We start from the raw sequence: 180,280 nt of genomic DNA, 5'->3' as shown, positions 1-180,280 counted from the left end.
AAAAAAGGGCCGGGTAATTAACCCGGCCTAAAAGAGTGTGTGAGCAATGTCGTGCTTTGCAAACTCAGGAACACCATAACTTCAAGCAAATCTCAGTCGACTAGCGGTTAACTGACTCTCAGTTAAGGATGAGTTTTGGAACGCAGAACAAATGATAATGGTTCTCATTTTCGATTGCAACTGTTTTTTGTCTATATTCAAGACAAATTTATCTCAGGCCTCAGATACGATTGTCCCCGGTGCTACAAGCCAAGATACGGCTGATGGCGGCCATGCTCCTACCGCTGCTCTGCTGCCAATGATTGAATACAGCTTGTACCTGGGCCAGGCCGCTTTTTGAGCTGAAGCCTGCGTCCACCAGTTTGTGACTCTTGAGATAGTTTTGAACATCAGCGGTCAACAGGAAGCTGTCTTTACCTATGCCACGCAGAAAATAGGGGCCGGTATTGCCACCCAAGCGTGCACCACGGCGTTTGAGTTCCTGCCACAGTGAGGTGATCTCCTCCACCGGCCAGAGGGCGATATATCGGGCCAGGCTGCCGTGTTCTCTGGCAATATCCTGCACCATGAGCGCGTTATCATAAATGGCCTGGGTCTTTTTCTGGTGGCGAATGAGGCGACTGTCCTCACCTCTGGCCTGCAACTGCTCAGGGGAGAGCATCAACACTTTCATGGGTTCAAAGCCAAAGAAGGCCTCTTCATAGGCCGGCCATTTGTGTTCCACTACCTTCCAGACAAAGCCGCTCTGAAATACCTGTTTGCTGAGTGCTGAAAGCAACTCGGCATCTGTATATTCCAGCAATTCTTCCGTGGAACAGACTCTGGGTAACAGGCTCTCCAGTCGCTCGGCGCCGCCTTTGCGCTCGCAGGCTCTGGCATAGATGGTGGCAAAATCTTCCGGCTTGCTCATGTGCTTTCCCTTTTGATTCAATTACTGCTGCACCAGTGTAATACCAATCGGGATAAAGATGGGAGTGATCAATGATGATTAACCATCACAGCCCCTCCCAGGCAAAGGGAGGGACTGTGGCACGCGATATCGGGTATCAGGATTGAGTGAGGCTCTGTTCAAACAGGGCCTTAAGTGAATGCCCTGGGCGCCCCAGCAGACGTTCCAGATCTGCGCTTTGCTGCTGATATTCACCATCGGCTATCGCCTTGGAGTTGTTGGCAAACGCCTTGGCCATAAAACCGGGGAGGCCGATCCCGAGGAAAATCTGCTCCAGCTCTGCGACTGAAATGTTTTGCAGCCGAATGTTTTTGCCACTCACCTGCGACAGGTATTGTGCCACCTGGGCCTGGTTCAACAGTTCCGGGCCTGTCAGGGTATAGGTTTGCCCAAGATGGCTGCTTACAGGCGATTCCGATGAGAGAATGCCGGCGATGGCCTCTGCCAGATCGGCCTTCCACACAGGGGCAAACAAACCATTTTCACTGGCATTGAGCATGGTTTCTGTTGCCAGAGTGTGCTCCAACCCGGCCAACTGCAATTCGGCATAGGGACCGTTACGTACCAAGGTGTAAGGCACACCTGAGTGAACTATTGCAGCTTCTGTTGCCGCATGGGTGCGGGCAAAGTCGAATGCCGAGTCCAGGGTCGCCAATTGGAAACTGGTATAAACCAATTGTTCGACAGCGGCGGCCTTGGCGGCGCTGAGCACATTCATGTGCTGCTGCAGTCTCTGATCATTGGGTGCATCACCCGAGATCAACAACAGGCGTTTGACACCCTGCATGGCTTTCGAGAGTGAAGCCGGGTCACTGTAATCGGCAAAGGCCTTCTCTACATCAGCAAACTCGTTCAATTGTTCAGGGTGGCGACTTGCCAATCTCAACTGTTTGGCAGGAACCTTTGCCAATAAGGCTTGGCTGACCAGACGGCCCAATTGGCCGGATGCACCTAAGATAAGGATCATGTTTTTTACTCCAGTAGGTTTATGGCATCAGTGTATCCCCGTGGCAAAAATTGATAATGAGTGCTTTACTTATCACTTTGGTTATTGAAATTAAACAAAGGTGAGAGATGGATGCGGCACAACTCTATCGTATGTTGGTATTCGCCACTGTAGTGGAACAGGGATCGTTAACGGCGGCCGCAGAAGTGCTGGGGATCAGCCGCTCCATGGTGAGTCAACATTTGAAGAAACTGGAACAGCGTCTTGGCAGCCGTTTATTGCACAGAACCACGCGCAAGATAGGCTTGAGTGAAGATGGTCAGCAGTTCTATCACTATTGTGCCGAGTTGTTGCAGCTGGCCAAGCAAGCCGAGGCCGTGACTCGCCCCAGTGATGAACAGCTACATGGCAGCTTGCGGATCACGGCACCTGTGGGGGTCGGTGAACTGTCACTGCTGCCCTTGATGGGCGAGTTTCACCAGCGCTTCCCCCATATCCGGCTGACACTGTTGCTTGAGGACAATAAGCTCAATCTGCTGGAGCATAAGATAGATATCGCCATTCAGGCCGGCTGGCCGGAAGATTCTGAATTCAAGGCGATAAAATTGGGCGACTTCGAAGAGTATCTGGTGGCTTCGCCCGAGTATCTCAGTCGCCACGGCAAGCCGCTGCATCCGGATAACCTGCATCATCACCAATGGCTGATGCATGCATCGAGTCATTTGCCTCGCAGCTGTACTTTGCACAATAGTCAGGGCGAACAGTTTCGTATTCGGGTTACCCCCTTTATCAGCTGCAACAGTACCAATGCCATCGCGGCTCTGGCTGCTCAGGGGCTTGGCATAGCCACCTTGCCGGATCATCTGTTGCAAAGGCAATTGGACTCGGGAGCGCTGGAACGTCTGTTACCGGATTATCATCTGCGTGAGGGCGGTATCTATGCCATTCACCCTTACCGTGAGGGGATGCCACCCAGAGTCCGGGTCATGTTGGACTTTCTCAAGCAGAAGTTGGGTCAAACAGAGGGTGGATAATTCCTTGCAGCACTCATGGTAACTGTTCACGCCTTCCCTAAGCGGTAGCCAGCAACTAAAGTTAAAGTTGGTAACCATGGGGATCCCTGTCTATGGAGCTTTACTACCATCCATTGTCGCGTTATTCGCAAAAGGTGCTGCTGGCACTTTATGAAAAGCAGGCAAACTTCTTTCCCCGGGTAACGGATCTGCAGGATCCATTGGAGCGCCAACACTATCTGCATTTCTATCCATCCGGTAAGCTGCCACTCTTGGTGTGTCAGGACGGCAGCCTGTTGCCTGAATCCAGCATTATCATAGAGTATCTGGACAATAAAATGGACGGCGGCACCCGGCTGTTGCCCAAGGAGCCCGAGCTCAATCTGCAAGTGCGTCTCTATGACAGAATTGCCGATAACGACCTCAACAACAGTCTCTATCAGCTGGAGCAGCAATATAGCTTACCGGAAGAGCAGCAACTTCCACTGGTGCAGCGTCAAATTGAAAACCGTCTCAGACTTTGCCTGCGGGCGTTGGACTTACGCCTGGTTGAGCATCATTGGCTTTGCGGAGATGGGTTCACTTTGGCCGATTGTGCCTTAATCCCTTGTCTTGGTTATCTGCAGCGCAGTTTCAACTTACTGGATTACCAGCATTTGGGGCGCTACTGGCTGCAGGCGCAATTGCGGGGTTCCTGGATGTTGGTGCAGGATGAAGTGACTCTGGCTCAGGAGGAGGCCAGCAGCGGGCTCAGGCCAATCCCCTGAACAAGAATTCAGCTGTTACGGGCCTTTTTGAGATCCAGGAACGACTTCCACTTGATGATCTCTGCCGGTAACTCGGGCGTGGTTTCATCGAACCCGGCTTCCGTCAACAGGTTTTCCGTGGGTACCGGCTTGCGTTTGCAGACGAACAAACCTCTGACATGCACTATGGCATGCAGGCCTCTGTCCGACAGGAAACGTTGCTCTATGTAGAAATACTTTTCATCCCAGCCAACCACGCGAGAAGCAATTTCAAACTGCTGTAATGGCCTGATATCCCTTACATAGGTGAACTCGGCAGCATTGACTATCGGCATCCATTTCAGTTTTAGAAAGCGCTTCAGCAAGCCCATTTCGGCCATCATATAAGTGCGGGCCAGATCCATAAATGCCGGGTAGCGGGAGTTGGTCAGGTGTAGGTTGATGTCACAGTCACTCGGTAAAGCCCGATAACGGATGCGGCTGGTGCCGAGAAAACCGATATCGTTTGCCCGGCGCACTCGCCAGAGCAGCAGCCAAAACAGGCGAAAGTAGAGGTTCATCAAAGGGTCCAAGAGTTGAGAGGAATTAAAGGCTATCAAAGGTCATACCAGACGGCAAGCGAGAACTGGCTCACAAAAAAGGCGCCCGCAGGCGCCTAATCAATTGCTTCTGCCTCAGGCTTGGATCCCTGAGTGACGCAGCAGTGCGTCTATGCTGGGCTCGCGGCCACGGAAGCGGGTAAATAGCACCATAGGCTCTTCACTGCCGCCCATCTCAAGTATGTTGTGCAGGAAGTCGCGTCCTGTGCTCTCGTTGAAAATACCTTCCTCCTCGAAGCGTGAGAAGGCATCGGCAGACAACACTTCGGCCCACTTGTAGCTGTAGTAGCCGGCGGCATAACCTCCGGCAAAGATATGGGCGAAACCGTTCTGGAAGCGGTTGAATTCAGGCGGTGTGACCACTGCCACCTGGCGTCGAACCTCATCCAACATCTGTTGAATATGGGCGCCCTTGGCCGGATCAAACTCCTGATGCAGGCGGAAGTCGAACAGAGAAAACTCCAGTTGCCGCAGCATCATCATGCCGGACTGGAAGTTCTTGGCGGCCAGCATCTTGTCCAGCATCGCCTTGGGCAGCGGCTCCCCGGTCTGATAATGGCCGGAGATCTCCGCCAGCGCCTCTTCGGCCCAACACCAGTTCTCCATAAACTGGCTTGGCAGCTCCACGGCATCCCAAGGTACGCCGTTGATACCGGAAACCCCGCCGACATCGATGCGGGTCAGCATATGGTGAATACCATGACCAAATTCGTGGAACAGGGTAGTGACTTCGTCATGGGTAAACAGCGCCGGCTTGTCACCCACAGGGCGATTGAAGTTACAGGTGAGGTAGGCTACCGGCTTTTGCAGGCCTGTGGCCGTCATCCGCCGGGTTCGGCAATCATTCATCCAGGCGCCGCCCCGCTTGCCTTCTCGGGCATAGAGGTCCAGATAGAAGCTGCCTCTGTGTTCGCCCTCGGCATCCAGGATGTGGAAAAAGCGCACATCTTTATGCCACTTGTCGAAATCCTGCTGCTCTTTGACCTCCATACCGAACAAGCGCTTGATGGTGTAGAACAGGCCGCTGAGCACCTTGTCTTCGGGGAAGAAGGGACGTAGCTCTTCCTGAGATATCTCATACTTGTGCTGCTTGAGCTTTTCGCCGTAGTAACTCAGATCCCAGGCCGCCAACTCGGTTACACCATAATGCTCCTTGGCAAACTCCTTGAGTTCGGCCAACTCGGCCTTGGCCTGAGATTTGGAGCGCAGTGCCAGCTCATTGAGGAAGGCGATAACCTGCTCGGGCGATTGCGCCATCTTGGTGGCCAGGGACTTATCGGCATAGGTATCAAAGCCCAGTAACTGTGCCAACTCATGGCGCAGGCTCAGGATCTCGTCCATCAGCGGGCCATTGTCGAACTCGCCGGCATTGGGGCCTTGATCCGAAGCGCGGGTAACAAAGGCGCGGTAGCACTCTTCACGCAGACTGCGGTTGTCGCTGTAGGTCATGACCGGCAGATAGGATGGAAAATCCAGGGTGAATAGCCAACCTTGCTGTTCTTTGGCCTCGGCCATCGCCTTGGCGGCGGCAATGGCAGACTCTGGCAGACCGGCCAATTCGGCTTCATCGGTAACCAGCTTGCTCCAGGCATGTGTGGCATCCAGCAGTTGGTTGGAATAGGTGCTGCTGAGTTCGGACAGGCGCTTTACAATCTCTCCATAGCGAGCTTTTTGTTCATCATTGAGGCCTATTCCCGACAGTTCGAAGTCTCTCAGGCTATGTTCTATCACAGTCTGTTGTGCCTGGCTGAGCAGGGCAAATTCCGCCGATGCCTTGAGCTCTTTATAGGCCTGATACAGGCCCTGATGTTGGCCGACAAAGGTGCTGTACTCAGACAACAATGGCAGGCAGGCATCGTGCGCGGCGCGCCACTCTTCATTGCTGAGTACAGAATTCATATGGGAAATCGGCGACCAGATCTGGCTCAACTCATCGTCCACCTGCTCCAGAGGGGCCACCAGGTTCTCCCAAGTGTAGGGGCCTCCGGCGGCCAGCACGGCTTCTATCTTATCGCGGCATTTGGCTATGGCCTGTTCGACCGCCGGTTGAATGTGCTCGGCCTTGATACTGGAAAAGGGCGGCAGCTCCTGTGCTGTCAGCAGCGGATTGGTCATTGTCTGTCCTCTCTTTGGGCGTGGGCCATAGGGCCTGCATTGGATGCCTGGTCTTGCCGCCATGGCGGCGAATATTCAGGGGCGTGGCTAATAGATAAGGGTTCCGCTTTGATTTATCAAGGTGATAAAAGCGATTGGTGCCATAGCAGTGGCACAGATGTGAAACATAGCAGTGAAACATAGCCGCCAAACTCGACAGTGAAATACCTGTAAGTTACGAGTCACTGCTGCCGAGGAAGAGAGCCTACCGTCAATGCACAAAAAAATCATAAATGATAACTGGATCTAAAACACGATTCGTTATCATTTACATAATGAGGTGGTGGAATAAAATAAACTTTACTTTGTAAGTTTGGTACGTTTTATGCGCTATCCGCTCTTGTTGCTGACACTCCTGTGCTGCAATCCATTATTGGCCGATGAGGCCGCCGAAACCCAACTCATGCTGGGGTGGGACAGCCGCTATGTTTCGGAGGGGCGTGACAACTTGTCTGCGGGCGGGATTGCCTGGAGTGGTATTCACCATAGCCGTGATGGCCTGGGGGCCTTCGTGTTGTTTGGTCGAGCCGACAGTGTTAACTACGCCGAGCTCAATGCCGGGGTGGAATACTGTTTCAACCCACTCGAATCAGTGGAAGCCGGTGTCGGCATGCAGCGACTGGAGTTTTACGGTGATGAGCGTGCCCATGACAATGAGGTGTACGCCTATCTCGCCTATCAGGGGCTGAGCTGGCTGACACCATCGATTAACTATACCTATGCTACTGAAGCCTCTGGTTATTTTGTTGAGTTGAGCCTGCACAGCCATTGGCAAGTGAACGAGCAACTGACTCTGACCCCCTATGTGACCCAGGGATTCGACTTTGGCTATGCCAGCCAGACCCATGATGGCCCCAATCATCTGCAGCTTGGTGTAGAGGCATGCTACTCATTAACCCCTTCTTTGGTGGCTTCCTTGCATTTGAGTCACAGCATAGCGGAGGATGATATCAAGCAGCAGGCGCAAGAGGAGGATTGGCATGGCGACCTGGATCAGTCTTATGCCGGCTTGCATCTGGAGTGGCAGTTTTAAACTGGCTAACATTCACCGCAGCTTCTAGACTCTGATGTGAAGACAAACAGCGTCGAAGGATCGATGCGGGAGTACAGGGAATGTTAACCTACAGAATCGGCGGGCTTTGCTGCCTGCTCCTTTGGTTGGGAGTCGCCCCATTGGCTGAATCCCAGGCCGAATCAAGCTCAGACCTGAATCTAGTGTCGAGTTCAGAGCCCTCAATAGATAAGCAACTCAGCAACCCGGACAAAGAGCCTGGTTCGCTCCCTCTGGGGTTGGTGCTCGACAGCGAGGGCAATCCTATCGCCATTCCACAGCAGTTTGAAGCCGCACTTGAATATGAGTCTGCTCCCTTGCCCAAGGCCTCGCGCGACAGTAAACCAACGAAATCCCGAAAAAAGAAGGCATCCAAGCCTCGCCGCCAAGTCGCCGATGATCCCAGTTGTCGCTGGTTGGATAAGCGAATGACAGAGCTGGAGCGGCGCCTCAGGCAGAAAGATTCCCACACTGCCAGATTTTTGCAGGCTGAACTCGGCGAGCATCAACAGCAGTTTCGTTGCCTCAAGTGCTCGGGTTCAGGGCCTGAGACCCAGGATTATTCGCGCTGCACCTTGTATCACTGAAATTTTTACCGGCAGACTCTGGTCTGGTCACTTGATCTGAATCCCCCTACAATGGCTCACAAGAATCCCGCCAGACGGGAGGTCGCCCTGTTGGGCGAAAGAATCTGTATCAATCGACGGAGATAAACATGGCACAACATTTTGACTATATCTGCCTGGGTGCGGGCAGCGGTGGTATTGCGTCAGCCAACAGGGCCGCCATGCGTGGCGCCAAGGTGTTGCTGATTGAAGCCAAACACCTGGGTGGTACCTGCGTCAACGTCGGCTGTGTGCCCAAGAAGGTCATGTGGTATGGCGCCCAAGTGGCCGAAGCAATGCATCTCTATGCCAAAGATTATGGTTTTGATGTCAGCGTCAACCAGTTTGACTGGAACACTCTGGTGGCCAGTCGTGAAGCCTATATCGAACGTATCCATGGCTCCTATGAACGCGGTCTGGCCAACAACAAGGTCACTGTGGTTAACGGTTATGGCCGCTTTGTTGATAACCACACCATTGAGGTCGACGGCGAACACTACAGTGCCGAGCATATTCTGATCGCTACCGGTGGCGCGCCCAGCATTCCCGACATTCCCGGGGCAGAATATGGCATAGACTCGGACGGTTTCTTTGCCCTGCGTGAACAGCCCAAGCGGGTAGCCGTAGTGGGTGCCGGTTATATCGCGGTGGAAATTGCCGGTGTATTGCATGCCTTGGGCAGTGAAACCCATCTGTTTGTACGCAAACATGCGCCGCTGCGTAACTTCGACCCCATGCTCTATGAAACACTGATGGAGTCCATGGCCAGTGAAGGGCCTTCGCTGCATACCCAGAGTATTCCCAAGGAAGTGCGTAAAAATGCTGATGGCAGCCTGACTCTGGTGCTGGAAAACGCTGAAGAGTACACAGTGGACTGCCTGATCTGGGCCATAGGTCGGGCACCGGCCACAGGCAATATCGGCCTTGAAAATACCGATGTGCAGTTGGATCCCAAGGGATATGTGATAACTGATGCCCAGCAAAACACCAGTGCCAAAGGGGTTTACTGTGTCGGTGACATCATGGCGGGCGGAGTAGAGCTGACACCGGTTGCCGTCAAGGCGGGTCGCTTGCTGTCAGAGCGTCTCTTTGGCGCCCTGCCGGATGCCAAGATGGACTATGACTGCATCCCGACTGTGGTCTTCAGCCACCCGCCAATTGGCACCATGGGGCTGACAGAGCCCGAGGCCAAAGAGCGTTTCGGAGAGGATCAGGTGAAGGTCTACACTTCCTCCTTTACCTCCATGTACACTGCAGTTACTGCGCACCGTCAGGCTTGTAAGATGAAGCTGGTTTGTGCCGGCGCCGATGAAAAAGTCGTCGGGATCCATGGTATCGGCTTTGGCATGGATGAAATCCTTCAGGGCTTTGGTGTTGCCATCAAGATGGGCGCCACCAAGGCTGACTTTGATGCCGTAGTCGCTATCCATCCAACGGGCGCAGAAGAGTTTGTTACTATGCGTTAAGCTGTGACTCGTTGAGTCAAGCTTGTAAAAAAGCGCCCAAGGGCGCTTTTTTGTTGTCTGCGGCGGCTGCAATGTCATTGCCGAGGCGCCATTTTACTCAAGGCTAAAGGCTTTCCGCTTGTGTCGGTGCTTTCGAGCCCCGAGGTTCCAGACAAGCCAGTAATTGCTGTTGGGCTTCATCGCGCTGCGATTTATCTATCATGCCATAAAGAATTCTCAGTTCATGACTGACCCCTTGCTCGTCTCTAACCTTGAGCGCCAACTTGCTGCTGTCCTGATAACCCAGAGTGATTTTATCTAAGGGTAACAAGTAAAACTGTTTGCCACTGGAGTCGGGTGAGAAGGAGATCCCTTCATTGACTATGGCAAACAGGTAGCCGGATTTTTTGAGCTGGTATTTGATCATGGCGAATAAAGCGGCGAAAGCCATAAAGCCCCCTACCGCCGACCCGAAGCCCATCATGAGCACGCCTATAGCCATCATGATTGCTGTGCCCCCGGTAATATCGGCATATTTAAACACTGTATGATGCTGCTTCACTTCCTCAGGGTCGCTCTTTTGCAGGTTGCGGAAGCGATAACGCTTCATATCGTTTCCCAGGCCATCGAGGAAAAATATACTCCAGGGAATAAAGGGAAGGCTGGCAATGATTGCCATGGTCAGCGTCAGTTTTTGATAACGACGGAAAGTAAACAAACAGAGGCACAGTACGATAAAGGCACTCAGGAAGAGTAGCTGCAGCTTTTCAGCGCCGCTTTGGCTCATCCCCATTTCTCGAATAAGCACTTCATCTATTATCACGGGAGTTAGGCAGAGAAAGAGTAGCGTGACAGCTAACCCGATCCAGGTTGTGGTTGAAATCCATTTCATGGTTATTTCCTTTGTTAAGCCATCTTGGCTTGAGGTTTCTGCAATAGGTTGAACAGCTTCTCCACAATAAGCCAGAAATCCGCCTTTGCCTATCGCCTTTTGGGTGGGAATTACCTCAGACGCTTTTGAGGTTAAGGGATGCGCAGGGGGCAATCTGCCTCATATCTTGTGACAGTTTTCTGCTTGGCCGCCAAGCGGTGAAATGGGATAGACTCGAAGATTAAACGCCTGAAACCCCATAAATAAGATCAAGGAAATTTGCATGTTCAAGCCCAATGCAATCGCGCTGTTTACCGCCGCGGCCCTGCTCGGCGGCCTGGCCGCTTGCCAGTCTCAAGATACAGCTTCAACCAAGGTGCCGTCTGTGGCTTCCCGTCAGGGAGAGGCCAATATAGGCATTAGTCTGGCGGCCATGGATACCAGTATTAAACCAGGAGATGACTTCTACAATTACGCCAATGGTCAATGGATGCGGGATACCAAGATACCTGCCGACCGAGCCTCCACTGGGTCTTTTCTGGTGGCTTTTGAATCGACCGAGCAGCACAAGGCCGAATTGATTGCTGAGCTGGTGGCCAAGCCCCATGCTGCCGGTAGTGATGAAGCGCGAATTGCCGATTTTTATCTGGCCTATACCAATACTGATGCCATCGAAAAAGCCGGCCTGCAGCCATTGGCGAATTACCAAAAGCAGATAGCAGCCCTGAAAACCAAACAGGCGCTATCGGCGGCCTTGGGAGCCAGTTTACGGGCCGATGTTGACCCGCTCAATGCCACCGACTATCACACTGAGAATCTGCTGGGGGTATTTGTCACCCAAGGGCTGGCGACTCCGGGAGAGGTATTGCCCTATCTGTTGCAGGGCGGGCTGGGATTGCCGGAGCGGGAATATTATCTGTCGAGCGATCCCAAGATGCAGCAACTGCGGCAGGCTTATCGTCACTATGTCGAGACCTTGTTGCAAACCGCCGGCATAGACAATGCCGGTGAACGGGCCGAGCGAATATTCGCGCTGGAGCTGAAAATAGCTGCCGCCCACGTCAGCCGTGAAGACAGTGAAGACTTTGCCAAATCATCCGCAGTTTGGAGCCGGGCTGACTTTGACACCAAGGCCCCGGGTATCGACTGGCAGGCATTCTTTGAGGCCGCGCAACTTGGCCAGCAGCCACGCTTTGCCGCTTATCATGGCCCCGCCATCCGCGCACTCTCGGCTTTGGTAGCTTCCGAGCCGCTGGCGAGTTGGCAAGATTGGTTGCTGTTCCACCAGATCAATAGCCACACAGATGTCTTGCCTTCGGCGCTGGATCAGGCGCACTTTGCCTTCTATGGCACGACCTTGTCAGGCACGCCTATGCAACGCAGCCGCGATAAGCGCGCCTTGGAGGCGTTGGATAATTATCTGGGAGATGCTGTTGGCCGCGCCTATGTGAGCCGTTATTTCCCGGCGTCGGCCAAGGCCAAGGTCAGCGAGTTGGTGGATAACATAGTCGATGCCTTCCATGGCCGGGTTGAGGCGATTGATTGGCTGGCACCGGCCACCAAACAGGAAGCTCTGGCCAAGGTTGATACTCTGGTGGTGAGTGTGGGCTATCCGGATAATTGGCGTGATTACAGCCATTATCAGGTGGGGCAGAGTGCTTATGCCAATGCCGTGGCCGGTGAACAGGCCGAATACGCTCATCAATTGGCCAAAATAGGTAAGCCCCAAGATAAAGGGGAATGGTGGATGAACGCCCAGATAGTCAATGCGGTAAACCTGCCGGTGCAAAATGCGCTCAACTTCCCGGCCGGGATACTGCAACCGCCGTTTTTTGATGCCACTGCCGACGATGCCTATAACTATGGTGCCATAGGGGCGGTCATCGGCCATGAGATCAGCCACAGCTTTGATAATAATGGTGCGGCTTTCGATTCCAGCGGCGCTATGCGCAATTGGTGGACTCAGGCGGACTTTGAGCATTTCGCCGCCCAAGGGGATGCCCTGGCCAAGCAGTTTGACAAATATGCGCCTTTCCCCGACTTGCATGTCAACGGCAAACTGACTCTGGGGGAGAATATTGCTGATGTAGCCGGATTGGCTGCCGCTTACGATGCTTACCGGGCGTCACTCAAGGGCAAAGAGGCGCCCGTTATTGCCGGTTTTAGCGGTGATCAACGTTTCTTTATCGGTTATGCCCAAACTTGGGCAACCAAGATGCGAGATCAGGCCATGCGCCAACGTATTGCCACCGATGGTCATGCTCCCGGCAACTACCGGGCCCTGACTGTGCGCAATCTGGATGCCTGGTACCGCGCCTTCGATGTCAAACCCACAGATGCGCTCTATTTGGCGCCAGAGGACAGAGTCAGGATCTGGTAAGCCTACTGATAAGAAGACCGCCATTGGGCGGTCTTCTTACATCCTGGAGGATCGCTTAAGCTAATCCAAACTCAGAAAAAGAACTCCAGACCAAGAAAGACACCGTCTACCTGATTTCTGTCCAACATATAACGGCGGTAATCGGCTCTGATCGCCCACTGTTCGGAGAGTTGATATTGGCCACCCAGACCCCAGTAGAAGTCGACGCCGGAGTCGTCATAACGCAACTCTTGCTGTTGCCACTGGCTGTTGAAGTCGCTCTCCCAGACAAATATCCCGCCGTTGAGGCTGAAAGACCAGTCGTGATATCGCCAAAAGCGGTATTCGGCTCCGGCAGTTACCCCGGAGGCCAGTTGCGGCCCAAGGTTGGCAAGTGATTGCTGCAAGGCCTGTGGGTCGAGTGTGCTGCCGGCCAGCATGAGTGAGGTTTCGCCCAAATCAAGATAGCCAAACTGCAGCACCCAGGCATCACTAGCCTGGTAGTTCAGCGCCACAGACCAGGCGAAATCATCTTTGTCCAACTCTGTCAGTTTGATCTCTGCCGGTAAGGCCTGGTTGATATCCGACTCCGAGAGGCGGGCATGGCTGTAACCCAAGTTGAGGTTCACAGACCAGCGCGCCTGGGCATTGAAACTGACCCCAATTGCCAGTAGCAGCAACAGCGGCAGGCTTGCCAAACGCAGGCTTAAGCGCCTGAATCCTGCCATTAACAGCATTAGTGCCAAGGCCCAGGGGGCGACCGCCCCGCCGGAAGAGCCGTTTTCCACCACAACCTCTTGATAGGCCGTGACCGTCACCACTACCTGAGCGGTTGCCGAGGCGCCGTTGCCATCACTGACACTGAAGCTGATGATATCTGTGCCCGCAAAGCCGGTCTTAGGTTGATAGCTCAGCGTCTGTGATGTTGTGATGCTGACGCTACCGGATTGAGCTACAGCGCTTTCCAGCGTCAGGCTGTCGCCATCCGGGTCGCTGGCAGTGCTCAATACATCCAGTTCTATCGTCGTCCTGTCATCCGTGCTGGCGCTGCTGTCATTCACCACGGGTGCCCTGTTGTAAAAGACAACCAGTTCGGCATGGCTCATTGCCGTACCGCCCATGCCGTCGCTGACGGTATAACTCAGCTGTGCGTTGCCGATAAAGTCTTCCGGCGGCGTGTACATCAGGCTGAGCTTGTCTTCACTGACACTGATCTCACCGATAGAGACACTGGCCTGCACCAGATAGAGGCTGTCGTTATCGGCATCATTATCGTTGGCCAGTACGTCCAGCAGATGTTGCTGATTCCATGGCAAACTAAAGCTGTCAGCCTGGGCTATAGGGGCTTGGTTGGCTAACAGCTTCACGGCAACGCCGCCCGGGTCGACTATGGTGCCATTAGCTTGGCCGTCACCGTCGTTGGGGCCACCATCCTGAATAAGCAGTTGCACACACCAATGACCTTCAGTAAGGCCACTCTGCCAGCTGGCATCACCCATTGGTGGACAATATCCGGGTTCTCCCGCGCTGCTAAATATCTGGTTGTTGGCATCTGTTACAAACTCCTGCCAGCCGGAAGCGACGTATTTACGGTATTGAGCTTGTGCCGGTATCGCCTGAACTTGCGGGATCACTATGCTGACACTGCCGCCATACTCACTGCCCTCGAGTTCGAAGTCGAATAAACCTCCGACAATTTTCCCTTCACTGTCATCTGGCAACATTGAGCCATCTTCCAGCTCAATACCGTTATCCAGCCGCTGTAGACTTAGCAACCCCTTACGGGAGCAGATGCCGGGTTGCGCCTCGGCCAGGTAGCTATTGGGGCGGCTGAGCTGTTCGGGGATCACATTGCAGGGGTGATCGCCCTGCAGATAGGCCGGAATACCATTGCCGTCCGGATCGCCATAGCCTTCGGCACTATCCGGTAAACGGTTGTTGTTGGCGTCTGTTTCCCCAAGAGCCGGTAGCTGTGCCAGCAGCAATAGCTTGAGACTCTTGCTGCTTCCCAGTTGGGGGGAACCATCGTCCATGGCGTTCAATGTCAGAGTCACAATCCCTGGGGCCAGCACTGCGGGGTCAAAGGTGAACTCGTTTGCTGAGGTCGAGAGGTTTGTCATAGCTGGCTCGCTGGACCAACTGAGGCTGATATTGTCTGCCGGGTTGGGGTCAGCGACTTCTGCCGTTACCGTTACCAAGCCATCCGAGCTGCTGACACTGGAGCGCATTTCACCCTGTTGACTGGCGCTCAAGCTGAGGTTGGGCGCCAGATTATTGTTACTGATGCGTATTTCAGTAGCGGCGTTGTGCCCGGGGTTTTGGCCGTCGTCCAGGGTGATTGTCAGCGATTTTTGTTGCCCGGCGGTCAAGTCGGCAAAAACATTGAACTCTAGGCTGGTGGACATTCCCTGACTCAAGAGCAGGCTTCCGCTTGCGAGATCATGGTCTTGACCTGCAATCGCATCGCCGCTGACACTGTAGCGGATTTCCATCGGATACTCGGGGGCCGAGCCGTTGAGTAAAACCGGCACCTGCACCCGAGTGAAGTTGGCGACAGTTTTTGAGGCTCCCAGGTTAATCCTGGGGTACACGGTAACCAACTGCGACGCTGTGGCACTTACCCCCTTACCATCTGTGGTTTTCCAGTAAGCCAAATGTTGGCCGGGAGCAAAAAACGGGAAGCCGTTCAACAAGGATACCGGAATGGGGTTGTCATCGCTGTCGATGGCGCCGACCCGACCCAAGTTTACCCGGGTAAACAGACCTGTGGCGTTGGCTGTGACATCGGCCGGGATATTGATGACAGGGGCTTCTGGATTACTGCCTTCTATGCTGAAGCTCACCTTGGCACTGTCATAAAACTCTCCGTCCGTGATGCTGTAGCTGAGTCGCACCTGACCATTGAAGTTTTCCGGCACTGTCAGTTGCAGCTTATCTCCCAGTACAGTAGCAGTGCCCAGACTGGTGCTGATATCCACAATCGTCAGTGGATCGTCATCTGGGTCACTGTCGTTGGCCAGTACATCGAGTAAATAACTATTTTCTTGGCTGAAGGCCTGGGTTATCCGGTCGTGGTTGGCCTGTGGCGCTTGATTGACAGCCTTGACTTCCACACTAAAGGGCGCCAAATCTGTACTGAGCGCACCATCCGTGACTCGGATAATGATGTTGTCACTAACGCCTACATGCTCCCGCAGTGGAGTACCACTGAGCTCGCCGCTTGCCGTGTTGAAACTGGCCCAGGCCGGTTTGTTGCTGATGCTGAACGTCAGAGGATCCTGATCCGGATCTGTGGCCGTGGGGATGAAGCTGTAATAACTATCCTGATCTACGCTGCCGGCTGGAGTGCCTGAAATACTGGGGGCCTTGTTATCCGGCTCCGGGGTTACCGTATTGGAGGGGCTTGAGGCCGGGCCTGTGCCTGCGATGTTGCTGGCGCTGACGGTAAAACTGTAGCCGGTGCCGTTGCTCAGACCGCTAACTGTCAGTGGCGAACCAGTGCCGCTAGCGGTGAAACCACCCGGGCTTGAGGTGACTGTGTAACTGCTGATAGCCGCGCCGCCGGTACTTGCCGGGGCGCTGAAGCTGACCGTGGCGCTGGCGTCGGCAGCGACAGCGCTGACAGACATCGGCGCGCCGGGCACCACAGCATTAACTGTAAAGCTCTGGGTCACGGTTGGCGCCGCATTGTAGCTGCTATCCCCGGCTTGGTCGGCGTTAATGCTGCAACTGCCGGCGCTGATAAAGTTGAGAGTGCCGGTAGTTGTGATGGTACAGACGCCAGTGCTGTTGGAGCTGAACACTGGCGTTAGCCCTGAGCTGGCGGTGGCCGTAAGGGTTGGCGTGGTGCCAAAGCTCTGCGCCCCTGGGTTGCTGAAGCTGATGCTCTGGCTTGCCTTGGGGGTCACAGTATTGGAGGGGCTTGAGGCCGGGCCCGTACCCGCTGTGTTGTTGGCGCTGACGATAAAGCTATAGTCGGTGCCGTTGCTCAGGCCGCTAACTGTCAGTGGCGAACCGGCGCCGCTGGCGGTGAGGCCGCCCGGGCTTGAGGTGACTGTGTAACTGCTGATCGCCGCGCCGCCGGTACTTGCCGGGGCGCTGAAACTGACCGTGGCGCTGGCGTCAGAGGCAACGGCGTTGACGGACGTGGGCGCTCCGGGCACCACGGCATTGACCGTAAAGCTCTGGGTCACTGTGGGCGCCGCATTGTAGCTGCTGTCTCCGGGCTGATCAGCATCGATACTGCAATTACCCGTGGTGACAAAGGTTAAGGTGCCGGAGGCCGTGATGGTACAGACACCAGTGGTACTGGAGCTGAACACAGGCGTTAGCCCTGAGCTGGCGGTGGCGGTAAGGGTTGGCGTGGTGCCATAGTCCTGCGCCCCCGGGTTGTTGAAGCTGATGGTCTGGTTTGCCTTGGGGGTCACAGTATTGGAGGGGCTCGAGGCCGGGCCCGTACCCGCTGTGTTGTTGGCACTGACAGTAAAGCTATAGTCGGTGCCATTGTTCAGGCCGCTAACTGTCAGTGGCGAGCCGGCGCCGCTGGCGGTGAGGCCGCCCGGGCTTGAGGTGACTGTGTAACTGCTGATCGCCGCGCCGCCGGTACTTGCCGGGGCACTGAAACTGACTGTGGCGCTGGCATCAGAGGCAACGGCGTTGACCGACGTGGGCGCCCCGGGCACCACGGCATTGACCGTAAAGCCCTGGGTCACTGTGGGCGCCGCATTGTAGCTGCTGTCTCCGGGCTGATCAGCATCGATACTGCAATTACCCGTGGTGACAAAGGTTAAGGTGCCGGAGGCCGTGATGGTACAGACCCCAGTGGTACTGGAGCTGAACACAGGCGTCAGTCCTGAGCTGGCGGTGGCTGTGAGTGTGGGCGCGCTGCCAAAGTCCTGCACCCCCGGGTTGCTGAAGCTGATGCTCTGGTTTGCCTTGGGGATCACAGTATTGGAGGGGCTTGAAGTCGGGCCCGTGCCTGCTGTGTTGCTGGCGCTGACAGTAAAGCTATAGTCGGTGCCGTTGCTCAGGCCGCTAACTGTCAGTGGCGAACCGGTGCCGCTGGCGGTGAGACCACCCGGGCTTGAGGTGACGGTATAGCTGCTTATCGCCGCGCCGCCGGTACTTGCCGGGGCGCTGAAACTGACTGTGGCGCTGGCGTCAGAGGCAACAGCGCTGACAGACATCGGCGCGCCGGGCACCACGGCATTGACCATAAAGCTCTGGGTCACTGTGGGCGCTGCATTGTAGCCGCTGTCCCCGGCTTGGTCGGCGTTAATGCTGCAACTGCCCGCGCTGATAAAGTTGAGAGTGCCGGTAGTTGTGATGGTACAGACGCCAGTGCTGTTGGAGCTGAATACTGGCGCCAGCCCTGAACTGGCGGTGGCCGTAAGGGTTGGCGTGGTACCAAAACTCTGCGCCCCCGGGTTGTTGAAGCTGATGCTCTGGTTTGCCTTGGGGGTCACAGTATTGGAGGGGCTCGAGGCCTGGCCCGTGCCTGCCGTGTTGCTGGCGCTGACAGTAAAGCTGTAGTCGGTGCCGTTGCTCAGACCGCTAACTGTCAGTGGAGAGCCGGCGCCGCTGGCGGTGAGGCCGCCCGGGCTTGAGGTGACTGTGTAGCTGCTGATAGCTGCGCCGCCGGTACTTGCCGGGGCACTGAAACTGACTGTGGCGCTGGCGTCGGCAGCGACAGCGCTGACAGACGTCGGCGCTCCGGGCACCACGGCATTGACCGTAAAGCTCTGGGTCACGGTTGGCGCCGCATTGTAGCTGCCGTCTCCGGCTTGGTCGGCATCGATACTGCAATTACCCGTGGTGACAAAGGTTAAGGTGCCGGAGGCCGTGATGGTACATACCCCAGTGGTCGTGGAGCTGAACACAGGCGTCAGTCCTGAGCTGGCGGTGGCCGCAAGGGTTGGCGTGGTGCCAAAGCTCTGCGCCCCCGGGTTGTTGAAGCTGATGGTCTGGTTTGCCTTGGGGGTTACCGTATTGGAGGGGCTTGAGGCCGGGCCTGTGCCTGCGATGTTGCTGGCGCTGACGATAAAGCTGTAGTTGGTGCCGTTGCTCAGACCGCTAACCGTCAGCGGTGAGGCGGTGCCGCTGGCGGTGAAACCACCCGGGCTTGAGGTGACTGTGTAACTGCTGATCGCCGCGCCGCCGGTACTTGCCGGGGCACTGAAACTGACTGTGGCGCTGGCATCAGAGGTAACGGCGTTGACGGACGTGGGTGCTCCGGGCACCACGGCATTGACCGTAAAGCTCTGGGTCACGGTTGGCGCCGCATTGTAGCTGCTGTCTCCTGGCTGATCGGCATCGATACTGCAATTACCCGTGGTGACAAAGGTTAAGGTGCCGGAGGCCGTGATGGTACAGACCCCAGTGGTACTGGAGCTGAACACAGGCGTCAGCCCTGAGCTGGCGGTGGCCGCAAGGGTTGGTGTGGTACCAAAGTCCTGCGCCCCCGGGTTGTTGAAGCTGATGGTCTGGTTTGCCTTTGGGACTACCGAGTTGGATGGTGCGGATGGCGAGCTTGTACCCACGGCATTGATGGCCTGCACAGTAAAGGTATAACTCGTGCCGTTGGTCAGGCCTGCAACCCCTATCGGCGAGTTGGCTCCACTGGCGGTGATCCCGCCTGGAGATGAAGTCACTTGGTATGAGGTAATCGCAGAACCACCATCACTTGCCGGCGCCGAGAAGTTGACCACGGCTTGGCCATCCAAGGCAGATGCCGTGCCTATGATGGGGGCGCCGGGAACAGTAGGGACGGCAACAGTATGAACATCGCCAGAGGTGTAGGCTGCCGGCCCACTGTTGGCCTGAGCATCGCTGATGTTGGTTGCTGCTTTCAGATCCAGGCGCAGCGAACCGTTACCGCTGATATTGTTGATAGTTACAGTAACGCTGGTGCCTGAGCTGGCGGATACCGACGCAATATTGCCTGCGGCAGAACCCGCGTTGGTCAGGTTAAAGTCGTCGGTCGAGATATTATTGGCCAATTCATTGAAACTAACTGTGTAACTGATGCTGGTTGCTGTATCTGCGGGTGAGCCATCGATAGTCATGCCGGTCACTTCCGGAGCAAGGTCATCCACCACTGTGATGCTAAAGGCTTTTTCAAATGTGGCATTGCCTGAATCTGTCGTCTGCACCCGGATGCTATAACTACCGCCAACCAAGGTGGAGGCATTGTTGGCTCTGAGGGAATCACCACTGAGATTGAAGCTGCCATTGTTGGTGTCACCACTACCGGCAATCAAGGCATAACTGAAACTGTCACCAACATCGGCATCCGTGGTTGTCAGGGTGCCCACCACAGCATTGCTGCCGCCGCTTTGGCTGACGGAGTTGTTGGAAAGCGAGATATCTGTTGGGCTTTGATTACCGCTGAAGGCTCCAGTGACACCCAATGTAACACCACTGCTGCTTCCCTGGAGTATGGAACCATTGGTTTGGCTGTCATTGACAACTGTGCCGCTGGTTTCATTGAGTTTCCAGTAGCCAATCAAGCCGGTTTCATTGCCAGCCAGCTCGAGCTGGCGGTTATTTTGAATTTCGGTTTGAGTCCGCGCCGTGCTCCAAAGGCGGATGTCATCTATTTTGCCGGTAAAGTTGTTTACCGAACTATGATTTTGAAGACCGGCGACCAGGTTGTTGACGTTTGCCGCTTGATAATCCGGCACTGTGTTGTTGCCACCCATGTCGGCAACACCAATACCTGTGGCTTGGCCATCCAGATAAAAATCCCACAGGCCGTTGTCGAATACAAAAGCAAAGTGATACCAGACATTGGTTGAAATAGTGATTGGATTACTTTGGGTCAAAGAGCTGAAGTCGCCGCTCAGATCAACCGTCATTGTATTGTTATATATGATAAAACCACCGGCATCGAGTGAGCCGGTAATATCCATCAGATTGATGATGCCTGAGGTGCTGGAAAAATTGGCCCACATTTCCAGGGTAAAGGTGCTGTCATTGGCGAGTGCAGAGGCGGCATTGGTGAGGGTAACCGCATCACCGTCGGAGAATTCGTAAGCTGTGTTGGACAATAGCGTATTAAATCCTCTCACGTCACCGGAAAACAATGTCCTGGCAGCCATGGTCGAGGAGGTGGAGTATTCGAGTTGCCAATCACCGCCAAGACGCTGGTTGCCTGTGGCGTTGGTTGAGGCCAATACGGGCCGGGCTAAAATCGAGGCCAGATTATCGACAAAGGCTTGGCCCTTTGGATCCTGAGCCAAGTTGCAGGCGTAAAGATAGAGAGGGGCACCCGGCAGTAGCAGTTGATCCAACTGAGTGGCCAGTTCCCGCGGCGCCAACTTGTGGCCTGCCAACAGTATTTCGCCGCTTTGACCGTGAGTGATCAAGTGTAAACCCGAGTACTTCTTGTCTTGGGCTATCAAGGTGTTGAGTTCGGTCAGTTCGGTAATGGGTCTAGAGGTGAGGGCCGTGGTAGATGCCTGTTCCAGCAAGGTTTGATACTGAGAGATTGTGGCATCGACCAAGATGAGCTCAGCCTTTGTCCCTGGTTCTGTGACACTCTTTGCTTGTACAAATGGCAACAGCAACAATGTCACCAGGCTTAATATCCGTATTAAAGAGTTCATGGTTTTGGCAGCCCTGAATAGTCCGGTGTTAGCTTGAGCAATTCAACGGCAGCAGGAAAGCACACTTCCAACTGCCGTTGATTGTGATGCTTTATGTTCTGGGAGGGTAAATGCCTTGTAAGGCAATGATGAAGTTCACCACGGTTAACGGCTGGCGCAAGTCGACAGTGTCACTGTTGCCCGTTGTGTTTGTGTTGCCATCCAAGCTGACTGGTGACGGTTGCATACTGGTGTTCGCCGTGGTGCTGTATGCTTCCAGCGCATTGAGACCGCTGGCAATCTTTGCCGGTACCGTATTGGGACCAGGCTCATCAGTGGTGCCGCTGCCGGTGGATGCCAGAGGGCTGACACTGGCATTGATTGAATCAATGGCGTGGTTATGGGCGGGCAACTGGGCTGTTGTCAGATTGGTCCCCTCAGTTCCAAGCATCTGCCCTTGGTTGTATAAACTGGTGCCTGGACTCTGGCCAAAGCTGACGGGTACCCGGCCGCGAAGATCCGGCAGCTTAAAAGTGCTTACTCCATCACCGCCATACATAGTGCCCAATAAAGAGAATAAAGCCGTATTACTGGCAATGCTTATTGTCTGTCCGGCGCACAGCGCCCAACCTGGCGGAGCATAGTTGAAGCCCACCATACGAATTTCGCCGATAAAGTTGTCTGCCATGATATTCACTCCTTGAAAATGAAGGCTTGGCTTGAGCAAGCCCTCTTGATGATGTCCATTTACCTAGAGGTGTCGCTGCGAGGCAGTGACAGGTCTCCATAAACACTGGTACACAAGTCTGGGAATAACAAGTTGTTTACTGGATTTTAACTTTGGTTGGGTGGTTGGCAGAGAATTGCGGAGGGAGGTAAGTTGTATCTTTGCAAGCCTACAATCGGTACTTAGTGGCAGTGCCAGCGCATCAATTCGTGAGTCTCAGTAACATCCTGGGTAACAAAACCTTTGTTCAAGTACAGTTTTTTCGCTTGCGGATTGTCCCTGGCGACCATCAGGGACACCGCCAGTTGGTTTAGCTGGGCCAGAGATTGAATGGCGTTCAGCAATTCGCTGCCCAGGCCTTGTCCCCGATACTCTGGTAACAAAGCCATATCCAGAATATGCAGTGCTTCAGTACCTGTGTTTAGGGTGAGTATTCCTGCCGCTTGCTCTTGCAACCGGAGTATTTGGGTAATGGCATTGGGATAGTGATTCTTGAACCAGGCTTGTTGCAGCTGAAACTGTTGTAACAATAGCACCTGAGCCATCTCCTCGGGTAAGCCCAGATGCAGAAAATAACTGCGGCAGGAGTTGAAGACTTTTTGGATAAAAGCTGTGTCGGCTGCCGTGGCCATTGAGGCCGACAATGGGGACTGAGGTGTGAATTCAAGCATCATAGTTTGCTCATCCTTGAGTCATGAGGTTGCTAACCAGAGGATAGCCTGGAGCAGGTGTCCGATTTTTGCAAATAGCGGCGGCTTATTGCACATTAGGGGTTCTTCAATGGCATCTGAGTTGGAAAGAGCATGCAGCTGTGGCAGATATTGGCGACATTCCTGTTGTTGGGCGCCCTGAGTGGCTGTTCCGGTCGTCCCGATCCTGTTTCCGCTCCGGCTACAGTGGCTAAGCCCCAAGACGGCACAGAGTCCGAAGCCAAGCGCTCTGAGCAAGCGCCCCTGTCACAGCAGCGGCTGCTGACGATGCAGCGAGAATGGCATGGGGTTCCCTATCGTTTGGGAGGCATGAGCAAGCGAGGTGTCGACTGTTCGGGCTTTGTCAGCCTGACTTACCGGCGTTTGAGCGACATCATGCTGCCGCGCACAGTGGATGAACAGCGCAAGCTGGGGTTTGCGGTCAAGAAAAGTCAGCTCAAGGTGGGCGATCTCCTGTTCTTCAAGACTGGCTGGAGTAGCCGCCATGTGGGGATTTACATAGGCAACAATGAGTTTATGCACGCCTCTACCAGTCAGGGGGTGATGATCTCATCGCTGGATAACAGCTACTGGAAGCAAAAGTATTGGCAGGCCAGGCGCCTGCTCTAGTGTCGGGAGAAGGGAAATGGATAGCCTGTTACTCGCCAAAATAGCGACCGCCATCATAGCCGTGGTGGGCCTGTCGCTGGTGGCCGAGCGGGTCAGCCCCAGAGTGGCGGGTATTTTGTCCGGCTATCCGCTTGGTACGGCTATCGCGCTGTTTTTTATCGGCATTGAATTGGGTGAGCCCTTTGCCGCCGCCAGTGCTACCGCCGCCTTGTCCGGTTTTATCGCTTCGTTGCTGCTGATTTGTGGTTATGCCCTGGGTATTCGTCTCGGCGGCGAGCGGCCACTGCCGTTAGTGGCACTGCTGGGGTCAGGGCTGGGATTGCTGGCCTTTGGCCTCAGTGGCTATCTTCTGAGTCTGTTGAATCTTAATCTCCTCGGCGGAAGCCTGGCGCTGCTGCTGGCGATAGTGCTTGTGGGCTTGGTGCTTGCCAAAATACCGGACGCTACCGTAGCCAAGCCCGTTCGCCTCAGCCCGCTGGTATTGCTGCTTAGGGCTGCGGCGGCGGCCATGATAGTGTTGTTGGTCACGGCGGCGGCCAAACTGCTGACGCCGGCTCAGGCCGGTATTCTGGCTGCCTTCCCCATTACGCTTTATCCGTTTTTGTTAATCATTCATCTGGCCTATGGTGCGCCGCAGGCGCAAACCATTATCAAGCATTATCCCAGAGGCCTGGGGTCGCTCATGTGTTATGTGATTGCGGTGAGCTGGCTCTATCCGCTGCTCGGCATTGCCTGGGGAACTGTGCTGGCGTTTGTGGTGGCGACCCTGTATCTGTTGGCGTTGAGCGCCTGGCACCGCTTGAAAACCAAGCCTCTTGAGACTCCCGCCCCCGAGACGACAAAATGCTCCCGCTGATGGGGGCAGGAAAGCCTAATTGTGGTATGTTAGGCGCCACTGCAACACAAGCATTTTTGCCAAGGGGAACAGCATGGCCAAAGCCAAAATCGGGATAGTAACCGTCAGTGACCGTGCCAGCGCCGGAGTCTATGAAGACATTTCCGGTAAGGCGATCATAGAGACTCTCAATGCTTATCTCACCAGTGAGTGGGAAAGTGTTTATGAAGTGATCCCGGACGAGAGGGAGGTGATTGAAGCCACCCTCAAGCGGATGGCCGATGAAGACGGCTGTTGTCTGGTGGTGACCACAGGGGGCACAGGGCCGGCCAAGCGCGATGTTACGCCCGAGGCGACCGAAGCCGTGTGCGACCGTATGATGCCTGGCTTTGGCGAGCTGATGCGCGCCGAGTCGCTCAAGTTTGTTCCGACGGCGATTCTGTCACGGCAAACCGCCGGGCTGAGAGACGACACCCTGATAGTCAACTTGCCGGGTAAGCCCAAGTCGATTCGTGAGTGCCTGGATGCGGTATTCCCAGCCATTCCTTACTGCATCGATTTGATGGAAGGCCCCTTCCTCGAATGCGATGAGGCAGTGATCAAGCCGTTTCGTCCCAAGGCGAAATAAGCCAACCCGGTTTTTACCCGGCCGATACCCTTGGGTTTCGGGGGGCGGGTTTCGGGGTTTCGGCAATCGAAAGGCAAGCCAACATTGAATCTCGGCTTGCCTTTTCTTTTGCGGCCTTGGGGTTTGGATCAGAGGCCAAACACCACCTTTTCGCTTTTGAGGGAGCGCTCCAGCCCCAGCACCAGGGCGGCGGCTATGGCCAACGTCAGCAAGCTGGATACCAACAGCTGCAGTAGCGGCAACTCCTTCCCCTTGATAAAGGCCATCAGCGCCTGTTGCTGCCCCGAGACCGGTAACCATTGCAAGGTGTCCGGCGCTATGTCGTAACTGGCGGTCATCGCCAGGGCCAAGGGCACGAACAGCACTATGGTCAAATAGGATTGGGCTTCCTTAAAGGTCTTGGCCAGGAAGGACACAAACAGTTGCATGCTGGCGGCCAGCAGGGCGACCGGCAAGCCTATCAACAGCATCAGGGCAATAAACTCGGCGCTGATACTGATGCTGAAGCCGAGCTCCTGCCAGGGCACCATGGGGTAGGCAAACTTGGAGATCAGCAAAATCAGGATCAAGCCCAACATGGCAAACACAGTTACCGCCAGCAGCTTGGAGATCACCAATTGCCTCGGGGTGACAGGGTGACTCAGCAGCAGCGCCAATGAGTTGCGTTCACGTTCGCCGGCACTGGTATCTATCGCCAGATTCATCCCGGAAATAAATACCGAGTAGATCATGGTGAAGATGGCGATTCCGAGGATCATTCCGCCCTTGGAGTCTGGCGTGGCCTGATCCTGCAATTGCACCTTAATCGGCTGCATTATCCTGGGATCTATACCGCGGGCCAGTAGGCGCAGGCTGCCCATTTCGGAGGAATAACCCTGCAGCGCCCGCTCCAGACGGCGAATCGATTTCTGCAGCTTTTCATCCGAGTTGTCGGCTATCAGGATCACCTCGGCCCTTTCGCCTTTGGCCATCTGCGCCCGATATTGCTCGCTTATCTGCAGTATCAGAGCGCCTGCCTGCTCGCCGCTGTCCTGATTGATCCCCTTCTGGCCGAGATAGCGCACCAGATCCGGCGCCTGTTCGGCGTTGTCTATGCGAATTTGCAGGTCATCCGGGCTGGAGAGCTGACCAATCAGCACCACAAACAGACCGCACATGATCAGCGGCGTGCCTATGGCATAGTAGAGACCGGCCATTACAGAACGCTTGTCGCGGGCGGCATCCAGCAGTTCCTTGCGAACCAGTGTCAAGAGTCGACTCATCATGCGGCTATCCCCTCATCCGTGCCTATCAGTTGTATAAAGGCATCTTCCAGTGACTCCTTACCGGTTTGACGGCATAGATCGGCCGGGCTGCCAACGGCCACCACGCGTCCCTGGGTCATGACTATCACCTTGTCACAGAGAGCGGCGACCTCTTGCATCACATGGCTGGAGAACAACACACAGTGGCCCTGGCGTTTGAGATCTAACAGCAGCTCCCGCAGTACCCGGGTGCTCATCACATCCAGCCCGCGGGTGGGTTCGTCGAGAATAATATTGGTCGGTTGATGCACTATGGCCTGAGCCAGTGCCGTCTTCATCCGCTGCCCCTGGGAAAAGCCCTTGCAGTGGCGGTCGGCAATATCGTCCATCTTGAGTTTGCCGAGCACATCGGCAGTCGCCTGCTTGGCGGCCTTACTCGGCATGCCGCTGAGTTCGGCGAAGAAACGAATATATTCCCTCGGGCTCAGGCGTTCATAGAGGCCGAAGGGATCCGGAAACAGCCCAAGTTGCTGCTTGGCCGCCAGCGGATTGCGGCCGACATCTATACCGTCGACTTCGGCTATGCCTTCGTCCGGTTTCAGCAGGCCAAACACAGTGCGCAGGCAGGTAGTCTTGCCGGCGCCATTGGGGCCGAGCAGGCCGGTAATCATGCCATCTTCGGCGCTGAAACTCAGGCCATCCAGGGCTTGAACCTTGCCGATGCGCTTACTCAGATTGGTCACCTTGATCATTTTGTTCCTCCTGGAATGGCTTCCACTGTGCTGGCGTTGAGATAGAAACTGCGACGCACATCTTTGTTGAGACACTCGCCATCCAACTTGTCCGGCGCCGTGCCCTTGACCAGCTCGGCGATCAGCTCATTGGCGCAGGACTGGGCGGCAACACCATGGGTGGCATAGGGGGAGATCAAGTGTCTGGCGTTGCTCAACTGGGCCATGGCCAGCTCACCCCAGGAAGGCGGCGTGGCGGGGTCCTTGGCTCCGGAAAGCAACAGGGTGGGGATATCGCTGGCTATCGGCTCGGCAAAGGTGGCCGCCGCGGCCGGGACATTCCAGATAGGGCAGCTTCTGTCCAGGCTGCTGAGCATCTCTTTGCCTATGACGCTGGCCTCTGCCTGTTGGCGCTCGGCGGCGGTCAATCTGGGCCAGTCTTCACCGCAAACCACGGCGGCGTGCATGCCCATGGCAATTCCTGTGCTATCGACACTGAGAGCCATTAATCCCAGCAGGGGTTGGTATTCCTCCATGGCCGCCCGGTGGATGGCGTAGGGTAGCAGAGCTCTGACCGATGGGCTGTAGAGCGCCATTCTCAGGCTGCCGAGCAGCTTGCTACGGGTCAGGGTCAGCATGGCGATATCGCCGGTTACCGGATGAGGCACCTTCTTCATCACCGCATGCTGCCCCAGGCGCTCGGCCAGTTGGTTCAGTTCTTGACGCAGCTGTGGGTAGGTTTGAGCGCACAAAGCGTCCTGCTCACAATCGCTCAGCAGCAGATCCTGGGCCCGGCCAATGGCGGCGCCTATGGCCAGCACACTCTGCTGCATAGGCACGATGCCATCCAGGGTCACTGTCTTCAGTGCCTCGGGATAGTGGCGCATATAGAGCTGAGCCATGCGGCTGCCGTAGGAGATGCCATAAAGGTGCAGCTTCTGATAACCCAGATGTTGGCGAACCGCTTCGAAGTCGTGCAATGCCTGCTCGCTGCCGTATTGGCTGATGTCGGCATCCAACTTACTCAGGCAGTTACGGGTTTCCTGTTCGACATCGAGTGCTTCGTCGTTATAGGCCAGGGTTTGTTCCAGATCCAACGCCGCACACTCAAGGGCGTTGGACTGGCCGGTACCGCGCTGATCTATCAGCAATATGTCCCGGTTTTGACGGACTTTGCTTAAGATCAGGTCGAAGGTGGCGGCATTTTCGATGGCCGACTGTCCCGGCCCGCCGGCGATGGCCAGTACGGCTTCATTAGGGGCGGTATTCTTGATTGCCGGCAAGACGGCATAGTGGATTGCCAACTGGCGGCCTTCGGGCTTTTGCGGATCCTCCGCGACTCGAATCGTGCCGCAACGCAGACGTTCAGACAGACCATCGACATAACAGCCCGTGCTTTCGGAAGCTGTCTGTGCCTGACTCAGCGGCGTCCAACAAAGCCCCAGAGCCAACAGCAGCATGCTGGTTACGGCAAGCCTGTGGTGCCGGCCAAAGTTCCTTTGCTTCATGCTTGTGTTCCTTTTTGGCATTCCTGCCGGAGTGTGTTAGTTTTATTGGTGTATCAATGTATTAATACAGTGTTTCAAGGCTAATGTTAGAACTATTGCATGTCAACCCCGGCAGCGGCGAACCCATCTACCGTCAATTGAGCGAGCAGATTATCCATCTGATCGTCGGCGGCCAGCTGCCCGAGGAAACCGTATTGCCCTCGGTGCGGCAGATGGCTGAGCATCTGGCTGTAAACCCCATGACAGTTTCCAGGGCGGTGAAACAGTTGGTGGAGCAGGGATGGCTGGAGCGGCGACGCGGCCAGGCAACCCGGGTAGCCCAGCGCCGGGCCCATCAGAATTTGTCGGCCGAGGCCATTATAATGCCGCAGCTTGAAGACTTGTTGGCAACGGCGCAGCAATTGGGGTTGTCGCAACAGGGGCTGCAACAGTTGATAGTCAAACATTGGCCCCGAACCAAGGAATAACAGGGAACAAGTATGAAGCAGCCGGCCGGTTATTGCATTTCGCCAAGATTGGACTGTGAGTCTTAGGGAAGGTGCGAATAAGTCCTCGTGGTCTTCTCTTTTGTAGAGAGTGGCTTGCACAGCAATTGGCGTTCAAGGCACCTTCCTTAGCTGCGGTGGCGCGGGTCAGGCTGCTCTTTACCAAGGGCGTTGTTTCATCTTGGCCGCAATAGATTATGGCGTACAGAAGTACTGGAACCCTGATATAACAACTGGTCTGATCTCTATGAGTGGAGCGTGATACTGTACGGAATTAGAGCAAAAGCTCTTATGTTTGCCTGAGCCTTGGGGTAGAATCTCAAAAGCGGAACAGCTGTAAGCTAAAAAGGTAAACCGAGTTATGTCTCTAGAGCAGTACAGAATCACCCATCTCTTGCGTCAGCAGCTTAAAGCGCGCGCAGAGCATATCGCCCTGGAAGGCTTCGAAATGGCTGCGCCTTGGGATAAGGTCAGCTGGAATGAATTTAACCGTATCAGTGCTGCCATTGCCGGAACTCTGATTGCCAACGGCTTTGAGGTTCAGGATCGCGCCGTGATCTTGTCCCACAACTGCCCGCAATGGACCTGTGTCGATGTCGGTGTGATCCGCGCCCGCGGTGTTGTAGTGCCGGTTTACCCTACCTCCACCCTGGAGCAAGCTGCTTATATCATCAATGATGCCGGTGCCAAGCTATTGTTTGTGGACAACAAAGCTCAGTATGAACTGGCTTGTGAGTTGGAGTCCTTGTGCCCGACACTGAATTGCGTGGTGGTGTTTGACAAGCAAGTCACCCTCAAGCAGCCCCATCATCAACACCTGGACACCCTGCTTGAGCAGACAGTGCCCGAAGAAGCGCGCACTGAGCTGGCCGCCATGGAGCAGAGCGCCACGCTGGATGATCTGCTGACTCTTATCTATACCTCAGGTACGACCGGCGATCCCAAGGGGGTGATGCTGGATCAGCGTAACTTCGCCTCGGCCATGCGCCAGCATCAACAGAAGATCCCTTTCAGCAGTGACCAGGTGTCACTGGTTTTCCTGCCCCTGAGCCATGTTTACGAGCGGGGTTGGAGCTTCTATGTGCTCAGTCGTGGTGGCCGTAACGTTTACCTTGCGGACACTCAAAGAGTCAAAGAAGCCATCGCCACCGTGCGTCCTCACACCCTGTGTGTGGTACCCAGATTCCTGGAGAAGGTATACAGCGCGGTGCAGGACAAAGTTGCCCGAGCCGGAAATGGTCGCCGCAAGTTATTTGCCTGGGCATTGTCAGTGGGCGAGCGCCAATTTGAGGTGATGCAGGGCCGGGCCAAACCCAGTGCCTGGTTGTCGTTGCAATGGCGCCTGGCCGACAAGTTGGTTTACGGCAAACTCAGAGCCGCTCTCGGTGGTCGCCTGCAGCTGATGCCCTGTGGCGGCGCGGCTTTGGATGCCAAAGTGAGTGCGTTCTTTGCGGCCATTAATCTGCCGGTACTCTGTGGTTACGGTATGACAGAAACCACGGCAACCGTTACCTGTAATACATTGGACAACAGGGTTACAGGTTCCAACGGCCGCTGTATGCCTGAGGTGGAAGTTCGTCTCGGGGCCGAGAATGAGATTTTGGTTCGCGGTGATACCGTGATGCGCGGTTACTTTAATCGTCCCGAGGACACAGCCGAGGCCTTCGAAGATGGCTGGCTCAGGACTGGTGATGCCGGCTACCTGGATGAACAGGGTAATCTGTTTATCACCGACAGGATCAAAGAGCTGATGAAGACCTCCAACGGCAAGTACATTGCGCCGCAGCGGGTTGAAGGCAAGGTGGGTTGCTGTCCCTTTATCGAACAGGTGGCGGTGGTTGCCGATGCCCGTAACTATGTGACTGCGCTAATCGTTCCGGCCTTTGAAGCCCTGGAAGCCTGGGCCAAACAAAAGGGACTCAGTTATGAATCCCCGCTGGAACTGATACGTCACAGCCATGTGGTGGAGCATTTTGAAGAAAGGCTCAAACACCTGCAACAGGAGCTGGCGGGTTTTGAACAGATCAAGAAGTTTACCCTGCTGCCGGAAGCCTTCTCTATGGAGGCGGGTTTGATTACCCCGACTCTTAAGCTCAGACGCAAGATGATCTATCACAAATATTCCCGCGAAATTAACGCCATGTATGGTGGTTAATTCTGAAAAAGGCTGCCTGGGCAGCCTTTTTTAATAGCATGATTCCTTTAGATTTAATACCGGCTGTTGTAGTATTGGCCCCCAATCTTGGCCGGGTTGCCAAGGTCATTTCTCAAGGAAGCAGTATATGGAACGACTATTCCAACCAGGCTTGCTCACAGGCTTATTTCTCCTTATTTTTTCCCCGCTTTCTTCAGCCTCTGAATTGGCTCACGGCCCTTTGACACTGCCCGGCGGTGACGGCGAGCAGTTGTCTTTCTACCGTGATGCCGAGCAGGTATTGGCCCAGGTTCAGGATGATAAGGGCAGTAAAACGCTGGATAGCTTCCCGTCAGCAACTCAGGTCGTCGCCGTCTTTTATCAGGATCTCGATGGTGATGAGCAGCGCGAAGTCCTGGTGATGCTAAAGACCGGCTCAGAACTTTCCATCAGGGGATATGGTCGGGACTACAGCAATTGGCAGTGGCTGCAACGCCTGCAGCCCAGGCTGGACCGGCTGGCTCCTTCCCTCAAACACTTCACCGTGGCCGAAGTGCGTAAACAGTTGAAGCGCTGGCCGCCGCAACAATATTTGATGACTTACGATATTGACGTCACTGATGACGCCAACATCAGGGCCTTGCTGCAAGGTACCCTGGAGAGTGACGGGCAACTCTTGGGTTACCGGGATGAAGAGGGGCGGGCAGTGAAGCGCGCCGAACAGGCGTACTCCTATCGGCTCAAGTATCCCGTCAGAATCAAAGAGGGACAGACAGCATTCTTCCTGACCGCCAGCTTCGAGCGGCTCAGCTTTGGTATTGGTGAAGCTGAAGGATTTATGGTGACCGAAGTGGCTTACCAGCGCGATGATATTGAGGGGGAGGCTGGTCGCAGTGGCCCGCTGCTGGGGTTTGCTCCTACCGGTGGCACCTGGGGCGGTGTGACACTGAGTGCCTATTACCAGGGCGGTAAGTTGCATGGTAGTTGGGCCAGCTATAGCCCACGTAATGGCCGTATCAACGCCGCCGGTGACTATCGAAATGGCTTGCAGCAGGGCGAGTGGATAGAGGCTGACTTCGATGGTCGTTTTTGGCGGGGGCAGTACGTCGACGGCAAGCAACAGGGCCTGTGGAAGCTGGAATCCGACTATGACGAAACCCTGTCGCTGGGGTTTGCGAACTACAAAGATGGCTTATTGCATGGTGAATACGAGGAGCTTCTGGCCGATTTTGGCAGTGACGCCGAACCCACACCCACAAAAATCTGGCTCAAGGGTGCGTACCTTGACAACAAACGCCATGGCCCCTGGATTGAAGATGGCAACAGGGTGACTTATGACCATGGCTTGAAAGATGGCCTCTGGGTTGAGATGGATGGCGAATCTGAGCTGCGGACCCATTACCATCAAGGTAAGAAACAGGGACTGCGGCAGCGACTGGATAGCAGCGGTAAACTACTGCTGGAAGAAAATTATCTTGCCGATCAGCTTGATGGCCAGAGCCGTTACTTCTATGCCAGTGGCCAGTTGAAAAAGCTGTCGCAGTTCAAGCAGGGTAAGCAAGATGGCCAGCAGCTGTATTTCCATGAAAATGGTCAACTGAGCAGTTTGTATGATTATCAGGCGTACCAAGATAAAGAGGGTCGTTGGTATGAGATCCTTCAGGAACAGGTTCTGCGATACAGCGAGCAGGGGCAACTGCTGGAGGTGCAGCAGTATCGTGATGCTCGCGCCGAGGGGCGTTGGTATCGCTTCGATAAACAGGGGCAACTGGAGCGCCTGCAAAACTTCAGTCAAGGGCTGGGGCAGGGAATGCAGGCCAGCTTCAGTCCTCATGGGATCTCCTCTTTTCGGACCGTAGAAAAAGGGATATCCATAGGCGATGGCTATCGTTTTCACCGCAACGGCCAGTTGCAGGAGATCAACTTCTATTGCGATTATGACGGCGCGGCAACCAGCAATAACCTGTGCAGTTGGCAACACAGCTTCTATGAAGATGGTCAGGATGCTTGCTTCAGACGCCTCAGCTACGGTTATGAACAGGAATATATCTGCTATGACCGTGAGGGACGGCTGCTCAAGAGCCAGGAGCTGACGGCGGCCAACAAGATGGTTGAACGCCGTTACATCAATGGCAAGCTCCATAAGGAGGAGCCTAGGATCTCTGTATACAACCGGATGATCAATGGCGAACAGGTTTACAACTTCAATGGTGCCCGTTTCGATGGCGTGGTCATAGGCATCTATCACGATGGCCGCTATGAAACCCTGTATCGGGACGGCAAGAAAATTTGCGGCAAACAGTTTGACCCTCAAGGTAAGCTGAGGGCCGGCAAAGACAAGTGCGAGTTTTAATCAACAATAATAACAATAGGATACCCTATGGAAGCGTTAAGCCTGGATATTCAACCCAGATTCAATGAAACCGATGGCCTGGGCCATATCAATAACACTGTGCTGCCCGTGTGGTTTGAAGCCGCCAGAGAGCCTGTGTTCGAAATCTTCAACCCAGGTCTGGATCTGGCTAACTGGAACCTGATTGTGGCCGGATTCACCATCGCCTTTAAGGCGCCCACCTATTACGGTAAGACAGTCAGAGTATTGACCTCGGTCAGCCGCATAGGCAACAGCTCGTTCGAAGTATTGCAGCAGAGTTGGCAGGGAGAGCTGCTAACCGCCGAAGCCAAGACCACCCTGGTGCACTACGACTACAGCTGTGAGCAGAGTCGACCTATTCCTGATGAGATCCGCCAGCGTCTGCAGCCTTTGCTGCGGGAGTGAACCAGCACTTTTCGAGCTCAGCCACTATTGCCATTAGGCCAGCGTCTTCTACGTTGGCCTATTCTGGCTACGGTATTGGTGAGGTGTCTGGTCAAAGAGTCCTTTGAAGGCACAGATAAAGGCAGAATCGGACTGATAGCCCGCCTGAAATGCCACCTGTTGCACTGTTTCACCTTGTTCCAACTGCGTCAGCGAACTCAGCAAACGTAGGTGCTGGCGCCAGAGTGGATAGCTGCAACCCAGTTCCCGGGCAAACAGCCGGGAAAGAGTGCGCTCGGATGCGCCCACCCGCTCGGCCCATTGGGCCAGAGTCATTTCCAATGCCGGTCTGGCAACTTGTTCATCAAAAATCCGCAGCAGACGTTTGTCTTTTGGCAGCAGTAACCCCAAACGATAGGGCGCCGCCTGGATCACCTCATCCTTGAGAACCGCCAATAACCTCAACCTTGCGTCTGAGGCTTGCGGGCTGGGTGCTTGTGTCAGATGCAGCAGCAATTCCCTTAGAAAGGGAGATACTGCCAAGGGTTTGGCCTGAGTGGGAAAGCCCTGGCTATATGAGGGATCCAGGTAGAGACCAATGAACTGGGTATCCACCAGGACTCTGGACTCATGTTCCTGGGTTGCCGGAATAAACAGGGCGCCGTTATGGGGCAGTATAAAGCGGGTATCCCTGACCTGAGTCTGTAACAGGCCGCTTGCCGGAAACACCAACTGATGCCAGTTGTGGCTGTGCCAGCTATCGACATGCCCTCTGGGCATCCACAGCACTTTGCTGAGCACCCGGGCGTCGGGATAAGCCGCTATCAGCCCATTGGCATCGAACCGTGCTTCTGAAGCTAGGGTATCTGTTGGGGAAATAGCTTGGCGGTTTGGCAATGTTATCTGTCTTTGTGTCGATATCTATCGGTCTGCTGTCAAGGCTAACATGACGGCCAACTGAACAACAAACGCGGGAGCGACAGGTGAAGGTATATTTTATTCAACATGAATCTTTCGAAGGGCCGGGGGTTTTGGCGAACTGGTGTCGCGCGCGCGGCTATGAAGCCAGCTATACCCGCCTCTGGCTTGGTGAATCCTTGCCGCAGAGCCTCCAAGGCGTAGGTTTATTGGTTGTGCTCGGAGGCCCACAGTCACCGGCAACCGGCATTGCCGAGTGCCACTATTTTGATGCCCGGGCGGAACAGGCCTTGATAGCCAGAGCTATTGCCGGGCAGGTGGCTGTGTTGGGTATCTGTTTGGGAGCGCAGCTGATTGGCGAGGCGCTCGGTGCTCCTTTCGAACCCAGCCCAGAGGTTGAGATAGGCTTCTTTCCCGTGACCTTGACCGCGGCCGGCAGGGCGCATCCAGGCCTGGAAAGCTTCGGCGACAGTGTCACACTGGGGCATTGGCACCATGATATGCCTGGGCTGACGGCCGATAGCAAGGTGTTGGCATTCAGTGAGGTATGTCCGAGGCAGATAGTGGAATATGGTGCCAGAGTGTACGGCTTTCAGTGCCATCTGGAATTTGACGCCGAGGCGATAGAGGCGCTTATCAGTCACAGTGCCGCCGAGTTTGGTCAGCCCCGTCCTTGGGTGCAGTCACCTGATTTACTGCGCCAGGCCGAGACTCAGGAGATGAATGTCTTGTTGTGGCAATTTCTGGACTGGCTGGTGCGCTGAAGCGGGCAGCATAGACAGCCTAAAAGGCGTGCCCATGCTGCCTGGCGCCTATGTGGCCCATAGCCTATGTAGCCCGCCAAACCCCTTGCCTTACCCAATCGGCGGCGGTTAGGCAAGCTCTGCCATGGCATCTCTGACCCGGCGGGAGGCATCGTTGGCCAGCGCCGAGAGCAACTCGGCCGCGTCGGGGTAGTCGCCTTCCAGGCAATCGATCAGCTCGATTTTCTCATTGACAGTCAACTGAGTAATAAGGGGCGTCAGAGTGCCGTTTCTCAGTTGAGCGACTAGCCAGTCACAGGGAGCTTCATATTCCCCTTTGCCGAGGCAAAAAAGCAGCAGATTCATCGGCTCAAGCCGCAGCGGCTCCAAGGTTTGCAGCAGCCAGCTCAGCGCCGCTTCCTGCAGCTCATCGCTGTCCTGGTATCTCCTGTCTATGTATCGTGCCGCTGGCCAGTCGCCGCGGCGCACCTTGTCGGCCATAAAGGCCCGCAATAGCTGCTCATCGAACAGTTCAAATCCCAATTGGTAGCCAAGCAGGAGTTGCAGCAGTCGCTGCCGGGTTGGGGTGGGAAGCAGCCACAGGCACTGCTTGAGATCATAACGCTCGAAGGATGAGTAGATACTCAGCTCATCAAGGACGAACAGGCGTTGCAGGCAGGCTTGCATGGCTGCCAGCGGCAGTTCACCACTCAGGTATGCTTGCAGTCGAGCATTGACCAAGGTGACCCTGGCATCGACCGAGTACAGGGTCTTGAATGCAGCCAAGATCTCCTCGGCGCTGACACTCTCGTCAAACAACAGTACCTCGCCCGGAATACCTTGGGGCAAGCCCTCCGGCGGTATCGCTTGGGTCAGCAATAATGCCTGCAACTCTTCACCCTGACGCCGAAGCAGGCTGACGTTGAGCCAGTCATATCTGTCATCTTGGGCCTGCTCGCAAACCACAAGTTGCGGCGCGGCAACCACAGGCTGCTTTATGCCCCGCTCCAGCAACTGACAGCGACCATCAAAGTCTTGAGCCAGTACCCGCTGCCAACTCTTGAGGTTGTCGCGAATAAAATACTCGAGGCAGAGTGACCACTCCCGCTGCAGCTCGGGGTGTTGGATAAAGCCTTGCCCGGGAAACTGCAGCTCCAGCAGTTCGAAGGCACTGAGCTTCTCTCTATCCGGCAGTCGTCTCAGTGCCTGCAGCAGTGAATCTGCCTGGCTCGATGAGGCCTGGGCCAACTGGCTCAGCTGCGCTACCGCGCGCAGGGTGTTGGCGCCATCGCCGCTGCTCAGCGACAGTTGGAAGTTAAACACCGTCAGCAGGGCTTCACTGACGCCGAGTGATTGCATGCTACCGACAAAGCCCTGACGCTCGGTATCAGAGTCAAACTCAGGGTCGAAATTATCGTCACTGTAAGGCATGGCGGCATAATGCAAGAGTTTGAGTGGCGCCAGTTCCAGCAGCCATTGCCACAGGCGCCGGGCCAGTATGAGAGCCGGCGCTTGCGGCTCATTTGGCTGAGCCGAGGAGTGAGTTAAAGCGTGCTGCGAGGCCAGCAGGAAATAGCACAGCATGGCACCGCGGCGAAAACCATCTTGTTTGTCGAGCAGCAGGTATTTGGGCTGGAAGTCACTGATGGGCTCCAGGGTCAATTGGCGGCCAACATCATCACGCCCTCTTCGATAGAGCTGGTCTTGTGCCAGTTGCAGCGCCTCAAGCTCACAAAGAGAGGGGGCGGGCCGACAGATAAACGCCTTGAGCGGCTTGGCATCGTCTGCGGCCTGTTTGAGCACTTGCCCGGCAAGCAGTTCCCATGGGCTATTAGCGTTTAATCTCTCGCTCAGCGCTCGGCTGGTGGCATCATGGCACTCGGCCAGACAGTCCTGTTGCCAAAGGAAGGCCAGCAACACATAGTGGCCGAGTTCCATCTGGCTCAGCGGCCAGTTATCCGGGTTGGCAAGCTGCCGGTGTTGCCGGAACAAGGCCAGTGTCTTGTTCAACAAGGGACGGTTGTAGACCTGGCGCTTGTCGTTCCATTGCTGCAACAGTTTAGCCAGTTTCGCCTCGAGCAGCGCCTGCTCACTCGTGTCACTGAGGTTGCTGTAGCGCTGCAGATATTGGCCGTCATCGAGCAGCCCTTCATCGTCGACCAGGTTTTCGCGGATCTCTTCCAGTTCGGGGTTGCCAAGCCAAGCGAACCAGATATCCAGCAGGCGTAAATATTGCTGTTGCCTTTGCTGCAGACTCCTGGATGGCAAGATATCGGCAAAGGCTTCGACATCTTCTTGATCACCATAGAGCAGTTCATAACGGCTATCACTGAGAATACTGCTCAGCTCTTCGGCAATATGCCGATTGGATTCTGCCGTAACGCAGTAGTCGACTATGTAGTGATAGAGCCCCAGGGCTTTGGCCTTACAAGCGGGAATTAATGCTATTGGTTGCTGAACCGCCAGCGCCTGGGATTGGCTGCCATCATGCAGATATTGCCACAATGCTGCGCCTTGGGGTTGCGCCAGTACCAATGGCTTTAACAGACGCAGCAGCCTGCCCGGCCGCTCATCGTCCTCATCCTGATAGCTGTCGTCTTGCTCATCTGCGTCGGTTTCGACGCTCCCGGATATGCCGCATCTGTAACAGGCCAGGGCGTCACTGGCCTGGCTCTCTATGGCGGCGCGCAGGTCGCTTATCTCCTCTTCGAGACTGGCGCGGATAAACTGGCTTTCAAGCAGGGTATCCAGCCCCTCGCTCTGTTCAACTTCAAACCAGGCAAACTCAATCGGGTACATGCTGACAAAGAAATGCAGCACGGCATCGACTCTGCCGAGTGGGCGGTCTTCGGCGGCGAGCAGTTTGGGGCTATTAAGTAAACGCTCGCTCAACAGCTGTTTGAATAGAGGATATTGCTGTGGATGTTGCTTGAGGAAGTCGGCCAGTGGCTGATGACTCTGAATGCCGGTTTCGCCGCTGTAGAAGAAGCCCTGGCGCAAGTGGTCGCTGTCGCACCAGACAAAGGCCCGCAGCATATCCGGGCTCCAGCCATTGAGTTCGAGCAGCCGTGCCATATATTGCTCATAGCCATTGCTGTAGACATTGTCCCAGGCGGGGATCAGAAAGCGTGCCAATAGCCAGGCTAGTTCGGGCATGCGCCGGGCCAGCAGAAACAGGGCCTCGACCCCGAAAATGCGGCTGTCGTCCAGCCACATGCGCTGCAGATCGTTATGCCTGCGGGCGAAGGCTATCATGGCCTCGGCGGTGGCCAGCAGTTCGGGGGCCAGGCGAGGGTGTTGCATGGCAATGGCGAACAGCAAGGGTTCAGAGAGGTAGAGGTCACATTCGTCACTGATGAGTGGCGGCAGCATGAACCCTTCGCCATCCGGCCCCAGGCTCAGGGCTTCCTGCAGCAGAGCGCGCAGTCCTGAGTCTTGCAGGTCATCGATTTGCAGGCGGCGGTTGCCGCTGTCGGTCACGGCGACAAATTCGATATCGAACATGCCCTGGCGCAGAATAGTACCTTGCTGCAGTTGTTGCCGGTATCGCGCCAGTGCCAGGCTGATGGAGAGGGGATCCCGGGGATCCAGCGGGATAAGGGTGTGCTTTTTAAATGACTGCATCTTCCTGACTCAGTAACTGCGAAGGCCAAAGGCCTTTAAACGAGGCGGGATGATAACAAAAGTTGTTGTGGATGCGGCTACACAAGCGTGAAAACCTGCGCTGAGTCACCGCTGTTTGCCGAATATTAACGGGTGGCGGCCAAGGCCTGACGTTCTGTTTGCTTTTGCTGTTTATAGTCCAGTGCTTCTTGGGGAACCGGACTGACTTTGCCGGTTTCCAGCCACTTCTTCAGGCGGCCGGCATCGGCCAAATGGGTCAGCTTGCCGAAGGCATCCAGTACCACAAAGGCGACTTCCCGCTTGGCCATTTGGGTCAGCATAACCAGACAGTGGCCGGCGTCATCGGTATAACCCGTCTTGGTGAGGTGGATCTGCCAGTTTTTCTTGTTCACCAGGCGATTGGTGTTGTAAAACGCCAGGTTATATCTTGGCTTACGAAACATGACGCTACGGTTGGGGGCCGAACTCAGTTCGCCTATCAGAGGGTATTTCCTGGCCTCACGCAGCAGTTTGACCAGGTCTCTGGCGCTGGAGACATTCTGCTCCGACAGCCCTGTGGGTTCGACAAAGCGGCTGTCAGTCATCCCCAGTTCTGCCGCCTTGGCATTCATCGCCTTGATAAAGGCCTGGTAGCCGCCGGGATAGTGATGTGCCAGGGTCGCGGCGGCGCGATTTTCCGAAGACATCAATGCCAGCGCCAGTGCTTCTTTGCGTTTCAATTCACTGCCGATACGGATACGGGACACCACGTTTTGCATGATATCGGCCTGGCTGACATCCACGGCAATCCGTTCGTTGAGCGGCAACTTGGCATCCAGTGTCACCAGCGCCGTCATCAACTTGGTTATCGAGGCTATGGGCTGTACCTGCTGTGGGTTGTCCTCATAGAGGACCTCGCCGGTTTCCAGATCCACTAGCATGGCGCTGGCCGAGGCCAGCTGTTGCAGCTCGGCCCTGGCCGGTAATTTTTGCGCCGCCCAAACCGGCAGACAGCAGCACAGCAATATTATTAAGCTGGTAAGTCTTCGCATTACCTTAATCTTCCCGCAATCATTTCTCGTAGGACTTTAGTATAAGTTTAAGGTGAATTACAACGATTTACTCCTTGCCGATAATGCCCGTTTATCCCAACTGACCGGCGACCATAATGTCTTTGTTTTCAGAAATCTCATTGTAAGACAACACATTAAGACCTCTTGAAAAGGCCAGAGCATAACGGCCCAGCAGCGGGCGCAACTGAGGCGGCACCAGTAGGATAGGATGATGTCCGGCGGCCTTGGCCTCGGCCAACAGCTGGGGCATTTTTTGCTGTAGCTGCGCCAGCAACTGCGGATCCACAGGGAAACCATCCAGTGACACGCTGCCTTGCTGTTGGGCGGTGCTCAGGGCACTCATCAGTTGTCGCTCAAGCTCTGGGGTCAGGGTCATCACCTTGAGCTGAGGCGCATCTCCACAGATGGCCTGTACTATCGCCTGCCTTAGCGCGCAGCGAACATCGGCTGCCAACAGCACGGGATCTTTGCTGTTTTCACTGCAATCCAGCAGTGTGGTGCCTATGGTCAAAATATCCCGCAAAGAAACCTGTTCCCTTAGCAGTAGCCGGTAGACCTTGAGCTGTTGAATCGGCGACAGCGCCTGGCTCAGTGACTCGGCCAGCTTGGGGGCCTGGCGCGCCAGTCGTTCATTGAGTGAAATCACATCATCGTGCTGCAATAGCTCGGCCATTCGCTCCCGCAGCAACTTAGCGACATGGGTGGCGATCACAGTGGCGTTGTCCACGACGGAATAGCCCAGGTTCAGCGCATTGGCTTTCTTTTCCTGCTCTATCCAGACCGCCTCCATGTTATAGGCAGGATCCCGGGTGATGATGCCGTCCAGCTCACCAAAAACATTGCTGCTGCGAATCGCCAGCAGTCGCTCTGGGTCCAGTTCTGCCGTGGCCACCAAGGTACCCATTATGCTGATTTGGTAGTGAGTGGGGCTCAGCGCCAGGTTATCCCTGACCCTGACTTCCGGCAGCAGATAGCCCGCCTGTTCCGACAGAGTGCGGCGAATTCCGGTCAGGCGTTTCATCAGTTCGGCGCCGCGCTCTTTTTCCACCAGAGACACCAGTCGATAACCCAGCTTGACCTCTATCGCATCGACATAGGGCAGGCTGTCCCAGCTGGGCGCTTGAGGTTCGCTCAGGGCCTCGCCGGCCTGTTTGGCCTGTGGCGGTGGCATGATTGTCGGCTTGGTGCGGTACTGTTTGTAGGCGACAAAACCCAGCAACAACGCGGCACTGAGGAATACCCAAGTGGGCATGCCGGGTACCAGACCCATGATCAACATCACCAGCGCCGCAGTCGCCAGGGTTTTGGGATTGGCCAGCAGTTGTTCGTTGAACTGGGCCGGCATCTCTTCGGCATCTGAAACCCGGGTGACTACAATCGCCGCAGCAGTTGCCAGCAGCAGCGATGGGATCTGCGCCACCAGACCGTCACCTATGGTCAAGAGTGCATAGGTCTTGAACGCCTCTGTGCCGCTGAGATCATGCATAAAGATGCCGATACAGATACCGCCTATGATGTTGATTGCCAGGATCAACAAGCCGGCAATGGCATCGCCGCGAACAAACTTGGAAGCACCGTCCATAGAGCCATAAAAGTCAGCTTCCGCGGCGACTTCTTTACGCCGCTCCCGCGCCTGATCCTGGGTCAGCAAACCGGCATTGAGATCGGCATCTATCGCCATCTGCTTGCCGGGAAGCGCATCCAGGGTAAAGCGGGCCGACACTTCGGAGATCCGCTCGCCCCCCTTGGTGATCACCACAAAGTTGATAATCATCAGGATCAGGAACACCACGGCGCCAACCACATAGTTGCCTCCGATCACCACTTCACCGAACGCCTGGATCACCTTACCGGCGGCATCGCCGCCTTCATGGCCGCGGATCAGCACCACCCGGGTCGATGCCACGTTCAGCGTGAGTCGCAGCAAGGTTGCCAGCAACAAGAGTGTCGGGAAAATGGAAAAGTCCAGCGGCCGCCGAATTGACACGCTCACCAGCAACACCATGATGGCCAGCACTATGTTGAAGGTGAACATCACATCCAGCAGCCAAGGCGGCAGCGGCAGAATGATCATCGCCATCAGGGTCAGCAGCAGCAATGGCACCATGGCATGGGACTTATTGGCGGTAAGTAATCGCAGCCAGTTCATTGGGTTATCCTTTAGTCATGTCGCAAGTGGGGTGGAATATGAAATTCCGGCAGCGGTGCCGGCATGGGTTTGCGTCCGGCCCGGGCCGCCTGGATCTGCAAGACGTAATTGAGTACATGGGCCACAGCCTTGAACAGCGCCGCGGGGATCTGTTGCTCCACTGCCGTCGAGTGGAAGATGGCGCGGGTCAACGGCGGGATCCTGAGGATTTCGACGCCATGCTGCTTGGCAATCTGTTGCATATAGAGGGCGACTTCATCGCGGCCCTTACAAAGCACGAAGGGGGCCTCGGCCCTGGCCGGGTCATACTTGAGTGCCACGGCATAGTGGCTGGGGTTGACCATCAATACATCGGCCTGAGGTACGGCGACCGAGGCGCGGGAACGGGCAAACTGTTGTTGCAGTTGGCGTATTCTGGCCTTGATTTCCGGCTTACCCTCCATCTGTTTATGTTCATCCTTGACCTCCTGCTTACTCATCCTCAGCTCTTTGTAGTGCTGCCAGAGTTGGTAGGGCACATCGACCAGGGCGATCACCAACATTCCCAGTCCCAGATAGAGGATGTAGTCACTGAGCAGTTGCAGCCCTGTGCTGGCACCCTGCAGCAGATCCTGCTGACTCAGGTAGAGCAAGTGATCAAAATCATGCTTTAAAAACAGCAGCATGATCCCGATAAGCAAGCTGACTTTCAGGCAAGATTTCCCCAGTTCCACCAGGGAGCGGGTGCCACACATGCGCTTGAGGCCGCTCAAGGGAGCGATACGGCTCCACTTGAAGCCCGCATTGCCTAGGTTGAACACATGGCCGCCGGGCAAGCCGCCCACAATAGCGGCCAGCAGCAGTATCATCAGAAACAGTGGTCCCAGCAGCTCGAGTATCCCCAGCAGCGCAGCGGCCAGGTGACTCTGCATCATTCCCGGGGTATCCAGGTTTTCGCGGCTGACCAGCATATGCAGCTCAGTCTGTTGCATCAGCTGCTGCGCCAGCCAATCGCCGCTGTTGCTCAGCAGCAGGGAACCGGCAATCATCAGCACACAGGCGCCGAGATCCTTCGAGCGCGGGGTTTGGCCTTTCTCTCTGGCCTTGCGCAGCTTGTGACTACTGGCCTTTTCGGTTTTATCCTGGGAGGAGGATTGACTCATTGGCTCCCTCCCAAAAACTGATGCATGGCAAACAGGGCGTCGAGGCAAAAGTCACTGTACCTGTCCGGCAGGGTCGAGAACGACAGCAGGACACAGACAAGCCCCATGATCATGGTCATGGGAAAACCCAGGGCAAAGATATTCAAAGAGGGCGCCGAGCGGCTGAGCACCCCAAATGTCAGGTTGACCACCAACATCGCCATCACCGCCGGCAGCGCCAGCATCAAGGCGGCGGCAAACATCCAGCCAAACTGGCCGATCAGCTGCATCAAGGGCAGGTCGAACAAGCCGTTGCCTATGGGCCAGAGGCGGAAGCTGTCCACTATGATGCCGATGGCAACCAAGTGCCCGTCCAACGCCAGAAACAGCAGGGTGCCGTACATTACCAGCATCTGCCCCAGCAGAGGTTGGCTACTGCTGCTGCCGGGGTCGTTGGCCAGCGCCATGGACAGCCCCATCTGCATCGACAAAATGGTACTCAGCAGGCTGAGGATATGCAGCATGATGCTGAGAAACAGTCCCAGCATCATGCCCAGCAGCAGTTGCTCCAGCGCCAGCAACACTGCCCTGAATGAGAGTGCGTCGAGGACGGGAACCGCCGGTAGTATCGGAATGATCAGCGCCGCCAGCAGCAGTGCCAACAATACTCTAATCAATACGGGGACATGGATATGGCCGAGGAAAGGCATCACCAGAAAAGCCCCCAGAAGACGACTGAAAGGCCACCAGAAAGAGCCGAGCAGTTGCTGCAGATAGTCTGTCGTCAGGCTCAGCATTTTAGCCAATCACATGGGGGATCGAGAGGAACAGCTGGTTGAACAGATCGAGCAGCTTCTGCACCAGCCACTGGCCGGCGAACAGCACCATTAGCAGAGTCAGTACCAACTTGGGCAGAAAGCTCAGGGTCTGCTCATTGACCTGAGTGGCGGCCTGAAAGATGGCGATCAACAGACCCAGCAACAGGCCCGGGCTGATCAACACCAATACCATCAATACCGCAAGGTAGATGGCATCGGAGAAGAAGCTTGTCAGTTCACTCAGCTCCATGGCGCTATCCGAAGCTGGCCGTCAGGGTGCTGACAGTCATAGACCAGCCATCGGCCAATACGAAGATTAACAACTTGAATGGCAAGGAGATAATCAGCGGCGACAGCATCATCATCCCCATGGACATCAACACGCTGGCCACCACGAGATCTATCACCAAAAAGGGCAGATACAGCAGGAAACCAATCTGAAAGGCGGTTTTCAGCTCCGACAGCACATAGGCCGGCAGGATCACAAAGAAGGGGATCTGCTCCTGGGTCAGGGTCAAGGGTTCCTGGGCGATTTTCAGCATCTGCTCCAGGTCGGTTTCCCGGGTTTGCGCCAGCATAAAATGCCTCAGCGGCTGTTCGGCAATCGCAATCGCCTGAGGCAGCTCTATCTGCCCCTGATCATAGGGAAGGTAGGCCTTTTGATAGATCTCCTTGCCCACGGGTTGCATGATAAACATGCTGAGTACCAGGGCGATACCTATCAATACTTTGTTGGGCGGGCTCTGTTGCAAACCCAAGGCCTGACGCAAAATTACCAGTACTATGATGATACGGGTGAAACTGGTCATCATCAGCAGCATGGCGGGTAACAGACTCATCACTGTCATCATCGCCAGAATTTCCAGCTTGATGTTGACCTTTTGTGCCTGTTGACCGTCGTCCAGGGTGAAGAGTGTCATGCCATCGGCGGCAGACACAGGAAGGGCCAGCAGTGACAGCAGCAATAAAATGAGCAGGAATAGGCCGCTATTCTTTGACCAAGGTTGCGCCACTGGCAACGACCTCCAGCAGCCGCACACCGTAACGACCATTGACTTCAACCACTTCGCCGCGTCCGAGCAGGGCGCCATTGACCCGGATATCCAAAGGCTCACCCACCATGCGATCCAGGGCAATAACATCCCCCTGTCCCATATGGGTCAGTTCGCCGAGTGTCATCTCAGTACTGGCCAGTTCCAGAGTGACCTGCACAGGCAACTGCTTGAAGAAGCTCATATCCCGGGAGGGCTTTACCTGTACCGAGGTCAACGGCTCTTCGAGCAGTTCATTGTCGAGTAAAAAATCATCACTCAGCGATGTTTGTCCATCCACTTTGATCATCCTCATTTTGTTGGAAAGCATCTTGATTCAGGCGAGCGACCAACTTGCCTTGGTGGCTGTGTACCGAGCCGTAGAACAAGGTCAGCCCTCCCAGTGAAATCGGGCAGCGTTGATGCAGATTCAGTGGAATGATTTCCCCGGGCTGCAGTTCGGCCAGAGCCTGTACCGGCATGGGTTGCCAACCCAGCTCCAGCTTGAGCTTGACCGGGATCTGGGTCAGCTGTTGTTCCAGCGCCTGTTCGAGATTGTCCGCTTGTTGATATTGGGGGGCGGCCTGACCGATACGTCCCAGCAGTTCGTCTGTCATGGCAAACAACATAGGACTGGTGTAATGGCTGTCCGGAAAGCTCATCGACCAAAGGGCCGCGACCCTGTATTCAGTCTCGGCACCGGACAGTTCTATCTGCAGTTCGTCCGGCTTGATGGGATCAAAGGGCATGCTTTCCAGCACCGCCTGCATCAGTTTGAGCCCCAAGCGAAATTCCGACTGAGTCGGCGCTCCCAGCGGCGAGTACAGCTTGCCGGATTGACCGCCATAGTAGCTGCTGGCCAGCTGTTCGAGGGTACAGCGATCAATTCGCAATAAACCCAATAGCTTGCGTTGATATTTAAAGGCAAACCAATGATGTTTATTACAACTTTTCAGCAGAGTTTCACCGGGCGTTAATTCGGTACGAATCAATGCCGGAAGTCCCTGTCTTGTCAATGGTTTGAGTATTTGATTTAGCGCTTGTAATAATCCTTGATTACAGTTATCCAACTGTCCGAATAAACGACTACGGGCTAATTTTTCTCGAATTAGAGCAATCGGCCTACAATCATGAGTCTGATCTGATTTTATTAGCTCTGCCCGTGCAGTTATCTTCATTCCATTATTACCGTGCAGTTATTTTCATTAAACCATTACCGCGCAGTCGCCGTTCGCAACAATACAGCTACAAAATAAGTTAATTTTTTGATAAAAATAACCAATGACATATTAGACGTAGGGGGCAGAATATTATCAAAGTCTGGGCATCATACAAGCTGAAAAGTGTGTATTTATTCAGTGTCAAAAAATGGTTCCAAGACAAAAAATTGACACATTGATGTTAATCAAAAAAAGCGCTTTGTAATTTGACAGGATACATTTGTATGAGCTATTTTCGCCGTCAATTTTCTCGATAGAAAAGTGATTACTTAATATTCTAAGAGATTTTTAACTGTTTTAAGGTTAATCGAATTGGCTATATTAATAGCGATTAAAATAGCGCCTACCTCTGGGTTTTAGGTGCTTGGAGTATATTTAGTTCAATTCGAATTCATCGCTGAAATTAAGGGTAATAACAAAGGAATTTACATTGTAATTATTCCATCTATTTATCCTTCACTAACTGGAATTTACTGTGTTGAAGCCTTTGACCCTAGCCCTGTGTTTCTTGCTGTTCAGCGCTATCAGTTTCGCAGAACCCATCACGCAGACGGTGACCTACAGAGTGGCCGCGGACGATGATGCCTGGCAACTGAGTAGCAGCCCCTTTGGTTGCCGGCTCAGCGTTGCTGTTGCCGGAGCCGGCTTACTGCAGCTGGAACTACTGCCAGGGCAACATTCCAACTTGTCCCTGATCTCCTCCTGGCTCAATCAAGCCCACAGCGTAAACGCCAGCGTTGGCTATCCTGCATGGGGCGAGGGATTTCCGGGCAAGGTGCAGAGCCGGCAGATGCAATGGCAAACAGGAAAGGCCAGCCTGAGAGGCGGGGAACTGGGCGTCTTTATCAAGGGGCTGGAGCAGGGATGGCGCTGGACATTTGAACTTGGACAAAGTGATGGATTCCTGCTTGAGGTCGATACCCTCAGTGCCCGAAGCCAGTTACAACCCTTGCGCCAGTGCCGCCAACAACTGCTCCCACAAGATTATGACTATGTTCATGATTTATCTATTTTCTACCCCTCAGGAATCGCTGGAATGGATTCGTCCATGCAGGCCGATATTCAAGCCGTGGCCCGTTATGTGGTGGTGGATCGCAACATCAAAAAAATCCTGATCGATGGTCACGCAGACGACGGCAGCTCCAGGCTGGCGGATCTGGTATTGAGCAAAGACAGAGTGGAAAACGTGGTGGCGGCTCTGGTGGAGCTGGGGGTGAAACGGCAGATGATAGAAGCCAGACATCATGGCAATCGTCAGCCCTATTCCAAGGAACAGTCCGACGTGAATCGTAGAGTACGGATTCGACTGGTCAAAGCGGTATGAGGATAGAGTCTTGAAAAACTACAGCGTGGTTGGCTGCAAGGGGCTGGTCAGTACTCAGACAGCCCAGCTCATGGAACAGGAAGGGTTTAATATCATTGAAGGGATCAGCAGCTGGCTGGCGCTGGTCGATGTTTCTGCCTGCAGCCCCGAGCAGGTAGCCGGACGTCTGCATCGACAGCGGGCCCACAATCTGGTGGCGTTGCTGCAACCTGAGCAGACTGAGCTGGCGGTCAAGGCCATGCAGGCCGGGGCTCAGGACTACCTACTGCTGCCCCTGGATGAAAGCCAACTGATCAAGCTGCTGTTTCGCCTGCGGCAGATGGAGCAGGAAGACAGCGAATTGGTGGTGGCTTCTCCCCTGAGTCGGCAGCTGTTGATGCTGGCCCACAGAACCGCCAAGGCGGATACCACAGTTTTGCTCACCGGCGAGAGTGGTACCGGCAAAGAGCCGCTGGCACATTTCATTCATCGCCATTCCAGTCGCAGAGAGCAGCCCTTCGTGGCGGTGAACTGCGCCGCCATTCCTGAGCAGATACTCGAGTCGGTACTATTTGGCCATGTTAAAGGTGCCTTTACCGGGGCCAGCGCAGATCAACCGGGCAAATTCGAGTTGGCAGAAGGTGGCACTCTGTTGTTGGATGAAATAGCGGAACTGCCTTTATCTTTGCAGGCAAAACTCTTGCGGGTATTGCAGGAGAGAGAAGTCGAAAGAGTCGGCGGTCATAAAATCATTCCTTTGAACATACGCGTTATTGCAGCTACCAACAAAAATTTAAAAGAAGCTGTATCTCAAGGCCGATTCCGGGAAGATCTTTATTATCGTTTGGATGTGTTGACACTGGAATTAAAACCCCTTAGGGAAAGGGCGGAAGATATTATTCCGCTTGCGGAACATTTTATTCAGCTTTATGGCTATTTGACCAATGGTCAAGAATGTTATTTAAGCGATGCGGCTAAAAATGCGCTAATTAATTATAACTGGCCTGGTAATGTCAGAGAGCTGGAAAATGTCATTCAGCGGGCATTGGTTATGCGTCATGGCACTATTTTACAGGTTGTCGATTTAGGCATCAGGCTGCCGGAAAATATTGCAAGTGTAAATTCCATTCCGGAACCTTCCAATGGGCTTAAAGCCTCCAAAAAACATGCAGAGTTCCAATATGTCATTGAGATTTTGAAGCGTTTTGGCGGTCACCGCAGTCGCAGTGCCGATGCTTTGGGAATGACCACCCGGGCACTGCGCTACAAGCTGGTACAGATGCGGGATGCGGGCATAGATATCGACAGCCTTTTAGCCAAGGCCAAGGCCGCCTGAATGGCTGACAACAGAGAATGGCAGCAATGAGCAACAATAGTATTTCCGCCGGTTTTAACAATATCCAGCAAACACTGGCTATCCACAAGGAGATTGCCCAGGGCGCAATCATGCCTTCCATCGATGGCCATACTCCCCAAGTCGTCTCCTTTGGCAGCCTGATGAAGCAGAAGCTGCAGGAGATCAATCAAGATCAGCTGACATCATCAATGCTGACCCAAGCGGTCGACAGCGGCAGGAGCGATGATCTGGTGGGCGCCATGGTGGCGTCTCAAAAGGCCAGTCTGTCGTTTTCGGCCTTGATGCAGGTGCGTAATCGCCTTGTTCAAGCCTTTGATGATGTTATGAAAATGCCCATTTAAGGACAATAGATGTCAACGAGTTTAGCTCTACCGGCAAAACCGTCTGCCGCCGGACAGAAGCCCATGCTGGAAGCGATCAAGGGGAAGTTATCCCATGTCAACCAAATGCTGTTGCTGGCTATACTGGCCTCGGCAGTGGCCTGTGTACTGGTGTTGTTCCTCTGGAGTGGCAGCCAGGGATATCGGCCCTTGTACGGGCTCAAGGAAAAGGTCGACAGCAGCCAGATCATTGAAGTGCTTGAGGGTGAAGGCATTGACTATCGCCTGGAAGCCAATTCGGGACAGATCCTGGTGGCGGAAAACAAGTTGAGTTCGGCGCGGCTCCTGCTGGCGGCCAAAGGAGTACAAGCCCAACTGCCGGAAGGACTGGAAAACCTGGCCAAGGCGCCCATAGGTACCAGCCAGTTTATGGAGCATGCTCGCTATCTTCATGGTTTGGAAGGGGAACTGGCGCGCACCATAATGGCGCTCGAAGCCGTACGTTATGCCAGAGTGCATCTGGCGATTCCCAAGCGAACCCTGTTCATCCGTGCCGAGCCGGAAAAGCCGACCGCTTCTGTGTTGTTGGAACTCTATTCCGGGGCGCGTTTGGATGAGTCACAGGTCAGCGCTATTGCCAACCTGGTTTCCGGCAGCATTACCGGCATGACCCCGGAACAGGTGCAGATAGTCGACCAGGCCGGCAACTACCTGAATGCCGATATGGCCTCCGGCCAGGACATCAGCCAATCCCGCAGCAAGCAGCTCAAGTATACCCATGAGCTGGAAAACAACCTGATCGCCCGCGCCGAATCCATGTTGAATCCGATTCTGGGACGGGACAATTATCAGGTGCAGCTGGTCGCCAGGGTGAACTTTAACCAGATAGAGGAAACCCGCGAGTCTGTGGATCCCAATCCTGTGATGACTCAGGAAACGCTCAACAAAGACCAAACCAACGGCAACCTGGCCTTGGGGATCCCCGGGGCTCTGAGCAACAAGCCTGTGTCCGGCAAGAAGGGCAAGAAAGAGGACAATCAGGAAAGCAGTCTGCGGCAACAGGAAACCCGCTCATACGAAGTTGGGCGCTCGGTGCGGCACACCAAATTCCAACAGATGCAGCTGGAAGGGCTGTCGGTAGCCATCCTGTTGAACCAACAGGCGGCAGGCAAAGAAGGCTGGCAACCGCAGCAGTTGCAGCAGATAAGCGACATGGTTAAAGACGCCATAGGTTTTTCCGAGGCTCGTGGCGATCAGATCAATATCAACAGTTTTGACTTCGTGGTGCCGGAAAAGCCCGTGATAGAAGCTTTGCCCTGGTGGCAGAACGAGCATCTGCGTGAATACCTGAAATATGGCATAGGCACTCTATTGGCCTTACTGCTTATTCTGTTCGTGTTGCGCCCCTTGGTTCAGCACCTGACCCGCAGTGATTCAGGCTCAAGACACTCTGGCAACAAGGCCGGTGACAAAGCCGCTGAAATAGCGCTGGAAGCCGAGCCCCTGACACAAGCCATTGAGCCGCCTCAGCTGGCATTGCAGGCTGAGGACAGCAAGGCCTTGCCGCAGTCGAATCTGCCACCGCCCGGCTCGCCACTGACGGTGAAAATGCAGCACCTGGGACTGCTGGCAACGGAAGAACCCGCCAGAGTCGCCGAAGTGATCAGCCATTGGATGAAGGACAAAAATCGTGACTGAACAAACGACTCTGGACAATCTTGAGCAGGCGGCCATGTTGCTCTTGTGTATGGGTGAGGAAGGTGCCTCTCAGGTCATGGCGCACCTCGACCGCCAGGATGTGGAACAACTGAGTTACAAGATGGCACGCCTGTCTTCGGTGACCCAGCAGGAAGCGGAATCTGTACTGGATCGCTTCTTCAACCGCTACAAAGAGCAGGCCGGTATCGCCCGGGCATCGAGAGCCTATCTCCAGAAAACCCTGGATTTGGCACTGGGTGACAGAGTCGCCAAGGGGCTTATCGACAGCATCTATGGCGATGAGGTCAAGATGTTGGTGAAGCGGCTGGAGTGGGTCGATGCCAAGCTGTTGGCGCGGGAGCTGCAGCACGAACATGTGCAGCTGCAGGCCATCATGTTGGGACTCTTGCCACCGGAAATTGCCGCTCAGGTATTACAACATTTGCCGGGAGACAATCAGGACGAAGTGCTGGTACGCATAGCCCGCCTCGGCGAGCTGGATCGGGATGTGGTGGAAGAGCTGCGGCAACTGGTGGAGCGCTGCATGGTGATGGCGATGGAGAAAAGCCATACCCAGGTGTCCGGCGTGCGTCAGGTGGCCGATATTCTCAACCGCTTCGATGGTGACCGTGAACATCTGATGCAGATGATACGCTTGCAGGACAAGCATCTGGCCAATGATGTTACCGAAAACATGTTCGACTTTATCATCCTGGGCCGTCAGAAGCCGGAAACCCTGCAGGAAATCCTCGGGGCGGTCGAAGCCGAGTCGCTGGCACTGGCACTCAAGGGTATTGATGGCGAACTGAAACGCACTCTGCTCAACGCCCTGCCCAAGCGGATGTCTTCCGCCATTGAGACCCAGGCCGAGGCCTTGGGCGCTGTGCCGCTGAGCATGGCCAATGAGGCGCGACGCAACATTATGGAAACGGCCAAAGAGATGATGCAGAACGGCGAAATCGAGCTGCAACTGTTTGAAGAACAGGTGGTTGAGTAATGGGTGCAGATAGTCGCCTTTGGCGCATAGGTGCATCTCAGGTGCGCCGTTATCAATTTGCTCCCCTGGAAGGGGAGAGTCCTGAACAAGGCAACTGGCAAGACTTCCAGCAAGCGTTGGAGCGGGGCTATCAGGAAGGCTGGGAACAGGGCTTTGAAGCCGGCAAGACTCAGGGCGAAACCGAGGGGCGCCAAGCGGGCCAGGAATCCGGGCTGCGGGATGGGCTGGAGCAGGGGCGCAGCCAGGGGTTGGCACAGATAGATGAGCAGTTGAATCAGCTATTGACGCCCATGACAGCATTGCAGCAGTTGCTCGCCGAGAGCCACGCCGAGCAGATCCAGGCGCAACAGCAGTTGATTGTCGACCTGGTCAGAAGGGTGGCACAGCAGGTGATCCGCTGCGAGTTGTCGCTGCAGCCACTGCAGATCATTGCCCTGGTTGAAGAAACCCTGCAGGCACTGCCCAAGGATGCCAGCGATATCAAGATCCACCTGGAACCCTCAACCATCAAACAGCTACAACATCTGGCGGCCGACAAGGTGGCTGACTGGCACCTGGTAGCCGACGACAGCCTGAGCCAGGGCAGTTGCCGGGTGGTTTGTGATCAGTGCGATGCCGATGCTTCCATGGAAACCCGCCTCAACAACTGTATGGATCAGGTTGAAGCTCATTTGAACGACGACCTGATTCCAGAAGCCGAGGCCACAGTCGCCAGCAATGAAGACTAATGTCCTGGCCGGAAACTGGCCCCGGGTACCGGTAGCCCAGATATACGGACGCCTGATCCGCGTGAGTGGCCTGTTGCTGGAGGCGGTCGGCTGCAACCTGGGGATTGGCGATCGCGCCATGGTGGAGCGGCGCGATGGCGCCTATGTCGAGGCCGAGGTGGTGGGGTTCCATCAGGGGATCCTCTGCCTGATGCCTATCACAGACACCCAGGGGCTGAGCCCTGGCGCCCGGGTCATTCCCCAGACAGAGACCCATAAGATCCCTTTGGGTGCCGGCCTGCTCGGCCGGGTACTCGACGGCCTTGGCCAGCCGATGGATCAGCTCGGGCCGCTGAGTGGCGTGCAGTTTTGTCGCCCGGTCACTCAGGTGCCCAATCCTCTTGCCCGGCAACCCATTACCCGCATTCTTGATGTAGGGGTCAGAGCCGTCAACGGCTTGCTGCCGGTTGGCTGCGGTCAAAGGGTAGGCTTGTTTGCCGGTCCCGGGGTGGGCAAGAGTGTACTGCTGGGGATGATGACCCGCTTCACCGAGGCCGACCGCGTGGTGGTAGGGCTCATCGGCGAGCGCGGCCGTGAGGTGCGCGAGTTTATCGAGCAGGCCTTGGGTGAAGAGGGGCGCCGCCGCGCCGTGGTGGTTGCCGCTCCTGCAGACACTTCTCCCTTGATGCGCCTCAGAGCCATGCGCCTGTGTCACCAGATAGCCTGTGGCTTTCGCGACGAGGGCCATAGGGTGTTGCTGCTGGTGGATTCACTGACACGTTACGCCCAGGCACAGCGGGAGATAGCCCTGAGTTTGGGGGAACCGCCGGCCACCAAAGGATATCCGCCTTCGGCCTTCGCCCAACTTCCTTCATTGGTGGAGGTGGCGGGCAACGGCACTCATCCACAGGGAACCCTGACGGCGTTTTACACTGTGCTGACCGAAGGGGAAGATACGCAGGATCCCATCGCCGATGCGGCCAAGGCGATACTGGATGGTCACTTCTTCCTGAGCCGCCGCTTGGCTGAGGCCGGGCATTTCCCGGCACTGGATTTGGGAGCCTCTATCAGTCGTTTGGCGCTGCAGATTGCCCCCAAGGAACAACAGCAGGAGATGGCACTGGTTCGGCGTATGTTGGCGCGTTATCAGGAAGTACGTGAGCTCTTGCCGTTGGGCGGTTATCAACCGGGGCAGGATCCCGAGTTGGATGCCGCCGTGAGCCATTACCCGAGGATTGCCGACTACCTGACCCAAACCACAGACGAGGCAGTTGACCTTTCGGGCAGTCAACAGCAACTGCAATCGCTGACCCGCGCACTGCGAGGTGAGTCATGAAACTGTTGCAACGCCTGAGCCATCTTGAGCAGCGTAAGCTCAGCGAATTGGCGGAGCAAAAACAGGCGCTGCAGCAACGTCAGGCCCAGGTGCAGGGGCAACAACAGCAGGTGGCGTTACTGGAGTCCCATTACAGCCAGTTTCGTCAGGGTTCAATTGTGGGACTTTGCAACAGTCAGGCCTTGCTGCAAAGACTGCAACCATTGAAGCAGAGTCTCAATACTCAGCAGCAGTTGCTCGGCAATGAACAACAAAGGCTGCAGGGCTTATGGCAGCAGCAGTTGGGGCGTTATCAGCGGGTGAATTGGTTTGACGGGCAGCAACAACAGCGACAGCGACGACGGCTGGAGCAGCAGGAGCAGTTTCAGCTTGATGAGTTGGCGGGCAGCAGTATGGCGCGGCTTAAGGCTTCAGGGAAACTGAGGTGAGGCAAGGTTCTGTGGGTACTCATCGGCATTTCCCAGCCCCAGAATACCGCGGATGATCTCCTGTTGGCGCACCAGCAGTTGGCCGTTGAGCTCGTTGAGTCTCTGGCTCTCTCTGGCCTGTTGCAGCAGTTGCTGCCACAGTTGTTCCAGTTTATGAGCTGCCTGCTCGGGCAGTTTACTCTGCAGTTGGCGTATGCCCTGATGATCATTGCTGACACCTATTTGTGCCAGATGTGCGGCGCGCAGCAGCGAATTGTGCTGTAACTTGGCAACTAACTGATCCTGCTGCTGGTTATGCTGGATAAGCCCTTGATTGTCATGGCGCAGCATCAACTGGCGCTGCTGTTGCAGCAGCTTCTTTAACTCCCGGTAGTCCAGTATGTCCTGGCGGATCCCGGCGACCAGACCTTGCAGTGCTTCGCGTTTATTGCTCATGGATGGCTTACTTGTCCTGTTTCCCGTGCTGCTGCAGCATAGCTTTGGCCATGGCCTCGACATCCAGTTCAAAATTGCCCTGTTGCAGAGCCTGACGCAAGCTGGCCACCTTGAGTTGATCTACCTCGCTCTCCTGAGCCAGTTGAGTCTGGGCCTGATTCAGCCAGTGATACTCAGGGCTTACCTTATCCTGCTGGGCTGCGGATACCGTGGTTTCCTGGCGTTGACGCCGATTCGCTGCGGTGACGCCACTGTCGCTGACAACCGCATGCAGACGCTGAGTGATTTCCATTGAACCCCCGAAATAATGTGCTCTAGTGAGTAAAGGCGACCGGATCCGTAAAAAATAAAATTATTTTTGTGATGTGGCTACTTTTGCTGAGTAACTACTTTTGTGGTGTAACTATGCCCTGCGCTATCGGGTAGGCCTTGATGACCTTCTGCGAGCTTAAGTTTCGCACCCTAATCACTTCTCCCCGGGAGGCACTTTCCAGCGCGGTACCCGGCATTTGAGCTTCAAAACCCTCCTGGCTGACCTGGATGATCACCTGTTCGCCGGCACGCACCCAATCACTCTGGCTCAGCTGTCGCAGCAAGATGGCTTCACCTGCGCGGATCCTGCGCGCCACCTGTTTGCCTATGAGCTCGCGTTGGTTGCTGACAATGTCTCTGTCACTGGCCTGCAACTCCAGCCAGCGCCACTCTATGTTCCGCGCGTCGATGATGCTGCCTCTGTGCAGGGTTTGTGTCAACACAGGCAATTGGGCCTTGGCTTCGACCCTGGCCCGTAGAAAGAAACGCCAGTCGGCCGCCGGACAACGCACCTCCAAAGATACCCGTCCCCAGAGCGGCGCCGAAGGGTTGGCCAGGCTGATGTCCGGCTTTTGCGGGCAGTCGGCCAGGCGCTTGACCCCAGATGGCAGTGTCATTCGAATCTTGCTTTGAAGCGGTTTCATCTGTTGCGCCGCAGCAAACTGCTGCAATTGCTGCTGCAGATATTGTCTGGCCGCTTGCTCGACCTGGTTGGCCGAGGCGGCCGCCGGCAACGGAAGCAGCGGAAACAACAGCAAAAGCAGCAAGGCAAAAGGGGAAATCAGGGTTCCGCAATTATTGAGGGTTGGCTTGTTAGTCATTGTATTTTAAGGATAAAAACTATTGGCATGGTATTTGTTACAAGGAGCGAAAACCTATGGATACCTTACTAGGAGAAACCATGGCTATCAAGCTCGATGCGGCATTGTGTCTGCATCCTCAATTATTGGATTTCAGGGTTGAGCGCAGCAAGGTGCTGGCCGGAAACCTGGCCAACGCCGAAACACCCGGCTACCAGGCCAGAGATCTTGACTTTGGTGCTCTGATGGCGCAGCTGGATGCCGGCATCCCTTTTGGAGGGCAGTACACAGTGGGGTATCGGGTACCTTATCAGTCCAGTGCCGATAACAGCACGGTTGAACTGGGGCAGGAGCAGGCGCGTTTTTCACAAAATGCCATGGACTTTCAGACCAGCCTGACCTTTCTCAACATGAAAATCCAAGGCCTGAAGGCCGCTATCGAGGGTAAATAGTCGTGTCATTTGCAGAGATATATCAGGTTGCCGGCAGTGGCATGACGGTGCAGACCCTGAGACTGAACGCTATCGCCAGTAACCTGGCCAACGCAGGTGTGGCTGCCGAGTCCAGTGATAGCGCCTACCGGGCGATAAAACCGGTATTTTCCACCCTCTATCAGCAACAAAACAACAGCGTCAGTGCCAAGGTGCAGATCAAGGCCCTGGTGCAGTCCGATGCACCGTTGGAAACCCGTTATGAACCCGGCCACCCGCTGGCCAATGCCGATGGCTATGTGACCTATTCCAATGTCAACACAGTGGAAGAGATGGCCGACATGATGGCCGCCAGCCGCGCTTTTGAAACCAGTGTCGAAGTGATGAACCGCGCCCGCTCCATGCAGCAGGGACTCCTGGCTCTGGGAAAATAAGGGAATAGAGGATGCAACAGGTACAGAACGTCAATACCCGCGAAGATGGCCAGAAGACAGATGCCATCCGTGCCAACGGCAATGATCCCGCTTCGCTGAAGAACGAGTTCATGTCGTTGATGATAGCCCAGATCAAGAATCAGGACCCTACCAACCCCCTGGATGCCAGTGAGTATCTGGGCCAGTTGGCGCAGTTCTCCCAGGTGGAGAGCCTGGAGGCGATGCGCCAGAACCAGAAAAACCAGATGACCATGATGGAAAACCTCGGGCTGGTGCAATCGGCTTCCCTTATAGGTAAGCAGGCCATGGTGCCGGCAGACAGCTTTACCGCGGCCGAACATGTGATAGACGGCAAAGTCTATCTGGAGCACAGCGCCTCGGCGGTGACTGTGGAGATCAGCGATAAAAACGGGGAAGTCGTCAAAACCCTGGAGCTCGGCAGTCAGGCGGCAGGCGATGTCAGTTTTCAGATAGATCCCGAAGGACTGGGGCTTCCTCCGGGGGAATACCAATTGAAAGTTCAGGCCAGCGACGGTGAAAAAGCATTGAAGGCTCAGTCATTTCTCGCCGGCACAATCAGCAAGGTTCATTTCGTCAGTGCCAAGGGCATGATGATGGCTGAGCTGGCCAATGGTTTGGGCACAGTGTCTGTGCTGGATATTTCCGAAGTTTCATAACAGGAGACAAGATGTCTTTCAATATTGCGCTAAGTGGATTGCAGGCCACCAGTCAGGACCTCAACACCATAAGTAACAACATTGCCAACGCCTCTACCTGGGGCTTCCGTGGTGGTCGCAGCGAGTTTGCCGCCATCTACAACAGTGGCATGGGTGCCGGTGTCAATGTGATGAATACCAGCCAGAACTTCTCCCGTGAGGGCACGCTGACCTACACAGGCCGTGAGCTGGATATGGGGATCCAGGGCAGTGGCTTCTTTATGTTGCGTGGCACCGATGGCTCCAATCTTTATGCCCGCGCCGGGATCTTCGGCCAGGATGCTCTGGGCTTTATCACAGATCCTGTCGGCAACCGTCTGCAGGGCTATCCGGCCACGGCCGATGGCGTGCTGCAAACAGGCACCATGGGTGACTTGCAGATCAAGACAGGTTCTCTGCCGGCCAAGGCGTCGACTCTGGTCAATCAGGTGTCCAACCTGGATGCGCGTATGGAAGCCATAGATCCTGCAACGACGCCATTTTCGCCCACAGACCCGGCAAGTTATCACTCCTCGGGTACTGTCAGTGTGTTCGACTCACTCGGCAACCAGAGATCCCTGACCCAGTACTACGCCAAGACAGGCGACAATGAATGGAAAGTCTACTTCGTGCTGGACTCGGCCGTTCTCGAACCCAAAGACGGCCACAGCCTGCAGTTTGACAAGAAGGGCAGCCTGAGCGGCGGCGACAAGCTGAGCCTGACTCTGCCCGCCAAGGCCGGTGCCGAGGATGTCAGCCTGGCGGTGAACTATGAAGGGTTCACTCAATACGCCAATGACTATAACAACTCCAGCCTGAGCCAGGATGGTTATGCCGCCGGCGAATTCAACAAGATACGCCTGGATGACAGCGGGATGCTCTTCGGTACCTACACCAATGGTCAGGAGTTGCTGCAGGGCCAGGTGGTGCTGGCAGATTTCAACAATCCCAATGGTTTGACGCCGGTGAGCAACAACGCCTGGCAGGCCTCTGCTTCAGCTGGGCAGGCCACAGTCGGCGCACCTGGCAGCGGTACTCTGGGCAGCCTGAAGGGCGCCTATCTTGAGGGTTCCAACGTGGATACCACGGCCGAGATGGTGAGCCTGATGACGGCGCAGCGTAACTATCAGTCCAATGCCAAGGTACTGGACACCAACTCGACCATGCAGCAGGCGCTGCTGAACGCCATCTGACGGATGACTCATGGATAAGATGATTTATACCGCGGCCCAGGGTGCCAGCCGCATTCTGCAGTCCCAGGCGATTCGGGCCAACAACCTGGCCAATGCCGATACCCAGGGCTTTCGTGCCGATCTGGAGCGGGTTGCTGCGGTTCCTGTGCCTGAGACTCAAGGAAGCTTTGCTTCGCGGATCTTGCCGCAGACCCAGAATGTCGGTTTCAACAGCCGCCATGGAGAGATAGTCAGCACTGGGCGCCGGCTCGATATGGCGATTAAGGGCGATGGCTATTTCACAGTGCAAACACCTCAGGGCGAAGCCTATACCCGTAACGGCGCCATCAGCGAAGGTGCCAACGGTGAACTGACAGTGGCGGGGTTCCCCTTGATGGGCGCCAATGGGCCTTTGGTGCTGCCTCAGTATCGCGAGCTGATTGTCAGTGAAGACGGCCGCCTGTCGATAGTGGCCGAGCAGGGTGGGCTGATTGAAGAGGTTGCCCAGCTCAAGCTGGTGAACGCTGCCCAGAATCAGCTGCACAAGGGCGCCGATGGTTTGCTGTATGCCAACAACGGCGAGGCCCAGGTGTCCGAGCAAGTGCGGCTGGCTTCCGGCGCGCTGGAGAGCAGCAATGTCGATGCCGTTGGTGAGTTGCTGGCCTCCATGGAGCTGGGACGTCAGTTTGAAGTGCAAATTAAGTTAATGAAAAGCGCAGAGAAGTTGGCTGAGGCGGGTAATCGCCTGCTGCGTGACGCCTAATATTGAGGAGAGTCTAAATGCAATCGGCATTATGGGTGAGTAAGACAGGATTGACTGCTCAGGATGTGAAGATGACGACCATCGCCAACAACCTGGCCAACGTTAATACCACAGGTTTCAAGCGCGATAGAGTCGGTTTCAACGATCTCTTCTATCAGGTACAGCGCCAACCAGGCGGCCAAGTAGACGAGCTCAATGAGTTGCCATCCGGGCTGCAATTGGGCACGGGCGCCCGAGTAGCCAGTACCCAGAAGGTGTTCACCACAGGCGACATACTCACTACCAATCAGCAACTGGACATCGCTATTGAGGGCCAGGGGTTTTTCCAGATTGAAGAAGCCAATGGCGAAGTGGCATACAGCCGTGATGGCCAGTTTTATCGTAACAGCGACGGCATGATGGTGACCTCCCAGGGGCTGCCCTTGGTGCCCAACATCCAGATCCCCGAAACCGCCACCGGGATCACCATAGCCGAAAACGGTGTGGTGAGTGCCAAAGTGGCGGGTCAGGCAGAGGCGATGGAGCTGGGACAGATCACCCTGGCGCACTTTGCCAACCCGGCCGGGCTCGAGTCCCGAGGCAATAACCTGTACCACGAAACCGCGTCTTCCGGTGTGCCGATAGAAGGGGTTCCCGGCGAGGAGGCTTTGGGCAGTTTACGCCAGGGGGCGCTCGAAGGGGCCAACGTCAATGTGGTCGAAGAGATGGTAGAGATGATCTCGACCCAGAGAGCCTACGAGATGAACGCCAAGGTGGTCTCAGCCACTGACGATATGCTCAAGTTCCTGAACCAATCGGTATGAAGATCATGAGACTCTTGTTGGCGCTGCTGATGCTGTCGCTCAGCGGCTGTATCTCCCACTTCCCCGACGCAGAACAGCAGCCGGGCAACAAAGAATGGGCGCCGCCTGAGGTGGACTACTCCTTGCCGGAAGCCAAAGACGGCAGCCTGTATCGCCCCGGTTTTATGCTGACCCTGTTCAAGGATAAGCGGGCCTTTCGCGAGGGAGACATACTCACAGTCTCCCTGGATGAGAAGACCTACTCCAGCAAGAAGGCCAATACCCAGACCAATAAGTCTCAGGATCTGAACTTTGGCGTTCAGGGCGGGGTGGATGACAGTAGTTTCAGCGCCAATGGTGAGGGCAAGTTTGGTCGTGGCTTCAATGGCAGCGGCGCCACGACTCAGCAGAACCAGCTTTCCGGCGCCATTACTGTGACAGTGGCCAAGGTGATGCCCAACGGCGTGCTGCTGATCCGCGGTGAGAAATGGCTTCGCCTCAGTCAGGGGGATGAGTATCTGCGTCTTATCGGGCTTATCCGCTCCGACGACATAGACAACCAGAACACCATCTCATCGCAGCGGATTGCCGATGCCCGCATTATCTATGGTGGCCAGGGCGCCATTGCCGACAGTAATGCCATGGGCTGGGCGGCTCGCTACTTCAACAGCCCCTGGTTCCCTATGTAACAGGAATGAAGATGACAAGACTGCTTTTAGCTCTGCTGTTGCTGGGGCTTACCATGCCGGGCCAGGTGTTGGCCGAGAAGAGTCGCCATCTGCTGGATATGGTAGATGTGCAGGGTATTCGCGAAAACCAACTGGTGGGCTATGGCCTGGTGGTGGGGCTCGATGGGACAGGTGACAAGAACCAGGTGAAGTTTACCGGCCAGTCGGTGGTGAACATGCTGAAACAGTTTGGGGTGCAGATTGATGGCAGCATGGATCCCAAGCTGAAAAACGTTGCCGCCGTGGCCGTGGTTGCCAATGTGGCGGCGCTGGCAAGTCCGGGGCAGACTCTGGATGTGACCGTCTCCTCCATAGGGGATGCCAAGAGCCTCAGGGGCGGCACTCTGTTGATGACGCCTTTGCGGGCGGTCGACGGTGAAATCTATGCCGTCGCCCAAGGGAATCTGGTAGTGGGCGGCGTGTCGGCCCAGGGCCGCAACGGCACCTCCATGACCATCAATGTGCCTACCGTCGGCAGTATTCCTGGGGGCGCCTTGCTCGAGGCTGTCATTCCCAGCTCTTTTGCCAGTAATCCGCAGGTGATACTCAACCTCAAGCAGGCTGGCTTTCGCAGTGCCCGCAATATTGAGAAGGCGATCAACGCCGTGTTTGGCCCGGATGTCGCCAAGGCCGAGAGCCATGCACGGGTGAGCGTCAGGGCGCCGCAATCCGAGCGGGAGCGGGTAATGTTTATGTCTATGCTGGAAGACATCATGGTCGAGCCCGGCCGCATTCCTCCCAAGGTGGTGTTCAACGCCCGCACAGGGACTGTGGTGATGGGCGGTGATGTGGTGGTGCGCAAGGCCGCCGTCAGCCACGGCAACCTGACAGTGACCATTACAGAGAAGCAGCAGGTGAGCCAGCCCAATCCGGGGATTTTTGGCGATGCCGCCGGTCAAACCGTGGTGACCAATGACTCGGATGTGGATATTCAACAGGAAGACGGACGTATGTTTGTCTGGCCAGAGGGTAGCTCTTTGAATGATATCGTACGTGCCGTCAATAGCATGGGAGCCTCTCCCATGGATCTGATGGCTATCTTGCAGGCACTGGAAGAAGCCGGTGCCCTGGAAGCTGATCTGGTGGTGATCTGATGAAAGTAACCCAAACTCCGGGGCTGCTGGGGCGGCTCGATTCGGGCGAGCTGATTAAGGCGCATGGCGAAAAGGGCGCCCTGAAGCAGGTCAGCCAGCAGTTTGAAGCCATGTTTTTGCAGACAGTGCTGAAACAGATGCGTACCGCCAGCGATGCCATTGCCGATGAAGAGAATCTGCTGTCATCCAGCAACGATGGCCTGTATCGGGATTGGTATGATTCCGAGCTGGCACTGAGGTTGTCGCAGATGCAATCGACCGGGCTTGCGGATGTTATGAGTCGACAATTGGGGGCAAAACTTCAGTTTAGTGCCGAACCGGTCGCTTCTTCTGAGAAGACGACCATGGCAATGCAACCTGCACTCCTGGTTCCGCCAGTTCACAAGGAGACTGAATGAATCTGCTCAATAACGCCATGTCCGGGCTGAATGCCAGCATGGCGGCCTTACAAGTCATGTCCAACAACACCAGCAACGCCATGGTGCCTGGCTATTCCCGCCAGCAGGTGTTGCTCAGCTCAGTCGGTGGTGGTGCCTATGGCGCCGGTAATGGCGTCAGTGTTGATGGGGTGCGGCGGATTTCGGATCAGTATCAGGTGATGCAACTGTGGCGTACCGGCAGTGATGTGGGCTTCGCCGGTGTTAAACAGAGCTATGCCGGCCAGCTGGAACAGCTGATGGCCGCCGACAGCAACAACCTTTCTACCGGCTTGGATCATCTGTTTGCCGCCATGAATGCGGCCATGGAAAAGCCCAATGACCCGGCGCTCAGACAGGCGGTGCTCAATGAAGCCAACGGCGTGGCGCAGCGTTTCAACTCGATAGCCTCAGGGCTGGACAGTCAAGAGCAACAAATCGTCGGCCAGACCCAGGCCAGCATCAAAGAGATCAATACTCTGCTGGAGAAGATAGCTCGCTTGAATGAAGATATCGCCGCCGACGGGGCCGCCAAGGTGCCTTCGGCCTCGTTACTGGATAACCGGGATGCTGCAATAGCTGAATTATCTTCACTCATGGATGTCCGGGTAGTGATGGATGACAAGGGCCTGGCCAATATCTCGCTCTCTCAGGGGCAGCCGCTGCTGAGTGGTATTGTTCCGGCAACACTCAAGGGCGTGACAGACCCGGCAAATCCCAAGCAAATCAATCTAGAGCTAAGCTTTGGCCAGTCTCAGTTTAAGTTGCAGGAGACGGGCGGTCAGCTGGGGGCTCTACTTAACTACCGGGATACCAACCTGAAACAGAGTCGGGCTTTCCTGGATGAGCTGGCAACCCAGCTGGCACAACAGATGAATGATATTCAGGCTAAAGGCACAGATTTGGCCGGCAACAAAGCGACTCAAGCCATTTGGCACTTGGATGCTTCCAACCCGGCGGGCAGTCTGCGGCTCAATCAGGGCCTGAACTCCGGCGATCTGGCCTTCGGCCTGGATGGCACTCCGGGGGATAACAGCAATCTCAAGGCCTTTGTGGCCTTGGCCAATCAGGAGCTGGACTTTGCCTCCATGGGCAGTCGAGCCACCCTGGGCAATGCCTATGCCGGTAAGGTGGGTGAGCTGGGCAGTATTTCCCGGCAGGCGCAGCAAGAGAACAAGACAGCGCTGGCACTACAGAAAGAAGCACAGAGCCAATGGGCCAGCACCAGTGGCATCAATTTGGACGAGGAAGGGGTCAACCTGATCGTTTATCAACAGTCATACCAGGCCAATGCCAGGGTGATAGCCACGGCCGATAGGCTGTTCCAGTCCCTGCTGGACAGTATTTAAGGAGTCCTGAATGCGGGTAGCCATGTTTAATATGTACAGTGCCAACTTGCACTCAATGCAACAGACACTGAGTCAACTGGGGCAACTGGATCAACAGCTGTCCAGTGGCAAGGCCTTGCTGCGTCCTTCCGATGACCCCATAGGCAAGGTAAAAGTGCTCAACTGCGAGCGGGACCTGGCCAAGACTTCACAATACATAAGTAATATCGACAACCTGTCGACCAGTCTCGGGCGGGTGGAAACTTATCTCGATAGCCTGGTGCAGGCGCAGACCCGGATGCGGGAAATTGTTATTTCGGCCAACAGTGGTCAACTGTCGGCCGCCGACCAACAGGGTTATGCCGATGAACTCTCGGCCCTGATGGATACCTGTGTCGATATCCTCAACGCCAGAGATGCCGACGGCAACTATCTGTTTTCCGGCAACCTTAGCCGTACTCCGGCGGTAGCACTGGACAGCAGTGGCCGTTATCAGTTTCAAGGGGATGCCCAGCATCGTCAGGTGCAGATAGCTGCCGACTCCTGGGTCGATGCCAACGTCACGGCGCAGGAGTTCTGGTTCGGTAACGGTAGCCAGGATCTGCTCAATCAAGCCGCCGAGTATGTCGAAGTGCTGCGGGATCCGGCCAAGGCTCCCGGTGATGCCGATTTTGAAGCCGTGGCAGGCGCCATGATGCAGTCTCTGGATGATACTCTCTCCAGTATAGGCGCGGCGATTACAGACATAGGTGGCAAACAGAACCGCCTGAGTCTTGGTAAGAGCAGTCATCAGGAGATGGCACTGTTCACCAAGGAAGTGATAGGCGAAACCGAGGCGCTGGACTATCCGGCGGCAACCTCTGAGTTTCAGATGAAGCTGACGGCCTTGCGGGTGTCGCAGCAGAGTTTTGTCAAAATCAGCCAACTGACGCTGTTCAACCAGCTTTAATCAGGATTGGGGAGACGCCTAACTTGTTCCAAGACTGTCATAGGGTGCCATGATCCATTCGGTTACCGATGCCCTGCAACTGGCCGGGCAGATAAGACCCATCAGCCAGAGTGCCCCCCTGCTCGATATGACAGTGGTCAACAGCGCTCAGGAGAGTTGGCGCGAGCTGCTGCCTTATCGGCAAGTGGCGTTCGAGCGCTGGGAGCGGGCCACCCGGCTGCAACATAACATCAGTGCCATGCAGCTGGTGGATGCAGGTTTTGAAGAGGTGCTGCGGGTTCTTGAGAGGATGCGGCCCTTGCTGCTTATCAAGCCTTCTGCCGAGCAGTTTGAGCGACTGTTGTCGCTGCAAAAGCAGTTGCAGCAGTTGCAGCCCAGTTATCTGCAGTACCCCTTGTGGGATCCCATGTTCAACATCATCTATCCCAGACGCAGAGCCTTGCGGCGGCGCTTTCGACTTAAGGCGGTTTCCCTGCTGGAGCCCAAACACAGGGAAGAAAGCCTGCAACTGCTGCTGCCGGGTGCCGATGGGCCACAGAGCCTGTCGTTGCAACTGCCGGCCAATACCGACCCGAGCCGTTTGGCACAGTTAATCAACGAGCAGCTGGCGCCTTTGGGTATCTCACTCAATGTCGAAAACCAACAGGCTGTGTTTGAATGCGATGACCAACTGTGGCAACAGCTGCAGGGTAATCTCAGTCTCAGTGGCCAGGGTATGCGCCTGCCGGCCGGTGAGATGCACAATATCAGGCTGGAAGAACTGCTCGACTGGCGCGATCCCAGAGAATGGCGTTTCGACAGCCCGGAGATGTTGCGTCAGACCCGGGCCAAGCTGGAGCGTACTGCGCGGCGGATAGAACACTGGCGTCAGGATTGGCAGGCACAGAAACAGCAAGTTACCAGCAATTTATCGCAGCAACTAGGGGAAATTTCTCTGCCACCTGTGGATGCTTGCTTCGGCTCGCAACTGGAGGCGTTGCTGGCTCAGGCCAACATCGGCCGAGGTCACGCCGAGGATCTGCTCAAATAATTTGGTCTTTTTAAAGTTTTTTTCAATCAGGCTTTCAGTTTGGTTTTTTCGGGTCGCTTTGTTGTTAATGACACAAATACACTCTTCGGGAGAAACAAACCATGTTGTCTGTACATACTAACTATGCCTCTCTGGTTGCCCAGAACTCCGTAAACAAAAACAACAGCCTGCTGTCTACCGCCATGGAGCGCCTGTCTACTGGTATGCGCATCAATGGTGCCGATGATGACGCCGCTGGCCTGCAAATTGCCAACCGTCTGAACGCCAACGTTGTTGGTATGAGCACTGCCAGCCGTAACATCTCTGACGGCGTTTCTATGCTGCAAACAGCCGACGGTGCCCTGAGTGAACTGAGCTCTATCGCCAACCGTATGAAAGAGCTGGCAACCCAACACGCCAACGGTGTGAACTCTGCCGATGACAAAGCCGCTCTGAAATCTGAATTTGATGCACTGACAGCAGAAGCTACCCGTATCAAGACCAACACTGAATATGCCGGTGAAAAACTTTTCACCAAACTGGGTACAGGTGTTGCCATGCAGATTGGTGCCAGCAAGGCTGAAACCATGACAGTGACTCTGGGTGCTCAACCTGATGAAACAGCTCTGGATATTGCCGATCTGGATACCATCAACACTTACATCAATGAAATCGGTACCAACCGTTCTACTCTGGGTGCCAACATCAACCGTCTGGGCCACACTGCCTCTAACCTGGCCAACGTGACCGAAAACACCAAGGCTGCTGCCGGTCGCATCATGGACGCTGACTTCGCCAACGAATCAGCTGCCATGACCAAGAACCAACTGCTGGTTCAAGCTGGTACCAACGTACTGTCCCGTGCCAACCAGAACACTGGTCTGGTTATGGGTCTGCTGGGCTAAGCAAAAATTTTGTTCCAAGCGCCGTCAGTCAAGATGGCGCTTTTTTTTAAGCTCGACAAAGAAACGGCGGAAGAGCTGATTCCTGTTTGAGGCCTTCCGAGGAAGAGACTGTACCAAGCTACAGTAGTCACTCTTAAATAACTTTCAAATTTTACAAAGGGTTAGCTTTGCCGTTTGAATGGCATACCTCTTGCTATCCCCGAATATTCCAAGGACACGAGTCTGTGTCTATGAGGAGTTGAAAATGATTTCCGGAATGAGTGGTGCCCAATTCGCGCAGCAGCTGATCAGTGCCGAGAGGGCCGGTAAAGACAATCTCTATCAAAGCAGCAAGACGGGCTACCAGAAACAGTTGGATGCCTACACCTTGCTGGATAAGGGGCTCGATCGTCTTAACAGCAAACTGACAACCCTGGGGACCGATGCCTTCAAGGGCAATATCGCCGAGGTCACAGATGAAAACATCTATGTCAGCAGCTCGGCCAAGGCGCCGCAGGGGAATTTTCAGCTGTCGGTAGAGCAGTTGGCTCAGGCACACCAACTGGTCAAGCCCTTTGCATCGGAAGATGCCACTCTGCCGGCATCCGGGGTTATTCAGATCAGCATGGGTGGCAAGAGCATGAGTGTGGATCTGGCCATGGTTAACAGCGGTGGCAGCGTTTCTGTCAGTGAGCTGCGGGATATGATCAACCAGCATCCCAACAACCCTGGCGTGCAGGCTAGCCTGGTACGCACCGGCGGCCAGGTGCAGCTGATGCTGACCTCGAAGGAAACCGGCAAGGCCAACAGTATTAGTATCAGTCTGGATGGTGCTGACTGGGGCATGGTCGAGACTCAGGCTGCTCAGGATGCCAAGGCTACGCTCAATGGCATGAGTATCACCTCGGCCAGCAACATGCTGACTCAGGTTGTGGACGGGGTGGATATCGAACTGCGTAAGGTTCATGAAGCCGGTGACAGCAGCAATATCAGTATCAAGGCGGATCAAGAAGCCGGCAAAGAGGCAGTTAAAGCCTATGTGGATACAGTCAATGAACTGCTGCGGCAGATAAGTCAATTGACTCGAGGCCTGGGGGTTGATGCCCTGGATGACTCGAAAGACAAGGACGACAAGGATAGCAAGAGCAGCAAGATAGATGAGAGTCAGCTGGGGATCCTCAAGGGTGATACCAGCCTGAGAACCCTGCAACAAAGGCTGCGTGAGCTGAGTTTCCAGGCTGCTCCCAATGGTTTGACTCTGGCCGACGCCGGTATCGAACTGACCCGTAATGGTGAGCTAAAGCTGGATGAGAAAAAGCTGGAAAACGCCCTGAAGACCCAACCGCAGGCGATCAGTGATCTCTTCGGAGCCAAGGGCGGCATGGTCGATAAGGTTCAGGAGATCACTAAACCTTATACCCGTTTCGATGGCTATATGGATATGAAGAAGAACAACCTGAAACGCCAGTTGGACCGGGTCGAAGACAATATGGAACGCCATAACCGTATGATGGAACAGCGTTATCAGATCTATCTGAAGCAGTTCACCGCGATGGAAACCACCATCAATGAGTTGAACAGCGCCAGTGGATTGTTTTACTGAGGAATTATTCGATGTTTTATGAGCAGGATCCTTTCAGCGGCTACCGTCAGGCCAGCTTGGATGCCCGGGCTGCGGCGGCCAACCCCCATGAGATGGTGCGTATGTTGCTGGATGGCTTACTGGATGAACTGGCCAGAGCCTCGGGGCATATGGAACGCAAGGCGTTTGAGGCCAAGGGCCAGAGTATCAACAAGTGTTTGAATGTGATCCATGGGCTTGATGTGTTGTTGGACATTGAAAACGGCGGCGAAGTAGCAACCAACCTCAACCGTCTCTATGACTATTGCAGCCGTCAACTGGTTAGCGCCAGTGTCGAAAATAACCCAGAGGCACTGCAACCTGTGGTGCAGGTTATTCAACAGATTAGGGAAGGTTGGGCCCAACTTGAGTGAGTCTGTGATAGCCCGCTGGCAAGCCTTGGGACAACGCCTGCAACAGCAGGCAGCGGCCGAAGACTGGCAGGGAGTATGCCGGGTCAACCGGCAGATGATCCAGTTGCTCAGGCAGCAGGGAAAGCCCCGTTCTCAGGCTGAGTTACAGGCGCGCAAACAGTTGGAGCTTTGTCACTCGCAAGTGATGCAACAGCTGCAAACCAAGAGTGAATCGCTACAGCGGCAGATGCAGCAACTGCTGGCACAACAAGAGGGCATGTCCGCCTATCAACTGACCCAACTCAGCCAACCCGAGTTTCAAGAGGGAAACATGAGTAAAGGAGACCTGTATTGAGTATTGCGCTGATCCCGGCGCTGGCTGAAACGCCGGCGAAAAAAGTGCCCTTGTCCGCTCACCCGGACAGCAGTGGCAGAAAGGACTCTTATCGGCAGGAAGAACAGTCTCTTTCTCAGGCCGCGACTCAGCCGGCCAACTCCACAGCTTCCGGTATGAATGCCAAAGCGCAGGGTGCTCAAGAGAAGGGCTCTCAGGTAAAGACTACTCAAGGGCAAAGCAGCACAGTAGAGGATAGGGAATCAGGGACAGAGTCGGCAGGCGAGATGCAGGCCAATACTGTGGTGGCGCAGGAACTCTTGCCGCCTTTGATGCAGCCAACTGCAATCCAAGTGACCACTCCGCCAGGAGCACCCTTGGCGCAATTGCAGGGCCAAGGTCATGGTGAAAATACAGTGCCACCTTTGGCCGGCATCACGGCGCAGGGCATTGTGGGCACGCAGCAAACCAATCTGTCACTGGCAGGCATCAGCCAACCTGTGGCAGCGAACCCGCTCAATGGTGAGGGCAGAGGTGCGGGTGATATGCGGGGACAAAGCCTGCAATTGGCCGCCGCCTTCCCTCAAGCGGCTACTCAAGTTTCGAGTGCGGCAACTGAGGCCAAAGGCACGCCTTTTCTGCCCGTTGGCACCATGGCGCAGACCGCCATGCCGTCGCAACAGCTAACGGTCAATGCCGCGGCGCAGCTGGCGGCCTGGCATGCAGATCCTTCCAGCAAGCCTGTGGCTGAGCTTGGTCTGCAGCCGGAGGTTGCCGCATTGACAAGCGAGCGCCCGGGCGTGAGCCAGTGGGGCCCCTTGCCTCTGAGCGCTCAGGGAACTCAGGTGCAGCATGCCAGAGAGCTGTTGCTGCCACTCAGAGATCAACTGCGCTTTCAGATAGATCAACGCATTCAAACCGCCGAGCTGCAATTAACCCCTCCCGAGCTTGGACGGATAGAACTGAACATTCGCCTCGACGGTGACCGGCTGCATATTCAGATGCATGCGGCCAACAACCATGTGCGCGATGCTCTGCTCAGCGGCCTGGAACGCCTGCGCAGTGAACTGGCCATGGAACACAAAGGCAATATTTCCCTGGATGTAGCCACCGACAGCGAGCGACACCAACCTGAGCAGGATGCCAGAGAAGGGTATGCCGGCGCGATCGCTTCATCCCGGGTGGACGAAACCAAAGGTGACACAGAAGCCGAGCGCAGACGCGATAGGCAACTGAACCTACTGGCCTGATGATAGAGATGAAAGATTGATATGAAACGAAATTTACTCATAGTTGCGTTACTTATTCTGGCCACTGGAGGCGGTTTTTTCATCGGCCATCAGCCGCCCGCATGGTTGGGGAAATGGTTATCGGCGGAAGAAGAAGTGCAACCACAGGCCAGTTTTTACCCGCTGGATAAGATGATTATTTCGGTACCGGGTGATGAATATCCCCACTACCTGTTGCTTGAGCTGGCGCTCAAGTCCCGCAGTGACAATGCGGCCCAGGAGATCAAGGCTGCCGATCCACTTATTCGCAACACCATGATGCGAATGTTCAGCAGCAAGTCTTTCAACGTGCTGAATCAACCGCAGAATCTGGAAACGCTGCAACTGGAGGCCAGAGAATCCCTGATCAAGGTGCTGACCAAAGATCAATTTACTCTGGATATTGAAGAGGTCCTGTTCACCCGTATGGTCATCCAGTAAAGGAGGCGCCTTGGACAGTGAGATGACAGCCTATGATTTGGGTTATCAGGCGTATGGCAATGAGCGGCAATCCGAGCAGGCGTTGTTACATCAATATCTGCCCTTGGTAAAACGCACAGTTTGTTCCCTCAAGAGTCATTGTGGCCCGCTTATCGGCCAGGAGGACATGGAGCAGATAGCTCTGATGGCCCTGCTGGAGGCTGCCCGGCGCTATCCGGGTGAATATGATGCCGGCTTTATCTCCTTTGCCGGCCAGAGGATCCGTGGCGCCATTCTCGATGAACTGCGGCGCCTGGATTGGCGGCCACGCTCGGTGCGCCAGCAGGCACACTCATTCAACGATGTGGTCAGGCAGTTGACCCGGGAGTTGGGCCGTTACCCGAAAGACAGTGAAGTCACTGCAAGAATGGGCCTGACCCAGGAAGAGTACCGGGATTACCTGCATGCAACCCTGGCAGAATCCATGACCAGTTTGGATGAGATGCTGGGAGAGGGGTTGTCACTGGGCGGTCAGGACAAGGAAATTGTCGATTTTGAACGCAATCAGCTGTTAATTGCGGCAATCAAGCAACTGAGCAACAGAGAACAGGTAATTCTGTCGCTTTATTATCAGCATGAACTCAATCTCAGAGAGATTGCAGCCACCCTGGGGTTAACCGAAACCCGGATATGTCAATTACACAAGGTTGCCGTGCGCCAGTTACAGGCGATTTATCGGCAGGCTCAACTCTGATTTGGAAACCTGATAATGAGTAAGTTTGTTGGTTTAATGGTGATTTTGGTGTGTGTCTTCGGCGGCTATGCCTGGGCCGGCGGCAATCTGCTGGCCTTGTGGCAACCGGCAGAAATCCTGATCATCCTAGGTGCCGGCATCGGCTCTTTGCTGATTGCCAACCCCCGCGCTGTACTGGTGGAGCTGTGGCAGCAGTTGCGCCAGATCGCCAGACAGGATACTCCTGAGCCGGAACTCTACCCTCAGCTGTTTGGCCTGATGAACATGCTGATGGCGCAGATCCAATCCCAGGGGATGAAGGTGCTGGATGCCCATATCGAAAATCCGGACGAGAGTTCGTTGTTTTTGATGTATCCGGTGGTGCTTGAACACCCTCAGTTGCTGCAGTTTTTGGTTGATAACCTGCGCCTGCAGTCGATAGGTAAAATCTCTCCCCACGACCTGGAAATGATACTCGAGGAAGAGATCCACAGAATCGAAGAAGACAGCCTGCGCCCCTCGCTGGCACTGGGACGAATCGCCGAAGCCATGCCGGGATTCGGTATTCTGGCGGCTGTGATGGGGATCATCATTACCATGTCCAACATTGATGGCCCCATCAGCCTGATCGGGGTCAAGGTAGCGGCTGCTTTGGTGGGCACCTTTATTGGGATTTTCGCCTGTTATTGCTTGCTCGAGCCGTTGTCAAAGGCGCTGGAACATCAAGTGGATCGGCAGATCAGCCAGCTCAAGTGTATTGCCGCCATGCTGACGACGTTCGCCAAGGGCAAACCGCCGATACAGGCGATAGATGCCGGCCGCAAACAGATCCAGACCGAGAGCCGTCCCAGCTTTGTGGAATTGGAACAGATACTGACAGAACAGAGAAGTTAATGGCACCAAGACAGGAAACTATCATTGTCCGTCGTGCTCGGGCGGGCAAACAACACGGTGCTCATGGTGGCGCCTGGAAGGTCGCCTTTGCCGATTTTACCCTGGCAATGATGGCGTTGTTTTTGGTGCTGTGGATCATGCAGGTGGCGGATCAAAAAGAGCGGGAAACCGTGGTTAAGTACTTGAATGGTGAGTTGTATCCCTCCGGCGATATCAACCCTTTCGATCTGCGTAACATCCCCTCGCTCATCGATCTGCAAGGGCAACCCAGTGTGCAGCAACCTGTGGTTCCTACCCCGGCCAGTGGTGATGAGATGCGTGGCCCTGCGCTGCGCACCCATGTACCAGAAGGCAAGTGGCAGCCCAAGGCCGGTATGGGGCCCAAACTAAATGCCATTATCCCAGGCGAGTTCGCCACTCAGGTGCAACTGGAAGTGTTGGCGCGGCAGATCCAGCGGGTCGTCGACCAGGCGGGTATGGGTAAAAACGTTCAGTTGGACGCAGTGCCTCAGGGAATAAGGATCCGCATTCACGACAACAATGAACAGTCAATGTTCAAAGTGGGCCAGGCGCAGATGCGGCCCTATTTTGAAGATCTGTTGTTGGCCTTGGCGCCTGTTTTGCAACAGGTTAAAAATCAACTGATCATCTCTGGCCATACCGACTCGCTGCCCTATGTCGGTCGCAGTTATACCAATTGGGAGTTGTCCAGTGAAAGGGCGCTGATCGCCAGACAAACCATAGAGTTTGGTGGCGTGCGTCAGGGGCAGATTCTTCAGGTTAACGGCATGGCCGACCGGGTGCCCTTTATCAATAATGAGCCCTTTAACCCGGCCAATCGCAGAGTGGAGATACTGATCCTCACCAAGGAAGCCTCCGAGCAGATCCAGAGCCTGGCAGGCGGAAAGGCACTCTTTGAGGCCAATGAGGCGGCCCGCTTTAATCAGCCAAGGGACAGGTACCAGTGATGACGGACAATAGCAGTGACGAGGCGCAGCGACGCGAGCATTTGCGTATCAGCCTGAGGCTGGGTAATGACGCCGACTTCCTGCTCGACTGTGATGGCATGACGGTGCAACTGGGACACTGGCACTGGTGGCGCCCCGGCAAGCTGGGGCTTGGAAATATCAAAGATATCAGCCGCGGCGGGGTTGGTTTGATCTCCGCCTGCCGTTTGCATCAGGGCATGAAACTGAAATTGCTGCTGAACGATGACCTGATGTTACCCATCAGCATAACCCATGGCCGACAGTTGTACGGTCCACTGTGGTTTTACGGCGGCCGTTACCTGGAACTGTCGACAGAAGATCTGTACCGGGCACTGCGTTTGGTACAGCAGCACAGGCGCAAACTGCGACAGGGCTGGCGCCAGCCTGTTCTCGAGCCCTGACTTAAGCTTCCTGGCTGTGTTGCCTGAGAATCGTCAGCAGTTCCTGCGGTAGTTTGGCCTTGGTGCCTTTCTTGAAATCGTACATGACGGCGACAGAGCTGCCTGTAGTGGTAATGGCTCGCTGCGCCTTACTGTACGCCTCGTAATGCATGGTAAACCTGTCTTCACCTATGTCGCTTATTCTGATGCCTATCAACAGGGTATCCGGGTAGGTGACCGGGCGCTTGTACCTGGCCTGATTCTCACTTATTACCGGCCCCATTCCCTGTTTGTACATCTCACCCAAGGGAAAATGGCGGTTGAAGAAGTCGATTCTGGCGGTCTCAAAGTAGCGGAAATAGACCACATTGTTGACGTGTTGCAGGGCATCCATTTCGCCCCAGGCCACCGGGATTTGTGAGTGTTGTGGGTAACGCTGAGTAAAATCTTCCATATTTAAACGACCGTTTTATTTTTGTTGGCTCAGGATAACAACAGCGGCTCTCTGTCTCAAGAGGGGAACTACATTCCGTACAGGCGTTGGTTTTCCGGGATACGAAATAGGTGTTGTAAACAATAAGGGGAGCCATTGGCTCCCCTTGATTTAGCGGCTAACTCTGCTTGTTATCAGTCAATCTTCAGCTCGGCGAAACTCTTCACCTGCCGGAAATCGCCTGTGCGTTGTCCGGCCTCTCGTACCATTTGGCAGGTGATCAGCCCGGCAGCGGCAGCGGCCTTGAGTTCGTCCACCATGTCGGAGACAAACAGTATCTGCTTGGGGCTCAGACTTATGGTGTTAATGATGTTGCAGTAGGCTTGCTTATCCAGCTTGCCGCCGGTGCGGGTATCAAAATGACCGTTGAACAACTCGGTCAGATCGCCGCCGTCACTGTGGCTGAACAGTAACTTCTGGGCTTCCACTGAGCCGGAAGAGAAGCTGTATATCCTGAGTCCCTGAGCCTTGTATTCCTTGATGGCTTTAATGAAGTCAGGATAGATATGACCGGTGAACTCGTTCTTGGCATAGCCCTGTTTCCAGATCAGGCCCTGCAGCGTTTTCAGCGGCGTGGCCTTGCGGTCTTCGGCAACCCACTGCTGGAGTATTTCTATTACCCGCGGCAGATCGGCATCCGGCTCCAGCGCCATCTCTTTGGTGTCGCTGATACAGTTTTCTACCAGGATATTATCTTGATAGCGTTCCAAAAATTCCGGCAATGCCTTGGCCGAATAGGGGAAAAGCACATCCTGAATAAAGTTAAGATCTGTCGTAGTGCCGGCGGTGTCGACGACTATGGCTCTGATACCCATAAGGTGAATTACTCCAAAAAGTGCTGTTTTCTGTGCAGATCCTAAGCTTTATTGGCGCGCTTGACCAGCTTCTTTAACCCTTTGTTTCCCTCCAATTTTACATTTTGGGCGGCATGCCAAGCCCAGAGGCCGGATGTGAGGTATGCAGCTGTTAAGTGATTGAAGCTCAATGGAGAAGTAGCCTGCTGCAGACAACAAAAAGCCCGGCACAGAGGCCGGGCTTTGAGGTGACAGGCGAATTACTCGGCCTGTTTTCGCAGTTTGCGTTCTTCGCGCTCACGCTTACTGAACATGCGCTCTACCACCACGAAGAAGAGTGGGATAAAGAAGATACCCAGGAAGGTCGAGCTGATCATACCGCCCAGTACCCCGGTACCAATGGCGTTCTGACTGCCTGAACCCACGCCGGTACTGACGGCCAGTGGCACAACCCCGAGGCCAAATGCCAGCGAGGTCATCAGAATTGGCCGCAGACGCACCCGCACCGCATGCAGTGTCGCGTCAATCAGCTTGGCACCCTGCTCATAGTACTCCTTGGCGAATTCCACAATCAGAATGGCGTTCTTGGTCGCCAGACCCACAGTAGTCAACAGACCCACTTGGAAGAACACGTCGTTTGGCAGGCCGCGGCCATTCATGGCGATCAGGGCACCGATAATACCCAGAGGCACCACCAGAATTACCGCGAAAGGCACAGACCAGCTTTCATACAGGGCCGCCAGTACCAGGAATACCACCAGAATCGACAGCGCGTAGAGCGCAGGCGCCTGGTTGCCTGACAGACGTTCCTCGTAGGAGAGGCCGTTCCATTCGATACCAAAGCCTGGAGGCAGTTGGTCAACCATGCCTTCCATGATGTTCATCGCTTCACCGGTACTGAAGCCTGGAACTGTCGCACCCTGGATGTTCATCGCCGGCAGGCCGTTGAAGCGTTCCAGACGTGGTGAACCATACTCCCAGCTGCCGGTGGCAAAGGCTGAGAAGGGCACCATGTCTCCCTGGGTGTTACGCACATACCAGGAGTCCAGATCTTCAGGTTGCATCCGATACTTGGCATCGGCTTGAACATACACCTTCTTCACCCGACCACGGTCGATGAAGTCGTTGACATAGGAGCCACCCCAAGCGGCAGAAAGCACGTTGTTGACATCACCTATGTTGACACTCAGCGCACGCAGCTTGGCATGATCTATGTGTAGCTGATACATGGGCGCATCTTCCTGACCATTGGGGCGTACACCCACCAGGTTGGGATTCTGAGCCGCCATGCCCAGCAGTTGGTTACGGGCCTGAACCAGCTTTTCGTGTCCTTGACCATTCTTATCCTGCAGGAAGAGGTCAAAACCGTTGGCCGTACCCAGCTCAATTACCGCAGGTGGTACGAAGGCAAACACAAAGGCTTCTTTCATCTGGCTGAACACCGCCATGGCGCGGCCGGCAACCGCCTGAACATCACTGCCTGGAGCAGTACGCTCAGACCAGTCTTTCAGTCCGACGAAGGCGATACCCATGTTCTGACCCTGACCGGCGAAACTGAAGCCTGCCACACTCAGAACTGATTTGACGTTTTCGTCTGCCAGGAATTGATCCGAGACCTTCTCCAATACCTTCAGGGTACTTTCCTGAGTGGCGTTGGTTGGCAGAATCGCCTGGGTAAACAAAATGCCCTGATCTTCGTCCGGCAAGAAGGCGGTTGGCATGCGGATAAAGATCCAGCCTACGGCCACAACCAGTGCCAGATAGATGGCACTCATACGTACCGAACGTTTGATGATGCCGGCAACAGTACCTTCGTACTTACCCGTCATGCGCTCGAAGTTGCGGTTAAACCAACCGAAGAAACCGGTTTCTGCGTGGGTATGCCCTTTCTTCAACGGTTTGAGCATAGTGGCACAGAGCGCCGGAGTCAGTACGATTGCCACCAATACCGACAAGGCCATCGCCGATACGATAGTGATGGAGAACTGACGGTAAATAACCCCGGTAGAACCCGACATGAAGGCCATAGGTACAAACACAGCTGACAGTGTCAGACCGATACCCACCAGTGCGCCGGTGATCTGGCCCATGGACTTCCTGGTCGCTTCTTTGGGACTAAGTCCCTCTTCCGACATCACCCGCTCAACGTTCTCCACCACCACAATGGCGTCATCCACCAAGAGACCGATAGCCAGTACCATGGCGAACATGGTTAGGGTGTTGATCGAGAATCCGGTGAAGGACAGGATGGCGAAGGTACCCAGCAAAACCACAGGCACGGCGATCGTTGGGATCAAGGTGGCGCGGAAGTTTTGCAGGAACAGATACATGATGACGAACACCAGTACCACGGCTTCCAGCAGAGTATGAACCACACCTTCGATAGAGTTCTTCACGAAGGGGGTTGTGTCATAGGGATACACCACCTGCATGCCGGCCGGGAAGAAGGGACGCATCTCTTCGACTTTGGCGCGAACAGCTTCGGCAGTATCCAGCGCGTTGGCACCGGTAGCCAGCTTGATTGCCAAACCTGTAGCGGGGCGACCGTTATAGAGTGACTCAATGGCGTAACTCTCGGAACCCAGCTCAACCTTGGCAACATCGCCCAGATAGACGTTGGCGCCCGAGGCGTTGGACTTGAGGATGATGTTGCGGAATTCCTCAGGCGTCTGCAAACGGCTCTGGGCCGAGATAGTCGCATTCAACTCCTGGCCTTGAACCGCAGGGGCACCACCCAGCTGACCGGCAGAAACCTGGGCGTTTTGTTCTCTGATCGCGGCGATCACGTCCAGAGTCGTCAGGTTGTAGTTGGTCAGCTTCAGTGGGTCGACCCAGATACGCATTGAGTACTGGGCACCGAACAGGGTGGTTTCACCCACACCGGGCACACGACTCATGGGGTCCTGAACGTTGGAACCTACGTAATCGGCGAGGTCGGCCTTGGTCATGGAGCCGTCTTCAGAAATAAAGGCGACTACCATCAGGAAGCCGGAGCTGGATTTGTTAACCCGGACACCTTGAGCCGTTACTTCCTGAGGCAGCAAGGCCATGGCGGCCTGCAGCTTGTTCTGAACCTGAACCTGGGCGATGTCGGGATCAGCTTCGGCGTTAAAGGTCAGAGTGATTTCGGCGTTACCGAAGCTGTCACTGGTGGACTTGATATAGCGCAGGTGGTCTAGACCTGTCATGCGCTGTTCAATCACCTGGGTCACAGAGTCTTCAACAGTTTTGGCCGACGCACCTGGATAGTTGGCAGCAACCACAATGGTTGGCGGCGCTATATCCGGGTACTGGGAAACCGGCAGGGCCTTAATGGCCAGGACACCTGCCAGCATGATAATAATCGCGATCACCCATGCGAAGATGGGGCGATCGATAAAGAAACGTGCCATAACTTCCGCCCTGTTATTACTGGTTTGCTGTCATGGGTTTAGCCGTCACTGGCATGCCTGGACGGATTTTCTGCAGCCCTTCGACAATCAGTTTGTCACCAGGCTTGAGGCCATCGGTAACCCGCCACTGGTGATTGATGACATCGGCAGTCTTGATCACCCGAGCTTCCACCTTGTTTTCGGCGCCAACCAACATGGCCACAGCTTCACCCTTTGGATTACGGCTGATAGCCTTTTGCGGTACCAGAATTGCTTGAGGATCGACACCTGTGTTGAGAATGGCGCGAACATACATACCTGGCAGTAGTGTGTGATCCGGGTTCGGGAACTCGGCTCTCAGAGTCACAGAACCTGTGCTCTGATCGACACTGACTTCGGCAAACTGTAAGCGACCCTTGTGATCATAAGTCGAGCCATCTTCCAGCAGCAGAGTCACTTCAGCATCATCGGAAGCCTGTAGTTTGCCGGCTTTCAACATGCTCTTGAGACGCAGCATCTGGGTGCTGGACTGAACGATATCCACATTGATGGGATCCAGTTGCTGGATGGTCGCCAGAGGTTGAGCCTGGTTGGCGGTCACCAGAGCACCGGCAGTAACGCTGGACTTACCGATACGGCCGGAGATAGGCGCCTGTACTTCGGTATAGTTGACGTTAATGGTTGCAGTATTGATGGCCGCCTTGGCCACTTCCACCGCCGCCAGCGCTTCTTTATAGGAAGCATCTGCCTTGTCGTACTCTTCTTTACTTATGTACTTGGTCTTGACCAGTTCCTGGTAACGGGCCTGAGTTGCCTTGGCGGACGCCAGAGCCGCTTCGGCGCGGGCCAGATCGGCTCTGGCACTCTGCAAAGACGCCTTATAAGTAGAAGGGTCAATCTGATACAGTGACTCACCCTGCTTCACATCTCCACCTTCGGTAAAGCTGCGTTTCAGAATGATGCCGTTGACCTGAGGCCGAACTTCGGCTTCAAGGAAAGCTACGCTGCGCCCAGGCAGTTGCACTTGCAGTGCCTGCGGAGCCGACTTGACTTCGAGGACACTGACTTCCATAGCGGGGGCCGCCTGATTGCTTTTGGCTTTTTCAGCTTCCGACCCACAGGCCGTCATCCATAACGCCATACTTACAACTGAGGCAACTTTTAATACATGCCGCATGATAACTCCTAATCAGTATCTGCTTGCCGGGAAGGAAAAATGTCTTGTACGACAGGCTTCCTGGCGCAGTTAGCCAGCAAAATTTTCGAACCCATATTTATCGCACAAGCATTCTGTATCAACAAGCTACAGGATAAGCGAAAAGTGTAAATGAATGAAAATTTTTTAATCAATAAACGACACTATTGCCATTTATTTACATTTAGTTGTGAGATTTATGAATTCAACAACTTATGTATCCAAATCCCGTTTTTGCCCGTTTGGGAGAGATTCTGTTTTTGCCCTGGAGGCAGAGAGTTCTTTCCCAACAACAGCAAGCGTTTTATGGTTGAGCGAACCAAGGCAAAACTGCATAAATTTCTCTGCGTCATGCTGGATCCTCCACCGCGAGGCGAGTATTCTACTACTGTCACTATAATTTGATTAGTCACATAGAAATAAACCCACTGTCCCACAGGTGCAACAATAAATGGATCTAAACAGGGTACAAATATTTGCTCAAGTTGTTGAGCAGAGTAGTTTTACCGGCGCGGCCAAGGCGTTGGGGCTTACCAAGACCACCGTCAGTCGTAAAGTTGCCGAATTGGAGAAGGCGACCGGTGTTCAGCTACTGTTCAGAACCACCCGGGCATTGAGGTTAACCGAGGCCGGCGCCGAGTATTACAACAAGATCACCAAGATACTGGTAGACCTGGAAAATGCCGAGGCGCAGCTCAGTGCCAACCAGCAGCGGGTCAAGGGTAACCTAAGGGTGGTCTGCCCGATCGAGATGGGGCAGCTATTTCTCGGTCCGGTATTTGCCCGCTTTCTTGAGGCCTACCCGGATATCACCATAGAAGCTGAGCTGACTAATCGCAAGGTGGACATGGTTGAAGAAGGAATAGACATACTGTTCCACCTGTGTGGTATCGAAGATTCACGCCTGCAGCATTACCAACTGGTGAAGACCAGCACCACCCTGATGGCCAGTCCGGAATACCTTAAACGCCACGGTACTCCGCAGACCCCGGATGATCTTTGGCATCACAAGGGCATAGAACAGGGGGGGATCCAGCTCATCAATGATGGTTGCTGGAAGATTTTCGATGGTAAGGAGTGGCAAGTGATAACTCCGGAGGTACAGCTCAAGGTCAACAATATTACCTTGGCCCGGGAAGCGGCCATTGCCGGTTTGGGGATCACTTGTCTGCCTCCCATGATCGCCGATGAAGCCTTGCAAAAGGGGGAGTTGGTGGCCGTGCTGGAAGACTTTCCCATGGAACATAACACCCTGTTGCTGTCTTATCCAAAACGGGCCTACTTACCTCGTAAATACATAATATTTATTGACTTTATCTATCAGGCCTTGTTCGGTTACTGGGGCAACATGCTGCTGGAGATCCCCGAGTATGTGAAGCGCCCCGAAGGCTTCGAATAAGTCGCTATGACTGCGGCGTTGCCGCAGTCATTCATAATTGTTCACATTCATTCCTCCATGGTTCATTCATCTAGATAACCCTGTTCACAACTTCTTCTTACTATCCGGGCTAACAATAATCATGCTCTGGTGGATAAAGATGAACCCAACTCATAAGCTGTTTTTATCAGGTTTGCTGCTGTGCAGCAGTTCTATGGCTCTGGCAGACGAAGCTCCCCGTTTCGCCGGTGGCAGTTTTGCCGGCAATCTGACCTTTGCCTCTGACTATGTGTTCCGTGGCGAATCGGAAACCCTGGATGGCGATGTGCCCGTAGTTCAGGGCACATTCAGCTGGAACCATGACGCCGGTTGGTACGCCGGAGTATTTGCTTCCAACATCAAGTTTGCCGACCCCAACCTTGAGATAGTCACTGCGCCTTTCATCGGCAAGAGCGGTGAGTTGGGCGACTCAGGTTTCACTTATGATGTCATGCTGTTCTCTTATCTCTATCCGGGCGCATCCTACTCCAACTACACAGAGCTGTGGCTGAAACTCGGCAAGTCTTTCGGTCGGGCCCATCTGCAACTGGAAGTGACGCCGACTGTGGATGACTGGTTCGGTGTCGATGGTTGGCACGGGGTCAACTATGCCCTGCACCCCAGTTACAGTTTCGAGAACGGTATCAAGGTTTCCGGTTCTGTCGGTTATCAGGACCTGAACGGCAATGGTGCTGAGGGATGGGGACACTGGAACTTGGGGGTAAGTAAGGAGTTCTATGGTTTCAACCTGGATCTGCGCTACCACGGCAGTACAGTTGAATCAGACCACAAGGTTTATGGTACCCAGACAGAGATCTTCGATGACAGATTGGTAATAGGTATCAGCAAGGCGTTTTAAGAACTGCTTCCCTGCAGTCTTTGTGAGTACGCCGGTTGGCGTACTCTTTTTTTAGGTAAGGTGCGAACAAGCCTGGATGCAAGGCGTGGTTCGCAGCAAATGGCCCTAGTCCTTTGCAAGATTTCCTTAGTACATGCTCTTTTCAAGATAGAGACGGTTGTCGGCAATATGTCCGGGCTCGGCGCGGAAGTCCACTACCTGATACTGATGGCTGATCAGCATGTTCAACATAGAGCGGAACTGGTTGCGGGTCTTGACCTGGATCTGCTTGTAGCCGGCCTGGGTGGCCCAGCGTTCCTGAGCCTCAAGCATGCTGCGTGCCAGCCCCAGACTGCGATAATCGGGTAATACACCGCCCAGCCAACTGTAAAAACACTGCTCATCCAGAGCATAACCCAGCTTGAATCCCGCAAGCTCACCTTCCACAAAGGCCAACAACAACAAACAGGCATTGCCTGTCAGCCGACGCTCGAACTCCTGCTTTTGGTAGCCGGAATCAAACTCGGGGATCTGGGCACTCAAGGCCATGATCTCATCGATCTGTTGCTGATCTATTTCAGTAATAGCTTTGATTTCAATGGAGTACATCATTATTCTCTCAACGGACCGCAAAATGTCACAGGTTGCGGGATAAAAACTGGCCAAAATTATAACAGGTCTGGCCAGTTGAATGCATCAGGAGAATTGCTGCTGGTTTTCCGTCTGTAAGATCTTATCCTGAAGTACCCGCAGCAGCACGCCATAGGCCGGCAGGAACAGCCCCAGACTGACCAACAGCTTGAAGCCGTAATCCACGGCGGCGATTTCCGGCCAGTTGGCGGCCATGAAGGGGTCGCTGGAGGCGAAGAAGGCGATACTGAAGAACACCAGAGTATCCACCAGGTTGCCCACCAGGGTTGAGGCTGCCGGTGCGACCCACCAGGCACACTGGCGGCGAATTCTGGCAAACACTGCGATATCCATCAACTGGCCCACCAGATAGGCGGCGAAACTGGCAAAGGCGATACGGAATACAAAGGTATTGAAGTCCGACAGGGCGCTCAGCCCCTGAAAATCACCCTGATGAAACAGTACGCCCATGGCATAGGAGATCACCAATGCCGGCAGCATGGCCTTGAAGATGATCTGCCGGGCGGCGGCCTGGCCGAATATCCGTACCGTCAGATCAGTTGCCAGATAGACGAAAGGAAAGCTGAAGGCACCCCAGGTTGTGTGGAAGCCGAATAGCTGAAACGGGAGCTGCACCAGATAGTTACTGGCACTGATAATAAGGATGTGAAAACTGACCAAGAGGATCAGTGCGCGTTTGAGCTGCGCGCCGGTTAACATTAACATATTGTGACCTTTTTAGTTGGCTGGGCGGGGTGAGGGAACCCGCATTTTCGGTTCGACCGAAAGGGCGCACATTATAGTGCCCATAATCCGGCTGACAAGGGGGAAGCGTAAAAAATGTCCAGTCCATCTCAAGCTACTCTACACTGAAAAGGAAGACAGGAGAGTAAAATGAATCGAATCTGCTGCCTGCTGCTGGCCTTGCTGACTTTTGTCTGGCCGGCCATTGCCGAACCGACCAAGATCCAGATAGCTACCGCCAGTTGGGGCGGTTATACCGAAACCAATGGCGAAGGCTATTATTTTGAGCTGTTGCGAAGGGTCTTTCCCGAGTCGGAATGGCAACTGGAAATCCAGTTTGTTCCCTTTCCCCGTTCCCTCTACATGCTGGAGCGTGAACAGGTGGACATGGTGTTGGGGCTCTATCTGGGGGATATCTCCAAGGGGATTTACAGCGCCAAAAAGGTAGAAACCGAGGTGAGAGATGCCGCGGTGACCCCTGAGCTGGCCAGTGTTTGGCAAGGAATGGACTCACTGACCCATCGCAGGGTTCAGGCCCTGATCGCTTATCGCTTTTTTACCCTGACCCAGGTACCCATGCACTATCAGGAAAACAGTAGCCTGCTGGAAATGCTGCGCAAGGTGAATGAAGGCAAAATCGATGCCGTGCTCGACTATAAGCCGGACATCTTGCCGCTGTTGCCACAGTTGGAACAGCCCAGAAGATTGGTGCTTATTGAGGATGTGCTACGGGCAGATGTTTATTTTGCCTTCGCCAATAATCCCAAAGGGCTCGAGCTGAAGGCCTTGTTCGACCAAGGCTTTGAACAGTTGGAGCGTTCCGGGGAATTGGCGGAGATTAAACAGCAGAGCCTGGAGCAGCTGCAACTGAGGATACAGGAACAGCCATCACCCTAGAAATCCAGCAGAATCGACATTATGGTGGCGAGCTTGTTTTCCAGCTCCTGCCATTCGGCTTCCGGGTCTGAGCCTGCGACTATGCCGGCGCCGGCAAACAGATTGATGCAGCCAGGCTCCAGCAGGGCGCAGCGGATGGCTACCGCAAATTCACTCTCATATTTATTCAGATAACCGCAGGCCCCGGCATACCAGCCGCGCATATAACCTTCCCGTTGGCGCAGAAAACTGATGGCCGATTCCCGTGGCAGGCCGCCGACGGCCGGCGTCGGATGCAAGGCCTGCAGCAGTTGAAAATCTTTTACCCCGTGCCGTAGCTCGGCGCGAATCGATCTGTGCAGATGCTGAATATGGTTGAGTTTGAAGATGGTCGGTGTCTCATCGGCACCAACATAGCGGCTCAGGGGAGTCAGTGCCTTGACAATATGCTCCCTGACCAGCTGATTCTCATGGCTGTTTTTGCTGTCATCCAATAGCTGCTGCGCCAGTAGTTCATCCTCTTCCGGGCTCAGGCCGCGAATGGTGGTGCCCGCCAGTGCTTCGGTATACAGCTCTTGCTGATGGCGGCGATAGAGACGCTCGGGCGAACAGGAGATAAAGCTGCGCTCGGGGCTGAATTCGAAGCCGAATTGAAAACTGTTGGGGTTGCGCCCTTGCCAACTGGCCAACACCTGCCAGGGATCCGGAGTGTCTTTCACTTGCAGCTGAGTCAGGCGCGACAGCACTACTTTGGGTGTGTCCTGGTTGAATCTGGGGGCGGTCACCTGTTCCACCAGTGTCTTCCAGCGTGGATAGTCGGGTCTGTCATTGCGTGACAGCTGTTCAGTCTTGGTCGGTGGCGTCATGGGGCGGGCCGGAACCAAGGCATCCAGCGCGGCTTGTGCCTGAGCTATTTCCGCTTGCCTGTCAGCCTGGCCCAGATTCAGGTTAACCAAGAGGCGGAAATGATCTGAACTGCGTCTCAGCTCTATTCTGGGTAACAGGAATCTGGCGCGGCCAAACTCGGGCCAGGAGGCGATTTCGCGGTCGAAGGCGACGCCGCCGTAGTAGCGGATCTCCTGATTACTGGAGTAGGCGCGCTGCTTTTCATAAATTTCGGCCAGGGCCTCGTCTGTGACTTCATCTTCGAAGCGGAAATCCAGGCAGCAGCCGATGGCGGCAACCTCCTCGAGTCTGTCTCTTCCTTGCCAATAAATTCTGGGATAGCTGGGTTGGGAAGCCAGCCAGGAGATCAGTGGAATTGCCTGTACCTCGGCGGCCAATTGGACAATAGGCTCTGCTGGCGTCAGCTTGGCCAGTTGACACAGCTTGTCTTTGAGTGACGAAATGGCCTGAGGCAGGGTAAGTGCAGACAAGGGGAGCTCCGAACATCCGAACAAAGGGATCCGGAAGCAGAAAGCGTCCGGCTAACAGTATCTTTAACACAAACTAAAGTTCCTCACCTTGAGTGTCAAGCCGTCGAACTGGCCTGTGTGACGTGTAGCATGATCCCATTAATCAGCTTAGGTTAATGTGACACGAGTGGACATTTTTGCTCGGCAAATTGTCTTGATGGGACAATCTGTCCGCGGCAGACTCTGTTATCTACTCCCTTTGTATTAATTTGTCGATCTGTATTGGTTTTTACCGTCACTGAGCTTGTAGCTTTTTTGGGCGGCGCCAGAATAGCCCGGATAATCCCAATCAGAAATGACAGAAGAGCCTTATGTCCCATATCCCGGTAAAACTCTCTGCCCTCGCACTGGCGTTGGGCTGTGCCATGCAGGCCAATGCGGCCTCTATCGAACGCGATCCACTGGTCAACAATGCAATGGACGTCATAGTGGTGCACGGTGAGCGTGCCAACGCCACTGAAGTTGCCACTACAAGTTGGAGCATTTCCGAAGATGAAATCAAGGCCTTGGGTGCTCAAAGCTTGGATGAAGTGCTGAAAAATGTTCCCGGTGTTTACGTACGTTACGGCGGCGAGGGTACGCCAAGAGTGGATATCCGTGGTTTCAAAACCCGCCATGTGACCCTGTTGGTCAACGGTGTACCGGCCAACAGTGCCGATGATGGTCAGTTTGATCCCAGCGTGATCCCAACCAGCCAGATTTCCAGAGTCGAAGTCTCCGTTGGCCCAACTTCAGTACTCTATGGCCCAGGCGGCGCCGGTGGTGTTATCAACATCATCACCAAGCGTGGCGACAGCGCCCCGGCAGTATCCGGCAACCTGGAATTGTCCAAGGACGATACCTTCAAGGGTGATATCAGTGCCGCCGGCTCGGGCGACAACTGGCAGGGACTCATCAGTGCCGGTTATCAGCACACTGATGGTTTCCCCATGTCTTCTGATTATCAAGTCACTGAGTATCAGGACAAATATCAGCGAAACAACGCAGATAAAGAGCTGACCAATCTGTACGCCCAAGGCAGCTATTGGCTCAGTGACAATACTCAACTCATTGCCAATATGGCGCTGCGTTCAGGCGAGTGGGGTAAGCCACCAAGAGATGGCAGCGGCAGCGGCCGGGTGAAATTTGAGCGCGTCGATGACTATGATTCACAGACTTTCCAGCTGGGTCTGGCACATAAGTTCAATGATACTTTCACTTTCCGGGGTTTTGGGTATCACAACCAGAGCGACACCTATGAAACTGTGTACGGCGACAACAGCTACGCTGAGCTGACCCAGGCTCAGGACGGCCGCTCCAAAGTACAGGGGGCAAACCTGCAGCTGATCACCGACTTCGACACCGCGGGTATCCTGACCACCTCTGTGATTGCTGAAAAGCAGAGCTGGGAAGCGGTAGCCGAAAGCTTAGGTTCCTCCAAGTCCGGCAGCAGCAAGGTTGCAGCAGCCAAGGGCTCAGGTGGTGGTACTGGTTCAGGCGGCGGTAACGGCTCAGGCGGTGGTACTGGTTCAGGCGGCGGTACTGGTTCAGGCGGCGGTAACGGCTCAGGTGGTGGTACTGGTTCAGGCGGCGGTAACGGCTCAGGTGGTGGTACTGGTTCCGGTGGCGGTAATGGCTCAGGTGGTGGCAGCGGTGAGTCTTTCGATGATTCGGCCTGGGTTTATACTGCGGCGGCCGAGTATCAGTTCCAGTCGGAAGGCGATTGGGGCTTTACTCTGGGCGGCGCTTACCACGATATGGACAAGACCGAAGGCAACGAGAAGGATTACTCGGCGCTGGCCTCAGGTTTCTGGCAAGCGGCTGACGATACCCGCCTGAGCCTGAGTGTGGCTCGGAAGGTGCGTTTCCCATCCATGCGCAACCTGTACTCCCTGTCTTCAGGCAATCAGGAACTGGAGACGGAAATCTCCAAGCATGTTGAGTTGGGACTGGAGCAAGGCCTGGGTATGAATACCGAGCTGCAACTCTATCTCTATCACACAGATGCCGATGATTACATTGCCAAAGATGCCAGCGGCATGTATCAGAACATGGGCAACTATCGCTTCCAGGGTTTGGATACTGTGCTGTCCAATAACAGCATAGAGAATCTGGATCTGAGCCTGAGTTACAGCTATCTGCATGCCGAAGACAGAGACAGTAGCACAGGTTTTGATGGTCTGGACTATCGTCCCAAGCACCAGCTGCGCTTCCAACTGGGTTACAAGCTGCCTACCGAGACCCGAATCCACCTGAATGTGGAACGCATCATGGATCAGAACTACTACGAGCAGGAGAAGATCGGCGGTCAGAAGGTGTGGCAGGAGAAATCACTGGATGATTACACCCTGGTAGACATCAATCTGGTACAGCCTTTGCTTAAAGATAAGCTAGAGCTCTATTTACGAGCCACCAACCTGCTGGACGAGAACTACTATCAGAGCGATTCTCTGCCTCAGGCAGGTAGACAAGTCTTTGTTGGGATTAACTGGCAGATCTGATAATGCGCTTACTCGAACTCGAAGGGATCAATTTCAATCATGGCTGTTTGCAGCCCTTGATATTGAGGGATCTGGATCTAAAAATAGAATCCGGCTCCTGCCACTGCATCAGTGGTCCCACGGGTTCGGGTAAATCCAGTCTGCTGGCTTTGCTTGCCGGGCTGCAACGGCGTCCCTGTGAAGGCGGCATTTTCCGCCGTCAGGGGTTGTTGGTGGGCCTGGTGATGCAAGATCCCCAGGTGCAGATACTGCGCCAGACAGTCGGGGCCGAAGTGGCCTTTGCCTTGGAAAACCTCGGTGTGCCCAGCGGCCAGATGATCTCCAGAGTGCAGCATGCATTGCGGCGGGTGGGGCTGTTTGTCTCGCTGGAAACTCAAGTCAGCAAGCTGTCTCTCGGACAGAAATATCGCCTGATGATCGCTGCCCAGTTGGTGAGTGAGCCGGCGGTACTGCTGTTGGATGAACCTTGGGCGCAGTTGGATGACGCCGGTGTCGATGAACTGCTGGCAGTAATCCGTAACCTGCTGGCGGAAGGTATGGCTGTGGTACTGGTGGAGCATAATCCCCAGGCTTTTGCCTCAGTTGTTGAACATTTCTGGTACCTGGACCAAGGGCGCCTGTTACCCGGCAGTTACCGGGTCGAATCCGCCAGCCATTTGAAACGCCTGGAGCCGGACCGAAGTCGGGAACTGGTCAGTGCCACTTCATTTGAATTTCGTTATCAGGGGCATTCGCCCCTGTTTGTGTGTCAGCAGGGCCTGTCTTTGGGCGCCGGTGAGCTGGTTACTCTGGTGGGTAACAACGGCTCGGGCAAGAGCAGCCTGCTGAAGGCGATAGCCGGTATTCAACCCGCGGTGGCGTCGATGCAACTGCGGGTCTTTGGCCGTAAGCCCAAGCCTGGTGCCTATGGCCCCATGCTAGGCCTGTTGATGCAGCGCCCCAACCGTCAGTTGTTTGAAGCCACAGTCATAGAGGAGATGCAGTTCAGCCTGCGCCGCTTCGACCTGCCGCTGTCCCGGGCTGAAAGCCTGCTTGAGCAGCTCGACTTGCTGCATCTTGCCCAAAGCTCGCCCCACACGCTTTCCTATGGGCAGCAGCACTTGATTGCCCTGGCCTCTATCGCTTGTTTAACCCCCAGCTTGATGCTGTTGGATGACCCCTTAGCGGGATTGGATGGCAAGCATCTGGGGCAGCTTTGGCAGATACTCAACTATCTGCGGGAACAGGGCGGCAGCATAGTGATTGCCAGCCACAGACCCCTGCCGGGCTTACCTTGTAGTCAGCTGTGGCAGTTGCAACAAGGCCAACTGGAAATCGAGTTTGCCCCAGAGGAAGTTGCCTGTGTGGGCTAAAGGACGGCGCCACGGCCGTGCTTCTCCCAAGGGGCTGGATTTAGGTTTGTGGGGCAGTGCCACCGCCTTGTTCTTGGTAGTGACTCTGTCATCGGCAGCCTTTCTCCTGCCTCAGGCGCAGCTTCCCTGGCTGGCGGCCATTAATCTGATCTTGGTGGTTCATGGCATGCTGCAGCGCGGTGCCATAGGCGGGGTAATCCGCTTTGTTCTGCTGCAACTTGGCTTTACTTTGGGGCTGTATGCACTGATGCATGGTGGCGAGCAGCTGGGACAAGGTACCTTGGCGGTGGCCCGCATCACCCTGGCGCTGCTGCCGGGATGGTGGCTATCGGTTACCGTGCGCCCGGAGCGGATTGGTGAGGTATTATGCCTGGTCATGCCGGCAAAATGGGCCTTTGTGGTGGCCGCTTCTATAGGTCTGCTGCCCTTTATGACCCAGGAGATCGCCGAGATCTACCAACTGCAGCGGCTGCGGGGAGCGCGAATTGCGCCCAAGCAACTGCTCAACCCCCGCAACTGGCCTGAACTGGCCTACTGTGTGTTATTTCCCCTCTTGATCCAACTGCTTAAATTGGCCAAACAGATGGCGCTTGCCGCCAAGAGTCGCCACTTTGGCCACACTTCCAAGCCGACCCATTGGCAGGACCACCGGAGCGAACATGGCAACAAATAAAATCAAAGGATTTCAATTGCAGGATGCGCTCTTTATCGGCTTTTGTGCCACCTTATTGGTGGCAGTCAAGAGTATGCTCAGGCTGAAACTCGGCTTGTCGGGACATTCTATGTTGCTGATGAGCTTTTTCTATCTCACCTGTTACGGCATTGTCGGACGCATGGGCGCCATGACAGCTTGCGGCGCCTTGGCCGGAGTGGTTGCCATGACCTTGGGCGTGGGCAAAGGCGGCCCGCTTATTCTGCTCAAATTCGTGGTTCCGGCTGTGTCGATGGACCTGGCGCTTCTGCTGCTGGCCAATGCTTTCAATTTGCGCTGGCGTTTCATCGCCCTGGCATTGGTGGGCTGTATCGCCTGGGCCGCTAAAGGGCTGGTAGAGGATTTGCTGGTGGGCATGAGTGAACAGGTGGCCTTGGTGCGCTTTGGTCTCAAGTGTTTACAAGGTGGAGCCTTTGCCATAGTCGGGGCCCTGTTGGTGCCCCCCGTTTTGAGACGCCTCAAGGCTCACGATCTCCTCCACAAAGATACCCAGACAGATTGATTAAGGTTTATTGATGAAAGATTGGCTGATTTGTATAGACGATACCGATGATATTGGCACCAAAGGCACCGGCGAGATCGCTTCCGAGATTGCTGAATTGTTGACCCAGCAAGGCGGGCAAACCTCCCTGGTGACCCGGCATCAGCTCTATGTGCATCCGGACATTCCTTACACTTCCCACAATAGTGCCATGTGCTTTGGTTATCGTGGCGAGCTTACCTTGGAGGCGATACGTGAGGTGGCTATAGCTCATCTTCTCAGGGAATCAGCCAGCGCCGCCGACCCTGGGTTGGCGCTCTTGTCTCTGGCCGATTTCAGCGGCCAGGACGCACTGATGGCTTTTGGCCGTGAGGCCAAGCAAGAGGTCAAGACCAAGGAGCAAGCCTACGGCTTGGCCGAACACTTGGGTATCAGTCTCAGCGAGCACGGTGGCACGGGGCAGGGTGTTATCGGCGCGCTGGCGGGCCTAGGGCTCAGGCTCACAGGGAATGATGGCCGTGTGAAAGGCCAACTGAAATTTGGCCAGACAGATGAAGCGGCGCCCTTCAGCGTTGCCGACATACTAAATCGCTCTGAGCTGGATGGCGTATTGACCACAGATGGTGAGTGGTTGCAGGAAACCGACACTGTCTGGCTCAGCGGCAAGGTCAAAGCCGTGTGGGCCGAGCATAAGTTTGCCCTCCTGGTCAGCAAACGTGGCGCCGAGTGGCACAATGCCGGCAAACAGCAGCTGAAGGAGTTCTGAATGCAGCAATGGTTTGAACTAAAGCAGGGCAAACGCTTGTTTCTCGGTGGCAGCAGCAATCTGCAGGCCGCCCGAGAGGTGGCCGGCCAGTGTGTTTGTTTTGCCGAAGATGACGAAGATGAACAGATAGATGATGTCACTCGCTCCTGTTACAACTGCCAGTATCGCCGCTGGTTGAGTGAAGGCTTTCAATGTCTTGGCCCAATATCTGAATGAGATTGGCATCATAAAGACAAATTTTACCCCATAGGATGCATAGGCATTTCCGGCTTTGGCTTCTAAAATAAGGCAGAGCCGAGTGACATTTGTCGGAGAGTCGTTAACCCCTGGCAAACGTTTTTCGGATTGAGGCCAAAAGCATTTGCCGGAGTGAAAGAATGACCGATGTGGTACCGACAGCAGCCCTTTTGAAGTTGCCCGTCACTCAATTGGGGATAGGCATGTATGTCTCGGCCATTGAGAACAACGGCCAATTGGCCGTCGCCAATGCCGGCCAGATCAGGAGCCGCCAGGCAATCACTAAACTCAGCAACAGCGGCATTCGCTTTGTCTGGGTCGATGTGGAGCGTTCCAGCGACAACTGTGGCCTGAAAAAACAACGCCCCGCCTTCAATCACCATCCCCGTAAAACCTCGGTGAACCATCAATTGGCAATAGGTCAGGCCAAACAGCTACTGACAGAAGCCAAGGGCTTGGTGCGCAAAGTCCTCAGTGAAACCTTCGAAGGCAAGGCAATAGAAGTCGAGCCGTTTGCGGCACTGGCAGACAATATGATCGAGTCTGTGATGCTCGACTCGGATGCGATGAAGTGCGTTTCTGCGTTGAGATCCAAAGATGCCTACCTGCTGGAACATTCGGTCAATGTCGCCTTCCTGCTGATCACCTTCGGTAAGTATCTCAAGCTAGATCGCGAGATGCTCAGACAGCTGGCCATCGGCGGTATTCTCCACGACATCGGCAAGATCAAGGTGGATAACAAGATACTGCACAAGCCGGGCAAGCTGACGCCGGAAGAGTTTGAGCACATGAAGCTGCATCAGGCCTACGCCATCGAGATCATGGAACAGGCCAAGGGCTTGTCTCAAGTGAGCAAGGATGTGTGTCTGATGCACCATGAAAAACTCGACGGCCGTGGTTACCCAAGGGGCCTGAAAGGAGATGCATTGCCGCTGCATGGGCGTATGAGCTGTATCGTGGATATCTATGATGCCCTTACCGCCACCCGCTGCTATAAAGAGGCGATGAGCCCGGCAGCCGCCTTTAAGATTCTGCTCAGTCTGACGCCCTTTCATCTGGATGAGAGCCTGGTGTACGAATTCATCCGTTGTATCGGTGTCTATCCGGTCGGTTCATTGGTGCAACTGTCCGATGGCCGAGTGGGCATAGTCTGGGAATCCAAAGACAGGGATGTGTTGCACCCCATAGTCAAATGCTTCTATTCATTGAAGTTTAAGCGATATACCGATGTGACCATGGTGGATCTGCAAAAGTCTGATCTCAACATAGACAGAGGTGTATCGCCCAGCTCTTTGGATGTCGACCCCAAACCCTTCTATTGATCTGGCGGTAAACTGGGTAAACTGATGGGCCCGCCGAGTGGTGGGCCTTTTGGTTGAGTTTGTGGAGTGACCCCGATGCGCCGAATTTTACCTATCATGACCCTGTTATTGTCGCTGGCCTTGCTGATCCCCGGGGTGACTCAACCTATTTTGAGTGTCAGCGGCACGGTGGAAAAGGCCGAGCTGACCGAAGCCGGGTTGGACATGATTGCCGAAGCCGTCAGTGATGGTTCCGGACGCGACAGTGCCAGGGGAATGCTGGCGATGATCAGCGGTATGCTGGGGCTGAACAATCTTCAAGGTGAAATGGAGGTGTTCAACAAGACCCGCAGTATCTGGGGCACAGTGACCGAGCTGCATCAACACGGCAATACTCTGGTGGCGGCGCTGGTGATGCTGTTTTCCGTGATAGTGCCGGCCTGCAAGCTGGGGCTGATGCTGCTGGCTCAGGCGCCGCTGTCCAGTAAGGTGCGGCAGATCATCGACAGTATTACGTCGGCCATTGCCAAATGGTCCATGGCCGACGTATTTGTGGTGGCGCTTATCATCACCTATATGGCCGGCAACGCCTCGGCCGGCATGGGGGATTTGGTTCACACCCACGCCAGCCTGGAGTCGGGCTTCTGGTTCTTTCTCGGTTATTGCCTGTTGGCCATCGCCGGCCAGTATTGGCTCAAACCCCGTCAGTCCTGACCCAGCACGCCGTCTGTCGCTATCGGTACTATCCAATAGCGGCAGGGGTTGTGGCGGCAGACCTCCGCCAGGGTCTGCAGCAGCGCCTGCTGTGACTCTTGCGGGTGCATCACCTCAAACTTGTAGAATTCCCGATAACCTTCCACCTGTTCCTTGAGATTGAAGTGGCTGTGCTCGCGGCTGAAGCCACAGATATTGATCAGGCTGAAGCCGGAGAGGTAGTCCAGCGACATCAGAGTGTCGACCACATCGTCTTTTAGATTGTGCTGCACTATCAGCACCAAGAGTTGTTTCATTGACGTTTCTCCAGGGTTTGATACAGCAGTGGCAACAAGTAGAGGGTGGTGATAGTGGAGGTGATCAGCCCGCCTATGACCACGATTGCCAGCGGCCTTTGAATTTCGGCGCCGGGCCCGGTGGCAAAGGCCAGCGGGATCAGGCCGAACATGGCGGTGGTGGCCGTCATCAGAATCGGCCGCAGTCGGCGGGCGGCCCCCTGTTCGACCCGTTCACTGAGGCTGGCAAACAGATGCCGCGACTGTTCATAGTAGCTAACCATCACCACGCCGTTGAGCACGGCTACCCCCAGCAGGGCGATAAAGCCCACTGAGGCCGGCACCGACAGGTATTCGCCCGAGATAAACAGGCTGAAGATACCGCCCATCATGGCAAAGGGGACGTTGGCCAGGATCAGCAAGGCTTTGGAGATATTGCCGAAGGTGGTGAACAGGATCAGGTTGATCAGCATCAGCGCCACGGGCACCACCAACAGCAGATTACGGGTCGCCCGTTGCTGGTTCTCGAATTCGCCGCCGAAATTCAGGCTGTAACCGCTGGGCAGAGACAGCTCAGAGGCCAGCTTGCCCTGTAGTTCTTCAACAAAGCCGACGATATCGCGGCCGCTGACATTGGTGGTGACCACGGCAAAGCGGTTGCCTTGCTCGCGCTCAATCAGTATCGGCCCTTCGCGATAGCTTATTTGCGCCAGTTCACCAAGTGGCCTGAGGCTGGCATCCGGCATTACCAATAGCCTTTGCTCCAGTTGCGGCAGGCTGTTGATACCATCTGCTGCCTGGGCGATCAGCACGGGAGTTCGCTTCTTGCCCTGGATTATCTCGGTTATGGCAAGACCTTCCAGTTGGCTCTTGAGATATCGGCCAAACTCATCGGCACTCATGTTGTAACTGCGGGCCAAACCCTCCTTGAGGCGGAGGTTGATAAAGGGGCTGCCTTCGGTCATGGCGGTTTTGACATCCTGGCTGCCGCGAGTGGCGCTGGTCAGGTGTGCCGTCTCGCTGGCCAATCTTGAAAGCGTCTCAAGATCTTCACCGAAAATTTTAATTGCCACATCGCCTATGCTGCCGGTAAGCATCTCGGAGACCCGCATCTGGATTGGTTGGGTGAAGTTGAAATTGATCCCCGGAAACTTGAGCACTTCGGTGCGTATGGCATCGATAAGCGCCTCCTTGCTGGCAAAGCGCCACTCTTCAACGGGTTTAAGTTCCATGAAGACATCTGTCTCATTCAGCCCCATGGGATCCAGCCCCAATTCATCGGCACCGGTGCGGGCGACCAACTGGCGTATCTCGGGCACAGTGGCCAGCAGGTGCTGCTCTATCTGAGTATCCAGTGCCAGCGAGGCCTGCAGCGAAATCGATGGGGACTTCTCCAACTGCAGAATAATGTCACCCTCATCCAGGGTCGGCATAAAGGTTTTACCCACCTGAGTAAACAGCCCCAGGCTCAGTACCAGTGCCACCAGTGCCGTGGCGCAAAAAGCCTTACCGTGCTGGAACACCCACTGCAGACTGAGCAGGTAGCGCGCCTTGAGCCAGCCAATAGCCTTGGGTTCGTTGGCCGCTTTTTCATTGACCAGATAGGAGGCCAGCACGGGGATCACCGTCAGCGACAGTGCCAGTGCCGACAGCATGGCAAACACTATGGTGATAGCCACTGGGGTGAACAGTTTGCCTTCGAGGCCGCTGAGGGTCAGCAGCGGTGAGAAGACTATGATGACTATCAGGGTGCCGGACACCACAGGCACGGCCACATCCTTGGTGGCGCGGTAGATGAGGTGCAGCCTGGGCAGGCGTTTGCCGCCGGCAATCTGGTTGACCATGTTCTCCACCACCACCACGGAGGAATCCACCAACATACCGATGGCGATCACCAGACCGCCGAGGCTCATCAGGTTGGCCGACAGATTGAAGTAGCGCATCAGCATAAAGGTAGCCAGCGCCGCCAGTGGCAGCGACAGTGATACCACTAGCGCAGCCCGCAAGTTGCCGAGAAACAGCGCCAGCAACAGAATAACCAACACCACGGCCTCAAACAGGGCATCTGAAATGGTGCCTATGGCTGTGCCTATCAGGTTAGCCCTGTCGTAGAACACATTCAGCTGGCTGCCTGGAGGCAGGGTCTTTTCTATCTGGGCCAGCTTTTCCCTTACCAGTTTAATGACCTGATCGGTATTGGCATCCTTGAGACCGACGATCAAGGCCTCTGTGGTTTCTTCACCATTACGGGTCACGGCGCCGTAGCGGCTGAGATGGCCTATTTCGACCCGGGCGAGGTCCTGCAGGCGATAGCTGCCGCCCTGATTGGTGGCAATCACCAGTTGTTGCAGGGCTTCCAGTGAGTCGATGCGTCCTTCGGTGCGAACCGTCAGGTTATCTGTGCCTAGCGTGATGCGTCCGGCGCCCGTGTTGCTGTTGTTGCTCTCGATACGGGCTATCAGTTCTTCCTGGCTGATACCGGCCTGAGCCAGGGCGACGGGATCCGGGGTGATCTGCAGTGTCTTGGCAAAACCGCCGAGAATGTTGACATCGGCGACTCCGGGCACGGTACGCAGCAGCGGCCTGACTTCCCATTCCAGCAACTGACGGCGCTCCAGCAGCGACAGCGAGGGATTCTCCAGTGAAAACATAAAGATTTCACTGAGCGGGGTGCTCATGGGGGCAACGCCGCCTTCCAGATCGGCGGGCAACTTGTCCCATACCGCCGCCAAGCGTTCACTCACCTGTTGTCTGGCCCAGTAAATATCTGTGCCTTCGTTGAAGTCCAGGGTGATGTCGGTAATTGCATACTTGCTGGTGGAACGCAGTATCGCCTGCTTGGGGATCCCCAGTAGCTCAGTCTCAACCGGTACTGTCACCTGGGCCTCTATCTCTTCGGCTGTCATGCCGGGAGCCTTAAGGATGATTTTCACCTGGGTTGGCGAGATATCCGGGAAGGCGTCCAGCGGCAGCCCCAGCCAGGAATAGGCGCCGGCACCACAGAGCAGCAGCGCTGTTATCAGGGTAAACAGCCTTTGAGTCAGGGAGAAACGGATAATGGCACTGAGCATGCTATTCGCCCCCCAAACCCAGGAGTATGCCTTTGACGGCCGCCACTGAGTCGCTCAGTACCTCGGCATCGACCAGTGTCTCATTGGGCGCCAGGAAGTAGCTGTCGGCGCTGGCACCTATCACTTGCACGTCGGTTGGCCGCAGCTTGTTTTGGCTGTGACTCAGCACCTGGCTGCCAGTGCCCCAGGAATAGAGACTCTGTTTGGGCACCACCAAGGCATTGATGGCCTGCAGCGGAATAACCTGTAGTTGCTGCCCGGGTTGCAGGCCGCAGCTTGGGGGAACGGCCTGGCTCCAGGCGTCGACAAAGCCCTGTTTGGCCAGCTGGTCCTTGCGACTTATCTGCAGTTGGCACTCTCCGGCCATCACGGCATTGACACTGTCTTTCTGGGCCAGGGGTAAACGCAGCTTAAGCCTGAGTTCGTCGGCGGGCAGTATCCCCAGCAGTGGGGCGCCGCTCATCAGCGGTTCACTGCTATCGCCGTATTGCAGCAATCCGGCCATGGGCGCGTGTAATGTCAGAGTCTCAGGACTCTCCCCCGGCTTAAGCAATTCACTGAAATGCTGCAGGTGTTCATATTGCAGCAAAGCGTCGAAATACTGCCGGCTTATCTGCGACCAGGTTTCGGCACCTATGGCGCCGTTGGCCCGCAACTTTTGGTTGCGATCATAGCGCTGCTTGGCGAGCTTGAATGCCGCTTCGGCGGCGGCAAATTGCAGTTGAAAGTGGGCAATTTCGGCGCCCTTAAGTTGCACCAGCGCTTGGCCTTCATCGACCCATTCTCCTTCGGCCACCAACCAGCGTCGCTGTTGGATGGTTTCCGGTGCCGTGAGATAGAAGCTGCTGCCGGGCTGGGCCGCCAATATTGCCGGTACAGGGGCGGCCTCTATCTGTTGTACTTGGTTCACTGAGGTGAAGCTGAGTGTCAGCTTGCCTAGGTCCGCAACCGAGATTTCCTGCGCCCACAGCGGGGAAAAGAACAGTGTCGACACCAATGTGCCAACCAGGGTTTTATGGGTCATAGGGTAACTCCGAGCGCTTGCAGTTGTTGGGAATGCAGCTGGGCTTGTGCCAGCCGGTTGAGCGACAGCCTGGCTTGGGTATCCAGGGCCTCAAGATGGCGCCGCAGCCAGGACTCATACTGGGCTGGTCCTTGTTCGGCCGTGGTCAGCAGTGTTTGGCTGAGCTGTTTACTCAGCTGCACGGCTTGTTCCAGCCCTTGCTGCTCTTGTTGTAGCTGGGCTTGACGACGTTTGAGTTGCTGCAACTGCAGTTGGCTCTGCAGTAACTGCTGTTGTTGCTGTTGCTCCAGTTGCAGCCTTTGTTGCTGCAACTCGCCAAGCTGTTGCTGGTTCAGGCCGTTGCCAACAGGCAAGGGGATCTCCAGTGCCAGACCCAGAGATTGTTCATCCAGCCCTTGGGTGGCAGTGTTTTTGGCCGTGACAGACACCAGCCAAGGAGTGTCATCTCCTTCGAGTTGGGCGTTTGTGGTGAGCTGCTGACGTTGCTGCTGCAGCGCCAGCAATTGCCACATGGGATGCCCGGCTCCGGCATCATCCGGCAGTGGGGTGTCACTTTCATCCAGCGATGGCAGCTGTTGCAGTCCGGTCAGTCGCTTGAGTGCCTCGTTGGCTTCTTGTTGTTGTTGATCCAGTGGAAGTTTAGTGAGCGACAGCTCCAGCAGTTCACGTTTTAGCAGCAGTACCGCAGTTGCCGGCATTTCACCACTTCGGCTCAGGGCCTGTTGCCGCTGCAGCAGTTGCTGCAGTACCTGTTGCTTGTGGCGCAGTTGCGCCAGCTCCTGCTCGGCTTGTGCCTGTTGCCACCAATACTGACGCAACAGGCCTGAGAGATAGAGGCGCTGCAGTTGGCTCTGCAATTCCAGCATGCGTTCGTTAATGGGCTTGAGTTTGGCATTCTGGCGCTGCATGGCCGGCGACTGAAAAGGCAGGTTGAGCGAGAGCTCTTGCTCATAGCTGTTGTGGCTTTCCAGGCTGCCAAGATGGCTCAAACTGATGCTTGGCAAGCCTGTCAGCCAGTCCGAGCTGTGATATATTGGAGCCAATTGTGCCAAAGATGTGTGCAGCCTGTTTTGACTCAGGGCCAGCAGGGCATCTCTGTCTGTTTCCGGGGCCGCTCTCAGCTGAAACACCATTAACAGCAGGCTACAACCCAGATAGAGGGGGCGGATTTTCATGGGAGTGTCTCTTGGGGAAATACCAGCCGCCAGCCTGGCACTGATTTGGCCTGTCGTCTTCGGCGACCTGTATCATATTTGCGCTTATGGGACATATGTACCATAAGTTAACTGCATGTTTTTGAAGCTTATTAATCGGGAGTTGCGTCAATGAAGGATCTGGTGATGATAGTGCTGCTCAGTGTGATCATGACGCTGAATCTGCTGGATGTGTTGTCAGACATGCAACTTGGTGTGCCGACTTATCACATAGTGCAGGAGAGCATTTTGGTGGCGCTTTCCGCCTGTGGTGCCCTGTATATCAGTTTTGATCTGATCCGCCGCAGCCGCGAGATGCAGTTACTCAAGTCAAAGTTGGCCAATGCCGATGCCAGGATCTGCAATATCTCCAGTCGAATGCAAGCCGCCCGCCAGGAATACACCCAGGCGGTACAGCAACAATTTGAGCTCTGGTCGCTGACCCGCAGTGAGCAGGAAGTGGCTTTATTACTGTTGAAAGGCTTGAGTTTCAAAGAGATTGCCAGTGTTCGCAGCACCAAGGAGAAGACGGTGCGGCAGCAGGCATCGGCAATTTACGCCAAGGCGGATGTTGATGGCCGCCATACCTTCTGTGCCTGGTTTATGGAAGACTTTATTCAACCCGTTGCTAGCGCCGATACTTCACAGGCGGCCTAAGACGCGGGTGGCATCTGTCGTTTTGAAGCGACTTTACACGCGTTTCTTGAAGCTAATCCTGCGGCGGCTGAGCAAGTAGGATTAGGCATTTTCCCCGGCAACTTTCCTCCTTGCTACCAGGCTATCCCCGTCACAGAGAGTGGGTTTCCTGCCAGTTAATGCATATAAAAAGGTATAAAAAATTTTTTCTTAGTGCTTTGGGTTCTTTATTATTGAGAATCGATATTGGCACCCAGGCTCCACAGACACCAATAATAGCTGCATTATTTAACTGTGGAGGTGGCGGTGAAGCCTGGCTATATCCTGCTGTTTCTCTTACTGGTGGTACTGGCATCGACCCAGACCCAAGGCTTGTTGCGGGCTCTGATAGAACTCAGCGCCTTCGCAGGCTTTTGTTACCTGTTTTCAACCCTGCCAGAGAATATAGCCAAGAGACGAGCTGCCGATAAACAGCCAGAGAATCACCCCAAGAAGTAAGGGCTTACTACCACTCTGCTGTAGTTTCCTGAAGGTGATACCACAGCCAATCAGGAACAAACACACCACCAGGGTACGCTTCGCCAGCTCAAATAGTTCCTGATAGATAAACTGACCCTGAGGCAACAAACTGGTGATGGCAATAGCCAGGCAGTAAAACAGAATAAACCCGGGAATATTGAGTTTACCCTTGCCTCCGAACAACAAGGCGCTGATTGCCGCCAGAGGCACTATCCACAAGGCTCGTGCCAGTTTGATGGTGGTCGCCGTTTTGAGTGCTTCTTCACCGTAGGCGGATGCGGCGCCCACCACGGACGAGGTGTCGTGAATGGCGATGGCGCTCCAAACTCCGAAGTCATGTTGGCTCAGCTGTAGCAGATGACCTATCACGGGAAAAACAAACAGGGCAACCGAGTTAAGTACAAAGACGCAGGCCAGTGCAATGGCGGTTTGTTCGTTGCGGGCATTGATAGCCGGTGCCACCGCGGCGATGGCGCTGCCACCACAGATGGCCGTGCCACTGGCAATCAAGTGACCGACTCGTCTATCCAACCCCAAAACCCGAGTCAACGCTGTGCCCGCCAGCAGGGTCAGCAATATTGATCCCAGGATTAACGGCAAGTTGCCCACAGAGGCGTCGATCGCCTGTTGCAGCGGAATGCCAAAACCCAGACCGACAATGGAGATGGCCAGCAGTTTTTTGGTCAGTTTCCCCAGATCCCAGTCCGATGGCAACCAGCCGAGATTAGCCAGCACAAATCCCACCAAGAGTGCCAGAGGTGAGGAGATTGCGGGGTATAGGCAGGCGATGGCAAGCAGGCAAAACAGCCACTTTTTCTGCAGTTGGCTCATGGACAAGAGATAGCAAGATTCCGGGAGCGTTAGTATAAGTGAGGCAAAATGCTAGGAAAACTAAAATTAACTTAATGTCCAGCGTAAGTTCTACTGAATCTCTGACTATGACAACAGGATCAGGGAAGCCAGTTCCCCGATCCTGAGTCTATGTCACTTCTGGCAGAAGTTTGCTGTGCCTTTTGCTGTGCCTAATAAGGCCAAGTGCCTATGACGCTCTGTTGCGATTAGACCCGTGAAGACAACTGATATTCATGGCCATCTTTGGTGGTAAAGCGTTTGCAACTCTTGTTGCTGCGTGGCTGACCGCCATCATTGTGCAACAGGCTAATCCACTCACGCTTGAGGCTGTTGTCCTGGCAGCGACCATCGATGAGACAGCGTTCCAGCTGAATGTCTTCAATGGCGGCGCAGTCGCGGCTGCCGATGCAGCCCTGACGATCAAAACTCAGTTCCAGGTGACAGCCGCAATCATCCTTGAGCAGTATGGCTTCTGGCTCGCTGCGGTGGCCGCTCAGGGCAACAAACTGTTGTGGCTGTTTGAGGCCACACTGGCTGCCATCGGCAAAGCAGGCCAAGAGATGCTGATAGTAAACCACATAGCAAACCACCTCGGCATGTGAGCCGTTTGCCAGTGGGAACAGCCGGTCAAGCAGTTGCTTGGCATTGGCCATCTTGTCGGCGATATGGCGTTCACCGAGTGCTTCCACGGCAAAGACGGCTTCGGCGATGAAAGGGTTGTGCTCTTGATTGATTTTTTGCTGCATAGTGGAGATGTTCATCGTCTCGCCCTCGTGTTTTGCTTTCCTTGACCTGATGGCGCTGTCGCCTCATGGCCGGACAATTCCTGTGAATTGCTTAATTTGTAGGCTAGCGTTTTTTTGATTACAATTTCACAATAAAAATTTTACAGTGTGAATTTTACAAAATGCGCCAAGACCAAAGCCTGATCCGTAAGTCACATTTTCTGGGTACTAAAATAAGAAACCTCAGAAAGCGCAATCACTTAACTATGGAAGACTTGTCGGCACGCTGTGTCAGGGTCGATCCTGAGTCGGCGCCGTCTGTGTCATACCTGTCGATGATCGAAAGGGGCAAGCGTGTTCCCAGCGCTGGTATGCTGGCGGTCATAGCCGCAGTTTTTCAGAAAGAGGTGAGTTGGTTTCTGGACGATGCGCCGGAGGAGCAGGCTATCACTCCGGACAAAGGGCGGCGCGGTGGTGTCAGTGGTATGCCGCTGGAGCCGGGCTTCCTGTTTTCCAATGATATTTTGCAGATAGCCATTCCCGAGATGCTGTCACAAACGGGGATCAGCGGCCGCCAGTTTGCCCACCTGTTGATCCGCGCCCATCAGGAACACCATCAAAACCATTTCCCCGATCTGGAACGGGCCGCCGAAGAGGTGGGTAAGAAGCGTTTGCCCTTGTCGGTAGAAGAAATGTTGGATCTCGCCGCGGCGCAGGGACTGAAGATCCAATGGTTCGCCCGGCCGGCAAAACTGCTGACGGATGCCCAGGGGGTCAGTGCCGGAGAGTTGGTGACTTCCTACATGGAGCCGCCGGGAACGCTATTTCTCAACGAGATCCTCAAGTCTCAACCAACCAGGCTCAAGTACGATTTGGCGGTGCATATAGGTCACTGTGTGCTGCACAATCGCGATGGGCTGAGCAATGTGTTGACCGTGGGCCGCAGTGGCTTCAGTGAAACCGATCCCCAGATCCAGAGTTCGTCTCTCAATGCCCAGGATATTCTCCAGGCCTGGCGTGGCTTTGAGGCCAGTTTCTTTGCCGGGGCCTTGCTCTGCCCCAAGGTAGCATTCAGGCAACTGCTGGACAGATACGGCTACGAGATCGATGCTCACCGGCTGGCGGGGGTTTCTCCCTCGGTAGCGATGCGGCGTATGACAGTGGTTTCACCTTATCCTCACTGGCATTATTTCGATGCCTATGCTCCGGGCAAGCTAAAAGCTGTGTATCGGGGCAACGGTATTCCGCTACCCTGGGGGAATATGCGGGCGGTAGCCGACCCTTGTCAGCACTGGGCGGTATTTCGGATGATCACCGAGCCCAAGGAGGGCAGTTCGGCGCAGATATCCATTCTGGATGTGGAGCAACAACCCAGGATCTATTGCTGTGAATCGGTCAAGGTAGAAGACTTGGCCGGTAATCATCATGTGCTCTGTGCCGGAATAGATCTCAATCCTGCCATTGAGGCCCAAGGGGAGGATGCCTTGTCATTGGCGCAAGATCTTAAACAGGCTTGTGTCGAGCAGGGCGGAGAAGGTGCCATTCCCAGAAAGATAAAACAGCAACTGCTGACTGTAGCGCGGATCCTCAATATTTATTGGGTCGAGCGTGGTATCGCCGGTGATGCCAGATTGATCTGCTCCAGAGGTGCAGTTTGCCCAAGACGACCCACCTGCTATGGCGAGCAGCCTGAGGTGAGTTTTCCCTGGCCCAAACAATAACCTTGGAACACTAGCAGAACTTTGGGTTGGTAAACACAGGCAATAGATAACTTATATTCATCTATAGTCTGTCTTGAATAGCGCTGGGCTTAACGGGTTTTAGCTCATTCCAATATGGCCATTACAAAGCCTATGGTCAACAGAATAGCCATGATCAGTCTAAGGCTGCTCTGTTGTTTCTGGTAACGAATAATCACAGGATCCTGGCTGTTGGCCAGAGTGCCAGACTCCAGCGACTGTCTGATTCTTATCGCTATATTTGGTGAATCATTTTCATCTGTATGAGCCAGTTCAGGATACTGAACCCGTATATGTTTCAGTAGCTGCTGCCAACGCCAAAGCTGCAAGACAAAGAAGAGTCCTGCCAGAATAAACATCAGCCAGGCGATATGTGACAGCGCCCATTCTATCTGTGGTTCCATGAATACTCTTTTATTAGCCGAAAGATAGTTGCGGCTATGTTATACCAATCAGCAGTAAGATTCAGGAGTTGCATGTGTACTCAAGGCTTTGCGGGAATGAGGTTCAGTATTCCCAACGGCAGTGGCAAGGCTGCCGTTGGGGAACCTGAGGTTAAACCTTGAAGCGGGCGACTAAGGTATCCAGCCTATGGGCCAGATTATTGAGTGCGTCACTGGCCGCAGCGGCGGCTTCAGCGGTCTCGGCTGTTCGCTGGGTTATCTCATTGATCTCACTGACGTTACGATTGATATCCTCCACTACAGTGGATTGCTCCTCTGTGGCCGCCGCCACTTGGATATTCATATCGCTTATCTGGGCAATTTGTCCTGAAATACCGCTGAGCGCCTGGCTGGCTTCATCCACGGCCTGAACGCCTTCACGGGAGCGATTACGGCTCAGCTCCATGGCACTGACGGCTCTGGCGGCTTCGGCCTGCAACTTATCTATCATTACCTGCACTTCATCGGTTGAGGCCGCGGTGCGGGAAGCCAGGTTTCGGACTTCATCGGCCACAACCGCAAAACCACGGCCGGCTTCACCGGCCCGAGCCGCTTCAATGGCGGCATTCAGTGCCAGTAGGTTGGTTTGCTCCGAGATGGCACGGATCACATCCAGAATGCCGCCGATGGATTTGGTATGGGTCGCCAGAGACTCGATTACTTCGCCGACCTGAGCCACATCCTGCGACAGCTGGTTAATGGTATCCCGGGCGCGGGTCACCACCTGTTGGCCAGTGGCCGATTCGCTGTCGGCATCTTTGGCTGTTACCGCCGCCTGGGCCGCATTGGCGGCAATCTCGTTAACGGTTGCCCCCATTTCGTTGATGGCGGTCACCACCATCATGGTGCGGTCTTTCTGATCCTGGCTGTCGCTCATGGTCTGCTGGGCCTGCGCCGAGACATCCTTGGCTGATAACCCCAACTGTTCGCTGGTGGCGGCCACTTCGACCACAGAGTCCTGGATCTTGGAGATAAAGCTGTTGAAGCCCTTGGCCAGTTGGGCTATTTCATCTTCACCCTCGACCGGCAGACGTTGGCGCAAGTCGCCTTCGCCTTCGCCTATGTCGCGGAACATTTCCGCCACCTTGCTGATGGGGCGGCTAACAGAGCCGGCCACTATCACAGCCAGGAAGATGAAGCCGGCGGCAATCAATGCTGTCCATAACAGAATCTGGTAGGCGGCCTCTTGCAACAGGGCAAAGATTTCCCCTTGAGGAACTTGAGCCACCAGATACCAATCCATTGACGGAATATAGCTGCTGGCAACCAGCATATCGGTACCATTGACTTCGGTTTCGAGCAACTGGAAGTCGCTCTTATTCAACAGTTTGCTGACATTGCCTGGGTAGAGATCCTGCAAGTTACGTTTGCCTGTCAGACTCTTGTCCGGATGCAGTTGGATCTTGCCCTGATTGTCGGTGAGGTACACATAGCCGCTCTGCTCAATCTTGAAGGAGTTGAGCAGGCGCACCATATCGTCGAGCGACTTGGCCAGCCCCACCAGGCCGCGACCGTTGGGCTGTTGATAGTTAATGAAGAGTTTGACCTCGCCGTTGGCTTCGGTGAACACATTCAACATGCGTTCCTGGCGACTGTCTCTGTAGTTGAAGAACCAGCCGTCCTGCTGTTGATTGAGGATCCGCAGGAAACCGTCCTGGGTGTAATAGGCCGCCGTCTCGCGGTCGGCGTAGGAGGCTTGCGCCAAATGATACTGACGGGTCATGTCCTTGAGTTGTGAGATGACCAAGGGGACTTCGGCTTCGGGACGCCCCTGTTCCAACCAGTGTTTGAGCATCTGACTGTGGGCAAGTTGCTCGGCACCGTTCATCAGTGTACTGATCTCCAGATCCAACTTATTGCGGATCTGCAGCATCAAGCTGGGCAGCTCGGAACCGAGCATACGTTGTTCGACAACTTCACGGGCACTGCGCTGGCTGAGCACACCAACTAAAATAGTCGACATCAGCACGGCCAGAGTCACCGTCAGTAAAATCTTTTGTTTGATGGTAAGCATGAGTTTCATAGCGATCGCCTATCCATATCCTTATTAATGTGGACAACAGCATTAATTAGCCGGCGTTGGTTACGGCCGCGAGCTAACACAGTGGCAGGGACTTTCCCTTAAGTCTTTGTAGAGTATAGGCATGCCAGCTGTTTTATGGGGCTGGATCTTATTGTAGAACCGGGATTATGACTAAAAATTGCCCTTGCTTCAATAGAGCCTAATGTTGCGTTCGGTAAATAAAAAAACGCGCCTTATAAAGACGCGTTTTTGTGGTTTAGGTTAATCAACTACATATTGGGATAGTTGGGACCACCGCCTCCTTCGGGCGTCACCCAGGTGATGTTCTGGCTGGGGTCCTTGATGTCACAGGTTTTGCAGTGAATGCAGTTCTGGCTGTTAATCACAAACTTGGGTTGCCCCTCGTCTTCAACCACCTCATAGACACCCGCAGGGCAGTAACGCTGCGCCGGTTCATCGTATTTCACCAGGTTGACCGCAATAGGGATGTTGGCATCTTTCAAACGCAGATGGCAGGGCTGATCTTCCTCGTGGAAGGTATTGGAAAGATACACTGAAGAGAGCTTGTCGAAGCTAAGCTTGCCGTCCGGCTTGGGGTAGTCAATCTTGCTGTAGGCGCTGGCTTCGCCCATCTGGGCATAGTCGGGATGATCGTCTCTCAGGGTCACAGGGAACTTGCCGCCAAACCAGTTTTGATCGATATAGTTAAAGGCTCCCCCCAGGAAGGTGCCGAACTTGTGCATGGCCGGGCCGAAGTTACGCGAGCGGTAAAGCTCATCAAAGAGCCAGCTCTGTTCCAGCCGTTCCTGGAAGCAGTCGAGATCTTTTCCGCCTTCAACCCCGGCGATAAGGCCTTCGGCCAGAGTCTCGGCCGCCAGCATACCGCTCTTGATGGCGGTGTGGGTACCCTTGATCTTGGCGAAGTTGAGTGTCCCTGCATCACAACCTATTACCAGACCGCCTGGGAAGCTCATCTTGGGCAGAGAGTTGAGACCCCCCTTGGTGATGGCGCGGGCACCATAACTCAAACGTTCGCCGCCACTTAAGGTCTTGGCGATGACAGGGTGGGTTTTGTAACGCTGAAATTCATCGAAAGGGCTCAGATGCGGGTTCTTGTAGTTGAGGTCGATGATCAGTCCCACGGCAACCTGGTTGTCTTCCATATGGTAAAGGAAACCACCACCGCTGGCGCCTTCCAACAGCGGCCAGCCGCCACTGTGAACCACTTTACCTTGTTGGTGTTGCTCGGCAGGGATCTTCCAAATCTCTTTGAAGCCTATGCCGTAGTGCTGTGGTGTCTTGCCGTTATCCAGGTGGAATTTTTCTATCAGCTGCTTGCCCAGATGGCCGCGGCAGCCTTCGGCAAACACAGTATATTTGGCGTGTAATTCCATGCCCGGCATATAGCTGTCTTTGGGCTGGCCATCGGCGCCTATGCCCATGTCGCCAATCAGTATTCCCTTGACGCTACCATCTTCATTGAACAACAGCTCGCTGGCGGCGAAACCGGGGAATATCTCCACTCCCAGGCCTTCGGCTTGCTCGGCCATCCAGCGGCAGAGATTACCGACGCTGATAATATAGTTGCCATGGTTGTGCATGGTCTTGGGTACCAGACTGTTGGGCAGATGTTTGGCATCTTCGGCCGACTTGAGCAGATAGATTTCATCTTCTGTAACCTGGGTATGCAGGGGCGCTCCCAACTCTTTCCAGTCACCGAAGAGTTCTTCCAATACGCTGGGTTCAAAGACGGCGCCGGAGAGAATATGCGCGCCAACTTCAGAGCCTTTTTCGACCACACAGACACTGATCTCTTTGCCGCTGTCTTTGGAGATCTGCATCAAACGGCAAGCCGTAGCCAGTCCGGCGGGGCCTGCACCGACGATAACAACATCGAATTCCATTGATTCGCGTTCCATCATGTCACCTCTATCCTTCAAAGTCCCCCGATGTAAACGGGTGTTTTATTTTTATCCAGCTCCAACCTTACCTGAAAATCCATCCAGGGCACAGTATTTGATCGGAAAGCGGCACAGGGATTCGATGAAATTTCTGAGTGAGACCTGTCACAAAAAGTCCACGCAGATTTGAGCCAAGTCGGGAAATACATTTTTAGGGGTATGGTTCGCCCCCCTTTTCGTCCTATAATTGGCGCAGACGGTTCTCCGAGCTTTTGGTCCTACGTCAGTGAAGATATGGTCCTTTAGCCGTGGCAATTTTGCCACCGGGGTGAGCAAAGAAATGCCCTCACCTCCCTGACTTGGAAAGGTGATCATGTCCCAGTTACAAGACAATTTTGGTCGAAGATTTCACTATTTGCGGATGTCAGTCACTGACGTCTGTAACTTCAAATGCAGTTATTGCCTACCGGATGGTTATCGCCCGGAGGGCAAGCCCTCTTTTCTGACCCTCAGCGAGATTGAGAATCTGGTTGCCGCCTTCGCCAAAGTAGGTACCCGCAAAGTGCGGATCACAGGTGGCGAGCCTACGCTGCGCAAAGACTTTACCGATATCATCCGTGCAGTTGCCGATAACAGCGAAATTCACACTATCGCGACTACCACCAATGGTTATAGGCTCGAGAAGCACGCCAAAGAGTGGTACTACGCCGGGCTGAGGCGGATTAACGTGTCTGTGGACAGCCTGGACCCCAGGATGTTTTATCAGATCACCGGCGAGAACAAGTTCGATGAGGTCATGCGCGGTATAGATGCGGCGCTGGAAGCTGGCTTTGAGCGGGTCAAGATTAACGCCGTGCTGCTCAAGGATCTCAACGACAAGGATCTGCCGCGTTTCCTGCATTGGATCAAACATACCCCCATAGATCTGCGTTTCATCGAGCTGATGGAAACCGGGTTGGGTCACGACTATTTCAAGGCGCATCACCTGGCCGGAGCCGATATCAAGGCCAGACTCGAGGCCGAAGGTTGGCAGTATGATCAGCCCGCGGCCGAAGATGGCCCGGCGCAAAACTTCAGCCATCCTGATTATCGTGGCCGTATCGGGCTCATCATGCCTTATGCCAAAAACTTCTGCGCCAGCTGCAACAGGTTGCGGGTTTCTGCCAAGGGTAAGCTGCACCTGTGTCTGTTCACCGAACATGGTGTCGATCTTCGTGATCTGCTTCAGAGTCCTGAACAGCAGGATGAGTTGATTGCCCGTTTGCATCAGCAGTTGCAGCAGAAGAAAGAGACTCACTATCTGCACCAAGGTATTACCGGTGTGACCCAACACCTGGCCTCTATCGGCGGTTGAGGGTGGCCGCTCGTTTGGGCGTCAGATACTATCATCGCCATCTCGGTAGCATTCAGCAGCAGGAACTGACATGGGACATTGCAGTCATACCCATTTTGAGCCTTTGAATATCGCCAATCAAACGGCGCTGTTTTGTCTGCCCGCTTCCACCGGCGCATGCCGTACGGCCTGGAACAAGATCCTCAAAGAGCAGCCGGATGCCCGGCACCGGCCCTGTAACTTCGTATCCCATTTGAAAAAGGTTGCTATAGATGACTAATGCCTTTACCCATATCAATGCCGATGGCAACGCCCATATGGTGGATGTGACCGAAAAGTCGATTACCGAGCGCGAAGCCCGTGCAGAGGCCTATATTGAGATGTCTGCCGAGACGCTGCAGATGATCATGAGTGGCAGCCACCATAAGGGCGATGTGTTCGCCACCGCCAGAATCGCCGGCATTATGGCAGCGAAGAAAACCTCAGAGCTGATCCCTTTGTGCCACCCCTTGATGCTGACCAAGGTCGAGGTGGATCTACAGGCCGAGCCGGAGCAAAACCGGGTCAGGATCACCAGCCTGTGTAAGCTGGCTGGCAAAACCGGGGTTGAAATGGAAGCCCTGACGGCGGCCTCGGTTGCGGCACTGACTATTTACGATATGTGTAAAGCGGTGCAGAAGGATATGGTGATTACCCAGGTAAGACTGCTGGAAAAACGCGGCGGTAAATCCGGTCATTTTAAGGTGTAACGATATGATTAAAGTGCTGTTTTTTGCTCAAGTACGCGAATTATTGGGAACGGCTGCCATTGAAGTTGAGAGCCAGCCGGGTTTGACGGCCGAGGCGCTGCGTGCCCAATTGGCGGCCACAGACGACAAGTGGGCCAGAGTGATGGCGTCCGACAAACTGCTGGTGGCCGTCAACCAAACCCTCAGTCCCTGGCATACAGAGATCAAAGCGGGTGACGAGGTGGCCTTCTTCCCACCGGTAACCGGAGGTTGAGATGCAAAGCGATCGTATTTTGGTACAAACCGCCGACTTCGATGTCCCGGCCGAATATGCCCGCATCGCCGCCGACAACAGCGACGGCGCCGTGGTGACCTTTGTCGGCAAGGTGCGCGACTTCAACGATGGCAGCGCGGTTACCGACCTGACGCTGGAACACTATCCCGGGATGACAGAAGCCGTTTTGGGGCAAATTGCCACTCAAGCCCGTGAGCGTTGGCCGCTGAATCAGCTGACCATAATTCACCGGGTTGGCACTATGCATTTGGGCGAACAGATAGTATTTATCGGTGTCAGCAGTGCCCACCGCAAGGCGGCGTTTGCGGCTTGTGAGTTTCTCATCGATTTCCTCAAGACCAAGGCGCCATTCTGGAAACTGGAAGCCGGTGAGAGTGGCCAACACTGGGTTGAGGCCCGCGATGCCGACGAGCAGGCCGCCAAGGCCTGGGAAAAGTAACCGGAGCGTGTGATGGTGCTATTGGAGCGATTGCTGAATTCGACGACCAAGGCCGTGCTGACCGCACTGGCGCTGCTTGGTCTGTGTCTGCCGGCTGCGGCGGCGCAAAGCGTTCATGTGGCTGCGGCGGCCAATATCAAGTTTGCCCTGGATGATATTGCCGAGCGTTATCAGCAACAGACAGGACGCCAACTCAAGATCTCCTACGGCTCGTCCGGTAACTTTGTGGCGCAGATAAAACATGGTGCGCCGTTCGAGCTGTTTCTCTCGGCCGACGAGCGTTATGTTGACGCGCTGGCTGACGCCGGCATCACCCGTGACAAGGGGGTAGTCTACGCTTACGGGCGCTTGGCGCTGGTGGCTCCCAAGAATTCACCGCTGAAATTGGATCAAGAGTTACAGGGGCTGCAACAAGCTCTGGCCGCCGGGCAGATCAAGCGCTTTGCCATCGCCAACCCGGATCATGCTCCCTATGGCGAACGCGCCCGTGCGCTGCTCAAGCAAAAGGGCCTGTGGCAGGAGTTGCAGGCCAACCTCATCTATGGCGAAAACGTTTCCCAGGCGGCGCAGTTTGCCTTGAGTGGTTCGACTCAGGGCGGCATAGTTGCCCTGTCGCTGGCAGTGGCGCCGCAGTTTCAGGCGAGAGGTCACTATCTGGCGTTGCCGGTAGACTCCCATGCCCCGCTGACCCAGCGCATGGTACTGCTTGAGAAAGCCAGCGACGATGCCAAAGCCTTTTATGACTATCTGCAGGGGCAGGAAGCGCGACAAGTGTTCAGCGCCTATGGCTTTGCCTTGCCCGAGGGAGGCTGAATGGATTGGCAGTCGCTGTGGCTCTCGGTCAAACTGGCTGCCATCAGTGTCTTGGTGCTCTTGCCGCTTGCCATCTTGTTGAGCCGCTTGCTGGCCTATCGTGAGTTTCACGGTAAGTCCTGGGTAGAGGCGCTGATCATGGTGCCCCTGGTGTTGCCGCCCACGGTTATAGGCTATTACCTCTTGGTAGGGCTTGGCAGTGAAAGCTGGCTTGGCCAATGGCTGCAGCAAACCCTGGGAGTGCAGCTGGTATTTCATTTCTCCGGCCTGGTGGTCGCCTCGGTACTGGTCAATATTCCCTTTGCGGTGCAGCCTATTCAAAGAGCCTTTGAAGCTATTCCTCAGGATGTGCGCGATGCCTGCGCCTGTTGTGGCATGAGTCGCACCAAACAGCTGTTCAAGGTGGAGTTGCCCTTGGTGTGGCCGGGGATTTTGACGGCCCTGGTGTTGTGTTTCTCCCATGTGCTCGGCGAGTTTGGTGTCGTCTTGATGATGGGGGGCTCCATCGCGGGAGAGACCAAGACGATTTCCATCGCCATCTACGACAGTGTCCAGGCGTTTGACTTCGCCTCTGCCGGTACTATGTCGCTGGTACTCTTGCTATTTGCCATCACCACATTGGCATTGACCACAGGGCTGTCGCGGCGGCTCGGGAGATTGAAATGACCCCGACAGATCTGCATGTCAGCATCCATCAAACCAAGGGGATTCCACTGCAGGCCGACTTTGTTTGCCGTGCCGGTGAAGTCCTGGCCGTGGTGGGGCCTTCCGGTGGCGGCAAGACCACGCTGCTGAGGATGATTGCCGGTCTCAATAAGCCGCAATCCGGCAGCATCCGCTATGGTGATAAACCCTGGTTTTCCGAGACGGTGAACCTGAGCCCGCAGCAGCGCCATCTGGGGTTTGTGCCGCAACATTTTGGCCTGTTTCCCAACCTGAGTGCGGTCGACAATGTAATCGCCGGGCTGGATCATCTGCCCAAGGCCGAACGCCGGGCCAGGGCGTTGGATTGGCTGGAGCGGGTCAATCTGCACGGTTTGCCGGATCGTTTGCCGGAGCAGTTGTCCGGTGGCCAGAGACAGAGGGTGGCGCTGGCCAGAGCGTTGGCGCGTGAGCCTTCGGTATTGCTGCTGGATGAACCTTTTTCCGCGGTCGATCGCGAGACCCGTGAGCGCCTGTATCTGGAGCTGGCGCGGCTCAAGTCGCAGTTGCATATTCCGGTGATCATGGTGACCCATGACCTCAACGAAGCCTTGTTGCTGGCCGACCGCATGGTGCTTATCAGTCAAGGGCAGTTGCTGCAGCAGGGTGTGCCCCATGAAGTGTTGGCTAAACCCCGCAACGAGGCGGTTGCCCGGCAGATGGGCCTGAGAAACCTGTTTGATTCCGAAGTGGTGGCCCTGGAGCTGGAGCGGCAACTCACCTGGCTCAAGTTTGGCGAGCAACTGATTGCCTGTGACTATGACGCGCGCCTGAATCCGGGAGACAAGGTGCGCTGGGTGGTGCCCAATCAAGGCGTCAGATTTAACTCCATCAGCCGTGGCCGCCTGTGCCGCAGCTTCAATAAACTCAATGTCAGGCTCGAATCCCTGCTGGTAATGGGTGAATCTGTGCGCCTGCTGGCGGCAATCGAAGGCGTGGATCAGACTCTCAGCGCCGAAGTGCCGTTACATCTGGCGCGCAAGTTGGAGCTGGTTGCCGGTATGCAGACCGAAGTCGCGCTCAAATCCGAACAAATTCATATCCTCGAGCGCTGACAAAGGCTGCGTTTTTGTGCCTGTTGTTAACTAGATGATCAAAACTTAATCTTGCTTCCATCCTGGCTTCAAGCGCGGAAATCTATACTGCAGCCATTGAAACAACCACAGGAGTGAAACAAGATGCAAAAGTTAACTTATTTATTGGTATTATCCTCATTCTGCAGTGCCGCTGCTCTGGCTGCTTATACCGGTCCAGGAGCCGAAAATCGGGTTAGTACAGCGTCTCAGGTCGAGCAGGCCAACGATGACACCCAGGTGGAGCTGACAGGTTATCTGGTGAAGAGCCTGGGCGACGAAACTTACCTGTTCCGTGATGATTCCGGAGAGGTTAAAGTCGAAATCGACCATGACCTTTGGCGGAATATCAATGCCGATGTGAAAGAAAGCACTCTGGTGAAACTGACCGGTGAGGTCGACAAGGAGTGGAACGGCAAGGAAGTTGAAATTGAAAGTATCACTCTAGTTGGTGAAACTGCAAAATGAACCATGGCTTGTATGAGTGGCTGGCCTTCAGTGCCAGCGCTCGGATGGAGGCAAAATGAGACGTTTATTGGCGGGGCTGGTACTGTTTTCTTCGGTGGCAGTCGCGGCTCCCTCGCTGCTGGAATTGTTGAATGATAATGAACGCATTCAACCCATAGAGCTGATGCAGCGCATTGAGTCCCAGTTTCCCGGGGTGATCGTCGAGTTTGAAACCGATGTGGAAAATGGGGTCTTGGTCTATGAAATTGACCTGATAAACCCGGATGATCGTACTACCACAGAGCTGGATATACTCGCCAGCAACGGCGAGGTACTCAAGCGCAAAGTCGAACGCCTCGAGGCAGACGATATGGCCGAGTTGGCTGTGGTCAAACTCCTGGTCAAGAAGCAGCTCAGCTTTTCCCAACTGGTGGAAATGGCAATGCAAAACAGCAATGCTCATCTGCTGGAAGCCCAACTGGATAAAGATCTGGGGATTGCCTACCTGGAGCTGAAAGTAATGGATGAACGAGGCAAGCATAAGCTGGCGTTTGATATCGAAAAACAGCGGCCATTGCCTCTACTGAAATGGGACTGACAATGAAGATACTACTGGTCGAAGATGACGCAACCACACAGGACTATATCGTCAAAGGCTTTCTGGAGCAGGGACACAATATTGAAACTGCTGCCGATGGTCATCAGGGTTTGCTGTTGGCGACCAGTAGTCAGTATGACTTGGTAATTCTGGATCGCATGTTACCCGGGCTCGACGGCCTCAAGGTGCTGGCGGCGCTCCGGGCCACCGGCAATCAGACCCCAGTACTGATCCTCTCGGCGCTCAGCCATGTCGACGAGAGGGTCAAGGGACTGCGCGCCGGCGGCGATGACTATATGACCAAGCCGTTTGCCTTCTCCGAGCTGCTGGTGCGGGCCGAGAAGCTGATGCTGCGCGGCCAGTCACAGCCGGCCAAGACAGATCTCAAGGTGGGTCTGCTGGAGATGGAGCTGCTGACCCGTAAAGTGACTCTGGACGGCACTGAACTGATGTTGCAGCCCAAGGAGTTCCAGCTGCTCAAGTACCTGATGGAACATGCCAACCAGGTGATCAGCCGCACCCTGCTGTTTGAAGCCGTATGGGACTACCACTTTGATCCCAGAACCAATGTTATTGATGTGCATATCGCCAAGTTGAGACGCAAGTTTGAAGAGCTGGGTCACGGCGAGCTGATTGAAACCATAAGAGGGGCTGGTTATCGTCTCCGCCAAAGCCATTAAGCCTTACCAGAGCAGCGTATGGCGTATCACAATCTTCTTCTCTGTGCTGGTGACTCTGATCATCGGCGCCTTGCTGTTTGCCCTCTATCAACAGCTGGTGACAGAGCAGCAGTCTCAGGTTGAGAAACACCTGGCGTCGGAGGCGCAGCGCTATCAACAGCTGGCCTTGAGTGTGGATCAGCGCAGTTTTGCGGCACAAATTCGCGCCGCCGATCCGCAAACCGCACTTATAGCCTGGCAGGGTAGCCCGGATATGGTGGGGGCGCTGACCTTCATGCCCGACAATATGCCGCTGCTACCCAGAACCCGCGATTTCCCCATTCTCACCGGTGGCCCGGATAAGCTGCATATTCTCACAGGCGGCGTGGTGATGACCCGCTATGGCCCTGTGCTGATCGCTACCCGTACCGACCACCTGGCGACGCTGATCGAGAAGTTTCTCAGCGCAGCGGCTACCGCCGTGATGCTGACCGTGGTATTGACCTTGGCCATGGGATACCTGTTCTCCAAGGCGCTTCTCAGGCGTTTGGTGCAATACAACCGCTTGAGTGAACGCATAGAGCGAGGTTATTACAACACCCGCCTGCCGGTGAGTCGCAACAGTGATGAATTCGACATGCTGGCGCGCCAGTTCAACCGGGTGCTGGATACCCTGGAGCACAACCTGACGGCAGTGCGCGGGGTGACAGACAATATTGCCCATGACCTGCGCACGCCTTTGTCGCACCTGCGGATAGGGCTGGAGCAGTTGCCGCAATATCCGGCGGAAGAGATCCCGGAGCGCAGTGCGATTCTTATTGAAAAGCTGGATCACTGCCTGGCGACCTTCAACGCCATGCTGTCGCTGACCCGCATTGAAGAAGGGCAGCAAAAACTGGAGCTGGAAAGTTTCAGCTTGCAGCAGATGTGCACCGATCTGCTGGATATGGCCGACGTGCTGGCCGAGGCAGAAGGCCAGCAGCTCAAGCTGGAAACCAGTGAGGACTGCCATATCACAGGTGACAAACACCTCTTGTTCCAGGCGCTGTTCAACCTGGTCGACAACGCCATTCGCTATGCGGGCGAGGGGGCCTGTATCACCATCTCGCAGCAAGCCAACCAGGTCATCATCAGCGACAATGGTCCCGGGATCCCGGAGGCGGAGCGTGAGCGGGTCTTTGAGCGCTTGGTGCGGCTGGATCCCAGCCGCCATCAGCAGGGTACCGGCTTGGGGCTTTCCATGGTCAAGGCGATTCTATCGCGACACAACGCCAGTATTTCGCTGGAAGATAACCATCCAGGTCTCAGAGTCAGAGTGACATTTCAGGTTTAACCCATGTATTCAGTGATAGCCACAGAGCCCGACTTTATCCTGCTGGACAAGCGTCCTGGGGTTCATTTTCACAGCCAGCACGGTGAGGCAGGTTTGGTGGCCAGTGCCGAGCAGGAGCTGGGCTGCAAGCTCTATCCCGTGCATAGACTCGATACCTTGACCTCCGGCCTATTGCTGCTGGCCCGTTCATCCGAGGCGGCAGCTGAATTTACCCGTATGTTCAGTGAACACAAGGTGCAGAAATATTATTTGGCATTGGCCAAGGGCAAACCGGGCAAAAAGCAGGGTTGGATCATAGGTGATATGGCCAAGTCCCGCCGCAGTCAGTATAAGCTGCTGCGTTCCACCGACAACCCGGCCGTTACCCAGTTCTTTTCCTGGTCGGTTGCCGAAGGGCTGCGCCTGTATCTGCTCAAACCCCACAGCGGCAAGACCCATCAGTTGAGGGTGGCACTTTCCAGTCTGGGGGTGCCTATTCTGGGGGATACTCTCTATGGTGGCAGCGCTGTTGATGCCGACCGTGGTTACCTGCATGCCTATGCGCTGGAGTTTGAATGGCGCGGGCAAACCCTTAGATACCTGAGCTTGCCATCTCAGGGCGACGCCTTTCTGCGGCCGGGAGTGTTGAGTCAGGTGCAAGCGTTAGCGGAACCTTGGACTTTGGACTGGCCCAAGCGCAAATGAATTCCGGCGTGGCCGAAACGTCGGCTCGCTTCGAGGCAAAGGTAAAAAAGGTTGCAAGCCGGGCGTCATGCTGCCAAGTTAAACGGGTTGTCCCTTTAATTCCTCGCCAGGAGTCATACCATGGATACCAACAAACTCTTGCTCGTCATCATCGCTATTTTACTGCCGCCTGTGGCGGTATTTCTCAAAGCGGGTGCCGGTAAAGACCTGCTGATCAATATCATTCTCTGTCTGTTCTTCTGGTTCCCCGGGCTGCTGCATGCGCTCTGGGTGGTGACCAAGAACTGATATCAACAACCGGCTTCAAGCGCAGAGAGCTTGGCGGTAAAGTGGCCGCAGTTACTGAGCGGCCACGATTCTGCCAAGCAGGTTAAAATGCTTGATGCTTGTGCCTTCCTGGCTCTGATTACCGAACAGCTTTAGCCACTTGTCCTGTGGCAGCCTGACTTGACTCTGACTGCTGTAGTGGCTGCTGTTGTGATGAAAGTCGGCGGTATAGTTAAGCTGCCAGACACCGCTCTCTATCGCCTGGAGTTGGTAACTCAAGCTGAACTCCTTATCTGTGACCCTGCCAGCATCTTCATCAGGCAACAGGGCCACTGTCAGTGACCGTGATTTGGCCAGGAACTCCCGGCTGAGTTCCTGTGTTTCCAAAGGAGCTGCACACTGGCAATAACGCAGCTCGAGTTGCAGCGGTTGTGCGTCCTTGGCCAGTGCCATGCCGCTTGCCAACAGGGCCAGCAAGCCAATCACAGGGTTAAGTATCCGCGGCATCTTCAATTCTCCCTCCAAATCGTCTTTTGCCCTTGCAATAGAGGTGGGCTTTCAAGACGGGAGAGCCTAGCATCTTCGCCGGTCGATGAAAGGTTATTTACACTTATGAATGGCTAGAGCATTTGGGCCAACTCTGTCAGCGAGGCTCCGGCTGCTGCGACGGAAGCCTGATGGCGCTCGTCGGCAAACTCCTGATATTCGCTGCGCACTTCATAAAACTGCTCCACCCCCAGATAGTGGCTCAGGGTCTTGATATGGGGACCCAGGTGATTCATTCCGGCGCGGATCCCCTCTTCGCCAAAGCCAAACTCGCCGCAGGAGTAAACCAAAACCAGTTTTTTGCCGCTGAGTATCGGCCGCAGCGGAAAATCGCCGCGCTTTAAGTCGAAGCTGAATGTGCGGTTGATGCGTATGACCTGATCAAACCAGGCCTTGAGTGCCGCCGGCATGCCATAGTTGTACATGGGCGTTGAGATCAGAATGATATCGGCCCGCTGCAGCTCGTCGATAAGGCAGTCCGACAGTGCCAGCAGCCGTTGCTGCTCTGTACTTTGGTGTGCCTCCGGGGTGAATACGGCGGCAATCCAATCTTGGGTGATGGCCGGTGGTGCTTGGTCACCCAGATCACGATAGATGAATTCTGATAGATTATTTTGGGCTTGCCAGTGATCGCAAAATAGCTGCGCCAACGACTTGGAAATCGAATTATAGCTGGGCTTTTCATTGTCGGTTCTTCTCGTGCTAGCATCTATTCTTAAAAGGGTTTTCATCACTTTCTCCGTTTGTTTGCTCAGGGCATAACTATCTGGAATACCGCTCGAGTTGACAAAGGGTCATTTCTCACTTATAGATGATTAAAATTCACTTATTTGATCGCAATGTTTGCCCATTTACCCACACTGAATAACTTGAGAGTGTTCGAAGCCGCCGCCAGGCATCTGAGCTTCAAGCTGGCTGCGGAGGAGTTGAGCCTGACTCCGACCGCAGTTTCCCATCAGATAAGAAATCTCGAGACTCAGCTGGACACCCGACTGTTTATCCGCCAGACCCGGGCGGTATCACTGACACCGGCCGGAGCCGAGTTGGCAGAATCCTGTCGCCAGGCCTTGCTCGGCATAGCCCAGGGGATTGAACGTTTGGGAGTGACACCAAACCAGCTGAGAGTTTCCACCACCCATGGCTTTGCCGCCCTATGGCTGGCGCAGCGATTGCCGGACTTTCAGCAGCGTTTCCCCGATATTCGGGTGTCGGTCAGCAGCAATGAGGGGCTGCAGCCTAGCGACCCTCTGGGTGAGACAGATCTCTGCATACGCTACGGCAAAGCGGCAGAAGGCGAAGAGGTGCTGTTTAGCGAGACGTTCGGCATTTACGCCAGTCCCGGTTATCTCAAGAGCAAGCAACCTCAGGTGACGCTATTGCAGACCCGCTGGCAGAACCCGGCTCTCGACGGGCTCGATTGGCCGCAATGGCAACAGACCTATCACGAGTTCAAAGGTGCCAGAATGCTGGAGTTTACCCAGGAGGATCACTTGGTACAGGCAGCTCTGGCCGGTGAAGGCCTGGCACTTGCCAGTTCTGTGCTGGTGGCCTCTTTGGTGGAGCGGGGTTGGTTGAAACCTTGCTTGCCGGGCAAGGTGTTGCCTGGGCTCAGTTATCGGCTGCTGCCGACCTCCGGCCGGGAGCAGAGCCACAGAGTCAGGGTGTTTCTCGAATGGCTCAGGCAGCAGGCACTCAGCGGGGCGCCAGATAAGTCACAGGATTGAGATAAAACGCCTTCTTGTATCCCTGGGGCGCATCATCTATCAACCAAGGCATGGGCATGAGGCTGACTATGCTGTAGTGCAGATGGGGCGGCTTGCCTTTGGCATTGCCCGAGTCGCCGACTGTGCCCAGTTTGCTGCCCTGAGGTAGATAAAAACCGTTCGGCTCCAGGCTGTCCAGATGGGCGAAATAATGCAACTTCCAGCCTGGCCCCAAGGCCAGCACCACCTTGCCGCCGAGACGCCACTCCCCTTGATAGAGGCGCAGCATGGGCGTCGGGGCCTGCACTTGAGTGCCGCGGGCGGCGAAGATGTCTATGCCCTTGTGTACCCCTGAGGTGCCCCAGGGGTAATACCAGAAACTGTCTTTATGCCAGTCTTTGGCGCTGGCCTGGTTAACCGGCACCTGTGGGTTTTCCGGGATCAGGGCACCGGCAAAGATCAGCAGTAGCAGCAGGATAAAGCCATAACGTTTCTTCATGGTCATAGGTCACGCTGTTGTTGGGCCAACTCTATGATGGCACTGATCGCCGCGCGGGCCTGGGGACTATTGTGCCAGCAGCTCGAGCCCATCAACTGGGCTATGGCGCGGGTGACATCGCTAGCGGATTCATCGGCCAGCTGCGACAGCTGACTGAATCCCAGCTGCTCAAGGCGACCAACGACTGTGGCTCCTACCCCCTTGAGATCGCACATCTGCTGTTTTTCCCGGTCACTGAAGGCCATGGCAACTCTCCTTGTAAATGCTTGTCCCTGGAATAATTCCACTGGATGTTCTTTCTTGGGTTAGATCTCTGCCAGTGGACAAGCTAACAGCAGCAGATCCAGACAGAGAATACCGTTTTCCACTATCGGCTCAGGGTAAGCGGCAAAGAAGTCCGGAACAATACCTTTGATACGAAAACCGCACTTCTGATAGAGGCCAAGCTGAGCCAAGCTGGAGTTGCCTGTGGCTATCCAAAGGCTATCCAGTCCCTTTTCCCGGCTCAGCGTCTGACACTGTTGCAATAGCCATTTACCTATTCCCTGGCCTTGGTGATCCGGATGAACGGCGAGGTTTTTTACCTCAGCCTGAATCTGTGTGGACGCCGGTGTCAGTTGCAGCAGTGCCAGCCCAAGCAGACGGTCTTCTGTATCCAGGGCTCTGAGCAGCAGACAGTCTCTCAGGTAAGCCTGCACGGCTTCGCGGCTTGGGTCGGCCAGCAAGAGTAAGGCCCACTCAGGTTCAGTGAGTGTGATGTCTGCGGTATTTGCCAGCTCCAGCTTCATTATATTTGCTCCGCAGCCAGTTCCGGCTCGCCGTTGTGCCAATGACTGTATTCCTCCCAGCGCCGTGCCAGTTCGCCATCACCCAGTTTGGGAATGCCGCTGCGCCTAAGCCACTGCCAATATGGTCCCCAGAGGTAGTCTTGCCAAAAGGCCAGAGAGCCCTGGAGGCCACCCAGGGTATCGGGATCCAGTTCGGGAAAGCTCTCCCAAGGCATGGGCGGAGTCGGTGCCAGCTGTTGGACTTGCGCCAGAAGCTCGCTGTGATCAGATTGCAGGCACAGAAGGTAACCACCAAAGTCGGCGGTCAGTTGCAGATAGAGCTTTATCGGTGCCTGAAACTCGGTCTCGAAGTTATCGCCCTGACACTGCAACTGCTGCGCCAGCACTAGATAGTCAGGCAGGCCTTTTCCCAGCTGTTCTATCTCCTTGCCATGTCGTTGTAAATAGCGGCGTAGCTGGTCAAGCAGAGCCGGCACCTGATGCCGGCTTATCAGGCAGGAAAGCGCACCGCCCTCGAAAGGACGGCTGATGGATTTTACTTGGGGGTAGCCGTCAGCCAGCGCTTGCCACTGAGTCACATCCGAGCCGCTTGTCATGCCGCTTCTTCACTGTCACGACGCAGAATGGCCGCCAGTTGGGCCAGACATTCGCGCGCGGCCGAGCTGATATCGGCCAATTGGAAGAAACCATGGATCACGCCCTGAAAGCGGCAGGCTCGGGCATCGACACCGGCGGCTACCAGCTTGCGATACAGGGCTTCTCCCTCATCCCGCAGCGGATCAAATTCGGCGGTAATAATGTGAGTCTGACACAAGCCCTGAAAATCCTCCCGATACAGGGGGCTGATTTCAGGATGGTTGGCGTCGACACCAGAACCTTGCTGATAGGCTTCAAAACCGCTGAGCAAGGCATCGCGGGTGATAATAAAGTCGTCGCCGTTGCTGCGGTAGCTCGCCATGGCAGCGGTGGCATCCAACATGGGGTAGATAAGCAACTGCCGTTTCGGCTGCCAGCCCAGTTGTTTCAGGCGCAGGCAGGTGACCAGCGCCAGATGACCGCCGGCACTGTCGCCGCCCAGAGTGACGCTATCCGGATCCAGCTGTAGCTGCGCCGCCTGGGCCAGTATAGCCTGGGTGGCCTTGAGCGCATCGTCGTGTGCTGCCGGATAGCAGTGTTCCGGTGCCAGGCGGTAGTCGACGGCAATAACCTGGGCTTTGCCATGACAGGCCAGATAGCTGAGCTGCTGCTCGTGAGTCACAAAGCTTCCGGCCACAAAGCAGCCGCCATGGAAGTAGATAAGCGTGGGCCAAGGCCCCGGGGTGTCCGGCAGGTAACGTCGCAGGCGAATGCCTTCCAGCTCCAGCTCCTGGGTGCAAACTTCGGCGGCGGGTCCCGCCAGCACCACACTGGCTTCATAGCCCTGACGTCGTTCATTCAGTGGCTGCAGACGCGCGTTGTGACGACCGGCTGCAATAAACTCATCCACCAGTCGTTGTATTCCTGTTTCCAATCCCGTCATGGCGGGAACCTCCTGTGAAAACTTGTCCTGAGCTCAGAGGCGATCCTGTTGCTCGGATACGATATTCTGCACCTGACCATTACTCAGAGTGACTGTTAGGGAAGGTGCGAATAAGTCCTCGTGGCACTCTGGCTTGCACAGAAATTGGCGTTCAAGGCATCTGACTGAAGGCATGCCGGGGCCTGTCAAAGTCGGATAACGTAGAAAGCCGGTTGCTGTGCAAGCCCCGAAGGGCGTGGCTTACAAGCCTGCCTGCTGTGTTGTGCTTCTTGCAAAGGACTAGGGCCATTTGCTGCGAACCACGCCTTGCATCCAGGTCCGTAAGCCGACGCAGAGCACACATGGGACTTGTTCGCACCTTCCTTAGCAAATACTCGCCCCTATGCTGCCTTGCAATCGGTAACTCCATACTTCTACTGTCTTACCGGCGGTGGCTCTGCCGCTGTCGACACCAAGTGTCTGGGTGTATTTATCCATGGGGGAGCCAGCAAGTTCAAGTAGCTTTATGCGGCTCATGCCGCAATGCAGCAGTTTTCCGTCCTTGAGGCGAAAACTATCGCAGGCTATCGCTGGCAGAGCCAACAAACACAGGGAGAGGCATAAAAGTAATTTCTTCATTTCAAATACCTACTGGGGTTGATGGCATACGGCTTCGACATTGTTGCCATCGGGATCCAACACAAAGGCACCGAAGTAGTGTGCGTGGTAATGAGGCCTCAGCCCAGGCTGACCATTGCACTGACCGCCATGTTCAAGTGCCAGCTGATAAAACCGGCTGACGGCATCGCGGTCGGCGGCAGTGAAGGCAATATGCCGCGGCGTATGGGGCGTCTTGGTTTCAATGATCCAAAACACGGGTTTGTTGTCCGGTCCGAAGGCGCACATACGCTGGCTGGGAAACTCGCTGTTCCACTCGGCCACCAGTTCCATCACCAAGGGGTAACCCAAGGCGTTTAGTGTTTCGAGATAGAAGTCGCGTGTCCTGGGGTAATCTGTGGCATAGCTGCTGAGGTGATCTATCATCGGCATCCTTCCTTTGACTGTCATGGTTCAGTGCACCGGCACGAAGAGTTCGTCTGTTATGGTCAGTTTATCTTGCTGCAAGCGGTAGACAGAGTCGAGCATAAAAACAGCACTGCCTTGCCAGCAGAATCCGCCACTTCCCGAAATGCGTAATTGCTTATCGCGGCCCAGAGCCAGAGTAGAGAAGCCACAAAAATCGCCACTGCCAAGCTTGCCGTCGGCAAAGGCCAGTTTGTGGCGTTCAGTGGCGGTTATCAGTTCGACATAAGGTGGTATCTGATCGCCGGCGTCAAACTCGGTTTCCGCTTGCCCCGGAAACAGCCGCAAACAGGCCTGGCCCATCTGCCAGCTTGAGGGAATAGCCAGCGCATCCGCAGCACCTGCGATTGGACAAGTTTGTTGACTGAAACTGCCGAGCTTTTGCTCTCTGTTGCTCTTGCAGTTGGCGGCGTTGTATTGCAGGGCCGCCAACACGGATTCACCCCCGAGGCGATAAAAGTGGCTGCCCCAATTGAGCTCTTCATATTCGGCCAGGGCTATGCATTCGTTGAGTTGACCGCTGCGGGACAGACCCAGCAAGAGATCGCTTATCAGCCAGTAGTAGCGGCGAACATCTTCGATGGCCGGTTCGGTTGCACCTTTAATTTGGGGGAACAACTCATAGCCACATTCTTGATGAAAGGCGGCGAGCGCCGCCGTTGCCTGTTGATACTCGCCTTTGGCATAACCTTGCTGGAAATCACTCCTGGCCTTGGCCAGAGCCTGAGTGCTGCACTCGGCAGCGCTCAGAGAGGAAAAAGCCATGGGGAGCAGCAACAGCAAGAGTAAACGCATGGGTTAATTCCTTCTTCCCAGAATGCTCAGGATCCGCAGGAATAGGTTGATGATATCCATATAAAGCGCAGCGGCGCTGTCGATGGCGTTGTCGACCGTTTTTTCCTTGGCGTTGGCCTGGCCCCAGTCATAGCCAATGTAGCCACAGAAGATCAATACCACTATCCAGTCGAGAATGCCGTGATGGGTCTTGAAGATAAACAGCTCCACCAGTTCGACAATGATCACCAATAGCAGGGCTATGGTCAGGGCGCCGGCTATGCGGGCAAAGAAGGCGGGAAACAGGGTACCCAATATCATCATCGCCAGAGTCACGATAGTCGTTATCCGCAGCGCCTCCAACACCAGCGTCGGGTCATAGCCGCTGACGACCAGGTTAATTATCAGACCGAAGGGAACAACAACCAGGTTGTAACCGAGAAAGCTGACTGCAGGCTTGTCCGATGATTGGAACAGATAGATACCCGCCATACAGCAGCCAAAGTAGCCGATAAAGAACAACCAGATTGGAATAGTGGCGATGATTTCGGGGTCGATATTCAGCACCATCAGATAGTTGACCACAAAACCCCAGATCAGGGTCAGGCCGATGACCAGGTTGTATTTGCCGGCACTGATCAGGCCCTTATCGGTGCCGTAGTTGCGTCGCAGGCTGTTGTCCATAGCGGGAAATTTCCTTTTTGCAGATTTCAGGCGAGATTAAAGCGCCACACGATATAGAAAAACACCAAGCTCAACAAGGCGCTATCGCCCAAAACCCTGTGCGACATCTTCCAACCATCAAGCGCTTGTTGTGATAGAGACTTATGTTGTCCGCCTGTGTGTTTTGATAATGGTTTGTAACTTAATGATTTTGAAATAAAAGTGTTTATTTTGCTTCATCTGTCCTTGTTTAAATCCAGACTTTCTTACTAGCCTGAACTGGAGAGATATCATGCGACACTCAATTGGAGCACTGGTTCTGGGTGCAGTGCTTGGCCTGACGGGGTGTAACTCAGACAACGACAATGGCACTCAAGCCGCAGCCGAGAGTTACACTCTGGTGGTCATGCCCGATACCCAAAAGTACTCCCGCTATAATCCCGAGCGCTACAACGCTCAAACTCAGTGGATTGCCGATAACTATAAGCAACAAAATATCGTCTTCACGGCGCATCTGGGGGATGTGGTCGACCTGCCTGACTCTGAGCAGGAATGGCTCAATGCCCGCGCGGCAATGAGCATTCTGGAGGCTAATCCAGCCACCCCATACAGCATATTGGCGGGCAACCATGATGTGCTGGCTTACCGTCAGTCCGGGGTCGATATCAATAGCAACTTCGACAGCGACAGGACCTTGGCGGCAGAGCCTTTCCTCAAGCATTTCCCGGCGTCTTTGCAGCAAAACAACTTTGCCAGTTTCCAGGGGACAGATGCCACCGGCTTCAACAGTTATCACCTCTTCAAGGGCGGTGGGCGCGAGTATCTGTTGCTGGCGCTCGACTGGCGTACCTCGGCGGCCAGTATAGCCTGGGCACAGTCGGTATTGGATGCCCACCCGGAAACACCGACCATACTCACCACCCATCAGCTGTTGAATGTGGCCGATGATGGCAACAACGCCATATTTACCGACAATGGCGCCATGCTGTGGGACAAGTTGATCAAAGACAATGACCAGATCTTCCTCACCTTTAACGGCCATCACCATGGCGAGGCCAAGATGGTGGCCAAGAACCGCTATGGCCGCGATGTGGTCATGATCTTGGTGGACTATCAATCGGGATTCTGGGGTGGCAACGGTATGCTGCAACTGGTGAGTTTCGATGAAGCCAATAAGCGGTTGCAGTTTCGTTCATTCTCACCTTGGGTAGCGGCCATCCCGGAGGCAGAGAGGCAGCCGCAGGATGTGTTGCAACGCTGGGAGTTTGAACAGCCCCTGGACTTTGAAAAGCGTTTTGCCAAGCTGAATCAGGAAGTGGAAACCGAAGGTCCGGGTAAGCTTGAAGGAACACTCGCCTACTGGATATTCGATGCCGAGCATAAGTTAACCAGTACAGACCCGACCAAGGTGCAGTTTATGGATCTTTCCGGGCGCGGCAATACCTTGAGCCTCAAGGCCAAGGCGGGCAGCAGTGGCACTCAGGAGCAATTGTTTGAACTGCTCGGTGAAGCTCCTGGCTTCGGCCACGCCACTGGGGCGGCTCGTTTTAAGGGCGGCAACACCCAGGGCGGCTATTACCTCTCAAGCCAGGCACCGACGCTGGTTTCTGCCGATGGCCAGGCGGGTGTTCTGCCGCAGTACACCATAGAGATGATAGTGCGTCTGGCACCAGAGTGGCAGGCATCGGAAAATGCCTGGGGCGCTGTCTTTGCCCATAAACCCAGCCAGAGCCAGGTGTGTGAACACCATAAGCTGGATTGTGGCGGCGGTGATCCTTCGCTGGCGCTGACCGCCTCCAGTCTCAAGGAGTTCCAGTGGATCTCCACCTCCAGCAATGGCGTGGGGCCCAGCAACTGGTCATGGGAAGTGGACAGGGATTATTGGTATCACGTGGCCATAGTCAACGACGGCCAATACGCCACCATGTATGTGGACAACTCCAGGGTAATGCGTACCGCCGAAGCCGAGCAGCATGGGCTGGTGAGTATTCCCGGCGGCGAATGGATGGTGGGCGCCTCCAGTTGGGACGGTGAGGTGGCCGATCTGTTCCGCGGTGATATTGCCGAGATCCGGATTGTCGACAGGGTATTGCCTGAGTCTGACTGGCTTAACGCCAAGTAAAAAAATGCTGACAATCAAAGAGGCTGCCCAGGCAGCCTCTTGATATTGCAGACTCAACCGCAGACGGGGCAGTTGGGGATCTGCGGCAGCTTCATCTCGCGAAACTCCATGGTCATGGCATCGACCATCAGCAAACGACCATAGAGCGGCTTACCTATACCACTTATCACCTTGATGGCTTCCACCGCTTGCAGGCAGCCCATCATACCGACGACCGGCGCCAGAATACCCGACTCGACACAGCTGAGTTGCTGCTCGCCGAACAGGCTGCTGAAACAGTGATAGCAAGGCATCTGTTGCTGATAACCGAAGACGGAGATCACCCCTTCCATACGGATGGCGGCAGCGGACACCAAGGGCACCTTATGCCGAAAACAGCTGCGATTGAGCTGTTCGCGCACCGCAACATTGTCGGTGCAGTCCAGTACCAGATGGTGCTCGGCAACCAGTTGATCCAATTCGGGATCATCCAACACTCCATTGATGGTTTCTATCTGAACATGGGGATTGAGCGCACTCAGGCTCTCTTTGGCCGATTCCACTTTGGACTGGCCTATATTGCCATCCTGGTGCAGTACCTGGCGCTGCAGGTTGGACAGTTCGACAGTGTCGAAGTCCACCAGGGTCAACTGGCCGACCCCGGCAACCGTCAGATACTGACCGGCAGCGCAGCCTAGGCCACCGGCACCTATCATCAGCACCTTGGCCTGTTTGAGCTTCTCCTGGCCTTCAATGTCCATCGCCTTGATGGAGATCTGCCGGCTGTAGCGCAGCATCTCGGCATCTGTGAGTATCTCGTCGCTCATATCGGCCTCAGCACAGCACGCTGTTAAAGGGTTCTACCGTGACTCTGGTGCCCGCCGGGGTGTCGCCCTGCATCTGCTCCAGAATAATAAAACAGTTGGCCAGGCTCATGGAGGTCAGCATGCCCGAACCCTGTGAGCCGGTTACCGCCACTTCCAGTTCCCCGTCCTGGTTGCGGCTCAGAATACCGCGCTGGTATTCCACCCGTCCTGGCTGTTTACGTATGGGGGCGGTCAATTTGGCATCCAGTAGTAGCGGGGTTGGTTGTGGCAGCCCCTGCAGTTTATGCAGCAAAGGCCACACCAGCTTGTAGAAGGTCACCATGGATGAAACCGGGTTGCCCGGCAGACCACAGAACACCGCCTTGCCTATATGGCCGAGGGCAAAGGGTTTGCCCGGCTTGATCGCCAGTTTCCAGAAGCTTATTTTGCCTTCCTCATCGAGGATCTGCTTGGTGAAGTCGGCCTCACCGACCGAGACCCCCCCTGAGGTGATCACCATATCGGCGCTGGCCGAGGCGTTGCGAAATGCCTGACGGATAGCCTCAGGATCATCTGCAATAACGCCGAGATCCTGCCACTCAACACCGGCACGGCTGAGCAGGCCCTGAATCGAGTAGCGGTTGGAGTCGTAGATCTGGCCGGGAGCCAACTCTGAACCCACGGGGCGCAATTCATCACCGGTGGAGAAGAAAGCGATTTTAACCTTGCGGATCACTCTAAGGCTGCTGATACCTATGGTGGCCATCACCCCCATTTCGGCGGCACCTATCAGAGTGCCGGCCCTGAGGACCTTGGTGCCGGCCAGCAGCTCTTCGCCGCGGCCACGCACATTGTCTCCGGCCTGCTTGCAAGGTTCTATGGTGATCAGCTCGCCATTGGCCTCGGTTTTCTCCTGCATTTGCACCGTGTCGAAACCCGCAGGCACAGGAGCGCCAGTCATGATGCGGACACAGCCGCCTGGCTGATACTGGCCTTCAAAAGGATGGCCGGCAAAGGAACTGCCCAGTAATTTCAGGCTGGCCTTCTCGGGTAAGTCGGCATAACGATAGGCGTAGCCGTCCATCGCCGAGTTATCGAACGGCGGCAGGTCTATGCTGCTGGCCAAGTCTTCTGCCAGTACCCGTCCCAGAGAATTCGACAGTTGCACGGTTTCGGTATCTTCCAACGGGGTGACCTGCTCGAGTAGCAGGGGCAGAGCGAGATCCGGGTGCATCAGCCCTGGATGGGCACAGACGTCTTGCGGCTTGGACATAGAGCAACCTTATTTGAGCTATTACTGAACCTGGTTGGCTATTATGCCACGCTGAAAGTGGATGACTATGATCTGCATGCCAGTTTTCGTGCCCTGGGCGCAGGCTTTTCCTTTTACAGTCAGCAGATTGCGGCAAATAACAAATGATAATTCAAGTTAAATGAAAAGTGTTTTCATTATAAATCATTGCGTTAGGTAAAGATTCTTGCATTTGTTGTGCCCCTTGATAACAATAGCGCCCATGAAACAGATACCAGAAACGAGAGGCAAGGATATGTTGGCACAAGCCATGATTGATAAGTTGAACGAGCAGATCAATATGGAGTTTTTCTCCTCTAACCTGTATCTGCAGATGAGCGCCTGGTGTGAAGACAAAGGCTTTGAAGGTGCGGCCAAGTTCCTGCGGGATCACGCCGATGAAGAGATGCAGCATATGCGTCGTCTGTTCACCTATGTCAGTGAAACCGGCGGCATGCCTCTGCTGGGTGCCATTGAAGCTCCCAAGGCCAATTTTGAATCCCTGTTGTCCCTGTTCGAGTACACTTACGAGCACGAGCAACTGATCACCAGCAAGATCAATGCCTTGGCTCATACCGCCTTCACGACTCAAGACTATTCCACTTTCAACTTCCTGCAGTGGTATGTGGCCGAGCAGCACGAAGAAGAGAAGCTGTTCAAGTCGATTGTCGACAAGATCCGCCTGGTGGGCGAGGATGGCAAGGCGCTGTTCCTGGTGGACAAGGATCTGATGCAACTGGCGAGCGAAGGTGGCGAGACTGTGATGAATGCACAGATGGCCTAAGGCCACCTGGTTATAAAAGAGAGCAGCCTTAAGGCTGCTTTTTTATGCCAGAAGCTGACGGATAAAGGACTCTCCCTGGATGAGGATCGGGGTCAGGCTCTTGGCAGGTAGAGGTCTTGAAAGCAGATAGCCCTGACCAAAATCACAACCCATGGACTTGAGCAAGATCCATTGCGCGCGGGTCTCTATGCCCTCGGCCACCAGTTGCAAGTCCAGGCTCTTGCCCATCATGACTATCGCTCGCACCAGGCTGGCATCTGCCTCATTCACCAAGGCGTTATCGACAAAGCTCTTGTCGATTTTAATCACAGAGATAGGGAACTTGCGCAGATAGCTCAAGGAGGAGAAGCCGGTTCCGAAGTCATCCATGTGGATTGCCACGCCGAGTTGGCGAATGCTGTTGAGCACCTCCAGACAATGGGGGCTGTCGTCCAGCAGCATGGACTCGGTGATCTCTATATGCAGTCTCTCGGGCGCTATGCCGTGACGCTTGATGGCTTCGGCCAGCAAGGTGTCGAAGCTTACCCCACTGACGTTGATGCACTGGCGGCTGGAGACGTTGATCGCCATATCCAGTTTTATTCCTTCGGCATGCCATTGGCTGAGGTCTTTCAGTGCTTGTTCCAGAACCCATTCGCCTATCGGCTCTATCAGGCCATTATTCTCCGCAATGGGAATGAATTTCTCCGGTGAAACCCAGCCGTATTCGGGGTCATTCCAGCGCAGCAGCGCCTCGACTGAGGTGATTTGGCCGGTTTCCATAGAGACTATGGGTTGATAATGCAGACAAAATTCCTGATGTAGCACGGCGCTTCTGAGACGTTGCTCCAGTTGCAAACGCTCCAGCATGCTGGCGTTCATGCTGGGGGTGAAATACTGGTAGTTGTCACGGCCATTGTCCTTGGCGCTGTACATGGCGGTTTCCGTGTTGCGGGTCAGGGCATCTATGTCATCGCCGTCTTCGGGATAGACACCTATACCAAAGCTGACCGAGATCAGGGTGTCCTGGCCATCGATATCGAAGCTGCTGCCGAATAGGGCTTTAACCCTGTCGGCCACGGCTGTCAGGGCGGCATCGTTCTTGTAGTGCGGCAGGATCACGGCAAATTCATCACCCCCTATGCGGGCAACAAACTTTTGTTCATCCGGTAGTGACTCCAGCCTTCTCGCCACCTGTTGCAACAAGAGATCGCCGCGTTTGTGGCCCAGCACATCATTGATATATTTGAACCTGTCGAGATCGATCAGCAGAATCGCCAGTTTGTGACCATGAATATGGGCCTGCAACAGCTCGTGGTGCAGCCTCTCGCTGAACATCTTGCGATTGGGCAACTTGGTCAAAATATCGAAATGGGCCTGATACCAGATGTCCTGCTCGTATTTTTTACGGTGGCTGATATCGACAAACAAACCTATGTGTTTGAGTATGTTGTTGTTATCGTCACGCACCAGGGTGATAGCCAAAAACTCAGGATAGATCTCGCCGTCTTTACGCCTGTTCCAGATCTCGCCTTCCCATTTGTTATTGGTCAGCAGACTGTCCCACATCTGGCTGAAGAAGCTCTTGTCGTGGCGATAGGAGTTGAGTATTGAAGGATTCTTGCCCTTGACCTCTTCCAGGCTGTAACCGGTAATGCGGCTGAATGCCGGGTTGACCAGTTCAATACGGTTATCGGCATCTGTGATGACAATCCCCTCGCCGGAATAGTCGAATACTGCCGCGGCCTGTTTCAGTTGTTGATAGGATTTTTGCCTTTCGCTGAGCATTTGTCCCAGTGCCTTGGCCATGTCGGCCAATTCATCCTTGCCCTCGACCTTGATATCTAGATCCAGATTGGGATCCTTGGTCATCAAGCGCATGTTGTTGGCGATGGCATAGATACGTCTGAGCAGATTGTGACTCAGGGCCCGGCCAAGAAACAACAGCAGGCCGATAGTGATGGCAGCCGACAGCAGATAGAGGGCGATAAGGCGCAGTGACTGACCGCGTTGGGCGTTGGAAAGATTGAGAATATCATCGGAAACACTGTCGGCTATGGCATCCATCTGGCGGATCCTTTCGCTGGCCAACTGCCACCAGACTTCGGGAGTCACCGGGGGCTTGGGTTGGCTCAGGGCCTTCAGGGCATCAAGCATCTCATCGTCGGAAATCTGCACCAAGGGGTCTATCTCTTCCACCTTGGCGCCCCGGCTTTGCATGGCCGCTATCAGCTGCATCTTGTGGCGATATTCGTTGAGCTTGTCCCTTATCTGGGCAATCGCCTGTTGCTGATTGGCACTCAGAGCCTTGCTCGATTTCAATTTTTCGAGGATCTGCTCCAGTGATTCCAGCTTGGCGTTAAAGCCTTGTTGGTATTGGCCATCGCCACGCAGCAGGAAATTTTTGAACTCATGCAGCAGGCCACCATACCCCAGCAAAGAGGCAAACTTATGCGCCTGACGCGTGATGGCATCTTGCTGACGCAGCTGCTCCCTGACATTGTTCAATGCCTGACTCTTGCTGTCCTGCAGCATAGCCTCCAGGCGTTGTTTGTGTTCCACAATGGCGCTGGCGCGGAATAGATCTATGCTCTGATCCTGCTCTGTTATCAATGCCAACAGCCGCTCATAACTGTCGGTGTCGAACTGACGCTTCAGCAACATGCCGTTGATCAGGCCGCGCTCACGCACCGCCAACTCCTGAATCCGCAACAGTGCGGCCAGGTCGGCATAGGCTCTGGCCTGCTGCACATTGCTCGACAGGGATTGCAGATTGGCAATGCCCAGCAAGAGTTCGTAGTTGAAATCGGAATAGAAATTCAGCGAGGCGCTCTCATCACGGCTCAAGAGTTCGAGCCGGTTGTTTTCCAGCGCCTGCTTGCCGAGCCGCAGAGCCTCCAGTTTGGTTTGCAACAGATGTTGGGCCGCAGGAGAGAGTTGTCTGGAGAGCTGTAACAGATGGGGAGAGTTTTGCAGGGCTGTTATCTGTGCCGATACCCGCTGCTGCTGCACCTGCAGACTGTCGGCAAAGCATTCACCATTACAGGTGATATAGGCGGCGCTGAGACCCCTTTCCTGCTGTAGCTCGTAGATGAGATCGGCCAGGCGCCGACCCACCTCGACAGCATGATAACTTTGGCTGGCCAAACGGTAGTTGTGCAGCAGTTCAAACAGGCGCACGCAACCCAGTAGACTAAGAACCAAAACAGGCACTAAGGCAAACAAGAGTAATTTGCGCTTTAGGCTCAGTTGGCTTAACACCTATGGCTCTCCTTGAAATCCTACTGACAAAGACCTGCCTGCAATCTACTCGAATACAGGCCATAAGGCTTGATAAGTAACATATTGCCTATCAGGGGGCGACCCGTTGTTCAAGGATTTCTAATCTAGGTCACGAAAATAAACCTTAAAAAGTGGAGGGTTAATGTGAGCCTTGTTGCAACAAAGTTTACCAGTTTGTTTAAAACAAAAGCGGCTATAAAGCCGCTTTTGATCAAATAGTTAAAGAATGCTTGTTTATTAGCCTGCGTTGGCCAGCAGAGATTCGCGATAGCTGACAATATCCTCGATGGAAAGAACCGGCAGGTCGTGTTTGTCACCAAAGGCAATGATTTGTGGCAGTCTGGCCATGGTGCCATCCGGATTGGTTACTTCGCACAGCACTCCGGCGGGTTTTAGGCCGGCCAGTTGCATCAAGTCCACAGTGCCCTCGGTGTGACCGCGGCGGGTCATCACACCACCGGGCTGAGCCCGCAGTGGATAGACGTGTCCTGGGCGGGCCAGGTCTTCCGGTTTGGCGTTGTCTGCAATTGCGGTCTTGATAGTCGTCACCCGGTCGGCAGCGGAAACGCCTGTAGTGACTCCGACTTTGGCCTCAATGCTCACGGTAAAGGCGGTGCCGAACTGGCTGGAGTTGTTTTCCACCATGGGCGGCAACTGCAGCGCCTTGATTTTCTCGTCGGTAAGGCAGAGACAGACAATGCCGCTGCATTCGCGGATCAGCATCGCCATCTGGGCGTTGGTCAGGCTCTCGGCTGCGAAGATAAGATCGCCTTCGTTTTCTCTGTCTTCATCGTCGACCACCAAAACACCGCGGCCTTGACGCAATGCTTCCAGGGCGGTTTCGACTCTTTCAATCGGGGTGCCAAAAGGCGCTAATAATGACTGATTCATGGTAAAAATCCTTAAATTACGGCTTGGGTTTTCCAGAATCAGGGCAAAGAAAGGAATAGCGGACCTCTCTGCCGCTGGCAGAGATGTATCACTAAGCGGATCGCCTCGCGGCAATCTGATTCTCTTTCATCCGGACTGAGCCATCTAAATGGCAACACCGTCGGCTCTGGAATAGTCACGCTAGGTCGTGATGACACCAGATCTGCTGACCCCGCCAGAATCTGGCGGGCGCTCGCGGGCTTTCATGTCGCTGACACGATTTACCGCCGGTGGGGAATTTCACCCCGCCCTGAGAATTGACCTGTTACTTGTATGTGGCAGGCGGCAACAGCATGCGCCTGTTACATACAAATGACAAGCGACAGGGTCACATTTTCTGCGGGTGAAGGGGGAGCCTTTGAGAGTAGGGCTTAGATGGCAGGGCTTGCCGTTGGCGCCGGTCGGCGTCACTATATGCAGGCGGCCTGTAGTCGAGGGAGTAGGCCGCTGATATTAACGCTAAGGAAGAGTGATGAGTCGAGCAGGATCCCTGATGTTGGTTTTAGGCACAGCCTTGTGGCTGTGCGGATGCAGTGGAATGAATTCAGAAAATAAGCTGGTGGCACCGGTTGCCGAAAAACGTCCTCACACCATGAGTCTTCACGGTGTGACCAGGACAGACGACTATTATTGGCTGCGTGACGATGAGCGTAAGGCCCCGGACGTTATCGACTATCTGGAGCGGGAAAACGCCTATACCGCCGCGCGTCTTAAGCCTTGGGAACCGCTGAAACAGAAACTGTTTAAAGAGCTGACCTCCAGGCTGGAGCAGGATGAAAGCAGCGTGCCATATCGCTGGCATAACCATTGGTATTATCGCCGTTTTGAGGCCGGGCTGGAGTATCCGGTGATCGCCAGAAGCCGTGAGCTCAATGGTGAAGAGCAGTTGCTGCTAGATGTTAACCGGCGCGCCGAGGGGCAGGAGTTTTACGCCCTTGGCGGAGTGTCTGTCAGCCCGGATGAGCAGATACTGGCCTTTGCCGAGGATACCCTAAGTCGCCGTATTTACAGCGTCTATTTTAAAGATCTTGCCACCGGTGAACTGCTTGCCGACAAGCTGACGGGCGTCGATGGCCGGGTGGTCTGGAGCAATGACAACCGTTATGTGTTCTATATCGCCAAAGACCCACAGACCCTGTTGGGATACCAGGTTTTTCGGCATAAGCTGGGAAGTCCCCAGGGCGAGGATGTGCTGGTTTATGAAGAGCAGGACGATACCTTCTATATCTCCCTCGGCAAGAGTCTGGATGAATCCCTGATTGTATTGCACCACGAGAGCACCACGACCAGTGAAGTTTCCCTGCTTGATGCCAACGCCCCGCTCGGCGAATTCCGGGCGTTTCTGCCGCGGGAAGAGGGCCACGAATACAGCATCGCCAAGCGTGGAGATGAATTCTTCATCCTCAGCAACTGGCAGGCGACCAATTTCAGGCTGATGAAAACCACGGCTGCCGATGCCGGCGACAAGCGCAAGTGGCAACAGGTGCTGGCCCATGATCCCGAGGTGCGCCTCGAAGACCTGTTATTGCTGGACGATTATCTGATAGTACAGAGCCGCAGCCAGGGGCTGAGCCATATCAAGGTCTATCCCCATACAGATCTCAGCCGGGGCTATGAATTGACCTTTGATGACCCGGCCTATGTGGTTGGTCTGGATATCAATCCCAGCCAGCACAGTCGCGAACTGAGGTTATATTACTCGAGCCCGACTACCCCCGAGAGTATTTACAGCTATCAACTGGATAAGCCGGGCGAGCGCAAACTACTCAAGCAGGAAAAGGTATTGGGGGACTTCGAGCCCGGCAACTATCAGGCCGAGCGCTTGCTGATCCCGGCCCGTGATGGTGCCCAGGTGCCCGTGACTCTGGTGTATCGCAAGGACAAGTTCCGTAAAGACGGCAGTAATCCACTTTATCAGTACGGTTATGGTGCCTACGGCCATATCATAGAGCCGGACTTCGACGCCTCTATTCTAAGCCTGCTGGATCGCGGCGTGGTCTATGCCATTGCCCATGTCCGGGGCGGAGAGATGCTCGGCAGGCCTTGGTATGATGATGGCAGGCTGTTTAATAAACGAAACAGTTTCAATGACTTTGAAGACACTACCCGGGCACTTTTGGATCTGGGTTATGCCGCACCCGGCAAAGTGGTTGCCGCCGGTGGTAGTGCCGGTGGTTTATTGATGGGCGCCGTGGTCAATCAGGCTCCGGGTCTTTACCTGGCGGTGGCCGCCCATGTGCCCTTTGTGGATATAGTAACCACCATGCTCGATGAGTCGATTCCGCTGACGACCAATGAATATGATGAGTGGGGCAACCCCAATGACAAGCCCTACTTTGACTATATGCTGAGTTACTCGCCCTATGACAACATTCGCCATCAGGCCTACCCGCATCTGTTGGTGACCACAGGGCTGCACGACTCTCAGGTGCAGTATTTTGAGCCGGCCAAGTGGGTGGCCAAACTCAGGGAGTACAAGACGGACGACAATCTGCTGTTATTACAGACGGATATGGAGGCCGGCCATGGCGGCAAGAGCGGACGTTTCCGGCAATTTGAAGATACCGCGCTGGAATATGCCTTCTTCCTCGGCCTGTTGGGACTGGAATGAGTGGTGATAACTGGCAGTTGTATATCCTGCGCTGCGCCGGGGGCGAACTGTACACAGGGATCACCAAGGATGTGACCCGGCGCCTGCAGGAACATCAGAGTGGCGGCCCCAAAGCCGCCAAATATCTGCGTGGTCGCGGGCCTTTGCAACTCGTTTATCGTGAAGAGATTGGCAGCCACGGTGATGCCTTGCGGCGGGAAATGGCGGTAAAAAAGTTGAGCAAGCGAGCCAAACTGAGTTTGATTGCGAAGTCCGTAGCTATGCCGGGGTGAGTGACCTTAAAAAAGAAAAAGGAGCAGGAGCGCCAATGGCCGGGCCATTACAGCGGGCGCTTCCTGCGGTCGGGAAGAGGGTCCCCAAGGAGGGGCCTATGGCCCATCAGGAAGATAGTGACAAAGAGCAGCGGCCGGCGAGTTCCACAACGCCAGTCGACGACTGTTTCTCTTATCAGCTAAAGCAGAAAACATGCCAAAAAATAACGCATTGTTTATGTTTGTTATTTTTGCAACTACCTTCCAACAAGTGTCCGAAGTAGTGTCCTCTTTCCTTAAAAAGTGACCGATTTGGCTATTCGGGTGTCCGCCGGACACTCGAGCAGGGCCCAGAGTGGTTTTGCCCGAAGCGAGAGTGGGTGATCAACAGCCAGGTGTTGGCCAACAGCGCACCTCCTAGCAGCAAGGCGCGTTGCCAGTGCAACCAATATTGCTCCGGGAAATCACAAGGATGCTTAACAGCCGCAGTCAACACGCTGATAGTCAGTAGTGTCAGCAGGGGTAACTGCCAGGAAGGCGGCAGTATAAGTTTGTGCTGTAGCCGACAGGCCATAATGGCTATCAGCCAGCCCAGCAATGCCCCCAGCGCGACATCCTGCGGCCAGTGTGCGCCAAAAGCAATTCGGGACAAACCCACCAAGATAGCCAGTCCCAGTAGGCAGCAGGCCCAAAACCTGTCAGTGAAGAGTTGCCAGGCCAAACCGGCTAAAAGGAATACAGTCGCCGTGTGTCCGGATGGCAAACTATGCCTTAAACGTACTTCTCCAACTATATATGCCTCATCCACTGACATGGCCGGTCGGCCTACATTGAAATAGTGTTTCAGCAAGCTTATCACCAAGGCACAAGTTACCGAGGCAAGCAGAGTCGCCGTCAGCCATTGAGGGCGGCGCATCAGCAGTAAGAGCCAGAGAGAACCGGCCGTGGTGCCGTTACCCCAGTCGGTTAGAAGTGCCAGCGCTTCTTCGGAAAAAGCTTGTCCCAATTGGTTAATTTGAATAAATAACGCCTGATTCATCTCGGCTTTCAACAACAGCAGATGTCCCAAAAACAGCAGCCCTGGAAGTATAAGGCTTGCTGGTGTCGCACTGGGTGAGTACATACAGGTCTCCGGTCTATGGTCAATACCGGGAGAATAGAGAGCCAAGTGTCGCTGAATTGTCGCAGCCGATTCAGTTGTCTAGAGTCGTTCCAGCGGGAAAAGTGACGGTTGCACAGTAGCCCAGTGGTGAAGAAGATATTTGGAACCCCCAATGGTAACGGCGGCAGATGTCCCTTACCAACACCAATCCCACCCCGTATCCATCATGAGGGCTTTGGGGCTCGGCAACATAGTTGCCAACACTGATAGATTGCGCATTGGCTTTCAGGCTGACCTGGCCCTGAACACTGTGTTGAAAGGCGTTTTGCAGCAAATTGCTGATCAGCGAAGTCACCAGTTGCGGATGCGCCTGCAGCCTGAATGGCGTTATTGTCATTACCAACTCGCAGTCTGTCGCCTGACGTAGTGGGGTCAAAGGTTGCAACAGAGCTTCAATAAAGGCTTGATCCAACTTCATCCACTCGGCTTCAGCAGTTTTTTTGCGCCGGGCCAGCAGCAATAACACTTCTGCCAGCGACTCCATTTGGGTGACTGCGCGACGGATCCTTTCCCGGGTTTGGGCTCGTTCTGGGGCGAGATTGTGGAGTGAAAGTTTGAGCACAGTCAGAGGTGAACGAAATTCGTGGCTGATGTAATGAGTAAACGCGCGTTCCCGGGCAAGGGCTTGGCTGAGCTCGTTATGGCTTTTGTTCAGTGCGTGCTGCAGTTCAATAAATTCACTGGTATCGTCCTCAATACTTACAGGATCGAGGTTTTCCGGCTCGTTTTTCAGTTTCTTGGTGAGCCGGCTGAACGGCGCTGCAATCGCTGAGGCTTGATGACTGATATAGATACTCGCCAGGGCAAACAATCCAAGTGCGGTAAACACCAAAATCGCATCTACCATGAAGGCATCCCAGCCCTCGAGTTCAAGCAGGTCGACCCTTTGCAACAGGTACAGTTTTTTGCCTTTATGGTTCAATACCAACAAGTTGTATTCGCGGCCATCGGAGAGGTGCAGGTTGTGTAAACCTGGGATAGGTGAACCGAACTCTTGTGCCAGTTCGCCTGGAAGTTGCTCGTACAGGGTCAATAACTCACCAAACTGGCCCGATAAGGTTCCCAGGTTACCTGAGTCATAGAGTGCCAACACATTGGGGGCGATCAATGTTAAATAGCGACTGTGCAAGCGATTTTCCAGCACTCTGGCCCCTGTCTCCACTACCAGAAAGTAAAACAACATCAGGAGCGCGGCTCCTCTGAGAAAGCTGCGATTGATCTTGTGGGCGATGGAAAAAGTTGTCACTGCAACTTGTACCCTATCTTGGCTATGGTCTGGATCCTTGGTGTAGCAAAGGGTTTGTCCAGTTTTTGTCGCAGCAGATAGATGTGCTTTCGCAAGATGTCCTCATCCGGGAGTCCGTCCTGCCAGAGAGCCGACTCCAGCTCTTCTTTGCTGATGACTTGATTGGGGCGACGCATTAGGCAGGTTAACAGGGTAAAGCTGGCTGGGCTGAGACTGATTTGCGCCCCTTCCCGCCACACTTCACGGCGCTTGAGATCCAGGGAGATTTCCTTATAGCTCAGCCTTGAGGCGAAACCTTCTCCTGAGGTGCGGCGCACAACGGCTTGCATTCTCAGCCATAGTTCCTGGGTATCAAAGGGTTTAACCAGATAGTCGTCGGCACCTGTTATCAGCCCGGTATGAATATCTTCACGGGTATCTCTGGCTGTCAGCATGATTACCGGACAGTCGATCCCTTGGTTTCTCAGCTGTTGGCAAAGGCTGATGCCATCTAGCCCTGGCAGATTCAGGTCCAGCAGAATTAATTGATAGTGATGCGAAAGCGCCAATTGCAGCCCTTGGTTACCGTTTCTGGCGAAGTCCCAGTCCAACTGCGGCAGTTGTTCGGCGATCAAGGCGGCAGTATCCGGATTATCTTCAATTAACAACACCCTCACTTTCCTTAATCCCTCTGACAATTCGTAGACACTTGTCCAATTAGAGTTCGCTTCTTTCCTATGGTTCATTTGGAGGCGGAAGATGCGCAACTATTGCTTGGGCACCACGATACAAAGAAAATTCTGGCGTCGATCTTTAGGACATTGGCTCAACCAGCAAGGGTGGCAGAGAGGTGTTGAGCTGGGAGTCAAGAGTGGTCGTTCCACGGCGGCTATGCTATCGGTTAACCCCGGTTTACAACTGACAGGAATAGATCTTTGGCAGAATCAGCCCGGAAACTCTGCCTATGCAAACAATGCCGAGAACGAGAGAAAGGCGAGAAGGATTTGTCGCCGTTACTCGGGTTTAACCTTACTCAAGGGGGATGCCTTACAGCTGGCAGGACATTTTTCCAATGCCAGTCAGGACTTCGTCTTTTACGACCTATATGACTATCGTTGTTCCAACACAGAGTTCGTGACTCAGATATTACGGCTCTGGTATCCCAAAATTGCCCCAGGCGGGGCAATAGTCGGGCGTGACTTTGACAATCAGGACTGTTTGTGGGCCTTTGCCGATTTAGGTCTTCCGCATCCTGTGGCTTGTATTATTCGCGGGCGGGCGCATCCCAGATTAAAGGCGGTGTTTAAGCCTAAGCAATAGCGAATTGCGTGTATGAAGCTAATTTGATCTATCAAAGGGTTAAGTTGTAGCATCCGCCATGTTGACGATTGAATAGACAGGGAGCTTTTGATGACAAGCAAGGCAGAAGCAGAGTACCAAAGGCTGAATCAGCAGGCCTGGAATGAGCGTACCAAGTTACATCTGCAGTCAGAATTTTATGACGTTAAGGGGTTTCTCAGTGGTCGCAGTTCGTTGCGGGAAATAGAGCTGGCCGAACTATCGGTCAAGGGCAAGTCCTTGCTGCATCTCCAGTGTCACTTTGGTCTAGATACTCTCTCCTGGGCCAGAGAAGGGGCCGCCAGTGTCGCAGGCCTGGATTTGTCTGACGAGGCCATTACCAGTGCCCGCCAACTGGCGGAGCAAGCCGCTATCGACGCCGAGTTTGTTTGTGGCGACCTCTATCAGGCGCCGGCTTTGCTGCAGCGCCAATTCGATCTCGTGTATGCCTCTTATGGCGCGCTGGTTTGGTTGCCGGATCTACATCGCTGGGCAGAAACTGTGAGTGCTTGCCTTAAGCCGGGCGGTGAACTCTACCTGGCCGAGTTCCATCCATTGCAGGCATTGTTTGACGGTTATGACTACTTCCACACAGGTAAGGCCGATGTAGAGTTGGAGGGCAGCTATACCGAGAATGCTCAGGAAGCACAGCATACCACGGTTTGTTGGTCACACTCCCTGGCTGATGTCATCAGCGCCTTGTTGGCCAATGGTTTGCAGTTGCGGGCTTTTCGCGAGTATGACTTCAGTCCTTATGACTGTTTCGAGGGCTTGCAGGAGGATACGCCGGGGCGTTTCAGGTTATATCATCAAGGCAAAGCCATTCCCTTGGTCTACAGCTTGAGAGCGGTCAAGGAAGGCTAAAGAAACAGGGCCTAAAGGCCCTGTTTAAACTGTATTTTATCTCAGGCGTGAGAATCGTTTGGCTTGCTGAACTTACCAGGCCAGCTCAAGGATTTCACGGCTGCTGTCCAGACCGAGATCGCCGGTTTCAGATAAGGCGGTCATGCCGTGAGCTTCCAGTGCGGCAACGACATCGGCGATACGCTCTTGCGGTACATCATAGTCGCGCAGACGAGTCTTGAGGCCAACCTGTTCAAAGAAGGCCTGAGTGGCTGCAATGGCTTGCTCTATACGGCTGTCTTCATCACCCGAAGTGATATCCCAAACCCGCTCGGCATATTGCAGCAGTTTGGCGCGTTTCTGTTCCTTGCGCACCCGCCATACAGAGGGTAAGACTACGGCCAGCGTTTGCGCATGATCTATGCCGAACATGGCAGTCAGTTCGTGGCCTATCATATGAGTGGTCCAGTCTGCGGGTACGCCGCTGCCTATCATGCCGTTGAGCGCCGAGGTGGCACTCCACACCAGGTTGGCGCGGGCATCATAGTTCTCCGGCTCGGCCACAGTGACAGGGCCCACTTCAATCAGAGTCTTCAGTATGCCTTCGGCCATTCTGTCCTGAACTCTGGCATCCACGGGGAAGGTGACGTATTGCTCGACCACGTGCACGAAAGAGTCGACTACGCCGTTGGCGACCTGGATCTTCGGCAAACTGAAGGTCAGGCTGGGATCCAGCACGGAGAATACCGGGAAGCTCTGCGGATGAGTCACGGGGAACTTGCCACCCTGATGGCTGACCACGGCAAAAGCATTCATTTCTGAGCCTGTAGCCGGCAGTGTCGCTACCGTACCGACGGGCAGTACCTCTGTCACAGGAACCGGGTTGAAACCGTGATGCAGCAAGCTGCTGCTGTCGCCATCGAATTTTGCCGCCAGGGCAATAAACTTGGTGCCGTCCATCACTGAACCGCCACCGACGGCCAACAGAAAGTCGATGGATTCGCGCCGCGCCAGCTCGGCAGCCCTGGCCAGGGTGTCATATTTAGGGTTGGCTTCAATGCCACCGAATTCAAATACAACACGGTCGCCCAGCGCGGTTATGACCTTGTCCAGAGTGCCGAAGCGTTTGACACTGCCACCGCCGTAAGTCACCAGCACTCTGGCATTGGCCGGTACCAGTTGATCCAGTTCTGCCAGTCTGTCTTTACCAAATACTATGTGGGTAGGGTTGCGATAGTCGAAATTGAGCATGATATTTCTCTCTTCTACAGCCGAAAAACTATGGTTGCCATCTTAGTCCCCTCTGCTTGGATTGAAATACACATTGCTGGAGCATTTATGCCTATTCCTGCCTAGTTTGGTTAATTGGGGCTTGAATATGGCTATTTTGATGCTTTTTTCTGTAATGGTGCTAGTATCCAAACCCTGATGATTGGAGAGTGTTATGAGTGATATTGCAGCCTTAATGGCGGTCCTGGCGGTGGATGAAGGGGTGAACAGCACCAGCCTGCCAGGGGTGCATCTGTTTCGCAGTTCGGCCTATGGCAGCCGTGGCCCCATGTGTTATTCCCAAGGGATCATGATAGTCGGCCAGGGGCGTAAACGTGTCTATCTCGAAGATAAGATCTATGACTATGATCCGCAGAACACCTTGGTGATGACAGTGCCTATGCCGGTGGAGTGTGAAACCTTTGCTTCCGAGGAAGAACCGGTATTGGTACTCATGGTGGATATAGATCTGCAGCAACTGAACCAGTTGATCCGCATGATGGATCAACACCACAAGGTGCCCAAGGATCTCGATGATGCCCGTCAGAGCGGCTTCTTTGTTGCCGCCAACAGCGAAGACATGCTCTGCTGTGTCGAGCGTTTGCTGCTGGCTCTGCAGTCGCCGTTGGAAGCCGAGGTCTTGGGTCAGGCCATGGTGCAGGAGTTGCTGTTTCGGGTATTGGCTTCCGACAATGCGGCGCCTTTATATGCGCTGGCACTCAGTCATACCCGTTTATCCCGAGTAGAGAAGGCGCTCAAATATCTGCATCAGAACTATCGTGAAAGTGTGGAGGTAGAGCAGCTGGCCGAGTTGGTCAACATGAGCCCCTCGGCATTTCATCGCTGTTTCAAGGAGGTCACGGCCTCATCGCCCATTCAGTACTTGAAGAAGATCCGCCTCAATAAGGCCAAAGAGTTACTGCAAAGACAGCGCCTCAAGGTGAAGGAAGCGGCACTGGAAGTGGGCTATGAGAGCCCGGCCCAATTCAGCCGGGAGTTCAAGCGTTACTTCGACCAGAGTCCGGGAGAAGCTGCCAGGCTCTAAGGCTGACTCCAGAAGGTTTTGCGAACCGAGACCTCACCCGTATCCGGCTGATACTCCATGATCATTGTCGGTTCATTTTGCTGGATAAAATACACTGAGCGGTAGATGCAGGTATTGGGCGTTTGCTTATAGGTATAGGCCACGTCGACAGTGGTTGTAGGCAGATTGGCATCTTCTACATAGGCTATGCTGAGGTCGGTATCAGTGAGACCATGCCACAACTGTTCGCAGGCGTTGAAAATATGGGTGTCTTTGCCTGCAGTGGCATAGGGCCAGCCGTTGACACTGGAATCAACACTGCCATCACCAAAGCTGGCCAGATTGTCGATGGCGCCCTGATACCCCTTGGCCAGATAGCCACTGTGATAGAGTTTTACCGCAGATTCAAAGGCGGCATACTGGCCCCTGAACACCTGCTCTGTGGCGTCGTCGCGCAGATTGAGGAACTTGGGTGCGGCCACCACTGCCAGGATCCCGAGGATAATAATCACCACTACAAGTTCAATTAGGGTAAAGCCCTGATACTGCTTTGCTTTCATTACATCGCCCGGTTTATAGAATAGAGATATTGCCAACTGAATCGTCGCTAGCGCGGCAGTCTAGCCAAGCCTCTGACGTCTGGCAAGTCGGGGATAATAAGAATAACGGCGAACTCACTTAATGAAGTGGCTTGCCGTTCTATCTTTTGCTTTACTCGTAGAAGGTGATTGTTTGCAGTAAGGCTTCACTATGCAGGAATATATCGTCTACTGAGTCTAACGGATGACGGGTTTCATTCTTCTCATGATCCATTAATCCGAGATATTTCTGTTTGGTATTAAAGTGCAGTCTGCAAATAGGCTTGCGATTATTGTTGTCCAGTAGAACTCCGAAATAGCTTTGCGTATCTCGTCCGGTGATTCTACTAACATCGACTTTTTGTCTAAGAATCGCCTTGATGACATTGTAGCCTTCAACCTCTTCTTCGGTCGTAATTATCCTTGGCTTATTTTCGATTTCGCCATCTGAGCCTGAGACTTCCTCAACGTCATCGGTCGCTCTATCTCCCATTGCAGACTTAAGTCTTTCATTAATACCGTCCTTCATAAACTGTTTGAGAGCTTTGGCCGTGATCTCAGTAAACTGTTGTTTTACCTTTGGAGTTAGCATGCCGTCATAAACCCTGCTGGCAAAAAAGCGTACAAACTCTTCTTCAGGATTTTTGAACTGATCACTGATAATTCTCTTTATGTCACTTAGATATTTAAGTTCTCCTGCGGCATTGACGATAGATTCCATGTCAAATGTCGATTTTGTCAACTTTTTAACTTCCGGCACTATGTGTTCATCAATATTCTCCAGATCCAATACCAAAAAAGGCTTTTCATCCATCTTGTTGGGAGCGTCCAGATCAGTAAAAAAGAGGTACTGAACACCGTTGGTCAATATGGCAATTCTTGCCTTGGTGACTGAAAAATAGCGGAATAATTGGCTAGCATGTTTTATTGATAGCTTTTCGTTATATTTCTTGCACTCAATCAACATCAATACCTCTCCGTCTTTCATTAGCGCATAGTCGACTTTTTCTCCTTTTTTCGTTGGAGTATCGGCAGTGTACTCAGGGAGTACTTCATCTGGGTTGAATACGTCGTACCCCAATACAGAGCTTAGGAAAGGCATTATTAGTGCGTTTTTAGTTGCTTCTTCGGTTTGAAGGCTGGCGGATATTTGGGGGATGCGCTTTGATAGAGCTTGAATTCGTTCAATAAAATCCATTTCATTCACCTGTCATTTATCTAGAAAATGGGTGCTCCCAAGTACCACCATATAAATAGAAGCAGTTTTAAGGTTTTCGGCACTGACCGATAGTTCTCGTTAGCTGATTTAGGGTTTAGCTTAAAGTTCGCACAATATCCAGGTTAAGGTATTGTTTTGTATCAAACTATAGCTTTGTTCACACTCCGGTGACCTAAAGCATGGCAATCTTCGACTAGGCTGGTTGAGCCTGTGGCGGGATGACGGGCTAATATTGATACAGAAACTATCAGGGAGGAAAACAGATGAAATGGATTGGGATCTTGTGTGGCTTGCTGGTGTCACTGCCGGTAGCCGCGGCCGAAGGGGAATACTTCTCTGAGGAGATAGTTCAGCAAGGCACTTTAGCCAATGAAACCCTGCTCAGGGATGCCATGCCGGGAGTGGCTGCCGAAGTGGCTCGTCGCGGCTGCGAGGTGCCGGAGCAGTTTTTTGCCTTTGTGCTGGCGATGCCCAAAGGCAAAGTCGGTGAGCGCTACTGGCATGAACGCTGGATAGTCGAGGGTTGTGAGCGTGAGTACCCGGTGGATATCGAATTTCGTGAAGATGGTGTCAACGCCGCCTACTGGACCATCAAGAATAAAGGCTGAACCGCTGGGTTAGCGGTTCTGGCAATCATCTCAGAAAAGACAGACCCAGGCCTTGGCCGGGGTCTGTCTTTAAGGTTTAACACAGCTCAGGCGGCTTCTGGGTTGTTTTGCGGCAACTGCGCCCGAACCTCTTCGAGACGCTGCTCATACCAGGCGGTTTCGGCCTCGGTAAAGCTTTGCAACAGTTCCTGTTGCTGCAGTACCTGATCACCCAACAAACCGAACTGGTTATGTTCTTCCAGTTCCAGCTGCAGCCATACGGCGGCGTCTACCCTTTGGTCCAGCTCGAGGTAGGTTTCATACAGTTCTTCATAGGCCAGGGTTTCTCCGCCGAAGGCGGCCTTCTCCAGCCAGGGCAGCGCTTGTTGCAGTTCCTGGTATTCTCGCTTATCCGCATACAGCAAAGCCTGGCCCTTGAGGAGATCCAATCTGGCCTGGGCCAGGCTGTCTATGGGGTGCAGCGCCAGATATTCCTGCTTGAGTGCTTCGGCCTGCTGTTTTTCCGATTGGCTCAGACGCGCCGCCAGTGACTCTTTGGCCGCGATATACTCGGCTTCGTCCCCCATGGAAGCAAACTCGAAATGCATCAGTGCCAGCGGCAACTGGCGATTGACGCCCAGCCCTTGTTCATAGAGTTTACCGAGTTGAAAATGGGCACTAAGATCCCAAACCTGTGCCAGGGGTTCAAGTATTGCCTTGGCACGCAGATGATCCTGACTGTCGCGGGAGTGGTCGAGCAGGAAGCCGGCCAACACAGGACCTGCCACGCTATCATCTTCATCGGCCGCGGCCTTTTCCAACCACTCTCTGGCCTTGTGCAGATCTTGAGGTAATTGGTCACCGCGCAGGTAGCGCTGTCCCAGCATCAACTGAAAGTAACTGCTGTCCTGGGCCTGCTCTATCAACAGCTGCTCGGCCTGGCGTTTATCCACCGGGCCACCTAGGCCTTGCAACATCATTTCCGCCAGATGACCGGCGCTGGCCGCTTCACCCAGCTGGTGTGCCTTGGTGAGCCAGAATCTGGCCTGTTGCAAATCGGCTTCCCCTTGCCTGGGCTCCTGCAGCAATATCCCCAGATGAAAGCAGGCTTCGGGATCATCCTTGGCGGCGGCCAACTCGAGCCATTTCATCGCCTTACTGCCGTCCTTATCGAGTATCGGGTTACGGGAATAGACCCGTCCCAGTTGGCTCTGGCTCTCAGTATCACCGGCTTCGGCTCTGGGGAGTAAGTTTTGCTCCAGCAGCTGAATATTGTCACCAAAAGCAGGGTGTTGGCGCAGCTCCAACATCAGGTCATGGAGCTTGGCAAATTCATTGTCCAATGACGAGGCCTTGGCGGCCCAGTGCATCGCCTTGTCGGCATCGTTGGGCACCATCTCCAGCTCGGGACGGGTATAGAACTCATAGAGCATTTGGGCAGCGGCGGGATGATCTTTATTGGCGGCCTGCTCCAGCAGTGCTATGCCTTCATCGACTCTATTTCTGCCAATCAGTCTCAAGCCTTCATTGGCCATGGCATCCGGGTCGCCGCTTTTTACCGCCTGGGCTCGTTGCCACTTTTTCAGGGCGATAAAGAAGGCCACAAACGCGATAATGATCAGTATCAGTTTCATTGTTTTCCTTAACCTTGGGAATTTGGCGCGGACACAGTAAACGCTGTCATGGCGTTTTTTGCAACAGCTATTAAAAGACCGCGGCGGTGCGCGGTCTTTGGAGTGAGAGAGTTGAACGGCGCCAGTATATCCCAGAACTGTTCTGGCTTATAAAAACGGCATAAGGCTTCCTCGTTAGAAACTCCAGGTCATCCCCAGCCAGTAGCGGCGGCCGTCTTCGATATAGCCGTATTCTTCCTGGGTAATCTCTTTGTCCAGTAAATTATAGATACCGGCGCTGAGTTTGAGGTTTTCCATCAGCTGCAGGTTGGCACCTATATCCACCAGAGTGTAAGAGGGGGCCACCAGAGTCGACGAAGAGGGGCCCGTGGTGGGTTGGCTCTCTTCACCCCGGTAGTGCACTCTGGCCCAACTGCCCCAGCGGTCGTTGATTTGCCAGTTCAGGGAGGTTTGCAGCAGGTGCTTGGGCAATTGATTCAATGGACTGCCCTGATAGCGCCCTGTCTTTTGCTCTGAGTCCGTATAGGTGTAGTTGGCCGAAAGCTGGATGTCATCATTGATGTCATAGTTGAAATCCAGCTCGAACCCTTGAGTTACCGCTTCATCCACATTCACGTAAGTGGTGGGATCGGAGCCAAACTGGTTCGGACCGTCGGTACACTGACTCTCGGGGCAGGGTACCCGGGTGATCTTGTCTTCAAACTCGTTATAGAAGACGGTCAGGGCCGTGGTGATATTGTCGCCGAAGCCTGTGTGCAGCCCCAGCTCGTAGTTGATTGAAGTCTCGGGTTTGAGATCCGGGTTACCATACATGTTGCCACCGCGGCTGACCTGGCCCCAATCCGGCACAGTTTGTCTCAGGCTTGGGGCCCTGAAGCCGGTGGAAACACCACCTTTGAGGGTTGTGCTGTCGGTCAGATCCCAGACTCCGTAGATACGTGGGCTGAAGTGTTCGCCAAAGTTTTCGTCATCATCCATGCGTAAACCGGCCGTCAGGGCAAAGGTGTCGCTCATGCGCCATTCGTTTTCGGCAAATACCGACCATTGGCGTCTGCTGATGTCACTACGGTCACCTATCTGGTTACCTGTCTTGTCGTTGAGATCCTGGTAGTTGAAGGCGGCCCCAAAGGTGGTGGTATGACTATCACCAAAGCCGGTGACCAGACTGGTCTGGGCATCAGTGTTTTTGATGGTCATCTCTCGGCTTTTGTTTTCGAACTCTTCATATTTGACCCAGGTATTACTCGTGCCTATTTCCCAGCGGCCCGTGTGTGCCAAGGAGTATTTGCGGCTCTCATATTCAGTGGTGGAGGACGCCGGGCAGCCGTAACGACCGCAGGATTCACCGGGAGCGAGCGGAGCGACGGTTTTGCCCAGGGTGCTGTCCAACTCCTGAACGGCACTGCTGACTTCCAAAATGATGTCGTGGTCGTCACTCGGGGTCAGCGAGAAACGGGCACTGAGATTGTTGGCATCTCGACCGCGGTAACCGCCGGTTATCTGGTCTTCTTCACGCTTGGTGTACTGGCCATAAAGTTGTAACCCCAGCCAGTTAGGGATCAGGGCACCGCTGACAAAGAAGTTACCCTGATAAATATTGCCGGATTCGCTGTGTTCCTGAACTGTGCTGTCCAGTCTGAGTTCTCCCTGCCAGTTTTCCGGAACCTTGCGGGTGATGATATTGATCACCCCGCCTATGGCGTCAGAACCATACAGGGATGACATGGGGCCGCGCACCACTTCGATTCTGTCTATTGCCGACAGTGGCGGAGTCCAGGCGCCTTCGACTCCCGGGCCATCGCTATTGGTGCGAGTCTCCCGGGATGACTGGCGCATGCCGTCCACCAGGATCAGTGTGTATTGGCTTCCCATGCCCCTCAGGCTAATGTCACGGCGATCGCTGCCACCGGTAACCACGACACCGGGAACATCCAACATGGCATCGGTAATATCGCGATAGAAACGGCTATCCAGCTGTTCTCGGGTAAGTACGCTGATAGAGGCGGGAGCATCCTTGAGTTGTTGCTCGTAGCCGGAGGCGGTAACTACTATGACTTCCATGTCTTGGGGCGCTTCATCGGCCTGTGCTGCAGGTATGAGGAAGAGTGCGGCAATGGCGCTGGCCAGAGGGCTGATTCGACACAAAGACATCGGCTTTAAACTCCTGAATGCATAATTGCAAATTTGGTAAATGAGAATGATTTTCAATGGCGAGAATTTACGCCGATGATACAATCCTCTCAAGCGCATTTTTCTGGAAACACAGTTAAGGAATGCTTTATGGCGACCGCCGTAACTGAGATGTTTTTGCTGTTGTGATGGGGCTTAAAGATGAATAGGCAGATGGTCAAGGCGATGCTGGTATTTGCCACCACAGTTGAGAAAGGCACTATGAATGCCGCCGCCAGGCAGTTATGCATGAGTACATCTGCCGTTAGCCAGCAGATCTTCAAGCTGGAGCAGCAACTTGGGCTTGGGCTACTTAATCGCAGCACCAGGGCGTTGACACCGACCGAGGCAGGTAAGCTCTTTTACCAGAGCTGTGTACAGATGATAGCTCTTGCCGATGAGACAGAGCTGCAGTTGAGTCGTTTGAAGGACGGTCCGGCCGGTGAGTTGCGCATAGCCGCCCCAGTGGGCTTTGGTGGCGGTCTTCTCAGTGAGCCGCTAAGGCGTCTGTTGGAAGCGCATCCCGGCATTCAATTGTCGCTGCAGCTGCAGGATGAGACCGTGGATCTGGTGGGTAGTGGCATAGATCTGGCCATCTGTATCGGGCCTTTGGCCGATTCGGCGCTGGTGGCTCATCATCTGGCCGATTGGCAGATGCTCTTGTGCGTGGCACCTGACTTTCTGTGTCGGCGAGGGAACTCAATGCCCATGCATCCCGGTGAATTGCAGAACTGGGAGCGTCTGTGCCATAAGGGGAGTATGGTGCAGGACAGTATGTTGAGTCATACCGTCAGTGGTGAGCAGCTGTCTTTGGCGCCAGGGCGTCTGGCGGTCAACAATATGCAGAGTCTGATCCGCTTTACCTTGGATGGTTTGGGTTATGCGGCCTTGCCGGAGCCTGAAGTGCGGCAGTTTTTGCAGCAGGGCACTTTGTTGCCTCTATTGCCTGACTGGCAACTGCCGCAGTACAGCGTTTACGCTCTGACTGCGGGACGAGAGGCGCAGGCGCCAAAGATCCGCGAAGCCATAGCAACCCTGAGTGCTTGTTTTGCAGAAGATGGTCCACTGATTGCCGCTTGACTCAGGATTGTCATTGCCAGTTGGGGAAATGGCTACAGGCCAAGACGGATTATTGCTTTACCAGCGGCTGTCGTTTTCACAGGGGCGGCCATCATTGTCGCCATCCATCTTGGTGTTGGGGCAGTAACGGTTGAAGTACTCGGCTTCGGCTCTGGAGGTCATCTGGCTGCAATACTGGCGTCCATCGCAGTGGAAGCCGGCGTCCATCTCTACAGGCTTACTGGCATAGCGCGGGGCGGTTTGAGCCGCTTCGCGGATGCTGTTGCTTATGGTGTCTTGGTGAATGTCGGTCAGCTGTTGCGGTTCATTGCCGCTGAGTTTTACCCAACTCAGGTAACAGGCATAACCAAAAATAAAATAAAAAACAAAGCGTTTCATCTTTTTCCCTTAAGTATTTCGGCATCCTTGGCCAAATTGAAGTTGGCTTTGCATCTTTGAGTGGCTAAACCGCCCAAGGTGAAATTTTGCGTCGCTATTGCAGCCTGTTCCGGGGAAAAATTCAACTTAAATTTGACTTGTGTCACCCTATTACCGGGTGCAATGCAGTTTACTCTTCCGCCAAGGCCTGTAGCCTGTGCATTTCATCCTGCACCTGTTGCACATATTGGTCCCAGTAGCCCAACTGTCGAAATTCTTCCAGACAGCAGCGATAGAGCTTGAGTTTGTGCTTGTTGGCCAACTGCGGCAGTAAGCAGATTTCTCCTTGATTGCTAGCATCCATTCCTTTAACTCCTGTCAGGCGATACTGCGTGGCTTCCTGCCACTGCAGATAAGTTACTTTTTAATCAGTTGCCTGATGGTGCCGACTCGACTGATATCGGCGGCATTTGGACCAGGCCAAGCTGGGGCAAGCCCTATGCCACCGGGGTTTGCCAAGGGTGAGTTGACAATCAATTTGAATGTTTTTGGCGGATTTCTTAATGAAAAATCAGCATAAGCTTAAGTAATTCAAGGCAAATTTCTTACTGCTAAAGTACGGGTATTTCAAGAGTGGCTTCCCCTGTGGGCCATGCTTGGCTATGCTGCGCTATTGGCTGTATTGGGGGGAATCATAATGGTCACAGAGTTTAGGCAACTGCAAGGCACGGCTTTGGTGCTGGAGGGCGGTGGCTTGCGCGCCATTTATACCGCCGGGGTGCTGGATGCTTTCCTGGAAGCCGGAGTCATGTTTGATTATCAGGTAGGGGTTTCCGCTGGAGCCATCTACCCGGCTTCGTACCTTTCCAGACAGAAAGGGCGTAACCTGTTAATTCAGCAGCGTTATCTTGCAGATAAGCGCTACATGGGCATGAGGCATCTGCTGAAGACGGGCAATTATGTCAATACTGACTTCACCTATAGACGTATGGCTCACGAGTTGCTGCCGTTCGATTTTGAGACCTTCCTGTCCTCGGGGGCCGAATTCAAGATAGGTGCTTTCAACTGCCTTTCCGGTGAAACCGACTTCTTTGGCATGAGTGATTTTGGTGGCCACGACGAGCTGTTGCAGATACTGATTGCCTCAAGTAGCCTGCCTTTTATCTCCAAACCCGTCGCCATCAATGGGGTGCCTTATCTTGATGGTGGCATTGCGGCTCCTATCCCGCTGCAGCAAGCCAGAGCCGACGGCTATCAAAAACAGCTGGTTATCCTGACCCAGGCCGCGGATTACAGTAAGTCAGCCTTTAAGTTTAAATGGTTGGCACAAAAGGCCTATCGGCGTTACCCCAAGGTTGCCGAGGCTTTGCTGAGGCGCCATCAGGTGTACAACCAGGCACAACAACAATTACAACAGGCGGTTGCTGAAGGGAGTGCCATGGTGATCCAACCCAAGATGGCGCTGGACTTGTCGAGGCTGGAGCGCGACATCAACAAGGTAGAGGCTGTGTATCATTTAGGGCTGGCCGATGGCCGTGAAGCGCTACCGGCTGTGCAGCAGTTCTGTTGTTTTGGTGAAAAGCAAAGGGCTGGATAGCGAATGGAGCCAATTGCAAGCACCAACCTGACACTGCGCCGCTTAAGAGCGTCGGATCTTGCCGCCTTCAGCCGTTATCGGCAGGAGCCGCAGGTGGCTCGTTATCAAAGCTGGGACACCTTCAGTCTCGAACAAGCCAAGACCTTGTATGAAGCCATTCCAAAAGCTTGGGCGCTGAGCGGTCATTGGTATCAACTGGCTATTGAGCTTACCGACGGCACTCTGGCTGGCGATCTGGCCTTGCACTTCATTGATGAGCAGCAAGTGGAGTTGGGATTCAGCCTGGATCCACTCTGCCAGGGGCAGGGTATCGCCAGGGAAGCGGTATCCGCCGTGCTGGATTACCTGTTTCGTGAGCTTGGCAGACACAGGGTGATTGCAATTACCGACACGGAGAATCGCCCTGCCAGGCGCTTGCTTGAGGCCGTGGGCTTTCGCCGCGAAGGGCATTTTATCGACAATATTTTCTTTAAGGGACGCTGGGGCTGTGAGTATCAATATGCCCTGTTGGCAAAGGAGTGGTTATCCAAATGAAACAGCAAGTTGAAGTTCTGGAGCAAACCGCCGCTGTGGAGGACTTTATCCGTTTGCGGCAGATTACCGGACTGAGCCCTAGGCCGAGAGTCGGTGTCGAAAAGGCGCTGCCCAACAGCCTCTATGGTGTGCAACTTGTTTTCGAGGGTGAGTGTATCGCCATGGCCAGGGTGGTGGGGGACGGCGCAATTAATTTTGAAGTGGTGGATGTGGCTGTCGATCCCCGCTGGCAGGGACAAGGCTTGGGGCGTTTGTTGATGCAAAAGGTGATGGACTATCTGAAAGCTCACGCCTTCGAGGGTGCCTATATCACCTTGATGGCCGATGTGCCGCAACTGTACCTCAAATTTGGTTTCAGTTTCAGTTCACCGGCCAGTGAGGGCATGTATCTTGTCTGGCCGCCCAAGGCCGAGTTGAGTGCCTGAGTCCGGCCAAGGATCCTGAGCCTCAGCAGCGGCTCAGGGACGCAGTGCCGGCATCCGGCCACGGGTTGGTCGCACACTGGACAACAGCATATAGATACAAGTTGTGGTCAGACACAAGCCCAGATACATAGGCAGACCCTGCTGTTGCTGGAAGCCGTTGGCCACCAGAGGCCCGATAACTGAACCCACAGAGTAGCTGAGCAGCATAAGTTCGGTTGCCGCCACTATCTTGCTGCTGTCGAGGCTGTCACAGGCCAGCGTAATAGCGATAGGGTAGAGGGCGAAGGCGGCAGCCCCCAGCAGCAACAGGTTGAAGCCCATCACTAAAGTGCTGTGACTCAGCAAAATACCCACAACCCCGGCGGCGCCCAACAAACAGAAAAATGCCATCAAGAGAGTCTTGCTGAATCTGGGAGACAACCAACTGACCAGGGGTTGCACCAACATGGCTCCCAGGATCACTATGGCCATCAGTTTGCCCGTCAGCTGGTGGTCACCTGTCTGCTCGCTGAGAAACACAGGCATCAGGCCATAGATGGGGCCCAATACCAAACCTGCAACCAGACAGCCCATGATGGCAGGGCGACTGACATGCCTGACTTCTTTGAAGCTAATCTTCTGATGCTGTATTTTTTGTGGCTGGCAGCGCTTGGCCAGCAGTGGCGGCAATACGGCCAACACCAGTACTATAGCCACCAAAATATGCGGCATGGCACCATCGACACCCAACTGTCCCACACCCAGTTGTCCCAGGGCGTTACCGCCATAGAGTGAGCCTGTATAGAAGCCCAAACGCTTGGCTCTCTGCTTGGCGGTGTCGGCTATCAACAACCAGGACTCCACCACTACGAAGATGCCGGCCACGGCAATCCCGGCAATGAAGCGCGCCGCCAGCCAAAACTGACCATTAACCACCAAGGGCATGCCAGCCACTGTCGCCGCCAGTAGCAATAGAAACAGGATGAAGGCACCTCTGTGTCCCAGACGTGCCACGACAGGTGAAATACAAGTTGCCCCGAGCAACAGGCCGAAATAGAAAATACTCGCCAGCCAAGCCGCCAGATCTGTCGCTAAGCCAAAACCGTCCAATGCCAGCGGCAGCAGACTCATGTGATAGCCGGAAGCCAGAGCAAACAGGGTCAAACCCGCAACAGGTACCCAGGCACTGTTGTTGTGAGCGGTGGCGTGAGGTTGGGACAACTCAGACTCCAAATAGAAAAACGACCTTTTAAACGGAGATCAGTTTAAAAAGTCTGAATGGTGAAATTTTCCGCGAATATAGGAGTCTGTAGCGCTCGGGTAAAGTGAGTTTATTTTGTTGTCTTGGAAAGAAAATTTCACCAAAGTCTGGATGTTTAATAGTCTGTTTTAACTTTGAATAAATGTAAATAAAAACTCGCTTGAACGGCAATTTTTGCTGAGTTAAAACGGTGTTTTTAGCCGTTTGGCAATATCACCTCTTGTGGCCTTTGTTGTTGGCTGCGCTGCATTTAGTGTTTGCCCTGGGGTAAGATGGGGTCATTCGTTTCTGTGGACTATTTCTATGGCCAAGATTTTGCTCGTTGCCAACCTTAACTGTGACCGAATCTTATTGCTGGATAAACCCTTGCGTACCGGAGGTAGATTCCATTATCAGGATGGTGGCCAACGCTTGGGTGGTGGTGGCGCCAACACTGGCATAGGGCTGGAATGGGCCGGTCATAATGTGGCTCTGGTCAGTCAGGTTGGGCGAGACGAGATGGGCGATTGGCTGCTGGCCGAAGCCAGTACCCAAGGGCTGGATTGTCGCAGGGTGCAGCGGCGAGCAGGCAATACCTGTGAAATGTTGTTGGTGATGACCCCGGATGGCGAGCGCACCATTATCCGGCCGCAGCGGCCGATATTTGAATTGCCGGCGCCGCCCAAGTGGTCTCAGTGGGATGCGCTCTATATCAACTCCTCTGCCGAAGGGGCGGTCAGTTGGGCGCGAACCGCGCTGGAACACACTCTGGTGGTGGCACAATTGGCCAAAGATGACAGGCCAAGACCCTGCCATGTATTGCTGTCTTCGGTAACAGATATGCAAGGGCGCAGCGAGCTCAGCCCCTGGCAGTTTGGGCGTCAGATAGCCGGTGATGCACTTAAATACTTTATTGTGACTCAAGGCGAGCAGGGCGCAGTGTTATACCAGGAGAGTGGTGAGACGCTGATAGCGGCGGTTCCGGCGAAAGTGGTGGATACCACGGGGGCCGGTGATGCCTTTGCCGCCGGGCTTATCCATGGTTTGGTATCGGGAATGGCAGTGGAACAGGCCATGAAGGAAGCCGCTCAGTGGGCGGCTTTCGCGGTTGCCTCGGAAACCTCGATTCCGGGAGACGCCTTACGTCAGTACCTGCAAGCACAGCAGGATTGAGCTTGTCATAAAAATCCCGCATCAGTGTCATGCCGCTGTCATCAAGTGGGCTTAATCTTGCTGGCGATCTTTGGTTAGAGCTCAAGGGCTCTTCGGGTTTCTCCCTTCTTGTTTATTTATGTGCTAACTGGCTTGCCCTGCTCTTGAAGCAGGGCTTTTTTAATCCTGTCGCCCAAGGTTCGAGGCGATTGTCATCCCGCTGTCGCATATGTGTCATGAAGGCGTCACATCAGGAAGGTGCGAATAAGTCCTCTTGGCACTCTGGCTTACACAGCTATTGGCGTTCAAGGCATCTGACTGAAGACATGCCGGGGCCTGTCAAAGTCGGATAACGCAGAAAGCCGGTGGCTGTGTAAGCCCCGAAGGGCGTGGCTTACAGACCTATCTGCTATGTTGTGTTTCTTGCAAAGGACTTGGCCATTTGCTACGAACCACGCCTTGCATCCAGGCCCGTAAGCCGACGCAGAGCACACATGGGACTTGTTCACACCTTCCTAAGCCCCAATATGTGCAGCGAGTCTTCTTTATGGCGCTGTGATTCGCCCGCTGATTCCCAACTGGTTTGCTGGTGCCCCGTTTCTTAACGGGGCTTTTTTTAGCTGTTTTGGCAGCTTGTTGCCGGTCTGGGTAACCAGATATCGAAACTCGGGCCACCGCTTGCTGTGTCGCTGACGCTAATGTCCCCACAGTGCTGGCGAATGATCTGGGCACTGATGGCCAGCCCCAGGCCGTGACCGCCGCTGCCGCGATCCCGTGATTTGTCTATGCGAACGAAGGGGTCAAAAATGCGTTGTTTATCTTCATCCTGGATCCCTGGGCCATCGTTGGCAATATGCAGCCAGATCCTGTCAGTGTCGCCGCTGAGCCTTATGCTGACGCTTTGGCTGGCATAGCGGTAGCCGTTGCGGATGATATTGCTGACAGCTCTATGCCAGAGGCGCAGATCTACCATGGCCTCCAGTGGTTCTACCTTGGTGAGTTCAAGGGCGATATCGGTTTCAAACTGCAGGTGGGCAATCAACTCCTGCAGCGCGGTATCCAATGATTGGCAGCTCAATTGTAATGGCGCCTGACGTCGCTCCATTCTGGCGTATTGCAGCAACTCGTCCACCATGGTGCCGAGTTCATCCAGATCCTGATGTATGCCTTCCAGATAAGACATTTGCTCCGGGCGCACGCCGGAATCGTCCAGCATATCCAGATTACAACGGATCCTGAATATAGGTGTACGCACTTCATGGGCAACGGCATTGGTGAGTTGTTTGTTGCTGTCGATGAGTTTGGCTATCTTGTCAGCCATCTGATTGAATGACTGGTTCAGGTGTCCCACCTTGTGCCAAACACCTGTTTTGGCCCGTACTTTGAAATCTCCATTGGCAAAGGCACTGTGAACCCTTTCCAAGCGGCGCAGACGCCGGGCCAACAGGTAGAGCAGTACAAAGTTGATAAAAGCCAACACGGGAAACAGCACCCAGAGGGCAACGGATTCTTTGAAATAGTATTCCTGCCAGAAAGGAGCGGACTCGTCGCGGCTGATGGCATACACCTTATCTGAACCCTGGAACATGATATAGGAGATATCCTCTTCCATGTCTTTGACGTAATGCCGGTTGTCTCTCAGGATCTGTTTTTCTTCAGCTGACAGCTCGGCCGAGTCCAAAGAGATGACCCTCAGCTGTTTGTGCACGTTGCCTAGCACCTGTTCAAGCGAGGCCTCGGCGCTGGCAACACCCTTGGCGGCCGAGATTTCAGACAACAGCTGGCTCAGTGACATATTGGTGCGATCCAGATAGTCGCTTTCCCACTCATCGGAGGAAAAGAAGTCCAGCTGAAAGACAAAAATGATGGAGGTGAAAAACAGAAACACCAGCACCAGATAGGAGAAGATAAACAGGCGCTTCATTACCACCTATCCGGCACAAATAGATAACCCTTGCCCCTTACTGTGATTATCTTGCGTGGCAAACTGGGGTTGTCGCCTAATTTTTTACGCAAAATCACTACCTTGTTATCTATGCTGCGGTCTATTCCGTCGTACTCTATGCCGCGGGTTTCTTTGACCAGAAACTCCCGCGACAGTATTTCATCCGGATGTGAGCTCAGCAGCCACAGCAGGTCGAATTCGGCTGCGGTGAGGTTGACCTCTGCCTGACTGACGGCGCAGAACTTGCGGGCATTGTCCAGATAGAGTTCACCAAACTGACGTTCACGGTTGCTCTCTGTGACCGCGCTTTCCTGCCGTCTCAGTAACATGCGGATCCTGGCCAGCAGTACCCTGGGCTGAATAGGTTTATTGACAAAGTCATCGGCGCCCATCTCCAGAGCAGCCACTTGATCCATGTCATCTTCACTGGCGGTGAGGATCAGTATCTTGCCTTGGTATTGGGCCCTGATTTCACGGCAGATACTCAAGCCATCGTTTCCCGGCAACATAAGATCCAGGATCACCAGCTCAGGTTGACGCTCGAGTATTTGCTGGCAGGCACAGTTGCCATTGTCTATCCGCTCTACATCGAAATGTTGGTTCCTGAGGTAATTGGTCAGAAGGTCACTGATCTTATTGTCGTCTTCTACGAGTGTTATGCGAGTGTTTGCCATTTCCTGCCGATAAGCTTGTGGATCAAGATAAAGCAAAATTAGCACCCCGATTACATAAGTGACAATTTGATTGGCATAAAGGGGGACTCAGTCACCCCTTTACCAGTGACCATTCAGTCTTTAACGCTGACATTACTGAGAATATAGCTGACTTCATAACCCCGGGTGCCTGGATTTTCCGCCTTCTGGTTCAGGCCGGTGACTTCCACTATCACTGAGGTTTCCCTCTCAATCGAGTTGGAGCCCCAGAGCCAGCTATTGTCATTGCGACCCACACCAAAAGTATTCACTGCATCCCTGTTGGTTTGTTCGCTGTCCAGGGTGAAGAAGGCAAATCCCCCTTGCTGGCTCAACTCTGCCGCTTTGCGCAGAATGTATTTGCGGGCCAGGGCCCTGTCAGTGTTGTTATTGCCGACAAAACTTATTTGCCAGGCATTTGAGGCAATTTGGGTTGTCTCAAAGCCTTTGCCAAAGGTCCAGAAGGATTTCTGGGTGTCATAAGGGGTAGCACAGCCACTGACCACTATGGCTAAGCCTGCGGCAAGCAAGAGGTTTTTAAGCGATTTCATCCAAGGACCTCAGATTCAGAAGTAATAAGTCAGTGCCAGGTTGGCGTTCCACTGCTGTTTGCCATCCACAATCGGCGAGTCGGCAATGGCGGAATCCAGGTAGCTGTAGTTGCTGCTTTGGCTGAGTTCGAGATGTTCTCCCAGAGGCACAATCAGCTTGTAACCTGCGTTGTAGGTGAAGGCTTTGCCCGGTTGGTAGGCCTTATGCTGCTTATTGGCTTCAGCCTTGCTGACTCCGAAGTAGTACTGGGTAAAGTCACTGCTCAGGTAGCTGACGCCGGCGTAGGGAACGACACTGCCCCAGCCCAGGTTCAGTGGTACGGCGTAACGGACCTGGCCGATAAAGCCGTTGTATCTGTTGGTTACGTCATGTTGTACCGAGGTGGACAGAGTACCGAATCCCAGTTGGGTATCCAGGTTGATACCCAGATCGCCACTCAGTTTACGTTCATGGATGCCGCCAAGCGCTGCCGCGTCTGAGTCTTTCAAGGCAATACCCGGACTACCCAGGTACACACTCAGGTTGAAAAGATCTTTATCATTGCCGAAGAAACGGTAGTTGATATTGGCCAGTGAGGCGTTGAAGTCCTTGCCGTTATAACCCAGGTTACCGAAGGGACGCAGCTTGGAATCGACGCCTTGATAGAGTTCGCTGCCCTGATAGGCACCGGCAGAGACAAAGAAACTGTTTTCATGGCTGTAAATCTGGCCATTACGGATATAAACGTCAGTGTTGTCCGCCAAGGCGGCACTGCTTACTGCAGCCCCAACAAGGGCCAGGGCGCTGAATCTGAATGCTTTCATATTACTTCTCCTGAAAACATAAGAAATCCCTGGTATTGTCCTCGGCGTCACGGCCATACAATAGCGCCGCTTTGTATGGAAATGTCCGTGATCTGTCCCGTAAGCTTGGAGTATGATCGGGCTTTGGCACCCGAAGGGAGACGTAACGTGACCAAGTGTTTGATTGACAAGATTTCTGGGCTGTATGCCGGTGATGAGCTGACATTCAGGGACAAGCTGGCAAGCGGGATAGATAACAAATCCCAGATGGAGACGCTGGAGGTTTTCGGCGACAGGGTTGCGGGTGATGCCCAGGCGGATCCCAAACATCATGGTGGCCCGGATAGGGTACTGCATCATTTCCCTCGCGAGCACTATGGCCACTACCGGCGCATGGGGCTGATAACTTCAGGGCAGGATGCACCTGCCATGGGAGAAAACATCAGCAGTGTTGGCTTAACAGAGGCGGATATTCATATCGGCGATATCCTCAGCTTTGGCGAAGTCGAGCTGCAAGTCACCCAACCGCGTTCCCCCTGCTTTAAGCTCAATCACCAATATGGCCAGCGGGACTTTGCCCTTGCCATGCAGCAAACGGGTATGTCAGGTTGGTTCTATCGGGTGCTTAAGCCTGGCATCATAAGCTGTCAGGATGCCCTGATATTGAAACAAAGGCGTACCGATATCAGTGTTGCCAAGGCGATGAAGCTGTATTTTCGCCCCGAATTTGATGCGGCCGCCTATGACAGGCTGCTCAGTTGTGAAGGTTTGGCAGCCAGCTGGGTAGGCAGCTTGCAGCGCCGACTGGAGCGGGGCAGCATAGAAGACTGGCAGATGCGCCTCTATGGCCCGGATAGTTTGGCTTTGAACTGAAAAAGTTAGGAAACAACATGGAAAAACAGGAAAGAGACATGGGAATGTTGGTGCACTTGGCGAGTTTTGCCGGTTACCTGATCCCTTTCGGCACTATCTTGGGGCCGTTGATCGTTTGGTTGATGAAACGGGAAGAGTTTGAATTTGTTGATGTTTGCGGCCGTAATTGCCTGAACTTCAAAATCAGTATGATCATTTACACCATCATCAGCCTGATCCTGATCTTTGTTGGCATAGGTTTGGTGCTGGTGGCTGTACTGGCGATTTTCGATGTGGTGGTGACCATAGTCGCAGCGGTCAAGGCCAGTGAGGGAGTGGAATACAAGTACCCCTTGGCAATCAAATTCCTGTGAACCCGGGCCATCCATAGGATGGCCTTGTTGCCGACAGCGGAGGAGCAATGCGAGCCTTTTTATCCGGTATCAATAACTTTTGGGTCGGTCTGGTGTTCGGGTTGTCACTGCCGCTGTTGTTAGTTGTGCTGACGCTGAGCGTGACCCTCTATCAACTCACTGACTTTGCCAATGATGTTGCCATAACCCCTCTGTATCAGCGTGGAGAGCAGACTTTAGCGCGGGTCGACCAACTGCTGGTGACTCTGGATCAACGACTCAGTGATGACGACCCAGGTTTATTGGCACCATTTAAGCAAATAGAGTTGTTGCCTGAGCTCAAGTTGTTGGCTCTCAGTGTTGCCAAGTTACAGGTTGAAGAGAACCAACCGGCTCTCTCTGCTGTGAAGGCTGAGCTGGCGACTCAACTCGATGCTTCCCTTAAGCAAAGGTTTGCGACAGCCGAGGCTGAAGCCCTGAGCCAGCATTTGCAGCAAATTCTGGAAATATTGGCCAAGGGTAAAGAGGCGCCTTTGCCGCCTCAATCCTGAGTGTTTGCCGAGGTTTCTGCAGCCAGTTGACTCAGCGCTCGTTGGCGGTAATCCAGCAAGGCAAACACCCCGAATAGAAAGGCGTTGAGATAGTCTTTAGCCTTGAGCGGCAACAACTGACAAAATATCGTGTGAAATATCAGCACCTGCAGCCCATGCATCATGGCGGTTACCCCGAGAAGTATGGTGAGTATCACGCCGATATTGCCTTCAAACGGGCTGAACAGGTTGAAAAACATCAACACCCAAGCCAATAGGGTCGCCAGTTTTCCCAACACTAATACGGCTTTCATGACTCTATTCCTCCCGGGAAGCGATACAGGCGGTAGCTGACCTGGCCGGCCTGCTTCTCTTTCAATGCCTCCCAGTCGGCCGGTATCGGCAACTGCTGCAATTCTGATTCCACTTCGAGATAGATAAGGGCGCCTGGGTTGAGCCATTGATGCCGGGCCAGCAGGGTTAGGGTTTGCTCGGCCAGTCCCTTGCGAAAAGGGGGATCGATAAACACGATATCGAAACGGCGATCGGCAGGGCGCGCCAAACCGGCCAATACATCGCCGTTGATGACCTCGGCACTGTCGCATTTTAGGGTTTGCAGATTCTGCTGCAGTTGCTGAGCGGCGGTTTTTTGCAGCTCATAGACTCTGGCAAAAGCGGCATAGCGGGACAGGGCTTCCAATGCCAGGGCGCCACTGCCACCGAAACAGTCCAACACCGAGCTGCCACTGAGTTCACCTGCCAGCCAGTTAAAAAGAGTTTCCCGCACTCTGTCTGTGGTTGGCCTCAGGCCTTCCAGATCCTGGATGGGTAATTTTCTCGAGCGCCATTGGCCTGCGATAATACGAACCTGACCGCTGCCCGGTCTATTTTTGGCCATCTTGCCCCCGTGATTTTGCCTGAAGAAAGAAAGTGGTAGACTATGCCACCTTAAAAGCGTCGCTATTTTATAACAAACTCAGCCGAAAAGGTGAGATGAAGCTAAAGCCCTTTATCGCTCGGGAATGCCCATAACAGGCCCCGCTGCTCCAGGGAAATAGTTGCGACCTCAAGCGGGAGCCCGGCTCCTGAAGATCCCCCACGATGTTGAGCACTGGTAGCACTGATGGCAAAGAAAGGTTTTTTTTCCTGGTTTCGTAAAGACAAAAGTAATGACGAAGCCGAGCAGGCGGCCAAACTCGCCGAACAACAAGCCGCAGAAGCCGCGGCCGAGACTGAACGTTTAGCTGCTGAAAAGGCGCAGGCTGAACAAGCCGAAGCTGATCGTCTGGCGACTGAAAAGGCGCAGGCAGAACAGGCCGAAGCCGAGCGTATTGCTGCTGAAAAGGCACAGGCAGAACAGGCAGAAGCCGAGCGTATTGCTGCTGAAAAGGCGCAGGCCGAGCGGGCTGAAGCCGAACGTCTGGCTGCTGAAAAGGCACAAGCCGAGCAGGCAGAAGCCGAGCGTATTGCTGCTGAAAAGGCGCAGGCAGAACAGGCCGAAGCCGAGCGTATTGCTGCTGAAAAGGCGCAGGCAGAACAGGCAGAAGCCGAGCGTATTGCTGCTGAAAAGGCGCAGGCGGAGCAGGCCGAAGCTGAGCGTCTGGCTGCTGAAAAGGCACAGGCAGAACAGGCCGAAGCCGAGCGTATTGCTGCTGAAAAAGCGCAGGCAGAGCAGGCCGAAGCCGAACGTCTGGCAGTTGAAAAGGCACAGGCAGAACAGGCAGAAGCCGAGCGTATTGCTGCTGAAAAGGCGCAGGTGGAGCAGGCCGAGGCTGAACGTTTAGCTGTTGAAAGAGCCCAGGCAGAGCAAGCAGAAGCCGAACGTCTGGCGGCCGAAAAAGCGCAGGCAGAACAGGCCGAAGCCGAGCGTCTGGCCGCTGAAAAAAACCAGGCCGAACAGGCTGCTGATGAAGAAGCTCAACCTGAGCCACAGGCAAAACCTGTTAAAGAGGGTTTCTTTGCCCGCCTCAAGCGAGGGCTGATGCGCACCAGCGAAAATATCGGTAGCGGTTTTATCGGGCTGTTTCGCGGTAAAAAGATTGATGATGACCTATTTGAAGAGCTGGAAGAGCAACTGCTTATTGCCGACGTTGGGGTGGAAACCACCAGTCGGTTGATCTCCAGCCTGACAGATCATGCTTCACGCAAGCAGCTCAAGGACGCCGAAGCCTTATATGAATTGCTGCAGCAGGAGATGCTGGCGACGCTGGAGCCTGTGAGTGTGCCTCTGGTGCCGGATAATGCCGCCGGGCCTTTCGTTATTTTAATGGTGGGGGTCAACGGCGTTGGCAAGACCACTACCATAGGCAAGTTGGCCAAACAGTATCAGCGCGAAGGCAAGTCTGTCATGCTGGCAGCCGGTGATACTTTCCGCGCCGCTGCGGTTGAGCAGCTGCAGGTTTGGGGCCAGCGCAACGATATTCCTGTGATTGCCCAGCATACAGGTGCCGATAGCGCCTCTGTGCTATTTGATGCCCTGCAGGCCGCCAAGGCCAGAAATGTCGATGTGTTGATTGCCGATACCGCAGGTCGTTTGCAGAACAAGAGCCATCTGATGGAAGAGCTGAAGAAAGTGGTTCGGGTGATGAAGAAACTGGATCCGGACGCTCCCCATGAAGTGATGCTGACCCTGGATGCCAGCACGGGCCAGAATGCCATCAGTCAGGCGCAGTTGTTCCAGGAAGCCGTCGGAGTTACCGGCATCAGTATCAGCAAGCTGGATGGTACCGCCAAAGGCGGAGTTATCTTTGCCATTGCCGATAAATTTGGTATTCCTATTCGTTACATAGGCGTGGGAGAGCAGATAGACGATCTGCGTACCTTCAATGCCAAAGACTTTATCGAAGCCCTGTTCAGTCAGGAGAAGGCGGATAACTGATATATGATTCGATTTGAGCAGGTCAGCAAAATTTACGCCGGGGGCCAAAAGGCACTGTCTGATGTGAGTTTTCATCTTCAGCGGGGCGAAATGGCCTTTCTTACCGGGCATTCCGGGGCCGGTAAGAGTACCTTGCTCAAATTGATCACAGTTATTGAGCGCGCCAGCGCCGGCCGGGTATGGATCAACGGCCATGATATCGCCGGTATCAAGCGCGGCCATGTGCCTTACCTGCGCCGCGATATCGGGATGATCTTCCAAAGCCACCATCTGTTGATGGATCGCAGCGTGTTTGACAATGTGGCGCTGCCCTTGGTTATCGAAGGTTTTACCCTGGGGGAGATCCGCAAGCGGGTAGCCGGTGCTCTGGATATGGTGGGTCTCTATGGTAAAGAGCGCCATAACCCCATCATGCTTTCGGGCGGTGAGCAGCAGCGGGTCGGCATTGCCAGGGCGATAGTCAACAAACCCCCTCTATTGCTGGCCGATGAGCCGACCGGTAACCTGGACCCCAAGCTATCCATGGATATTCTCAGGCTGTTTGAAACCTTCAACGATGCGGGCACCAGCGTGCTGATTGCCACCCATGATCTCGGTCTTATCGCCAGAATGAAATACCGCACCCTGACCCTGAAGCAGGGGCGGATGATAGGTGGTGAAGAACTGGGGACCAGCCCCATGAGTGCTAAGGAATAAGCTATGTCTGCCCAGCCTTCATTGACCCGCAGTAAACTCCCGCTTTCCGGCCGGATAGTGATGTTCTTTATCCGCCATATACAGCATGCCATGGCCAGCATGGGTGAGTTGTGGCGCAACCCTATCTCATCGCTGATGACCATGGCTGTGCTGGGTGTGAGTCTGAGTTTGCCGGCCGCCTTGCAGGTGCTGGTAAAAAATGCCGAAACCATTACCCAATCCTGGAGCAGCGCGGCGCAGATCTCCTTGTTTATTGAGGGGAACCGCTCAGAGCAGAGTATTCAGAGCCTGTTGGCACGGATAAAGGTCTACCCGGAAATCGACGAGGTTGACTATATCAATCGTGACGAGGCACTGGCGGAGTTCCAACAGCTGTCTGGTTTCGGCGAGGCGCTCTCCTATCTGGAAAGCAACCCTTTGCCGGCGGTGATCAGCGTGATCCCCACCGAAAAGTATTCCAGCCCCGCAGGCGCCAGAGAGCTTTTGACCAAGCTGGAGCGTGAGCCTGAGGTGAGCTTTGGCCGTCTGGATATCGAGTGGCTGGAGCGCTTACAGGCGCTGGTGCGCTTGTTGGAACGTACCGTGCTGGCGTTGGCGGCGCTGCTGATCCTGGCTGTGGTGCTGGTCATAGGCAACACTATTCGCCTGGCTATCATGAATCGGCGCAGTGAAATTGAGGTCATGAAGCTGGTCGGGGCCACAGAAGCCTTTATTCAGCGGCCTTTTCTCTATACCGGCATCTGGTATGGTGTTATCGGCGGTATACTCGCCTGGGTGATAATCAACCTCTTGGTCTGGTACCTGGATGGGGCGTTGGCCTCGCTTTTGGGCCTGTATGGCAGCCAACTTGAGATGCAGTCCCTGACCTTTGTCGAGCTGCTGCAGATGATGGCACTGGCCTCATTTTTGGGTTGGTTGGGGTCTTTCCTGTCGGTGCGCCAACACCTGCGAGCCATAGAACCTCACTGATGTAAAAATGAACTTATCTTCACTTGCATTGTCCTATTTTCGGGGTAAAAATAACCCCGGATGTTGGATACGGCGTTGACAATATATGTCAATTGACCGATAGTGCATCGGCTCATCAGCGTTTTTTTCGACCCGAAATGAGCATCAAAGCAGTAAGAAACAGGAGCGTGAATGACTGATCAAACGCAATCAATGGCACTGATGGTTCCCCAAGGGAGCAGCAGTCTCGAGGCCTATATCCATTCGGTAAACAGCATGACCATGCTGGACGCCGAGCAGGAGTATGAGCTGGCGAAGCGTTTGCAGGAAACCGGTGATCTGCAGGCGGCTAAGCAACTGATTATGTCGCACTTACGTTTTGTGGTGCATATTGCCCGCGGCTATGCGGGTTATGGTCTGCCACAGGCAGACCTGATCCAGGAAGGCAACATAGGCCTGATGAAGGCGGTCAAACGTTTCGACCCTGATGTGGGTGTGCGTTTGGTGTCTTTCGCCGTGCACTGGATCAAGGCAGAAATTCATGAATATGTGCTGAAGAACTGGCGCATAGTCAAAGTCGCCACCACTAAGGCACAGCGTAAGTTGTTCTTCAACCTGCGTAAGGCCAAGAAACGTCTGGGTTGGTTCAGCGATGAAGAGGTCACTATGGTGGCGGAGAATCTTGGCGTATCCAAACAGGATGTGACCGAGATGGAGTCGCGAATGGCGGCGCAGGATCCGGCCTTTGACCTGACCAATGATCACGATGATGATCATGACTTTGCCCCGGCGCTTTATCTGGAAGACCACTCTTCCGACTTGGCGGCCCAGGTAGAAAATGACAACTGGGAATCCAATGCCCAGAACAAGCTGTTGTCGGCGATCAAGACCTTGGATGAGCGCAGCCAGCACATTCTGCGGGCCCGTTGGTTGGACGATGAAAAGACCACACTGCAGGAGCTGGCCGATACCTATCAGGTGTCTGCTGAGCGGATCCGTCAGTTGGAGAAAAACGCCATGAACAAGCTCAAGGCTTGTATGGACGTATAACGCAGTCAGCAAACTATTCAGCAAAACCCGCCTTCTGGCGGGTTTTTTGTTTTCAGCCGAGGATGTGCCGGATAAACCATACAAATTATATGGTTAAAAAATGCTTAACGGATTAGATATATACTCCTTGTTCGAGTATAAAAATTAGTCAGCGTATGATGTGAGAGTAAGTCTACTGTAATGCTTGTACCAATATGGAGATAACACCTATGACCGGAAGTAAGCCCTTGGGCAAATGTCCAGTAATGCACGGCGCCAACACATCCATAGAGCAAGACATCATGAAGTGGTGGCCCAAGTCGCTCAAGCTCGACATCCTCAGCCAGCACGACAGCAAGACCAATCCCATGGATCCCGATTTCAACTATGCCGAAGCGTTTGCCAAGTTGGACTATGCCGGCCTGAAAGCCGATCTTAGGGCACTGATGACCACGAGCCAGGACTGGTGGCCGGCAGATTGGGGCCACTATGGCGCCATGATGGTGCGCATGGCCTGGCATGCGGCCGGTTCTTACCGCATTGAAGATGGCCGTGGCGGTGCAGGTACCGGCAATCAGCGTTTTGCCCCTCTCAATAGTTGGCCGGATAACGTCAACACAGACAAGGCTCGGCGTCTGCTATGGCCTATCAAGAAGAAGTACGGTAACAAGATTTCCTGGGCAGACCTGATCATTCTCGCCGGTACAGTCGCTTATGAAACCATGGGGCTGAAAACTTTCGGCTTTGCCGCCGGACGGGAAGATATCTGGCATCCGGAAAAGGATACCTATTGGGGCTCGGAGGAGGAGTGGCTGGCCACCAGTGATGGTCCCAACAGCCGCTATTCCGGGGAGCGCGAGTTGGAAAACCCATTGGCAGCCGTGATGATGGGGCTTATTTACGTCAACCCTGAAGGGGTTGATGGCAATCCGGATCCGCTGAAGACGGCCAAGGACATGCGGGAAACTTTCAAACGCATGGCAATGAATGATGAAGAAACCGTGGCGCTGACCGCAGGTGGCCACACTGTGGGTAAGTGTCACGGCAATGGCCGCGCCGAAAATCTCAGCCCGGAGCCGGAAGCGGCCGGCTTGGAAGAGCAGGGACTGGGCTGGCTAAACCACAAGAGCCGGGGCATTGGCCGCGATACTGTGGTCAGTGGCATTGAAGGGGCTTGGACAACCCATCCTACCCAGTGGGATAACGGTTTCTTCAAGATGCTGTTGCAGCATGAGTGGGAGCTGAAAAAGAGTCCAGCCGGTGCCTGGCAGTGGGAGCCTGTGGATATCAAAGAGCAAGACAAGCCTGTGGATGTGGAAGACCCGTCCATACGCCACAATCCCATAATGACAGATGCCGATATGGCGCTGAAGGTCGACCCTGAATATCGTAAGATTGCCGAGCGTTTTGCCCAGGATCAGCAGTATTTCAGTGAGGTGTTTGCCAGGGCTTGGTTCAAGCTGACCCACAGAGACCTGGGGCCAAGAAGTCGCTATCTTGGGCCGGATGTGCCGACAGAAGAGCTTATCTGGCAAGACCCAATCCCTAAAGTCGACTACAGCCTGACAGCCAAGGATGTCGCCGACCTCAAGACAGAGATCCTGGCCTCCGGGCTGAGTGTGGCCGAGTTGGTGGCTACCGCCTGGGACAGCGCTCGCACCTTCCGCGGCTCTGACTACCGTGGTGGCGCCAACGGCGCGCGTATCCGTCTGCAGCCGTGCTGCGACTGGCATGGCAATGAGCCGAAGCGGCTGCAAAAAGTACTCAAGGTGTTGGAGGCTATCCAGTCAGGTTGCGGCAAAGAGATCAGCCTGGCCGACCTGATAGTGCTTGCGGGCAGCGCCGCAGTTGAGAAGGCCGCGAGGGATGCCGGGGTCAATATCGAGGTGCCATTCCTGCCGGGGCGTGGGGATGCAACCCAAGAGATGACGGATGTGGAATCGTTCGCCGTGCTTGAGCCTTTGCATGATGGCTTCAGAAATTATCTGCAGGCCGATTATCGGGTGACTCCCGAGCAACTCTTGCTGGATCGCAGTCAACTTATGGGGCTCACGGCCCCTGAAATGACAGTGCTCATAGGTGGTATGCGGGTGCTGGGTGCCAACTTCGAGGGGGCATTACAGGGCGTGTTTACCGACAGGGTCGGTGTTTTATCCAATGACTTCTTTGTCAATCTCACCGACATGCGCTATCAGTGGCGACCGGTTGCCGAAAACCTCTACGAAATTGTTGAGCGTCACAGCGGCGCGGTTAAGTGGACCGCAACCCGGGTGGACTTGGTGCTTGGCTCCAACTCGATTCTGCGTTCTTATGCGGAAGTCTATGCCCAGGATGACAACGGCGAAAAGTTTGTTCGGGACTTCGTCAAGGCCTGGGTCAAGGTGATGAATGCCGATCGCTTTTAACTGAGAGCCAATAGACAGTATATGCCCGAGAGACATCTGGGGGTTGGAGTAGTGCAGCGTATGTAGCTGTATAATTCCAACCCCAGTTTTTTTGGCGTTGTACGGACTTAAAAAGGCTGCAACCTGACGTCAGGGTGGAAATCTGCCGCAGGGAGCAGAAAACGCCGGTTGCAGTAAAACTATGAGTCAGCAAGACTCTAGCCGCAGGAAAGGGTTGGTTGCCTCAAATGAGGTGGGACTTATTGTGGATTTTTGGCTTGGCCTTAAATAGAGGCTTTTTCCCAAAGCTATTGGCGAATTTGCGACGTTTACCCGGCGAAATGGTTAAAGCCTGCGGGGATGGCAGCAGAATTGTGACTCAGGTTCTGGCATAATGTAGCGCTAATTTTTAAGTGTTCTTCTTCAAGGAATGAAATGAAGCAGTATCTTTCCCTCTTCGGCCTGTTATGGCTTTTGTCCGCATGCACCCCCAATTCCCATGTTGAATTTGACCCCAAAAAAGGCGATCAAGTTGATTACTGGGTACAGGCCAAAGCCACTATAGATATAGGTGGACGTCAATTTACTCAGGACAGCAACTCCCTGATGCGTTATGAGGTAATTGAGACCTCGCCGGCGCTAAAGATGGAGCTGGTACCCAAATATATGGCTATGTCAGGCGGCGGCCGGCCTTTCAGTAGCTTTGGCGCTACCGATGACAACCCTGAGCTGCAGAAGATGTTTTCCAAAGGCTTTGAAGTCACTCTGGATAAAGACTCAGGCAAACTGCTGGCGTTTAAGGCCAAGGACGATGAAACCTGGCAAAAAATATTGGCACGCTCTGGCCCTGAGCTAATCAAACTTTTGGCCCCGGGAATGGATGCTCCCGGCGTGTTGCAGGAGATCCCTGCCAAAGAGGGCAGTAAGCTGACACTTGAGGGGTTCAACGGCCAGCAAGCCGAATTACTGGTCACCAAAGTGACTCCCGAAACCGTAGACACTGAGTTGACGGCCGAAAGTGATGATAGCCGCCTGTATGGGCATATGCGCCTGGCCCGCGATAGCGGCTGGTTGCAGAAAATGGTGTTGGTGCTGGAAACTAAAGTCGAACTCAGGGGACGACAAGGCAGCAACCATATGTTGCTTGTCATGGAGCGTAAAGATCTGCTCGATCAAGTAGGTGACCTGAGCAATCGAATTGCCCCCGATTCTCTGGATAACTGGATTCCGATAGTGACCGCGCCGCCAAAACCTGTTGACGGGCAGGAGATCAGCGCCGAAGCCTTATTCCAATACGGCAAAGGAGCATATCGCATCGAATCTAAACATCTCCAATTGGAGTTATTGCTCGCCGAGCATGAAAAAGAAGTTCTGGGAGAGATCACCTATCGAGACTTCAAGGCATTGGACGCGGAAGATAAACCTATTGAAATGGAGTTTGCCGTTTTAGGCCAATTTGGCCCCTATCAGCAAAATGACAAGCTAGTCACCAGTACCGCCATTGCACCTCTGGGCTGGAACCAGCGAAACCAGTTTGAAAAAATATCCTCCTTCAGCGCCATGGCAGATTTCATGCCACTCGAACTGGTATCGATTTCCGGCCAATGGCAGTCGGGACAAGAGCAGCAACTGGCGTTTGACGGCGGTATTGTCACCATTACACCGATAGCGCAGCAGCCAGATGAATATCAGCTGCATTTCAGCGGCACAGATGGCTATTTGTTGCCATTTTTTGATGGGCTTGAAGGTGAATACCGTTACCAGACGCCAGAAATTGGCCCCAAATGGCTCAATAGTTTGGATCGCAGCATACTATTTAGCGGCGAGAATGGGTTTAGGGTGAAGTTGACCAACCAGCCATCAGAGGTGACCTTCTTTGCTGTGAAGAAGCAGCAACAATCGAGCTTCAGCCGTGAGGTTAGCTGGGTAAGCCGCGAGGCCTTTGCTGCCGATTACACCCTGCCTCCAATGGATAAGAATTACCTTTACAATGACACCGGCGAAGACTCTGCCGATTTTGACCCTATGAGTTTCTCGACCCAGGCCGATACGCCGCAAGGTGCCAAGTTGACCCTGCCACAGGACTGGGCCAGTGTCTGCCAACTGCAGATAGAAGGCGATTTTAAACAAGGGCCGTCATCCTTGGTGTGGAAAGCGAAGTATGACAAATGGAAGCCTGCGCAACTCCAGTACCAACTGAGTACAGAAGATGGTCTTCGCCGTTATTTCTATGGCCTGGAAATACCCAGTCATCTGCATTGTGATGGACGCCCGGTATGGCAGCCAATTGACTATACCCCGAGTGAGCGCGCCTGGCTGGTGCCTATCGAAGTATTCGGTGAGCTGGATCTGCAGCAATCCACGCGGCAGTTCCTTCAGCAGTACCATCTCTATAATGCCGATGGCGTACAACTGCCTTTGCTGGATATACACGCTCACTATCTCAATACAGACCATGCGTCCCTGAGCGAAGCCGTTATGGAAGACAAATACCTAAGAGTTGCCGATAGAGTGGAGCGTATCAGCAAGCTCGAATATCAGGGCGAACCCCTGGATATTCGTTGGGTCAACAGTTTCCCGCCACTGCCTTAAGGACAAGAAAATGCGTGTATTGATATTACTTTGTTGCCTGATGAGCTGGATGGCCAGCGCCGAGACAGTGTGGTTGAATGATGATTGGCAAGTGGTCGACCGTGAGCAACAGGCCAGTTTTTATGTCAAAGATCCTCAAACTCAGGATCAACACGGTTGGCAAACCACCATCTATTATGTCGGCTCGGATATCCCCAGATTCAAGGGCAGCTTTGCCAAGCCGGGTCTTTTCCAAAATGCTCTAGGTAGCTACCAGTTCTTTCACAATAACGGCAAGCTGTCTTCCGACGGCAACTATAACGGTAACAGCGAGATGGAAGGCCCAATCCGCTTCTATGATGAAGACGGCATCCTGACCATGGAGGCCAGTTTTGTTGATGGTAAGCAGCGGGGCACTCAGAAAAACTTCTACAGTAACGGTCAGTTAGAGGAAGTCTATGAGCAATTGGGCGACAAACGCGTCGGTAAAGACAGCCACTATTACCAGGATGGCAGTCTGCAGGCGCAACACTCGCTGGTCAATGGGTTGCCGGAAGGGGAGCAACTGGAGTACTACCCCGGGGGGCAACTGCGTGAGCGCAGCCTGTATCTGGCGGGTAAACTGACCGGTGAGCGCAAACGTTATCACCGCAATGGCGAGCTGTCTTACATTGATACCTTTGGCCCTAAAGGCCAGCAGGGTAAAGCCTATGAATACTGGGATACAGGCGCCAAAGAGGCCGAGTATGTTTATGTGGATGGCCAGCGGCAGGGGCCGGCCAAACGTTGGCACAAGAATGGGCAACTCAGTTGGGAAGGCAGTTACCTGCAGAATCGAGAACATGGGGAAAGCCGTCACTACGATGCACAGGGGCAACTGACTCGAGTTGAACATTATCAGCAGGGCAAGAAGGTGGGCGAGCAGCAAACCTTTTATGCCAATAGCTCGCAGCTGCAGCATTTAGAGCGCTTTGACAATCAAGGCCAATTGGTCTTTGAGCAAAAATTTGCCGTTGACGGCAGCAAGACCATGGAATTCAGCGCCCGTTTTGTCAAAGACAAGCAGATCCTCGACAGGCAATACTTTAAAGAGGGCAAGCTTAGCTCAAGAATGCAGCAGGATATGACCCGGGTGTGGACTCTGTTTCAGAAGTTTGATGCCAGTGGGGTTGTCATTGAACGCGAGGAGAAACTGAAAGGTAAGCGCGAGGGGCTGACTCTACAAAGTTATCAAGGGATTTGGGACGATGAGCCCTATATAGAAACCAGTTACTACAAGGAAGGTAAGCTCCATGGTGCCTATGAGAAGAAACTGGTTAGCGGCAAGCTGTTGGAGCAAGGCGAATACGCCAATGACAAAAAGGTGGGTACCTGGACCTACCTGGATGCCCGTAATCGCAGCACTGAAGCGTATGACAGCCAAGGGCGTCTGCATGGTGAGGTGAAAAAAATCCAGGTGCATGATGGTCAATTGTTGCAACTGGCACATTACCGGCACGGGCAGCTTGAAGGCGAATACCAGACCTATAATGAAAAAGGCGAGTTGCAAGCCAAAGGAAATTATAGTCAGGACAAACGGCATGGCCAGTGGCAGTACCAGGAGCCCTATGAAACCCAAGTGTCCCTCTGGCAAGGAGAGTACCATCACGGCAAAAAAGTCGGCACTTGGCTGGCCCACTCTGCAGCAGGTTATGAACTGGGGCGGGAGCAGTATGACGCCAAGGGGCAGGAACAAGGCAGCTTTTACTATTTCACCGAAGACGGCTTATTGAAAAAGGTCGCCCGTTATCAGGACGGGAAAGAACATGGTGATACCGTGTCTTACATCATGGGTAAACCCTACTATATCCAGATGTTCAAACACGGCGAGTTCTTGGGGAGTCGTGATGTCGATGACGATGAGTCGTCGAAGGGAGAGGGCGACTGCGATAACTCTACCTCATCGCTGCTGTTTGGTTGTTAATGGATATTTTATTGTTTAAAGAGTGAATCCGCTCATTGGTCTGGCGGTATTCCGCCGCCATAAATCTATGTTTAAGGCCGCATCTGCGGCCTTTTTTATGTTTAGGTAAGCCTGATCAGAAAATTCCGATGACAACAAGGATGTTTCTTAACGACCTTGTTTTCATGTCCCTATACAGTGCAACCAAGATCTCTTGGGGGACTGCTTATGGATTTCAGAACATACAGAGAGTTGGCGCTGACAGCCGAGCCAGGCTGGGGCATCGCGTTTCTGAAACAAAATAAGTATGAAGTTTACCATCAGACTCTTTACTGGCTGATGGATGCCGGTTTTCCTGTTCCACTAAGAGAACTGCGCATCGAACGCTTGGCCGGCTGCGACATTATCTGTTGCCGTATTCTCCCTTCTCGCCTGGAAAGATTTCTTGAAAAACAGGAAATCGCTCTTTACAAGAGCGACAAAGAAGCTCGCTGGGTATTACCCAATCCGATATCAGCCCCCCAATATCGACGTTGGCAGGCGTCAGTACTCTTGAACTCTCTCAAATGCCTTTGAGCTGCAACTTCGCTAAGTCATTATTATCTTCTTTGCTCTGACAACCGGTGATTTAAGTGCTTTCATCATCTAAACATAGTTTGAAAAAGTAGTAACAAATCTCATTGAGAAAAATATGATGCACCTTGTGAAAGTTGATGCTTGAAGTGGCTGCGAACATATGACTCAAGAAGGCATAAGTAGCAACCGTTCATTTGAATCGTTATTAGGTTTTCTAGAAATACTTTAGTTAGTTATATTTCAACTAGTACAATTCAGTTACTACAAATAGTAAATTCTTCATTGTTCAACCCGAAACCTATGCTCCGCAATGTTACCTAATTGTTATCGCTGCGTTTCATGAGTGTGTTATCAGCCTATTGACAAGGCTCCAACACTGTAAATGTTAATAGATATTTAATGATACATATCTTTACATTTAGTTGCTTGGTTATTATGATGTGAAATCTCAAGGACGAAAAAAGACTCAGGATTTAGATGTCGAGCCAATTTATCTCTGGTATTCATTGCCTTTCATTGATTGCCCGCTTTCACCATATCCCAGCGGATCCTAATTCATTAATTCGAGAATTTAAATGCAGTAAAGCTAATAAAGAAACTCCATCATTAGCTAATATTAATTTAATTCGAGCTGCTAGAAGTCTAAGCCTAAAAGCCAAGTTTATAAACGACACCCCTGATAAATTATCTGAACATGTGCTGCCGGCTGTAGGGCGTCATGTGGATGGTCACTTTTTTATTATTGCAAAAGTATCTGATGATAAAGTACTTGTACAAGATTTATCGAAATCTAATTCAGGTCTGGTCACTTACTCAAAAAGCGAAATAAATGAAATTTGGACTGGTGAATTACTTTTGCTGTCAAAACGGAGTTCATTGCTAAGCGGCGTGATGACAGATAGTGCTAAATTCGGATTCTCTTGGTTTGTTCCTGCGTTACTGAAATATAGAGGGTATTTCAGTGATGTCTTTATAGCATCATTTTTCATTCAGTTAGTCGGACTAGCTTCTCCTATCTTCTTTCAAGTTGTTATCGATAAAGTATTAGTACACAAAGGGATGACGACCTTAGATGTCCTCGCTTTCGGCTTCTTCATTGTGATCACATTTGAAGTGATTCTAACAGGCTTGAGAACCTATGTGTTTTCACATACTACTAACCGTGTAGATGTAGAATTAGGTAGTAAATTATATAAACACATGCTGTCATTGCCTGTGGCCTATTTCAATAGCCGCCGGGTAGGGGATACCGTAGCACGCGTGAAAGAACTCGATAGTGTCAGAGAGTTTCTAACAGGTTCATCATTGACAGTTGTACTGGATGTGTTCTTTAGTTTTGTTTTTTTTGGCGTAATGTTTTATTACGCTCCTTTGCTAACATGGATAATAGTTGGCACTATTCCATTTTACTTTACATTGTCACTCATCATCACACCGACCTTACGCAAATGTTTAAATGAGAAGTTCCAACGAAGTGCAGAAAACCATTCCTTTTTGGTTGAATCTGTAAACGGTGTAGAAACAATTAAAGCTATGGCGGTAGAGCCTCAACTTCGTAATAGCTGGGATGACAAGCTTGCTGACTACGTTAGTACTTCATTTAAGACTAGTAACTTGAGCAACATCTACAGTCAAATTGCCGCATATATCAACAAAATAAGTGGACTTCTAACACTATATTTTGGCTCCATAGCGGTAGTGTCTGGCGAATTAAGTATAGGCCAGTTTATCGCATTTAATATGCTTTCCCAGCGCGTCAGCGGACCTATAATGCGCTTAGTTAACCTGTGGCAGGATTTTCAACAAGCTAATATATCATTGCAAAGGTTGGGAGATGTACTGAACTCTCCATCTGAGCCAGGTTATAACCCAAACCGTGCAACGCTTCCTGACATAAAAGGGAAAATCGTATTTGATAATGTGCTATTCCGCTATTCACCTGATCGAACTCCTATACTAAACAATATCAGTTTCCAATGCCGCCCAGGAGAAGTGATAGGTATCGTTGGGCGTTCAGGCTCTGGAAAAAGTACCCTAACAAAGCTCATACAGCGATTGTATGTCCCAGAATCCGGTAAGGTTCTCATTGATGGCGTAGACCTTGCTGTGGTCGAACCTGCATGGCTACGAAGACAAGTGGGTGTGGTTTTACAAGAAAACTTTCTTTTCAATCTCAGTGTTAGGGAAAACATTGCACTTGTTGATCCTAGTATGCCGATGGAAAAGGTTATTAAAGCTGCTGAACTTAGTGGCGCTCATGAATTCATCGCAGAGTTGCCTGAAGGGTATGACACGGTGGTTGGTGAACAAGGCTCCTCATTGTCTGGGGGGCAACGTCAGCGAATTGCTATTGCAAGAGCATTGGTAACTGATCCAAAAATTTTGATTTTTGATGAGGCAACTAGTGCACTTGATTATGAGTCTGAAAGTATCATTCAAGCTAATATGCGGCGCATTAGCCAAGGTCGCACTGTATTTATCATTGCACACCGTCTCTCTGCTGTTAAAGACTCGAATCGGATTATGGTTCTCGATAAAGGGAGACTGGTTGAGCAAGGTAGCCATCAACAGTTGATTGAGCAAGCTGGCATATATGCTCAACTACATTCAATTCAAAATCATCATGGTGTTGGTATTGCTGCTAAGCCGGTAGGTCAAGCTCCGATTAATCCTATTGTTCAGAATAATGGGAAGATAGGAGGTCATAATGCCTAGTCACTCGGAGAACAATGCTGCTGAAGCTATCACTAAGCTCGAACACCGCAGACTAGAGCAACAGAAATTAGAGTTTTTACCTGCTGCTCTGGAGATTCAAGCCGCGCCGCCAGCTAGGTGGAGCCGACTTTTGTTACGTTGCATAGTAAGTTTAATAGTAGCGGTAATACTTTGGGCTTCATGGGCCGAGATAGACATTATTGCCACGGCACAGGGCAAAATAGTGCCAAGTGGTAAGGTCAAAATTATTCAGCCTTTAGATACTGGGGTAGTAAAGCATATTTTTATCAGAGAAGGTCAACACGTAAAAGCTGGTGATGATCTAATAGTGCTTGATGGCACCTCTAACCAAGCTGATGCAGACAGGCTTAAAAATGAATTACAAGGATATGTCGAAGACTTAGCACGTCAAAAAGCATTTTTAAATAGGCTGGGGAAAGCGGGTTTTAGTCATGACTCTGAGAGCATAGATACAACTGGTTCAAATGCCTCACAGCAAATATCAACTCTCACTACAGGTATCACTTCGATAGGCTCATTTGATGAGATAAACCCGTTGCCAGCTAACCAACTCCAATTGCTAGATAGTGCATGGCTGGAGCATTTATCTAAGTTAAATAGTATATCTAGTGACATTGCAAAACTTAAAGCAGAGAAAAAGTCTATCAGCATTGATGTCGGACGTATCGAAAAAACATTGCCTTTAGTTGTTGAGCGAGAGCGAAGTTACTACACGTTACTTGGAACGTCGGCCGTATCACGAAATCAATATCTTGAACTGAAGCAACAACGAATAGATCAAGAAGAATCCTTGTTGTTGCAGCGTGCCAAGCTTGAACAAGCCAGAGCTAGTATCGTATCCGTTGAACAAAATTACTTCGCGTATCTCTCTGAAACCCGCAGAAATGTTTTGCAAGAAATTAACCAGTTAACAAGGCAAGTAGAGAGCACTAGGCAAGAGTTAACCAAAGCTATCCGACTTACCGAGTTAAGAGTTTTAAAAGCTCCTGTCACCGGTGTTGTTGAAGAACTAGCGATAGCGACAATAGGTGGGGTTGTAACACCAGCCCAAGAGCTATTAAAGATTGTGCCTATTGGCCAGCATGGCAGTGTACAACTTGAAGTCGAAGCAGGATTACTCAACAAAGACATAGGATTCGTGCAAGTTGGGCAGACTGCAGAGATTAAAATTGAGAGTTTTCCGTTTACCAAATATGGCGTGATAGATGGTGAAGTAACTGATATTTCAGCCGACGCGAAAGAGTACGAACAGCTTGGTCTGTTGTATCCGCTTAAAGCATCTTTGGTAACAGATGAAATCAATGTTAATGGAAAGTGGGTTAAGCTGAAACCTGGCATGTCAGTTACTGTTGAGGTTAAAACAGGTACCCGCCGACTGATGGAGTTTTTATTAGCCCCTTTAATGCGAGGTGTGAGTGAAGGGGCGCGAGAGCGTTAGATTTCAGATAATAACATATAAGGGGTGATATTTATGAATGGCAGGATAAAATCAGAATTAGTAACGTTGGTCAGCGTATTTTGTTTGATTTTTTATGCAGATGATAGCTTCGGAACTCATTCGGAAACGGAAATTGAAGGAAGCGGTCAGAATATTTTTCATAGTAAACATGTTAAAACTCCAATGGAATTAGGTAATTTTAGAGAGGAAGGCTCTTTCTATCTTCTTGAGTCTTCTATAGGTGAAGATGTGTGTACAAATGTTTTGGAGAGCATAAACCAACCTAGGGAATATAACTTTTTTAAAAACAAGGATGGAGTTAGAAAGGAGGAAAGTCGATTCGCTAATTTTGGCTTGCCTGAAATGATGATACAAACACAACTAAATGTTCCAAGAACTGTTATGAGTAAAAAAAACGCAAGCTCATTTCGTGTTGAAGAGTTCGTGGTTGATTTAGATAAGGATGGAGAAACTGAATCTATTTATAGAACAACCGGATATTTATCTGGTGTGTGGGTGCATAATTTATTCATGTTACCTTTGCCATATGATAGTAAAAAATACCTTAATATTGATTCGTTTTGGAAGGAACAACAAGAGTTAGGTAATGTCTCTAAGTTTTTTTTGCAATGGAAAGAGTTTCAAGGCCTAGAAGTTGGTGATTATCTAAGGACTCTGGGCTCTCAGGTGATTTACGAGCTTATAGAATTTCATGGGAATTACTATATTTTTGCAACTAGTTCCGTAATAAAAGAAAACTCCTCTGTCAAAGTGGCAGTTATTAAATTAGACGATATTGGCGTGGGCTATCCCGCATGTCTTTTTGAAACGAAGTTTATCGTAACATATTAATTCAAACTATATATTAAATTTTTAAAAGGAATTGCTTATGTCTTTAGGGAATTTACATGACAATTATAACGCACATCCGGAGCTAAATGATGCTGCAGGTAACCCAGCAACCACCTATTTAGCTGCCAGAGATAATATGTTAAAGAGAAAGGAAAATGAGGCTTTATTTGTAGGAACTGTAGGGGGCGTTGGTGGGG

At 54.0% G+C, this 180,280-nt stretch carries 170 protein-coding genes, 1 pseudogene and 2 riboswitches; of the genes and pseudogenes, 99 read left to right on the top strand and 72 right to left on the bottom strand.

Annotated features, from left to right (window positions below; all coding sequences use genetic code 11):
• Positions 1-220: 220 nt before the first annotated feature.
• Complete coding sequence (locus tag ACF8D4_RS11925) at positions 221-910, bottom strand: DNA-3-methyladenine glycosylase I (RefSeq protein ID WP_025889011.1); 690 nt, start codon at positions 908-910, stop codon at positions 221-223.
• Between the two features lie 136 nt (positions 911-1,046).
• Positions 1,047-1,916, bottom strand: a complete 870-nt coding sequence (locus ACF8D4_RS11920) for an NAD(P)H-binding protein (protein ID WP_208142307.1) — start codon at positions 1,914-1,916, stop codon at positions 1,047-1,049.
• A gap of 107 nt (positions 1,917-2,023) precedes the next feature.
• Here ACF8D4_RS11920 and ACF8D4_RS11915 point away from each other — a divergent pair, with 107 nt between their 5' ends.
• Positions 2,024-2,929: a LysR family transcriptional regulator gene (locus ACF8D4_RS11915; RefSeq protein ID WP_028780390.1), complete on the top strand. Its 906-nt coding sequence runs from the start codon at positions 2,024-2,026 to the stop codon at positions 2,927-2,929.
• A 92-nt stretch (positions 2,930-3,021) separates the two neighbouring features.
• Positions 3,022-3,675: a glutathione S-transferase family protein gene (locus ACF8D4_RS11910; RefSeq protein ID WP_096142205.1), complete on the top strand. Its 654-nt coding sequence runs from the start codon at positions 3,022-3,024 to the stop codon at positions 3,673-3,675.
• A gap of 8 nt (positions 3,676-3,683) precedes the next feature.
• On the opposite strand, the gene ACF8D4_RS11905 is transcribed toward ACF8D4_RS11910, so the two are convergent.
• Together ACF8D4_RS11905 and prlC are read right to left on the bottom strand one after the other, a co-directional pair.
• On the bottom strand, positions 3,684-4,214 hold the full coding sequence (locus ACF8D4_RS11905; RefSeq protein ID WP_025009092.1) for a thioesterase family protein: 531 nt from the start codon (positions 4,212-4,214) through the stop codon (positions 3,684-3,686).
• Positions 4,215-4,328: 114 nt separating this feature from the next.
• Positions 4,329-6,368: an oligopeptidase A gene (prlC, locus tag ACF8D4_RS11900; protein WP_159352660.1), complete on the bottom strand. Its 2,040-nt coding sequence runs from the start codon at positions 6,366-6,368 to the stop codon at positions 4,329-4,331.
• Positions 6,369-6,732: 364 nt separating this feature from the next.
• Here prlC and ACF8D4_RS11895 point away from each other — a divergent pair, with 364 nt between their 5' ends.
• The 3 genes from ACF8D4_RS11895 (at position 6,733) to gorA (ending at position 9,529) form a co-directional block, all read left to right on the top strand.
• On the top strand, positions 6,733-7,440 hold the full coding sequence (locus ACF8D4_RS11895) for a hypothetical protein (protein WP_144164584.1): 708 nt from the start codon (positions 6,733-6,735) through the stop codon (positions 7,438-7,440).
• 80 nt (positions 7,441-7,520) lie between these two features.
• Positions 7,521-8,045: a hypothetical protein gene (locus ACF8D4_RS11890; protein ID WP_145839494.1), complete on the top strand. Its 525-nt coding sequence runs from the start codon at positions 7,521-7,523 to the stop codon at positions 8,043-8,045.
• 128 nt (positions 8,046-8,173) lie between these two features.
• Entirely contained in the window at positions 8,174-9,529 is a 1,356-nt protein-coding gene (gene gorA / locus ACF8D4_RS11885) for a glutathione-disulfide reductase (RefSeq protein WP_045283799.1), read from the top strand.
• A 103-nt stretch (positions 9,530-9,632) separates the two neighbouring features.
• Here the strand turns inward: gorA and ACF8D4_RS11880 are convergent, their stop codons facing one another.
• The gene (locus ACF8D4_RS11880; protein WP_141250914.1) at positions 9,633-10,400 is read right to left on the bottom strand and encodes a hypothetical protein; all 768 of its coding nucleotides are present in this window, start codon (positions 10,398-10,400) and stop codon (positions 9,633-9,635) included.
• Between the two features lie 262 nt (positions 10,401-10,662).
• On the opposite strand from ACF8D4_RS11880, the gene ACF8D4_RS11875 reads away from it, so the two are divergent.
• Positions 10,663-12,759: a M13 family metallopeptidase gene (locus ACF8D4_RS11875; RefSeq protein WP_208136355.1), complete on the top strand. Its 2,097-nt coding sequence runs from the start codon at positions 10,663-10,665 to the stop codon at positions 12,757-12,759.
• A 71-nt stretch (positions 12,760-12,830) separates the two neighbouring features.
• Here the strand turns inward: ACF8D4_RS11875 and ACF8D4_RS11870 are convergent, their stop codons facing one another.
• The 3 genes from ACF8D4_RS11870 to ACF8D4_RS11860 form a co-directional block, all read right to left on the bottom strand.
• On the bottom strand, positions 12,831-21,344 hold the full coding sequence (locus tag ACF8D4_RS11870) for a fibronectin type III domain-containing protein (protein ID WP_392465564.1): 8,514 nt from the start codon (positions 21,342-21,344) through the stop codon (positions 12,831-12,833).
• 91 nt (positions 21,345-21,435) lie between these two features.
• Positions 21,436-22,011: a phage tail protein gene (locus tag ACF8D4_RS11865; protein ID WP_146508267.1), complete on the bottom strand. Its 576-nt coding sequence runs from the start codon at positions 22,009-22,011 to the stop codon at positions 21,436-21,438.
• Positions 22,012-22,232: 221 nt separating this feature from the next.
• Positions 22,233-22,724, bottom strand: coding sequence for an N-acetyltransferase (locus tag ACF8D4_RS11860; RefSeq protein WP_144131281.1), 492 nt, complete (start codon positions 22,722-22,724; stop codon positions 22,233-22,235).
• Between the two features lie 129 nt (positions 22,725-22,853).
• Between ACF8D4_RS11860 and ACF8D4_RS11855 the strand changes: the two genes are divergently transcribed.
• The 3 genes from ACF8D4_RS11855 to mog all read left to right on the top strand — a co-directional run bounded on the left by ACF8D4_RS11855 (position 22,854) and on the right by mog (position 24,832).
• Positions 22,854-23,369: an NlpC/P60 family protein gene (locus tag ACF8D4_RS11855; protein WP_096142196.1), complete on the top strand. Its 516-nt coding sequence runs from the start codon at positions 22,854-22,856 to the stop codon at positions 23,367-23,369.
• A 16-nt stretch (positions 23,370-23,385) separates the two neighbouring features.
• Positions 23,386-24,225: a hypothetical protein gene (locus ACF8D4_RS11850; protein ID WP_181317059.1), complete on the top strand. Its 840-nt coding sequence runs from the start codon at positions 23,386-23,388 to the stop codon at positions 24,223-24,225.
• 73 nt (positions 24,226-24,298) lie between these two features.
• Positions 24,299-24,832, top strand: a complete 534-nt coding sequence (gene mog, locus ACF8D4_RS11845) for a molybdopterin adenylyltransferase (protein WP_025890134.1) — start codon at positions 24,299-24,301, stop codon at positions 24,830-24,832.
• A 128-nt stretch (positions 24,833-24,960) separates the two neighbouring features.
• On the opposite strand, the gene ACF8D4_RS11840 is transcribed toward mog, so the two are convergent.
• From ACF8D4_RS11840 to ACF8D4_RS11830, 3 genes are read right to left on the bottom strand one after another with little or no spacing between them, the layout of a single operon-like run.
• Positions 24,961-26,097, bottom strand: a complete 1,137-nt coding sequence (locus ACF8D4_RS11840; RefSeq protein WP_371872533.1) for an ABC transporter permease — start codon at positions 26,095-26,097, stop codon at positions 24,961-24,963.
• Complete coding sequence (locus tag ACF8D4_RS11835; protein ID WP_028780402.1) at positions 26,094-26,828, bottom strand: ATP-binding cassette domain-containing protein; 735 nt, start codon at positions 26,826-26,828, stop codon at positions 26,094-26,096. The genes ACF8D4_RS11840 and ACF8D4_RS11835 overlap by 4 nt, the downstream gene beginning before the upstream one ends.
• Entirely contained in the window at positions 26,825-28,267 is a 1,443-nt protein-coding gene (locus ACF8D4_RS11830) for an alpha/beta hydrolase (RefSeq protein ID WP_243888578.1), read from the bottom strand. The genes ACF8D4_RS11835 and ACF8D4_RS11830 overlap by 4 nt, the downstream gene beginning before the upstream one ends.
• Before the next feature lie 131 nt (positions 28,268-28,398).
• Here ACF8D4_RS11830 and ACF8D4_RS11825 point away from each other — a divergent pair, with 131 nt between their 5' ends.
• The 4 genes from ACF8D4_RS11825 (at position 28,399) to ACF8D4_RS11810 (ending at position 33,713) form a co-directional block, all read left to right on the top strand.
• Positions 28,399-28,782, top strand: coding sequence for a GntR family transcriptional regulator (locus tag ACF8D4_RS11825; protein WP_025009112.1), 384 nt, complete (start codon positions 28,399-28,401; stop codon positions 28,780-28,782).
• Positions 28,783-29,161: 379 nt separating this feature from the next.
• The gene (locus tag ACF8D4_RS11820; RefSeq protein ID WP_392465554.1) at positions 29,162-30,955 is read left to right on the top strand and encodes an AMP-dependent synthetase/ligase; all 1,794 of its coding nucleotides are present in this window, start codon (positions 29,162-29,164) and stop codon (positions 30,953-30,955) included.
• Between the two features lie 127 nt (positions 30,956-31,082).
• Positions 31,083-33,287 (top strand): toxin-antitoxin system YwqK family antitoxin, encoded by a 2,205-nt coding sequence (locus ACF8D4_RS11815; protein ID WP_392465551.1) that lies wholly within the window; start codon positions 31,083-31,085, stop codon positions 33,285-33,287.
• Positions 33,288-33,314: 27 nt separating this feature from the next.
• Complete coding sequence (locus tag ACF8D4_RS11810) at positions 33,315-33,713, top strand: thioesterase family protein (protein WP_025888469.1); 399 nt, start codon at positions 33,315-33,317, stop codon at positions 33,711-33,713.
• Between the two features lie 48 nt (positions 33,714-33,761).
• Here the strand turns inward: ACF8D4_RS11810 and ACF8D4_RS11805 are convergent, their stop codons facing one another.
• Positions 33,762-34,589, bottom strand: a complete 828-nt coding sequence (locus tag ACF8D4_RS11805; RefSeq protein ID WP_243757285.1) for a helix-turn-helix transcriptional regulator — start codon at positions 34,587-34,589, stop codon at positions 33,762-33,764.
• Positions 34,590-34,675: 86 nt separating this feature from the next.
• Here ACF8D4_RS11805 and ACF8D4_RS11800 point away from each other — a divergent pair, with 86 nt between their 5' ends.
• On the top strand, positions 34,676-35,374 hold the full coding sequence (locus ACF8D4_RS11800) for a glutamine amidotransferase (protein ID WP_144158232.1): 699 nt from the start codon (positions 34,676-34,678) through the stop codon (positions 35,372-35,374).
• Positions 35,375-35,482: 108 nt separating this feature from the next.
• On the opposite strand, the gene ACF8D4_RS11795 is transcribed toward ACF8D4_RS11800, so the two are convergent.
• The 9 genes from ACF8D4_RS11795 to ACF8D4_RS11755 all read right to left on the bottom strand — a co-directional run bounded on the left by ACF8D4_RS11795 (position 35,483) and on the right by ACF8D4_RS11755 (position 46,140).
• Positions 35,483-38,977 (bottom strand): hypothetical protein, encoded by a 3,495-nt coding sequence (locus ACF8D4_RS11795; protein ID WP_392468739.1) that lies wholly within the window; start codon positions 38,975-38,977, stop codon positions 35,483-35,485.
• A 125-nt stretch (positions 38,978-39,102) separates the two neighbouring features.
• Positions 39,103-40,008 carry a D-alanyl-D-alanine endopeptidase gene (pbpG, locus tag ACF8D4_RS11790; RefSeq protein ID WP_107005865.1) on the bottom strand — a complete coding sequence of 302 codons (906 nt, stop codon included), beginning with the start codon at positions 40,006-40,008 and terminating at the stop codon, positions 39,103-39,105.
• 91 nt (positions 40,009-40,099) lie between these two features.
• Positions 40,100-42,178: a flagellar biosynthesis protein FlhA gene (gene flhA, locus ACF8D4_RS11785; RefSeq protein ID WP_144164550.1), complete on the bottom strand. Its 2,079-nt coding sequence runs from the start codon at positions 42,176-42,178 to the stop codon at positions 40,100-40,102.
• Between the two features lie 11 nt (positions 42,179-42,189).
• A complete protein-coding gene (flhB, locus tag ACF8D4_RS11780) occupies positions 42,190-43,320 on the bottom strand; it encodes a flagellar biosynthesis protein FlhB (protein ID WP_025009120.1) in 1,131 nt (376 codons plus the stop codon).
• A complete protein-coding gene (gene fliR / locus ACF8D4_RS11775) occupies positions 43,317-44,096 on the bottom strand; it encodes a flagellar biosynthetic protein FliR (protein ID WP_025888462.1) in 780 nt (259 codons plus the stop codon). The genes flhB and fliR overlap by 4 nt, the downstream gene beginning before the upstream one ends.
• A gap of 1 nt (position 44,097) precedes the next feature.
• Positions 44,098-44,367, bottom strand: coding sequence for a flagellar biosynthetic protein FliQ (locus ACF8D4_RS11770; RefSeq protein WP_025009122.1), 270 nt, complete (start codon positions 44,365-44,367; stop codon positions 44,098-44,100).
• A 4-nt stretch (positions 44,368-44,371) separates the two neighbouring features.
• Positions 44,372-45,094 (bottom strand): flagellar type III secretion system pore protein FliP, encoded by a 723-nt coding sequence (gene fliP, locus ACF8D4_RS11765; protein ID WP_243880201.1) that lies wholly within the window; start codon positions 45,092-45,094, stop codon positions 44,372-44,374.
• Positions 45,095-45,104: 10 nt separating this feature from the next.
• Positions 45,105-45,458, bottom strand: coding sequence for a flagellar motor switch protein FliN (gene fliN / locus ACF8D4_RS11760; RefSeq protein WP_028780412.1), 354 nt, complete (start codon positions 45,456-45,458; stop codon positions 45,105-45,107).
• Complete coding sequence (locus ACF8D4_RS11755) at positions 45,424-46,140, bottom strand: flagellar motor switch protein FliM (RefSeq protein WP_051546781.1); 717 nt, start codon at positions 46,138-46,140, stop codon at positions 45,424-45,426. The genes fliN and ACF8D4_RS11755 overlap by 35 nt, the downstream gene beginning before the upstream one ends.
• A gap of 703 nt (positions 46,141-46,843) precedes the next feature.
• Between ACF8D4_RS11755 and ACF8D4_RS11750 the strand changes: the two genes are divergently transcribed.
• From ACF8D4_RS11750 to ACF8D4_RS11715, 8 genes are all read left to right on the top strand, one after another.
• Positions 46,844-47,692, top strand: a complete 849-nt coding sequence (locus ACF8D4_RS11750; protein ID WP_392465541.1) for an OmpA family protein — start codon at positions 46,844-46,846, stop codon at positions 47,690-47,692.
• Between the two features lie 70 nt (positions 47,693-47,762).
• Positions 47,763-49,007 (top strand): sigma-54 dependent transcriptional regulator, encoded by a 1,245-nt coding sequence (locus tag ACF8D4_RS11745; protein WP_044736033.1) that lies wholly within the window; start codon positions 47,763-47,765, stop codon positions 49,005-49,007.
• A gap of 26 nt (positions 49,008-49,033) precedes the next feature.
• Complete coding sequence (fliE, locus tag ACF8D4_RS11740; RefSeq protein WP_025009127.1) at positions 49,034-49,369, top strand: flagellar hook-basal body complex protein FliE; 336 nt, start codon at positions 49,034-49,036, stop codon at positions 49,367-49,369.
• 9 nt (positions 49,370-49,378) lie between these two features.
• Complete coding sequence (gene fliF / locus ACF8D4_RS11735; protein ID WP_392468736.1) at positions 49,379-51,046, top strand: flagellar basal-body MS-ring/collar protein FliF; 1,668 nt, start codon at positions 49,379-49,381, stop codon at positions 51,044-51,046.
• Positions 51,047-51,056: 10 nt separating this feature from the next.
• Positions 51,057-52,043 carry a flagellar motor switch protein FliG gene (locus tag ACF8D4_RS11730; RefSeq protein WP_025009129.1) on the top strand — a complete coding sequence of 329 codons (987 nt, stop codon included), beginning with the start codon at positions 51,057-51,059 and terminating at the stop codon, positions 52,041-52,043.
• A complete protein-coding gene (fliH, locus tag ACF8D4_RS11725; RefSeq protein WP_025009130.1) occupies positions 52,043-52,771 on the top strand; it encodes a flagellar assembly protein FliH in 729 nt (242 codons plus the stop codon). Before ACF8D4_RS11730 ends, fliH begins: the two co-directional genes overlap by 1 nt.
• The gene (locus tag ACF8D4_RS11720; protein WP_392468734.1) at positions 52,761-54,086 is read left to right on the top strand and encodes a FliI/YscN family ATPase; all 1,326 of its coding nucleotides are present in this window, start codon (positions 52,761-52,763) and stop codon (positions 54,084-54,086) included. The genes fliH and ACF8D4_RS11720 overlap by 11 nt, the downstream gene beginning before the upstream one ends.
• Positions 54,083-54,514 (top strand): hypothetical protein, encoded by a 432-nt coding sequence (locus tag ACF8D4_RS11715; protein WP_071237312.1) that lies wholly within the window; start codon positions 54,083-54,085, stop codon positions 54,512-54,514. Before ACF8D4_RS11720 ends, ACF8D4_RS11715 begins: the two co-directional genes overlap by 4 nt.
• On the opposite strand, the gene flgN is transcribed toward ACF8D4_RS11715, so the two are convergent.
• The 3 genes from flgN to flgA all read right to left on the bottom strand — a co-directional run bounded on the left by flgN (position 54,497) and on the right by flgA (position 56,082).
• Positions 54,497-54,949, bottom strand: a complete 453-nt coding sequence (gene flgN, locus ACF8D4_RS11710) for a flagellar export chaperone FlgN (protein ID WP_208170272.1) — start codon at positions 54,947-54,949, stop codon at positions 54,497-54,499. The two genes, ACF8D4_RS11715 and flgN, sit on opposite strands and share 18 nt — an antisense overlap.
• 7 nt (positions 54,950-54,956) lie before the next feature.
• The gene (gene flgM, locus ACF8D4_RS11705) at positions 54,957-55,241 is read right to left on the bottom strand and encodes a flagellar biosynthesis anti-sigma factor FlgM (RefSeq protein ID WP_025009133.1); all 285 of its coding nucleotides are present in this window, start codon (positions 55,239-55,241) and stop codon (positions 54,957-54,959) included.
• A 94-nt stretch (positions 55,242-55,335) separates the two neighbouring features.
• The gene (gene flgA / locus ACF8D4_RS11700) at positions 55,336-56,082 is read right to left on the bottom strand and encodes a flagellar basal body P-ring formation chaperone FlgA (protein WP_345868461.1); all 747 of its coding nucleotides are present in this window, start codon (positions 56,080-56,082) and stop codon (positions 55,336-55,338) included.
• Between the two features lie 80 nt (positions 56,083-56,162).
• Between flgA and ACF8D4_RS11695 the strand changes: the two genes are divergently transcribed.
• From ACF8D4_RS11695 to ACF8D4_RS11590, 22 genes are all read left to right on the top strand, one after another.
• The gene (locus tag ACF8D4_RS11695) at positions 56,163-56,513 is read left to right on the top strand and encodes a flagellar basal body rod protein FlgB (RefSeq protein ID WP_392468744.1); all 351 of its coding nucleotides are present in this window, start codon (positions 56,163-56,165) and stop codon (positions 56,511-56,513) included.
• A 2-nt stretch (positions 56,514-56,515) separates the two neighbouring features.
• The gene (flgC, locus tag ACF8D4_RS11690; protein ID WP_025888439.1) at positions 56,516-56,926 is read left to right on the top strand and encodes a flagellar basal body rod protein FlgC; all 411 of its coding nucleotides are present in this window, start codon (positions 56,516-56,518) and stop codon (positions 56,924-56,926) included.
• An 11-nt stretch (positions 56,927-56,937) separates the two neighbouring features.
• Positions 56,938-57,603 (top strand): FlgD immunoglobulin-like domain containing protein, encoded by a 666-nt coding sequence (locus ACF8D4_RS11685; RefSeq protein WP_107110817.1) that lies wholly within the window; start codon positions 56,938-56,940, stop codon positions 57,601-57,603.
• An 11-nt stretch (positions 57,604-57,614) separates the two neighbouring features.
• Positions 57,615-58,814 carry a flagellar hook protein FlgE gene (gene flgE / locus ACF8D4_RS11680; protein WP_025888437.1) on the top strand — a complete coding sequence of 400 codons (1,200 nt, stop codon included), beginning with the start codon at positions 57,615-57,617 and terminating at the stop codon, positions 58,812-58,814.
• Between the two features lie 10 nt (positions 58,815-58,824).
• Positions 58,825-59,556, top strand: coding sequence for a flagellar basal body rod protein FlgF (locus ACF8D4_RS11675; protein ID WP_107110818.1), 732 nt, complete (start codon positions 58,825-58,827; stop codon positions 59,554-59,556).
• Positions 59,557-59,573: 17 nt separating this feature from the next.
• On the top strand, positions 59,574-60,359 hold the full coding sequence (gene flgG / locus ACF8D4_RS11670; RefSeq protein ID WP_025888434.1) for a flagellar basal-body rod protein FlgG: 786 nt from the start codon (positions 59,574-59,576) through the stop codon (positions 60,357-60,359).
• A gap of 5 nt (positions 60,360-60,364) precedes the next feature.
• Positions 60,365-61,027, top strand: a complete 663-nt coding sequence (flgH, locus tag ACF8D4_RS11665) for a flagellar basal body L-ring protein FlgH (protein ID WP_025009140.1) — start codon at positions 60,365-60,367, stop codon at positions 61,025-61,027.
• A gap of 11 nt (positions 61,028-61,038) precedes the next feature.
• Positions 61,039-62,160, top strand: a complete 1,122-nt coding sequence (locus tag ACF8D4_RS11660; RefSeq protein WP_025009141.1) for a flagellar basal body P-ring protein FlgI — start codon at positions 61,039-61,041, stop codon at positions 62,158-62,160.
• A complete protein-coding gene (locus tag ACF8D4_RS11655) occupies positions 62,160-62,558 on the top strand; it encodes a rod-binding protein (RefSeq protein ID WP_025009142.1) in 399 nt (132 codons plus the stop codon). Before ACF8D4_RS11660 ends, ACF8D4_RS11655 begins: the two co-directional genes overlap by 1 nt.
• Positions 62,555-63,925: a flagellar hook-associated protein FlgK gene (gene flgK / locus ACF8D4_RS11650; RefSeq protein WP_301561016.1), complete on the top strand. Its 1,371-nt coding sequence runs from the start codon at positions 62,555-62,557 to the stop codon at positions 63,923-63,925. The genes ACF8D4_RS11655 and flgK overlap by 4 nt, the downstream gene beginning before the upstream one ends.
• Positions 63,926-63,935: 10 nt before the next feature.
• Positions 63,936-64,853: a flagellar hook-associated protein FlgL gene (gene flgL, locus ACF8D4_RS11645; protein WP_304715501.1), complete on the top strand. Its 918-nt coding sequence runs from the start codon at positions 63,936-63,938 to the stop codon at positions 64,851-64,853.
• Positions 64,854-64,902: 49 nt separating this feature from the next.
• Positions 64,903-65,883: a hypothetical protein gene (locus tag ACF8D4_RS11640; RefSeq protein WP_342188734.1), complete on the top strand. Its 981-nt coding sequence runs from the start codon at positions 64,903-64,905 to the stop codon at positions 65,881-65,883.
• 101 nt (positions 65,884-65,984) lie between these two features.
• Entirely contained in the window at positions 65,985-66,767 is a 783-nt protein-coding gene (locus ACF8D4_RS11635; protein ID WP_028780425.1) for a flagellin, read from the top strand.
• A gap of 244 nt (positions 66,768-67,011) precedes the next feature.
• Complete coding sequence (fliD, locus tag ACF8D4_RS11630; RefSeq protein ID WP_071237320.1) at positions 67,012-68,349, top strand: flagellar filament capping protein FliD; 1,338 nt, start codon at positions 67,012-67,014, stop codon at positions 68,347-68,349.
• Between the two features lie 11 nt (positions 68,350-68,360).
• A complete protein-coding gene (gene fliS / locus ACF8D4_RS11625) occupies positions 68,361-68,741 on the top strand; it encodes a flagellar export chaperone FliS (protein WP_025009148.1) in 381 nt (126 codons plus the stop codon).
• On the top strand, positions 68,734-69,075 hold the full coding sequence (locus tag ACF8D4_RS11620; protein WP_045283780.1) for a hypothetical protein: 342 nt from the start codon (positions 68,734-68,736) through the stop codon (positions 69,073-69,075). Before fliS ends, ACF8D4_RS11620 begins: the two co-directional genes overlap by 8 nt.
• Positions 69,072-70,304, top strand: coding sequence for a flagellar hook-length control protein FliK (locus ACF8D4_RS11615; protein WP_345852309.1), 1,233 nt, complete (start codon positions 69,072-69,074; stop codon positions 70,302-70,304). The genes ACF8D4_RS11620 and ACF8D4_RS11615 overlap by 4 nt, the downstream gene beginning before the upstream one ends.
• A gap of 21 nt (positions 70,305-70,325) precedes the next feature.
• Positions 70,326-70,763: a flagellar basal body-associated protein FliL gene (gene fliL, locus ACF8D4_RS11610; RefSeq protein ID WP_037474831.1), complete on the top strand. Its 438-nt coding sequence runs from the start codon at positions 70,326-70,328 to the stop codon at positions 70,761-70,763.
• A 22-nt stretch (positions 70,764-70,785) separates the two neighbouring features.
• Positions 70,786-71,496, top strand: a complete 711-nt coding sequence (locus tag ACF8D4_RS11605; protein WP_044736031.1) for an RNA polymerase sigma factor FliA — start codon at positions 70,786-70,788, stop codon at positions 71,494-71,496.
• A gap of 15 nt (positions 71,497-71,511) precedes the next feature.
• Positions 71,512-72,369 carry a flagellar motor stator protein MotA gene (gene motA, locus ACF8D4_RS11600; RefSeq protein WP_025009154.1) on the top strand — a complete coding sequence of 286 codons (858 nt, stop codon included), beginning with the start codon at positions 71,512-71,514 and terminating at the stop codon, positions 72,367-72,369.
• Positions 72,369-73,337 (top strand): flagellar motor protein MotB, encoded by a 969-nt coding sequence (locus ACF8D4_RS11595; protein ID WP_221060392.1) that lies wholly within the window; start codon positions 72,369-72,371, stop codon positions 73,335-73,337. Before motA ends, ACF8D4_RS11595 begins: the two co-directional genes overlap by 1 nt.
• The gene (locus ACF8D4_RS11590) at positions 73,337-73,759 is read left to right on the top strand and encodes a hypothetical protein (protein ID WP_208125286.1); all 423 of its coding nucleotides are present in this window, start codon (positions 73,337-73,339) and stop codon (positions 73,757-73,759) included. Before ACF8D4_RS11595 ends, ACF8D4_RS11590 begins: the two co-directional genes overlap by 1 nt.
• Position 73,760: 1 nt before the next feature.
• On the opposite strand, the gene ACF8D4_RS11585 is transcribed toward ACF8D4_RS11590, so the two are convergent.
• The 4 genes from ACF8D4_RS11585 to ACF8D4_RS11570 all read right to left on the bottom strand — a co-directional run bounded on the left by ACF8D4_RS11585 (position 73,761) and on the right by ACF8D4_RS11570 (position 79,573).
• Positions 73,761-74,192, bottom strand: coding sequence for a thioesterase family protein (locus ACF8D4_RS11585; protein WP_107110827.1), 432 nt, complete (start codon positions 74,190-74,192; stop codon positions 73,761-73,763).
• Between the two features lie 173 nt (positions 74,193-74,365).
• A complete protein-coding gene (mtnC, locus tag ACF8D4_RS11580) occupies positions 74,366-75,046 on the bottom strand; it encodes an acireductone synthase (RefSeq protein ID WP_208135095.1) in 681 nt (226 codons plus the stop codon).
• Positions 75,047-75,285: 239 nt separating this feature from the next.
• A complete protein-coding gene (locus tag ACF8D4_RS11575; protein WP_025888418.1) occupies positions 75,286-78,417 on the bottom strand; it encodes an efflux RND transporter permease subunit in 3,132 nt (1,043 codons plus the stop codon).
• Between the two features lie 16 nt (positions 78,418-78,433).
• A complete protein-coding gene (locus tag ACF8D4_RS11570; RefSeq protein WP_025009159.1) occupies positions 78,434-79,573 on the bottom strand; it encodes an efflux RND transporter periplasmic adaptor subunit in 1,140 nt (379 codons plus the stop codon).
• Positions 79,574-80,042: 469 nt separating this feature from the next.
• Between ACF8D4_RS11570 and ACF8D4_RS11565 the strand changes: the two genes are divergently transcribed.
• Entirely contained in the window at positions 80,043-80,990 is a 948-nt protein-coding gene (locus ACF8D4_RS11565; RefSeq protein WP_345852308.1) for a LysR family transcriptional regulator, read from the top strand.
• 139 nt (positions 80,991-81,129) lie between these two features.
• Positions 81,130-81,867: a TorF family putative porin gene (locus ACF8D4_RS11560; RefSeq protein ID WP_028780704.1), complete on the top strand. Its 738-nt coding sequence runs from the start codon at positions 81,130-81,132 to the stop codon at positions 81,865-81,867.
• 126 nt (positions 81,868-81,993) lie between these two features.
• Here the strand turns inward: ACF8D4_RS11560 and ACF8D4_RS11555 are convergent, their stop codons facing one another.
• Both ACF8D4_RS11555 and ACF8D4_RS11550 read right to left on the bottom strand, forming a co-directional pair.
• Positions 81,994-82,455: a GNAT family N-acetyltransferase gene (locus tag ACF8D4_RS11555; protein ID WP_025009162.1), complete on the bottom strand. Its 462-nt coding sequence runs from the start codon at positions 82,453-82,455 to the stop codon at positions 81,994-81,996.
• An 87-nt stretch (positions 82,456-82,542) separates the two neighbouring features.
• Positions 82,543-83,202 carry a 7-cyano-7-deazaguanine/7-aminomethyl-7-deazaguanine transporter gene (locus ACF8D4_RS11550; protein ID WP_025009163.1) on the bottom strand — a complete coding sequence of 220 codons (660 nt, stop codon included), beginning with the start codon at positions 83,200-83,202 and terminating at the stop codon, positions 82,543-82,545.
• A gap of 168 nt (positions 83,203-83,370) precedes the next feature.
• Between ACF8D4_RS11550 and ACF8D4_RS11545 the strand changes: the two genes are divergently transcribed.
• Positions 83,371-84,117 carry an ABC transporter substrate-binding protein gene (locus tag ACF8D4_RS11545; protein ID WP_261752873.1) on the top strand — a complete coding sequence of 249 codons (747 nt, stop codon included), beginning with the start codon at positions 83,371-83,373 and terminating at the stop codon, positions 84,115-84,117.
• On the opposite strand, the gene ACF8D4_RS11540 is transcribed toward ACF8D4_RS11545, so the two are convergent.
• Positions 84,114-85,472, bottom strand: coding sequence for an isochorismate synthase MenF (locus ACF8D4_RS11540; RefSeq protein WP_025009164.1), 1,359 nt, complete (start codon positions 85,470-85,472; stop codon positions 84,114-84,116). The genes ACF8D4_RS11545 and ACF8D4_RS11540 overlap by 4 nt on opposite strands.
• 350 nt (positions 85,473-85,822) lie before the next feature.
• On the opposite strand from ACF8D4_RS11540, the gene ACF8D4_RS11535 reads away from it, so the two are divergent.
• The 8 genes from ACF8D4_RS11535 (at position 85,823) to ACF8D4_RS11500 (ending at position 93,554) form a co-directional block, all read left to right on the top strand.
• Positions 85,823-87,991, top strand: a complete 2,169-nt coding sequence (locus ACF8D4_RS11535) for a TonB-dependent receptor plug domain-containing protein (RefSeq protein WP_392465520.1) — start codon at positions 85,823-85,825, stop codon at positions 87,989-87,991.
• A 2-nt stretch (positions 87,992-87,993) separates the two neighbouring features.
• A complete protein-coding gene (locus ACF8D4_RS11530; protein ID WP_261752871.1) occupies positions 87,994-89,343 on the top strand; it encodes an ATP-binding cassette domain-containing protein in 1,350 nt (449 codons plus the stop codon).
• Positions 89,333-90,016: an energy-coupling factor transporter transmembrane component T gene (locus tag ACF8D4_RS11525; protein ID WP_144168197.1), complete on the top strand. Its 684-nt coding sequence runs from the start codon at positions 89,333-89,335 to the stop codon at positions 90,014-90,016. Before ACF8D4_RS11530 ends, ACF8D4_RS11525 begins: the two co-directional genes overlap by 11 nt.
• Entirely contained in the window at positions 90,003-90,557 is a 555-nt protein-coding gene (locus tag ACF8D4_RS11520) for a hypothetical protein (protein ID WP_037436264.1), read from the top strand. The genes ACF8D4_RS11525 and ACF8D4_RS11520 overlap by 14 nt, the downstream gene beginning before the upstream one ends.
• A gap of 13 nt (positions 90,558-90,570) precedes the next feature.
• Positions 90,571-91,302, top strand: a complete 732-nt coding sequence (locus ACF8D4_RS11515; RefSeq protein ID WP_342199454.1) for a DNA-binding protein — start codon at positions 90,571-90,573, stop codon at positions 91,300-91,302.
• Positions 91,303-91,518 (top strand): hypothetical protein, encoded by a 216-nt coding sequence (locus tag ACF8D4_RS11510; RefSeq protein WP_025009171.1) that lies wholly within the window; start codon positions 91,303-91,305, stop codon positions 91,516-91,518.
• Between the two features lie 161 nt (positions 91,519-91,679).
• Positions 91,680-92,861, top strand: coding sequence for an HD-GYP domain-containing protein (locus ACF8D4_RS11505; RefSeq protein ID WP_044735512.1), 1,182 nt, complete (start codon positions 91,680-91,682; stop codon positions 92,859-92,861).
• A gap of 75 nt (positions 92,862-92,936) precedes the next feature.
• Positions 92,937-93,554 carry a paraquat-inducible protein A gene (locus ACF8D4_RS11500; RefSeq protein ID WP_392465515.1) on the top strand — a complete coding sequence of 206 codons (618 nt, stop codon included), beginning with the start codon at positions 92,937-92,939 and terminating at the stop codon, positions 93,552-93,554.
• On the opposite strand, the gene ACF8D4_RS11495 is transcribed toward ACF8D4_RS11500, so the two are convergent.
• The 4 genes from ACF8D4_RS11495 to ACF8D4_RS11480 are packed head-to-tail and all read right to left on the bottom strand — an operon-like array spanning position 93,545 to position 99,099.
• Positions 93,545-93,850: a DUF3240 family protein gene (locus tag ACF8D4_RS11495; RefSeq protein ID WP_025009174.1), complete on the bottom strand. Its 306-nt coding sequence runs from the start codon at positions 93,848-93,850 to the stop codon at positions 93,545-93,547. The two genes, ACF8D4_RS11500 and ACF8D4_RS11495, sit on opposite strands and share 10 nt — an antisense overlap.
• The gene (locus ACF8D4_RS11490) at positions 93,847-96,900 is read right to left on the bottom strand and encodes an efflux RND transporter permease subunit (RefSeq protein ID WP_144135624.1); all 3,054 of its coding nucleotides are present in this window, start codon (positions 96,898-96,900) and stop codon (positions 93,847-93,849) included. Before ACF8D4_RS11490 ends, ACF8D4_RS11495 begins: the two co-directional genes overlap by 4 nt.
• Before the next feature lies 1 nt (position 96,901).
• Entirely contained in the window at positions 96,902-97,924 is a 1,023-nt protein-coding gene (locus tag ACF8D4_RS11485) for a hypothetical protein (protein ID WP_208123959.1), read from the bottom strand.
• Complete coding sequence (locus ACF8D4_RS11480; protein WP_208123958.1) at positions 97,921-99,099, bottom strand: TolC family protein; 1,179 nt, start codon at positions 99,097-99,099, stop codon at positions 97,921-97,923. The genes ACF8D4_RS11485 and ACF8D4_RS11480 overlap by 4 nt, the downstream gene beginning before the upstream one ends.
• Positions 99,100-99,249: 150 nt before the next feature.
• Here ACF8D4_RS11480 and ACF8D4_RS11475 point away from each other — a divergent pair, with 150 nt between their 5' ends.
• Positions 99,250-99,774 carry a LuxR C-terminal-related transcriptional regulator gene (locus tag ACF8D4_RS11475; protein ID WP_071237331.1) on the top strand — a complete coding sequence of 175 codons (525 nt, stop codon included), beginning with the start codon at positions 99,250-99,252 and terminating at the stop codon, positions 99,772-99,774.
• 405 nt (positions 99,775-100,179) lie between these two features.
• Here ACF8D4_RS11475 and ACF8D4_RS11470 read toward each other — a convergent pair whose 3' ends face one another.
• Positions 100,180-101,103: a YeiH family protein gene (locus ACF8D4_RS11470; protein ID WP_071237332.1), complete on the bottom strand. Its 924-nt coding sequence runs from the start codon at positions 101,101-101,103 to the stop codon at positions 100,180-100,182.
• 227 nt (positions 101,104-101,330) lie between these two features.
• Complete coding sequence (locus tag ACF8D4_RS11465; RefSeq protein WP_025009178.1) at positions 101,331-101,885, bottom strand: hypothetical protein; 555 nt, start codon at positions 101,883-101,885, stop codon at positions 101,331-101,333.
• A gap of 146 nt (positions 101,886-102,031) precedes the next feature.
• Here ACF8D4_RS11465 and ACF8D4_RS11460 point away from each other — a divergent pair, with 146 nt between their 5' ends.
• Entirely contained in the window at positions 102,032-103,570 is a 1,539-nt protein-coding gene (locus tag ACF8D4_RS11460) for a DUF3612 domain-containing protein (protein WP_208123956.1), read from the top strand.
• A 104-nt stretch (positions 103,571-103,674) separates the two neighbouring features.
• On the opposite strand, the gene ACF8D4_RS11455 is transcribed toward ACF8D4_RS11460, so the two are convergent.
• The 3 genes from ACF8D4_RS11455 to ACF8D4_RS11445 all read right to left on the bottom strand — a co-directional run bounded on the left by ACF8D4_RS11455 (position 103,675) and on the right by ACF8D4_RS11445 (position 107,973).
• Positions 103,675-103,992, bottom strand: a complete 318-nt coding sequence (locus ACF8D4_RS11455; RefSeq protein WP_392468725.1) for a hypothetical protein — start codon at positions 103,990-103,992, stop codon at positions 103,675-103,677.
• 151 nt (positions 103,993-104,143) lie between these two features.
• Positions 104,144-106,054: a methyl-accepting chemotaxis protein gene (locus ACF8D4_RS11450; protein WP_044735503.1), complete on the bottom strand. Its 1,911-nt coding sequence runs from the start codon at positions 106,052-106,054 to the stop codon at positions 104,144-104,146.
• A 269-nt stretch (positions 106,055-106,323) separates the two neighbouring features.
• Entirely contained in the window at positions 106,324-107,973 is a 1,650-nt protein-coding gene (locus tag ACF8D4_RS11445; protein WP_044736027.1) for an electron transfer flavoprotein-ubiquinone oxidoreductase, read from the bottom strand.
• Positions 107,974-108,205: 232 nt separating this feature from the next.
• A riboswitch (molybdenum cofactor riboswitch) is annotated at positions 108,206-108,341 on the top strand.
• Between ACF8D4_RS11445 and moaA the strand changes: the two genes are divergently transcribed.
• From moaA to ACF8D4_RS11375, 14 genes and pseudogenes are all read left to right on the top strand, one after another.
• Positions 108,329-109,309, top strand: a complete 981-nt coding sequence (gene moaA / locus ACF8D4_RS11440; protein ID WP_208123954.1) for a GTP 3',8-cyclase MoaA — start codon at positions 108,329-108,331, stop codon at positions 109,307-109,309. It overlaps the preceding riboswitch by 13 nt.
• A 109-nt stretch (positions 109,310-109,418) precedes the next feature.
• Positions 109,419-109,568: pseudogene (locus tag ACF8D4_RS11435) on the top strand (molybdenum cofactor biosynthesis protein); the annotation flags it as partial.
• On the top strand, positions 109,561-110,037 hold the full coding sequence (gene moaC, locus ACF8D4_RS11430) for a cyclic pyranopterin monophosphate synthase MoaC (RefSeq protein WP_025889198.1): 477 nt from the start codon (positions 109,561-109,563) through the stop codon (positions 110,035-110,037). The pseudogene ACF8D4_RS11435 and the gene moaC, both read left to right, overlap by 8 nt.
• Before the next feature lie 4 nt (positions 110,038-110,041).
• Positions 110,042-110,290, top strand: a complete 249-nt coding sequence (moaD, locus tag ACF8D4_RS11425) for a molybdopterin synthase sulfur carrier subunit (protein ID WP_025889200.1) — start codon at positions 110,042-110,044, stop codon at positions 110,288-110,290.
• 1 nt (position 110,291) lies between these two features.
• A complete protein-coding gene (moaE, locus tag ACF8D4_RS11420; RefSeq protein WP_025889201.1) occupies positions 110,292-110,750 on the top strand; it encodes a molybdopterin synthase catalytic subunit MoaE in 459 nt (152 codons plus the stop codon).
• Between the two features lie 12 nt (positions 110,751-110,762).
• Positions 110,763-111,563 carry a molybdate ABC transporter substrate-binding protein gene (modA, locus tag ACF8D4_RS11415; RefSeq protein WP_144168202.1) on the top strand — a complete coding sequence of 267 codons (801 nt, stop codon included), beginning with the start codon at positions 110,763-110,765 and terminating at the stop codon, positions 111,561-111,563.
• Positions 111,564-112,229, top strand: coding sequence for a molybdate ABC transporter permease subunit (modB, locus tag ACF8D4_RS11410; RefSeq protein WP_025009185.1), 666 nt, complete (start codon positions 111,564-111,566; stop codon positions 112,227-112,229).
• Complete coding sequence (locus ACF8D4_RS11405) at positions 112,226-113,320, top strand: ABC transporter ATP-binding protein (protein ID WP_044735497.1); 1,095 nt, start codon at positions 112,226-112,228, stop codon at positions 113,318-113,320. Before modB ends, ACF8D4_RS11405 begins: the two co-directional genes overlap by 4 nt.
• Positions 113,321-113,443: 123 nt before the next feature.
• Positions 113,444-113,806 carry a YgiW/YdeI family stress tolerance OB fold protein gene (locus tag ACF8D4_RS11400; protein ID WP_144131323.1) on the top strand — a complete coding sequence of 121 codons (363 nt, stop codon included), beginning with the start codon at positions 113,444-113,446 and terminating at the stop codon, positions 113,804-113,806.
• 55 nt (positions 113,807-113,861) lie between these two features.
• A complete protein-coding gene (locus ACF8D4_RS11395; RefSeq protein WP_025009188.1) occupies positions 113,862-114,383 on the top strand; it encodes a PepSY domain-containing protein in 522 nt (173 codons plus the stop codon).
• A 2-nt stretch (positions 114,384-114,385) separates the two neighbouring features.
• Complete coding sequence (locus ACF8D4_RS11390; RefSeq protein WP_025009189.1) at positions 114,386-115,063, top strand: response regulator transcription factor; 678 nt, start codon at positions 114,386-114,388, stop codon at positions 115,061-115,063.
• 49 nt (positions 115,064-115,112) lie between these two features.
• Positions 115,113-116,375 carry a HAMP domain-containing sensor histidine kinase gene (locus ACF8D4_RS11385; protein ID WP_025889207.1) on the top strand — a complete coding sequence of 421 codons (1,263 nt, stop codon included), beginning with the start codon at positions 115,113-115,115 and terminating at the stop codon, positions 116,373-116,375.
• Positions 116,376-116,378: 3 nt separating this feature from the next.
• Positions 116,379-117,059 (top strand): TIGR01621 family pseudouridine synthase, encoded by a 681-nt coding sequence (locus ACF8D4_RS11380; protein ID WP_144227015.1) that lies wholly within the window; start codon positions 116,379-116,381, stop codon positions 117,057-117,059.
• Between the two features lie 120 nt (positions 117,060-117,179).
• Positions 117,180-117,347: a YqaE/Pmp3 family membrane protein gene (locus ACF8D4_RS11375; protein WP_025009192.1), complete on the top strand. Its 168-nt coding sequence runs from the start codon at positions 117,180-117,182 to the stop codon at positions 117,345-117,347.
• A gap of 51 nt (positions 117,348-117,398) precedes the next feature.
• Here ACF8D4_RS11375 and ACF8D4_RS11370 read toward each other — a convergent pair whose 3' ends face one another.
• Together ACF8D4_RS11370 and ACF8D4_RS11365 are read right to left on the bottom strand one after the other, a co-directional pair.
• On the bottom strand, positions 117,399-117,833 hold the full coding sequence (locus ACF8D4_RS11370) for a hypothetical protein (RefSeq protein ID WP_045283328.1): 435 nt from the start codon (positions 117,831-117,833) through the stop codon (positions 117,399-117,401).
• Between the two features lie 113 nt (positions 117,834-117,946).
• Positions 117,947-118,603, bottom strand: a complete 657-nt coding sequence (locus ACF8D4_RS11365) for an FMN-dependent NADH-azoreductase (protein ID WP_208150235.1) — start codon at positions 118,601-118,603, stop codon at positions 117,947-117,949.
• Between the two features lie 108 nt (positions 118,604-118,711).
• Between ACF8D4_RS11365 and ACF8D4_RS11360 the strand changes: the two genes are divergently transcribed.
• Positions 118,712-119,596 (top strand): LysR substrate-binding domain-containing protein, encoded by an 885-nt coding sequence (locus ACF8D4_RS11360; protein WP_208150234.1) that lies wholly within the window; start codon positions 118,712-118,714, stop codon positions 119,594-119,596.
• Here ACF8D4_RS11360 and ACF8D4_RS11355 read toward each other — a convergent pair.
• The 9 genes from ACF8D4_RS11355 to ACF8D4_RS11315 form a co-directional block, all read right to left on the bottom strand.
• Positions 119,565-120,074: a M23 family metallopeptidase gene (locus tag ACF8D4_RS11355; RefSeq protein WP_107110842.1), complete on the bottom strand. Its 510-nt coding sequence runs from the start codon at positions 120,072-120,074 to the stop codon at positions 119,565-119,567. The two genes, ACF8D4_RS11360 and ACF8D4_RS11355, sit on opposite strands and share 32 nt — an antisense overlap.
• A gap of 2 nt (positions 120,075-120,076) precedes the next feature.
• Positions 120,077-120,319, bottom strand: a complete 243-nt coding sequence (locus ACF8D4_RS11350; RefSeq protein WP_025889214.1) for a hypothetical protein — start codon at positions 120,317-120,319, stop codon at positions 120,077-120,079.
• A gap of 60 nt (positions 120,320-120,379) precedes the next feature.
• The gene (locus ACF8D4_RS11345; protein ID WP_045283324.1) at positions 120,380-120,862 is read right to left on the bottom strand and encodes an N-acetyltransferase; all 483 of its coding nucleotides are present in this window, start codon (positions 120,860-120,862) and stop codon (positions 120,380-120,382) included.
• Positions 120,862-121,458: a hypothetical protein gene (locus tag ACF8D4_RS11340; protein WP_208150233.1), complete on the bottom strand. Its 597-nt coding sequence runs from the start codon at positions 121,456-121,458 to the stop codon at positions 120,862-120,864. Before ACF8D4_RS11340 ends, ACF8D4_RS11345 begins: the two co-directional genes overlap by 1 nt.
• Entirely contained in the window at positions 121,455-122,381 is a 927-nt protein-coding gene (locus ACF8D4_RS11335) for an alpha/beta hydrolase (protein ID WP_208150232.1), read from the bottom strand. Before ACF8D4_RS11335 ends, ACF8D4_RS11340 begins: the two co-directional genes overlap by 4 nt.
• A gap of 363 nt (positions 122,382-122,744) precedes the next feature.
• Positions 122,745-122,999 (bottom strand): hypothetical protein, encoded by a 255-nt coding sequence (locus ACF8D4_RS11330; protein ID WP_139190668.1) that lies wholly within the window; start codon positions 122,997-122,999, stop codon positions 122,745-122,747.
• A gap of 9 nt (positions 123,000-123,008) precedes the next feature.
• The gene (locus ACF8D4_RS11325) at positions 123,009-123,404 is read right to left on the bottom strand and encodes a VOC family protein (RefSeq protein WP_045283322.1); all 396 of its coding nucleotides are present in this window, start codon (positions 123,402-123,404) and stop codon (positions 123,009-123,011) included.
• Positions 123,405-123,431: 27 nt separating this feature from the next.
• On the bottom strand, positions 123,432-124,238 hold the full coding sequence (locus ACF8D4_RS11320; RefSeq protein ID WP_045283321.1) for a hypothetical protein: 807 nt from the start codon (positions 124,236-124,238) through the stop codon (positions 123,432-123,434).
• Positions 124,239-124,241: 3 nt separating this feature from the next.
• Positions 124,242-124,901, bottom strand: a complete 660-nt coding sequence (locus tag ACF8D4_RS11315) for a Bax inhibitor-1 family protein (RefSeq protein ID WP_028780736.1) — start codon at positions 124,899-124,901, stop codon at positions 124,242-124,244.
• A gap of 271 nt (positions 124,902-125,172) precedes the next feature.
• On the opposite strand from ACF8D4_RS11315, the gene ACF8D4_RS11310 reads away from it, so the two are divergent.
• Positions 125,173-127,002, top strand: coding sequence for a LamG-like jellyroll fold domain-containing protein (locus ACF8D4_RS11310; protein WP_392468713.1), 1,830 nt, complete (start codon positions 125,173-125,175; stop codon positions 127,000-127,002).
• A 53-nt stretch (positions 127,003-127,055) separates the two neighbouring features.
• Here ACF8D4_RS11310 and moeB read toward each other — a convergent pair whose 3' ends face one another.
• Positions 127,056-127,808, bottom strand: a complete 753-nt coding sequence (gene moeB / locus ACF8D4_RS11305; RefSeq protein WP_093981755.1) for a molybdopterin-synthase adenylyltransferase MoeB — start codon at positions 127,806-127,808, stop codon at positions 127,056-127,058.
• A 7-nt stretch (positions 127,809-127,815) separates the two neighbouring features.
• A complete protein-coding gene (gene moeA, locus ACF8D4_RS11300; protein WP_028780739.1) occupies positions 127,816-129,060 on the bottom strand; it encodes a molybdopterin molybdotransferase MoeA in 1,245 nt (414 codons plus the stop codon).
• Positions 129,061-129,334: 274 nt separating this feature from the next.
• Here moeA and ftnA point away from each other — a divergent pair, with 274 nt between their 5' ends.
• Positions 129,335-129,862 (top strand): non-heme ferritin, encoded by a 528-nt coding sequence (ftnA, locus tag ACF8D4_RS11295; RefSeq protein ID WP_028780740.1) that lies wholly within the window; start codon positions 129,335-129,337, stop codon positions 129,860-129,862.
• A gap of 42 nt (positions 129,863-129,904) precedes the next feature.
• On the opposite strand, the gene ACF8D4_RS11290 is transcribed toward ftnA, so the two are convergent.
• Positions 129,905-133,102, bottom strand: a complete 3,198-nt coding sequence (locus ACF8D4_RS11290) for an EAL domain-containing protein (RefSeq protein ID WP_115389465.1) — start codon at positions 133,100-133,102, stop codon at positions 129,905-129,907.
• 258 nt (positions 133,103-133,360) lie between these two features.
• Positions 133,361-134,014, bottom strand: coding sequence for a 3,4-dihydroxy-2-butanone-4-phosphate synthase (gene ribB / locus ACF8D4_RS11285; protein ID WP_025009206.1), 654 nt, complete (start codon positions 134,012-134,014; stop codon positions 133,361-133,363).
• A 114-nt stretch (positions 134,015-134,128) separates the two neighbouring features.
• Positions 134,129-134,315, bottom strand: a riboswitch (FMN riboswitch).
• A 210-nt stretch (positions 134,316-134,525) separates the two neighbouring features.
• Between ribB and ACF8D4_RS11280 the strand changes: the two genes are divergently transcribed.
• Together ACF8D4_RS11280 and ACF8D4_RS11275 are read left to right on the top strand one after the other, a co-directional pair.
• Positions 134,526-136,664, top strand: a complete 2,139-nt coding sequence (locus ACF8D4_RS11280; RefSeq protein ID WP_392468709.1) for a S9 family peptidase — start codon at positions 134,526-134,528, stop codon at positions 136,662-136,664.
• Positions 136,661-136,936 (top strand): GIY-YIG nuclease family protein, encoded by a 276-nt coding sequence (locus tag ACF8D4_RS11275; protein ID WP_025009207.1) that lies wholly within the window; start codon positions 136,661-136,663, stop codon positions 136,934-136,936. The genes ACF8D4_RS11280 and ACF8D4_RS11275 overlap by 4 nt, the downstream gene beginning before the upstream one ends.
• A 295-nt stretch (positions 136,937-137,231) precedes the next feature.
• Here ACF8D4_RS11275 and ACF8D4_RS11270 read toward each other — a convergent pair whose 3' ends face one another.
• From ACF8D4_RS11270 to ACF8D4_RS11260, 3 genes are all read right to left on the bottom strand, one after another.
• Complete coding sequence (locus tag ACF8D4_RS11270) at positions 137,232-138,038, bottom strand: phosphatase PAP2 family protein (RefSeq protein WP_345869069.1); 807 nt, start codon at positions 138,036-138,038, stop codon at positions 137,232-137,234.
• Between the two features lie 70 nt (positions 138,039-138,108).
• On the bottom strand, positions 138,109-139,323 hold the full coding sequence (locus ACF8D4_RS11265; RefSeq protein WP_062793344.1) for a HAMP domain-containing sensor histidine kinase: 1,215 nt from the start codon (positions 139,321-139,323) through the stop codon (positions 138,109-138,111).
• A complete protein-coding gene (locus tag ACF8D4_RS11260; protein ID WP_162173412.1) occupies positions 139,320-139,973 on the bottom strand; it encodes a response regulator transcription factor in 654 nt (217 codons plus the stop codon). Before ACF8D4_RS11260 ends, ACF8D4_RS11265 begins: the two co-directional genes overlap by 4 nt.
• Positions 139,974-140,061: 88 nt before the next feature.
• On the opposite strand from ACF8D4_RS11260, the gene ACF8D4_RS11255 reads away from it, so the two are divergent.
• Both ACF8D4_RS11255 and ACF8D4_RS11250 read left to right on the top strand, forming a co-directional pair.
• On the top strand, positions 140,062-140,622 hold the full coding sequence (locus tag ACF8D4_RS11255; protein ID WP_062793345.1) for a class I SAM-dependent methyltransferase: 561 nt from the start codon (positions 140,062-140,064) through the stop codon (positions 140,620-140,622).
• 90 nt (positions 140,623-140,712) lie between these two features.
• Positions 140,713-141,504, top strand: coding sequence for a bifunctional 2-polyprenyl-6-hydroxyphenol methylase/3-demethylubiquinol 3-O-methyltransferase UbiG (locus ACF8D4_RS11250; protein WP_025009215.1), 792 nt, complete (start codon positions 140,713-140,715; stop codon positions 141,502-141,504).
• A 72-nt stretch (positions 141,505-141,576) separates the two neighbouring features.
• On the opposite strand, the gene ACF8D4_RS11245 is transcribed toward ACF8D4_RS11250, so the two are convergent.
• Complete coding sequence (locus ACF8D4_RS11245; RefSeq protein WP_025009216.1) at positions 141,577-142,734, bottom strand: iron-containing alcohol dehydrogenase; 1,158 nt, start codon at positions 142,732-142,734, stop codon at positions 141,577-141,579.
• A 193-nt stretch (positions 142,735-142,927) separates the two neighbouring features.
• On the opposite strand from ACF8D4_RS11245, the gene ACF8D4_RS11240 reads away from it, so the two are divergent.
• Entirely contained in the window at positions 142,928-143,797 is an 870-nt protein-coding gene (locus tag ACF8D4_RS11240; RefSeq protein WP_025009217.1) for an AraC family transcriptional regulator, read from the top strand.
• Here ACF8D4_RS11240 and ACF8D4_RS11235 read toward each other — a convergent pair.
• Positions 143,794-144,336, bottom strand: coding sequence for a type II secretion system protein (locus tag ACF8D4_RS11235; protein ID WP_025009218.1), 543 nt, complete (start codon positions 144,334-144,336; stop codon positions 143,794-143,796). The two genes, ACF8D4_RS11240 and ACF8D4_RS11235, sit on opposite strands and share 4 nt — an antisense overlap.
• A 151-nt stretch (positions 144,337-144,487) precedes the next feature.
• Positions 144,488-145,552 carry a type I restriction endonuclease gene (locus ACF8D4_RS11230; RefSeq protein WP_025009219.1) on the bottom strand — a complete coding sequence of 355 codons (1,065 nt, stop codon included), beginning with the start codon at positions 145,550-145,552 and terminating at the stop codon, positions 144,488-144,490.
• A gap of 284 nt (positions 145,553-145,836) precedes the next feature.
• Between ACF8D4_RS11230 and ACF8D4_RS11225 the strand changes: the two genes are divergently transcribed.
• Positions 145,837-146,181, top strand: coding sequence for a hypothetical protein (locus ACF8D4_RS11225; protein ID WP_025009220.1), 345 nt, complete (start codon positions 145,837-145,839; stop codon positions 146,179-146,181).
• 86 nt (positions 146,182-146,267) lie between these two features.
• On the opposite strand, the gene ACF8D4_RS11220 is transcribed toward ACF8D4_RS11225, so the two are convergent.
• Together ACF8D4_RS11220 and ACF8D4_RS11215 are read right to left on the bottom strand one after the other, a co-directional pair.
• On the bottom strand, positions 146,268-147,794 hold the full coding sequence (locus tag ACF8D4_RS11220) for a tetratricopeptide repeat protein (protein ID WP_025009221.1): 1,527 nt from the start codon (positions 147,792-147,794) through the stop codon (positions 146,268-146,270).
• Between the two features lie 174 nt (positions 147,795-147,968).
• Positions 147,969-149,945, bottom strand: coding sequence for a ligand-gated channel protein (locus ACF8D4_RS11215; protein WP_208142273.1), 1,977 nt, complete (start codon positions 149,943-149,945; stop codon positions 147,969-147,971).
• Positions 149,946-150,125: 180 nt separating this feature from the next.
• On the opposite strand from ACF8D4_RS11215, the gene ACF8D4_RS11210 reads away from it, so the two are divergent.
• A complete protein-coding gene (locus tag ACF8D4_RS11210; protein ID WP_071237258.1) occupies positions 150,126-151,043 on the top strand; it encodes a LysR family transcriptional regulator in 918 nt (305 codons plus the stop codon).
• Positions 151,044-151,100: 57 nt separating this feature from the next.
• Here the strand turns inward: ACF8D4_RS11210 and ACF8D4_RS11205 are convergent, their stop codons facing one another.
• Positions 151,101-151,421, bottom strand: coding sequence for an excalibur calcium-binding domain-containing protein (locus ACF8D4_RS11205; RefSeq protein ID WP_025009224.1), 321 nt, complete (start codon positions 151,419-151,421; stop codon positions 151,101-151,103).
• Between the two features lie 169 nt (positions 151,422-151,590).
• Entirely contained in the window at positions 151,591-151,764 is a 174-nt protein-coding gene (locus ACF8D4_RS11200) for a hypothetical protein (protein WP_156018539.1), read from the bottom strand.
• Positions 151,765-152,118: 354 nt separating this feature from the next.
• On the opposite strand from ACF8D4_RS11200, the gene ACF8D4_RS11195 reads away from it, so the two are divergent.
• The 3 genes from ACF8D4_RS11195 to ACF8D4_RS11185 are packed head-to-tail and all read left to right on the top strand — an operon-like array spanning position 152,119 to position 153,956.
• Positions 152,119-152,997: a patatin family protein gene (locus ACF8D4_RS11195; protein ID WP_025009225.1), complete on the top strand. Its 879-nt coding sequence runs from the start codon at positions 152,119-152,121 to the stop codon at positions 152,995-152,997.
• 3 nt (positions 152,998-153,000) lie between these two features.
• Entirely contained in the window at positions 153,001-153,531 is a 531-nt protein-coding gene (locus ACF8D4_RS11190) for a GNAT family N-acetyltransferase (RefSeq protein ID WP_045283307.1), read from the top strand.
• Positions 153,528-153,956: a GNAT family N-acetyltransferase gene (locus ACF8D4_RS11185; protein WP_044735473.1), complete on the top strand. Its 429-nt coding sequence runs from the start codon at positions 153,528-153,530 to the stop codon at positions 153,954-153,956. The genes ACF8D4_RS11190 and ACF8D4_RS11185 overlap by 4 nt, the downstream gene beginning before the upstream one ends.
• A gap of 33 nt (positions 153,957-153,989) precedes the next feature.
• On the opposite strand, the gene ACF8D4_RS11180 is transcribed toward ACF8D4_RS11185, so the two are convergent.
• On the bottom strand, positions 153,990-155,156 hold the full coding sequence (locus ACF8D4_RS11180) for an MFS transporter (protein WP_025009228.1): 1,167 nt from the start codon (positions 155,154-155,156) through the stop codon (positions 153,990-153,992).
• Positions 155,157-155,499: 343 nt separating this feature from the next.
• Between ACF8D4_RS11180 and ACF8D4_RS11175 the strand changes: the two genes are divergently transcribed.
• Complete coding sequence (locus tag ACF8D4_RS11175) at positions 155,500-156,348, top strand: PfkB family carbohydrate kinase (protein WP_044735472.1); 849 nt, start codon at positions 155,500-155,502, stop codon at positions 156,346-156,348.
• 595 nt (positions 156,349-156,943) lie between these two features.
• Here the strand turns inward: ACF8D4_RS11175 and ACF8D4_RS11170 are convergent.
• From ACF8D4_RS11170 to ACF8D4_RS11155, 4 genes are all read right to left on the bottom strand, one after another.
• Entirely contained in the window at positions 156,944-158,251 is a 1,308-nt protein-coding gene (locus ACF8D4_RS11170) for an ATP-binding protein (RefSeq protein ID WP_107110855.1), read from the bottom strand.
• Complete coding sequence (locus tag ACF8D4_RS11165; RefSeq protein ID WP_071237260.1) at positions 158,251-158,946, bottom strand: response regulator; 696 nt, start codon at positions 158,944-158,946, stop codon at positions 158,251-158,253. The genes ACF8D4_RS11170 and ACF8D4_RS11165 overlap by 1 nt, the downstream gene beginning before the upstream one ends.
• 113 nt (positions 158,947-159,059) lie before the next feature.
• The gene (locus tag ACF8D4_RS11160) at positions 159,060-159,515 is read right to left on the bottom strand and encodes a CC0125/CC1285 family lipoprotein (RefSeq protein WP_392468701.1); all 456 of its coding nucleotides are present in this window, start codon (positions 159,513-159,515) and stop codon (positions 159,060-159,062) included.
• A gap of 15 nt (positions 159,516-159,530) precedes the next feature.
• Positions 159,531-160,319 (bottom strand): MipA/OmpV family protein, encoded by a 789-nt coding sequence (locus ACF8D4_RS11155; protein ID WP_044735470.1) that lies wholly within the window; start codon positions 160,317-160,319, stop codon positions 159,531-159,533.
• A gap of 147 nt (positions 160,320-160,466) precedes the next feature.
• On the opposite strand from ACF8D4_RS11155, the gene ACF8D4_RS11150 reads away from it, so the two are divergent.
• Genes ACF8D4_RS11150 through ACF8D4_RS11140 form a run of 3 tightly spaced genes read left to right on the top strand, consistent with a single transcriptional unit; the run spans position 160,467 to position 162,054 of the window.
• The gene (locus ACF8D4_RS11150) at positions 160,467-161,171 is read left to right on the top strand and encodes an MOSC domain-containing protein (protein ID WP_107110856.1); all 705 of its coding nucleotides are present in this window, start codon (positions 160,467-160,469) and stop codon (positions 161,169-161,171) included.
• 17 nt (positions 161,172-161,188) lie between these two features.
• Complete coding sequence (locus tag ACF8D4_RS11145) at positions 161,189-161,524, top strand: DUF4870 domain-containing protein (protein WP_037436274.1); 336 nt, start codon at positions 161,189-161,191, stop codon at positions 161,522-161,524.
• Positions 161,525-161,571: 47 nt separating this feature from the next.
• Positions 161,572-162,054 (top strand): hypothetical protein, encoded by a 483-nt coding sequence (locus ACF8D4_RS11140; RefSeq protein ID WP_107110857.1) that lies wholly within the window; start codon positions 161,572-161,574, stop codon positions 162,052-162,054.
• Here the strand turns inward: ACF8D4_RS11140 and ACF8D4_RS11135 are convergent.
• Together ACF8D4_RS11135 and rsmD are read right to left on the bottom strand one after the other, a co-directional pair.
• Positions 162,045-162,347 (bottom strand): DUF1145 domain-containing protein, encoded by a 303-nt coding sequence (locus tag ACF8D4_RS11135; protein ID WP_044735467.1) that lies wholly within the window; start codon positions 162,345-162,347, stop codon positions 162,045-162,047. The two genes, ACF8D4_RS11140 and ACF8D4_RS11135, sit on opposite strands and share 10 nt — an antisense overlap.
• Positions 162,344-162,931 (bottom strand): 16S rRNA (guanine(966)-N(2))-methyltransferase RsmD, encoded by a 588-nt coding sequence (rsmD, locus tag ACF8D4_RS11130; protein ID WP_025009234.1) that lies wholly within the window; start codon positions 162,929-162,931, stop codon positions 162,344-162,346. Before rsmD ends, ACF8D4_RS11135 begins: the two co-directional genes overlap by 4 nt.
• 225 nt (positions 162,932-163,156) lie before the next feature.
• On the opposite strand from rsmD, the gene ftsY reads away from it, so the two are divergent.
• The 11 genes from ftsY to ACF8D4_RS11075 all read left to right on the top strand — a co-directional run bounded on the left by ftsY (position 163,157) and on the right by ACF8D4_RS11075 (position 180,083).
• Positions 163,157-164,911: a signal recognition particle-docking protein FtsY gene (gene ftsY / locus ACF8D4_RS11125; protein WP_345858084.1), complete on the top strand. Its 1,755-nt coding sequence runs from the start codon at positions 163,157-163,159 to the stop codon at positions 164,909-164,911.
• A gap of 3 nt (positions 164,912-164,914) precedes the next feature.
• Entirely contained in the window at positions 164,915-165,607 is a 693-nt protein-coding gene (gene ftsE, locus ACF8D4_RS11120; RefSeq protein ID WP_025012145.1) for a cell division ATP-binding protein FtsE, read from the top strand.
• Positions 165,608-165,610: 3 nt separating this feature from the next.
• Positions 165,611-166,576: a permease-like cell division protein FtsX gene (ftsX, locus tag ACF8D4_RS11115; RefSeq protein ID WP_025012146.1), complete on the top strand. Its 966-nt coding sequence runs from the start codon at positions 165,611-165,613 to the stop codon at positions 166,574-166,576.
• A 171-nt stretch (positions 166,577-166,747) separates the two neighbouring features.
• Positions 166,748-167,605 carry an RNA polymerase sigma factor RpoH gene (gene rpoH, locus ACF8D4_RS11110; RefSeq protein WP_028780766.1) on the top strand — a complete coding sequence of 286 codons (858 nt, stop codon included), beginning with the start codon at positions 166,748-166,750 and terminating at the stop codon, positions 167,603-167,605.
• Positions 167,606-167,814: 209 nt separating this feature from the next.
• Entirely contained in the window at positions 167,815-169,989 is a 2,175-nt protein-coding gene (gene katG / locus ACF8D4_RS11105; RefSeq protein ID WP_096142136.1) for a catalase/peroxidase HPI, read from the top strand.
• Positions 169,990-170,403: 414 nt separating this feature from the next.
• Positions 170,404-172,560 (top strand): hypothetical protein, encoded by a 2,157-nt coding sequence (locus ACF8D4_RS11100; RefSeq protein ID WP_107005809.1) that lies wholly within the window; start codon positions 170,404-170,406, stop codon positions 172,558-172,560.
• Positions 172,561-172,570: 10 nt separating this feature from the next.
• Entirely contained in the window at positions 172,571-174,502 is a 1,932-nt protein-coding gene (locus ACF8D4_RS11095) for a hypothetical protein (protein ID WP_335924973.1), read from the top strand.
• Between the two features lie 207 nt (positions 174,503-174,709).
• Positions 174,710-175,057 carry a hypothetical protein gene (locus ACF8D4_RS11090; protein WP_107005807.1) on the top strand — a complete coding sequence of 116 codons (348 nt, stop codon included), beginning with the start codon at positions 174,710-174,712 and terminating at the stop codon, positions 175,055-175,057.
• Between the two features lie 477 nt (positions 175,058-175,534).
• Entirely contained in the window at positions 175,535-177,772 is a 2,238-nt protein-coding gene (locus ACF8D4_RS11085; RefSeq protein ID WP_107005806.1) for a type I secretion system permease/ATPase, read from the top strand.
• On the top strand, positions 177,765-179,231 hold the full coding sequence (locus ACF8D4_RS11080) for an HlyD family type I secretion periplasmic adaptor subunit (RefSeq protein WP_107005805.1): 1,467 nt from the start codon (positions 177,765-177,767) through the stop codon (positions 179,229-179,231). Before ACF8D4_RS11085 ends, ACF8D4_RS11080 begins: the two co-directional genes overlap by 8 nt.
• A 33-nt stretch (positions 179,232-179,264) precedes the next feature.
• Complete coding sequence (locus ACF8D4_RS11075; protein WP_107005804.1) at positions 179,265-180,083, top strand: hypothetical protein; 819 nt, start codon at positions 179,265-179,267, stop codon at positions 180,081-180,083.
• Positions 180,084-180,280 lie beyond the last annotated feature (197 nt).

Source organism: Shewanella sp. YQ_9, assembly GCF_043103185.1.
Taxonomy (GTDB): Bacteria; Pseudomonadota; Gammaproteobacteria; order Enterobacterales; family Shewanellaceae; genus Shewanella; species Shewanella algae.
The sequence above is the reverse complement of the archived record's forward strand: the minus strand, read 5'-3'. Positions and strand labels throughout refer to the sequence as shown.

Bases quoted from the DNA above. Each gene is read 5' to 3' on its own strand.
- ACF8D4_RS11925 (WP_025889011.1), bottom strand. From the start codon at position 910: ATGAGCAAGCCGGAAGATTTTGCCACCATCTATGCCAGAGCCTGCGAG.
- ACF8D4_RS11920 (WP_208142307.1), bottom strand. From the start codon at position 1,916: ATGATCCTTATCTTAGGTGCATCCGGCCAATTGGGCCGTCTGGTCAGC.
- ACF8D4_RS11915 (WP_028780390.1), top strand. From the start codon at position 2,024: ATGGATGCGGCACAACTCTATCGTATGTTGGTATTCGCCACTGTAGTG.
- ACF8D4_RS11910 (WP_096142205.1), top strand. From the start codon at position 3,022: ATGGAGCTTTACTACCATCCATTGTCGCGTTATTCGCAAAAGGTGCTG.
- ACF8D4_RS11905 (WP_025009092.1), bottom strand. From the start codon at position 4,214: ATGAACCTCTACTTTCGCCTGTTTTGGCTGCTGCTCTGGCGAGTGCGC.
- prlC (WP_159352660.1), bottom strand. From the start codon at position 6,368: ATGACCAATCCGCTGCTGACAGCACAGGAGCTGCCGCCCTTTTCCAGT.
- ACF8D4_RS11895 (WP_144164584.1), top strand. From the start codon at position 6,733: ATGCGCTATCCGCTCTTGTTGCTGACACTCCTGTGCTGCAATCCATTA.
- ACF8D4_RS11890 (WP_145839494.1), top strand. From the start codon at position 7,521: ATGTTAACCTACAGAATCGGCGGGCTTTGCTGCCTGCTCCTTTGGTTG.
- gorA (WP_045283799.1), top strand. From the start codon at position 8,174: ATGGCACAACATTTTGACTATATCTGCCTGGGTGCGGGCAGCGGTGGT.
- ACF8D4_RS11880 (WP_141250914.1), bottom strand. From the start codon at position 10,400: ATGAAATGGATTTCAACCACAACCTGGATCGGGTTAGCTGTCACGCTA.
- ACF8D4_RS11875 (WP_208136355.1), top strand. From the start codon at position 10,663: ATGTTCAAGCCCAATGCAATCGCGCTGTTTACCGCCGCGGCCCTGCTC.
- ACF8D4_RS11870 (WP_392465564.1), bottom strand. From the start codon at position 21,344: ATGAACTCTTTAATACGGATATTAAGCCTGGTGACATTGTTGCTGTTG.
- ACF8D4_RS11865 (WP_146508267.1), bottom strand. From the start codon at position 22,011: ATGGCAGACAACTTTATCGGCGAAATTCGTATGGTGGGCTTCAACTAT.
- ACF8D4_RS11860 (WP_144131281.1), bottom strand. From the start codon at position 22,724: ATGATGCTTGAATTCACACCTCAGTCCCCATTGTCGGCCTCAATGGCC.
- ACF8D4_RS11855 (WP_096142196.1), top strand. From the start codon at position 22,854: ATGCAGCTGTGGCAGATATTGGCGACATTCCTGTTGTTGGGCGCCCTG.
- ACF8D4_RS11850 (WP_181317059.1), top strand. From the start codon at position 23,386: ATGGATAGCCTGTTACTCGCCAAAATAGCGACCGCCATCATAGCCGTG.
- mog (WP_025890134.1), top strand. From the start codon at position 24,299: ATGGCCAAAGCCAAAATCGGGATAGTAACCGTCAGTGACCGTGCCAGC.
- ACF8D4_RS11840 (WP_371872533.1), bottom strand. From the start codon at position 26,097: ATGATGAGTCGACTCTTGACACTGGTTCGCAAGGAACTGCTGGATGCC.
- ACF8D4_RS11835 (WP_028780402.1), bottom strand. From the start codon at position 26,828: ATGATCAAGGTGACCAATCTGAGTAAGCGCATCGGCAAGGTTCAAGCC.
- ACF8D4_RS11830 (WP_243888578.1), bottom strand. From the start codon at position 28,267: ATGCTGCTGTTGGCTCTGGGGCTTTGTTGGACGCCGCTGAGTCAGGCA.
- ACF8D4_RS11825 (WP_025009112.1), top strand. From the start codon at position 28,399: ATGTTAGAACTATTGCATGTCAACCCCGGCAGCGGCGAACCCATCTAC.
- ACF8D4_RS11820 (WP_392465554.1), top strand. From the start codon at position 29,162: ATGTCTCTAGAGCAGTACAGAATCACCCATCTCTTGCGTCAGCAGCTT.
- ACF8D4_RS11815 (WP_392465551.1), top strand. From the start codon at position 31,083: ATGGAACGACTATTCCAACCAGGCTTGCTCACAGGCTTATTTCTCCTT.
- ACF8D4_RS11810 (WP_025888469.1), top strand. From the start codon at position 33,315: ATGGAAGCGTTAAGCCTGGATATTCAACCCAGATTCAATGAAACCGAT.
- ACF8D4_RS11795 (WP_392468739.1), bottom strand. From the start codon at position 38,977: ATGCAGTCATTTAAAAAGCACACCCTTATCCCGCTGGATCCCCGGGAT.
- pbpG (WP_107005865.1), bottom strand. From the start codon at position 40,008: ATGCGAAGACTTACCAGCTTAATAATATTGCTGTGCTGCTGTCTGCCG.
- flhA (WP_144164550.1), bottom strand. From the start codon at position 42,178: ATGAACTGGCTGCGATTACTTACCGCCAATAAGTCCCATGCCATGGTG.
- flhB (WP_025009120.1), bottom strand. From the start codon at position 43,320: ATGAGTCAATCCTCCTCCCAGGATAAAACCGAAAAGGCCAGTAGTCAC.
- fliR (WP_025888462.1), bottom strand. From the start codon at position 44,096: ATGCTGAGCCTGACGACAGACTATCTGCAGCAACTGCTCGGCTCTTTC.
- ACF8D4_RS11770 (WP_025009122.1), bottom strand. From the start codon at position 44,367: ATGGAGCTGAGTGAACTGACAAGCTTCTTCTCCGATGCCATCTACCTT.
- fliN (WP_028780412.1), bottom strand. From the start codon at position 45,458: ATGATCAAAGTGGATGGACAAACATCGCTGAGTGATGATTTTTTACTC.
- ACF8D4_RS11745 (WP_044736033.1), top strand. From the start codon at position 47,763: ATGGAACAGGAAGGGTTTAATATCATTGAAGGGATCAGCAGCTGGCTG.
- fliE (WP_025009127.1), top strand. From the start codon at position 49,034: ATGAGCAACAATAGTATTTCCGCCGGTTTTAACAATATCCAGCAAACA.
- fliF (WP_392468736.1), top strand. From the start codon at position 49,379: ATGTCAACGAGTTTAGCTCTACCGGCAAAACCGTCTGCCGCCGGACAG.
- fliH (WP_025009130.1), top strand. From the start codon at position 52,043: ATGGGTGCAGATAGTCGCCTTTGGCGCATAGGTGCATCTCAGGTGCGC.
- ACF8D4_RS11720 (WP_392468734.1), top strand. From the start codon at position 52,761: ATGAAGACTAATGTCCTGGCCGGAAACTGGCCCCGGGTACCGGTAGCC.
- ACF8D4_RS11715 (WP_071237312.1), top strand. From the start codon at position 54,083: ATGAAACTGTTGCAACGCCTGAGCCATCTTGAGCAGCGTAAGCTCAGC.
- flgN (WP_208170272.1), bottom strand. From the start codon at position 54,949: ATGAGCAATAAACGCGAAGCACTGCAAGGTCTGGTCGCCGGGATCCGC.
- flgM (WP_025009133.1), bottom strand. From the start codon at position 55,241: ATGGAAATCACTCAGCGTCTGCATGCGGTTGTCAGCGACAGTGGCGTC.
- flgA (WP_345868461.1), bottom strand. From the start codon at position 56,082: ATGACTAACAAGCCAACCCTCAATAATTGCGGAACCCTGATTTCCCCT.
- ACF8D4_RS11695 (WP_392468744.1), top strand. From the start codon at position 56,163: ATGGCTATCAAGCTCGATGCGGCATTGTGTCTGCATCCTCAATTATTG.
- ACF8D4_RS11685 (WP_107110817.1), top strand. From the start codon at position 56,938: ATGCAACAGGTACAGAACGTCAATACCCGCGAAGATGGCCAGAAGACA.
- flgE (WP_025888437.1), top strand. From the start codon at position 57,615: ATGTCTTTCAATATTGCGCTAAGTGGATTGCAGGCCACCAGTCAGGAC.
- ACF8D4_RS11675 (WP_107110818.1), top strand. From the start codon at position 58,825: ATGGATAAGATGATTTATACCGCGGCCCAGGGTGCCAGCCGCATTCTG.
- flgG (WP_025888434.1), top strand. From the start codon at position 59,574: ATGCAATCGGCATTATGGGTGAGTAAGACAGGATTGACTGCTCAGGAT.
- flgH (WP_025009140.1), top strand. From the start codon at position 60,365: ATGAGACTCTTGTTGGCGCTGCTGATGCTGTCGCTCAGCGGCTGTATC.
- ACF8D4_RS11660 (WP_025009141.1), top strand. From the start codon at position 61,039: ATGACAAGACTGCTTTTAGCTCTGCTGTTGCTGGGGCTTACCATGCCG.
- ACF8D4_RS11655 (WP_025009142.1), top strand. From the start codon at position 62,160: ATGAAAGTAACCCAAACTCCGGGGCTGCTGGGGCGGCTCGATTCGGGC.
- flgK (WP_301561016.1), top strand. From the start codon at position 62,555: ATGAATCTGCTCAATAACGCCATGTCCGGGCTGAATGCCAGCATGGCG.
- flgL (WP_304715501.1), top strand. From the start codon at position 63,936: ATGCGGGTAGCCATGTTTAATATGTACAGTGCCAACTTGCACTCAATG.
- ACF8D4_RS11640 (WP_342188734.1), top strand. From the start codon at position 64,903: ATGATCCATTCGGTTACCGATGCCCTGCAACTGGCCGGGCAGATAAGA.
- ACF8D4_RS11635 (WP_028780425.1), top strand. From the start codon at position 65,985: ATGTTGTCTGTACATACTAACTATGCCTCTCTGGTTGCCCAGAACTCC.
- fliD (WP_071237320.1), top strand. From the start codon at position 67,012: ATGATTTCCGGAATGAGTGGTGCCCAATTCGCGCAGCAGCTGATCAGT.
- fliS (WP_025009148.1), top strand. From the start codon at position 68,361: ATGTTTTATGAGCAGGATCCTTTCAGCGGCTACCGTCAGGCCAGCTTG.
- fliL (WP_037474831.1), top strand. From the start codon at position 70,326: ATGAAACGAAATTTACTCATAGTTGCGTTACTTATTCTGGCCACTGGA.
- ACF8D4_RS11605 (WP_044736031.1), top strand. From the start codon at position 70,786: ATGACAGCCTATGATTTGGGTTATCAGGCGTATGGCAATGAGCGGCAA.
- motA (WP_025009154.1), top strand. From the start codon at position 71,512: ATGAGTAAGTTTGTTGGTTTAATGGTGATTTTGGTGTGTGTCTTCGGC.
- ACF8D4_RS11595 (WP_221060392.1), top strand. From the start codon at position 72,369: ATGGCACCAAGACAGGAAACTATCATTGTCCGTCGTGCTCGGGCGGGC.
- ACF8D4_RS11590 (WP_208125286.1), top strand. From the start codon at position 73,337: ATGACGGACAATAGCAGTGACGAGGCGCAGCGACGCGAGCATTTGCGT.
- ACF8D4_RS11585 (WP_107110827.1), bottom strand. From the start codon at position 74,192: ATGGAAGATTTTACTCAGCGTTACCCACAACACTCACAAATCCCGGTG.
- mtnC (WP_208135095.1), bottom strand. From the start codon at position 75,046: ATGGGTATCAGAGCCATAGTCGTCGACACCGCCGGCACTACGACAGAT.
- ACF8D4_RS11575 (WP_025888418.1), bottom strand. From the start codon at position 78,417: ATGGCACGTTTCTTTATCGATCGCCCCATCTTCGCATGGGTGATCGCG.
- ACF8D4_RS11570 (WP_025009159.1), bottom strand. From the start codon at position 79,573: ATGCGGCATGTATTAAAAGTTGCCTCAGTTGTAAGTATGGCGTTATGG.
- ACF8D4_RS11565 (WP_345852308.1), top strand. From the start codon at position 80,043: ATGGATCTAAACAGGGTACAAATATTTGCTCAAGTTGTTGAGCAGAGT.
- ACF8D4_RS11560 (WP_028780704.1), top strand. From the start codon at position 81,130: ATGAACCCAACTCATAAGCTGTTTTTATCAGGTTTGCTGCTGTGCAGC.
- ACF8D4_RS11555 (WP_025009162.1), bottom strand. From the start codon at position 82,455: ATGTACTCCATTGAAATCAAAGCTATTACTGAAATAGATCAGCAACAG.
- ACF8D4_RS11550 (WP_025009163.1), bottom strand. From the start codon at position 83,202: ATGTTAATGTTAACCGGCGCGCAGCTCAAACGCGCACTGATCCTCTTG.
- ACF8D4_RS11545 (WP_261752873.1), top strand. From the start codon at position 83,371: ATGAATCGAATCTGCTGCCTGCTGCTGGCCTTGCTGACTTTTGTCTGG.
- ACF8D4_RS11535 (WP_392465520.1), top strand. From the start codon at position 85,823: ATGTCCCATATCCCGGTAAAACTCTCTGCCCTCGCACTGGCGTTGGGC.
- ACF8D4_RS11530 (WP_261752871.1), top strand. From the start codon at position 87,994: ATGCGCTTACTCGAACTCGAAGGGATCAATTTCAATCATGGCTGTTTG.
- ACF8D4_RS11520 (WP_037436264.1), top strand. From the start codon at position 90,003: ATGGCAACAAATAAAATCAAAGGATTTCAATTGCAGGATGCGCTCTTT.
- ACF8D4_RS11515 (WP_342199454.1), top strand. From the start codon at position 90,571: ATGAAAGATTGGCTGATTTGTATAGACGATACCGATGATATTGGCACC.
- ACF8D4_RS11510 (WP_025009171.1), top strand. From the start codon at position 91,303: ATGCAGCAATGGTTTGAACTAAAGCAGGGCAAACGCTTGTTTCTCGGT.
- ACF8D4_RS11505 (WP_044735512.1), top strand. From the start codon at position 91,680: ATGACCGATGTGGTACCGACAGCAGCCCTTTTGAAGTTGCCCGTCACT.
- ACF8D4_RS11500 (WP_392465515.1), top strand. From the start codon at position 92,937: ATGCGCCGAATTTTACCTATCATGACCCTGTTATTGTCGCTGGCCTTG.
- ACF8D4_RS11495 (WP_025009174.1), bottom strand. From the start codon at position 93,850: ATGAAACAACTCTTGGTGCTGATAGTGCAGCACAATCTAAAAGACGAT.
- ACF8D4_RS11490 (WP_144135624.1), bottom strand. From the start codon at position 96,900: ATGCTCAGTGCCATTATCCGTTTCTCCCTGACTCAAAGGCTGTTTACC.
- ACF8D4_RS11485 (WP_208123959.1), bottom strand. From the start codon at position 97,924: ATGACCCATAAAACCCTGGTTGGCACATTGGTGTCGACACTGTTCTTT.
- ACF8D4_RS11480 (WP_208123958.1), bottom strand. From the start codon at position 99,099: ATGAAAATCCGCCCCCTCTATCTGGGTTGTAGCCTGCTGTTAATGGTG.
- ACF8D4_RS11475 (WP_071237331.1), top strand. From the start codon at position 99,250: ATGAAGGATCTGGTGATGATAGTGCTGCTCAGTGTGATCATGACGCTG.
- ACF8D4_RS11470 (WP_071237332.1), bottom strand. From the start codon at position 101,103: ATGAGCCAACTGCAGAAAAAGTGGCTGTTTTGCCTGCTTGCCATCGCC.
- ACF8D4_RS11465 (WP_025009178.1), bottom strand. From the start codon at position 101,885: ATGAACATCTCCACTATGCAGCAAAAAATCAATCAAGAGCACAACCCT.
- ACF8D4_RS11460 (WP_208123956.1), top strand. From the start codon at position 102,032: ATGCGCCAAGACCAAAGCCTGATCCGTAAGTCACATTTTCTGGGTACT.
- ACF8D4_RS11455 (WP_392468725.1), bottom strand. From the start codon at position 103,992: ATGGAACCACAGATAGAATGGGCGCTGTCACATATCGCCTGGCTGATG.
- ACF8D4_RS11450 (WP_044735503.1), bottom strand. From the start codon at position 106,054: ATGAAACTCATGCTTACCATCAAACAAAAGATTTTACTGACGGTGACT.
- ACF8D4_RS11445 (WP_044736027.1), bottom strand. From the start codon at position 107,973: ATGGAACGCGAATCAATGGAATTCGATGTTGTTATCGTCGGTGCAGGC.
- moaA (WP_208123954.1), top strand. From the start codon at position 108,329: ATGTCCCAGTTACAAGACAATTTTGGTCGAAGATTTCACTATTTGCGG.
- moaC (WP_025889198.1), top strand. From the start codon at position 109,561: ATGACTAATGCCTTTACCCATATCAATGCCGATGGCAACGCCCATATG.
- moaD (WP_025889200.1), top strand. From the start codon at position 110,042: ATGATTAAAGTGCTGTTTTTTGCTCAAGTACGCGAATTATTGGGAACG.
- moaE (WP_025889201.1), top strand. From the start codon at position 110,292: ATGCAAAGCGATCGTATTTTGGTACAAACCGCCGACTTCGATGTCCCG.
- modA (WP_144168202.1), top strand. From the start codon at position 110,763: ATGGTGCTATTGGAGCGATTGCTGAATTCGACGACCAAGGCCGTGCTG.
- modB (WP_025009185.1), top strand. From the start codon at position 111,564: ATGGATTGGCAGTCGCTGTGGCTCTCGGTCAAACTGGCTGCCATCAGT.
- ACF8D4_RS11405 (WP_044735497.1), top strand. From the start codon at position 112,226: ATGACCCCGACAGATCTGCATGTCAGCATCCATCAAACCAAGGGGATT.
- ACF8D4_RS11400 (WP_144131323.1), top strand. From the start codon at position 113,444: ATGCAAAAGTTAACTTATTTATTGGTATTATCCTCATTCTGCAGTGCC.
- ACF8D4_RS11395 (WP_025009188.1), top strand. From the start codon at position 113,862: ATGAGACGTTTATTGGCGGGGCTGGTACTGTTTTCTTCGGTGGCAGTC.
- ACF8D4_RS11390 (WP_025009189.1), top strand. From the start codon at position 114,386: ATGAAGATACTACTGGTCGAAGATGACGCAACCACACAGGACTATATC.
- ACF8D4_RS11380 (WP_144227015.1), top strand. From the start codon at position 116,379: ATGTATTCAGTGATAGCCACAGAGCCCGACTTTATCCTGCTGGACAAG.
- ACF8D4_RS11375 (WP_025009192.1), top strand. From the start codon at position 117,180: ATGGATACCAACAAACTCTTGCTCGTCATCATCGCTATTTTACTGCCG.
- ACF8D4_RS11370 (WP_045283328.1), bottom strand. From the start codon at position 117,833: ATGCCGCGGATACTTAACCCTGTGATTGGCTTGCTGGCCCTGTTGGCA.
- ACF8D4_RS11365 (WP_208150235.1), bottom strand. From the start codon at position 118,603: ATGAAAACCCTTTTAAGAATAGATGCTAGCACGAGAAGAACCGACAAT.
- ACF8D4_RS11360 (WP_208150234.1), top strand. From the start codon at position 118,712: ATGTTTGCCCATTTACCCACACTGAATAACTTGAGAGTGTTCGAAGCC.
- ACF8D4_RS11355 (WP_107110842.1), bottom strand. From the start codon at position 120,074: ATGAAGAAACGTTATGGCTTTATCCTGCTGCTACTGCTGATCTTTGCC.
- ACF8D4_RS11350 (WP_025889214.1), bottom strand. From the start codon at position 120,319: ATGGCCTTCAGTGACCGGGAAAAACAGCAGATGTGCGATCTCAAGGGG.
- ACF8D4_RS11345 (WP_045283324.1), bottom strand. From the start codon at position 120,862: ATGAAGCTGGAGCTGGCAAATACCGCAGACATCACACTCACTGAACCT.
- ACF8D4_RS11340 (WP_208150233.1), bottom strand. From the start codon at position 121,458: ATGACAAGCGGCTCGGATGTGACTCAGTGGCAAGCGCTGGCTGACGGC.
- ACF8D4_RS11335 (WP_208150232.1), bottom strand. From the start codon at position 122,381: ATGACGGGATTGGAAACAGGAATACAACGACTGGTGGATGAGTTTATT.
- ACF8D4_RS11330 (WP_139190668.1), bottom strand. From the start codon at position 122,999: ATGAAGAAATTACTTTTATGCCTCTCCCTGTGTTTGTTGGCTCTGCCA.
- ACF8D4_RS11325 (WP_045283322.1), bottom strand. From the start codon at position 123,404: ATGATAGATCACCTCAGCAGCTATGCCACAGATTACCCCAGGACACGC.
- ACF8D4_RS11320 (WP_045283321.1), bottom strand. From the start codon at position 124,238: ATGCGTTTACTCTTGCTGTTGCTGCTCCCCATGGCTTTTTCCTCTCTG.
- ACF8D4_RS11315 (WP_028780736.1), bottom strand. From the start codon at position 124,901: ATGGACAACAGCCTGCGACGCAACTACGGCACCGATAAGGGCCTGATC.
- ACF8D4_RS11310 (WP_392468713.1), top strand. From the start codon at position 125,173: ATGCGACACTCAATTGGAGCACTGGTTCTGGGTGCAGTGCTTGGCCTG.
- moeB (WP_093981755.1), bottom strand. From the start codon at position 127,808: ATGAGCGACGAGATACTCACAGATGCCGAGATGCTGCGCTACAGCCGG.
- moeA (WP_028780739.1), bottom strand. From the start codon at position 129,060: ATGTCCAAGCCGCAAGACGTCTGTGCCCATCCAGGGCTGATGCACCCG.
- ftnA (WP_028780740.1), top strand. From the start codon at position 129,335: ATGTTGGCACAAGCCATGATTGATAAGTTGAACGAGCAGATCAATATG.
- ribB (WP_025009206.1), bottom strand. From the start codon at position 134,014: ATGAATCAGTCATTATTAGCGCCTTTTGGCACCCCGATTGAAAGAGTC.
- ACF8D4_RS11280 (WP_392468709.1), top strand. From the start codon at position 134,526: ATGAGTCGAGCAGGATCCCTGATGTTGGTTTTAGGCACAGCCTTGTGG.
- ACF8D4_RS11275 (WP_025009207.1), top strand. From the start codon at position 136,661: ATGAGTGGTGATAACTGGCAGTTGTATATCCTGCGCTGCGCCGGGGGC.
- ACF8D4_RS11270 (WP_345869069.1), bottom strand. From the start codon at position 138,038: ATGTACTCACCCAGTGCGACACCAGCAAGCCTTATACTTCCAGGGCTG.
- ACF8D4_RS11255 (WP_062793345.1), top strand. From the start codon at position 140,062: ATGCGCAACTATTGCTTGGGCACCACGATACAAAGAAAATTCTGGCGT.
- ACF8D4_RS11250 (WP_025009215.1), top strand. From the start codon at position 140,713: ATGACAAGCAAGGCAGAAGCAGAGTACCAAAGGCTGAATCAGCAGGCC.
- ACF8D4_RS11245 (WP_025009216.1), bottom strand. From the start codon at position 142,734: ATGCTCAATTTCGACTATCGCAACCCTACCCACATAGTATTTGGTAAA.
- ACF8D4_RS11240 (WP_025009217.1), top strand. From the start codon at position 142,928: ATGAGTGATATTGCAGCCTTAATGGCGGTCCTGGCGGTGGATGAAGGG.
- ACF8D4_RS11235 (WP_025009218.1), bottom strand. From the start codon at position 144,336: ATGAAAGCAAAGCAGTATCAGGGCTTTACCCTAATTGAACTTGTAGTG.
- ACF8D4_RS11230 (WP_025009219.1), bottom strand. From the start codon at position 145,552: ATGGATTTTATTGAACGAATTCAAGCTCTATCAAAGCGCATCCCCCAA.
- ACF8D4_RS11225 (WP_025009220.1), top strand. From the start codon at position 145,837: ATGAAATGGATTGGGATCTTGTGTGGCTTGCTGGTGTCACTGCCGGTA.
- ACF8D4_RS11220 (WP_025009221.1), bottom strand. From the start codon at position 147,794: ATGAAACTGATACTGATCATTATCGCGTTTGTGGCCTTCTTTATCGCC.
- ACF8D4_RS11215 (WP_208142273.1), bottom strand. From the start codon at position 149,945: ATGTCTTTGTGTCGAATCAGCCCTCTGGCCAGCGCCATTGCCGCACTC.
- ACF8D4_RS11210 (WP_071237258.1), top strand. From the start codon at position 150,126: ATGAATAGGCAGATGGTCAAGGCGATGCTGGTATTTGCCACCACAGTT.
- ACF8D4_RS11205 (WP_025009224.1), bottom strand. From the start codon at position 151,421: ATGAAACGCTTTGTTTTTTATTTTATTTTTGGTTATGCCTGTTACCTG.
- ACF8D4_RS11200 (WP_156018539.1), bottom strand. From the start codon at position 151,764: ATGGATGCTAGCAATCAAGGAGAAATCTGCTTACTGCCGCAGTTGGCC.
- ACF8D4_RS11190 (WP_045283307.1), top strand. From the start codon at position 153,001: ATGGAGCCAATTGCAAGCACCAACCTGACACTGCGCCGCTTAAGAGCG.
- ACF8D4_RS11185 (WP_044735473.1), top strand. From the start codon at position 153,528: ATGAAACAGCAAGTTGAAGTTCTGGAGCAAACCGCCGCTGTGGAGGAC.
- ACF8D4_RS11175 (WP_044735472.1), top strand. From the start codon at position 155,500: ATGGCCAAGATTTTGCTCGTTGCCAACCTTAACTGTGACCGAATCTTA.
- ACF8D4_RS11170 (WP_107110855.1), bottom strand. From the start codon at position 158,251: ATGAAGCGCCTGTTTATCTTCTCCTATCTGGTGCTGGTGTTTCTGTTT.
- ACF8D4_RS11165 (WP_071237260.1), bottom strand. From the start codon at position 158,946: ATGGCAAACACTCGCATAACACTCGTAGAAGACGACAATAAGATCAGT.
- ACF8D4_RS11160 (WP_392468701.1), bottom strand. From the start codon at position 159,515: ATGAAATCGCTTAAAAACCTCTTGCTTGCCGCAGGCTTAGCCATAGTG.
- ACF8D4_RS11155 (WP_044735470.1), bottom strand. From the start codon at position 160,319: ATGAAAGCATTCAGATTCAGCGCCCTGGCCCTTGTTGGGGCTGCAGTA.
- ACF8D4_RS11145 (WP_037436274.1), top strand. From the start codon at position 161,189: ATGGAAAAACAGGAAAGAGACATGGGAATGTTGGTGCACTTGGCGAGT.
- ACF8D4_RS11140 (WP_107110857.1), top strand. From the start codon at position 161,572: ATGCGAGCCTTTTTATCCGGTATCAATAACTTTTGGGTCGGTCTGGTG.
- ACF8D4_RS11135 (WP_044735467.1), bottom strand. From the start codon at position 162,347: ATGAAAGCCGTATTAGTGTTGGGAAAACTGGCGACCCTATTGGCTTGG.
- rsmD (WP_025009234.1), bottom strand. From the start codon at position 162,931: ATGGCCAAAAATAGACCGGGCAGCGGTCAGGTTCGTATTATCGCAGGC.
- ftsY (WP_345858084.1), top strand. From the start codon at position 163,157: ATGGCAAAGAAAGGTTTTTTTTCCTGGTTTCGTAAAGACAAAAGTAAT.
- ftsE (WP_025012145.1), top strand. From the start codon at position 164,915: ATGATTCGATTTGAGCAGGTCAGCAAAATTTACGCCGGGGGCCAAAAG.
- ftsX (WP_025012146.1), top strand. From the start codon at position 165,611: ATGTCTGCCCAGCCTTCATTGACCCGCAGTAAACTCCCGCTTTCCGGC.
- rpoH (WP_028780766.1), top strand. From the start codon at position 166,748: ATGACTGATCAAACGCAATCAATGGCACTGATGGTTCCCCAAGGGAGC.
- katG (WP_096142136.1), top strand. From the start codon at position 167,815: ATGACCGGAAGTAAGCCCTTGGGCAAATGTCCAGTAATGCACGGCGCC.
- ACF8D4_RS11100 (WP_107005809.1), top strand. From the start codon at position 170,404: ATGAAGCAGTATCTTTCCCTCTTCGGCCTGTTATGGCTTTTGTCCGCA.
- ACF8D4_RS11095 (WP_335924973.1), top strand. From the start codon at position 172,571: ATGCGTGTATTGATATTACTTTGTTGCCTGATGAGCTGGATGGCCAGC.
- ACF8D4_RS11090 (WP_107005807.1), top strand. From the start codon at position 174,710: ATGGATTTCAGAACATACAGAGAGTTGGCGCTGACAGCCGAGCCAGGC.
- ACF8D4_RS11085 (WP_107005806.1), top strand. From the start codon at position 175,535: ATGTCGAGCCAATTTATCTCTGGTATTCATTGCCTTTCATTGATTGCC.
- ACF8D4_RS11080 (WP_107005805.1), top strand. From the start codon at position 177,765: ATGCCTAGTCACTCGGAGAACAATGCTGCTGAAGCTATCACTAAGCTC.
- ACF8D4_RS11075 (WP_107005804.1), top strand. From the start codon at position 179,265: ATGAATGGCAGGATAAAATCAGAATTAGTAACGTTGGTCAGCGTATTT.